Source organism: Sphingomonas kyungheensis, from assembly GCF_037120395.1.
GTDB classification, from domain to species: Bacteria; Pseudomonadota; Alphaproteobacteria; order Sphingomonadales; family Sphingomonadaceae; genus Sphingomonas; species Sphingomonas kyungheensis.
The window spans coordinates 170,560-395,026 of sequence record NZ_JBBBDM010000001.1 but is presented as its reverse complement, the minus strand read 5'-3'; the positions used below and the strand labels follow the sequence as shown (position 1 = coordinate 395,026).

General features: G+C 68.4%; 224 protein-coding genes, 3 tRNA genes and 1 riboswitch (2 of these 228 running past the window's edge). Of the genes, 80 read left to right on the top strand and 147 right to left on the bottom strand.

Features of this window, described 5'->3' with window-relative positions:
* Both V8201_RS01865 and V8201_RS01860 read left to right on the top strand, forming a co-directional pair.
* On the top strand, positions 1-20 hold the final stretch of the coding sequence (locus V8201_RS01865; RefSeq protein ID WP_153810794.1) for a hypothetical protein. Its footprint begins 139 nt before the window's first position; 20 of the gene's 159 nt are visible here — the last part of the coding sequence; its start codon lies beyond the left edge, outside the window; it ends in the stop codon at positions 18-20.
* 219 nt (positions 21-239) lie between these two features.
* Positions 240-488 carry a hypothetical protein gene (locus V8201_RS01860; protein WP_271299447.1) on the top strand — a complete coding sequence of 83 codons (249 nt, stop codon included), beginning with the start codon at positions 240-242 and terminating at the stop codon, positions 486-488.
* A gap of 51 nt (positions 489-539) precedes the next feature.
* On the opposite strand, the gene metH is transcribed toward V8201_RS01860, so the two are convergent.
* The 4 genes from metH to V8201_RS01840 all read right to left on the bottom strand — a co-directional run bounded on the left by metH (position 540) and on the right by V8201_RS01840 (position 6,544).
* On the bottom strand, positions 540-3,218 hold the full coding sequence (gene metH, locus V8201_RS01855; protein WP_336544329.1) for a methionine synthase: 2,679 nt from the start codon (positions 3,216-3,218) through the stop codon (positions 540-542).
* Between the two features lie 145 nt (positions 3,219-3,363).
* Positions 3,364-4,410 (bottom strand): homocysteine S-methyltransferase family protein, encoded by a 1,047-nt coding sequence (locus tag V8201_RS01850; RefSeq protein ID WP_037533874.1) that lies wholly within the window; start codon positions 4,408-4,410, stop codon positions 3,364-3,366.
* A gap of 215 nt (positions 4,411-4,625) precedes the next feature.
* The gene (gene metF, locus V8201_RS01845; RefSeq protein ID WP_037533872.1) at positions 4,626-5,567 is read right to left on the bottom strand and encodes a methylenetetrahydrofolate reductase [NAD(P)H]; all 942 of its coding nucleotides are present in this window, start codon (positions 5,565-5,567) and stop codon (positions 4,626-4,628) included.
* Positions 5,564-6,544, bottom strand: a complete 981-nt coding sequence (locus tag V8201_RS01840; protein ID WP_037533870.1) for an ArsR/SmtB family transcription factor — start codon at positions 6,542-6,544, stop codon at positions 5,564-5,566. The genes metF and V8201_RS01840 overlap by 4 nt, the downstream gene beginning before the upstream one ends.
* A gap of 104 nt (positions 6,545-6,648) precedes the next feature.
* On the opposite strand from V8201_RS01840, the gene V8201_RS01835 reads away from it, so the two are divergent.
* Genes V8201_RS01835 through V8201_RS01825 form a run of 3 tightly spaced genes read left to right on the top strand, consistent with a single transcriptional unit; the run spans position 6,649 to position 8,170 of the window.
* The gene (locus tag V8201_RS01835) at positions 6,649-7,020 is read left to right on the top strand and encodes a hypothetical protein (RefSeq protein WP_037533916.1); all 372 of its coding nucleotides are present in this window, start codon (positions 6,649-6,651) and stop codon (positions 7,018-7,020) included.
* 5 nt (positions 7,021-7,025) lie between these two features.
* The gene (locus tag V8201_RS01830; RefSeq protein WP_037533915.1) at positions 7,026-7,226 is read left to right on the top strand and encodes a hypothetical protein; all 201 of its coding nucleotides are present in this window, start codon (positions 7,026-7,028) and stop codon (positions 7,224-7,226) included.
* On the top strand, positions 7,223-8,170 hold the full coding sequence (locus tag V8201_RS01825; protein ID WP_336544328.1) for an aldo/keto reductase: 948 nt from the start codon (positions 7,223-7,225) through the stop codon (positions 8,168-8,170). The genes V8201_RS01830 and V8201_RS01825 overlap by 4 nt, the downstream gene beginning before the upstream one ends.
* Positions 8,171-8,176: 6 nt before the next feature.
* On the opposite strand, the gene V8201_RS19015 is transcribed toward V8201_RS01825, so the two are convergent.
* From V8201_RS19015 to V8201_RS01800, 6 genes are all read right to left on the bottom strand, one after another.
* Positions 8,177-8,332 (bottom strand): DUF805 domain-containing protein, encoded by a 156-nt coding sequence (locus tag V8201_RS19015; protein ID WP_161773123.1) that lies wholly within the window; start codon positions 8,330-8,332, stop codon positions 8,177-8,179.
* Positions 8,275-8,562: a DUF805 domain-containing protein gene (locus V8201_RS01820; protein ID WP_336544327.1), complete on the bottom strand. Its 288-nt coding sequence runs from the start codon at positions 8,560-8,562 to the stop codon at positions 8,275-8,277. The genes V8201_RS19015 and V8201_RS01820 overlap by 58 nt, the downstream gene beginning before the upstream one ends.
* A gap of 215 nt (positions 8,563-8,777) precedes the next feature.
* Positions 8,778-10,370, bottom strand: coding sequence for an isocitrate lyase (locus V8201_RS01815; RefSeq protein ID WP_336544326.1), 1,593 nt, complete (start codon positions 10,368-10,370; stop codon positions 8,778-8,780).
* 133 nt (positions 10,371-10,503) lie between these two features.
* Positions 10,504-11,892, bottom strand: a complete 1,389-nt coding sequence (locus V8201_RS01810) for a helix-turn-helix domain-containing protein (protein WP_336544325.1) — start codon at positions 11,890-11,892, stop codon at positions 10,504-10,506.
* A 214-nt stretch (positions 11,893-12,106) separates the two neighbouring features.
* Positions 12,107-12,499, bottom strand: a complete 393-nt coding sequence (locus V8201_RS01805; protein WP_336544324.1) for a type II toxin-antitoxin system death-on-curing family toxin — start codon at positions 12,497-12,499, stop codon at positions 12,107-12,109.
* Positions 12,496-12,747 (bottom strand): AbrB/MazE/SpoVT family DNA-binding domain-containing protein, encoded by a 252-nt coding sequence (locus V8201_RS01800; RefSeq protein WP_051583392.1) that lies wholly within the window; start codon positions 12,745-12,747, stop codon positions 12,496-12,498. Before V8201_RS01800 ends, V8201_RS01805 begins: the two co-directional genes overlap by 4 nt.
* A gap of 79 nt (positions 12,748-12,826) precedes the next feature.
* On the opposite strand from V8201_RS01800, the gene V8201_RS01795 reads away from it, so the two are divergent.
* The 4 genes from V8201_RS01795 to V8201_RS01780 all read left to right on the top strand — a co-directional run bounded on the left by V8201_RS01795 (position 12,827) and on the right by V8201_RS01780 (position 17,678).
* Positions 12,827-13,789 carry a cation diffusion facilitator family transporter gene (locus V8201_RS01795; RefSeq protein ID WP_336544323.1) on the top strand — a complete coding sequence of 321 codons (963 nt, stop codon included), beginning with the start codon at positions 12,827-12,829 and terminating at the stop codon, positions 13,787-13,789.
* Positions 13,790-13,864: 75 nt separating this feature from the next.
* The gene (locus tag V8201_RS01790; protein WP_373276442.1) at positions 13,865-15,517 is read left to right on the top strand and encodes an inorganic phosphate transporter; all 1,653 of its coding nucleotides are present in this window, start codon (positions 13,865-13,867) and stop codon (positions 15,515-15,517) included.
* Between the two features lie 260 nt (positions 15,518-15,777).
* A complete protein-coding gene (locus V8201_RS01785) occupies positions 15,778-16,653 on the top strand; it encodes a UDP-2,3-diacylglucosamine diphosphatase (protein WP_037533852.1) in 876 nt (291 codons plus the stop codon).
* Complete coding sequence (locus V8201_RS01780; protein WP_336544322.1) at positions 16,653-17,678, top strand: glycosyltransferase family 4 protein; 1,026 nt, start codon at positions 16,653-16,655, stop codon at positions 17,676-17,678. The genes V8201_RS01785 and V8201_RS01780 overlap by 1 nt, the downstream gene beginning before the upstream one ends.
* A gap of 647 nt (positions 17,679-18,325) precedes the next feature.
* On the opposite strand, the gene V8201_RS01775 is transcribed toward V8201_RS01780, so the two are convergent.
* Genes V8201_RS01775 through V8201_RS01765 form a run of 3 tightly spaced genes read right to left on the bottom strand, consistent with a single transcriptional unit; the run spans position 18,326 to position 24,304 of the window.
* Positions 18,326-19,879: an efflux transporter outer membrane subunit gene (locus V8201_RS01775; protein ID WP_336544321.1), complete on the bottom strand. Its 1,554-nt coding sequence runs from the start codon at positions 19,877-19,879 to the stop codon at positions 18,326-18,328.
* Positions 19,880-19,885: 6 nt separating this feature from the next.
* Entirely contained in the window at positions 19,886-23,113 is a 3,228-nt protein-coding gene (locus V8201_RS01770; protein ID WP_336544320.1) for an efflux RND transporter permease subunit, read from the bottom strand.
* Between the two features lie 6 nt (positions 23,114-23,119).
* Positions 23,120-24,304 carry an efflux RND transporter periplasmic adaptor subunit gene (locus tag V8201_RS01765; protein ID WP_037533845.1) on the bottom strand — a complete coding sequence of 395 codons (1,185 nt, stop codon included), beginning with the start codon at positions 24,302-24,304 and terminating at the stop codon, positions 23,120-23,122.
* A gap of 145 nt (positions 24,305-24,449) precedes the next feature.
* Between V8201_RS01765 and V8201_RS01760 the strand changes: the two genes are divergently transcribed.
* Positions 24,450-25,058, top strand: coding sequence for a TetR/AcrR family transcriptional regulator (locus V8201_RS01760; RefSeq protein ID WP_037533843.1), 609 nt, complete (start codon positions 24,450-24,452; stop codon positions 25,056-25,058).
* Here V8201_RS01760 and V8201_RS01755 read toward each other — a convergent pair whose 3' ends face one another.
* From V8201_RS01755 to V8201_RS01725, 7 genes are all read right to left on the bottom strand, one after another.
* On the bottom strand, positions 25,059-26,372 hold the full coding sequence (locus V8201_RS01755) for a sigma-54-dependent transcriptional regulator (protein WP_037533842.1): 1,314 nt from the start codon (positions 26,370-26,372) through the stop codon (positions 25,059-25,061).
* Positions 26,369-28,075 (bottom strand): sensor histidine kinase, encoded by a 1,707-nt coding sequence (locus tag V8201_RS01750; protein WP_271300905.1) that lies wholly within the window; start codon positions 28,073-28,075, stop codon positions 26,369-26,371. The genes V8201_RS01755 and V8201_RS01750 overlap by 4 nt, the downstream gene beginning before the upstream one ends.
* Before the next feature lie 53 nt (positions 28,076-28,128).
* Entirely contained in the window at positions 28,129-28,752 is a 624-nt protein-coding gene (locus tag V8201_RS01745; protein WP_373276441.1) for a TetR/AcrR family transcriptional regulator, read from the bottom strand.
* Between the two features lie 583 nt (positions 28,753-29,335).
* Positions 29,336-30,982: an NAD(P)/FAD-dependent oxidoreductase gene (locus tag V8201_RS01740; protein WP_336544319.1), complete on the bottom strand. Its 1,647-nt coding sequence runs from the start codon at positions 30,980-30,982 to the stop codon at positions 29,336-29,338.
* A gap of 51 nt (positions 30,983-31,033) precedes the next feature.
* Positions 31,034-31,333: a putative quinol monooxygenase gene (locus V8201_RS01735; RefSeq protein ID WP_271299462.1), complete on the bottom strand. Its 300-nt coding sequence runs from the start codon at positions 31,331-31,333 to the stop codon at positions 31,034-31,036.
* 57 nt (positions 31,334-31,390) lie between these two features.
* Positions 31,391-31,702, bottom strand: coding sequence for an NUDIX domain-containing protein (locus V8201_RS01730; RefSeq protein ID WP_271300906.1), 312 nt, complete (start codon positions 31,700-31,702; stop codon positions 31,391-31,393).
* Positions 31,702-31,884 carry a hypothetical protein gene (locus V8201_RS01725; RefSeq protein WP_336544318.1) on the bottom strand — a complete coding sequence of 61 codons (183 nt, stop codon included), beginning with the start codon at positions 31,882-31,884 and terminating at the stop codon, positions 31,702-31,704. Before V8201_RS01725 ends, V8201_RS01730 begins: the two co-directional genes overlap by 1 nt.
* Positions 31,885-31,938: 54 nt before the next feature.
* On the opposite strand from V8201_RS01725, the gene dcd reads away from it, so the two are divergent.
* Together dcd and V8201_RS01715 are read left to right on the top strand one after the other, a co-directional pair.
* On the top strand, positions 31,939-32,493 hold the full coding sequence (dcd, locus tag V8201_RS01720; protein ID WP_037533833.1) for a dCTP deaminase: 555 nt from the start codon (positions 31,939-31,941) through the stop codon (positions 32,491-32,493).
* Positions 32,494-32,698: 205 nt separating this feature from the next.
* Positions 32,699-34,795, top strand: coding sequence for a TonB-dependent siderophore receptor (locus V8201_RS01715; protein ID WP_336544317.1), 2,097 nt, complete (start codon positions 32,699-32,701; stop codon positions 34,793-34,795).
* A gap of 89 nt (positions 34,796-34,884) precedes the next feature.
* Here V8201_RS01715 and V8201_RS01710 read toward each other — a convergent pair whose 3' ends face one another.
* The 6 genes from V8201_RS01710 to V8201_RS01685 form a co-directional block, all read right to left on the bottom strand.
* Entirely contained in the window at positions 34,885-35,229 is a 345-nt protein-coding gene (locus V8201_RS01710; protein WP_037535827.1) for a tetratricopeptide repeat protein, read from the bottom strand.
* Between the two features lie 85 nt (positions 35,230-35,314).
* Entirely contained in the window at positions 35,315-37,174 is a 1,860-nt protein-coding gene (locus tag V8201_RS01705; RefSeq protein WP_336544316.1) for an ABC transporter ATP-binding protein, read from the bottom strand.
* Positions 37,175-37,382: 208 nt separating this feature from the next.
* A complete protein-coding gene (locus V8201_RS01700; RefSeq protein ID WP_037535822.1) occupies positions 37,383-37,811 on the bottom strand; it encodes an ExbD/TolR family protein in 429 nt (142 codons plus the stop codon).
* Between the two features lie 30 nt (positions 37,812-37,841).
* Positions 37,842-38,318 (bottom strand): ExbD/TolR family protein, encoded by a 477-nt coding sequence (locus tag V8201_RS01695; RefSeq protein WP_037535820.1) that lies wholly within the window; start codon positions 38,316-38,318, stop codon positions 37,842-37,844.
* Positions 38,319-38,411: 93 nt separating this feature from the next.
* A complete protein-coding gene (locus V8201_RS01690) occupies positions 38,412-39,206 on the bottom strand; it encodes a MotA/TolQ/ExbB proton channel family protein (protein WP_037535818.1) in 795 nt (264 codons plus the stop codon).
* 68 nt (positions 39,207-39,274) lie between these two features.
* Complete coding sequence (locus V8201_RS01685) at positions 39,275-39,949, bottom strand: energy transducer TonB (protein WP_271299466.1); 675 nt, start codon at positions 39,947-39,949, stop codon at positions 39,275-39,277.
* 310 nt (positions 39,950-40,259) lie between these two features.
* On the opposite strand from V8201_RS01685, the gene V8201_RS01680 reads away from it, so the two are divergent.
* On the top strand, positions 40,260-41,036 hold the full coding sequence (locus V8201_RS01680) for a hypothetical protein (RefSeq protein ID WP_336544315.1): 777 nt from the start codon (positions 40,260-40,262) through the stop codon (positions 41,034-41,036).
* A 4-nt stretch (positions 41,037-41,040) separates the two neighbouring features.
* Here the strand turns inward: V8201_RS01680 and V8201_RS01675 are convergent, their stop codons facing one another.
* The gene (locus V8201_RS01675) at positions 41,041-41,424 is read right to left on the bottom strand and encodes a dihydroneopterin aldolase (protein ID WP_271299468.1); all 384 of its coding nucleotides are present in this window, start codon (positions 41,422-41,424) and stop codon (positions 41,041-41,043) included.
* A 113-nt stretch (positions 41,425-41,537) separates the two neighbouring features.
* Between V8201_RS01675 and V8201_RS01670 the strand changes: the two genes are divergently transcribed.
* The 4 genes from V8201_RS01670 (at position 41,538) to V8201_RS01655 (ending at position 44,807) form a co-directional block, all read left to right on the top strand.
* Positions 41,538-42,071 (top strand): GNAT family N-acetyltransferase, encoded by a 534-nt coding sequence (locus tag V8201_RS01670; protein ID WP_235199725.1) that lies wholly within the window; start codon positions 41,538-41,540, stop codon positions 42,069-42,071.
* A 380-nt stretch (positions 42,072-42,451) separates the two neighbouring features.
* On the top strand, positions 42,452-43,009 hold the full coding sequence (locus V8201_RS01665) for a DUF1285 domain-containing protein (protein WP_081793037.1): 558 nt from the start codon (positions 42,452-42,454) through the stop codon (positions 43,007-43,009).
* Positions 43,006-43,599, top strand: coding sequence for a CoA pyrophosphatase (locus tag V8201_RS01660; protein ID WP_336544314.1), 594 nt, complete (start codon positions 43,006-43,008; stop codon positions 43,597-43,599). The genes V8201_RS01665 and V8201_RS01660 overlap by 4 nt, the downstream gene beginning before the upstream one ends.
* The gene (locus V8201_RS01655; protein WP_336544313.1) at positions 43,593-44,807 is read left to right on the top strand and encodes a CCA tRNA nucleotidyltransferase; all 1,215 of its coding nucleotides are present in this window, start codon (positions 43,593-43,595) and stop codon (positions 44,805-44,807) included. The genes V8201_RS01660 and V8201_RS01655 overlap by 7 nt, the downstream gene beginning before the upstream one ends.
* Here V8201_RS01655 and V8201_RS01650 read toward each other — a convergent pair.
* Together V8201_RS01650 and parC are read right to left on the bottom strand one after the other, a co-directional pair.
* Entirely contained in the window at positions 44,732-46,417 is a 1,686-nt protein-coding gene (locus tag V8201_RS01650; protein ID WP_037534107.1) for a putative bifunctional diguanylate cyclase/phosphodiesterase, read from the bottom strand. The two genes, V8201_RS01655 and V8201_RS01650, sit on opposite strands and share 76 nt — an antisense overlap.
* Before the next feature lie 92 nt (positions 46,418-46,509).
* Positions 46,510-48,777: a DNA topoisomerase IV subunit A gene (parC, locus tag V8201_RS01645; RefSeq protein WP_336544312.1), complete on the bottom strand. Its 2,268-nt coding sequence runs from the start codon at positions 48,775-48,777 to the stop codon at positions 46,510-46,512.
* A gap of 128 nt (positions 48,778-48,905) precedes the next feature.
* Between parC and V8201_RS01640 the strand changes: the two genes are divergently transcribed.
* Together V8201_RS01640 and kynU are read left to right on the top strand one after the other, a co-directional pair.
* Positions 48,906-49,730 carry an alpha/beta hydrolase family protein gene (locus V8201_RS01640; RefSeq protein WP_336544311.1) on the top strand — a complete coding sequence of 275 codons (825 nt, stop codon included), beginning with the start codon at positions 48,906-48,908 and terminating at the stop codon, positions 49,728-49,730.
* Positions 49,730-50,944, top strand: coding sequence for a kynureninase (gene kynU / locus V8201_RS01635; protein ID WP_336544310.1), 1,215 nt, complete (start codon positions 49,730-49,732; stop codon positions 50,942-50,944). Before V8201_RS01640 ends, kynU begins: the two co-directional genes overlap by 1 nt.
* A 13-nt stretch (positions 50,945-50,957) precedes the next feature.
* On the opposite strand, the gene V8201_RS01630 is transcribed toward kynU, so the two are convergent.
* The gene (locus V8201_RS01630; RefSeq protein WP_336544309.1) at positions 50,958-51,716 is read right to left on the bottom strand and encodes a DUF2490 domain-containing protein; all 759 of its coding nucleotides are present in this window, start codon (positions 51,714-51,716) and stop codon (positions 50,958-50,960) included.
* Positions 51,717-51,802: 86 nt separating this feature from the next.
* Here V8201_RS01630 and V8201_RS01625 point away from each other — a divergent pair, with 86 nt between their 5' ends.
* The 4 genes from V8201_RS01625 to purQ all read left to right on the top strand — a co-directional run bounded on the left by V8201_RS01625 (position 51,803) and on the right by purQ (position 54,442).
* Positions 51,803-52,636: a hypothetical protein gene (locus V8201_RS01625; RefSeq protein WP_336544308.1), complete on the top strand. Its 834-nt coding sequence runs from the start codon at positions 51,803-51,805 to the stop codon at positions 52,634-52,636.
* A gap of 108 nt (positions 52,637-52,744) precedes the next feature.
* A complete protein-coding gene (gene purC / locus V8201_RS01620; RefSeq protein ID WP_037534116.1) occupies positions 52,745-53,524 on the top strand; it encodes a phosphoribosylaminoimidazolesuccinocarboxamide synthase in 780 nt (259 codons plus the stop codon).
* A gap of 17 nt (positions 53,525-53,541) precedes the next feature.
* Positions 53,542-53,772 (top strand): phosphoribosylformylglycinamidine synthase subunit PurS, encoded by a 231-nt coding sequence (gene purS, locus V8201_RS01615; RefSeq protein WP_037534118.1) that lies wholly within the window; start codon positions 53,542-53,544, stop codon positions 53,770-53,772.
* A gap of 1 nt (position 53,773) precedes the next feature.
* Complete coding sequence (gene purQ / locus V8201_RS01610; protein ID WP_336544307.1) at positions 53,774-54,442, top strand: phosphoribosylformylglycinamidine synthase subunit PurQ; 669 nt, start codon at positions 53,774-53,776, stop codon at positions 54,440-54,442.
* A 471-nt stretch (positions 54,443-54,913) separates the two neighbouring features.
* Here the strand turns inward: purQ and V8201_RS01605 are convergent, their stop codons facing one another.
* On the bottom strand, positions 54,914-55,654 hold the full coding sequence (locus tag V8201_RS01605) for a queuosine precursor transporter (protein WP_336544306.1): 741 nt from the start codon (positions 55,652-55,654) through the stop codon (positions 54,914-54,916).
* A gap of 58 nt (positions 55,655-55,712) precedes the next feature.
* Between V8201_RS01605 and V8201_RS01600 the strand changes: the two genes are divergently transcribed.
* Positions 55,713-55,789, top strand: a tRNA-Arg gene (locus V8201_RS01600).
* A 99-nt stretch (positions 55,790-55,888) separates the two neighbouring features.
* Complete coding sequence (locus tag V8201_RS01595; protein ID WP_336544305.1) at positions 55,889-57,964, top strand: phosphocholine-specific phospholipase C; 2,076 nt, start codon at positions 55,889-55,891, stop codon at positions 57,962-57,964.
* 16 nt (positions 57,965-57,980) lie between these two features.
* Here the strand turns inward: V8201_RS01595 and V8201_RS01590 are convergent, their stop codons facing one another.
* Positions 57,981-59,123 (bottom strand): ROK family protein, encoded by a 1,143-nt coding sequence (locus V8201_RS01590; RefSeq protein ID WP_336544304.1) that lies wholly within the window; start codon positions 59,121-59,123, stop codon positions 57,981-57,983.
* 99 nt (positions 59,124-59,222) lie between these two features.
* On the opposite strand from V8201_RS01590, the gene V8201_RS01585 reads away from it, so the two are divergent.
* On the top strand, positions 59,223-62,048 hold the full coding sequence (locus V8201_RS01585; RefSeq protein WP_336544303.1) for a TonB-dependent receptor: 2,826 nt from the start codon (positions 59,223-59,225) through the stop codon (positions 62,046-62,048).
* 10 nt (positions 62,049-62,058) lie between these two features.
* The gene (locus V8201_RS01580) at positions 62,059-62,997 is read left to right on the top strand and encodes a glycerophosphodiester phosphodiesterase family protein (protein ID WP_336544302.1); all 939 of its coding nucleotides are present in this window, start codon (positions 62,059-62,061) and stop codon (positions 62,995-62,997) included.
* 72 nt (positions 62,998-63,069) lie between these two features.
* On the opposite strand, the gene guaA is transcribed toward V8201_RS01580, so the two are convergent.
* The 37 genes from guaA to V8201_RS01395 form a co-directional block, all read right to left on the bottom strand.
* A complete protein-coding gene (gene guaA / locus V8201_RS01575; protein ID WP_037534123.1) occupies positions 63,070-64,626 on the bottom strand; it encodes a glutamine-hydrolyzing GMP synthase in 1,557 nt (518 codons plus the stop codon).
* Between the two features lie 55 nt (positions 64,627-64,681).
* The gene (locus V8201_RS01570) at positions 64,682-65,107 is read right to left on the bottom strand and encodes a hypothetical protein (protein WP_336544301.1); all 426 of its coding nucleotides are present in this window, start codon (positions 65,105-65,107) and stop codon (positions 64,682-64,684) included.
* A 13-nt stretch (positions 65,108-65,120) separates the two neighbouring features.
* Positions 65,121-65,543 (bottom strand): 50S ribosomal protein L17, encoded by a 423-nt coding sequence (gene rplQ, locus V8201_RS01565; protein ID WP_037534125.1) that lies wholly within the window; start codon positions 65,541-65,543, stop codon positions 65,121-65,123.
* Between the two features lie 253 nt (positions 65,544-65,796).
* Positions 65,797-66,864, bottom strand: a complete 1,068-nt coding sequence (locus tag V8201_RS01560; RefSeq protein ID WP_037534126.1) for a DNA-directed RNA polymerase subunit alpha — start codon at positions 66,862-66,864, stop codon at positions 65,797-65,799.
* 83 nt (positions 66,865-66,947) lie between these two features.
* Positions 66,948-67,337 (bottom strand): 30S ribosomal protein S11, encoded by a 390-nt coding sequence (gene rpsK, locus V8201_RS01555; protein WP_037534130.1) that lies wholly within the window; start codon positions 67,335-67,337, stop codon positions 66,948-66,950.
* Positions 67,338-67,431: 94 nt separating this feature from the next.
* Positions 67,432-67,800: a 30S ribosomal protein S13 gene (rpsM, locus tag V8201_RS01550; RefSeq protein ID WP_037534131.1), complete on the bottom strand. Its 369-nt coding sequence runs from the start codon at positions 67,798-67,800 to the stop codon at positions 67,432-67,434.
* A gap of 228 nt (positions 67,801-68,028) precedes the next feature.
* A complete protein-coding gene (locus V8201_RS01545; protein ID WP_373276440.1) occupies positions 68,029-68,193 on the bottom strand; it encodes a hypothetical protein in 165 nt (54 codons plus the stop codon).
* A 258-nt stretch (positions 68,194-68,451) separates the two neighbouring features.
* Complete coding sequence (locus V8201_RS01540) at positions 68,452-69,792, bottom strand: sensor histidine kinase (RefSeq protein ID WP_037534135.1); 1,341 nt, start codon at positions 69,790-69,792, stop codon at positions 68,452-68,454.
* A 40-nt stretch (positions 69,793-69,832) separates the two neighbouring features.
* Positions 69,833-70,528 carry a winged helix-turn-helix domain-containing protein gene (locus V8201_RS01535; RefSeq protein ID WP_037534137.1) on the bottom strand — a complete coding sequence of 232 codons (696 nt, stop codon included), beginning with the start codon at positions 70,526-70,528 and terminating at the stop codon, positions 69,833-69,835.
* Between the two features lie 408 nt (positions 70,529-70,936).
* Complete coding sequence (locus tag V8201_RS01530; protein WP_037534139.1) at positions 70,937-71,587, bottom strand: adenylate kinase; 651 nt, start codon at positions 71,585-71,587, stop codon at positions 70,937-70,939.
* Positions 71,588-71,620: 33 nt separating this feature from the next.
* Positions 71,621-72,985 (bottom strand): preprotein translocase subunit SecY, encoded by a 1,365-nt coding sequence (gene secY, locus V8201_RS01525; protein ID WP_037534142.1) that lies wholly within the window; start codon positions 72,983-72,985, stop codon positions 71,621-71,623.
* Between the two features lie 175 nt (positions 72,986-73,160).
* Positions 73,161-73,703, bottom strand: coding sequence for a 50S ribosomal protein L15 (gene rplO / locus V8201_RS01520; RefSeq protein WP_037534143.1), 543 nt, complete (start codon positions 73,701-73,703; stop codon positions 73,161-73,163).
* Between the two features lie 98 nt (positions 73,704-73,801).
* Positions 73,802-73,978 carry a 50S ribosomal protein L30 gene (rpmD, locus tag V8201_RS01515; RefSeq protein ID WP_037534144.1) on the bottom strand — a complete coding sequence of 59 codons (177 nt, stop codon included), beginning with the start codon at positions 73,976-73,978 and terminating at the stop codon, positions 73,802-73,804.
* 5 nt (positions 73,979-73,983) lie between these two features.
* Positions 73,984-74,742, bottom strand: a complete 759-nt coding sequence (rpsE, locus tag V8201_RS01510; protein WP_037534146.1) for a 30S ribosomal protein S5 — start codon at positions 74,740-74,742, stop codon at positions 73,984-73,986.
* A 1-nt stretch (position 74,743) separates the two neighbouring features.
* On the bottom strand, positions 74,744-75,103 hold the full coding sequence (gene rplR / locus V8201_RS01505; RefSeq protein WP_037534148.1) for a 50S ribosomal protein L18: 360 nt from the start codon (positions 75,101-75,103) through the stop codon (positions 74,744-74,746).
* Positions 75,103-75,636, bottom strand: coding sequence for a 50S ribosomal protein L6 (rplF, locus tag V8201_RS01500; RefSeq protein WP_037534150.1), 534 nt, complete (start codon positions 75,634-75,636; stop codon positions 75,103-75,105). The genes rplR and rplF overlap by 1 nt, the downstream gene beginning before the upstream one ends.
* The gene (rpsH, locus tag V8201_RS01495) at positions 75,636-76,031 is read right to left on the bottom strand and encodes a 30S ribosomal protein S8 (protein WP_037534152.1); all 396 of its coding nucleotides are present in this window, start codon (positions 76,029-76,031) and stop codon (positions 75,636-75,638) included. Before rpsH ends, rplF begins: the two co-directional genes overlap by 1 nt.
* Positions 76,032-76,040: 9 nt before the next feature.
* Positions 76,041-76,346, bottom strand: a complete 306-nt coding sequence (gene rpsN / locus V8201_RS01490) for a 30S ribosomal protein S14 (protein WP_038663377.1) — start codon at positions 76,344-76,346, stop codon at positions 76,041-76,043.
* A 41-nt stretch (positions 76,347-76,387) separates the two neighbouring features.
* Complete coding sequence (gene rplE, locus V8201_RS01485; protein ID WP_037534156.1) at positions 76,388-76,972, bottom strand: 50S ribosomal protein L5; 585 nt, start codon at positions 76,970-76,972, stop codon at positions 76,388-76,390.
* Positions 76,965-77,282, bottom strand: coding sequence for a 50S ribosomal protein L24 (gene rplX / locus V8201_RS01480; protein WP_037534157.1), 318 nt, complete (start codon positions 77,280-77,282; stop codon positions 76,965-76,967). Before rplX ends, rplE begins: the two co-directional genes overlap by 8 nt.
* Positions 77,282-77,650 (bottom strand): 50S ribosomal protein L14, encoded by a 369-nt coding sequence (gene rplN, locus V8201_RS01475; protein ID WP_037534160.1) that lies wholly within the window; start codon positions 77,648-77,650, stop codon positions 77,282-77,284. Before rplN ends, rplX begins: the two co-directional genes overlap by 1 nt.
* 164 nt (positions 77,651-77,814) lie before the next feature.
* Positions 77,815-78,087: a 30S ribosomal protein S17 gene (gene rpsQ / locus V8201_RS01470; RefSeq protein ID WP_037534161.1), complete on the bottom strand. Its 273-nt coding sequence runs from the start codon at positions 78,085-78,087 to the stop codon at positions 77,815-77,817.
* 10 nt (positions 78,088-78,097) lie between these two features.
* A complete protein-coding gene (gene rpmC, locus V8201_RS01465) occupies positions 78,098-78,301 on the bottom strand; it encodes a 50S ribosomal protein L29 (RefSeq protein WP_037534162.1) in 204 nt (67 codons plus the stop codon).
* A 2-nt stretch (positions 78,302-78,303) separates the two neighbouring features.
* The gene (gene rplP, locus V8201_RS01460) at positions 78,304-78,738 is read right to left on the bottom strand and encodes a 50S ribosomal protein L16 (protein WP_037534163.1); all 435 of its coding nucleotides are present in this window, start codon (positions 78,736-78,738) and stop codon (positions 78,304-78,306) included.
* 13 nt (positions 78,739-78,751) lie between these two features.
* Positions 78,752-79,459, bottom strand: a complete 708-nt coding sequence (rpsC, locus tag V8201_RS01455) for a 30S ribosomal protein S3 (RefSeq protein ID WP_037534164.1) — start codon at positions 79,457-79,459, stop codon at positions 78,752-78,754.
* Positions 79,459-79,836, bottom strand: a complete 378-nt coding sequence (rplV, locus tag V8201_RS01450; RefSeq protein WP_037534166.1) for a 50S ribosomal protein L22 — start codon at positions 79,834-79,836, stop codon at positions 79,459-79,461. Before rplV ends, rpsC begins: the two co-directional genes overlap by 1 nt.
* Complete coding sequence (rpsS, locus tag V8201_RS01445) at positions 79,836-80,111, bottom strand: 30S ribosomal protein S19 (protein ID WP_037534168.1); 276 nt, start codon at positions 80,109-80,111, stop codon at positions 79,836-79,838. Before rpsS ends, rplV begins: the two co-directional genes overlap by 1 nt.
* 3 nt (positions 80,112-80,114) lie before the next feature.
* Complete coding sequence (rplB, locus tag V8201_RS01440) at positions 80,115-80,954, bottom strand: 50S ribosomal protein L2 (RefSeq protein ID WP_037534170.1); 840 nt, start codon at positions 80,952-80,954, stop codon at positions 80,115-80,117.
* Between the two features lie 5 nt (positions 80,955-80,959).
* Entirely contained in the window at positions 80,960-81,271 is a 312-nt protein-coding gene (locus V8201_RS01435; RefSeq protein ID WP_037534171.1) for a 50S ribosomal protein L23, read from the bottom strand.
* Entirely contained in the window at positions 81,264-81,890 is a 627-nt protein-coding gene (rplD, locus tag V8201_RS01430) for a 50S ribosomal protein L4 (protein ID WP_037534173.1), read from the bottom strand. The genes V8201_RS01435 and rplD overlap by 8 nt, the downstream gene beginning before the upstream one ends.
* Before the next feature lie 2 nt (positions 81,891-81,892).
* Positions 81,893-82,642: a 50S ribosomal protein L3 gene (gene rplC, locus V8201_RS01425; protein ID WP_037534176.1), complete on the bottom strand. Its 750-nt coding sequence runs from the start codon at positions 82,640-82,642 to the stop codon at positions 81,893-81,895.
* Between the two features lie 289 nt (positions 82,643-82,931).
* On the bottom strand, positions 82,932-83,240 hold the full coding sequence (gene rpsJ / locus V8201_RS01420) for a 30S ribosomal protein S10 (RefSeq protein WP_007406109.1): 309 nt from the start codon (positions 83,238-83,240) through the stop codon (positions 82,932-82,934).
* A gap of 270 nt (positions 83,241-83,510) precedes the next feature.
* Positions 83,511-84,704: an elongation factor Tu gene (tuf, locus tag V8201_RS01415; RefSeq protein WP_037534177.1), complete on the bottom strand. Its 1,194-nt coding sequence runs from the start codon at positions 84,702-84,704 to the stop codon at positions 83,511-83,513.
* A 234-nt stretch (positions 84,705-84,938) separates the two neighbouring features.
* Positions 84,939-87,035 (bottom strand): elongation factor G, encoded by a 2,097-nt coding sequence (fusA, locus tag V8201_RS01410; RefSeq protein WP_037534180.1) that lies wholly within the window; start codon positions 87,033-87,035, stop codon positions 84,939-84,941.
* A gap of 84 nt (positions 87,036-87,119) precedes the next feature.
* Positions 87,120-87,590 carry a 30S ribosomal protein S7 gene (gene rpsG, locus V8201_RS01405; protein ID WP_037534182.1) on the bottom strand — a complete coding sequence of 157 codons (471 nt, stop codon included), beginning with the start codon at positions 87,588-87,590 and terminating at the stop codon, positions 87,120-87,122.
* A 60-nt stretch (positions 87,591-87,650) separates the two neighbouring features.
* On the bottom strand, positions 87,651-88,022 hold the full coding sequence (rpsL, locus tag V8201_RS01400) for a 30S ribosomal protein S12 (RefSeq protein WP_010185487.1): 372 nt from the start codon (positions 88,020-88,022) through the stop codon (positions 87,651-87,653).
* Between the two features lie 209 nt (positions 88,023-88,231).
* Entirely contained in the window at positions 88,232-89,248 is a 1,017-nt protein-coding gene (locus tag V8201_RS01395) for an alpha/beta fold hydrolase (protein WP_271299484.1), read from the bottom strand.
* Between the two features lie 152 nt (positions 89,249-89,400).
* Here V8201_RS01395 and V8201_RS01390 point away from each other — a divergent pair.
* The 4 genes from V8201_RS01390 to nusG all read left to right on the top strand — a co-directional run bounded on the left by V8201_RS01390 (position 89,401) and on the right by nusG (position 90,654).
* Positions 89,401-89,476, top strand: a tRNA-Trp gene (locus V8201_RS01390).
* Between the two features lie 99 nt (positions 89,477-89,575).
* On the top strand, positions 89,576-89,719 hold the full coding sequence (locus tag V8201_RS01385; RefSeq protein ID WP_200870397.1) for a hypothetical protein: 144 nt from the start codon (positions 89,576-89,578) through the stop codon (positions 89,717-89,719).
* Positions 89,720-89,909: 190 nt separating this feature from the next.
* Positions 89,910-90,107 carry a preprotein translocase subunit SecE gene (gene secE / locus V8201_RS01380; protein ID WP_017979500.1) on the top strand — a complete coding sequence of 66 codons (198 nt, stop codon included), beginning with the start codon at positions 89,910-89,912 and terminating at the stop codon, positions 90,105-90,107.
* A 10-nt stretch (positions 90,108-90,117) separates the two neighbouring features.
* Positions 90,118-90,654 (top strand): transcription termination/antitermination protein NusG, encoded by a 537-nt coding sequence (gene nusG, locus V8201_RS01375; RefSeq protein WP_037534189.1) that lies wholly within the window; start codon positions 90,118-90,120, stop codon positions 90,652-90,654.
* A gap of 456 nt (positions 90,655-91,110) precedes the next feature.
* Here nusG and V8201_RS01370 read toward each other — a convergent pair whose 3' ends face one another.
* Positions 91,111-92,181 (bottom strand): threonine aldolase family protein, encoded by a 1,071-nt coding sequence (locus V8201_RS01370; protein ID WP_336544300.1) that lies wholly within the window; start codon positions 92,179-92,181, stop codon positions 91,111-91,113.
* A 53-nt stretch (positions 92,182-92,234) separates the two neighbouring features.
* Positions 92,235-92,344, bottom strand: a riboswitch (SAM-I-IV-variant riboswitch).
* 117 nt (positions 92,345-92,461) lie between these two features.
* Here V8201_RS01370 and V8201_RS01365 point away from each other — a divergent pair.
* Positions 92,462-94,402, top strand: coding sequence for a glycoside hydrolase family 84 protein (locus V8201_RS01365; protein WP_336544299.1), 1,941 nt, complete (start codon positions 92,462-92,464; stop codon positions 94,400-94,402).
* An 85-nt stretch (positions 94,403-94,487) separates the two neighbouring features.
* On the opposite strand, the gene V8201_RS01360 is transcribed toward V8201_RS01365, so the two are convergent.
* The 6 genes from V8201_RS01360 to V8201_RS01335 form a co-directional block, all read right to left on the bottom strand.
* Positions 94,488-95,165 carry an SEN1982 family lipoprotein gene (locus V8201_RS01360; RefSeq protein WP_505572635.1) on the bottom strand — a complete coding sequence of 226 codons (678 nt, stop codon included), beginning with the start codon at positions 95,163-95,165 and terminating at the stop codon, positions 94,488-94,490.
* Positions 95,166-95,259: 94 nt separating this feature from the next.
* The gene (locus tag V8201_RS01355) at positions 95,260-97,062 is read right to left on the bottom strand and encodes an ATP-binding protein (protein ID WP_336544297.1); all 1,803 of its coding nucleotides are present in this window, start codon (positions 97,060-97,062) and stop codon (positions 95,260-95,262) included.
* A gap of 356 nt (positions 97,063-97,418) precedes the next feature.
* Positions 97,419-99,293, bottom strand: a complete 1,875-nt coding sequence (locus V8201_RS01350) for a putative bifunctional diguanylate cyclase/phosphodiesterase (RefSeq protein WP_037535465.1) — start codon at positions 99,291-99,293, stop codon at positions 97,419-97,421.
* Between the two features lie 49 nt (positions 99,294-99,342).
* Entirely contained in the window at positions 99,343-100,257 is a 915-nt protein-coding gene (locus V8201_RS01345; protein ID WP_152542351.1) for an ROK family protein, read from the bottom strand.
* 598 nt (positions 100,258-100,855) lie between these two features.
* Entirely contained in the window at positions 100,856-102,637 is a 1,782-nt protein-coding gene (locus V8201_RS01340; protein WP_336544296.1) for an IlvD/Edd family dehydratase, read from the bottom strand.
* A gap of 1 nt (position 102,638) precedes the next feature.
* The gene (locus V8201_RS01335) at positions 102,639-103,772 is read right to left on the bottom strand and encodes an aldose epimerase family protein (protein WP_037535469.1); all 1,134 of its coding nucleotides are present in this window, start codon (positions 103,770-103,772) and stop codon (positions 102,639-102,641) included.
* Between the two features lie 117 nt (positions 103,773-103,889).
* On the opposite strand from V8201_RS01335, the gene V8201_RS01330 reads away from it, so the two are divergent.
* The 5 genes from V8201_RS01330 to V8201_RS01310 all read left to right on the top strand — a co-directional run bounded on the left by V8201_RS01330 (position 103,890) and on the right by V8201_RS01310 (position 109,086).
* Positions 103,890-105,200, top strand: coding sequence for a sugar MFS transporter (locus V8201_RS01330; RefSeq protein WP_336544295.1), 1,311 nt, complete (start codon positions 103,890-103,892; stop codon positions 105,198-105,200).
* A gap of 13 nt (positions 105,201-105,213) precedes the next feature.
* Complete coding sequence (locus V8201_RS01325) at positions 105,214-106,104, top strand: 2-dehydro-3-deoxygalactonokinase (RefSeq protein ID WP_336544294.1); 891 nt, start codon at positions 105,214-105,216, stop codon at positions 106,102-106,104.
* Positions 106,105-106,517: 413 nt separating this feature from the next.
* Positions 106,518-107,156, top strand: coding sequence for a 2-dehydro-3-deoxy-6-phosphogalactonate aldolase (locus tag V8201_RS01320; RefSeq protein WP_037532022.1), 639 nt, complete (start codon positions 106,518-106,520; stop codon positions 107,154-107,156).
* The gene (araD1, locus tag V8201_RS01315; protein WP_336544293.1) at positions 107,153-108,148 is read left to right on the top strand and encodes an AraD1 family protein; all 996 of its coding nucleotides are present in this window, start codon (positions 107,153-107,155) and stop codon (positions 108,146-108,148) included. Before V8201_RS01320 ends, araD1 begins: the two co-directional genes overlap by 4 nt.
* Positions 108,145-109,086 (top strand): Gfo/Idh/MocA family protein, encoded by a 942-nt coding sequence (locus tag V8201_RS01310; protein ID WP_336544292.1) that lies wholly within the window; start codon positions 108,145-108,147, stop codon positions 109,084-109,086. Before araD1 ends, V8201_RS01310 begins: the two co-directional genes overlap by 4 nt.
* Positions 109,087-109,366: 280 nt before the next feature.
* On the opposite strand, the gene V8201_RS01305 is transcribed toward V8201_RS01310, so the two are convergent.
* Genes V8201_RS01305 through V8201_RS01295 form a run of 3 tightly spaced genes read right to left on the bottom strand, consistent with a single transcriptional unit; the run spans position 109,367 to position 112,319 of the window.
* A complete protein-coding gene (locus V8201_RS01305; protein WP_336544291.1) occupies positions 109,367-110,608 on the bottom strand; it encodes an adenosylmethionine--8-amino-7-oxononanoate transaminase in 1,242 nt (413 codons plus the stop codon).
* Positions 110,605-111,228 (bottom strand): dethiobiotin synthase, encoded by a 624-nt coding sequence (gene bioD / locus V8201_RS01300; RefSeq protein WP_037532019.1) that lies wholly within the window; start codon positions 111,226-111,228, stop codon positions 110,605-110,607. Before bioD ends, V8201_RS01305 begins: the two co-directional genes overlap by 4 nt.
* Complete coding sequence (locus V8201_RS01295; protein WP_336544290.1) at positions 111,225-112,319, bottom strand: 8-amino-7-oxononanoate synthase; 1,095 nt, start codon at positions 112,317-112,319, stop codon at positions 111,225-111,227. The genes bioD and V8201_RS01295 overlap by 4 nt, the downstream gene beginning before the upstream one ends.
* A 106-nt stretch (positions 112,320-112,425) precedes the next feature.
* On the opposite strand from V8201_RS01295, the gene V8201_RS01290 reads away from it, so the two are divergent.
* The gene (locus tag V8201_RS01290) at positions 112,426-113,301 is read left to right on the top strand and encodes an SGNH/GDSL hydrolase family protein (RefSeq protein WP_373276439.1); all 876 of its coding nucleotides are present in this window, start codon (positions 112,426-112,428) and stop codon (positions 113,299-113,301) included.
* 475 nt (positions 113,302-113,776) lie between these two features.
* Here the strand turns inward: V8201_RS01290 and V8201_RS01285 are convergent, their stop codons facing one another.
* Together V8201_RS01285 and dnaN are read right to left on the bottom strand one after the other, a co-directional pair.
* Positions 113,777-114,814 (bottom strand): lactonase family protein, encoded by a 1,038-nt coding sequence (locus tag V8201_RS01285; RefSeq protein ID WP_336544289.1) that lies wholly within the window; start codon positions 114,812-114,814, stop codon positions 113,777-113,779.
* Positions 114,815-115,930 (bottom strand): DNA polymerase III subunit beta, encoded by a 1,116-nt coding sequence (gene dnaN, locus V8201_RS01280; RefSeq protein ID WP_037532014.1) that lies wholly within the window; start codon positions 115,928-115,930, stop codon positions 114,815-114,817.
* A 209-nt stretch (positions 115,931-116,139) separates the two neighbouring features.
* Here dnaN and V8201_RS01275 point away from each other — a divergent pair, with 209 nt between their 5' ends.
* From V8201_RS01275 to V8201_RS01260, 4 genes are all read left to right on the top strand, one after another.
* Positions 116,140-116,787: a histidine phosphatase family protein gene (locus V8201_RS01275; RefSeq protein ID WP_336544288.1), complete on the top strand. Its 648-nt coding sequence runs from the start codon at positions 116,140-116,142 to the stop codon at positions 116,785-116,787.
* On the top strand, positions 116,784-117,251 hold the full coding sequence (locus tag V8201_RS01270; protein ID WP_336544287.1) for an invasion associated locus B family protein: 468 nt from the start codon (positions 116,784-116,786) through the stop codon (positions 117,249-117,251). The genes V8201_RS01275 and V8201_RS01270 overlap by 4 nt, the downstream gene beginning before the upstream one ends.
* Positions 117,252-117,418: 167 nt before the next feature.
* Positions 117,419-118,603 carry a dual-specificity RNA methyltransferase RlmN gene (gene rlmN, locus V8201_RS01265; RefSeq protein ID WP_505572652.1) on the top strand — a complete coding sequence of 395 codons (1,185 nt, stop codon included), beginning with the start codon at positions 117,419-117,421 and terminating at the stop codon, positions 118,601-118,603.
* Positions 118,596-119,354: a sulfite exporter TauE/SafE family protein gene (locus V8201_RS01260; RefSeq protein WP_037532011.1), complete on the top strand. Its 759-nt coding sequence runs from the start codon at positions 118,596-118,598 to the stop codon at positions 119,352-119,354. The genes rlmN and V8201_RS01260 overlap by 8 nt, the downstream gene beginning before the upstream one ends.
* A gap of 285 nt (positions 119,355-119,639) precedes the next feature.
* Here V8201_RS01260 and V8201_RS01255 read toward each other — a convergent pair whose 3' ends face one another.
* From V8201_RS01255 to V8201_RS01235, 5 genes are all read right to left on the bottom strand, one after another.
* On the bottom strand, positions 119,640-120,080 hold the full coding sequence (locus V8201_RS01255) for a molybdenum cofactor biosynthesis protein MoaE (RefSeq protein WP_336544285.1): 441 nt from the start codon (positions 120,078-120,080) through the stop codon (positions 119,640-119,642).
* The gene (gene moaD, locus V8201_RS01250) at positions 120,077-120,334 is read right to left on the bottom strand and encodes a molybdopterin converting factor subunit 1 (protein ID WP_336544284.1); all 258 of its coding nucleotides are present in this window, start codon (positions 120,332-120,334) and stop codon (positions 120,077-120,079) included. Before moaD ends, V8201_RS01255 begins: the two co-directional genes overlap by 4 nt.
* A 3-nt stretch (positions 120,335-120,337) precedes the next feature.
* On the bottom strand, positions 120,338-120,904 hold the full coding sequence (gene pgsA / locus V8201_RS01245) for a CDP-diacylglycerol--glycerol-3-phosphate 3-phosphatidyltransferase (protein ID WP_037532006.1): 567 nt from the start codon (positions 120,902-120,904) through the stop codon (positions 120,338-120,340).
* A 635-nt stretch (positions 120,905-121,539) separates the two neighbouring features.
* Positions 121,540-122,439: an acetylglutamate kinase gene (argB, locus tag V8201_RS01240; RefSeq protein ID WP_037532004.1), complete on the bottom strand. Its 900-nt coding sequence runs from the start codon at positions 122,437-122,439 to the stop codon at positions 121,540-121,542.
* Between the two features lie 199 nt (positions 122,440-122,638).
* A complete protein-coding gene (locus V8201_RS01235; protein ID WP_336544283.1) occupies positions 122,639-124,210 on the bottom strand; it encodes an amidase in 1,572 nt (523 codons plus the stop codon).
* A gap of 108 nt (positions 124,211-124,318) precedes the next feature.
* Between V8201_RS01235 and V8201_RS01230 the strand changes: the two genes are divergently transcribed.
* Positions 124,319-125,539 carry an MBL fold metallo-hydrolase gene (locus tag V8201_RS01230; RefSeq protein ID WP_373276451.1) on the top strand — a complete coding sequence of 407 codons (1,221 nt, stop codon included), beginning with the start codon at positions 124,319-124,321 and terminating at the stop codon, positions 125,537-125,539.
* A gap of 124 nt (positions 125,540-125,663) precedes the next feature.
* On the opposite strand, the gene V8201_RS01225 is transcribed toward V8201_RS01230, so the two are convergent.
* Complete coding sequence (locus tag V8201_RS01225) at positions 125,664-126,500, bottom strand: ferredoxin--NADP reductase (protein WP_336544281.1); 837 nt, start codon at positions 126,498-126,500, stop codon at positions 125,664-125,666.
* A 136-nt stretch (positions 126,501-126,636) separates the two neighbouring features.
* On the opposite strand from V8201_RS01225, the gene uvrB reads away from it, so the two are divergent.
* The 3 genes from uvrB (at position 126,637) to V8201_RS01210 (ending at position 129,489) form a co-directional block, all read left to right on the top strand.
* Entirely contained in the window at positions 126,637-128,832 is a 2,196-nt protein-coding gene (uvrB, locus tag V8201_RS01220; RefSeq protein ID WP_336544280.1) for an excinuclease ABC subunit UvrB, read from the top strand.
* A gap of 83 nt (positions 128,833-128,915) precedes the next feature.
* A complete protein-coding gene (locus V8201_RS01215) occupies positions 128,916-129,197 on the top strand; it encodes a type II toxin-antitoxin system RelE/ParE family toxin (RefSeq protein WP_336544279.1) in 282 nt (93 codons plus the stop codon).
* Entirely contained in the window at positions 129,169-129,489 is a 321-nt protein-coding gene (locus V8201_RS01210; protein ID WP_271299505.1) for a HigA family addiction module antitoxin, read from the top strand. The genes V8201_RS01215 and V8201_RS01210 overlap by 29 nt, the downstream gene beginning before the upstream one ends.
* Here the strand turns inward: V8201_RS01210 and V8201_RS01205 are convergent.
* Entirely contained in the window at positions 129,486-129,863 is a 378-nt protein-coding gene (locus V8201_RS01205) for a PRC-barrel domain-containing protein (protein ID WP_037531998.1), read from the bottom strand. The two genes, V8201_RS01210 and V8201_RS01205, sit on opposite strands and share 4 nt — an antisense overlap.
* A 102-nt stretch (positions 129,864-129,965) precedes the next feature.
* On the opposite strand from V8201_RS01205, the gene V8201_RS01200 reads away from it, so the two are divergent.
* Complete coding sequence (locus tag V8201_RS01200) at positions 129,966-130,493, top strand: hypothetical protein (protein ID WP_271299507.1); 528 nt, start codon at positions 129,966-129,968, stop codon at positions 130,491-130,493.
* Positions 130,494-130,910: 417 nt separating this feature from the next.
* On the top strand, positions 130,911-131,513 hold the full coding sequence (locus V8201_RS01195; protein ID WP_336544278.1) for a hypothetical protein: 603 nt from the start codon (positions 130,911-130,913) through the stop codon (positions 131,511-131,513).
* A gap of 11 nt (positions 131,514-131,524) precedes the next feature.
* On the opposite strand, the gene V8201_RS01190 is transcribed toward V8201_RS01195, so the two are convergent.
* The 3 genes from V8201_RS01190 to gstA all read right to left on the bottom strand — a co-directional run bounded on the left by V8201_RS01190 (position 131,525) and on the right by gstA (position 134,380).
* The gene (locus V8201_RS01190) at positions 131,525-132,019 is read right to left on the bottom strand and encodes a DUF2501 domain-containing protein (protein WP_336544277.1); all 495 of its coding nucleotides are present in this window, start codon (positions 132,017-132,019) and stop codon (positions 131,525-131,527) included.
* Between the two features lie 41 nt (positions 132,020-132,060).
* Positions 132,061-133,581 carry a fumarate hydratase gene (locus V8201_RS01185; RefSeq protein ID WP_336544276.1) on the bottom strand — a complete coding sequence of 507 codons (1,521 nt, stop codon included), beginning with the start codon at positions 133,579-133,581 and terminating at the stop codon, positions 132,061-132,063.
* Positions 133,582-133,750: 169 nt separating this feature from the next.
* Positions 133,751-134,380: a glutathione transferase GstA gene (gstA, locus tag V8201_RS01180; protein ID WP_336544275.1), complete on the bottom strand. Its 630-nt coding sequence runs from the start codon at positions 134,378-134,380 to the stop codon at positions 133,751-133,753.
* A 183-nt stretch (positions 134,381-134,563) separates the two neighbouring features.
* Here gstA and V8201_RS01175 point away from each other — a divergent pair, with 183 nt between their 5' ends.
* The 4 genes from V8201_RS01175 to V8201_RS01160 all read left to right on the top strand — a co-directional run bounded on the left by V8201_RS01175 (position 134,564) and on the right by V8201_RS01160 (position 140,472).
* Positions 134,564-134,866 (top strand): winged helix-turn-helix transcriptional regulator, encoded by a 303-nt coding sequence (locus tag V8201_RS01175; RefSeq protein WP_336544274.1) that lies wholly within the window; start codon positions 134,564-134,566, stop codon positions 134,864-134,866.
* Between the two features lie 42 nt (positions 134,867-134,908).
* The gene (locus V8201_RS01170) at positions 134,909-137,536 is read left to right on the top strand and encodes an EAL domain-containing protein (protein WP_336544273.1); all 2,628 of its coding nucleotides are present in this window, start codon (positions 134,909-134,911) and stop codon (positions 137,534-137,536) included.
* A 415-nt stretch (positions 137,537-137,951) separates the two neighbouring features.
* On the top strand, positions 137,952-139,892 hold the full coding sequence (locus V8201_RS01165; protein ID WP_271299513.1) for a ribonucleoside-diphosphate reductase subunit alpha: 1,941 nt from the start codon (positions 137,952-137,954) through the stop codon (positions 139,890-139,892).
* 208 nt (positions 139,893-140,100) lie between these two features.
* Positions 140,101-140,472, top strand: a complete 372-nt coding sequence (locus tag V8201_RS01160) for an endonuclease domain-containing protein (RefSeq protein ID WP_336544272.1) — start codon at positions 140,101-140,103, stop codon at positions 140,470-140,472.
* Positions 140,473-140,609: 137 nt separating this feature from the next.
* Here V8201_RS01160 and V8201_RS01155 read toward each other — a convergent pair whose 3' ends face one another.
* The gene (locus tag V8201_RS01155; RefSeq protein WP_037531986.1) at positions 140,610-140,861 is read right to left on the bottom strand and encodes a DUF2171 domain-containing protein; all 252 of its coding nucleotides are present in this window, start codon (positions 140,859-140,861) and stop codon (positions 140,610-140,612) included.
* Between the two features lie 86 nt (positions 140,862-140,947).
* Here V8201_RS01155 and V8201_RS01150 point away from each other — a divergent pair, with 86 nt between their 5' ends.
* The gene (locus tag V8201_RS01150; protein WP_037531984.1) at positions 140,948-141,145 is read left to right on the top strand and encodes a hypothetical protein; all 198 of its coding nucleotides are present in this window, start codon (positions 140,948-140,950) and stop codon (positions 141,143-141,145) included.
* Between the two features lie 33 nt (positions 141,146-141,178).
* Positions 141,179-142,237, top strand: a complete 1,059-nt coding sequence (locus V8201_RS01145) for a ribonucleotide-diphosphate reductase subunit beta (RefSeq protein ID WP_037531982.1) — start codon at positions 141,179-141,181, stop codon at positions 142,235-142,237.
* Between the two features lie 63 nt (positions 142,238-142,300).
* On the opposite strand, the gene V8201_RS01140 is transcribed toward V8201_RS01145, so the two are convergent.
* The 3 genes from V8201_RS01140 to V8201_RS01130 form a co-directional block, all read right to left on the bottom strand.
* On the bottom strand, positions 142,301-142,588 hold the full coding sequence (locus V8201_RS01140) for a type II toxin-antitoxin system RelE/ParE family toxin (protein ID WP_336544271.1): 288 nt from the start codon (positions 142,586-142,588) through the stop codon (positions 142,301-142,303).
* Entirely contained in the window at positions 142,578-142,715 is a 138-nt protein-coding gene (locus V8201_RS01135; RefSeq protein WP_336544270.1) for a hypothetical protein, read from the bottom strand. Before V8201_RS01135 ends, V8201_RS01140 begins: the two co-directional genes overlap by 11 nt.
* A gap of 183 nt (positions 142,716-142,898) precedes the next feature.
* Complete coding sequence (locus V8201_RS01130) at positions 142,899-143,321, bottom strand: ExbD/TolR family protein (protein ID WP_037531978.1); 423 nt, start codon at positions 143,319-143,321, stop codon at positions 142,899-142,901.
* Between the two features lie 118 nt (positions 143,322-143,439).
* Between V8201_RS01130 and V8201_RS01125 the strand changes: the two genes are divergently transcribed.
* Positions 143,440-143,634 (top strand): hypothetical protein, encoded by a 195-nt coding sequence (locus V8201_RS01125; RefSeq protein WP_336544269.1) that lies wholly within the window; start codon positions 143,440-143,442, stop codon positions 143,632-143,634.
* Positions 143,635-143,903: 269 nt separating this feature from the next.
* On the opposite strand, the gene V8201_RS01120 is transcribed toward V8201_RS01125, so the two are convergent.
* The 5 genes from V8201_RS01120 to V8201_RS01100 all read right to left on the bottom strand — a co-directional run bounded on the left by V8201_RS01120 (position 143,904) and on the right by V8201_RS01100 (position 147,242).
* On the bottom strand, positions 143,904-144,239 hold the full coding sequence (locus V8201_RS01120) for an HNH endonuclease family protein (RefSeq protein ID WP_037531976.1): 336 nt from the start codon (positions 144,237-144,239) through the stop codon (positions 143,904-143,906).
* Positions 144,240-144,342: 103 nt separating this feature from the next.
* Entirely contained in the window at positions 144,343-144,996 is a 654-nt protein-coding gene (locus tag V8201_RS01115; RefSeq protein WP_037531974.1) for an outer membrane protein, read from the bottom strand.
* A 270-nt stretch (positions 144,997-145,266) separates the two neighbouring features.
* The gene (locus V8201_RS01110; RefSeq protein WP_336544268.1) at positions 145,267-145,482 is read right to left on the bottom strand and encodes a hypothetical protein; all 216 of its coding nucleotides are present in this window, start codon (positions 145,480-145,482) and stop codon (positions 145,267-145,269) included.
* 80 nt (positions 145,483-145,562) lie between these two features.
* Positions 145,563-145,901: a hypothetical protein gene (locus V8201_RS01105; protein ID WP_037531970.1), complete on the bottom strand. Its 339-nt coding sequence runs from the start codon at positions 145,899-145,901 to the stop codon at positions 145,563-145,565.
* A 75-nt stretch (positions 145,902-145,976) separates the two neighbouring features.
* On the bottom strand, positions 145,977-147,242 hold the full coding sequence (locus V8201_RS01100; protein ID WP_271299522.1) for a multidrug effflux MFS transporter: 1,266 nt from the start codon (positions 147,240-147,242) through the stop codon (positions 145,977-145,979).
* A gap of 96 nt (positions 147,243-147,338) precedes the next feature.
* Here V8201_RS01100 and V8201_RS01095 point away from each other — a divergent pair, with 96 nt between their 5' ends.
* A complete protein-coding gene (locus tag V8201_RS01095; protein WP_271299523.1) occupies positions 147,339-147,821 on the top strand; it encodes a hypothetical protein in 483 nt (160 codons plus the stop codon).
* A 16-nt stretch (positions 147,822-147,837) separates the two neighbouring features.
* Here V8201_RS01095 and V8201_RS01090 read toward each other — a convergent pair whose 3' ends face one another.
* Together V8201_RS01090 and V8201_RS01085 are read right to left on the bottom strand one after the other, a co-directional pair.
* On the bottom strand, positions 147,838-148,302 hold the full coding sequence (locus V8201_RS01090) for a peroxiredoxin (protein ID WP_271299524.1): 465 nt from the start codon (positions 148,300-148,302) through the stop codon (positions 147,838-147,840).
* On the bottom strand, positions 148,295-150,961 hold the full coding sequence (locus V8201_RS01085; protein ID WP_336544267.1) for a bifunctional [glutamine synthetase] adenylyltransferase/[glutamine synthetase]-adenylyl-L-tyrosine phosphorylase: 2,667 nt from the start codon (positions 150,959-150,961) through the stop codon (positions 148,295-148,297). The genes V8201_RS01090 and V8201_RS01085 overlap by 8 nt, the downstream gene beginning before the upstream one ends.
* A 64-nt stretch (positions 150,962-151,025) precedes the next feature.
* Between V8201_RS01085 and V8201_RS01080 the strand changes: the two genes are divergently transcribed.
* Complete coding sequence (locus V8201_RS01080) at positions 151,026-151,190, top strand: hypothetical protein (RefSeq protein WP_200870347.1); 165 nt, start codon at positions 151,026-151,028, stop codon at positions 151,188-151,190.
* Positions 151,191-151,211: 21 nt separating this feature from the next.
* Here V8201_RS01080 and V8201_RS01075 read toward each other — a convergent pair whose 3' ends face one another.
* The 7 genes from V8201_RS01075 to V8201_RS01045 all read right to left on the bottom strand — a co-directional run bounded on the left by V8201_RS01075 (position 151,212) and on the right by V8201_RS01045 (position 164,358).
* Entirely contained in the window at positions 151,212-152,456 is a 1,245-nt protein-coding gene (locus tag V8201_RS01075) for a chymotrypsin family serine protease (protein WP_235199518.1), read from the bottom strand.
* 42 nt (positions 152,457-152,498) lie between these two features.
* Positions 152,499-154,592, bottom strand: coding sequence for a TonB-dependent receptor (locus tag V8201_RS01070; protein ID WP_336544266.1), 2,094 nt, complete (start codon positions 154,590-154,592; stop codon positions 152,499-152,501).
* 76 nt (positions 154,593-154,668) lie between these two features.
* Positions 154,669-156,534 (bottom strand): glycoside hydrolase family 15 protein, encoded by a 1,866-nt coding sequence (locus V8201_RS01065; RefSeq protein ID WP_051583253.1) that lies wholly within the window; start codon positions 156,532-156,534, stop codon positions 154,669-154,671.
* Positions 156,527-157,327: an SDR family oxidoreductase gene (locus V8201_RS01060; protein ID WP_271299527.1), complete on the bottom strand. Its 801-nt coding sequence runs from the start codon at positions 157,325-157,327 to the stop codon at positions 156,527-156,529. The genes V8201_RS01065 and V8201_RS01060 overlap by 8 nt, the downstream gene beginning before the upstream one ends.
* Positions 157,328-157,388: 61 nt before the next feature.
* Complete coding sequence (locus tag V8201_RS01055; RefSeq protein WP_336544265.1) at positions 157,389-159,566, bottom strand: WD40/YVTN/BNR-like repeat-containing protein; 2,178 nt, start codon at positions 159,564-159,566, stop codon at positions 157,389-157,391.
* On the bottom strand, positions 159,566-161,128 hold the full coding sequence (locus tag V8201_RS01050) for a GH39 family glycosyl hydrolase (RefSeq protein ID WP_336544264.1): 1,563 nt from the start codon (positions 161,126-161,128) through the stop codon (positions 159,566-159,568). The genes V8201_RS01055 and V8201_RS01050 overlap by 1 nt, the downstream gene beginning before the upstream one ends.
* A 119-nt stretch (positions 161,129-161,247) precedes the next feature.
* On the bottom strand, positions 161,248-164,358 hold the full coding sequence (locus tag V8201_RS01045; RefSeq protein ID WP_271299530.1) for a TonB-dependent receptor: 3,111 nt from the start codon (positions 164,356-164,358) through the stop codon (positions 161,248-161,250).
* 239 nt (positions 164,359-164,597) lie between these two features.
* On the opposite strand from V8201_RS01045, the gene V8201_RS01040 reads away from it, so the two are divergent.
* Positions 164,598-166,718, top strand: a complete 2,121-nt coding sequence (locus tag V8201_RS01040; protein ID WP_336544263.1) for a TonB-dependent siderophore receptor — start codon at positions 164,598-164,600, stop codon at positions 166,716-166,718.
* Positions 166,719-166,789: 71 nt separating this feature from the next.
* Positions 166,790-166,996: a hypothetical protein gene (locus V8201_RS01035; RefSeq protein ID WP_336544262.1), complete on the top strand. Its 207-nt coding sequence runs from the start codon at positions 166,790-166,792 to the stop codon at positions 166,994-166,996.
* Between the two features lie 218 nt (positions 166,997-167,214).
* Here V8201_RS01035 and V8201_RS01030 read toward each other — a convergent pair.
* Positions 167,215-167,289, bottom strand: a tRNA-Val gene (locus V8201_RS01030).
* Between the two features lie 45 nt (positions 167,290-167,334).
* The gene (cpdR, locus tag V8201_RS01025) at positions 167,335-167,712 is read right to left on the bottom strand and encodes a cell cycle two-component system response regulator CpdR (RefSeq protein ID WP_271299532.1); all 378 of its coding nucleotides are present in this window, start codon (positions 167,710-167,712) and stop codon (positions 167,335-167,337) included.
* Between the two features lie 97 nt (positions 167,713-167,809).
* On the opposite strand from cpdR, the gene V8201_RS01020 reads away from it, so the two are divergent.
* Positions 167,810-168,664: an N-formylglutamate amidohydrolase gene (locus V8201_RS01020; protein WP_037531950.1), complete on the top strand. Its 855-nt coding sequence runs from the start codon at positions 167,810-167,812 to the stop codon at positions 168,662-168,664.
* Between the two features lie 186 nt (positions 168,665-168,850).
* On the opposite strand, the gene V8201_RS01015 is transcribed toward V8201_RS01020, so the two are convergent.
* The 3 genes from V8201_RS01015 to V8201_RS01005 all read right to left on the bottom strand — a co-directional run bounded on the left by V8201_RS01015 (position 168,851) and on the right by V8201_RS01005 (position 172,630).
* The gene (locus V8201_RS01015; RefSeq protein ID WP_037531948.1) at positions 168,851-169,405 is read right to left on the bottom strand and encodes a cytochrome b; all 555 of its coding nucleotides are present in this window, start codon (positions 169,403-169,405) and stop codon (positions 168,851-168,853) included.
* 973 nt (positions 169,406-170,378) lie between these two features.
* Entirely contained in the window at positions 170,379-171,140 is a 762-nt protein-coding gene (locus V8201_RS01010; RefSeq protein ID WP_336544261.1) for a SapC family protein, read from the bottom strand.
* 56 nt (positions 171,141-171,196) lie between these two features.
* Positions 171,197-172,630 carry an FAD-binding oxidoreductase gene (locus tag V8201_RS01005; RefSeq protein WP_336544260.1) on the bottom strand — a complete coding sequence of 478 codons (1,434 nt, stop codon included), beginning with the start codon at positions 172,628-172,630 and terminating at the stop codon, positions 171,197-171,199.
* Between the two features lie 63 nt (positions 172,631-172,693).
* Here V8201_RS01005 and V8201_RS01000 point away from each other — a divergent pair, with 63 nt between their 5' ends.
* Both V8201_RS01000 and V8201_RS00995 read left to right on the top strand, forming a co-directional pair.
* Positions 172,694-173,173 carry a hypothetical protein gene (locus V8201_RS01000; RefSeq protein ID WP_336544259.1) on the top strand — a complete coding sequence of 160 codons (480 nt, stop codon included), beginning with the start codon at positions 172,694-172,696 and terminating at the stop codon, positions 173,171-173,173.
* Positions 173,174-173,311: 138 nt separating this feature from the next.
* Positions 173,312-174,775, top strand: a complete 1,464-nt coding sequence (locus V8201_RS00995; protein ID WP_336544258.1) for a DEAD/DEAH box helicase — start codon at positions 173,312-173,314, stop codon at positions 174,773-174,775.
* An 18-nt stretch (positions 174,776-174,793) separates the two neighbouring features.
* Here V8201_RS00995 and V8201_RS00990 read toward each other — a convergent pair whose 3' ends face one another.
* The 4 genes from V8201_RS00990 to V8201_RS00975 all read right to left on the bottom strand — a co-directional run bounded on the left by V8201_RS00990 (position 174,794) and on the right by V8201_RS00975 (position 179,818).
* Positions 174,794-175,420 (bottom strand): glutathione S-transferase family protein, encoded by a 627-nt coding sequence (locus V8201_RS00990; RefSeq protein WP_336544257.1) that lies wholly within the window; start codon positions 175,418-175,420, stop codon positions 174,794-174,796.
* 17 nt (positions 175,421-175,437) lie between these two features.
* Positions 175,438-176,292: a dienelactone hydrolase family protein gene (locus V8201_RS00985; protein ID WP_037531938.1), complete on the bottom strand. Its 855-nt coding sequence runs from the start codon at positions 176,290-176,292 to the stop codon at positions 175,438-175,440.
* A gap of 388 nt (positions 176,293-176,680) precedes the next feature.
* Entirely contained in the window at positions 176,681-177,361 is a 681-nt protein-coding gene (locus V8201_RS00980) for a DUF1013 domain-containing protein (RefSeq protein ID WP_037531936.1), read from the bottom strand.
* Between the two features lie 573 nt (positions 177,362-177,934).
* Positions 177,935-179,818: a M61 family metallopeptidase gene (locus V8201_RS00975; RefSeq protein WP_336544256.1), complete on the bottom strand. Its 1,884-nt coding sequence runs from the start codon at positions 179,816-179,818 to the stop codon at positions 177,935-177,937.
* Positions 179,819-180,012: 194 nt separating this feature from the next.
* Here V8201_RS00975 and V8201_RS00970 point away from each other — a divergent pair, with 194 nt between their 5' ends.
* Positions 180,013-181,665 carry a methyl-accepting chemotaxis protein gene (locus V8201_RS00970; protein ID WP_161773113.1) on the top strand — a complete coding sequence of 551 codons (1,653 nt, stop codon included), beginning with the start codon at positions 180,013-180,015 and terminating at the stop codon, positions 181,663-181,665.
* A gap of 86 nt (positions 181,666-181,751) precedes the next feature.
* Here the strand turns inward: V8201_RS00970 and V8201_RS00965 are convergent, their stop codons facing one another.
* Positions 181,752-182,165: a hypothetical protein gene (locus tag V8201_RS00965; RefSeq protein ID WP_336544255.1), complete on the bottom strand. Its 414-nt coding sequence runs from the start codon at positions 182,163-182,165 to the stop codon at positions 181,752-181,754.
* A 136-nt stretch (positions 182,166-182,301) separates the two neighbouring features.
* Between V8201_RS00965 and uvrA the strand changes: the two genes are divergently transcribed.
* Positions 182,302-185,208: an excinuclease ABC subunit UvrA gene (uvrA, locus tag V8201_RS00960; RefSeq protein ID WP_336544254.1), complete on the top strand. Its 2,907-nt coding sequence runs from the start codon at positions 182,302-182,304 to the stop codon at positions 185,206-185,208.
* A 9-nt stretch (positions 185,209-185,217) separates the two neighbouring features.
* On the opposite strand, the gene V8201_RS00955 is transcribed toward uvrA, so the two are convergent.
* Both V8201_RS00955 and V8201_RS00950 read right to left on the bottom strand, forming a co-directional pair.
* Complete coding sequence (locus tag V8201_RS00955; RefSeq protein WP_336544253.1) at positions 185,218-185,727, bottom strand: hypothetical protein; 510 nt, start codon at positions 185,725-185,727, stop codon at positions 185,218-185,220.
* Between the two features lie 55 nt (positions 185,728-185,782).
* Positions 185,783-186,193 carry a hypothetical protein gene (locus V8201_RS00950; RefSeq protein ID WP_152542116.1) on the bottom strand — a complete coding sequence of 137 codons (411 nt, stop codon included), beginning with the start codon at positions 186,191-186,193 and terminating at the stop codon, positions 185,783-185,785.
* Positions 186,194-186,398: 205 nt separating this feature from the next.
* Here V8201_RS00950 and relB point away from each other — a divergent pair, with 205 nt between their 5' ends.
* Both relB and V8201_RS00940 read left to right on the top strand, forming a co-directional pair.
* Positions 186,399-186,575: a type II toxin-antitoxin system RelB family antitoxin gene (gene relB / locus V8201_RS00945; RefSeq protein WP_037531930.1), complete on the top strand. Its 177-nt coding sequence runs from the start codon at positions 186,399-186,401 to the stop codon at positions 186,573-186,575.
* On the top strand, positions 186,572-186,850 hold the full coding sequence (locus tag V8201_RS00940; RefSeq protein WP_037531928.1) for a type II toxin-antitoxin system RelE/ParE family toxin: 279 nt from the start codon (positions 186,572-186,574) through the stop codon (positions 186,848-186,850). Before relB ends, V8201_RS00940 begins: the two co-directional genes overlap by 4 nt.
* Here the strand turns inward: V8201_RS00940 and V8201_RS00935 are convergent.
* Together V8201_RS00935 and V8201_RS00930 are read right to left on the bottom strand one after the other, a co-directional pair.
* Entirely contained in the window at positions 186,847-187,119 is a 273-nt protein-coding gene (locus tag V8201_RS00935) for a BrnA antitoxin family protein (RefSeq protein WP_081792901.1), read from the bottom strand. The two genes, V8201_RS00940 and V8201_RS00935, sit on opposite strands and share 4 nt — an antisense overlap.
* On the bottom strand, positions 187,103-187,375 hold the full coding sequence (locus V8201_RS00930; RefSeq protein WP_081792900.1) for a BrnT family toxin: 273 nt from the start codon (positions 187,373-187,375) through the stop codon (positions 187,103-187,105). The genes V8201_RS00935 and V8201_RS00930 overlap by 17 nt, the downstream gene beginning before the upstream one ends.
* Before the next feature lie 117 nt (positions 187,376-187,492).
* Here V8201_RS00930 and V8201_RS00925 point away from each other — a divergent pair, with 117 nt between their 5' ends.
* Together V8201_RS00925 and V8201_RS00920 are read left to right on the top strand one after the other, a co-directional pair.
* Entirely contained in the window at positions 187,493-188,176 is a 684-nt protein-coding gene (locus V8201_RS00925; protein ID WP_336544252.1) for a hypothetical protein, read from the top strand.
* Between the two features lie 150 nt (positions 188,177-188,326).
* Positions 188,327-189,106 carry a class II aldolase/adducin family protein gene (locus V8201_RS00920; RefSeq protein WP_373276438.1) on the top strand — a complete coding sequence of 260 codons (780 nt, stop codon included), beginning with the start codon at positions 188,327-188,329 and terminating at the stop codon, positions 189,104-189,106.
* A gap of 185 nt (positions 189,107-189,291) precedes the next feature.
* Here the strand turns inward: V8201_RS00920 and V8201_RS00915 are convergent, their stop codons facing one another.
* From V8201_RS00915 to flgB, 15 genes are all read right to left on the bottom strand, one after another.
* On the bottom strand, positions 189,292-190,431 hold the full coding sequence (locus V8201_RS00915; protein WP_373276450.1) for a glutathionylspermidine synthase family protein: 1,140 nt from the start codon (positions 190,429-190,431) through the stop codon (positions 189,292-189,294).
* A gap of 5 nt (positions 190,432-190,436) precedes the next feature.
* Positions 190,437-190,823, bottom strand: coding sequence for a hypothetical protein (locus tag V8201_RS00910; RefSeq protein WP_336544250.1), 387 nt, complete (start codon positions 190,821-190,823; stop codon positions 190,437-190,439).
* Between the two features lie 75 nt (positions 190,824-190,898).
* Complete coding sequence (locus V8201_RS00905; RefSeq protein ID WP_037531923.1) at positions 190,899-191,804, bottom strand: flagellar motor protein MotB; 906 nt, start codon at positions 191,802-191,804, stop codon at positions 190,899-190,901.
* 15 nt (positions 191,805-191,819) lie between these two features.
* On the bottom strand, positions 191,820-192,683 hold the full coding sequence (gene motA, locus V8201_RS00900; protein WP_037532027.1) for a flagellar motor stator protein MotA: 864 nt from the start codon (positions 192,681-192,683) through the stop codon (positions 191,820-191,822).
* 120 nt (positions 192,684-192,803) lie between these two features.
* Entirely contained in the window at positions 192,804-193,706 is a 903-nt protein-coding gene (gene flgL / locus V8201_RS00895; RefSeq protein WP_336544249.1) for a flagellar hook-associated protein FlgL, read from the bottom strand.
* A 9-nt stretch (positions 193,707-193,715) separates the two neighbouring features.
* Positions 193,716-195,074, bottom strand: a complete 1,359-nt coding sequence (flgK, locus tag V8201_RS00890) for a flagellar hook-associated protein FlgK (protein ID WP_336544248.1) — start codon at positions 195,072-195,074, stop codon at positions 193,716-193,718.
* The gene (locus tag V8201_RS00885; protein ID WP_037531919.1) at positions 195,071-195,400 is read right to left on the bottom strand and encodes a rod-binding protein; all 330 of its coding nucleotides are present in this window, start codon (positions 195,398-195,400) and stop codon (positions 195,071-195,073) included. The genes flgK and V8201_RS00885 overlap by 4 nt, the downstream gene beginning before the upstream one ends.
* A complete protein-coding gene (locus tag V8201_RS00880) occupies positions 195,397-196,506 on the bottom strand; it encodes a flagellar basal body P-ring protein FlgI (protein ID WP_037531918.1) in 1,110 nt (369 codons plus the stop codon). The genes V8201_RS00885 and V8201_RS00880 overlap by 4 nt, the downstream gene beginning before the upstream one ends.
* Positions 196,507-196,637: 131 nt before the next feature.
* The gene (locus tag V8201_RS00875; protein ID WP_051583249.1) at positions 196,638-197,318 is read right to left on the bottom strand and encodes a flagellar basal body L-ring protein FlgH; all 681 of its coding nucleotides are present in this window, start codon (positions 197,316-197,318) and stop codon (positions 196,638-196,640) included.
* A complete protein-coding gene (gene flgG, locus V8201_RS00870) occupies positions 197,318-198,106 on the bottom strand; it encodes a flagellar basal-body rod protein FlgG (RefSeq protein WP_037531917.1) in 789 nt (262 codons plus the stop codon). The genes V8201_RS00875 and flgG overlap by 1 nt, the downstream gene beginning before the upstream one ends.
* 12 nt (positions 198,107-198,118) lie before the next feature.
* Entirely contained in the window at positions 198,119-198,871 is a 753-nt protein-coding gene (flgF, locus tag V8201_RS00865) for a flagellar basal-body rod protein FlgF (protein ID WP_037531916.1), read from the bottom strand.
* Between the two features lie 23 nt (positions 198,872-198,894).
* Entirely contained in the window at positions 198,895-200,190 is a 1,296-nt protein-coding gene (locus V8201_RS00860) for a flagellar hook protein FlgE (protein WP_037531913.1), read from the bottom strand.
* A gap of 39 nt (positions 200,191-200,229) precedes the next feature.
* On the bottom strand, positions 200,230-200,958 hold the full coding sequence (locus tag V8201_RS00855) for a flagellar hook assembly protein FlgD (protein WP_271299549.1): 729 nt from the start codon (positions 200,956-200,958) through the stop codon (positions 200,230-200,232).
* 2 nt (positions 200,959-200,960) lie between these two features.
* Positions 200,961-201,368, bottom strand: a complete 408-nt coding sequence (gene flgC, locus V8201_RS00850) for a flagellar basal body rod protein FlgC (protein WP_037531910.1) — start codon at positions 201,366-201,368, stop codon at positions 200,961-200,963.
* Between the two features lie 4 nt (positions 201,369-201,372).
* Positions 201,373-201,717, bottom strand: coding sequence for a flagellar basal body rod protein FlgB (gene flgB, locus V8201_RS00845; RefSeq protein WP_037531908.1), 345 nt, complete (start codon positions 201,715-201,717; stop codon positions 201,373-201,375).
* 618 nt (positions 201,718-202,335) lie between these two features.
* Between flgB and V8201_RS00840 the strand changes: the two genes are divergently transcribed.
* The 8 genes from V8201_RS00840 (at position 202,336) to V8201_RS00805 (ending at position 208,517) form a co-directional block, all read left to right on the top strand.
* Positions 202,336-202,980, top strand: a complete 645-nt coding sequence (locus V8201_RS00840; RefSeq protein WP_081792909.1) for a MotA/TolQ/ExbB proton channel family protein — start codon at positions 202,336-202,338, stop codon at positions 202,978-202,980.
* Entirely contained in the window at positions 202,977-203,486 is a 510-nt protein-coding gene (locus V8201_RS00835) for a hypothetical protein (protein WP_336544247.1), read from the top strand. The genes V8201_RS00840 and V8201_RS00835 overlap by 4 nt, the downstream gene beginning before the upstream one ends.
* Positions 203,483-204,004: a flagella basal body P-ring formation protein FlgA gene (locus V8201_RS00830; protein ID WP_271299551.1), complete on the top strand. Its 522-nt coding sequence runs from the start codon at positions 203,483-203,485 to the stop codon at positions 204,002-204,004. Before V8201_RS00835 ends, V8201_RS00830 begins: the two co-directional genes overlap by 4 nt.
* Before the next feature lie 90 nt (positions 204,005-204,094).
* The gene (flgM, locus tag V8201_RS00825; protein WP_037531903.1) at positions 204,095-204,403 is read left to right on the top strand and encodes a flagellar biosynthesis anti-sigma factor FlgM; all 309 of its coding nucleotides are present in this window, start codon (positions 204,095-204,097) and stop codon (positions 204,401-204,403) included.
* Positions 204,390-204,704, top strand: a complete 315-nt coding sequence (locus V8201_RS00820) for a flagellar protein FlgN (RefSeq protein ID WP_152542114.1) — start codon at positions 204,390-204,392, stop codon at positions 204,702-204,704. The genes flgM and V8201_RS00820 overlap by 14 nt, the downstream gene beginning before the upstream one ends.
* A 117-nt stretch (positions 204,705-204,821) precedes the next feature.
* Positions 204,822-205,667 carry a lytic transglycosylase domain-containing protein gene (locus V8201_RS00815; RefSeq protein ID WP_336544246.1) on the top strand — a complete coding sequence of 282 codons (846 nt, stop codon included), beginning with the start codon at positions 204,822-204,824 and terminating at the stop codon, positions 205,665-205,667.
* Between the two features lies 1 nt (position 205,668).
* The gene (gene flhA / locus V8201_RS00810; RefSeq protein WP_037531897.1) at positions 205,669-207,741 is read left to right on the top strand and encodes a flagellar biosynthesis protein FlhA; all 2,073 of its coding nucleotides are present in this window, start codon (positions 205,669-205,671) and stop codon (positions 207,739-207,741) included.
* Entirely contained in the window at positions 207,738-208,517 is a 780-nt protein-coding gene (locus tag V8201_RS00805; RefSeq protein WP_336544245.1) for a sigma-70 family RNA polymerase sigma factor, read from the top strand. The genes flhA and V8201_RS00805 overlap by 4 nt, the downstream gene beginning before the upstream one ends.
* Before the next feature lie 225 nt (positions 208,518-208,742).
* Here V8201_RS00805 and msrA read toward each other — a convergent pair whose 3' ends face one another.
* Positions 208,743-209,279 (bottom strand): peptide-methionine (S)-S-oxide reductase MsrA, encoded by a 537-nt coding sequence (gene msrA, locus V8201_RS00800; RefSeq protein WP_037535506.1) that lies wholly within the window; start codon positions 209,277-209,279, stop codon positions 208,743-208,745.
* 62 nt (positions 209,280-209,341) lie between these two features.
* On the opposite strand from msrA, the gene galE reads away from it, so the two are divergent.
* On the top strand, positions 209,342-210,352 hold the full coding sequence (gene galE / locus V8201_RS00795) for a UDP-glucose 4-epimerase GalE (protein WP_271299552.1): 1,011 nt from the start codon (positions 209,342-209,344) through the stop codon (positions 210,350-210,352).
* A 792-nt stretch (positions 210,353-211,144) separates the two neighbouring features.
* On the opposite strand, the gene V8201_RS00790 is transcribed toward galE, so the two are convergent.
* From V8201_RS00790 to V8201_RS00770, 5 genes are read right to left on the bottom strand one after another with little or no spacing between them, the layout of a single operon-like run.
* Complete coding sequence (locus V8201_RS00790) at positions 211,145-211,816, bottom strand: phosphatase PAP2 family protein (protein WP_051583545.1); 672 nt, start codon at positions 211,814-211,816, stop codon at positions 211,145-211,147.
* Positions 211,817-211,853: 37 nt separating this feature from the next.
* Positions 211,854-213,266 carry an amino acid permease gene (locus tag V8201_RS00785; RefSeq protein WP_336544244.1) on the bottom strand — a complete coding sequence of 471 codons (1,413 nt, stop codon included), beginning with the start codon at positions 213,264-213,266 and terminating at the stop codon, positions 211,854-211,856.
* 31 nt (positions 213,267-213,297) lie between these two features.
* A complete protein-coding gene (locus V8201_RS00780) occupies positions 213,298-213,945 on the bottom strand; it encodes a GntR family transcriptional regulator (protein ID WP_037535511.1) in 648 nt (215 codons plus the stop codon).
* Positions 213,946-213,967: 22 nt separating this feature from the next.
* Positions 213,968-214,966, bottom strand: coding sequence for a 4-hydroxyproline epimerase (locus V8201_RS00775; protein ID WP_336544243.1), 999 nt, complete (start codon positions 214,964-214,966; stop codon positions 213,968-213,970).
* Positions 214,967-214,975: 9 nt separating this feature from the next.
* Positions 214,976-215,890 carry a dihydrodipicolinate synthase family protein gene (locus V8201_RS00770; RefSeq protein ID WP_037535515.1) on the bottom strand — a complete coding sequence of 305 codons (915 nt, stop codon included), beginning with the start codon at positions 215,888-215,890 and terminating at the stop codon, positions 214,976-214,978.
* Positions 215,891-215,959: 69 nt separating this feature from the next.
* Here V8201_RS00770 and V8201_RS00765 point away from each other — a divergent pair, with 69 nt between their 5' ends.
* On the top strand, positions 215,960-217,192 hold the full coding sequence (locus V8201_RS00765; RefSeq protein ID WP_336544242.1) for an NAD(P)/FAD-dependent oxidoreductase: 1,233 nt from the start codon (positions 215,960-215,962) through the stop codon (positions 217,190-217,192).
* The gene (locus V8201_RS00760; protein ID WP_336544241.1) at positions 217,189-218,367 is read left to right on the top strand and encodes a M24 family metallopeptidase; all 1,179 of its coding nucleotides are present in this window, start codon (positions 217,189-217,191) and stop codon (positions 218,365-218,367) included. Before V8201_RS00765 ends, V8201_RS00760 begins: the two co-directional genes overlap by 4 nt.
* 56 nt (positions 218,368-218,423) lie before the next feature.
* Here V8201_RS00760 and V8201_RS00755 read toward each other — a convergent pair whose 3' ends face one another.
* From V8201_RS00755 to V8201_RS00745, 3 genes are read right to left on the bottom strand one after another with little or no spacing between them, the layout of a single operon-like run.
* Positions 218,424-220,178: a DUF885 domain-containing protein gene (locus tag V8201_RS00755; RefSeq protein WP_336544240.1), complete on the bottom strand. Its 1,755-nt coding sequence runs from the start codon at positions 220,176-220,178 to the stop codon at positions 218,424-218,426.
* A complete protein-coding gene (locus tag V8201_RS00750; protein ID WP_271300910.1) occupies positions 220,175-221,176 on the bottom strand; it encodes an Ldh family oxidoreductase in 1,002 nt (333 codons plus the stop codon). Before V8201_RS00750 ends, V8201_RS00755 begins: the two co-directional genes overlap by 4 nt.
* A 17-nt stretch (positions 221,177-221,193) precedes the next feature.
* The gene (locus V8201_RS00745; protein WP_336544239.1) at positions 221,194-223,554 is read right to left on the bottom strand and encodes a beta-L-arabinofuranosidase domain-containing protein; all 2,361 of its coding nucleotides are present in this window, start codon (positions 223,552-223,554) and stop codon (positions 221,194-221,196) included.
* A 142-nt stretch (positions 223,555-223,696) separates the two neighbouring features.
* Between V8201_RS00745 and V8201_RS00740 the strand changes: the two genes are divergently transcribed.
* On the top strand, positions 223,697-224,467 hold the start of the coding sequence (locus V8201_RS00740) for a TonB-dependent receptor domain-containing protein (protein WP_336544238.1). Its footprint extends 2,202 nt past the window's final position; the window shows 771 of its 2,973 coding nt (coding positions 1-771); the start codon lies at positions 223,697-223,699; its stop codon lies off the right edge, out of view.

The following is a 224,467-nucleotide window of genomic DNA, read 5'->3' as shown; positions in this document are numbered from 1 at the left end:
TGTGGCTGCTTCTGCGCTGAGCGTGCGCCCGCTCAGCGGGACGGACGACATGACGCGACCGGTCGATCCGTCCGAATTGGCACGATCGGCCGCTCAATGGCGGTTTTCACCGACCGGCGGCGCAAGCGACCAATTGGCTGGCCGAAATAGCGTGGCTTTTCCAATCCCCGGTGTCTGGCACGACTAATGCACCAGCCCCGATGTCGCTGCACCCGCAGCCGCATCAGCAAGGGGTCATCATGTTCGTCGCCATCCGTATCACCGCCGCGCTCGCCGCCACGACCATCGCCGCCGCCGGCCCGGCGCTCGCGGCCAGGAAGCCGCCGGTCGTCATCGTACCGGCGCGGGTCATCGCCGATCCCGCCGCCAAGATCTGCATGCCGCGCACCACCAGCCCGCTGCTCGCCAAGGACAAGACGCTGCCGGACACGCTGTGCCGCACCGTCGCCGGCTGGGCGGACTATGGCGTGACGATCCGCGCGAAATGATCCGCCGCCCCGGTCCCTCCCTTGCATGGGGAAGGATCGGGACGGATCGGCTCAATCCAGATTGGGCCGCAGCCAGCGTTCCGCCTGCGCCACCTCGACGCCGCGCCGCGCGGCATAGTCCGCCACCTGATCCTGGCCGATCCGCGCGACGCCGAAATATTCCGCCTGGGCGTGGCCGAAGTAGAAGCCGCTGACCGCCGCGGTCGGCAGCATCGCGAAACTGTCGGTCAGCTCCAGTCCGACGTTCGCCTCCGCGTCGAGCATGTCGAACAGCGTCCGCTTGAGGCTATGCTCCGGGCAGGCGGGATAGCCGGGCGCGGGGCGGATGCCGCGATATTGTTCGCGGACCAGCGCCTCGTTGGTCAGCTGCTCGTCGGGGGCATAGCCCCACAGCTCACGGCGGACGTGCGCGTGCAACGCCTCGGCGAAGGCCTCGGCAAGGCGATCCGCCAGCGCCTTCAGCAGGATGTCGTTGTAATCGTCATTGTCCGCCTTGAAGCGGGCGATATGCGCGTCGATGCCGTGGATGCCGACCGCAAAGCCGCCGATCCAGTCGCCCGCCGGATCGATGAAATCGGCAAGGCAAAGGTTGGCGCGCCCCTCGCGCTTGGCGATCTGCTGGCGCAGGAAGGGCAGCCGCACCGTCGCTTCGCCGCTGCGGTCGAGATTGGGGATGTGGAAGCCCTCGGGGATGCTCGCGCCATCGGGGCTGCGGTGCGATTCGCGATGCTCGGTATAGACCCACACATCGTCGTCATGGCGGTGGCAGGCCCACAGGCCGGCGACGCCGCGCGCGGTCAGCCATTTCTCGGCGACGATCCGGTCGAGCATCGCCTGTGCATCCGCGTACAGCGCGCTCGCGCTCGCGCCGACCACCGTATCGGTAAGGATCGCGGGGAAGTTGCCGGCGAGTTCCCAGGCGCGGAAAAACGGCGTCCAGTCGATATACTGGCGCAGGTCGGCGAGATCCCAGTCGTCGAAGACATGCACGCCCGGCCGCGCCACCGGCATCGCCTTGAGCGCCATGTCGGCGACGAAGCCGCGCGCCCGCGCCTCGGCGAGCGGCAGCAGGTCGTTCTGCCCCTTGTTGGCGCGCGCGATCCGCACCTTCTCGTAATCCTCGGCGACGCTCGCGACATAGGCGTCGCGCTGCGTGTCGGAGACGAGCGTGGTGGCGACGCCGACCGCGCGGCTGGCGTCGAGCACATGGACGATCGGCCCGTCATAGGCGGGCGAGATGCGCAGCGCCGTATGGACCTTGGAGGTCGTCGCGCCGCCGATCAGCAGCGGCATCGTCATGCCGGCGCGCTTCATCTCCTCCGCCACCGTCACCATCTCGTCGAGCGACGGGGTGATCAGGCCCGACAGGCCGATCATGTCGGCGTCATTCTCGTTCGCCGCCGCGATGATCTTCGACCAGGGCACCATCACGCCGAGATCGACGACGTCGAAGCCGTTGCACTGGAGCACGACGCCGACGATGTTCTTGCCGATATCGTGCACGTCGCCCTTGACCGTCGCCATGACGATCTTGCCCTTGCCCTTGGCGCCGGGTTCCTTGGCGGCCTCGATGAAGGGGAGCAGGTGCGCGACCGCCTTCTTCATCACGCGCGCGCTCTTCACCACCTGCGGCAGGAACATCTTGCCCGATCCGAACAGGTCGCCGACGACGTTCATCCCGTCCATCAGCGGCCCCTCGATCACCTCGATCGGGCGGGCGAATTGCTGGCGGCATTCCTCGGTATCGTCGACGACATGCGCGTCGATCCCCTTGACCAGGGCATATTCGAGCCGCTTGGTGACCGGCAGGCCGCGCCATTCGGCCGCCGCCTTTTCCGCCACCGCATCGGTGCCGCGGTATTTCTCGGCGAGCGCGACGAGCCGGTCACCCGCCTCGGCATCGCGGTTGAGGATGACGTCCTCGCAGGCGGTGCGCAATTCGGGATCGATCGTATCATAGACGTCGAGCTGGCCGGCGTTGACGATCGCCATGTCCATGCCCGCGGGGATGGCGTGGTAGAGGAACACCGAATGCATCGCGCGGCGCACCGGCTCGTTGCCGCGGAAGCTGAACGACAGGTTGGACAGGCCGCCGGAGATATGGACGTGTGGGCAGCGCGCCTTGATCTCGCGGCACGCCTCGATGAAGTCGACCGCGTAATTGTTATGCTCCTCGATCCCCGTCGCCACCGCGAAGACGTTGGGATCGAAGATGATATCCTCGGGCGGGAAGCCGATGCCCATCAGCAGGTCATAGGCGCGCGCGCAGATCTCGACCTTGCGGTCCTTGGTATCCGCCTGGCCGACCTCGTCGAACGCCATGACGACCACCGCTGCGCCATAGGCCATGCACTTGCGCGCATGGTAGAGGAACGCCTCCTCGCCCTCCTTCATGCTGATCGAATTGACGATCGGCTTGCCCGAGACGCATTTGAGCCCGGCCTCGATCACGCTCCATTTCGAGCTGTCGATCATGATCGGCACGCGCGCGATATCGGGCTCGGCGGCGATCAGCTTGAGGAAGGTGGTCATCGCGTGATGCGCGTCGAGCAGGCCTTCGTCCATGTTGACGTCGACGACCTGCGCGCCGTTCTCGACCTGCTGGCGCGCGACCTCGACCGCGCGCGTATAGTCGCCCGCCATGATCATCTTCTTGAACGCCGCCGATCCGGTGACGTTGGTGCGCTCGCCGATATTGACGAACTGGGCGGAGGACGTGGTGGTCATCATCATTCCTATTCCTCCCCGGCACGGAGAGGGGGACCGCTCGGCGTAGCCGAGGGGTGGAGGGGGCTCTCCACCAGCGTTGTCTTTCGTGGAGAGCCCCCTCCACCAGCCTCCGGCTGGTCCCCCTCCCCGTTCCGGGGAGGATGTTTTATGCTGCCATCGTGAACGGCTCCAAACCGGCGAGGCGGGTGCGGACCGGCGGCACCGGCAGCTGCCGCGGCGCGACACCGCGCGCCATGTCGGCGATCGCCTTGATATGGGCCGGCGTCGAGCCGCAGCAGCCGCCGAGCACGTTGACCTGCCCCGCCTGCGCCCATTCGCCGACCAGAGCCGCGGTGGTCGCCGGCGCCTCGTCATAGGCGCCGAGCTCGTTGGGCAGGCCGGCATTGGGATAGACCATGATCAGCGTGTCGCAGATCTCGCTCAGCGTCTTGACGTGCGGGCGCAGCTGCTCGGCGCCGAACGAGCAGTTGAGCCCGATCGTCACCGGCCGGGCATGGCGCACCGCATGCCAGAAGGCCTCGACGGTATGGCCCGACAGATTGCGCCCGCTGAGGTCGGTCAGCGTCATCGACAGCATCAGCGGCAGGTCGCGGCCGAGATCCTCGGCAGCCTCGATCGTCGCCATGATCCCGGCCTTGGCGTTGAGCGTATCGAACACCGTCTCGATCAGGATGAAGTCCGCGCCGCCCTCGACCAAGGCGTCGATCTGCTCGCGATAGACCTGCTTGAGGTAATCGAAGTCGATCTCGCGATAGCCGGGATCGTTGACGTCGGGGCTCAGCGACAAGGTCTTGTTGGTCGGGCCGATCGCCCCGGCGACGAAGCGCGGGCGGCCGTCCTTCGCCTGATATTCGTCGGCGATGCGGCGGGCGAGCCGCGCGCTTTCCAGGTTGATCTCGCGCACCAGCCCTTCCGCGCCGTAATCGGCCTGGCTGATGCGATTGGCGGAGAAGGTGTTGGTCTCGGCGATGTCGGCGCCCGCCTCGAAATAGGCGCGGTGGATCGCCTCGGGCACCTCGGGCTTGGTCAGCGCGAGGATGTCGTTATTGCCCTTCTGGTCGTGGCCGAGCTGGAGCGTGCCGGCATAATCCGCCTCGGACAGCTTCCAGTTCTGGATCTCGGTACCGAAGGCGCCGTCGGTGATCAGGATGCGCTTGGCGGCCTCGCCGAGAAATGTGTCGCGTGTGGTCATGTCAATCTCCGATCCTCCCCGGCACGGGGAGGGGGACCGCTCGGCGCAGCCGAGGGGTGGAGGGGGCTCTCCACGAACGATATCGCTGGTGGAGAGCCCCCTCCACCATGCGTTGCATGTCGCACAGGAGGAATTGCCCCCGGCAATTCCAGCCATGTCCGGGGGGACATGGCGACCCGCACGACCCTCCCCGTGCCGGGGAGGAATTACCGTCGCTACGCCGCCGCCGCGCTCGCCACCGGCTTCGACCGCACGCCGAGCAGGTGGCAGATCGCGAACGCCAGTTCCGCGCGGTTGAGCGTATAGAAATGCAGCGACTTCACCCCGCCGGCATACAGCTTTCTAGACAATTCCGCGGCGAGCGTGGCGGCGATCAGCTGCCGCGACGCGGGATGATCCTCCAGCCCCTCGAACAGCCGCGCCATCCACGCCGGCACGTCGGTGCCGCACATCTTGCTCATCTTCACGACGCTGGCGAAATTCGTGACGGGCATGATCCCCGGCACGATCTCCGCATCGATCCCCGCCGCCGCGACCTTGTCGCGATAGCGGAAGAAGGTCTCGGGCTCGTGGAAGAACTGCGTGATCGCGCGCGTCGCGCCGGCATCGAACTTCGCCTTGAGGTTGTCGATATCCGCGGCCATGTCGCGCGAATCGGGATGGCATTCGGGATAGGCCGCGACCGAGATCTCGAACGGGTGCAGCCGCTTCAACCCCGCGACCAGCGCCGCGGCATTCTCATAGCCGCCCGGATGGCTCGCGAACTTCGCGCCGGCCGCGGGCGGATCGCCGCGCAGCGCGACAATATGCCGCACGCCCGCCGCCCAATAATCCTCCGCGACCTGATCGATCTCCGCGCGCGTCGCCTCGACGCAGGTGAGGTGCGCCGCCGCGGCCAGGCTGGTCTCGCGCTGGATGCGCGCCACCGTCGCATGGGTGCGCTCGCGCGTCGATCCGCCCGCGCCATAGGTGACGGAGACGAAATCGGGCGCGAGCGGTTCGAGCGTGCGCACCGCTTCCCACAATTGCTCTTCCATCTTCTCCGTCTTGGGCGGGAAGAATTCGAACGACACGGCGATGTCGCCCGCCACGTCCGCGTAAAGGGGCGCCTTGAGCGCGATCTGCGCCTCTTCGAGCTGGGTCACCGAAATCGTCATGCCGCCCCCACCGTTTGTCCGACCCTCGTCATCGTCACCTCACGCAGGCTCGCACCGGCTTTGCGCCCGAGCCACAATGTCACCGTCAATTCGCCGCCCTTCAGCGTCTCGGTCCGCGCCAGCGCCAGCCCGGCATTGCCGAACCAGCCGGCGATCTGCTCGTCGGCGAAGCCCAGCCGGGTGTGCGCGTCGCGTGTGCGCAGATCCTCGCGGTCGTGCGGCGCGAAGTCGACGATCAGCAACCGCCCGCCCGGGCCGAGCACCCGCGCCGCCTCGGCGATCGCGGCGCCGGGCTGCTGCGCGAAATGGAGCACATGGTGCAGGATCGCGACATCGGCTGCGCCGTCCGCCATCGGCAGCGCATAGAGGTCGGCCTGCCGCAATTCGGTATTGGCGCGATCGTGCAGCTTGGCCCGCGCGAGCCGGAGCATCTCCGACGAACGGTCGATGCCGAGCGCGCTGTCCGCCTGGTCGCCGAACAGTTCGAGCATCCGCCCGGTGCCGGTGCCGATGTCGATCAACTGGCCGAGCGGACCATCGCCAAGCACCTCGGCCATCGCCGCCTCCACCTCGCTCTCGGCGACATGGAGCGAGCGGATCGCGTCCCATTCGTCGGCATGGCCTTCGAACCATTGCGCCGCGCTCGCCGCGCGATCGGCGCGGACCGCGGCGAGGCGCGCGGCATCGGCGACCGCCCAATGATCGGGCTCGGTCCGCTGCCATTCGTCGATCGCCGCCGCCACCGGCGCCGTCGCCGCGGCGCGGCCGAGCGCGACGAATACCCAGCTGCCCTCCTTGCGCCGTTCGGCGAGGCCGGCGTCGCACAGGATCTTGACGTGGCGGCTGACGCGCGGCTGGCTCTGCCCGAGGACCTGCGCAAGCTCGCCGACCGACAGCTCCATCGTGCGCAGCAACGAGAAGATGCGCAGCCGCGTCGCATCGGCTAAGGCACGGAAGATGTCGAGCGCGAGGGTCATGTCGCATCAACATATAAAGATATCTTTATATGCGGTCAACGCGGACCCGAAGCCGCCGTGCCGCGTTGCCCAGCGCTATGATCCGATTCTACCGGGAGAAGACGATGAAGCGTTTGTTGATCCTCGCCGCGCCGCTGGCGATCGGCCTCGCCGCCTGTAGCCAGAACGCCCAGGACCAGACCGAACAGGCCGCCAATGCCATCGCCGCCGATACCGAGGCAACGACGCGCAATGCGGTGAGCGATGTCGATGCCGCCACCGACCGCGCCTTCGGTTCGGCCGAACGCCACCTCGACAATGCCGGCGCGGCGATCGACCGGGCGGGCGACAATATCGACGCCAACGCGGATCGCGCCGGCGCGCGGATCGACCGCGGGGCGGATCGCGCCGGTGCGGCGATCAGCAACGGCGCCGATCGCGCCGCCGATGCGACCGGCAACACGCTGGAGCGCGCCGGCCGCGCGATCAAGGACTGAGCCGGATGGGGAGGCATCGCCCGTCGCCGCGGCTGATCGCGGCGGTGCTTCCCCTCGCCCTCCTCGCCTGCGCGCGTGGACATGACGATTCCGGCGCGGTGAGCGCCGACGAAGCCGCACAGCTCAACGACGCCGCGGCGATGCTCGACGCCAACAGCATCGACCTCGACGCAGTGACCACCAACGACACGGACGCCCAGCCATGACCAAGCGCCGCCTCGGCTCCACCGATCTGCAGATCGCCCCGCTCGTCCTCGGCGGCAACGTCTTCGGCTGGACCGCCGATCGTGCCGCCAGCTTCGCGGTGCTCGACGCCTTCGTCGCCGGCGGCGGCACGATGATCGACACCGCCGACGTCTATTCCGCCTGGGTCGACGGCCATAAGGGCGGCGAATCGGAAGCGATGATCGGCGAATGGCTCGCCGCGAGCGGCAAGCGCGACACGGTGCTGATCGCCACCAAGGTCGGCATGCTTCCCGGCGAGGGCGGCGAGAAGCTCGCGCCGTCTCGGATCATCGCCGCCGCCGAAGCCTCGCTCCAGCGGCTCGGCACCGACCGCATCGATCTCTATTACGCGCATCAGGACGACGATTCGGTGCCGCAGGAGGCGGTGCTCGAGGCCTTCGGGCGGCTGATCGACGCGGGCAAGGTGCGGGTGATCGGCGCCTCCAATTTCCACGCCGCGCGCCTCAAATCCGCGGTCGACGCCGCCAAGGCGCACGGCCTGCCGCGCTATCACGTGCTCCAGCCCGAATATAACCTGGTCAGCCGCCACAAGTTCGAGGGCGAGTTGCAGGATTATTGCGTCACCGAGAATATCGGCGTGCTGCCCTATTACGGCCTCGCCTCGGGGTTCCTCACCGGCAAATATCGCAGCCGCGACGATCTGGGTCAGAGCGTGCGCGGCGGCCGGATGGGCGATCTGCTCGACGACAAGGGCGCGGCGGTGCTCGCCGCGATGGATGCGGTCGCCGAGGAAACCGGCGCACGCCACGCCCAGATCGCGCTCGCCTGGCTGATCGCGCAACCCGGCGTCACCGCGCCGATCGCCAGCGCGACCAAGGTGGCGCAGGTCGAGGAGCTGCTCCCCGCGATGACGCTGGACCTGAGCAAGGATCAGCTCGAGCGATTGACCAACGCGGGGGCGTGACGGCGATCAGGCGGTAACGTTGGCGGCGGTGCGTGGGTCAGGCCCGAAGTCGTTCTCGCCAGCGGTACCCGGCATGACGGCAAAACACAGCTCTACGAGAAAGCCTAGGTAGGGCACGGCGGACGCGAGAACCCACCATCCCGATGCATTGAAGTCATGCACCCGCCGTCCTTCACAGCCAAAGCGGGGGTGATGAAGGCGAGCATCACGACGAGGAACAGCCCGACGGTCCAATTGTGGCTGCCCTCCCTGTCAAACGCGCCACCGATGCCAATTGCGGCAAACATGCTCGTCCACATCATTATGGTGAAGCACAGGAATTCCCGCCGCGACGATCGGCCGCGGAACGTTGCAAAGAGCCGGAAGGGCCGCGCGACGTAACCGGACAGCATCCGTCGTTTCTTCTCCCCCACGATCGACGGGGCAGAGATTCTTCTCCCCAACCGATCCATCGATGACGCACGCCGCCGCCGCGGCGCCGTACCGTCATTATAGAGGAGGCCAGACATGGTCGGGCCGAGGAGGCTCGGAAACGACGTGCAAGGCGACGCGTCTTCGCGCCGCCTCGAACAGGCGATGGAGCGGGGCACGCACCCCGCCCCGCCCCTCACGCCGCGAACTGGTTCATCGTATTCCCCGCGCCGCCCGCCTTCAGCGCCGCCTCGCCCGCGAAATACTCCTTGTGGTCGTCGCCGATGTCGGAGCCCGACATGTTCTGGTGCTTGACGCAGGCGATGCCCTCGCGGATCTCGCGACGCTGCACGCCCTCGACATAGCCGAGCATCCCCGCCTCGCCGAAATAGGCGCGCGCCAGCGTGTCGGTCGACAAGGCCGCGGTATGATAGGTCGGCAGCGTGATGAGATGGTGGAAGATGCCGGCACGCGCCGCGGCATCCTTCTGGAAGGTGCGGATCCGCTCGTCCGCCTCGACCGCGAGCGCGGTGCGGTCATAGTCCGCCGCCATCAGCCGCGCGCGGTCATAGCCCGCCACGTCTCGCCCCGCCTCTGCCCAGGCGTCATAGACCTGCTGACGGAAGTTGAGCGTCCAGTTGAAGCTCGGGCTGTTGTTGTAGACCAGCTTGGCGTTCGGCACGACGGCGCGGATGCGATCGACCATCGCCGCGATCTGCTCGATATGCGGCTTCTCGGTCTCGATCCACAACAAGTCGGCGCCGTGTTGCAGGCTGGTGATGCAGTCGAGCACGCAGCGGTCCGCCCCCGTCCCGTCGCGGAACTGGAACAGGTTCGACGGCAGCCGCCTGGGGCGCAACAGCCTGCCGTCGCGAGCGATCACCACGTCGCCGCTGCCGACCGCGGCCGGATCGATCTCCTCGCAATCGAGGAAGCTGTTATACTGATCACCGAGGTCACCGGGCGCGGCCGAATAGGCGATCTGCTTGGTCAGCCCGGCGCCGAGCGAATCGGTGCGCGCGACGATGATGCCGTCCTCGACGCCGAGTTCGAGGAAGGCGTAGCGACAGGCGCGCACCTTGGCGAGAAAATCGTCGTGCGGCACGGTGACCTTGCCGTCCTGATGACCGCACTGCTTCTCGTCGCTGACCTGGTTCTCGATCTGGAGCGCGCAGGCGCCGGCCTCGATCATCTTGCGGGCGAGCAGATAGGTGGCCTCGGCATTGCCGAAGCCGGCGTCGATGTCGGCGATGATCGGCACGACGTGCGTCTGGTGCTGGTCGATCGCCTGGCCGATCCGTTGCGCCTCGATCGCATTGCCGGCGGCGCGCGCCGCATCGAGATCGCGGAACAGCAGCCCGAGCTCGCGCGCATCCGCCTGACGCAGGAAGGTGTAGAGTTCCTCGATCAGCGCCGGGACGCTGGTCTTCTCGTGCATCGACTGGTCGGGCAACGGCCCGAACTGGCTGCGCAGCGCCGCGACCATCCAGCCGGACAGATAGAGGTAGCGGCGATCGGTGGTGCCGAAATGCTTCTTGATGCTGATCATCGTCTGCTGGCCGATGAAGCCGTGCCAGCAGCCGAGCGACTGGGTGTAGGCGGCGGGATTGGCGTCATAGGCGGCCATGTCGCGGCGCATGATCGCCGCAGTGTAGCGCGCGATGTCGAGCCCGGTGCGGAAGCGGTTCTGCACCCGCATCCGCGCGACCGATTCGGCGTCGATCCCGCTCCAATACGGCTGGGTTGCGATCCGTTGCCGTGCCGCGCCGATCTGCTGCTGATAGCTCATATCCCGTCCTCGCTTGGTGGTGTCGGGGCGAGACTGTACCGAACTTCACACGATGCAGAGCAGATATGCGCCGTTTTCCAGCGTTGCGATGTCACATCCTCGGTACATTATCGGTAATTTTGTATGGAAGTTTTCAGTCGGTCGTGAAGGTGAACCCCGACACGCCGCGGTCGCGTTCGTTGATCAGCAGCGCCCGCCCCGCCGGCGGCGCGGAGCGTTGCGGGCAGTCGGTGCGATGGCAGGCGCGGCAGCCGAGCCCGATCGGCGTCGCATCGCCCTTCAGGTCGACCCCGCGCGCCACCGCCAGCGCGCCGCCGAGCTCGGCGGCGACGCCGATGCCGACCGCGAATTCGGCGAGCACGCCGCCGTAGCGGCGGCGCTGCGGCGTCACCGTCCGCGCGATCGTCAGCCAACGTGCGCCATCCTCCAGCTCGACGAGCTGCACCGCGAGGCTGCCCGGCCGGTCGAAGGCATGGTGGAGCCGCCACAGCGGGCATCGACCCTCCGCCTCGGCGAGCGGCGACGCGCTCGCGCCCGAAAAGCGCTTCGAACATTGTCCGGCGCGGTCGACGCGGATCAGGAAGAAGGGCAATCCGCGCGCGCCGACGCGATGCAGCGTCGTCAGCCGGTGCGCGACCTGTTCGAACCCCGCGCCGAACCGCCGCTGGAGCAGTTCGAAGTCATAGCCGGTCGATTCGCAGGCGCGCAGGAAGCGCGCATAGGGCATCATCACCGCCGCCGCGAAATAGCTGGCGAGGTGGCGGCGGAACAACCGTTCGGCGGACCGGTCGGCAAAATCCGCGCCCTTGGCGAGCGCGTCGATCTCGGCCCGCGCCTCGATCTGCGCGAGCTGATAGGCGGCGGCGAAGGTGCGCGAGGCGGGATCGAGCACCTCGCTCAGCTGCAACTGCCGGGCGTGGAGGTCGAGCCGACGCAGCAGGTCGGGCATCACGTCCATCGGCAGGATGCGGATGGTGAGCTGATGCTTGACGCGCAGCCGCTCGGCGATCGCGCCGTACAGGTCGCCGGCGCCGAGGCGCAACTCGTCGGCGAGCGCCTCGGCGGCGCTGTCGAGATCGGCGAAATGCCCGCGCCAGCGCTCGATCGCGCGGCGCACCTCGGCGACCGGATCGACGCCGTCGCCGACGCCGCTGCCGCCGCCGGCGCCGAGCCGGTCATAGGCGCGCGCGAACGCCTCCGCCCCGCCGGGCGCGCCGGCGAGCCATTCGCCGACCTCGTTGCGGTCGATCTCGAGATCGGCGAACATCGGATCGGCGAGCCGCCGGCGGATCGCCGCCTCGCCGCCGCCGGGCTCGCCCGCGGTCAGCGCACGCGGATCGAAATCGTAGGATTCGGCGAGCTTGACCAGCAATGTCGCGGACAGCGGCCGCTGGTTGCGCTCGACCAGATTGAGATAGCTCGACGATATGCCGAGCACCTCCGCCATCGCCGCCTGGGTCAGCCCCGCCTGACGCCGCAGGCGGCGGACGGCATGGCCGGCGAATAACTTGCGGTCGGGCATCGGATCTCCTCGGCTCGAGGATCAGATATGCCAAAGCCGTTGTCAAATCCTTACAGCTTGACGAAACACCATGTCCGTCCGGTGGACACGATGACCGGACACGCCGCACCTGCCCCCTGCCACGCCCGGCGCAGGACGCTAGGGATGACGACGAAAGTTTCCTGGGGAGGAAAGGTGGCCGCCGGCGTCTCGTACGCTGGCGGCCATTCCCGTTCTACGGCCGGACGATGTGGCCTCGGAACCAGTCGGCGAGCGCGGCCTCTTCCAATTCCCCGGCGGCAAGGGCGAGCATCGTCCGTATCGCATCCGCCTTGTCGAAGGCGATCTCCACCCCGTTGAGCCGCAGAAACAGACGCGCCATGACCCAGGCGGTACGCTTGTTGCCCTCGGCCAACGGATGATTTCGCGCGATGCCATAGGCATATGCAGCGGCCAGCACGCTCGGGTCGGTCTCGCCATAGCCGAATTTGTTCACCGGACGCGCCAGCGCCGATTCGAGCAGGCCGATATCCTTGACCCCGGCCAGCCCGCCATATTCGGCCAATTGGCGATCGTGAACCGCCACCGCCATATCCGGACTGAGGAACCGCGGCGGTGTCGTCGTCATTTTGCGAGAACCGCGAGGATGTCACGATCCTCGCGCATGATGTCTTCGGCGGCCGCCATCGCTTCGGCGAAATCGGGATCGTGCGCGCGCAGACCGACGCCCCATGGATGTTCGGTGAGGTACAGCGAGTCGCCGAGTCCGACGCGAAGCTGCGCGAGCACCTCCTTGCTGAGGATCACGCCCTGTGAATTGCCGATCTTGATGATGCGGACTTCCTGGGCCGTCTTATTGTCGAGCACCTTGTTCATACGCCCGTTATAACATCGTCAAGGGAGCTTCACCACCCCCTCGCGCGTAACGCCTGCAACACCAATGACGGGACATGGGATGGATCAGGGGCTGACCGCGCGCATTCGCGAGAATATCGTGCTGTATGGCGCGCTTGCCGCCAATCTCGGGATCGGCGTCGCGAAGTTCGTCGCCGCCGGCATCACCGGCTCGTCGTCGATGCTGACCGAGGGCGTGCACAGCTGCGTCGACAGCGGCAACCAGATCCTGCTGCTCTACGGCCAGCATCGCGCCAAGCGCGCGCCCGATGCGATCCATCCGTTCGGCTATGGCCGCGAATTGTATTTCTGGGCGTTCGTCGTCGCCATCCTGATCTTCGCGGTCGGCGCGGGTGTCTCGGTCTACGAAGGCTATCTGCATATCCTCGAACCCGAACCGCTGCGCGACCCGCTGGTCAATTACATCGTCCTGGCGATCGCGGTCGCACTCGAAGGCTCGTCCTGGTTCATCGCGATGCGCGAATTCGCCAAGGCGAAGGGCGGCGAAGGCTGGTGGCAGGCGATCCGCCAGAGCAAGGACCCGGCCGGCTTCATCGTCCTGTTCGAGGATTCGGCGGCGCTCGCCGGCCTGGTGATCGCCGCGATCGGCGTCTGGGCAAGCCATGCCTTCGCCGATCCGCGGATCGACGGCATCGCCTCGATCCTCATCGGCCTGATCCTCGGCCTGGTCGCGATGCTGCTCGCACGCGAGGCCAAGGGGCTGCTGATCGGCGAACGCGCCGACCCGAAAGTAGTCGAGACGGTGCGCGGCATCGTCGCGGCGCATCCGGCGATCAGTGCGGTCAATCACGTCCGCACCATCCACACCGCACCCGACGCGATCTTCGTCGCGGTCAGCGCCGATTTCGTCGACAGCATCACGATGGGCGAAGGCGAGACGATCATCGAGCAGATGGAGGATCGTCTGCGCGACGCCGTACCGATCCTGTCATCCATCTATATCCGCCCGGAAAAGCGTGAGAATGCCGCGACGCTCACGCCGCCGACAGCGTCCGCGGAGTGATCCTCATGCTGCGGCCGGGCGACAAATGTCACGAACCCGTCACATCGGCAGTGCACCGCGGCTAATATGGCTACCATGGTCTCCGCTGCGTCCGCCTCCCCACCATCGACCGAGCGGCCCCACGGCCCCGGCCCGCGACTCGACGGGCAGTTGCACCCGGCGGGACGCTGGCTGTTCCTCGTCGTGCTGGTCGGCGCGCTGGGCTATGCCGGGGCGAGCGTCGTGTCGGACACGGCGGAGGTGGGCGAGACGCTGGCGACCGGCGTCTTCCTGTTCCTCGGCCTCGCGCTGCTGATCGCGCTCGGCTTCGAATTCGTCAACGGCTTCCACGACACCGCCAATGCGGTGGCGACGGTGATCTACACGCATGCGATGCCGGCACCGCTCGCGGTGGTCTGGTCGGGCTTCTTCAACTTCCTCGGCGTGCTGACCTCGTCCGGCGCGGTCGCCTATACGATCGTCACGCTGCTGCCGGTCGATCTGATCCTCCACGTCGGCTCGCTCGGCGGCTTCGCGATGATCTTCGCGTTGCTGCTCGCCGCGGTGATCTGGAACCTCGCGACCTGGGCGGCGGGGCTGCCCAATTCGTCGAGCCATGCGCTGATCGGCTCGGTGCTCGGCGTCGGCCTCGCCAACCAGCTGCTCGCACGCGGGTTGAGCGGCACCTCGGGTGTCGACTGGCATCAGGCGAAGAACGTCTTCCTGTCGCTGCTGGTCAGCCCGCTGGTCGGCTTCGCCGGGGCGCTGATCCTGATGCTGGTGATGAAGCGCTTCTTCCGCGATCCGAAACTCTATCGCGAGCCGCCGACCGATGCGCCGCCGCCGCGCGGCATCCGCGCGCTGCTCGTCTTCACCTGCACCGCGGTCAGCTTCGCACACGGCAGCAACGACGGGCAGAAGGGCATGGGGCTGATCATGCTGATCCTGATCGGCTGCGCCCCCACCGCTTATGCGCTCAACCGCACCGTGCCGTCGAGCGCCACCCCCGCCTATGTCGCGCAGGCGCGCGCGGCACAGGCGACCTTCGCCGCGCATGCCGGCACGCCACCCGCCTCGCTCGACGCCGCGCGCGCGACGATCACCCAGGGCCTGTCGGTGCGCCGCGTCAACGATCCCGACGTCTATGGCGCGCTCGCCGCGCTGTCGGCCGATGTCGGCCAGCGGATCGGTAGCTATGGCGCGCTGAGCCGCGTCCCCGCCGCCGCGACGCCGAACCTGCGCGCCGACATGTATCTGGTGCTCGACGCGAGCAAGCAGATCGTCACCGACGAGGGCGCCAAGGCGCGCTTCTCCGCGCGCGAGATCGAGCAGATCAAGGGCTATGGCGGCAGCCTCGAACAGGGCACGCGCTACATCCCCTTCTGGGTCAAGGTGACGGTGGCGATCGCGCTCGGCCTCGGCACGATGGTCGGCTGGCGGCGGATCGTCGTCACCGTTGGCGAGAAGATCGGCCAGACGCACCTGACCTATGGGATGGGCGCATCGGCGGAGCTGATGGCGGCGAGCACGATCCTCCTCGCCGACCGCTTCGGCATGCCGGTATCGACCACGCACGTCCTCACCTCGGGCGTCGCGGGCGCGGCGGTCGGCAATGGCGCCGGGCTGCAATGGCGGACGCTGCGCAACATGGCGCTCGCCTGGGTGATGACGCTGCCGGCGGCGATGCTGCTCGCCGGCGGGCTCTACTGGGCGCTCACCGCCATCCTGCGCGTGGCCACCGCCGCCTGAGCGGCGCGCGGCGTGATCGGCAGGGACGCCACCGTCGCCGGTCTGCCGGCGATGCCGCGCCACCGAATAGCAGAGATAAGACAAGTCGTTGCCTTGCTTGCCCATGTGGTCATCGGGCCGGCGTGACGACCGACAAGCATCCCGCAAGACTTGGCGACGACGCGCCAAGACTGCAACACGATCGTCATCGCTTCGTGATCGCGCCGTCACATGCCGATGGCATGGAGGCAGCGGGGCGATAGGCCCCCGGGGGCCGATCCATGACCGTCATCGATGCGAGCAGCGCCGACGTTCTCGCCTTTCTGCCGCAACGTCCGTCGGTCGTCGAGCGTGGCGATATCCCCCGCCGCCGCTTCCGGACGATCTGGATCTCCGACGTCCATCTCGGCACGCGCGGCTGCAACGCCGACATGCTGATCGACTTCCTCGACCATGTCGACAGCGAACAGCTCTATCTCGTCGGCGATATGATCGACGGCTGGCGGCTCAAGAAGAAATTCTACTGGCCCGCGGCGCATAACGACGTCGTCTGGCGGCTGATGAAGCGCGCCAAACGCGGCACCAGGGTCACCTATATCCCCGGCAATCACGACGAGGTGTTCCGCCAGTTCGCCGGGCTCGACTTTGGCGGCGTGCGCATCCGGCGCAAGGCGATCCACACCACCGCCGACGGCCGCCGCCTGCTGGTGCTGCACGGCGACGAATTCGACGCGATCACCCTCGCCCACCGCTGGCTCTCGAAGATCGGCGACAGCGCCTATACCGCGCTGATGGTGCTCAACCGCTGGGTCAATGCGGCGCGGCGGCGGCTCGGCATGCCCTATTGGTCGCTGTCGAAACACGCCAAGGCGAAGGTCAAGAATGCCGTCGCCTTCATCTCGCGCTTCGAAGAGGTGGTCGCGCATGCCGCCGGGTCGCGCGGCGTCGACGGTGTCGTCTGCGGGCATATCCACACCGCCGAGATCCGCGACATCAACGGCGTCGCTTATTATAACGACGGTGACTGGGTCGAAGGCTGCACCGCGCTGGTCGAACATTTCGACGGCCGGATGGAATTGCTGCTGTGGGGTGACGAGATCGCCGCCCGCGTCGCCGCCGATCGCGCCGCGCAGCGGGCCGGATCGATCGCCGCCTGATGCGCATCGCGCTGGTCACCGACGCCTGGCAGCCGCAGGTCAACGGCGTCGTCCGCACGCTGACCGCGATCAAACGCGAGGTCGAGGCGCAGGGGCATGATTTGCTCGTCGTCTCGCCCGACCGTTTCGTCAGCCTGCCCTGCCCGAGCTATCCCGAGATCCGGCTGGCGATCGCCGGCGGCCGCAGCATCGGCCGGTTGATCGGCGAGTTCGACGCCGAGGCGATCCATATTGCCACCGAAGGCCCGCTCGGCGTCGCGGCACGGCGCTGGTGCGTCGCCAGGGGGCTGCGCTTCACCACCGCCTATCACACGCAATTCCCCGATTATGTCGCCGCGCGCACCGGGGTGAGCGCCGAATGGATCTGGCGCTACATCCGCTGGTTCCACGCCCCTGCCGACGCGATCCTGACCTCGACGCCATCGGTCGACACCGCGCTGCGCGCGCATGGGCTCAACCGGTTGCGGCGCTGGGGGCGCGGTGTCGACCTTACCGTCTTCGCCGCCGAGGGGCCGGTCGATCCGGCGATCGCGGCGCTGCCGGGACCGATCCAGCTCTACGTCGGCCGCGTCGCGATCGAGAAGAATATCGAAGCGTTCCTCGACACTAGGGTGCCGGGCACCAAGGTGGTGATCGGCGACGGTCCGGCGCGCGCGACGCTCGCGGCCCGCTACCCCGCCGCGCATTTCCTCGGCGCGCGCTTCGGCGACGCGCTGGCCGCGGCCTATCGCAGCGCCGATCTGCTCGTCTTCCCGAGCCGCACCGATACGTTCGGGCTGGTGATGATCGAGGCGCTCGCCTGCGGCACGCCGGTCGCGGCGCTGCCCGCGCCCGGACCGGTCGATGTCCTGTCGCCCGAGGTCGGTGCGATCGACGGCGACCTCGACACCGCGATCCGCCTCGCGATGACCCGCGACCGCGCCGCCTGTGCCGCTTATGCCAAACGCTTCACCTGGCAGGCGAGCGCCCGCCAGTTCCTCGACAGCCTCGCCCCGATTCGCGCGGCGGAGGTCCGCGCCGCCTAAGCCGGCGGCTGGCGGGGCGAGGCTGAAAGACCAAGGGCGGCGCTCCGCTCCTGTCTGGCAGATGGTCTGGGACACGATGGGCCGACCCTCGGGCATCCTCGGATCGCGTCGTTTTCGAAGCACACTGGCTGAGTTGCTAAAGCATTGCGTGGAACTTGGGCGCGATACCGGCGACGGTACGACTGTCGCGCAAATCTCGCCACAGCATCTGCAAAGGTCGAATCTCTACGGAAGTCTCGCCGCCGCCGCAGTCATGCCGTCACCCTGGACGCGTTCGGGGATCCATTGTGCCGCGCAGTCACCGAGTTACGCTCATCCGGAACTGTGGATGCCGGAACAGGTCCGGCATGACGAACAGAATAGCGCAGTACTCCCGCGAAGGCGGGAGCCCAGTGTTCTTTTCCCGGGAGACGGTGTTCTGCTTGGCCACTGGGTTCCCGCCTGCGCGGGAACACTGGTGCTTGAAGCTATGCGGGCGACTCTCGCAAAGGGCGCGAGAGAAAAGGAAAGCGGGATAGACCCCAAAGGCCCCCAGCAGCCCTGCCGACTTGCTCGCGCCGCGCCGGCACGCTGCGGCCAGCGCAACCGTCCCGCGCCGGCCGAAGCCGCCCCTCGCCGCAGCGACACCAGGATGCCGCCGAACGCCCCTATCGCGCCGCGACCGGCTTGGCCGGATCGTCGACGTCGAGCCCGCCGCCCAGCGACCGGTACAGTTCGACGATATTGCTCCCCCGGTTGAGCCGCGTCGTCACCAGCTGCTGCTGCGCCGCATAAGCGGTGCGCTGCGAATCGAGCGTCGTCAGGAACGATTCGACCCCGGCGCGATAGCGCGCGTCGGAGATGCGCAGCGCGACATTCGCCGCCTCGACACGCGCGGATTGCGCCGCGAGCTGCTCGTCGATCGTGCCGCGCTGGGCGAGCGCATCGGCGACCTCGCGGAAGGCGGTCTGCACCGTCTTCTCATAGGTCGACACCGCCGCCTGCTGCTGCGCGCGGGCGAGGTCGACGTTGCCGCGCAGCCGGCCGCCGTCGAACAGCGGCAGCGAAACCGACGGCGCACCGGTGTAGGTGAAGCTGCCGCCCGCGAACAGGCCGCTCAGCGCGGTGCTGATCGTGCCCAGCGTCGCGGTCAGCGAGATGCGCGGGAACAGCGCCGCCCGCGCCGCACCGATATTGGCGTTCTGCGCGATCAGCTGATGCTCCGCCTGCAAGACGTCGGGACGACGCAGCAGCACGTCGGAGCGGATCCCGGCGGGCAGCACCTGCAAGGCGGCGTCGCCGCTGCCGAGCCCCTGCGGCAGCAGCTCGGTGGTCACCGGCGTACCGACGAGCAGGTCGAGCGCGTTCTTGTCCTGCGCCACCCGCGTCTTGAGCACCGCGATGTCGTTGCGCGCGCCCTGATAGGTCGTCTCCGCCTGCCGCGCCTCGAGCTCGGAGGCGACGCCGATGCGGAATTGCGCGCGGGTCAGTTCGAGCGACTGTTCGAACGAGGTGAGCGAGCGTTGTGAAATCGCCAGCTGGTCCTGATCCGACGCCAAGGTCAGCCAGGCGGTGGCGATCTCGGCGATCAGGCTGATCCGCGTCGAGCGCTGCGCCTCTTCGGTGGCGAAATATTGTTCGAGCGCGGCGCGGTTGAGGTTGCGCACCCGGCCGAACAGATCGAGTTCGAACGCCGAGAAGCCCGCATTGACCGAGTAGAATTCGAAGTTGGACGAACTCGTCCCGACGCTGCCGCTGGTGCCGCTGCCCGCGCTCGACCCGGCGCCGGTCCCGGTGCCGACACCGGTGCCCGTCCCCGTCCCCGTCCCGCTACTGCCGCTGGCGGCGCCGCCGAGCGTGCTCGCCGCGCCCTGGATGTTGTTGGTGTAGGTGCCGGAAGCCGACAGGCTGGTCGAGGGCACCAGATCGGCGCGCTGGATGCGATATTGCGCGCGCGCCTGCAGCACGTTGGCGGCGGCGACGCGCAGGTCGCGATTGTTGTCGAGGCCCAGCGCGATCGTCCGGCGCAACCGTTCGTCGGTGAAGAAGTCGCGCCAGCCGATCTTGGTGACGTCGGGCGCATCGGTCGCCGCGGCCGGATAGACACCGCCCTGCGGCAGCGCCGCCGGCACTTCGCCCACCGGCCGCACATAATGCGGCGCGAGGTTGCAGCCGGCGAGCGCGGTCGCGCCCAGCAGGCCGAGGAGGATCTTGCTCGTCATCACCACTCAGGCTCCCTGCGGCGCGGGCGTATCGCCGCGTGCGCCATCATCATGCGGGCGATCATCCTGCGGATGATCGTCGTGGCGGTCATGCCCGTCATCCTGCGCGCCGCGCTTGCCGTCCTCGCCATGGCCGAACAGCCGCAGCACGACGACGAAGAACATCGGCACGAAGAAGATCGCAAGCACCGTCGCCGACAGCATGCCGCCGACGACCGCGCGGCCGATCGCATTCTGCCCGCCGGCACCGGCGCCGGTCGAGACCGCGAGCGGCAGCACGCCGAAGATGAACGCCAGCGACGTCATCAGGATCGGCCGCAACCGCAGCTTCGCCGCCTCGACCGCGGCGTCGAACGGCCGCATCCCCTCGTTGATTCGTTCCTCGGCGAATTCGACGATCAGGATCGCGTTCTTCGCCGACACGCCGATCGTCGTGATCAGCCCGACCTGGAGGTAGATGTCGCTATTGAGCCCGGTCAGCGTCGCCGCGAGCAGCGCGCCGATGATGCCGAGCGGCACGACCAGCAGCACCGAGATCGGTACCGACCAGCTTTCGTACAGCGCCGCGAGGCAGAGGAAGACGATCAGCAGCGACAGGCCGTAGAGCGCCGGCGCCTGTCCGCCCGACAGGCGTTCCTCGTAGGACAGACCCGTCCAGTCGAGCCGCGTCCCCGGCGGCAGCTTCGCGTGCATCGCCTCGATCGCCTTCATCGCCGCGCCCGACGACACGCCCGGTGCCGGCTGGCCGAGGATCTCCATCGACGGCAGACCATTGTAGCGGGTGAGCTGCGCCGGCGCCTGCGACCAGCGGACCGTCGAAAAGGCCGAGAAGGGCGCCATCGTGCCGGTGTCGCTGCGCACGTAGAAATTGGCGACATCCTCGGGCTTCAGCCGATAGTCGGTATCCGCCTGGATATAGACGCGCTTGACGCGGCCGCGATCGATGAAGTCGTTGACATAGGCACTGCCCCAGGCGGTCGCGATCGTGTTGTTGATCGTGGTGAGGTCCAGCCCGAGCGCCTTCGCCTTGTCCTGATCGACGTCAATCTTGAGCTGCGGCGCATCGTCGAGCGCGTTGGGACGCACGCCGATGAGCGACTTGTCCTGCGACGCCATGCCCAGCAGCATGTTGCGCGCCGCGAGCAGCTTTTCGTGGCCGATGCCGGCCTCGTCGACCAATTGCAGGTCGAAGCCGCTGGCATTGCCCAATTCCTGCACCGCGGGCGGGATGACCGCAAAGATCATGCCGTCCTTGAACTGCGAGAATGCGCCCATCGCCCGGCCGACCAGCGCCTGCGCCTTGTTCTCGGCGCCCTTGCGATGCGACCATTCCTGCAACGGGATGAAGGCGATGCCGCTGTTCTGGCCCTGCCCCGCAAAGCTGAAGCCATTGATCGTGTACACGCCCTGGACGTTCTTCCCCTCGGTCTGGAGGAAATGGTCGCGGATCGTGTCGAGGCCCTTCTGGGTACGCGCGGTGGTCGCGCCCGGCGGGCCCTGGACCAGCGCGATCATGATGCCCTGATCCTCTTCCGGCAGGAAGCCGGTGGGCAGGCGCACGAACAGCACCGCCATGCCGATCACGATCAGCGCATAGACGACAAGCGAGCGCTTCCAGTTGCGCGCGGTCGAGCGCACGCCCCTGGCATAGCGATCCTGGCCGCGATCGAACTTGTCGTTGAACCAGCGGAAGAAGCGCGCGAGCGGGCCGTTGCCTTCCGCCTTGCCGGGATCGTGCGGCTTGAGGATCGTCGCGCACAGCGCCGGGGTGAGGATCAGCGCGACGCTGACCGACAGGACCATCGCCGAGACGATGGTGATGGAGAACTGACGATAGATGACGCCGGTCGACCCGCCGAAGAAGGCCATCGGCAGGAACACCGCCGACAGCACCAGCGCGATGCCGATCAGCGCGCCGGTGATCTCGTCCATCGACTTGCGCGCCGCTTCCTTGGGGCTCAGCCCCTCGGTCTGGATGAGTCGCTCGACGTTCTCGACGACGACGATCGCGTCGTCGACCAGCAGGCCGATCGCCAGCACCATGCCGAACAAGGTCAGCGTGTTGATCGAGAAGCCCGCCGCGGCGAGGATCGCGAAGGTGCCGAGCAGCACCACCGGCACCGCGATCGTCGGGATCAGCGTCGCACGAAAGTTCTGCAGGAACAGGAACATCACCAGGAAGACGAGGATCACCGCCTCGATCAGCGTATGGACCACCTGCTCCACCGACAGGCGCACGAACGGCGACGTGTCATAGGGGTAGATGACCTTGACGTCGGGCGGGAACTGCTTGGCGATCGCGTTGACGCGCTCCTTCACCGCCTTGACCGTGTCGAGCGCATTGGCGCCCGGCGCCAGCTTGATGCCGATGCCCGAGGCGGGCTTGCCGTTCCACTGCGCCGAGAAGGCGTAGTTTTCCGCGCCGATGCCGACGCGCGCGACGTCGCTGAGGCGGACGACCGAACCGTCGGTGTTGCTCTTCAACCGGATCGCCGCAAATTGTTCGGGCGAGGTCAGTCGCGATTCGACCGAGACGGTCGCGTTGAGCATCTGCTCCTTGGGCGCGGGCTGCGCGCCGAGCTGCCCGGCGGAGACCTGCGCATTCTGCGCGGTGATCGCCGAGGTGACGTCGGCCATCGTCAGCGCGTAATTGTTGAGCTTGATCGGATCGACCCAGATCCGCATCGCATATTGCGACCCGAAGATCTGCGTATCGCCGACGCCGTTCACGCGGGCGAGCGGGTCCTGCAACTTGGACGCGACATAGTCGGCGAGGTCGACGTCGCTATGGCTGCCGTCCGACGAATAGAGGCCGACGAACATCAGGAAGTTCTGCGTCGCCTTGGCGACGATCAGCCCCTGACGCTGCACCTCCTGCGGCAACAGCGGCGTCGCCGCCTGCAATTTGTTCTGGACCTGCACCTGCGCGATATCGGGATCGGCGCCCTGTTCGAAGGTCAGCGTCACCGTGACGGTGCCCGCCGACGACGAGGAGGACGAGAAGTAGCGAAGGTTGTCGATCCCCTTCATCTGCTGCTCGATGATCTGCGTCGTCGTGTTTTCGAGCGTCGTCGCATCCGCGCCCGGATAGGTGGCGGTGATCGACACCGCCGGCGGCGCGATCGCCGGGAACTGGGCGATCGGCAGCGAGCGGATCGCGATGACGCCGGCGAGCATCAGGATGATCGCGATCACCCAGGCGAAGATCGGCCGGTCGATGAAATAGCGGGCCATGAGGGGTTACTTTGCCTGAGCTGCGGGCGCACCGGCGCCCTGGGGGGCGGCGGGCTTGGCGTTGGGGTCCCAGGGCTTGCCCTGGACGGGCATGCCGGGGCGCAGCATCATCGCACCCGCGACGATCACCTTCTCGCCCGGCTTGATGCCGCCGGTGACGAGCCAGTCCTCACCGATCGTGCGGCTGGTCTGCAGCGTGCGGACCTGGATCTTGCCGTCCGCGCCGATCACCATCGTCGTCGCCTGGCCCTTTTCGTCGCGGCTGACCGCGCGCTGCGGCACCAGCAGCGCCTTTGCCTGCGTGCCCTCGACCAGTGAGGCGCGGACGAACATGCCGGGCAGCAGCAGGCCGTTGGGATTGGGGAAGAGCGCGCGGATCGTCTGCGATCCGGTGGTCGGATCGACGGTGACGTCGGCGAAGCGCAGGCTGCCCTGCGGGCCATAGGCGCTGCCGTCCTCCAGCGTCAGCCGGACGCGGGCATTGCCGTCGCGCGCAACCTGGCCGCTGAGGATCTGCTGGCGCAGCTTCAGAAGCCCGGCGCTCGACTGCTGGATGTCGACGTACATCGGGTCGAGCCGCTGGATCGTCGCCAGCGGCTGCGTCTGCGATGCCGACGCGAGCGCGCCGGTGGTGACCAGCGAACGGCCGATCCGCCCGGCGATCGGCGCCCGCACCGTGGTGCGCGACAGGTCGATCTGCGCGGTGCGCAGCGCCGCCTGCTGCGCGGCGACGTCGGCCTGCGCCTGCGCCGCGCTGGTCTGCGCATTCTCATATTCCTGGCGGGCGATCGCGTTGATCTTGACCAATTCGCCATAGCGGCGCGCGAGCGCGGCGGTGGAGGCGATATTGGCGCGGGCGCGCGACAGCGCCGCGCGCGCGCTCGCCACCGCCGCCTGATAGGGCGCGGGATCGATGCTGTAGAGCGGCTGGCCGGCGCGGACCATGTCGCCTTCCGTGAACAGCCGCGCGCGGATCAGGCCGTTGACCTGCGGCCGTACGTCCGATGTTTCATAGGCGGTGGTGCGACCCGGCAATTCGGTCGTCAGCGTCACCGACTGTTCACGTACGGTCAGATATTCGACCTGCGGCGGGCCCTGCGGCGCCTGCTGTTGCTGCTGCTGCTTGCTGCCGCACGCCGCCAGTGACAGCGCCAACGCTAGCACCGCCACCCCGTGTCGCCTATTCGCCATGCAAAATGTCCGCTGATAAGAATGTGAGTGATCGATCACTCACGCTCTGCTACTCGCAGTCAGGAACTGGCGTCAAGGCTCGCCGACGAGGAATGGAATGGACGGCTCGAGAATTTGTTGCGGTGCACCACGAAACAATGCGGAAATGCGCCGTTTCAAGGTCATCGAGGCGGCACGTAGATTGTTCATCGAAAACGGTTTCCATGCCACTGGCATCGCCCAGATCGCGCGCGAATCGGGCGTCGCGGTCGGTCAGCTGTATCGCGATTTCTCCGCCAAGGAGGATATCGTCGCGGCGATCGTCAACTCGGACTGCCGGTCCTTCCTGTCCGCCGAGTCGCTACGCCGGGCGATCCAGGCCAAGGACGTCGGCCACGTCCGCGACTGGCTCCACCAGCTCGTCACCCCCGGCCGGGACGACGACGAGAGCGACGGCGACCCGCGCCTGTTCGCCGAGATCCTGGCCGAGGCGGCGCGCAACAGCCGCATCGCCTCGATCTTCAACGCGACGCATCAGGACGTCCGCGCGCTGATGCTCGACGCGCTCGAGATGCTCGCCCCCGGAGACGCGCTGGCGGACCGGCGGTCGGCGCTTGCCGATGTCATCCTGATCATGTCGCTGGGCATGCTGCACCACAGCATGGTGCGCCCCGACGAGGATGATTCGGCGTTGGTCGAGGCGCTGGTCGCGACGATCGACCGCGACGTCGATGCGCTGCGTCGCGCCGCCGTGGTCGACAAGCAGGACGGCTGATCACGCCCGGCGGAAGGCATCGGGATCGATGCCGTAGCGCGCCAGCTTATAGTAGAGCGTCTTGCGCGGCACGCCGAGCAGTTCGACGGCCCTGACGACATTGCCGCCGCTCGCGCGCAACGCATCGACGATGACGCGCGTCTCGAATTCGGCGACCTGGCTCGGCAGGTCCTGCGGGGCGCTGTCCGGCCGATCCTCCGCGGCGAGCACGCAGGCATAGGCATAGTTGCGCAATTCGCGGACGTTGCCCGGCCAGCCGTGCGACAGGACATGCTGCCGCTCCGCCTCGCCGATCGCATAATCGGGTCGCGCCAGCGCCTCGCGCGCCTGATCGACGAAGGCGACGAACAGCAGCAGCCGGTCATGCTCGCGCTCGCGCAGCGGCGGCAGCGCGATCCGCGTCATCGCCAGCCGATGGTAGAGGTCGGCCCGGAACTGCCCCGCCGCGACCGCCTGCGCGAGGTCGTCGCGGCTGGTCGCGACGACGCGCAATTGCACCGCCTCCGCCCGCTCCGCGCCGATCGGCTGCACCTCGCGCTCCTCGATGACGCGGGTCAGCGCTGCCTGGATCGCCGGCGACAGCGCGTCGACCGCGTCGAGCAGCAAGGTGCCGCCGCTCGACGCCGCGATCGCACCGGTGCGCGACAGCCGGGTGTGCGCGACGCTGTCGGCGGCATGGCCGAACAGATCGGCCGCCCCTTCCTCGCCCAAGGCGCTGCAATCGACCGCGACGAACGGCCGGCCGCGCCGCGGCCCGAGCCGGTGGAGCAGCACCGCGGCCAGTTCCTTGCCGGTGCCGGTCTCGCCTTCGACCAGCACGTCGAGATCGGCGGCGGCGAGCCGCGCGATCGTCGCGCGCAGCCGGACGATCGCGGCGCTGTCGCCGATCAGCGGATGGTCGTCGCCGGCATCGAGCGCGGCGCGCAGCCGCCGGTTCTCGATCACCAGCGCGCGCCGCTCCAGCGCCCGGCCGATCGTCGCGACGAGGTGGTCGGTGGCGAACGGCTTGGTGAGGAAGTCGAACGCGCCGTCGCGCAACGCCGCCACCGCCATCGGCACATCGCCATGACCGGTGACGAGGATCACCGGCAGATCGGCGTCGATCGCGCGCAGCCGGGCAAGCAATTGCAGCCCGTCGATGCGCGGCATGCGGATATCGGAGACGATGACGCCGTCGAAATCGGCGGGCAGCGCGGCGAGCGCCGCCTCCGCCCCGGCGAAGGCGCGGACGGTCAGCCCGGCCAGCTCCAGCGCCTGCACGGTCGCGAAGCGCAGCGCCTCGTCGTCCTCGACGAACATCACCTGCCCGCTCATGCGCGCCGCAACGTCAGCAGGAAGGTCGCGCCCGGCCCGTCCGGTGCGACGGTCAGCTCGCCACCGAATTCGCGCGCGATGTCGCGCGCGATCGCCAGCCCCAGGCCGAGTCCCTCCGGCTTGGCGGAGGCGAAGGGTTCGAACACCGTGTCGGCGATGGCGGGATCGATACCGGGGCCGGTGTCGGCGATGCGCACCGTCAGCGTCTCCGCGGTCGCGCTGGCCGCGATCCGCACCTCGGGCTGGTCGCATCCGGCGACCGCATCGAGCGCATTGCCGATGACGTTGACGAGAATCTGTTCGAGCCGGATGCGATCGCCGACGACGCGCGCGTCGCGCAGCTCTGCGGCGACGGTGTCGACGACGATGCCGCGCGCGCGCTCGCCGATCAGCAACAGCGTCCCCTCGATCGCCGCGCCCAGTGTCGGCGCGCCGCGCGACGGCGTGCGGCGGCGGGCGAAGGCGCGCAGCTCGCCGGTGATCGTCGCGATCCGGTCGGTCAGCGCGACGATCCGGCCGAGCGTGTCGCGCGCCGCATCGGCCGCGCCCCGGTCGAGCAGGGTCGCGCCATTCTCCGCGAAGGTCCGGATCGCGGCGAGCGGCTGGTTGATCTCATGCGCGACGCCGGCGGTGATCTGGCCGAGCGAGCCCAACCGGTTGGCCTGCGCCAGCTCCTCGCGTGCGGCGCGGAAGCGGCGGTCCGCCTCGGCGCGCTCCTGCGATTCGACGATCAGCCGGGCATTCGCCTCGCGCAGCTCGCGCGTGCGCTGCACCACCGCGCGTTCGAGCGATTCGCGCGCCTGGGTCTGCGACCGCCGCCGGTCGGCGCCGCGCCACGCGATCCCGCCCGCGACAGCGACGACGAGCAGCAGCACCAGCCCGCCGAGCGCCGCCTGCGTCCGCGCGCCCGCAAGCGCCGGACGCAGCGGGGTGAGATGCGACACCGTCCCGCCATCGAGCGGCGCGGCGACGCTCGCGCTGCGGTAGCGGAGCGGCCGTGCGTCGCGGATCGCGCGGACGTCGCGCCCGTCGATCGCGAAGGCGGGGGTGAACGGCGGCGCCGCGCCGAACTGGCGCGAGCGGATCAGCCGGGCGCGGCGCGCCGCGTCGAGCGGTCGGATCGGATGGAAGCGCCACGCCGGCACGCTGGTGACGAGGATCAGGCCGCGCGGATCGGTCAGGATCGTCGCGCCGGGCGACTGCGCCCATTCGCGCTCGAGCCGGTCGAACTCGACCTTGACGACAATCACCCCCAGCGCCCGCCCGCCGCGATCGATCCGCCGCGCGAGATACAGGCCGGGCCGCCCGCTCACCGTACCGAGCGCGAACAGCTCCGACGTGCCGCGCGCCATCGCCTCGGTGAAATAGCGGCGGAAGGTATAATCCTGGCCGACGAAGCTCGCCTCGCTGCGCCAGTTGCTCGCCGCCACCGCACGGCCGCGCGCATCGATCGCATAGAGCGCGGCGGCATCGGTGCGGGTCGCGAGCAGTTCGAGCGTCGCGTCGAGCCGCCGCAGTGCCGCGGCATCGCCGGCGAGCGCGACCGGCACGTCGGGATATTCGGCGAGCACCAGCGGCAGCAGCCGGAATTTCTGCAACTCGCTGGTCAGCAGGCCGGCATGGGTGCGCGCCAGCGTCAGCGCCTCGCGATCCGCCGCCGTCCGCGCGGTCGTCTCCGCCCAGCGCGTGCCGGCGAGGATCATCACCGCGATCAGCCCGGCGAGCAGCGGCAGCCACGCCAGCCGCCGCAGCCGGCCTAGCGGCTGGGCCAGATCGTCAGGCTGGTATCGACCAGCCGCTCGAGATCGGTACGGCTCGCGCCCGATCCGGCCTGCACCGCCATGCCCTGCAACAGCGCGTAGAGGCAGCAGGTCAGCCCGGTGGCGTCGACATGCGGCGGCAGGTCGCCCTCCGCCTTGGCGCGATCGAACCGCTCGATCAGCGCCGCATGCGACGAGGCACGGCGCGCACTGACATGCGCCTTGATCGAATCGGCCTCCGCGCCGCACGGCATCGCACTGATCACGCCGAGACAGCCCTTAGGATCGCCACTCTGCCCGGTCTGCAGGGCGAGCGCACCGCGCAGGATCGTCTCGGCGACGCCGCGCGCGGTCGGCTGGTCGAGCGCCTGCCGGACATAGGCAAGCTTCTCCGCCTCGTAGAGATCGAGCGCCTTGTTGAACAAGGCTTCCTTATTGCCGAAGGCGGCGTAGAGGCTCGGCCGGGTGATCCCCATCGCCTCGGTCAGATCGGCGAGCGACGCGCCCTCATAGCCCTTGCTCCAGAACACGCGCAGCGCCGCGGCGAGCGCAGTGTCGGTGCAGAACTCGCGCGGGCGGCCCTTGGCGGGCACCGGCGCGTCGTCATGCGACAGGGTCATGCTTTCCATATCGCTCAGTATAGAACTCGCGGGCGTCCCATACAAGGCGTTGCGGACTGCAACCTTTCTCGGCCGGGCGGGGGACAGGCCAAGGCGAGGGTCGGCGGGAGCGAAGATGCCGCCTCCGCTCAACCGCCGGTGCGCAGATACGAACGTCGCCGCCAGACCGCGCCGACGCACCCAAGAGTAGCCAGTGCTCCCGCGAAAGCGGGAGCCCAGTTTCTTGTCTCCGGCCACTGTTCTGCTCGGCACTGGATTCCCGCCTGCGCGAGACCTCTGCGAAAGTAGCAACCCGACCTGCCCACGTACCACCCCGGCGCAGGCCGGGGTCCAGTTTGGTGAAGCTTTGCAATTAGTTACAAAGGCCTCCAAACTGGGCCGCGGCCTTCGCCGCGGCGGTTTCGAAACTTTCGCAGGGGTCTCGCCTGCGCGGGAATACTGGTGTGTGCGGCACGCGTAGCGCCTTTTGCGGAAGTCTTGAACTAGGACGGCTTGCTCAACTGCGTCAGGTGCCGGCGGCAGCTACGCGAAGCTCCGCGCCTCCGCGCGAATACACCTTCTTTCCTAGCGAGCCCCCGCCCCCTCAGGCCGCATCCGCCAGCACCGGCCGGCCGACCAGCTCGCGCGCCACCGCCTCGGCGATCTTGATGCCGTCGACCGCGGCGGAGAGGATGCCGCCGGCATAGCCTGCCCCCTCGCCCGCCGGGAACAGGCCGGCGGTGTTGACGCTCTGGAAATCGTCGCCACGGGTGATGCGCAGCGGCGACGAGGTGCGCGTCTCGACCCCGGTCATCACCGCATCGGGATGATCGTAGCCGGGGATCTGCTGGCCGAAGGCGACCAGCGCCTCGCGCATCGCGGTGACCGCGAAGTCGGGCAGCACCTCGGCGAGATCGGTCATCGTCACGCCGGGGCGATAGGAGGGGATGACGCTGCCGAGCCGCGTCGACGGCCGGCCGGCGAGGAAGTCGCCGAGCCGCTGCGCCGGCGCGCGATAGGCGCCGCCGCCCGCCTCGAACGCGCGCGTCTCGAGCTGCCGTTGCAGCGCGATGCCGGCGAGCGGATCGCCGGGATAGTCGCGCGCCGGATCGATGCCGACGACGATCCCCGAATTGGCGTTGCGCTCGTTGCGCGAATATTGGCTCATGCCGTTGGTCGCGACCCGCCCCGGCTCCGAAGTCGCGGCGACGACGGTGCCGCCCGGGCACATGCAGAAGCTGTAGACGGTGCGCCCGTTCTTGCAGTGGTGCGACAGGCTGTACGCCGCCGCGCCGAGATCGGGATGGCCGGCGCACGGCCCGAACCGCGCCTCGTCGATCCAGCTTTGCGGATGTTCGATCCGAACGCCGATCGAAAAGGGCTTGGCTTCGAGGAAGACACCGCGCGCATGCAGCATCGCGAACGTATCCCGCGCGCTATGCCCGAGCGCGAGCACCACCGGCCCATCGGTCGCCAGCCGCTCGCCGGTGCTGAGGTGGAGCGCGGCGAGGCGGCGGCTGCCGTCCGCCCCGGTCGCCACCTCGATATCGTCGACGCGGCGTTCGAAGCGATATTCGCCGCCGAGCGCCTCGACCGTCGCGCGCATGCTCTCGACCATCGTCACCAGGCGGAAGGTGCCGATATGCGGATGCGCCTCGGTGAGGATCTCCTCGGGCGCGCCGGCCTTGACGAACTCGCTCAGCACCTTGCGGCCGAGATGGCGCGGATCCTTGATCTGGCTCCACAATTTGCCGTCGGAGAAGGTGCCGGCGCCGCCCTCGCCGAACTGGACGTTCGATTCGGGATTGAGTTCGCTGCGCCGCCACAGGCCCCAGGTGTCCTTGGTCCGCTCGCGCACCACCTTGCCGCGATCGAGGATGATCGGCCGGAAGCCCATCTGCGCGAGGATCAGCCCGGCGAAGAGCCCGCACGGCCCCGCCCCGACCACCACCGGCCGCGGCCCGGCATAGCCCGCCGGGGCCTTGGCGACGAAGCGATAGCCGGTGTCCGGCGTCGGGTTGACGTGGCGGTCCCGCTTGAACCGGGCGAGCACCGCCGCCTCGTTCTTGACCGTCACGTCGATCGAATAGACGAAGTGGATGTCCATCTTGTCGCGCGCGTCGTGCGCGCGCCGCGCGACGGTATAGCGGACGAGGTCGCGCGGCGTGATGCGCAGCCGGTTGCGGATCGCCGCGGCCAGCGCCTCCTCCGGATGGTTGAGCGGCAGCTTCAATTCGGTGATGCGGAGCATGACCCGCCTTAGCCGATTTCGCGCCCGCCAGCCACCCGTGCGCGCGCCGGGTCAGCCGGCGACGTCGACCGCCTCGGTCACGATGATCTCTGGCCGTGCCGTCGCAAGATCGCGCGCGGCGAGGCCGAACGCCTTGAAATGATCCGATTGCATATGCGCGTCGACCGCCGCCTGATCGGCATAAAGTTCGTTGAAGACGAACCGCCGCGCGCCCTCGGTCTCGCGCCACAGCTCGTAATGGAGCGTGCCCGGCTCGGCCCGCGACGCTGCGACACAGACGCGCGCCGCCGCGACGAACGCCGCCTCCGCGCCGGGCTTTACCGAGACGAATGCGATCACTTTGATGGCCATGCCGCTAATCCTTATCGTGTCGCCCCCAACTGGGAGCGGCGGCACGTCGCGGCAAGCCTACCAGCGGCCATCGGCCGCCGCGGTGCCGCGATATTCGGCGATCCGTCGCGCCGTCGCCGGCGACACCGCCGCCGGCAGATCGTCGAGCGCGAACAGCCGCGCCTCGGCCAGTTCGACGCCATCGGCCGCCGGCGCGTCCCGCGTCGTTCCGCGGAACAGGAAGACGGTATCGCGCCGCCCCTCCTGCCGCGCCTCGAACCGGCCGATCGCGGTCGGCGCGTCGAGCGTGCAGCCGGTCTCCTCCGCCAGCTCGCGCACCGCCGCGTCGGCGGGGGATTCGCGACGGCCGATGCCGCCGCCCGGCAGCATCACCAATCGGACCGCCCGTAACGGTGGCGCACGAGCAGCAGCCGCCCCGCCGGATCGAACGCCATCACCTTGACCCCGCGCGTCCGCCAGCGCAGCAGCGCGAGCATGCGGCGGCGCAGGCGATAGCCGAGATCGATGAGCGGGCGCATCGCCCCGCCATAGCCGGTCGCGGCGCCTGCCACCAACGCTTGCGCGATGCCGGCGAACCGGCAAAGAGGCGGATCGAAGGGAAGCCTATGTCCGTCTTGTCCGATCGCTGGATCCGCGACGCCGCGCGCGAGCAGCGGATGATCGAACCGTTCGTCGAGAGCCAGCGCCGCGAGGGCTGCATCAGCTACGGCCTGTCCTCCTATGGCTATGACGCCCGCGTCGCCGACGAATTCAAGATCTTCACCAATGTCGACAATGCCCTGGTCGACCCGAAGGACTTTGCCGCCAACAGCTTCGTCGATCGCAAGACCGACGTGTGCATCATCCCACCCAACAGCTTCGCGCTCGCCCGCACGGTGGAATATTTCCGCGTGCCGCGCGACGTGCTGGTCATCTGCCTCGGCAAGTCGACCTATGCGCGCTGCGGCATCATCGTCAACGTGACGCCGCTCGAGCCCGGCTGGGAGGGGCACGTCACGCTCGAATTCTCCAACACGACGCCGCTGCCTGCCAAGATCTACGCCAATGAGGGCGCCTGCCAGTTCCTGTTCCTGCAAGGCAACGAGCCGTGCGAGATCAGCTACGCCGACCGGGCGGGCAAATATATGGGCCAGCGCGGCGTGACCTTGCCGAAGCTGTAGGCGCGCCGGGAGGGCACCCGCCCCCCCGTCCGTCCGGACCGGCGCCTGCGGTGACGAGGGGCCGATTCGCGCATAAAGGCCCGCACGCGCATGGCGGCGCGACCGACCCCGGCGCCAACCTCCTGATGATCCAGCCCTTTCCTGCAAGCTATTGCAAGTCATTTGCATCACTGGCATCGATGATGACCTGAACAGGGGGATCATCGTGGTTGCTGTCGTGCAGGCCCGCTCGGCGCGGGCGTTTCTGCTGTCGATGTCGCTCGTCTCGAGCGGATGCCTGCTTCCGGCGGCAGCGATCGCGCAGCGCGCCGAGGATGGCGCCAGTGACGATATCGTCGTCAGCGCCGATCGGCGCGACAGCTTCGGCGCCGATTATGTGCAGGCCGGCACATTCCGCGACGCACGGTTGATCGACACGCCGTTGACCGTGTCGGTGCTGACCCGCCCCCTGCTCGACGCCCAGCAGGCGCAGTCGCTCAACGATGCGGTCCGCAACACCGCCGGCGTCAGCCAGGCGCAGATCAACACCAGCATCTACAGCAATCTGGCGGTACGCGGCATCACGCTCAACAATTTCACCAACGTGCGGTGGAATGGCGTGCTGCCGGTTGTCAACGTCATCGAACAGCCGGTCGAGGCGATGGACCGGGTCGAGGTGCTGAAAGGGGCGGCCGGTCTCTATTACGGATTTGCCACGCCATCGGGCATCGTCAATCTCGTCACCGCGCGCGCGGGCACGACGCCCGTCACCCGCTTCACGGTCAGCGGCAACGCCTATGGCGCGATCGGCCTGACCGGCGATGTCGGCCGGCGCTCCGGCGCGGTCGGCATCCGGATCAACGGCGGCACCGGCCTCGTCGCGACGGGGGTCCGGTGGACCAGGGGCCAGCGCGGCTTCGCGACGCTCGCCTTCGACTGGACGCCGACGGACGCGGTCCAGATTCTCGTCGACGCTGCCTATATCGCCAAGACGATCACCGAGCCGACCGAATTCAGCCTGGCCGCGGTGCACGACAGGATCGTCCTGCCGCCGCTGTCGTCACCGCACCGCAACCTCGGCGCCGACTGGATGCAGGCGCGGGGTCGCGAAACCAATTTGCTGGCGCGGGTGAACTATGATGTCGCGCCGCGCTGGCGGCTCGCGGCCGCGATCGGGCGCTCCTATCTGACGCGCGATCGGGCCTATTCGTCGTTCGGCCGCTACGATCCGCTCACCGGGGATGGGATCGTCACCGTCGCGCGGACGCGCGGCAACGATTTCACCAACCTCGTCTATCGCGGCGACCTGTCCGGCGGCATCCGCACCGGTCCGCTCCACCATGATCTGCTCGTCGGCATCGCCGTACAGATCCGCGACGGCAACGTGCCGATCGCCGTCCGTCGCGCGGTGCCGCAAAACCTGAACCACCCGGTCCCCATCCCCCCGCAGCCATCCCCGCCCCGCATCGTTCCCAATCCGACGCGGACCGTCGACCGGGGTGTCTACCTCTTCGACCGCGCGTCGGTCGGCGACTGGCTGCAGGCGACGATCGGGTGGCGCAAGACGCGCTATACCGACGTCAGCTCCGCCAGTGCCTATGAGGTCGATCCGACCACGCTGTCCTATGGCCTGATGGTCAAGCCGGTCCGCTGGATCAGCGCCTATGCCAATTATATCGAGGGGCTCGAACCCGGCCCGATCGCGCAGCAGATCGCGCGCAACGCCGGCGAGATGCTCCCCGCCGCGGTCAGCCGGCAGCAGGAGGCCGGGATCAAGATCGCGCCGCTCACCCGGCTGCTGCTGACCGGGACCTGGTTCCGCATCGCCCGGCCCTCGGCCTATCTCAACAGCAGCAACCTCTTCGTGCAGGACGGCGAGGCGGTCTATCAGGGCGGCGAATTCAGCGCGGTGGGCGAGGTCGGTGCCAATCTGTCGATCACCGCGAGTGCGATGGCGCTGTCCGCGCGTCAGCGGACGGGTTCGCCGGACGTCGCCGGCAAGCGGATCGAGAATGTCGCGCCCGGTTCCGGCTCCCTATTCGCCCTCTACCGGGTCGCCTCGGCCCCCGGCCTGAGCCTATCGGCAGGGCTGTTCCGGGTCGGTCGGCGCGCGGTCAATGCGCTCAATCAGGCCGAGGTGCCGGGCTATACGACGATCGACCTCGGCGCCGGCTATCGTTTCACGCTGTCGGGCAGGTCCGCGGCCGTGCGCGCCTATGCCGACAACGTCACCGGCCGACGCTATTGGGCGTCGACCGGATCGAGCCTGCTCGCGCAAGGGCTGCCGCGGACGATACGACTCAGCCTCTCCCTCGACCTCTAGGGGGCTCGTCCGATCGTCGCCCGCCGCGCCGAAACGCCTGGTCCGGCTATGGGCAGGATCACGCGTCGGGCGGGGGCGCGCCTTTTCGGCTATCGCGTCGCGACCCGCATCGGCAGTCGCGCGAGACCGCGCGCCGCGACGTCGTGCGACGAGACCACCGCACCGCTCGGCATGTCCATCGCCACCGCCGGGCGCTCCAGCACCGTATCGTACAGCGCGCGCGCTTCGGCGCTGCGGCCGATCCGGGTGTAGGCGGCGGCGAGGTTGAGCATCAGCTCGGGCCGGTCGGGGAAGATCCGCCGCTCCGCCTCGATCCGCTTGGCCGCGGTGACGAAGTCGCCCGCGGCGATCGCCTGATAGCCGGTCCGGTCGGCCGCGAGCACCGGTGTCGCCAGCATCGTGCCGGCCGCCATCGTGAGGACAAGATTACGCATTGCATCGTCTCCCCCCTGCCCGAATGGCAGGTTTCATTTTTATGACACTGGTGTGTCACTTTGAAGACAACGACGCAAGGTCCGATCAGGTCCGTTCGGTCACCCCCTGCCAGGCGCTGCGCATCAGATGCTGCAACCGCTCGCGGCTCCGGTCGGAGAGGTGGCGCAGCCGCTCGCCCGCGGCGGAGATGCCGGTGCTGCGATCCAGCCCCTCGACCTGCATCACCCACAATTGCCGGAAGGCGCCGCCCTTCTGGCGCAGCAGCTGCTGCGGCGGGCCGTCCTCGACGATCCGCCCGTCGGCGAGCACGACGACGCGGTCGAAGCCGGCGATCGTCGACAGGCGATGCGCGACGGCGATGACGGTGCGGTTCTCGATCAGCGCGTCGAGCCCGTTCTGCACCTCCAGCTCCGATTCCGAATCGAGCGCCGAGGTCGCCTCGTCGAGCAGGACGATCCGGGCATTCTTCAGGAAGGCGCGGGCGATGCCGATACGCTGCCGCTGGCCGCCCGACAAATTGGTGCCGCGTTCGCCGACGATCGAATCATAGCCGTGCGGCAGGCGGCGGATGAACTCGTCGCATCCTGCGGTCTGCGCGGCGCGATGCACCTCCTCGTCGCTCGCATCGGGTTTGGCGAAGCGGATATTCTCCATCACCGTGCGGTGGAACAGCATCACCTCCTGCGGCACCACTGCGAGCGCATCGCGCAGGCTCTCCTGCGTCACCTCGCGGATATCCTGGCCGTCGATCGCGACATGGCCGGCCTGCGGATCGTGGAAGCGCTGGATGAGCTGGAGCAGCGACGACTTGCCCGCGCCCGACGGTCCGACGACGCCGACCTTCTGCCCCGCCGGAATGACGAGCGACAGGTCGTGCAGCACGGGATGCGCCGGGTCGTACCCGAAGGTGACCTGCGACAGCTCGACCCGCCCCTCGCCGACGCGCAGCCGGCTCGCCGCCGGCGCATCGCCCAACGTCTGCGGCACGCCGATGATGTCGAGCGTCTCGCGCAGATAGCTGAATTGCTGGCTGGTATCGATCAGCGCCATCGCCAGGTCGCGCGATCCATGCAGGATGCGGAAGGTCATCGTGCTGATCACCACCACGTCGCCGGTCGAAATGGCATGCGCCGACCAGCGGCCGATCGCCCAGATCAGCGTGCCGCCGACGAGGATGGCGAGCGCGAGGTCGTGCAGCCCGCGCATCCGCTCGACGAAGAACCAGCCGCGCCGCTGCGCGCTCGCCTCGTCGTCGAGGAAGCCCTGCAGGCGCGAGAGTTCGCGCTGATGCGCGGCGAAGGCCTTGACCACCCAGATGTTGCCGATCAGGTCGACCAGCTCGCCGCCGACGGTGCCGGCACGCTCGGCGAAGGCCTTGTGGTGGACGTGCCCGCGCAGGCCGAGCAGCACCAGCACGACGGTGACGACGACGAAGATCACGCCCAGCACCGCAGCCATCGCCGGGTCGATGCTGACGAAGATGATCATCGCCCCGACGAAGGCGATCAACGGCGGCGTCACCTCCTGAAGCAGACGGTGGACGATCGAGCCGAAGATGCCGGCGAGACCGGAGACGCGATGGCCGAGCGAGCCGGCGCGCTGGTTCTGGAAGAACGGCATCTGGTGGCCGGTCAGATAGTCGACCATGTCGAGGCGGATATCGACGCCCGATTTGACCGTGGCATGGCCGAGCGTCAGCGCCGCGGCGCGTTGCAGCGCGCTTTCCAGCACGACGAGGGCGAGGAAGGCGGCGAGGAAGGTGTAGACGGCGGCGCGGATCCGGTCCGAGCCGGTCATCGCGTCGATCAGCAGCTTCAGCGCATATTGCACCCCGATCGAACAGGTCGACGAGGCCGCGACGAGCAGGCCGAGCGACAGGAAGGTCCAGGGACGGACGCGGATGTAGTGGAGCAGGAAACGGGTCGGACTGCGTCGGTAGGACATGGCAGAGGGCTCCCGGCGGAGCGGGCATGTTGCAGCGCAGCAACATCGCTGGCAACCGCCATGCGTCGGGAAGACGCGATTTGCCGTCCGACGCCCCTGCGTGCTGATGGCGATCAGCCCGGCGCCGGTGCGCCGTCACGCCGGGACCGCGCACGAAAAAGGGCGGCTCCTTGCGGAACCGCCCCAGACACATGGCCTTCAGCGGGGATCAGAAATCGTTGCGATACTGTTCGTTGCCGATGAAGCCCAATTTGGTCACCGCCGAACGCTTGATCACCGCCAGCGTCTGGTCGACCTTGTCGTATTTCGCCGCCGGGTCGGGCTGGAAGTGCAGCTCCGGCTCGGGATTGATCGCCGCCGCCGCGTCGAGATAGGTGCGCAGCGTCACCTCGTCGACGGGAACGCCGTTCCACGACACCGTGCCGGCCGCGTCGATGATGATCTTGTTCTTCTGCGGATCGACCGGCGGTTTGACGTTGCGCGGATCGTTGACCGGCAGATCGACCTTGACCGCGTGGGTCGGGATCGGAAGCGTGATGATGAACATGATGAGGAGCACGAGCATGACGTCGATCAACGGCGTCGTGTTCATGTCCATCATCGGCTCGCCGTCTTCCGTGCCACCACTCATTGCCATTTCAGATACTCCTGGATCGGGCGGGGCGGATCAGCCGCCCGCGGGCGGCGGCTGCGAGATGAAGCCGACCTTGGCGAAGCCGGCCTGCTGCATCGTGTATACGGTGCCGCCGATGCACTTATAGGGGGTGTTGACGTCGCCGCGGATATGCACTTCCGGCAGTTCGAGGTCCGGATTGCCGGCACCGCCCTGACGGTCGATCTCGAGCTTGAGCTTGTCGACCGCGCGGGTCAGCAGGTCCTTGCTGGTGATCGGCGACGTGCCCCAATAGACCAGGCAGCTGCCGTCCGGCTTGGTCGTCACCGACAGCAGGACGTTTTCGGGCTTGGTCGTCGTCGGATCGAAACGGACCTTGGGCAGGACGATGCCCTTGACCGTCTGGATCGCCACCGGAACGGCGATCAGGAAGATGATCAGAAGCACCAGCATCACGTCCACGAGGGGCGTGGTGTTGATGTCCGACAATGGTTTCTCGGAGGAACCTCCTCCGCCTGTGCTCATCGCCATGTGCGAGCTATCCTATCCATTCCATGTGCCGGCGGCCGTTCGCCGCCGGCTGGTCGCGGGGTCGCCAAAGCGCGACCCCGCAGCCTTATCGTCTTACGGGCGGCTCTGCACGCCACCGGCCTGGCCGGCGGTGGTGGTCGCAGCCGCCGGCTTCACCGGGGCCTTGGCAGCCGGCGCATTGCCGAGCGTCGGCTTGACGGCACCGTTCGAGGCGAGGAAGCCGAGCACGTCGTTCGAGAAGGCCGACAGGTCCTCCGCGATCGACTTGTTGCGGCGCTGCAGCCAGTTGTACGCAAGCACCGCGGGAACCGCGACGACCAGACCGAGCGCGGTCATGATCAGCGCCTCACCGACCGGGCCGGCGACCTTGTCGATCGAGGGGTCGCCCGACGCGCCGATCTTGATCAGCGCGCGGTAGATGCCGACCACGGTGCCGAACAGACCGATGAACGGTGCGGTCGCGCCGACCGTCGCGAGGAAGGCGAGACCGCCGCCCAGCTTCGAGTTGATCGCCGCTTCCGAACGGGCGAGCGAACCGTGCAGCCAGTCATGCGCCTCGACCGGATCGGTCAGCTTGGCATGCTGGTCCTGCGCCTGCAGGCCGTCGTCGACGAGCTGCTTGTACGCCGAGTTCTTCTCGAGCTTGGCGGCGCCCTCGCGCAGGTTGGCCGAGTTCCAGAAGCCCTGACGGACGCGCTTCGCCTGGTTGATGATCTTCTGCTGCTCGAACAGCTTCGAGAACAGGATGTAGAACGAGACGATCGACATGATCACGAGGATCGTGAACACCGACTGCGAGATCAGGCCGCCTTCCTTCAGAGCGGCCTGCAGGCCGAACTGGTTTTCGGCGGCCGCGGTGCCGCCGGCCGCGAGAATGGTGGTGAGCATTATGGTATCCCTCTAATCTATCTGGCTGGCCGCTGGGGCCGATTGGCATGCATTAGAACGTCGGTGCATCAATCCGTCGGCACCTGCCAGCGGATGGAGATGGTATCGCTAGCAGCGATCGGCTGGCCCGATTCATCCTTCGCCGGCGTGTAGCGACCACGACGCTGCGCGACGCTGCACGTTGCGCGATCGAGATCGGAATTGCCGCTCGACGAGGTGACCGTGCAACCCGACACGCGACCATCGGTCCCGATGCTGAGCCGTGCGACGACACGTCCCGAAGCCTGTTCACGAAGCGCGCCCGACGGATAATCGTCGGTGCTGTACCAGCTCGACGGGTTACCCTTCGACTTGGCGGCCTGAGACACGCGCGGCGGAGCCGGCGGCGCAGGCGGTGCCGGCGGAGCGGGCGGCGCAGCGATCGGCGTCAGATTGACGGCCGGCGGCGGCGTCGTGACCGTCTGGATCACCACGGGCGGCGGGTTCGGATTCTGCACGATCGGCGGCGGCGACACCACCGGCGGCGGCGTCATCGGCGTATCGGGCGGCGGGGGCGGCGGCTCGTCCGGCGGCGGGGGAGGCGGCTCCTCCACGTCGAACGTGTTAAGTTTTTCTTGGGCCTTCTTCACGTATTGGTACGCGAGCCCGGTGACGAAGGCGTAGCCCAGCGCCGCATGGATGAGCACGACGATGACGATCGCGACCACCCTGCCACCGGACATCTTCTGGTCAGCATAGGCCATTCAGCAACGACACTCCCTAATCTCACGGTCCTCGCAGCGCCCGGGGGAAGAGCGCGCGTAGGCCCCTGCCCCGGCTTACGCCGCGTGTGACAGTGCGCAAACCCTATCGTCCCGTTTCTCGCCACGCAAACGCTTTGTCGGACGCAACAAACGTACAATCGTTTAGCGACACTTTTATTTCTGTATCGTTCAGGAGCATTCGGCTAGCGAATTCGGCATGGTTATGCGCTTTCGCCCCATTCTGGCCGTCGTTGCCGCCGTCGCCGCCGCGCCGATTTACGCCGCTTTTCCGCCACAAAGCGCGACTGCGATGCCGAATCAGCCCGGCTCTGATAGCGCTATCGGCTATGCCGATCTGACCGATCTGGTGATCGCCGCGCCGGTGATCGCCGATGCGACGATCCGCTCCGCGATCCGCCTGAAAGGTGACGAAGCGGCAGGCGTAGCGCCCGGATTCACACGATATTATGTCGAGGCCGACATTGGCGCGCTGGTCCGCGGCGCCGGCGGACTGCCGCCGCGAATCGGCTATCTTGTGGATATTGCACCTGATTCCTCGGGCCGATTGGCCAAGTTGAAGAAAATGCGGGTGATCCTGTTCGGCCGTCCGGTCGCCAACCGTCCCGATCAGATACAGTTGGTCGCACCCGACGCACAAATTTCCTGGACGCCCGCGGAGGACGCGCGCGTCCGCGCCGTCGCCCGCGCTCTGGTCGCCACCGATGCGCCGCCGGTGATCACCGGGATCGGCAATGCCTTCCACGTTCCGGGTGCGCTACCAGGCGAGGGCGAGACGCAGGTGTTCCTCACCACCGCCAATGGCGCGCCGGTATCGCTCACTGTGCTGCGCCGCCCCGGCGAGCAGCCGCGCTGGGCGGTCGCCTTGTCGGAGATCGTCGACGAGGCGGCGGCGCCGCCGGCGCGCGACACGCTGCTCTGGTATCGCCTCGCCTGTGCGCTGCCCGCCGATCTGCCCGAGCGCAGCACCGCCTCGCTGGCCGAGGCGGACGCCGGCATCGCGCGCGACGATTATCACTTTATCCTCAGCCAGCTCGGCCCATGCGGCCGGACGCGGACGATCCGCTGACGGATCAGCCCGCGTCGGCCGGGCGGTGCCGCACCAGCGTGATGCCGATCGACTCCCCCGCCTCGGCGATCGCCAGCTTGACGATCTTGACGCGGACCTTGCGCACGCGCCGGTCGCCGAGGAACAGCGTTTCGCAGATATGGTCGGCGACCGCCTCGATCAGCGTGAAATGCTGCCCTTCCGGCAACGCCGTCGTCGCGGCATGCTTGAGGTCGAGATAGTTCTTCGATGCCGACAGCGGCGTGTCGGGGGCGAAATGCGCCGGGCAGACCAGATCGACGGTGAGGTCGATGCGCAGCGGCTGCGGTAGGTGCGTCTCCTCCGAATAGATACCGGTGAGCACCTGAACCTCGAGGTCGTGGACCTCCAGCTGAAGACTGTCTTGCATGGCGCCCGCCTCTAGCAAGCCCTGCGCCCGACTGCCAATCGCATTGCAGCTTGCCTTCCGCGCGGCGCCGCCGCATGCGCCGCGCGCTTCCGCTCTCCGTTGCCGAGGACCCCGTGACCGAGTCCGCGTCCCTTTCGCCTGCCCTGCCCTCGCTCGCCTTCGTTCCGCTCGCCGACGTGCCCGGCGCAGCGATCGAGGCGCTGCTCGATGCCGCCTTCGGCCCGGACCGTCATCGCCGCACCGCGTACAAGGTGCGCGGCGCGGGGCAGCCGATCGCCGCGCTCAGCCTCGCCGCCGTTGCCGGAGACGGGCTGATCGGCTCGATCCAATGCTGGCCGGTGGCGCTGCACGGCGACGACGGCGTCGCCCATCCGCTGGTGATGATCGGGCCGGTCGCGGTCGCGCCGGCGCACCAGCGCGACGGCATCGGCCGGCTGCTGATGACGCACGCGCTCGATGCGGCGGCGGCGGCGGGGCTCGACGACCGGCTGATGCTGATCGGCGATCCCGAATATTACGGCCGCTTCTTCGGCTTCGACGCCAGCCGCACCGCCGACTGGCGCCTGCCCGGCCCGGTCGAACGCCACCGCCTGCTCTCGCGCGGCACGGGCGTGCCGGCGGTGGCGGGGGTGCTCGGGCCGCGATAGCGGCGCAGTAGTAGGGTTCGCGCGGAGGCGCGGAGGCGCGGAGATGACGCGCATGGGCAGGCGTGGCCCTGTCATCCGCCGACGCCGGAGAGGCGGTGCAGCGTTGCGTCAGAATGCCCCCCTCTCCGCGCCTCCGCGTGAACCCTCCTTTTCGACGGAGCTGCACCGGCGCTCGCCCGGTGGGCCGTTCACGCGAAGACGCAAAGGCGCCAAGGGGTCTTGCCTGCGGACGGGCGCCGCGCCCTGATTCGACTCGACATGAAGAGCCGCTACCGCGGCGGACGCACCCTCTTCGCGGCTTCGCGGCTTAGCGCGCCATCGTCCCGGCGACCGCCAGCCTTTACGCACGCCGCCCGAGTCCCTACCTCGCCGCGATGCCGATGGAGGAGCTTCCCGATCTCGCCGGTCTCAGCCTTGCCGAGATCGCGACCCTGGCCGAACAGCGCCGCCTGCCGCCAGTCGAGCAATGGCAGCCCGCGCATTGCGGCGACAGCGAGATGCGCATCGCGCGCGACGGAAGCTGGTATCATCAGGGTGCGCCGATCGGCCGCAGCGCGATGGTCCGCCTGTTCTCGACCATCCTGCGCCGCGAGCCCGACGGCGGCTATGTCCTCGTCACACCCGCCGAGAAGCTCAGCATCGCGGTCGAGGACGCGCCGTTCGTCGCGGTCGAGATGAAGGCGGAGGGCGACGGACGCGACGCGCGGCTCGCCTTCCGGCTCAACACCGGCGATCTCGTCACCGCCGATGCCGCGCACCCGCTGCGCTTCGTCGAGGGTGAGGACGGCCCCCGCCCCTATCTCCACGTCCGCGGCGGTCTTGAGGCGCTGGTCGCACGGCCGGTCTATTACGAGCTGGCCGAGCGCGCGCTCGCCGGTGACGACGCACAGCCCGGCGTGTGGAGCACCGGCGCCTTCTTCCCGCTGGCCGCCGCATGACGCTCGCCGAGCGGCTCGCACGCGCCTGGCAGGCCGGGCGCGGTGGCGACGCGTCGCTGCTCACCGGCGACGACCGCGAACTCGACGCCCGTCCGCCCGCCGATCTCACCCCCGCCGCGGTGCTGATCGCGGTGACCGATCGCGATCGGCCGGGCGTGCTGCTGACCCAGCGTACCGAGACGCTACGCCATCATGCCGGTCAGATCGCCTTTCCCGGCGGGCGGCTCGACCCCGGCGAGGATGCGGTCGCCGCAGCGCTGCGCGAGGCGGAGGAGGAGATCGCGCTGCCCCGCGCCGCGGTCGCCGTGATCGGTCCGGTCGCCGCCTATCGCACCATCACCGGCTATGCCGTCACGCCGGTGCTCGCCGCCGTGCCCGCCGATCTGCCGCTGGTGCCGAGCGAGGCGGAGGTCGCCAGCGTGTTCGAGGTACCGCTCGACCATCTGCTCGATCCCGCCAACCAGCTCGCGGCGAGCGCACAATGGCGTGGGCAGACGCGGCATTACTATGAGATCCACTGGCAGGACCGACGCATCTGGGGCGCGACCGCCGCGATGATCGTCAATCTGTCGCGGCAGCTCGCATGGTGACGCTGGCGCTCGACGCCATCGCCGCACGCGAGGGCTTCGCCGCTCTGATCGCCGCGCTCGGAGGGCCGGAGCGGACGCGGCTGGTCGGCGGCGTGGTGCGCGATACGTTGCTCGGGCTCGACCCGGCGGACATCGACCTGGCGACCCAGTTGCTGCCAGACGAGGTGCTGGCGCGGCTCGAGGCGGCGGCGATCCGCGCGGTGCCGACCGGCCTTGCCCACGGCACCGTCACCGCGGTGCTGCCGGGCGGACCGATCGAGGTGACGACGCTGCGCCACGACGTCGCCACCGATGGCCGCCACGCCGTCGTCGCCTTCACCGACGTCTGGCAGGACGATGCGGCGCGGCGCGATTTCACGATCAACGCGCTCTATGCCGATCCGGCGACCGGCGCGGTGGTCGATTATTTCGACGGGCTTGCCGATCTCGCCGCCGGGCGGGTCCGGTTCATCGGCGATCCCTATCGCCGCATCGCCGAGGATCACCTGCGCATCCTGCGCTTCTTCCGCTTTCACGCGCGTTTCGGCGACGCCGACCAGACGCAGATCGACGCCGCCGGGCTCGACGCCTGCACCGCCCGCGCCAACGACCTGATGGCGCTGTCGCGCGAGCGGATCGCCGCCGAATTGCTCAAGCTGCTCGTCGCCCGCCATGCGGTGGCGGTGATCGCGCTGATGATCGAGCGCGGCATCTGGCGCGCGGTGCTGCCCGAGATCACCGACGCGCGCGCACTGGCCGACCTCGCCGCGCGCGAGGCGGCGGCGGGTGTCGCGCCCGATCCGATCCGTCGGCTCGCGACGCTGATCCCGCCGGCTGCGGCGGAGGCGGTCGGCGCGCGGCTCAAGCTGTCGAATGCCGATCGCAAGCGGCTGATCGCGGCGACGCAAGGTCCGGGCGACGAGGGCGCGCGCGCGCTCGCCTATCGCGTCGGTTTCGCGAGCGCCGAGGACCGGCTGCTGATCGCCGGCGCCGACGTCGCGCCGCTGCGCGACTGGACGCCGCCGGCCCTGCCGATCGGCGGCGGCGCGCTGGTCGAGCGCGGCCTACGCAAGGGGCCGGAGGTCGCGGCGGTGCTGCGCCAGATCGAGACGCGCTGGATCGCCGAGGGCTTCCCCGACGCCGCGCGCGTCGCTCAGCTCGCCGACGAGGCGGTGCGCGCCGCGACGATCATGCGCAGCGCGTCGGACGCCTCGAGCGGTCGCGCATAAAGATAGCCCTGGCCGAAGGTGCAGCCGAGCGCGGCGAGCGTCTGCGCCAGTTCGTTGCTCTCGACGCCTTCCGCCGTGGTGCGCATGCCGAGCGCCTGCGCGAGGCTGAGCACCGCGCGCACGATCGCGATCTTGTCGCGGTCGGCGAGCATGCCGGAGACGAAGCTGCGGTCGATCTTGAGGATGTCGATCGGCAGCTTCTGGAGATAGGCGAGGTTGGAATAGCCGGTGCCGAAATCGTCCATCGCCAGCGTCGTGCCGAGCGCCTTCAGCCCGTGCATGATGCCGGCGATACGATCGGGATCGGTGACGATCGCGCTTTCGGTCAGTTCGAGCACGAAGCGGTCGCCGCTCAGCGCATGGCGGATCAGCGCCGCCTCGACCACCGGGGTGATGTCGTCGCGCTGGAGCTGGATCGCCGACAGATTGACCGCGACGCGCATCCCGCAATTGCCGCCGCATTCCTCGTCCCACCAGCGCAGCGTCCGCGCCGCCTCGTCCATCGCCCAGCGGCCGAGCGGGACGATCAGCCCCGATTCCTCCGCGACCGGGATGAAGTCGCTCGGCTGATGCTCGACACCCTGCGGATCGCGCCAGCGCGCCAGCGCCTCGAACGAGACGATCGCACCGGTGGCGAGATCGCAGATCGGCTGGAAGGCGAGCCGCAGCTGGCGGTCGTCGATCGCGCGGCGCAGCGCCGTCTCCATCGCGAACCGCTCGCGCGCCAGCGTGAAGGCCTGCGTCTGATAGCTTTCGACCTGCCGCCCGGTCTTGGCGCCCTTGACCGCGAATTGCGCGTTGCGGATCAGCTCCTCGACATCGTCGATCGCATCGTCGCCATAAGCGATGCCGATCGAACATTCGACGCCGATCTCATAGTCGCTCAGCCGGAACGGCGCCGCCAGCGCGCGGCGGATGCGCTCGGCGAGGCGGTTGGCCTCGTCCCGGTCGTTGTCGACCGCCATCAGGATGCCGAATTCGTCGCCGCCGATCCGGGCGAGCGAATCGCAGGCGCGCAGCGCGCCCTTGATCCGCCGCGCGACGGTGATCAGCAATTCGTCGCCGGCGAGCCCGCCGAGACAGGCGTTGAGCTGGCCGAAGCGATCGAGGTCGATGACCAGCACCGCATGGCCGCTGCGCTCCGCCTGCACCGCCTCGATCATGTCGCTGAAGCCTTCCCGGTTGGGCAGGCCGGTCAGGCTGTCGGTGGTCATCTCGCGGCGCAGCGAGCGTTCGGTATGGACCTGCGCGGTCAGGTCGATGAAGGCGATCTGACAGCGGTCGCGCAGCGCGGCGGTCGGACGCGCGAGCGTGACGCGATAATAACGCGAATCGATCACCTGCCCGATCGACCAGTCGAAATCGCTGCGCAGGTCGCTCGACCGCAGGAAGGCATCGATGCGGCTGCCGAGCAGCGCGAGCATCGGCGACCGGTCGGCGATCACCCCCAGCCCGGCGAGCCGATAGGCGCGATTGATCGCCAGAAAGGTGAAGCCGCCCCCCTCGCGCCCGACCTGCACCGTCGGGATCGGGATCAGCTCGAGATCGCGCTCGAACAGCTCCGCCGCATCGCGCGGTATGGCTGACAGGTCTGGCGAAGCGGTGGCCATGCCTTCTTTGTAGACGCCGTTCGTTAAAGCCGCCTGAAAGTATACGTTCATCTTGGGTGGAATCGCGGCCACACGCACCGGCGAGCGATAAATTACCCCCCGAAGCGGTTGTCCCGCGGGAAGCCGGTCGGCGGCGTGCGCCCCGCCGCGCCGCGCGCGGTGCGCCACAGCGACAGGTCGGTCTCGGTGCGGGTGCGGCCCGAGCCGCCGCCCATCGGCCAGCTCAGTCCCTCGGCGAAGACGAAGGTGGTCGCGTCCGACAGATGGCCTTCGCGGAAGCGTTGCAGCTGCACGCCGGTGCCGCGCGTCATCACCGGCAGCTCGGCGATCGGGAAGACGAGCAATTTGCGGTTGTCGCCGATCGCCGCGACATAATCGGCCTCCGGCGCGACCGGACGGACGACGAGCAGTTTGGCGCCGGGGCGCGGCGTCATCACCGTCTTGCCCTTGCGCGTCTCGGCGATCACCTCGGACACCGCGACGCGGAAGCCGCGGCCGTCGGTGGCGGCGATCAGCAATTGCTCCTGCGCACGCGCGTTGAGGAAGGCGACGATGCCGATCGCGCCGTCGAGGTCGATCATCGCGCGCACCGGCTCACCGAAGCCGCGCCCGCCCGGCAATTTGTCCGCCGCCAGCGTGAAGAAACGCCCGTTCTCCGCGGCGAGGAGCAATTTGTCGGTGGTCTGCGCGTGAAAGGCGAAGGCGGGGCCGTCGCCTTCCTTGAACTTGAGCGTCTCCGCCCCCCCTGCTTCTTTTGGGGACAGGTCACCATGCCCCTTCATCGCGCGGATCCAGCCGCGCTGCGACAGGATCACGGTGATCGGCTCGCGCTCGATCATCGCTTCCAGCGGGATGTCGCGGGTCGGCGCGGCTTCCTCAATCGTCGTGCGGCGCGCGCCGAGCGGCGTCTCCGCGCCATAACGGTCGCGCACCTTCTTCATGTCGCGCTTCATCCGCCGCTTCTGCTTGGCGGGATCGGCGAGCAGCGCCTGCAATTCGGCCTGTTCCTTGTCGAGCTTGTCGCGTTCGCCGCGGATCTCGAACTCCTCGAGCCGGCGCAACGAGCGCAGCCGCATGTTGAGGATCGCCTCCGCCTGCCGGTCGGTGAGGCGGAATTCCGCCATCATCACCGCCTTGGGCTCATCCTCGGTGCGGATGATCTCGATCACCCGGTCGAGGTTGAGATAGGCGATCAGATAGCCGTCGAGCAGCTCGATCCGGTCGGCGATCTTGCCGAGCCGGTGGCGGGTGCGCCGCTCCAGCACGACGAATTGATGCTCGACCCACGCCTTGAGCGCGCCGCCGAGCGACATCACCCGCGGCGTGCGGTCCTTGTCGAGCACGTTGAGGTTGAGGCTGATCCGCGTTTCGAGATCGGAGAAGCGGAACAGCCCGTCCATCAGCACCTGCGCATCGACGGTGCGGCTGCGCGGTTCGAGGACGATGCGGATCTCGGCATCCGATTCGTCGCGCACGTCGGCGAGGATCGGGAATTTCTTGTCGTTGATCAGGCCGGCGATCTGCTCGATCAGCTTGCCCTTCTGCACGCCATAGGGGATTTCGGTGACGACGGCATGCCAGCCGCCGCCCTTCTCGCGCTCGATCTCCCAGCGCGCGCGGACACGGAACGCGCCACGCCCCGTCGCATAGCTTTCCGCGATCACGGCGGCGGGATCGACGATCAACCCGCCGGTCGGCAGGTCGGGGCCCCTGACGAAGTCGAGCACCGCGGCGTCGGGCGCATCCGGCTTGTCGACCAGCATCATCGCCGCGTCGAGCAGCTCGGCGGCATTGTGCGGCGGGATGCTCGTCGCCATGCCGACCGCGATCCCCGCCGCGCCGTTGGCGAGCAGGTTGGGGAACAGGCCGGGGAACAGCTCGGGCTCCTGCTCCTCGCCGTTATAGGTCGGGCGATAGGCGACGGCATCCTCGTCGAGCCCGTCCATCAGGTCGATCGCGACCTGCGTCAGCCGCGCCTCGGTATAGCGATAGGCGGCGGCGTTATCGCCGTCGATATTGCCGAAATTGCCCTGACCGTCGACCAGCGGGTAGCGCAGCGAGAAGGTCTGCGCGAGCCGGACCATCGCGTCGTAGACCGACTGGTCGCCGTGCGGATGATATTTGCCGATGACGTCGCCGACGACGCGCGCGCACTTCTTATAGCCCTGATTGGGATCGAGCTTGAGCAGCCGCATCGCCCACAGCAGCCGCCGGTGCACCGGCTTCAGCCCGTCGCGCACGTCGGGCAGCGAGCGCGCGGTGATCGTCGACAGCGCATAGACGAGATAGCGATCGGACAGCGCGGTATCGAACGGCGCGTCGAGGATGCCGATCGGGGGTTCCTGAAAGTCGGTGGCCATATCGGGAACGTTCTACTGGGCGGGGGCGCAAACGGCAACGGGCGCGCCGGGGCGGCGCAATCGGCGCAATCGGCGGTGCCGACGGCGTAGCGATGGCGTCGGCCTTTCCCCTCGGCTAGCGTCGCATCATGCTGACCTGGCCCGATCTTACCAGCCGCGTGCGCGGGGCGCCCGATGCAACGGTCGCTTATGGCGACGACCCCTTGCAGGTCGCCGACCTGTGGCGGCCGGCGGGGGACGGGCCGCATCCGGTGGTGGTGATGGTGCATGGCGGCTGCTGGCAGACGAGCATCGCCGATCGCCGGTTGATGGACTGGGCGGCGGCGGACCTGCGCGCCGCCGGCATCGCGGTGTGGAACATCGACTATCGCGGCGTCGATCGTGCCGGCGGCGGCTATCCCGGCACCTTCCGCGACGTCGCCGCCGCCGCCGACCGGCTGCGCGACGCGGCCGCCGCCTTCGCGCTCGACCTCCGCGGCGGCGTCGCCATCGGCCATTCCGCGGGCGGGCATCTCGCCTTGTGGCTCGCCGCGCGCCACCGGCTGAGCCCCGACAGCCCGCTGCACCGCCCGGCCCCGCTCGCGATCGGCACGGTGATCTGCCTCGGCGGCCTGCCCGATCTCGCCGCGGTCGCCGCCAGCCCCGACAATGGCTGCGGCACCGAGGTGATCGCCCGCCTCGTCGACCCGAGCCGGCCCTCGCCTTATGCCGATACCTCGCTGCCGCCGCTGCTGCCGATCGACGCGGTGCAGCATCTGGTCAACGGCCGCGAGGACCGGATCGTCCCCCTCCGGCTCGGCGAGGCCTATGTCGCGCAGGCGCAGGCGGCCGGCGACGACGCCCGGCTCCACACTGTCGCCGACACCGGCCATGTCGAACTGATCACCCCCGGCACCGCCGCCTGGACGCACGCGCGTGCGCTGGTCGTCGCCGCCGTCGAACGAGACCGCTGATGACCCGCGACGATGCCCGTGCCCTCGACCGCAGCGATCCCCTCGCCGCCTTCCGCGACCGGTTCGCCTTGCCCGAGGGGGTGATCTACCTCGACGGCAACTCGCTCGGCGTGCTGCCGCGCGCGGTCACGCCCGCGCTTGCCGATACGCTGACGCGGCAATGGGGCGAGCGGCTGATCCGCAGCTGGAACGAGGGCTGGATCGAGGCGCCGCAGCGGCTCGGCGCCAAGATCGCGCCGCTGATCGGCGCAGCGGCGGACGAGGTGATCGTCGGCGACACCACCTCGACGCATCTGTTCAAGGCGCTCGTCGCCGCGCTCCGCCACGATCCGGCGCGGCGCACCATCGTCAGCGAAGCGGGCAATTTCCCCACCGACCTGCATATCGCCGAGGGCGCGGTCGGCTGCGTCCCGGGCGCGACGCTCAAGGTGGTGGCGCGCGACCGGCTCGCCGCGGCATTGGGCGACGACACCGCCGTGCTGCTGCTCACCCACGTCCATTACAAGACCGCCGAGCGCTTCGACCTCGCCGACTGGAGCGCGCGCGCGCATGCCGCCGGTGCGCTGATGCTGTGGGACCTCAGCCACAGCGTCGGCGCGGTGCCGATCGACCTCGCCGCGGCGGGGGCCGATCTCGCGGTCGGCTGCACCTATAAATATCTCAACGGCGGTCCCGGTGCGCCGGCCTTCCTCTACGTCGCGCGCCAGTGGCAGGCGGCGCTCGCCAATCCGGTGAGCGGCTGGATGGGCCATGCCGAGCCCTTCGCCTTCACCGACGGCTATCGCCCGGCGGAGGGCATGCGCCGCTGGCTGGTCGGCACGCCGTCGATCCTCGCGATGGCGAGCCTCGAGGCGGCGCTCGACCTGTGGAACGACATCGACATGGCGCAGATCGCCGCCAAGAGCGCCGCGCTGTTCGCGATCCTTGCCGAGGCGGGCGCCGCCGCCGGCCTCGCCTGCGTCAGCCCCGCCGATCCGGCGCAGCGCGGCAGCCATATCAGCTTCCGCCACCGTCACGCCTATGCGGTGACGCAGGCGCTGATCGCGCGCGGCGTGATCGGCGACTTCCGCGCCCCCGACGTCCTGCGGCTCGGACTGACGCCGCTCTACCTCAGCCATGAGGACGTCTGGCGCGCCGGCGCACTGCTGCAAGAGGTCATCGCCGACGAGGCGTGGCGCGATCCCGCCTATGCGACGCGCAACGCGGTGACGTGACGCCGCGCCCGCCTCAATCGTCGAGGTGGGGGAAGATCTGTCCTTGCAGATTGATCGTCAGCTGCAGCGTCAGCGCATGATCCATCTGCCCCCGCGCGCCGCCGCGCGCCGGCCGGAACTGGTTGAGATAGCCGACATCCGCCGTCATCATCTTACCGATCGGCACGACCAGCCCGAGGATGTTGCGCATCCGCTCATAGCCGGCGCGCTGCCCCCAGCGCGTGCTGTTCGGGAGGTAAAAGCTTTCGTGGCTGACGAACACCGCCCAGCGACCCGTTCCCAGCCGCTGGTTGTAGCGGACCAGCGGCCGGATCCTCACGCCGATCTGCGATCCGCGCGGATTGAACCGCTCGTCGACCCGGAAGCGGGTGGCGATGGCGCCGAACGTGCCGACGATCTGCTGGCGGATGCGATCCTCGTCGGCGCTGGTATTGCCGTTATGCGCGCCGACCTTGCGATAGCCGACGCCGAACTCGATCCCCCGCGCCGCCCTGACGCCGAGCAGCGCGCCGAACTCGGTCTGATACAGCCCGTCCTGCCGGTCGCTGAACCGTGCGATCTGCTCCAGCGTCACCCGCATGTCGTCGGTGAGCGGCACGTTGGTGTTGATCTGCGTCCACAGCTGCACGTCCTGCTGCTGCGCGGATGCGGGGCTGGCGAAACCGGAGAGGGGTGATGCGACGCATAGGCTGCCGACGAGTCGCGTCGCGACGATAAGGTAGGAAAGTCGGGCCACGAGGCCGGCGATACCGGGGCAAGTGGCTGATGTCATGCGATCGTTTCTTGTCTGCAACGACCTGGCTTGACGGCATCTCCTATCTGGATGATGGATATAAGGCCATTGGGATGGGGACCGTCATGCGTCTTGCAATCGCCGGGATCGGCATCCTCGCGCTCGCGCTGACGGGATGCAGCAAGGCGCCGGGCGGCGGCGGTGACGGCGGCCCCGATGTCGGCAACGGTGCCGCCACCGCCGGACTGGCCTTTACCTATTCCTACGGACTGACGTTGCCGGCCCGCAGCATCGCGACGGTGCAGGAGGCACATGCCGCCGCCTGCGAGGCGCTGGGGTCGGGGCGCTGCCGGATCACCGGGCTCGGCTATACGGTCGATCGCGCCGGTACGGTGTCGGCGGACCTGTCGGTCCGCGTCGCCGCCCCGATCGCGCGACGCTTTTCGCGGGAGGCGGTGACGGCAGCCGAAAAGGCCGGCGCGACGCTCACCGGCGCGCATATCGGTGGCGACGATGTCACGCCCCTGCAAACGGCAGCGACGCGCCAGTCGGACGATGCGACCGTCGAGCTCAGCCGCATCGATCGGCAGCTCGCCCGCCCTGACCTGCCGCCGGCCGAACGCGCTGAGCTACAGAGCCAGCGCGCCGCTGAGACGCAAGCCGCGCGAACCGCCGCCGCGACGCAGACACAAAGCGCCGCGAGCATCGCCACCACCCCGGTCGAATTCCACTATGAGGCGGGGCGCGGCAGCGGCTTGCTCAACAGCCTGCGCGACTCCGGCGATACCGCGATCGCATCCGCGACGGCGACCGTCACCGCTATGACGTGGCTGGTGGCGATGATCGGACCGCCTCTGCTCGCCCTCGCTCTCGTCGCGTGGCTGTGGCTTTGGCTCGGCGCGCCGCTGTGGCGCAGGATCGCCGCGACGATGCGGGCGCGCACCGACGAACCCGCATGATCCCTGCCGATTGCGCCTCCGCCCCCAGTCCCTTATAGGCGCGCCATTCCGGCCCCGGCGCGCGAACCCTCGCGCCGCCGGGGCTGCTCTATTTCAGGGGACACGCGCATGGCTCGGCGCCGCCAGATCTACGAAGGCAAGGCCAAGATCCTGTACGAGGGCCCCGAGCCCGGCACGCTGATCCAGTATTTCAAGGACGACGCCACCGCGTTCAACGCCCAGAAAAAGGGCACGATCAACGGCAAGGGCGTGCTCAACAACCGGATCAGCGAGCATATCTTCACGATGCTCGACGCGATCGGGGTACCGACGCACTTCATCCGCCGGCTCAACATGCGCGAGCAGCTGATCCGCCAGGTCGAGATCGTGCCGATCGAGGTCGTCGTGCGCAACGTCGCCGCCGGCTCGCTGTCGAAGCGGCTCGGGATCGAGGAGGGCGTCAAGCTGCCCCGCACGATCATCGAATATTATTACAAGGACGATGCGCTCGGCGATCCGATGATCACCGACGAGCATATCGCCGCCTTCGGCTGGGCGAGCCAGGAGGAGATGCACGACATCGCCGACCTCGCGATCCGCGTGAACGACTTCCTCAGCGGCCTGTTCGCCGGCGTCGGCATCCGCCTGGTCGACTTCAAGCTCGAATTCGGCCGCATCTGGGATAATGACTTCGGCCGGATCATCCTCGCCGACGAGATCAGCCCCGACGGCTGCCGGCTGTGGGACATCGACACCAACGAGAAGATGGACAAGGACCGCTTCCGCCGCGATCTCGGCGGCGAGGCGGAGGCCTATCAGGAGGTCGCGCGCCGGCTCGGCCTGCTGCCCGAGGGCGAGGACGGCGCAGTGCTCGACCTCGACAGCCATCGCAAGCGGCGTGGCAAGTAAAGGCTGGGGAAAGTAAGATGAAACTGCGTATCTTCGTGACGCTCAAGCCCGGCGTGCTCGATCCCCAGGGCCGCGCCATCCATCATGCGCTCGGCAGCCTCGGCTTCGCAGGCGTCGAGGACGTCCGCGCCGGCAAGATGTTCGAGCTCGAGGTCGCCGATGCGACCGACGATGCGGCGATCGACGGCATGTGCCGCCAGCTGCTCGCCAATACCGTGATCGAAAACTATCGCGTGGAGCGCGTCTGACATGAAAACCGCGGTCGTCGTCTTCCCCGGCTCCAATTGCGACCGCGACCTCGCGGTGGCGCTGGAGACCGTCACCGGCGTCGCGCCGACGATGGTCTGGCACGGCGACAGCGACCTGCCCGACGGCATCGGCCTCGTCGCGGTGCCCGGCGGCTTCTCCTATGGCGATTACCTGCGCTCGGGCGCGATCGCCGCGCGCTCGCCGATCATGCGCGCGATCGTCGAACAGGCGGGGCGCGGATTGCCGGTGCTCGGCGTGTGCAACGGCTTCCAGGTGCTGACCGAGACGGGGCTGCTGCCCGGCGCGCTGATGCGCAACGCCGGGCTCGACTTCGTCTGCCGCGACGTCGCGCTCACCGTCGCCAATGCGCAGACCGCCTTCACCAGCCGCTATGACGCGGGCGAGACGATCCGCGTCCCCGTCGCGCATCACGACGGCAATTACTTCGCCGACGCCGAGACGCTCGACCGGCTCGAAGGCGAAGGCCGCGTCGCCTTCCGCTATGGCGAATCGGTCAACGGCTCGGCGCGCGACATCGCCGGCGTGCTCAACGCCGCCGGCAACGTGCTCGGCATGATGCCGCACCCGGAACGCAAGATCGAGGCGGCGCACGGCGGCAGCGACGGCCGCCGCCTGTTCGAAGGCGTGCTCGAGACGATCGGGGCATAAGCGCGCCGCCGGTGGTGGCCCCCCGCCTGTCCCGTGCGCCCCGCCACCCGGGACCGGTTCCGGGGCCCACTTGGCGGCGAGCGCAAAGGCTTACGATACGGCCCGACCGGTAGACGCGATCTCATTGGTTGTGCGCAGAGGCGCGGAGGACGCAGAGAGGTCGCGTGTCGGTCGATCGTGGTCCTGTCATCCTCGGGTCCGTTGAACCGCACGCATGCGTGGCAAGCGTGACCGCCTCTGCGCCTCTGCGCGAATAAATCTCCGCAGTCCAAAGCCTTGGCGCGAGCCATGCCAAACGAAGGCGTGGCACCGGGCTATCGACCTCGCGACGCTGTCCTACACGCCCCGCACCCGCTATACCCGCCGCCGGCTCTTTCGCACCCCCGATCCATCATCCCCGAAATCGAAACGATAGGGCCCGATCGTTTCCGTCAAGGTGTCCAAACTGTCCATGTCGGGACCGCCGCGCGATCACACCCCGGTGCGGAACGGCGTGAAGTCCGTCCCCCGGTCATAGATATCGACGCCCTCGGCGCGTTTCAGCGCGCCGACGACGACATAGGTCAGCGGCGTCAGGATCACCTCCCACGCCACCTTGAGCGCCCATTGCGTCAGCATCACCGTCACCACCAGCGCCGGCGTGAACCCGGCGGCGCCAAGAAAGGCGAGCGGGTAGAAGATCAGGCTGTCGACGCCCTCGCCGAGGATCGTCGAGCCGATCGTCCGCATCCACAGATGCCGGCCGCCGCTCCACACCTTCATCCGCGCCATGACGTATGAATTGACGAATTCGCCCGCCCAGAAGGCGCAGACGCTGGCGAGGACGATGCGCGGCACCTGGCCGAAGATCGTCGCATAGGCGGCCTGATTGCCCCAGCTCGGCGCCGGCGGCAGCGCGACGACCACCCAGCTCATCAGCGCCATGAACACCACCGCGGCGGTCCCCGCCCAGATCACCCGCCGCGCCCGCGCATAGCCATAGACTTCGGTGAGCACGTCGCCGATCACGTAGCTGACCGGAAAGAACAGAATGCCCGCGCCGAACGGCCACGGCCCGATGCCCGGCAGCACGATCTGCGCGACCTTGCCCGCGCCGATGACGTTGGACAGCAGCAGGATGGCGACGAACGCCGCCATGACGACATCATAATAGCGGAACGCCTGCCCGCGCACCGCCGCCGCCTCGACCGCCGCTTCGCTCGACCTGCCCATGGCGCCGTTATATGGCGGTTCCCGTATCGCGCAAAGCGCGCTAATCGGACGCCGGCGCGCGCCCGTAGCTCAGATGGATAGAGCACGAGCCTTCTAAGCTTGTGGCCGCTGGTTCGAATCCAGCCGGGCGCGCCAAGGCTCCGGCGTAGCGCGATAACCGGCGCGCCGGTCCGGCCGGCAGCCGCCTCCCCGCCCCGTCATCCCCATGTTACATAGCGCGTGTAGCGCAGCGTCATGCCGCCGACTCAGGACCGCCGCAGCTTCATCCGCGCAATGCTGGCGAGCGCCGGTGCCGCCGCCGCATCGACGTCGGCGATCGCGCGGGCGCTCGAACTGCCCGGCCAGCATCGCTTCGGCAGCATCGGCGATGTCGAGCATGTCGTCGTCCTCACCCAGGAGAACCGCGCCTTCGACCATTATTTCGGGACGATGCGCGGCGTGCGCGGCTTCGGTGACCGCTTCGTCGTGCCCGCGCCGCCGCTGGCCGCCGCGCCGAAGCGCACCGTGCTGCTCCAGCCGAACGAACAGGATGGCGCCGCGCCGGCGCTGATCGCCCCCTTCCGCCTCGATACGACGACCGATTTCCGCCTCTACCGGCCGCTCGGCACGCCGCACGGCTTCACCGACAGCCAGGCGGCGTGGGACAATGGCCGGATGGGGGCGTGGACGCAGGCCAAGCACAACCACGCCATGGCGCATTTCACCCGCGCCGACCTGCCCTTCCAATATGCGCTCGCCGAGGCGTTCACGCTGTGCGATGCCTATCATTGCGCGATGCACCTGTGCACCAACCCCAACCGGCTGTTCGTCTGGACCGGGACGCACGATCCCGAGGGGCGCGGCCATGGGCCGGTGATCGACAACGAATATGACACGCTCGCCGCCGATCCCTACGGCCATGGCGGCTATCGCTGGACGACCTATCCCGAACGGCTGCTCGCCGCCGGGATCGGCTTCCAGATCTATCAGGACATGGCGGACAATTTCTCCGACAATCCGCTGGTCGGCTTCCGCCGCTATCGCGATGCCGCGGGCGGCACCGGCATGAGCCCGGCCGATGCGCTGCTGGCGCGGCGGACGGTGACGACGCGCTCGCTCGACGATCTGCGCGGTGACGTGCTTGCCAGGCGGCTGCCGCAGGTATCATGGGTGATCGCACCGGCGGCGCTGTCCGAACATCCCGGCGCGTCGACGCCGTTGCAGGGCGGCGACTATGTCGCGCAGGTGCTGGCGGCGCTCACCGCCGATGCCGATGTCTGGGCGCGCACCGTGCTGCTGATCAACTTCGACGAGAATGACGGCCTGTTCGATCATATTCCGCCGCCCGCGCCGCCCGCGCGGATCGACGGCCGGGCGATCGGCGGCAGCGACATCGCCGCCGACGACGAATATCACCGCCTGCCGCAGGCCCCGGCCGACGCCGCCTATCGGAATCGCCCCTATGGCCTCGGCATGCGCGTGCCGCTCTACGTCGTCTCGCCGTGGAGCAAGGGCGGCTTCGTCGCCTCCGAAGTGTTCGACCATACCAGCATCCTTCGCTTCCTCGAGGCGCGGTTCGGCGTGCGTGAGCCCAATATCAGCGCGTGGCGGCGCGCGGTGTGCGGCGATCTGACCAGCTGTTTCGACTTCACCGCGCCCGACGTGACGCGCTTCATGGCGACGCTGCCCGCCACCGCCGCCGCCGCGGCCCGCGCCGCGCAGTTGAAGGAGGTGCCGCCGCCGCTGCCCGACACGCCCGAGGTGCCGGTGCAGGAGCCCGGCGTCCGCCCGCGCCGCACCACGCCCTATCGGCTCGATGCGGAGGTGACGGCGCAGACGCTGCGGCTGATCAACCGCTCGGCGGCGCGGGCGGTGGTCTTCCACGTCTATGACGCGGCGGACGCCGCGCGGCTACCGGCCCGCTACACCGTCGCCGCGGGCAGCAGCGCCGCGCATCCGCTGCCGCCGGACGGCGCGGCGCTCGATCTGTTCGTGATCGGACCGGATGGCTTCCACCGCCGCCTCGCCGGGCGCGCCGGCATCTTCTCGGTCGCGATCACCGGCGAGACGCTGACGCTCGCCAACCACAGCGACAGCGTACAGACGATCGACATGCAGGATGCGGCCTATGGCGCGCCGCCGCGCGCGATCACCCTGCCGGCGCGGGGCGCGCAGCGGCTGACGCTCGATCTGACCGCCAGCCACGGCTGGTATGATCGCCGCTTCGCCGCAGACGGGCAGGTCTGGCGGATCGCCGGCCAGAGCGGCGCGGGCGGCTATTCCGACCCTGCGCTCGGCGGTGCCGGCGCGCTGCGGGTTGCGGCCGCCTAGCCGCCGAGCGGCAGGGCTAGAAGAACAGATCGAGCAGCGGCAGCAGCCCTGCGCCGAGCGCGACGGTGTCGCCTTCCACCCGGCTCGCCACGACCTGCGGCAGCGGGAAGTGGACGTCGTGCCGCAGCGGCGTCTGCGGCGGCACGATCCGGGCGGCGAGTTCGGCGGCGATATCATGGGGGATACGGCCACCGATCACGACCTTCTCCGGCGAGACGACATGGCCGAGGATGGTGACCAGCATGCCGAACGGCACCACCGCGGCGGCGAGCCAATCCTCCACCCCGGGCGTGTCGCGGGTGATCGCGCCGACCATCGCCTCGACGGTCGCGAACCGCCCGCCCGCGGCATTGACCGCGGCGAGCAGCGCGTCGAGATTGGGATAGCCGCGATCGAGCAGCCACCATACGCCGCCGAAATCGCCGGCATTCGCCATCCAGCTGCGCACCGGCTTGCCGTCGATCACCAGTCCGCCGCCGAAGCCGTTGGTGAGGTGACAGTAAGCGAAGGTCGGGCAGGTCCGCCCGGCACCGAGCAGGCTTTCGTGCACCGTCGCCGCGGTCGCATCATTGTCGCAGAGCACCGGCAGGCCGAGCGCCTCGCGCAGGATCGCGACCGGATCGACCGTGGCCCAGGGGGCTAGCAGCGGCGGCGGACAGATGCGCAGCGGGTCGCCGACGAAATAGCCGCACATGCCGACGCCCGCGCCGATCAGCCGGCGGGGATCGATGCCGCTTTCGGCGATCAGTCGCTGCTGGAGCCGGCGCAGTTCCGGCACGACGCGCTCGGGCGCCATGTCGGGCATCGCGACACTGGCATAAGCACGGTTCGCGCCGGTGAAATCGACGATCGCCATCGCCACCGCATCGCCGACCACCGCGACGCCGAGCGTATAGGCATAATCCGGCGCGAGCGCGACCATCGCGCTGGGATTGCCCGGCCCCGACGCCTTGCGGCTCGCCAGCGTCACCATGCCGGCGCGCGCGAACTCGCCGACCAGCCGCGCGCCGCTCGATTGCGACAGCGCGAGCAGCCGGACGATATCCGATTGCGCCACCGCCTGCCGCCGGAACAGCAGATCGAAGACCGCACGACCGCCGGTGCTGATCGGTCGGATCCAGTCGGGACGCGGCAGCTGGCCGAGGGGCGCGACGCTCATCCCGATAGCGCTAGCGGCGCTGTCATCAAACGGCAACCCGCAACGAATACTACCCGAGTCGGGCATAATCACCGCTGGCGGTGGTCTGGGGGACATCATATGCATATTCATCAGGCCGCCTGGCGCCTGTTGCTATCCACGTCGCTGCTTGCCGCGGCCTCCGCCGCACAGGCGCAGCAGGCGACGCCGTCGGACGAAACGGCGGAACCGGCCGACATCATCGTCACCGGCATCCGCCGCGCCAACGCCGCCGCGATCGAGCGCAAGCGCGATGCCGACAATATCGTCGACGTGATCAGCGCCACCGACGTGCGCGCGCTGCCCGATGCGACGATCGTCGAGGCGCTGCGCCGCATCCCCGGCCTGTCGGTGCTGCCGGCGACCGACAACGAGCATCCGCGCGACGAGGCGGCGACGCCGGTGCTGCGCGGGCTCGGACCGAGCTACAACAGCGTCACGATCGACGGGCTGACGATCGCCTCGCCCGGCACGCCCAACGGCACCTTGGGGTCGATCACCCGCGGCGTGCGGCTCGACATCCTGCCGTCGTCGATGGTCAGCGAGATCCAGGTGGTGAAGACCTTCACCGCCGATCTCGATCCCAACGCCACCGGCGGCGCGATCAACCTCATCACCCGCTCGGCATTCGAGAATGGCGGCAAGCCGTTCATCACCGCCGAAGGATCGCTCGGCCATGCCAGCGACAACGGCAAGCCCCGCGACCAGCGCGATCCCGGCTATCGCCTGATCGCGACCGCGAGCACCACCTTCGGCCCGGCGAAGCAGTTCGGCCTGACGCTGTCCGCCAATTACCAGACGCTGGCGAGCTTCACCGAAACGCACATGACCACCGACACCGTCCATTACGGCTTCTACAGTGATGCCGGCGCGCTGCTCGCCGGCAATGCGCTCGGCAATGGCTATGCGGTGCCGCAGCAGGACAAATATTGGTACGTCATGAACCAGCGCGACCGGTTCGGCATCACCGGCAAGCTGGAGGCGCATGTCGCCGCCGACGTCGATGCCTTCGTCACCGGCGGCTATTACGTCTTCCGCGACAATATGGAGCGCAACGAGATCATCATCGATCCGCGCAACCGCAATCGCGTCTTCAACCAGACCGCGACCTCGGGCAGCTATCCGGGCGGTGACGTCGAGGTCGGCTATGCCAATCAGATCACCACCGCGCGCACCCGGCTCGTGCAGGCGGGGGTCAGCTGGCGGCCGGCGGCACATCAGCTGCTCAGCTGGCGCGCGTCGCTCTCGAACGCGACCTATCGCGAGCCCATCTTCATGGTCAAATATGCCACCAATCTCTCCCGTCAGGTGGCGGTGGCGACGACCACCACGGGCAACGGCCCGACGGTCAACGCGACCAAGGACTATGCCTTCACCTACGATACGTCGGGCTTCGACCAGCGTTTCCCGATTGCCGAAGCCGCCTATACCAATCTCGCGAACTACAGCCTGCTCTACTGGCGGCCGGCGAGCGACTATGTCCGGGCGGCGGGCAACCGGATCGTGACGACGCGGCTCGATTACAAGGTCAATCAGGGCCGCGGTGATCGCGGCCTGGGGGCCGCCGTCGGGCTGGCCTATACTGACGACCGCCCGCGGTTCGACATCGGCCGCACCGAATATCAGCCCAATGCCACCGCGCCGGCGCTCAAGATGGCGGATGTGCTCGGCCCCTCGAATGCAGTGATGCCGTATCTCGGCTACACGCTGTTCGCGATCGATCCGGTGCGCGCCCGTGCGCAGGTCGAGGCGGCGCCACGCACCGCCTATAACGCCACCGACCAGCTCGCCTTCAGCAATCAGGACGATTTCACCCACCGCGAAACGCTGTTCGGCGCCTATGGCCTGGCGAGCTATCGCGGCGAACAGCTCAACCTGCAGGTCGGGCTGCGCTACGACGACACGACGCAGACCACGGTCGGCCGCCAGCGGGCCTATGACAAGGCACGCGCGGCCTATGTCTATGCCGACCGGACGACGGGCTCGTCCTATCGCTACCTGCTTCCGTCGACGGTGCTGACCTTCCATGCGACGCCGCTGCTCGATCTGCGCGCCGGCGCCAGCCGTACGCTCGGCCGCCCGCCCTATGACGCTTATGCCGCGCGCACCTCGATCAGCTTCGCCAGTCCCAATGACGTCGGCCAAGCCAATGCGGTCGACGTGAAGGTCACGATCGGCGCGCCGGACATTCGCCCGCGCGTGTCCAACAATCTCGACCTCGCCGCCGACGTGCGGCTTACGCCCTTCGGCGGGATGGCGTCGCTCGCCGCGTTCGACAAGCGGATCAGCAACGAGATCTTCACGCTGACCAGCATCGCGCCCTTCACCTTCGACGGCACGACCTATGCCAACGCCAGCATCAGCACGCCGGCCAACGCCGCCGCCGCGCATATCCGCGGCCTGGAGGGGTCGCTGATCCTCAACACGTTGCGGCCGGTCGCCGGCTTCCTCAGCGGCTTCGGCCTGTCGGCCAATGCGGCGCTCCTCAACGGGCGGATGACCGTGCCCTATTCGGTGACGACCAAGACCGGTTCGGTGACGACCACGACGGTCGTCTCGCGCTCGCTCGATCGCCTCGTCGGCCAGCCCGACCGGGCGCTCAACATCACCGGCTTCTACAATGCCGGCGGCTTCGAATTGCGCGCCGCGTGGAACCGACAGGGCAAGGCGTTGCGCACGATCATCAGCAACATCAGCTGGCAGGACCTCTATTGGGCGCCGCGCAGCCAGGTCGATCTGTCGGCGACGTACAGGATGGCCTCGGGCGTCAGCCTGATCGGACAGATCGGCAACGTCACCCACCACCGCATCACCAGCCTGACCGGCCCCGGCCGGACATTGCTCAAGGACAGCTATTCGGTGCCGACCACCTTCTGGCTCGGCCTCCGCGTCACCCCCCGCTTCTGAGAGGATCGTCATGACCAGCAGGACCGTCATCGCCGCGCTCGCGCTCGCGGCGACGCCCGCCGCCGCCGCGGCTCCGCCCGGCGGGGTCGCGGCGATCGCGGCGCGGCTGATGAACCCGGACGGCGGCATCGTCGTGGTCGCGCACCGCGGCTGCCACAATCCGGCGCCACGCCACGGCCAGCCTGAGCCGGTGCCCGAGAATTCGCACGCCGCGCTCGAACGCTGCGTCACGATCGGCGCGGACGTGATGGAGACCGACGTGCGGCGCTCCGCCGACGGCGTGCTGGTGATGATTCACGACGCCACCGTCGATCGCACCACCGACGGCAGCGGCGCGGTCGACCGGCTGACCTGGGCGCAGCTCGCGGCGCTGCGGCTGCGCGACGACGAGGGCGGGCCGCATGCGGCGCCGACCGACGAACGAATGCTGACGCTCGACCAGATGCTCGCGCTCGCCAAGGGGCGGATCATCCTCAACCTCGACGTCAAGGCGAACATCTATGTCGAGGTCGCCGCCGCGGTGCGCCGCGCCGGCATGACGCGGCAGATCATCATCAAGAGCGAGGTCGGACCGGATACGCCGGCGATGGCGGCGCTGCCGCCGTTCGACACGCTGCCCTATATGCCGATCCCGCTCAATGCGCAGGGCAAGGCGGATATCGCCGCGATCGTGACGCGACAGGTGACCGGCGCCCATCCGATCGGCGTCGAGCTGCCGCGGATGGCGGCCGAGCAATTGCCCGCCGTCGCCGCCATCGCGCGCGCGCATCGCGTGCGGCTGTGGATCAACACCTTGTGGGAGGGATTCCTCGCCGATTACGGCGGCGACATCCAGGCGCTGCGCGATCCCGACCGGGTCTGGGGCCGTCTGTACCGCGACGGCGTCACCATCCTGCAGACCGACGAGCCCGAGGCCCTGCTCCGCTATCGCGACTCCCTGTCGCGTTAGCGGCGCTGCGGGGCGCGCCATAAGGCACGAACGGCGCGGGCATCGCTGCCCGCGCCGTTCACGGGCGTCCGATCATTCCCACTCGATCGTGCCGGGCGGCTTGCTCGTGTAATCGTAGACGACGCGGTTGACGCCGCGGACCTCGTTGACGATCCGCGTCGCGACGCGCGGCAGGAAGTCGCTCGGGAAATCGAAGACCTCGGCGGTCATGCCGTCGGTCGAGGTGACCGCGCGCAACGCCAGCACATGGTCGTAGGTGCGGCCGTCGCCCATCACACCGACGGTGCGCACCGGCAGCAGCACCGCGAACGCCTGCCAGATCGCATCGTAGAGGCCGGCGTTGCGGATCTCCTCGAGATAGATCGCATCCGCCTTGCGCAGGATGTCGCAGCGCTCGCGCGTCACCTCGCCCGGGATGCGGATCGCGAGGCCCGGCCCCGGGAAGGGGTGGCGGCCGACGAAGACCTCGGGCAGCCCCAGTTCACGGCCTAGCGCGCGCACCTCGTCCTTGAACAATTCGCGCAAGGGCTCGACGAGCTTCATGTTCATCCGCTCGGGCAGGCCACCGACATTGTGGTGGCTCTTGATCGTCACCGACGGGCCACCGGTGAAGCTGACGCTCTCGATCACGTCGGGGTAGAGCGTGCCCTGCGCGAGGAAATCCGCCCCGCCGATCTTCTTCGCCTCCGCCTCGAACACGTCGATGAAGGTCTTGCCGATGAACTTGCGCTTCGCCTCGGGATCGGTGACGCCGGCGAGGCCGTCCATGAACAGGTCCTGCGCCTCCACATGGACGAGCGGGATATGGTAATGGCCGCGGAACAGGCTGACGACCTGTTCGGCCTCCCCTGCCCGCAGGATGCCGCCGTCGACGAAGACGCAGGTGAGCTGGTCGCCGATCGCCTCGTGGATCAGCAGAGCGGCGACCGACGAATCGACACCGCCCGACAGGCCGCAGATCACCTTGGCATCACCGACCTGCGCGCGGATCTCGGCGATCTTGGCGGCGCGGAACTCGGCCATCGTCCAGTCGCCGGCGAGGCCGCAGACGCGCCGCGCGAAATTGGCGATCAGCTTGCCGCCGTCCGGGGTATGCACCACCTCCGGGTGGAACTGGACGCCGTAGAAGCGGCGCGCCTCGTCGGCGACGATCGCATAAGGCGCGCCTTCCGAAGTGGCTACGGGCGTGAAGCCGGGCGGGATCGCATCGACCTTGTCGCCGTGGCTCATCCACACCTGATGGCGCTCGCCCGTCGCCCACAGGCCGTCGAACAGCGCGCAGGGCGCCTTCACCTCGACATAGGCCTTGCCGAACTCGCCGCCGTCGCCGGAGACGATGACATTGCCGCCGAGCTGCCGGCTCATCAGCTGCTGACCGTAGCAGATGCCGAGGATCGGCACGCCGGCCTCGAAGAAGCGCTGCGGCGCGCGCGGGCTATGGTCGAGCGTGACCGAGGCGGGTCCGCCCGACAGGATGATGCCGGCGGGCTTGAGCCGGTCGAACGCCTCTTCGGCGGACTGGAACGGCGCGACTTCGCTGTAGACGCCGGCTTCGCGGACGCGGCGGGCGATGAGTTGGGTCACCTGGCTGCCGAAATCGACGATCAGGATGGTGTCGGTATGCTGCATGCGCGCCCGCATAGCAAAGCGGGCGGACTCCGCCAGCCGATTTTGGCACCAGCGGTTATTGCAGGCCGGGCGGCAGCTTGAGGACGAGCGGTACGGTGCCGGCATCGGTTCCGGCGGGATCGCGGGTGCGGTCGCCTTGGCGACGCAGGTCGTTCGCTTCGTCCTCCGCCGCCGGCTTGCCGATCCCCAGCGCCCTCAGCGCGAACAGGCCGCCGATAAAGCCAACACTGCCTGCCCCGACATATGCACCGCGGCGCTCCATTTGCAGACGCTCGGAACTCGGTGTCGAGATCGGCGTGCGCTGCGGCTGATAGGCGCAGGCCGATGCCGCCAGTGCCGGTACGACGATCCTCCACCGATACAGCATGGACTGCCCCCGCATTCCCTGTGTCTGGATAGTATATAGGTCTATATCTGACGCAACGGTTACCGGCACAAAAAAAGGGCGCGCCGTGCGGGCGCGCCCTTCATGTTCGATCAAAGCGAAACGCCAATCAGGCGGCTTCGTCGAAATCCTCGTCCGACTGGACCGGACCCGAATCCTGGCCCTTCGCCGAGACGTCGCGGTCGACGAACTCGATGATCGCCATCGGCGCGGCGTCCGAGGCGCGGATGCCGGCCTTGATGATGCGGGTATAGCCGCCGTTGCGGTTCGCATAGCGCTCGGCGAGCACGTCGAACAGCTTCACCAGCTGCGCATCGTCGAGCAGGCGGGCGTGCGCCAGACGACGGTTCGACAGGCCGCCCTTCTTGGCGAGCGTGACCAGCTTCTCGACGTAGGGACGCAGTTCCTTCGCCTTGGCGACGGTGGTGGTGATCTGCTCATGCTTGATGAGCGCGGCCGACTGGTTGCGGAACAGGGCCAGACGATGGGCCGAGGTACGCTGCAGCTTCCGGCCGCCGACGCGATGACGCATAGATAATTCCTTCGTTCGTTAAGGGGCCGTTTGACGGAATCCCCAGACCAGGCGGTTCGTAACGGGCCACCGCCATTCGGGCCCTTGTACAGATCGGATCGCACGGTGGACGCGCGTTCCTGGGGCCGCCGGGTGGCGATGCGGCGAAGCCGCATCGGTCACGTCGGACGGGCAGGATTGCGACTGTGTCGCGCTCCTGCCCGTCGGCCGGGCTATCGCCGTCTTCGAGATAGCAGGGCTATCCCGCTGCGGCTCAGCCCATGATCTCCTGCTCGAGCTTCTTGGCCATCTCTTCGATGTTCTCGGGCGGCCAGCCCGGGATCTCCATGCCGAGGCGCAGGCCCATCGACGAGAGGACTTCCTTGATCTCGTTGAGCGACTTGCGGCCGAAGTTCGGGGTCCGGAGCATCTCCGCCTCGGTCTTGCCGACGAGATCACCGATATAGATGATATTGTCGTTCTTGAGGCAGTTGGCCGAACGCACCGACAGTTCGAGCTCGTCGACCTTCTTGAGCAGATAGCGGTTGATCTGCTGCGTGTCGCCGGCCGCGTCGCCGCCAGCCGCCGGAGCAGCCGCCTGGCCGATCGGAGCGGACGAACGGGTGATCGCCGAATCGTCGAAGTGCACGAACAGCGCGAGCTGGTCCTGCAGGATACGGCCGGCATAGGCCACCGCATCCTCGGGCGTGACGGTGCCGTCGGTCTCGATCGTCAGCGTCAGCTTGTCATAATCGAGGTCCTGACCGACGCGGGTCGGGTCGACCTTGTACGACACCTGGCGCACCGGCGAGTAGAGCGCGTCGACCGGGATCAGGCCGATCGGCGCATCGGCCGGACGGTTGGCGGTCGCCGGGACATAGCCCTTCCCGATATCGGCGGTCAGCTCCATGTTGAGCGTCGCGCCCTCATCGAGGTGGCAGAGCACGAGATCGGGGTTCATCACCTCGATGTCGCCCGACACGGCGATATCGCCGGCCTTGACCTCGCCCGGACCCGTCGCCGACAGCTGGAGCCGCTTGGGGCCTTCGCCCTGCATGCGGATCGCGATCTGCTTGACGTTGAGGACGATGTCGGTGACGTCCTCGCGCACGCCGGCGAGGCTCGAGAATTCGTGCAGCACGTTCTCGATCTTGATCGAGGTCACGGCCGCGCCCTGCAGCGAGGAGAGCAGCACGCGACGCAATGCGTTGCCGAGCGTCAGGCCGAAGCCACGCTCGAGCGGCTCGGCGACGAAGGTCGCCTTCCGCTTGCCGTCGCCGCCCTTTTTCTCAAGGCCGTTGGGCTTCTTCAGTTCCTGCCAGTTCTTTGCATTGACAGACACAGGTGTCCCCTAATTTGGGCCGGAACGGGGGCAGCTCCAGCCGGGAGAAAAACGCGCCGACTCGTCAGCCGGCGCGTGGAAGATCAGACGCGGCGACGCTTCGACGGCCGCACGCCATTGTGCGGGATCGAGGTGACGTCGCGGATCGAGGTGATCTGGAAACCGACCGCCTGCAGCGCGCGAAGCGCCGATTCGCGGCCCGAACCCGGCCCCTTGACCTCGACTTCAAGGGTGCGGACGCCGTGCTCGGCGGCCTTCTTGCCGGCGTCTTCCGCAGCGACCTGCGCGGCGTACGGCGTCGACTTGCGGCTGCCCTTGAAGCCCATCGCACCGGCCGACGACCACGAGATGGCATTGCCCTGCGCGTCGGTGATGGTGATCATGGTGTTGTTGAAGCTGGCGTTCACGTGCGCGACGCCGGCGGTGATGTTCTTGCGTTCGCGACGGCGAATACGCTGCGGTTCACGTGCCATTATGGGTATTCCTGACCTTTAGTCCTGAGGCGGAAGCCGGGAGGCAATCAGCCTCGTACCAGCCTCCGGCGGAGCAATTCGTCCCCCGGACGAATTACTTCTTCTTGCCCGCGATCGGCTTCGCCTTGCCCTTGCGGGTGCGCGCGTTGGTGTGCGTGCGCTGGCCGCGGACCGGCAGGCCCTTGCGGTGACGCAGGCCACGGTAGCAGGCGAGATCCATCAGGCGCTTGATGTTCATCGCGGTTTCGCGACGCAGATCGCCTTCCACGGTGTGATCGGCGTCGATCGTCTCGCGGATCTGAAGCACTTCCTGATCGGTCAGGTCCTGAACACGACGCTCGGGCGCGATGTTCAGCTTGGCAGTGATTTCCTTCGACTTGGTCAGGCCAATGCCGTGGATGTAGGTCAGCGCGATCACCACGCGCTTGTTGGTCGGGATGTTGACACCCGCGATACGTGCCATGAAATGTTTCTCCTAGCTCCACGGAGCACGGCATGGCCGCACGCGCTCCATCTCGTCGCATCCTTCGCACCACACCGGCGGTCCGCATTTCACGCAAAAGGCGACGAGCGCAGTCCGCGCGTCGCCGGATACCGGTATGTCGAAGACCGGTGCAGGTAGGCGCGCGCAAACGCGGTGTCAAGCGACTGGTTCCCGTCGCCAATCACCGCCGGTGCGCGCCCGCGCCCGTCACATCAGCGGGAACGGCGCCCTGGCGGTGAAGGCCATGATCAGCAGCATGATCGACAGCCCTGCCGACAGGCCGCAGAGCAGATAGCCGACATATTGCAGCATCGGCGGATTGGGCCGCGCCAGCCTGGCGTTGCGGCTCGCGCCCTGCAGAACGAAACTCATCAGCATGCTGTACGTAAAGACGATCGCCCCAAGCATAATGCTCCTCTTGCCGTCACCGGCGCAAAGCCCCCGCGCAGCCCCCCGGCCGCACGCTCAACCGGCTCCAGCCTTATCCCGCTGCGCCTGACAAGAGGTTAACCATCGGCCGGGCATGAAACGCGACGAGCGTCCGGATCGCGGGGGACGGCGCGGGGTTCAGGATGCGGGCTGGTGACGGAGCGTGTGAGCGCCGGACCTCGATAAACCCGGGCCGGCCGTTCACGTCACCGGCAGCACGATCCGCGCGACCAGTCCCGGCACGTTGTCGGCAAGCTCGAACCGGCCGTTGTGCAACCGCGCCACCGCCTCGATCAGCGCCATGCCAAGCCCCGCCCCCGGCGTGGTGCGCGCCGCGTCGAGGCGGCCGAAGCGCTTGAGCGCCTGCGCGCGATCGGCCACCGCGATGCCGCTGCCGCGATCCTCGACCTGGATCGCAATCTCCTGCGCATGACAGACGAGGCGCAGCGTGAGCGTCTTGCCGCTCGCCGCATGTTTCAGGGCATTGTCGATCAGATTGGTGATCGCCTGGCTGAGCAGTTCGCGGTGCAGCAGCATCGCCGGCGCCGACGGATCGATCGCGACGGTGAAGGCGAAGCCCGCCTCTTCCGCCACCGGCTCGTAAAGTTCGGCGATCTCCTCGACCAGTTCGGCCGGCTCGACGAGGATGAAGCGTTCGCGCGACACCGATTCGGAGCGGCTGATCTCGATCACCATCGTCAGCATCCGCATGACCAGGTCGGTCTCGACCAGCAGGCCGCCGAGCGCCGCCTCGCGCGCCGCGGGATCGGCGATCAGCACCGCCTGTTCGGTCTTGGTGCGCAGCCGGGTCAGCGGCGAGCGCAGATCATGCGCCATCGAATCGGTGACGACGCGCAGCTCGACCATCAGCCGTTCAAGCTTGGCGAGCATCAGGTTGAGCTGGTTGGCGAGCCGGTCGAAGGCGTCGCGACGCGCCGGCGCGACCGGCACGCGGCGCGACAGATCGCCCTCCCCCGCCGCCTCGATCACCGCGGCGATGCGGTTGAGCCGCATCCCGACATAGCGGGCGAGGACCAGCCCCGCCGCGACGCCGAGCACCAGCGACAGCAGCACCGCCACCGCCAGCGCATCCTCGATCGCATGCCGCTCCGCCTCGACGAGATCGAGCCGCCGCCCGGTCAGCAGCCAGTGGTCGCCGATCGGGCGCAGCGTATAGCCGATGTCGTTGGTGGCGGCGCCGGGATCGAAATCGGCGACGCGGAAGGTGGTCGGGGTCAGCGGCACCGGGATGCGCGCGGGCGCATAGCCGGCGATGCGTGTGCCGCTGCGGTCGAGCACCGCGAGCAGGAGCGCGGTGTCGCCGGCGACGCGGGCATGTTCGATCGCCTCGGTTACCGCGGTCAGGCCATCGGCCCGGTAGATCGCCCGCATCGCATCGGATTGCTCGATCGTCTCGCGCCGGACGGTGCCGAGCACCGCCGCATCCGTCTGTTTCCACACGAAACCGACCAGCACGAGGTTCGAAACCAGCGCCAGCGCGATCGACAGCAGGGCGATGCGGGCGGTGACGGACAGACGCATGACCCGACCTAGCCGAGCCATCGTCAAAAGCGAACCTCGATTAGACGGGATCGGCCGCAAGACGATAACCGGCGCCGCGCACGGTGTGCAGGATCGGCGACGGGAAACCGTCCTCGAGCTTGCGACGCAGGCGGCCGATATGCACGTCGACGACGTTCGAACCCGGATCGAAATGATAGTTCCAGATCTTCTCGAGCATCATCGTGCGGGTGACCACCTGGCCGGCGTGGCGGGCAAGAAATTCGAGCAGGTTGAACTCACGCGCGCCGAGCGGGATGTTGCGGCCGGCGCGGGTGACGTGGCGGGCGAGCAGGTCGATCTCCAGATCGCCGACCGCGAGCTTGGTCTTGGTCGGCTCGGTGGCAACACGATCGCTGCGGCGGACGAGCGCCTCGATCCGCGCCGACAGTTCGGCGAAGGAGAAGGGCTTGCAGAGATAGTCGTCGGCGCCGGCCTTGAGGCCGTCGACGCGATCGTCGACCGCGGCGAGCGCGGACAGCACCAGTACCGGCGTGTCGATGCCCGCGGCGCGGATCGCGCTGACCATCGACAGGCCGTCGAGGCCCGGCAACATCCGGTCGGCGATGATCAGGTCGAAGATTCCCTCGCTGGCAAGGAACAGGCCGTCTCGGCCATCCCGCGCGGATTCGACGGAATAGCCGGCCTCGGACAGGCCCTTGGCGAGATAGGCGGCGGTCGAGCTATCATCCTCGACGATCAGGATCTTGCGGCTCACGATGGTTTGCTCACGCCTCCATTCCCAACGGAAAGACCGGCGGAAAGCATCCCTTCCGCCGGCCCCTACGGCACCCCCGGGAGTGTCGGGTACCGATCTCGTCAACCTTGCCGACCGTTGCTGCGACCGTGAGGCACAACTTAGGCTCGCCAAGGTAGCGGGGCCGTGACCGGATTATGACATTAAATTCATAGCCGTGGCAATGTGAGGGGATGCGGGGGCGTGACATCTCCCCTTCCTTCGTCATCCCGGCGAAAGCCGGGATCCATGGACACGGAACAAGGATGAGGCGCGCAGTCGCTGGCGACACCGTATCCATGGATCCCGGCCTTCGCCGGGATGACCAGATTAGGGGAGAAACGAAGGGAGAACACCAGCCGCCAACGCGGCAAATACCCTCCCGCGCCGTTACGCCTCGCCGTCGAGGATCGTCGCGATCGCCTGCGTGACGTGATCGATGTCGGCCATGCCGTTAACGCGCTGCACCAGTCCGCGCGCTTCGTAAATCGGCAGGATCGGCGCGGTCTTGGCGCGATATTCGGCCATCCGCGTCTGCACCGTCGCGGCATTGTCGTCGGGACGGCGCTTGAATTCGGTGCCGCCGCAGACGTCGCAGACGCCCGCCACCGCTGGCAGCTTGAACCGGTCGTGATAGCCCTCACCGCAGGTCGCGCAGGTGTAGCGGCCCTCGACGCGCTCGATCAACGCCGCCTCGTCCACTTCCAGCTCGATGACGTGGTCGAGCGTCATGCCGCGCGCGTCGAGCAGTTCGTCGAGCGCCATCGCCTGCGCGGCGGTGCGCGGATAGCCGTCGAAGATCGCGCCGCCCCCGACCCCCTGATCGAGCCGCTCGCCGATCAGCGCCGAGACGATCGCGTCGGAGACGAGCTCGCCCGCCTCCATCACCGCCTTGGCCTGCAGCCCGACGGGCGTGCCCGCCTTGACCGCGGCGCGCAGCATGTCGCCGGTCGACAATTGCTGCATCCCGCGCGTCGCCATCAGCGCCTGCGCCTGGGTGCCCTTGCCCGCCCCTGGCGGCCCGAGAAGGATGATGTTCACGCGAGCACTCCCTGTTTGGCTCGTGGACCGAGATTAACGGAGGCGCCCGCCCTTCAGCTTCGCCTTCTTGATCAGGTCGCCATATTGATGCGCCAGCAGATGGCTCTGGATCTGCGTCACCGTATCCATCGTCACGTTGACGACGATCAGCAGGCTGGTGCCGCCGAGATAGAAGGGGATCGACAGCGCCGAGACCAGATATTCCGGCAGCAGGCAGATGATCGTCAGATAGGCCGCCCCGATCACGGTGATCCGCGTCAGCACATAGTCGAAATAATTCTCGGTGTTCTTGCCCGGGCGGATGCCGGGGATGAACCCGCCATAGCGCTTCAGATTGTCGGCGGTCTCTTCCGGATTGAAGACGATCGCGGTGTAGAAGAACGAGAAGAAGATGATGCCGGCGGCGTAGAGTGCCATGTATACCGGCTGGCCGTGCGCCAGATACTGGTTGAGGGTGATGATGAAATCGCCCCACTTCGACTGACCCGCGACGCGCTGGCCGGCGAACTGGCTGATCGTCAGCGGCATCAGCAGCAGCGACGAGGCGAAGATCGGCGGGATGACGCCCGCGGTGTTAATCTTGAGCGGCAGGTGGCTGCGATCCGCCTGCATGCCGCGCTGCGTCTGGCGCTTGGGATATTGGATCAGGATGCGGCGCTGCGCGCGCTCCATGAAGCAGATGAACAGGATCAGCGCGACGACCGCGACGATGATGCCGATCAGCCGCACCGCGTCGATCGACCCGGACCGGCCGCCTTCGAGCAGATTGACCAGGGTCGTCGGCAGATGCGCGACGATGCCGGCCATGATGATGAGCGACACGCCGTTGCCGATGCCGCGGCTGGTGATCTGCTCGCCCAGCCACATCAGGAACATCGTGCCGCCGATCAGCGAGATCACCGCGGCGATGCGGAAGGTCATGCCCGGCTCGATCACCGCGGCGACGCCGTTGCTCGCCGACAGCGCCTCGAGCCCGACGGCGATGAAATAGCCCTGGATCGCGGTCAGCGCGACGGTGCCGTAGCGGGTGTACTGGTTGAGCTTCTTGCGGCCCGATTCGCCTTCCTTCTTGATCGCGGCGAGCTGCGGCGACAGCGAGGTCGACAGCTGCACGACGATCGAGGCGGTGATGTACGGCATCACGCCGAGCGCGATCAGCGACATGCGGCTGAGCGATCCGCCCGAGAAGGTGTTGAAGAAATCGAGCACGCCGCCCGTGGTGCGCTGGCTGAGCAGGCCGAGCGCAGTCGGGTCGATGCCCGGCAACGGCACATAGCTCAGCAGCCGGAAGACGATCAGCGCGCCGATCGTGAACCACAGCCGCTTCTTGAGGTCGGTCGCCTGCGCGAATTTCGCGAGGCTGATGCTTTGCGCCATCTGGTCGGCTGCGGATGCCATGCGTGTGTCCTGGAAACAAAAACGGCGGGATGCGTTTGAACCGCCCCGCCGCTCATATAAGCGCTCGACGCGCCTTGTCTAATCGCGACGCTCGACGTTCGGCTCTTTATCGAGCCCGCGGTCGCTCCCCGCCCTGCCGAACCCGGTCCGGCAAGGCGAATGGAGACAACCGGCGTTACGCCTTGAACGACGCCTTCTTTTCCTGACGCGCCTTGTACTGCACGCCCTTCTTGGCGGCAGCCTTCTCGGCGGCGGGGACGATCGTCGGGATATCGAGCGAACCGCCGGTCTTCTCGACCTGGGCACGCGCACCCGCCGAAGCCCCGGCGACGTGGAAGGCGAGCTTGGTGGTCAGCTCACCCTTGGCGAGCAGACGCACGCCGTCCTTGCCGCCACGGACGAGGCCGGCCGCCTTGAGCGCCGCCTGGTCGATCGTGCCCTCGGCCGACAGCTTGCCCGAATCGATCGCCTTCTGGATCGCGCCGGTGTTCACCTCGGCATAATCCTTGGCGAAGATGTTGTTGAAGCCGCGCTTCGGCAGACGCATGTGGAGCGGCATCTGGCCGCCTTCGAAGCCGGCGATGCTGACGCCCTCGCGGCTCTTCTGACCCTTGACGCCGCGGCCGCCCGTCTTGCCCTTGCCCGAGCCGATACCGCGTCCGACGCGGATCTTGGACTTGCGGGCACCCTGGTTGTCGCGGAGATCGTTCAGTTTCATGATATGCACTCGCTTTCGCTTTTGTCGCGCTGATGGAAAAAGGAAGGGGGCCGCCTAGCCCCCTTCCCCGTATTTGTCACTGGGTTCGGAGCGAGGGCTTAGCCTTGCACTTCGACCATGTGCTGCACCTTGCGGATCATCCCGCGGACCTCGGGGCTGTCCTGCAGCTCCGAGACCTTGTGCATCTTGTTGAGGCCGAGGCCGATCAGCGTCGCGCGCTGATCCTTGGTGCGGCGGATCGGCGAACCGGTCTGCTTGATCTTGATCGTCGCCATTTCGATTACTCCACGACGGCCGCAGCATCCGCCTCGGCGGTCTGCGACCCACCGCGGCCGAGCAGGTCGGCGATCTTCTTGCCACGACGCTGTGCGACCGACTTCGGCGAAGTCTGATCCCCCAGCGCCTCGAAGGTGGCGCGGATCATGTTGTACGGGTTGGACGTACCGACCGACTTGGTCACCACGTCGGCCACGCCGAGCGATTCGAAGATGGCGCGCATCGGGCCACCCGCGATGATGCCGGTGCCCTGCGGCGCCGAGCGCAGCGTCACGCGACCGGCACCGAAGTGGCCGTTGCCGTCGTGATGCAGCGTGCGACCGTCCTTGAGCGGCACGCGGACCATCGCCTTCTTCGCGGCCGCAGTGGCCTTGGAGATGGCTTCCGGCACTTCGCGCGCCTTGCCGTGACCGAAGCCGACCCGGCCCTTGCCGTCGCCCACGACGACCAGCGCCGCGAAGCCGAAGCGCTTGCCGCCCTTCACCGTCTTCGAGACGCGGTTGATGTGGACCAGCTTCTCGATCAGCTCTTCGCCGCCGTCGTCCTGACCGCCGCGACGATCGTCGCGACGACCGCCACGGCCGCCGTCACGACCACCACGGTTGCCGCCGGGGCCACCGGGACCGCGACCGCTGCCGCCGCCACGGCCGCCACGCGGACCGCCACGGCCGGCGAAGCCGCCCTGCTGGCCGCCCTGCGCCGCGCCGGCGTCCGGGGTGGCGCCTTCAGCCGCTGCGGGCTGCACGTTGTTCTCGTCAGCCATATTAGAACTCCAATCCGGCGGCACGCGCCGCTTCCGCCAGCGCCTTGACGCGGCCGTGGAACAGGAAGCCGCCGCGGTCGAACACGACCTGCGTCACACCCGCGGCCTTCGCCGCTTCCGCCACGCGGGTGCCGACGGCCGTCGCCGCCGCGATGTTCGCGCCCGACTGGTCGCGCACGTCCTTTTCCAGCGTCGAGGCCGACGCGACGGTCTTGCCGGCGACGTCGTCGATGACCTGGGCATAGATGTGCTTGCCCGAACGATGCACCGACAGCCGCGGACGGGTGCCGGCACGCGCCTTCAGCGCGGTACGATTGCGCCGACGGCGCTTCGCGAAGAGAGAGAGACCCTTGGTGCTCATTACTTCTTTTTCCCTTCCTTGCGGAAGATGAACTCGCCGTCGTACTTGATGCCCTTGCCCTTGTACGGCTCGGGCTTGCGCCACTGACGGATTTCCGCGGCCAACTGGCCGACCTTCTGCTTGTCCGAGCCGCTGATCTCGACGGTCGTCGCGTCGGGCGTCTTGACCTCGATGCCTTCCGGCACGTCGATGTTGACGTCGTGGCTGTAGCCGAGCTGCAACTTGAGCGTGCGACCCTGCGCCGCGGCGCGATAGCCAACGCCGGTGATGAGCAGCTTCTTGGTGAAGCCGTCGGTCACGCCGGTGACGAGGTTCTGCACCATCGTGCGCTGCATGCCCCAGAAGGCACGGGCGCGCTTGGTGTCATTCGCCGGCTGCACCGAGATGCCGCCGTCTTCCAGCGTGTAGCTGATCTCGTCGCGCATCGGCATGGTCAGGGTGCCCTTGGGGCCCTTCATGCTGATGACGCCGTTGCTGATCGTCGGGGTGACGTTCGCCGGTACGGGGACCGACTTCTTGCCGATGCGGCTCATCAGAAGACCTCCGCGAGCACTTCGCCACCGACATTCTGCTCGCGCGCTTCCGCGTCGGACAGAACGCCACGCGGCGTCGAGACGATGGTGATGCCGAGGCCGTTGCGGACCCGCGGCAATTCCTGCGAACCGGAATAGACGCGGCGGCCGGGCTTCGAGACGCGCGCGACGTGCTTGATCGCCGGCTGGCCTTCGAAATACTTCAGCTCGATGCGGACGCCCGCGGCGGGGCCCATCTGCTCGTCGCTATAGCCACGGATATAGCCTTCGCGCTGCAGCACGTCGAGCACGCGGATGCGCAGCTTCGACGCGGGCGAGAGGACGGAGTCCTTCTTGGCGCGCTGGCCGTTGCGGATGCGGGTGAGCAGGTCACCCAGGGGATCGGTCACTGCCATGATGATTCCTTACCAGCTCGACTTGGTGAGACCGGGGATCATGCCCTTATTGGCCAGATCGCGGAGCATCACACGGGCGAGACGGAACTTGCGGTAATAGGCACGCGGGCGGCCGGTGATCTCGCAACGGTTGCGGATCCGGGTCGGGTTCGCGTTGCGCGGCAGTTCCGCCATCTTGAGGCGGGCGATCAGCCGCTCGCTCTCGTCGAGGCTCTGGTCATTGGCCATCGCCTTCAGCTTCGCCAGCTTGGGAGCATATTGCTTCACAAGCTTCTTGCGACGCTCATTCTTGTTGATCGAACTCAGTTTCGCCATGGACTTAAGCTCTCTTCCTTACTTCAGGACGGCAGCGCTGCTCACGCAGCCTGCTTCTGCTGCTCAGCCTCGGGCTGAGGGAACGGGAAGCCGAACAGACGCAGCAGCTCGCGCGCCTCGTCGTCGGTCTTCGCGGTGGTGGTGACGATCACGTCCATGCCGCGCACCTTGTCGATGCGGTCATAGTTGATCTCCGGGAACACGATCTGCTCCTTGATGCCGCAGGCGTAATTGCCACGGCCGTCGAAGCTCTTCGGGTTGAGGCCACGGAAGTCGCGGACGCGGGGCAGCGCGATCGTGATGAACCGGTCGAGGAATTCGTACATGCGCTCGCGGCGAAGGGTGACCTTCACGCCGATCGGCATGCCCTCACGCAGCTTGAACTGCGCGATCGACTTCTTCGCCTTGGTGATCACCGGCTTCTGGCCCGCGATCAGCTCCATCTCGGATGCGGCCTGATCGACGCGCTTCTTGTCCTGGGTCGCCTCACCGACGCCCATGTTGAGCACGATCTTCTCGATCCGCGGGATCTCGTTGACGTTCTTGTAGCCGAACTTCTCGACCATCGCCTTGATGATCGTGTCCTCATAGATGCCCTTCATGCGGGGCTTGTAGGCATCAGCCATCGATCTTGGCTCCCGTCTTCACGGCCACGCGGACCTTCTTGCCATCCTGCGTCTCGAAACGGACGCGGGTCGGCTTGCCGTCGGCGGTCACGTGCGCGACCTTCGAGATGTGCAGCGGCGCCTCGACCTTCTCGAGACCGCCCTGCGGGTTCGCCTGGGTCGGCTTGCGGTGACGGGTCGCGACGTTGACGCCACCCACGATCACCTTGCCGTCCTTCGGCATCGCCTGGGTGACGGTGCCGGTCTTGCCCTTGTCCTTGCCGGACAGGACGACGACCTGGTCACCCTTCTTGATCTTCGCGGCGGCCATTACAGCACCTCGGGAGCGAGAGAGATGATCTTCATGTGCTTCTTGCCACGCAGCTCGCGCACGACCGGGCCGAAGATACGGGTGCCGATCGGCTCCTCGTTCTTGTTGACCAGGACGGCGGCGTTGCCGTCGAAGCGGATGGTCGAGCCATCGGCACGGTGGATGTCCTTGGCGGTGCGGACGATGACGGCGCGATGCACGTCACCCTTCTTCACCTTGCCGCGGGGCTGTGCTTCCTTGATGCTGACGACGATGATGTCGCCGACGGTGGCGGTACGACGCTTCGAGCCGCCCAGCACCTTGATGCACTGCACCCGCTTCGCGCCGCTATTGTCAGCGACGTCGAGATTGGATTGCATCTGGATCATCGATCCATCTTCCTTCTCTACTCATGGGGTGGATACCGACCCAGCCCCGCCTAAAACAATGACCCCGGCGCAGCGGACTGCACCGGGGGAGCGGCCCTGTAACCACTCCGCTGGCAGGACGCAAGCCCTGCCCTGTTCATCCGCCGGCCGAAGCCGGCAGAGAATTATGCGTCGACGTCGACCCGCTCGGGCGTCGCATGGGTGTTGACCCGATCGACGACCTTCCAGGTCTTCAGCTTGGAGATCGGTGCGGTCTCTTCGATCCGCACGGTTTCGCCCTGCTTGTACTCGTTCGCCTCGTCATGGGCGTGGTACTTCTTCGAGCGGCGGATGATCTTGCCGTAGAGCGGGTGCTTGACCTTGCGCTCCACGTTCACGACCACCGTCTTGTCGCCCTTGTCGGACACGATCAGTCCGGTCAGCACGCGCTTCGGCATCTGATGTTCCTTACTTGGCAGGAGCAGCGCTGGTGCGCTGCGCCTGGAGGGTCTTGATCCGCGCGATGTCGCGACGGACTTCCTTGACGCGGCTCGGCTTCTCGAGCTGGTTCGTCGCCGCCTGGAAGCGGAGGTTGAACTGCTCGCGCTTCAGCTGGCCGAGGCTCTCGGTCAGCTGGTCGTCGCTCTGGCTCTGAAAATCAGACTTTGCCATGGTTACTCGCCTCCGAGGTGGCTGGTGTCACCCAGGCGGGCGACGACCTTGACTTTGATCGGGAGCTTCATCGCGGCGCGCTCGAACGCCTCCGCGGCGATCTTGCCCTCGACGCCGTCGAGCTCGAACAGGATCCGGCCCGGCTTGACGCGGGCGGCCCAGAACTCAGGGCTGCCCTTGCCCGAGCCCATGCGGACTTCGGCCGGCTTCGACGAGACCGGCACGTCCGGGAAGATGCGGATCCACAAACGCCCCTGGCGCTTGATGTGACGCGTGATCGCGCGGCGGGCCGCCTCGATCTGGCGTGCGGTGATCCGGTCCGGCTCCATCGCCTTCAGGCCGTACGACCCGAAGTTGAGGCTGGTGCCGCCCTTGGCGTCGCCGTGGATACGGCCCTTGAAGGCCTTGCGGAATTTGGTGCGCTTTGGCTGCAACATGTCGTGTCAGTCCTTAACGACGGTCGTCGCGGGCCGGGCGGACGCCGGAGGTCTGGGCCTCCATCATCAGCCGGTCCTGCGCCATCGGGTCATGGCCGAGGATCTCGCCCTTGAAGACCCAGACCTTGACGCCGCACACGCCGTAGGACGTGTGGGCCTGGGCCTCGGCATAATCGATGTTCGCGCGCAGCGTGTGCAGCGGAACGCGACCTTCGCGATAGCTTTCCGAACGCGCGATCTCGGCGCCGCCGAGACGGCCGCCGCAGGCGACGCGGATGCCGTCGGCACCCAGGCGCATCGCCGACTGCACCGCGCGCTTCATCGCCCGGCGGAACGCGATACGGCGCTCCAGCTGGTCGGCGATGCCCTGCGCGACGAGCTTGGCGTCGATCTCGGGCTTGCGGATCTCGACGATGTTCAGCGACACGTCGGACTTGGTCATCGCGCCGATCGTCTTGCGCAGCTTCTCGATGTCCGAGCCCTTCTTGCCGATGATGACACCGGGACGGGCGGCGAAGATCGAGATACGGCACAGCTTGGCCGGACGCTCGATGACGACCTTGGAGATGGCGGCTTGCGGCAGCGTCTTCATGATGAAGGCGCGGATCTTGAGATCCTCCAGCAGCAGCTGGCCATAGTCATGGCCTTCGGCGAACCAGCGGCTGTCCCAGGTGCGGTTGATCTGGAGCCGCATGCCGATCGGGTTGCTCTTGTGACCCATTATGCTTCTTCCTGCTCGCGCACGACGATGCGCAGACGGCTGAACGGCTTCAGGATGCGGGTGGACTTGCCACGGCCGCGGGTCGCGAAGCGCTTCATGGTGATCGACTTGCCGACCGACGCCTCGGCGACGACGAGCGCGTCGACGTCGAGGTTGTGGTTGTTCTCGGCATTGGCGATGGCCGAGGCCAGCACCTTGCGCGCGTCGACCGCCATCGCCTTGGTCGAGAACTGCAGGATGCTCATCGCATCGCCGACCGGCTTGTTACGGATCAGCGCCGCGACCAGGTTCAGCTTCTGCGCCGAACCGCGGATCTGCGTCGCGACCGCGAGCGCTTCCTTCTCGCCGACCTTGCGGGGGGATACAGGCTTGCTCATCAGCGCTTGCCCTTCTTGTCAGCGGCGTGACCCGGGAAGTAGCGCGTCGGCGCGAACTCACCCAGCTTCATGCCGACCATCTCTTCGTTGACCGACACCGGCACGAACTTGCGGCCGTTGTAGACGTTGAACGTGAGGCCGACGAACGACGGCAGGATGGTGGAGCGACGCGACCAGGTCTTGATCGGCGCGCGGCCACCGGCGTCCTGCGCGGTTTCCGCCTTCTTCAGAAGGCTCAGTTCGACGAACGGGCCCTTCCAGACTGAACGAGCCATGGTTTAGCCCTTCCTCTTGGTCGAATGACGCGACCGGATGATCATCTTGTCGGTCGACTTATTGTGACGGGTGCGCGCACCCTTGGTCGGCTTGCCCCACGGGGTGACCGGATGACGGCCGCCCGAGGTCCGGCCTTCACCACCGCCGTGCGGATGGTCGACCGGGTTCTTGGCGACGCCGCGGGTCAGCGGACGCTTGCCCATCCAGCGCGAACGCCCGGCCTTGCCGAGGTTCTGGTTCTGGTTGTCCGGGTTCGACACCGCACCGACCGTCGCCATGCACTCGCCACGGATGTAGCGCTGCTCGCCCGAGTTGAGGCGGACGATGACCATGCCGCGGTCACGGCCGACGACCTGCACATAGGTGCCGGCCGAACGCGCGATCTGACCGCCCTTGCCCGGCTTCATCTCCACGTTGTGGACGATGGTGCCGACCGGGACCTGGCCCAGCTCCATGGCGTTGCCCGGCTTGGTGTCGGTCTTCTTGGCGGCGAGCACCTTGTCGCCCGGCGCGAGCCGCTGCGGCGCGATGATGTAGGCCAGCTCTTCGTCGGCATACTTCACCAGCGCGATGAACGCGGTGCGATTGGGGTCATATTCCAGACGCTCGACCGTGCCTTCGACGTCCCACTTGCGACGCTTGAAGTCGACGTAGCGATACTTCTGCTTGTGACCGCCGGCGATGCCGCGCGAGGTCACGTGACCCTTGTTGTTGCGACCACCGGTCTTGCGCTTGCCTTCGGTAAGCGCCTTGACCGGCTTGCCCTTGTAGAGCGCGGATTTGTCGACGAGGATCAGGCCGCGGCGGGCCGGGCTCGTCGGGTTGTAATGCTTGAGTGCCATGACCCTTAGATCCCCGTCGTCACGTCGATGGACTGGCCGTCCTTCAGGGTGACAATGGCCTTCTTGATGTCAGAGCGCTGGTAAGGAGCGCCCTTCCACTTCTTGGTCTTGCCCTTCTGGACGATCGTATTCACGCCGGTCACGGTGACGTCGAAGAGAGCCTCGACGGCCGCCTTGATCTCGGGCTTGGTCGCGTCTCCCGCGACCTTGAACACGACGGCGTTATGCTCGGAGAGCAAAGTCGCCTTTTCGGTGATGTGCGGCGCGACGATCACGTCATAGTGACGGTTGTCGACGGCCTTCTGCTGCTTAGCCATTGAAGCGAGCCTCCAGCTTCTCGACCGCCGCGCGGGTCAGCACCAGCGTGTCAGCCTTCAGGATGTCGTAGACGTTGGCACCGGCGCTCGGCAGCACGTTGATGCCGTGCAGGTTGCCCGCGGCGAGCGCGAAGCTCGTCTCGACGGCGTCGCCGTCGATGACCAGCGCCGTCTTGCCGAAGCCGAGCTTGGCGAGATCGCCGACCAGCGTCTTGGTCTTGTTGTTCTCGACCGCGATGCTGTCCATGACGATCAGCGAGCCGGCCTTGGCATGGCTGCTGAGCGCCATCTTCAGGCCGAGCGCGCGAATCTTCTTGTTCAGCGACGGGTTGAAGTCACGGACGCGGGCGCCGTGGGCCTTACCACCGCCGATGAAGACGGGAGCGCGGCGATCGCCGTGACGGGCGGTACCGCCGCCCTTCTGGCGACCGAACTTCTTGCCCGACCGGGCGACGTCGGCGCGCTCACGCGTGCCACGGGCCGTCTCGCGGCGCTTCTCGAGCTGCCAGGTGACCACGCGGTGCAGGATGTCGGCGCGCGGATCGAGGCCGAAGACCTCGTCGTTGAGCTCGACGTCCGCCGCAGCGGTGCCGGCGAAGGATTGAACCTTGACCTTCACGTTCAGCCCTCCTGGCCGTCGGTAGCTTCCGGCGCGCTCGTCTCTGCGGGCGTGTCGGCTGCGGTGTTGCTGTTGGCAGCCTGCTTCAGGCTGGCGGGGTACGGAGCGTCGGCGTGCGCCTTGACCTTGACCGCGTCCTTGACGAACAGCCAGCCGCCCTTCGATCCGGGCACCGAGCCCTTGACGAAGATCAGGCCGCGCTCGACGTCGGTACCGACGATCTCGAGGTTCTGCTGGGTGCGGTTACGGTCGCCCATGTGGCCGGCCATCTTCTTGTTCTTGAAGACCTTGCCCGGATCCTGACGCTGGCCGGTCGAACCGAGCGAGCGGTGCGAGACCGACACGCCGTGCGTCGCGCGCAGACCGGCGAAGTTCCAGCGCTTCATGCCGCCGGCAAAGCCCTTACCCTGGGTACGACCCTGGATATCGACCAGCTGGCCGGCAACGAAATGCTCGGCCGAGATCTCTGCGCCGACGTCGAGGAGATTGTCCTCGCTGACGCGGAATTCGGCAACCACCGCCTTGGGCTCGACTTCGGCCTTGCCGAAGTGGCCGCGCTGCGGCTTGGCGACATTCTTGGCCTTGGCGACGCCAGCGCCAAGCTGGACGGCGGTGTAGCCATCACGATCCTGTTCGCGACGGGCAATGACCTGCAAGCCTTCGAGCTGCAGGACGGTGACCGGCACGTGGCGGCCATCATCCTGGAACAGGCGGGTCATACCCATTTTCTTCGCGATCACGCCAGTGCGCATGATCCGTCACTCCTCAACAGAGGCACGCCCGGGACCATTCCCGTACGTGCGTGTGGCGCCTCGCAAAAGGCGCCGCCCAGCCCGATTGTATGCACGTCGCCCCGTCCCGGGCTGGTCGTTCCCGTTGCCGGGAACATGACGGGAGACGCTGTCCCGGCAACCGAAGCGGCCGGCGGTATCTCGTGTCTGTCAGGTGCTCCGCGCGAGGCGGAGATCCCAAACCGCTGTTTCGCCAGAGGCGGAAAACAGCAAACCCGCGGGACTCACGTCGACCGCGGGATGCGGGCCATTACGCCAGCTTGATCTCGACGTCAACACCGGCGGCGAGGTCGAGCTTCATCAGCGCGTCGACCGTCTGCGGGGTCGGCTGCACGATGTCGAGCATACGCTTGTAGGTGCGCACCTCGAACTGCTCGCGCGACTTCTTGTCGATGTGCGGACCGCGGTTGACGGTGAACTTCTCGATGCGGGTCGGCAGCGGAATCGGGCCGCGGATGAGCGCGCCGGTGCGGCGCGCGGTGTCGGCGATGTCGCCGGTCGCCTGGTCGAGCACACGATGATCGAACGCCTTGAGGCGAATGCGGATATTGCTGTCCATGATCCCTACCGATGCGAAGGAGCACGACCCCGGCCGTCTCCACCGCCGGCTGGGCGGAGGACTCGTGCCGCTGGTGCTGGACCGGCGGGATGAGATCGCCCGGCCCGTTATGACGGATGCCGCGCGACGACGAGAAAGAGCCGTAACTCAGTAAAACTTGGAGGGCGCGCCTTAAAGGAGCCCTCATAAAATAGCAACGGCCCGACTCTCCTTTTTTGGAGAGCCGGGCCGCTGTTGATCGTGCCGGCGGCGGACCGCCGGTACGGCGACTTACTTGTCGATGCCGCTCACGACGCCCGCGCCGACGGTACGACCGCCCTCACGGATGGTGAAGCGCTGGCCGACGTCCATCGCGATCGGCGCGATCAGCTTGATGCCGAGGGCGATGTTGTCGCCCGGCATCACCATCTCGGTGCCTTCGGGCAGCTCGACGGTACCGGTCACGTCCGTGGTGCGGAAGTAGAACTGCGGACGATAGTTGGCGAAGAACGGCGTGTGACGGCCACCCTCTTCCTTCGACAGCACGTACACTTCCGACTGGAAGTCGGTGTGCGGCTTGATCGAGCCGGGCTTGCAGAGCACCTGGCCACGCTCGACCTCGTCACGGGCGACGCCGCGGATCAGCGCACCGACGTTGTCGCCGGCCTGGCCCTGGTCGAGCAGCTTGCGGAACATCTCGACGCCGGTGACGGTGGTCTTGCGGACGGTCGGGTGGATACCGACGATCTCGACTTCCTCGCCGACCTTGACGATGCCGGTCTCGACGCGGCCGGTGACGACCGTACCACGACCCGAGATCGAGAACACGTCTTCGATCGGCATCATGAACGGCTTGTCGAGCGGGCGCTCGGGCTGCGGGATATAGTCGTCAACCGCCTGCATCAGCTCGGTGACCGCGTCCTTGCCGAACTTGTCGTTCGAACCCGACAGCGCGCAGGTCGCCGAACCCTTGATGATGGGGATATCGTCGCCCGGGAATTCGTACGAGCTGAGCAGCTCGCGGATTTCCAGCTCGACCAGCTCGAGGATTTCCTCGTCGTCGACCAGATCGACCTTGTTCATGAACACGACCATCGCCGGCACGCCGACCTGGCGGGCGAGCAGGATGTGCTCGCGGGTCTGCGGCATCGGGCCGTCGGTCGCCGAGACGACGAGGATCGCGCCGTCCATCTGCGCCGCGCCGGTGATCATGTTCTTCACATAGTCGGCGTGGCCCGGGCAATCGACGTGCGCATAGTGGCGGTTGGTCGTCTCATACTCGACGTGCGCGGTCGAGATGGTGATGCCGCGCTCACGCTCTTCCGGAGCCTTGTCGATGTTCGCGAAGTCGACCGCGGTGCCGCCGGTCGTCTCTGCCAGGACCTTGGTGATCGCGGCGGTGAGCGACGTCTTGCCATGGTCGACGTGGCCGATGGTGCCGATGTTGAGGTGCGGCTTGTTCCGCTCGAATTTTGCCTTAGCCATTTTCCTACCTTCTGATTCGAATTCGGTGCCGCCGGGGCCACGCGAACGCGGCCCTTTAGCGGGTGTTGATTGGTTATGCCAGCCCCTGCCCGCCCGTCGCCCAGTCGAAACAATCGTTTCGCCGGAGCGACCGGCACCGGAGCAAATCCGGTGTCGGCGGACGGGATCGGCTGCGGCGACCTGCCGACCGACCGGTCAGCATTCCGGGGCCAGGTTGCCCTGGCCCCGTGCGCCTCACGCCATCTTCGCCTTGATCTCGTCGGCGACGTTGCTCGGGACTTCGTCGTAATGCGAGAACTGCATGCTGTACTGCGCGCGGCCCTGCGTGAACGAGCGGAGCTGGTTGACGTAGCCGAACATGTTGGCCAGCGGCACCATCGCCTCGACCGTCTGCGCGTTGCCGCGGCTGTCGGTGCCCTGGATCTGGCCGCGACGGCTGTTCATGTCGCCGATGACGTCGCCGAGATAATCCTCGGGCGTGACGACCTCGACCTTCATGATCGGCTCGAGCAGCTTGATGCCGGCCTTCTGCGCCGCTTCGCGCATCGCGCCGCGCGCACAGATTTCGAACGCCAGCGCCGACGAGTCGACGTCATGGTAGGCGCCGTCATACAGGTGGACCTCGAAATCGATGATCGGGAAGCCGATCAGCGATCCGGTCTCGGCCGTCTCGCGCATGCCCTTCTCGACCGAGGGGATATATTCCTTCGGAATATTGCCGCCCTTGACCTCGTCGAAGAACTGGAAGCCCGAACCACGCTCGCCGGGAACGACGGTCAGCTTGACGCGACCGAACTGACCCGAACCACCCGACTGCTTCTTGTGGGTGTAGTCGATGTCGACCTTCTTCGCGAGATATTCGCGATAGGCGACCTGCGGCGCACCGACGTTCGCCTCGACCTTGAACTCGCGCTTCATGCGATCGACGAGGATTTCGAGGTGAAGCTCACCCATGCCCTTGATGATCGTCTGGCCCGATTCGGAGTCCGACGAGACGCGGAACGAGGGGTCCTCGCGGGCGAGACGATTGAGCGCGACGCCCATCTTCTCCTGGTCGGCCTTGGTCTTCGGCTCGACCGACAGCTCGATCACCGGCTCGGGGAATTCCATCCGCTCGAGGATGATCGGCGCGTTGATCGCGCACAGCGTGTCACCCGTGGTGGTGTCCTTGAGACCCGCCAGCGCGACGATGTCGCCGGCATAGGCCACCTGGATGTCCTCGCGGTCGTTCGCATGCATCAGCAGCATGCGGCCGACCTTTTCCTTCTTGTCCTTGACCGAGTTGGTCACCTGCGACGCCGCTTCGAGCTTGCCCGAATAGATGCGCGCGAAGGTCAGCGTCCCGACGAACGGATCGTTCATGATCTTGAACGCGAGCGCCGAGAAGGGCGCCGAATCGTCCGACGGACGCTCGTCCGGCGTCTCGCCGTCGAGCTTGACGCCCTTGATCGCCGGCACGTCGAGCGGGCTCGGCAGGTAGTCGACGACCGCGTCGAGCAGCGGCTGCACGCCCTTGTTCTTGAACGCCGAGCCGCACACCACCGGCACGAACGACATGTTGAGCGTGCCCTTGCGGATCAGCTTCTTGAGGTCGGCCGTGCTCGGCTCGTTGCCCTCGAGATAGGCTTCCATCAGCGCGTCGTCCTGCTCGACGGCCATCTCGATCAGGTCGCTGCGATACTTGGCGGCCTTTTCGGCGAGATCGTCGGGGATCGCCTGATATTCGAACTTCGCGCCCAGGCTCTCTTCGAGCCAGATGATCGCGCGGTTCTCGACCAGGTCGACGAGGCCCTTGAAGCCACCCTCGATACCGATCGGCAGATACAGCACCGCCGGACGCGCGCCGAGGCGCTCGACGATCGAATCGACGCAGAAATAGAAATCGGCGCCGGTCCGGTCGAGCTTGTTGATGAAGCACATCCGCGGCACGCCGTATTTGTCGGCCTGACGCCACACCGTCTCCGACTGCGGCTCGACGCCGGCAACGCCGTCGAAACAGGCGACCGCACCGTCGAGCACGCGCAGCGAACGCTCGACCTCGATCGTGAAGTCGACGTGGCCCGGCGTATCGATGATGTTGATGCGATGCTCGAGGCCCTTGCCCTCCTCGGCCGTCCAGAAGCAAGTCGTCGCGGCGGACGTGATCGTGATGCCGCGCTCCTGTTCCTGCTCCATCCAGTCCATCGTCGCGGTGCCTTCGTGCACTTCGCCGATCTTGTAGGACTTGCCGGTGTAATAGAGGATGCGCTCGGTCGTGGTCGTCTTGCCGGCGTCGATATGCGCCATGATGCCGATGTTGCGATAGCGATCGAGCGGATGGCTGCGGGCCATGATCGTGGTTTCCTTAGAGATGTGGGGAGCGCAGCTTCCGCCGGCTCCCCACGATATAGGTCAGAAGGTCGAGGCTTCCAAGCCTTACCAGCGGTAGTGGCTGAAGGCGCGGTTGGCTTCGGCCATGCGGTGCGTGTCTTCGCGCTTCTTCACCGCGTTGCCGCGGTTGTTGGCGGCATCCATCAGCTCGCCCGACAGGCGCGCCGACATGGTATTCTCGCTGCGCGCACGGGCCGCGGCGATCAGCCAGCGGATCGCCAGCGCCTGCGCACGTTCGGGACGCACCTCGACGGGGACCTGATAGGTCGCACCGCCGACGCGGCGCGAGCGCACTTCGATGCCCGGCTTGATGTTGTTCAGCGCGTCGTGGAACACGCCGATCGGCTCGCGCTTGGCGCGGCTTTCGACGGTCTCGAGCGCACCGTAGACGATCAGTTCGGCGACGGACTTCTTGCCGTCGAGCATGACCGAATTCATGAACTTGGAGAGAACCTCATCCCCGAACTTGGGATCAGGCAGGATGACCCGCTTTTCGGGACGACGACGACGTGCCATTTCAAAAACCTTTCTAACTTCAGCCTGGTGGTCGAGCCCCGAGCGACGGGGCCAACCGGCTTACTTCGGACGCTTGGCGCCGTACTTGGAGCGGGACTGACGGCGATCCTTGACGCCCTGCGTATCGAGCACGCCGCGCAGGACGTGGTAGCGGACGCCGGGAAGATCGCGCACACGGCCGCCGCGGATAAGCACCACCGAGTGCTCCTGCAGGTTGTGGCCTTCGCCCGGAATATAGCTGATCACTTCGCGGCTGTTGGTCAGGCGGACCTTGGCCACCTTGCGCAGCGCCGAGTTCGGCTTCTTCGGGGTCGTCGTGTAGACGCGGGTGCAGACGCCGCGCTTCTGCGGGTTCTGCTCCATCGCAGGGACCTTGGACTTGGCCTTCTGCGGGTCGCGGCCCTTGCGGACCAGCTGGTTAATCGTCGGCATGAAGCCTTCACCTCGTATGTGGGTTACTTTGCTGGAGCCATCACAGCACTTCGGAATACAAAAAGGGACGGAAGGCGGCGCATGCGCCACCCCGGCCCCACAATGCATCCAGCAATGTTCAAGCATGTCCGTCGGATCGCTCCCACGGACGGGGGCGGCCTATACGCGGAGTCGGGCGACGGGTCAACGGGGCGGAGCGCGCCCCGCCGTCACCGCTTGGCGAGCGTGGTCAGCAGCAGCTTTTCGAATCGCGCCGGGTCCTCGACCTGCGGCGAATGGCCGAGGCCGTCGATCGGCACCAGCGTCGCATTCGGCATCTGCGTCACCGCCTGTCGCGCCACCACCGGAATCGCCTCGAGGAAGCGGCGCAGGTCGGGCGGCGTCTGCGCCCGGCCGAAGGCGGTGCGGTCGAGCGCGCCGATCAGCAGCGTCGTCGGCGCCTTGATCCGGTAGAGTTCGTGCGCCACCGGCTGCGTCTTGATCATCTCGCTGGTCTTGGCCTGCGCCAGCGCCACCGTGTCGCGCCCCGCCCCCTGATACATGCCGGCGAGCATCCACACCCAGCGATCGTAGGCGGGCTTCCATGTACCGTGATAATAATTGGCCTGCTGATAGGCCTTGATCGAGACGTAGCTCGTCTTGCGCTCGCCGGCCCACAAGGTGTCGACATCGGCATAGGGCAGCCCCTCCTCCGACCGGTCCTTGAGGCCGAGCGGATTGACCAGCACGAGCCGCTCGACCGCATCGGGGTAGAGGATGGCGAAGCGCATCGCGAGCATGCCGCCGAACGAATGGCCGACGATCGCCGCCCGCGGGATACCGCGCGACTCCATCAGCCGGCGAGTAAACGTTGCGAGCATTTCGAAACTATATTGCGCGGCGCGCGGCTTGGCAGATTTGCAGAAGCCGATCTGATCGGGGATCAGCACGCGATAGCCGGCCTCGGCGAGCGCCCGCGCGCTGCTCTCCCAGGTCGCGCCGCAGAAATTCTTGCCGTGCAGCAGCACGACGGTGCGGCCGTTGGGCCGCGCCGGGGCGACATCCATGAACGCCATCGTCGCCGGCTGGCCGACGATATCGACGGTCATCGTCTGCACCGGCCAGGGATAGGTGAAGCGTTCGAGATTCGGTCCCAGATCCGGCGCGGCGACCGGATCGGCGGCGGCCGCCGCCCCCGGTGCCCATGCGAGAAGGACGGCCGCCGTCATCGCCCTGATCGTCGCCACGCCGTCTCTCCTTCGCCTCGTCATGCCCGGGCGCCATAGGGGGACAGGAAGCGGGCGTCACCTTCGGATCGCCCGCCGCCGCAGTGGCCATCACACCATCGCAAGAGCATCTTGCCCTTTTCGCGACAAGGCGGTAGAGGCCGCGGCGCTGCAGGAGTGTAGCTCAGTTGGTAGAGCATCGGTCTCCAAAACCGAGGGCCCACGGTTCGAGTCCGTGCACTCCTGCCAGTCTTTCCAAGCATATGTTCCTATGTGCTTGATGTGACACAATGAAATTTTTGTCACTCGACCGGTGACGTCCGCGACCAGCCTGCTATATAGCGCCGCATGGACGAGGCTACGCGATTTACGCTTGTTTATGGCATCATCGGCATCCTGCTTCTGGTGGGAATACCGATGCTGATCGTATATCTGCGGCGCCGCAAGCGCGAGAAACTGCGCCGTCGCGGCATCAAGACCTACGGCCATTGATCGTCCCGGCGCCGCCGTCGCGCGCCGCATCTCCCCCTAAGACTTGCCTTTGCTGCCCCGCGCGGCTATCTGCGCAGGCCATCCGACAGCGAGGACGGGCCATGCCGGTTCCCCACATCAGGGGAAGCGGCGCCGGGCTTATGTCTGGAGCGATACGGATTTTCGCAATTCCAGCGGGTTTTGAGACACAGTGGCGAAGACGACCCCCATCGAATTCATCCGTCAGGTGCAGGCCGAGACCAAGAAGGTCGTCTGGCCGACCCGGCGCGAGACGATCATGACGGGCGTGATGGTGGTCATCATGACCACGATCCTCGCCTTGTTCTTCCTCGGCGTCGACACGTTCTTCAACGCGGTCGTCCAGGCGCTGCTCAAGCTCGCGAAGTAAGGGTTTTTAGATGGCGCGCTGGTACATCATTCACGCCTATTCGGGCTTTGAGGGCAAGGTCCGCGACGCGATCATGGCCGAGGCGACGCGGCTCGGCCTCGAACAGCTCGTCGAGCAGATCGAAGTGCCGACCGAGACGGTGACCGAGGCGCGCCGCGGCAAGAAGATCGCGGTCGAGCGCAAGTTCATGCCCGGCTATGTCCTCGCCAAGCTCAACATGAACGACGACGTCTACCACCTCGTCAAGAATACGCCCAAGGTGACCGGCTTCCTCGGCAGCATGGGCAAGCCGCAGGCGATCAGCGAGGCGGAAGCCGCGCGGATGCTCAACAGCAAGGAAGAGGCCGCCGCCGCGCCGAAGACCAAGGTCAAGGTCGATTACGAGATCGGCGACGCGGTCAAGGTGCTCGAAGGTCCGTTCGCCAGCTTCAACGGCATCGTCGAGGAACTCGATTTCGACAAGTCGAAGGTCAAGGTGTCGGTATCGATCTTCGGCCGCGCCACGCCGGTCGAGCTCGATTTCGAACAGGTCGAGCGCTCCAAGTAAGCGGACAGCGATCCACGCGACGACGAGGCCGGGGCGGCGACGCTCCGGCCTTTTTCATTGGGATCGCAGTCGACCGATCGACGGCCGGCCGGCTCCGGCGGGATCCCGCACACGCACGCCGTCACGCCAGCCCCGCTCCGGCATCCACCGCTCCGCAGGAGCGAATACCCCGCAATTCCGGCCCATGGCGGGACCGCAAAGGCCCCTCGAACGCGACTCCTCCGCGCCTCCGCGCCTCCGCGCGAACCAAGACCCGCTGCTTGGCTTGCGAGCGGCTAAACGATCACGCGAAGACGCAAAGGAGAATGGGTTCACGCGGAGGCGCGGAGATGTCGCGCGGTCTGCGGCTGCGAAAACTGAGACGGAGCGCGAAGAGGTGTCTCACCCTCTTCGCGTCTTCGCGCCTTCGCGCGAATCACCTGCGGCGTCAGCCGCCCGCCAGCCGCTCCCCGCCCCCTAGGCGTCCGCCAGCACCCGTGCCTCGGCTGGCTCCGCTACGCCCGCCACCGCGCGCAGATCGGCGATCAGCTCGTCCACCCGTGCCGGGTCGGCGTCCCAAGCGAACATGAAGCGCGCGCCGCCACCGATGAAGGTGTAGAACTTCCATCCCCGCGCGCGCAGCCCGTCGAGCATTGCGTCCGGCGCGGTGAGAAATACGGCATTCGCCTCGACCGGGAACATCAGCGCGACGCCCGGCAGCGCCGCCACCACCGCCGCCAGCCGCTGCGCGCAGGCATTGCCGTGGCGGGCATTGTCGAGCCACGCCCCGCTCTCCAGCAGGCCGACCCAGGGCGCCGACAGGAAGCGCATCTTGGAGGCGAGCTGCCCCGCCTGCTTGCAGCGATAGTCGAAATCCTGCGCGAGGACCGGGTCGAAGAACAACACCGCCTCGCCCACCGCCATGCCGTTCTTGGTGCCGCCGAAGCACAGCACGTCGACGCCGGCGCGCCACGTCATGTCCGCCGGCGCGCAGCCCAAGGTCGCGCAGGCATGCGCGAAGCGCGCACCATCCATGTGCAGGCGCAGGCCGAGTTCGCGGCAGACGGCGGCGATCCCCTCGATCTCGGCGATGGTATAGACCTGCCCGGTCTCGGTCGGCTGGGTGATCGTCACCACGCGCGGCTTGGGAAAATGGATGTCGGCGCGCCCGGTGGCGAGGCGGCGGATCGCCGCGGGATCGAGCTTGCCGCTCTCGGTCGGCGCGACGAGCAGCTTCGATCCGTTCGAGAAGAACTCGGGTGCGCCGCATTCGTCGGTCTCGACATGCGCCTGCGCCGAGCAGATCACGCTATGGTAGGATTGGCAGAGCGAGGCGAGCGCGAGCGAATTGGCGGCGGTGCCGTTGAACGCGAAGAACACCTCGCATTCGGTCTCGAACAGGGTGCGGAAGGCGTCGGCCGCGGCCTGCGTCCAGTCGTCGTCGCCATAGGCGCTGGCGGAGCCGCGATTCGCCTGTTCCATCGCCGCCCAGGCTTGCGGGCAGATACCGGCATAATTGTCGCTGGCGAATTGCTGGGCGTCGGTCACGTCTCGGGTCCTTCTTCGGTTGGCGGCACCGGACGGGACGACGTGATATGTGGCGTGATCCCGTGGATTGCCGGTCCGGCCACATCCCGCCACTTGCGTGGCGGCACCACCTTGCCCGGGAGCAGGTTGGTGTCGGGCGTCATCCCGACTCTTGATGCTGCGGTGCCTGTAGCCGCCCGACGGTATACGATCAAGGGGGTAAGGTCGCCGCGGGGCGGCTTGCCCGCGCGCCGACATCTGCCTAAGCCGTCATAATACCAATTGGATACCGGAGAGCAGGATGATGCGACGCTTGGACAGGATCGGCGCCCTCGCGGCACTGACCGCAGGAATCGTCTGGAGCAGCGCTGCCGCCGCCGCCGATCCGGTGACCGCGCCCGCGCTCTTCCCCGCCCCGGCCGCGCTGACGATGACCGGCGGCGCGGTGCCGCTCGGTACCGCGGCGACCCTGGTGGTCGCGCCGGGTACCGAGCCGGCGACCGTCGCGGCGATCAGCGATATCCTGTCGCAGGCCGGGGTCCGCACCCTCACCCGTGCCAAGGCGCTGCCGACGCGGCTCGATGCGACCTATGTGGTGATCGGCGGCGACGACACCGCACCGGTCCGTGCCGCGCTCGCGCGCAGCCAGGCGGCCCGCGACGATCGGGCCGAAGGCTATACGCTGACGGTGCGCGCGCTCGATCGCGGCGCGCTCGTTACGCTTGCCGGCCATGACGGCGACGGCCTGTTCCACGCCGTGCAGACGCTGCGCCAGCTCGCCACCCGCCCGCGCCTGCCGGCGCTGACCATCCGCGATCATCCGGCGATGCCGATCCGCGGCACGATCGAGGGCTTCTACGGCAAGCCGTGGACGATGGAAGACCGCAGCCGCCACCTCGCCTTCCTCGCCACGGTCAAGGCCAATACCTATGTCTACAGCCCGAAGGACGATCCGTTCGCGCGCGACAAATGGCGCGAGGCCTATCCCGCCGCGACGCTGAGCGCGCTCGGCACGCTCGCGGCGACGGCGCGGCGCAATCACGTCGACTTCGTCTACGCGATCTCGCCGGGGCCGAGCATCTGCTTCTCCGACCCTGCCGACGCCGCGGCGCTGGAGCACAAGTTCGATGCCCTGCGCGGCATCGGCGTCACCAGTTTCTACGTCGCGCTCGACGACATCGAATATACCAAGTGGAATTGTGCGGGCGATACCGCCGCCTTCGGTCCGTCGGGCGCGCAGGCGGCGGGCGTCGCACAGGCGCAATTACTCAACGGCGTGCAGCGCTATCTCACGGCGAAGGATGCACGCGCGCGGCCGCTGATCATGGTGCCGACCGAATATTACGACGCCAAGGAAACGCCGTACAAGGCCGCGCTGCGCCAGCACCTCGACCCGCGGATCGTCGTGCAATGGACCGGCACCGACGTGGTGCCGCCGGCGATCTCGATCCCCGATGCCAAGGCGGCGACCAAGGCGTTCGGCCGCAAGACGCTGCTGTGGGACAATTACCCGGTCAACGACTATGCGCAGACCACCGGCCGGCTGCTGCTCGCGCCTTATGCGCGGCGAGAGGCGGGCCTGTCGGGCGAGCTGACCGGCATCCTTTCCAACCCGATGAACCAGGAAGCGCCGAGCCGCGTCGCGGTGACCGGCGTCGCCGCCTTCGGCTGGAACGACACCGATTATGACGCCACGCTCACCTGGCATGCCGCGGCGCGCGCGCTCGCCGGCGGCGACGCGCAGGCGACCGCGGCGCTGCTGCTGTTCTTCGACACCCAGCATATCGCGCCGACCTTCGGCAGCCAGCCGTGGCAGGAGCAGGCGCCGCAGCTCAAGGCGCTGCTCGATCACGTCCGCGAGACGATCGCCGGCGGCGATGCCGCCGCGCGGCAGGCGGCGATCGGGGCATTGGCCGAGCGTGCCGATGCGCTCGCCGGCGCGGCCGACATCATCCGCGCCGGCACGGTCGATCCCGGTTTCGCCGCACAGGCCAAGCCGTGGCTCGATGCGCTGCCGCTATGGGGCCGGGCGCTCCAGCTCACCGCCGCCGGCCTCGCCGCGGCGGATCATGGCGACGCCGCCGCGCCCCGCTATTTCGCCGAGGCGCGTGCGCTCGCCACGCAGGCCGCGGCGATCCGGACGATCCCCGGCGCGACCCGCTTCGACGGCCCCGTGCGCATCGCCGACGGCGTGCTCGACCGCTTCATCTCCGACGCGCCGGGGCTGATCGCCGCGGAGTGAGCGAACGGAAGGCGCGGCCGCCGGGCTGCGCCTTCCATCACCAGGTGGCGGCCCTGACCGCCCCGCCCTGTATGGCATCGCGGCCTTACAGCTCCCCCTGATGCTTCCAGCCCTCATTGGTGAGGATCAGCGTCGCGTCGCGCTCCTGCGGGCCGGCGGTTTCGCGGCGGATGTCGGGGAAGATTTCGCGCACCTTCGCATTGGTCGCCCAATCCGGCAGGTCGGCGAGGTGGTAGCGGTAGCGGACTTGGGACACCTTCATCCCGACCGCTTCGGTCGGGCCGGAATAGCGCAATATGTCGTCGATCGTCGGCGTACCGTAGCAGAAGGTCGCGCTGTCGCCGGCGCGGCGCTTGTCCCGCGCCGCCTTGCCCGCGTCGGTCAGGTCGAAGGCGATGCCGGCGACGCGCCGTGTGCCGCCGCCCGGCTGCCGCTCGTCGAACCCCTTCGGCGTCGCCGAGAGCAGGCCGGCGCTGGCCAGCGCCTCATAGGGCGCCATGTCCTCGCGCCGCTCGCGCCGTTCGGCCTCGCTCAGGTCGGGTTCGGCCGGCGATGCCAGGATGACGGGAAAATCCTGCTCGTCGTCGCTGCCGCTCCAGCCATGTTGCGGCAAGGTGATGCATGGCGGCGTCTTTGTCAGATAGTGACCGATCACGCTCATAAAGGTGTTCTTGTCGGATTCATTGAGTTTGTCGCAGCTTGTCAGCAGCAATGCCGCCGTCAGCCAAATGGTCGCAGGTCGCACGCCCTCACTCCCTAACATAGATTATGCTTTAATATTTAGCATGTTACCTATGTCAGGCCAATATCCGGCCGATTAGTACCGATAATCACTTGCATTTTCGAGACTGCACAACTTACGCAATCAATTGCACAACTGGTAGCGCAAGGGTCGCGATCGCGCCGCGCCCCGACCCCTCGCTGTCGAGCCGCAGCGTGCCATCCATCGCGATCATCGCATTGGCGCTCCAGTGCAGGCCGTACCCGCCGGATTTGTGCGCCCGCGTCGAAAAGCCGCGCTGGAACAGCATCGCCCCCGTCGCCGCCGCAAACCCCTCGCCGTCGTCGCGGATCCGGCAGACGACCTGCCCGCCGGCGGTGTGGATCGTCACGCCGATACTGCCGCTGCCGCGCCCGGTCGCGGCGATCGCCTCGGCGGCATTGCCGAGCAGATTGCCGATCACCTGGCTGAGGATCACCCGGTTGGCACACACGGGATAGTGTCCGGCAGGAAAGCTGAACGCGATCGACGCGCTGTCGGCATAGCGGGCGATCGCCGCGTTGCGCGCAACGATCTCGCCGAGGTCGCAGGGTTCGATCGGCGGGCGTTCGTGCGCCTGCCGCTGCTGCTGACCGATGATGTCGAGGACGTGCGTCATCGCCTCGCGGCCGATGCGCAGCTCGCCGCGCATCGTCTCGCGCGCTTCGGCCTCGGCGGCGAAGGCGGCGACGGCGAAGGCGGCGAGCCGGGCGCGGCGTTCGGCGGAGCAATCCGCCTCGCCCAGTTCGGCGAGCGCCCGCGCGACGGTGGCGCGATCGATCGGCGGCGGCTGGGCGATGCCCTGGCCGAGGATCGTGCTGATCGGGGTCAGCGCGTTGCGGACGTTGTGCATCACCGCCACCGCGCTCTCGCTGCGGCCGAGCGCGAAGCCCTGCGCCTCGACCTGTTCCCGCAAGCCCTCGAGCTGCGCGAGCATCGCGTCGAGGCTGCGGCCGAGCGAGCCGAATTCGTCGCGCCGCGCGGCGTCGTCGAACCGCGTGATCACCCCCGAGGCGCGCACCTGCTCCATATGCCGTTCCACCCGCCGCAACGGCTGGAGGACGAGCCGTGCGATCACCCGCCGCAGGACGAGCAGCAGGATCAGCAGCAGCAGCGTCGACCCTGCCACTGCGAAGGACAGCATCCGCCGGCCGAGCAGCATCGCCTCGCGCGGCATGGCGAAGCGCGCCGCGGCGATCGTCCGCCCGTCCGCGCCGCGGATCGGCACCGCGATGTCGAGCCGGCCATGGTCCATCACGACCCGCTCGTCGCCGCGCGCGGTACGATCGATACGCGCCGCCAGATGGAGTTGATCGGAAAGCGCCTGCCCGGTCACCAGGCGCGCCATCACGACGAATCCGCGCGCCGCGCCACGATCCTCCCGGCCACGCAACGGCGCGACGCCGAACGCCGCGACCTGCTCGCCGAGCCGCGCGAAGACATGGCCCGAATGGCCCTGCCCGACGATCCGCGCGAGATCGGTCCGGGTGATCGCGGTGCGCAGCGCCGCCGCGCCCGCGCCGTCGGCACCGCGCCAGCGCACATTGCGGATCGTGCCATCGCGATCGACATAAGCGACGCCGTCGATACCGGGATCGCGCGGCACCGGCTTCCTGTCGGCGCCGCCCGTGCGCATCGCCGCATCGCCGTGCGCGCGATCGCCCTGGTCGCGCGTCGCCGTTTCGACCGCGGCGGCGGCATCGGCGAGCGCGGCGTGCGTCCGTTCGACATTCGCGCGCACCGCCCTCGCCTCAAGCGCGTCGAAGCTCGGGGTGATGACCGCCGCGAGCAGCACGGTGATGCCGATCGCCCCCGCCATGCCGACGATCGTCAGGATCAGCACCAGCTTGGCGCCAAGCGACCGCGGCGCCCGCAGCCGCCGGGCGAACCGACGCGGCATCAGCGACGCCACGCCGCGGGCCGGCGCGGCGGATGCGGCTTACCGCCGGTCAAACGGCGTCCTTGGCGGGGACGGGAGGCTGGCCGGGCCGCGCGGTCACGGGAGCGCGCAACACTGCCTCTCCCGCCATCCCGCCATCCCGACACCGGCGGATTCTCTGCCTGGTCGCCGCCGTGGCCAGATGTTGCCGGACGCCTTCGAGGCTCGTGCCGAGCACAGGGCGCGCCCCGATGGCACCGATACTCCCGCGCCGGCGAGACCTCTGCAAAACACCTTCCGTCACGCCGCTCGCACCCCGGCATCCACCGCCCCGCAGCCGCCCCCCGCCCACGCCCCGGCACGACCAGCCGCGCCACCTACACCGCCGCACCGCCGGCGAGCACGCGGCGTTCGGCGAGCATCACCGCGACATCGCCGTCGACCGGCTGCGAGAAGAAGAAGCCTTGCAGATGGCTGGTACCCGCAAGCCGCAGCGCCTGGACCTGTGCGACGGTCTCGACCCCCTCGGCGACCACCTCGAGTCCCAGTGCGCGGCCGAGATGGATGATCGAATGGACGATCGCCGCCGATTCGCGCTCGCGTCCCATGCCGTCGATGAAGCTGCGGTCGATCTTGAGGCTGTCGAGCGCGAATTTGCGGATATTATAGAGCGACGAATAGCCGGTGCCGAAATCGTCGAGCGCGATGCGGAAGCCCATCTGGCGCAGCCGGAACAAGGTTTCGGCGGCGCGCTCGGCATCGTCGAAAATGGCGGTTTCGGTGATCTCGATCTGCACCCGCCCCGGTGCGACGCCGGCCCGCTGCGCACTCTCCATGACATGGGCGACGAAATTGTGCCGGCGGAACTGGCGCGGCGAGAAGTTGATCGAGACATATTGCTGCGGCAGCCGCGCCACCATCGCCAGCGCCTCGGCGAGGATCCAGTCGCCGATGGTGTGGATGACGTTGCTTTCCTCGGCGATCGGGATGAACACCGCCGGGCTGATCCGGCCGTAGACCGCGCTGTCCCAGCGGACCAGCGCCTCGAAGCCGACCACCTCCAGCTCGCCGCGCGCGACGATCGGCTGATAGACGAGGCGCAGTTCGTCACGCTCGACCGCGCGCGCGAGTCCCTGTTCGACGCGGCGGCGGAAGCGGATGCCCTCGTCCATCGTCTCGTCGAACAGGCGGGTGACGCCGCGGCCGACGCGCTTGGCATCGTTGAGCGCGAGATCGGCGCGGCGCAGCGAATCGAGCGGATCGACCCCCGCGCCGTCGACGACGACCAGCCCCGCCGAGGCGCCGCTCTGCACCGCATGGCCGAACAATCGGTGCGTACCGGCGCAGGCGGCGATGATCCGGTCGCATGCCATCGTCGCGGCGGCGTCGCCGGCGGTGTCGAACAATACGCCGAACTCGTCGCCGCCGAGCCGCGCGACGATCGCCTCCTCCGGCGCGGTCGCGGTCAGGATCGCATAGACGTCGCGGATCAGCGCATCGCCGGCAAGATGGCCGAGCGTGTCGTTGATCAGCTTGAACCGGTCGAGATCGAGCATCGCGATGGCGAAGCGGCCGGGCCGGCGCGCCCGGTCGCCGAGCGCGCGCAGGAAGGCGAGCCGGTTGGGCGCATCGGTCAGCGAATCATGCGTGGCGAGATGCAGCGCCCGACTTTCGTTGGCGGCGAGTTCGGCGGCCTGCTGTTCGAGCTGGACGATCTGCTCGGCGAGCTGCGCCCGCGTCGCGGCGAGCGCGCGGTCGACCTGCCAGCGATCCGCCAGCGCGGTCGCGGTCTGGACGATCTCGGCGACCTCGAACGGCTTGGCGATGTAGAAGATCTTGTCCGCCGGCCCGGCGACCTTGCTGATCTCGACCGGCGAGAAATCGGAATAGCCGGTGACGATGCACAGATTGATCTCGGCATCGATGCGGCGGATGCGCCGCGCCGTCTCGCGCCCGTCGATCCCCGGCGGCATGCGCACGTCGATGAACGCGGCGGCGAAGGGCGCGCCGTCGGCCAGCGCGCGCTCGACCGCGGCGACCGCCTCCTCGCCCTGGCGGCAATGGGTCAGCGCGAAGCCCGGCGATTCGGCGGCGGGGTCGGCGCCGAACAGCGCCGCCGCCATTGCGCCCAGCGCCGGGGCATCGGGTCCGCGCGGCGGCGCGAAGCTGCGCCGGTAGCTGTCGTGCATCGCCTCTTCGTCGTCGATGATCAGCAGCCGCCTGGGCAGCGCGCGCGCGGGATCGGCAGTCATCGACACGGCTTGTCCCTCTCAACGTTGCGAAAGGGCTAAGGAAATACGGTTAAGAGGCTGTGAACGAAGCCAGATGCTGGGTGAGCGCCTGCCCGCCGAGGACGATCGCGCCGAGCGGCCCGGCATTGCCGCCGAGCGCCGGCGGCACGACGAAGGCGGGTTCGGCGATCTCGGGCAGCGCGATATAGCCGGCGAGGCTCTTGACCATCGCGGCGCGGATGCGCGGGAACAGGTGATCGTTGCCGACCATCACGCCGCCGCCCATCACGATCCGCCGCGGCACGCCGGTCAGCACCAACGTATGGCAGAGCTGCGCGAGGACGTGCGCGACCGGTTCCCAGACGGGGTCGTCGGCGGCGATGTCCTCGCCCTTGCGGCCGGCGCGGGCGCCGATCGCCGGGCCGGCGGCGAGCCCTTCCAGGCAGCCGCCGTGGAACGGGCAGATGCCGATCCAGTCGTCGCCGGCGAGCCGGTCGGGGCGGAGATGGCCGAGCTCGCTATGCGTCAGCCCGTCGACCGGCACGCCATTGGCGATCAGCCCGACGCCGATCCCCGTGCCCACCGTCACATAGGCGACGTCGCGCAGCCCCGCGGCGGCGCCCCAGCGCGCCTCGGCGAGCGCCGCGCCGACGACATCGGTGTGGAAGCCAGTCGGCACCTCATAGCGGGCGGCGAGCCGGCGGGCGACGTCGGTCCCCGCCCAATGCGGCTTGGGGGTGGAAGTGATCTGGCCGTAATCGGCGGCGTCGCGGTCGATCGCGATCGGCCCGAAGCTGGCGATGCCGAGCGCGTCGAACCGGCCCCAGCCGTCGAGCACCCGCTCGATCGCCGCCAGCGTCTCGTCGGGGCGCGTCGTCGGCAGCTGGACGCGATCCTCGATCGCATCCGGTCCACGGGCCAGCAGGCAGACGATCTTCGTCCCGCCCAATTCGACGCCGGCTACCAGAGGGGGGACGCTGATCACGATCGTTTCTCCTTCGACGACGTCGAGTTAGCGGGCCAGACGCGAAAGTCGACCCCGGCGGATGTGTAACGGGGCGAGGCTGACATCTGCGCCACCCGTGTTACCGTGGAGGCGCGGCCTCGACGAAACCGCGCCCGTGCTCCTGCGCACGCAGGAGCCCAAGGTCACGAAGCGGGTCAGTCGTTGCTCTGCCTGGCCGCGGGTCCTGCTTGGGCAGGAACACGGTGACGGTGGGCAACGAGGCCCGCTTTCGCAGCGGTCCTGCGGAAGCGGGGCGCACGGTGCTCCTGATGCCGAAGGTCACACCTTAGCGTGGCCACTAGCCCTCGCCTACAGGCGACCTTTGGAGAACGGGCGATATCACCTTTCAGCACCACCCCGGCGGAGGCCGGGGTCCAGTTCGGCGAGATCAGTGACACCCACTGACCGGCCCCCAACTGGACCCGGGCCTCCGCCGGAGTGGTGCCGAGGCTGTGGCTTAGACCTCGCCTGCGCGGGTATCGATACGAACCGAGCGCTCAGGCAATCATCCGCGAAACCCCGGTCTCACCCCACCGACAAGGACGGGACGCCGCCAGGCACCCCGCCCTCGCCCGCATCAATGGTTGTCGCGCGGCAACCCCATCGTCTGCGCGATCCGCTGGTATTTTTCCGATCCTTCCAGGATCGCGCCGGTGTTCATCTGGCCGACCACCGCGCGCTGGATCTCCTGCCACGGCGTCTGCGAGGCGGGATAGGCAAAGCCCCCCGCCGCCGCCAGCGCGGCCCGGCGATCCATCAATTCGGCGTCGGAGATCAGCACATTGGCGGTGCCGGTGTTGAGATCGACGCGCACCCGGTCGCCGGTCCTGAGCAGCGCGAGCCCGCCCATCGCCGCCGCCTCGGGACTGGCGTTGAGGATCGACGGCGATCCGCTCGTCCCCGACTGGCGGCCGTCGCCGATGCACGGCAGCGCATGGACGCCCTCGGTGATCAGATAGGCCGGCGGCCGCATGTTGACGACCTCCGCCGCGCCCGGATAGCCGATCGGCCCGGCGCCGCGCATGAACAGCAGCGTCTCCGGGGTGATGCCGGTCGCCGGATCGTCGATCCGGTGGTGGTAATCCTCCGGCCCGTCGAACACCACCGCCGGCCCCTCGAACGCATTGGGATCGTCGGGGTTGGAGAGATAGCGGTCGCGGAATTCGGGCGAGATCACGCTGGTCTTCATCACCGCCGCGTCGAACAGATTGCCCGACAGGACGATGAAGCCCGCATCCTCGACCAGCGGCTGGTCGAAGGGGCGGATCACCTTCTCGTCCTCGATCGCGACGCCGCGGCAATTCTCGCCCATCGTCTTGCCGTTGACGGTCAGCGCGCCCTCGTCGATCAGCCCCTGGCCGATCAGCTGGTTGACCACCGCGGGCACGCCGCCGGCGCGATAATAATCCTCGCCGAGATATTCGCCGGCGGGCTGCAAATTGACGAGCAGCGGCACCTTGTGCCCCTCCGTCTCCCAGTCCTTGAGCGGCAGGTCGACGCCGATGTGGCGCGCGATCGCGGCGAGGTGGATCGGCGCGTTGGTCGATCCGCCGATCGCCGAATTGACCTTGATCGCATTATGGAACGCCGCCTTGGTCAGGATGTCGGACGGCTTGAGATCGTCCTGCACCATCTCGACGATGCGCTTGCCGGTGCGGTAGGACACTTCCTGCCGGTCGCGATAGGGCGCCGGGATCGCCGCCGAGCCGGGCAGCGACATGCCGAGCGCCTCGCACAGCGAATTCATCGTCGTCGCGGTGCCCATCGTGTTGCAATAGCCGGTCGACGGCGCCGAGCTGGCGACGAGCCGGATGAATTCGGCATCGTCGATCTCGCCCGCGGCGAGCAGCTGCCGCGCCTTCCAGACGATCGTCCCCGATCCGGTGCGCTCGCCCTTGTGCCAGCCGTTGAGCATCGGCCCGACCGACAAAGCGATCGCCGGGATGTTGACCGTCGCGGCGGCCATCAGCGCGGCAGGCGTCGTCTTGTCGCAGCCGATCGTCAGCACCACGCCGTCGAGCGGATAGCCGTACAGCACCTCGACCAGCCCGAGATAGGCGAGGTTGCGGTCGAGCCCGGCGGTCGGCCGCTTGCCCGTCTCCTGGATCGGATGGACCGGGAATTCGAGCACGATCCCGCCCGCTTCGCGAATCCCCTCGCGCACCCGCTCCGCCAGCACCAGATGGTGGCGGTTGCACGGGCTGAGGTCACTGCCGGTCTGGGCGATGCCGATGATCGGCTTGCCCGACTGCAGCTCCTCCAGCGACAGGCCGAAGTTGAGATAGCGCTCCAGATAGAGCGCCGTCATGTCGATGTTCGCCGGATTGTCGAACCAGGCACGGCTGCGCAATTGCGTCATATTATTTGGCCACCGAAAGTTTGTAGATCATCACGTGACGATACGGCTTGCCGGGATCGACCCGGGCCGAGGCGAAATTGGGCTTGTTGGGCGCATCGGGGAATTTCTGCGGTTCCAGCGCGACGCCGTCGCCCATCCGATAGACGTGACGATTCTTGCCGATGTAGCTGCCGTCGAGGAAGTTGCCGGTGTACATCTGCACGCCCGGCTCGGTGCTCGACACTTCCAGCACGCGGCCCGAGACGGGATCCTCGAGCCGCGCGGCGAGCTGCGGCGTCGCGGTCAGGCCCTTGTCGAGCGCAAAATTGTGATCGTAGCCGTGGCCCATCACGATCTGCGGGTCATGCCCGTCGCGCACGCCCTCGCCCAGCATCCGGCCGCTGCGGAAATCGAACACCGTGCCCGCCACCGGGCGCAGCTCGCCGGTCGGCACGAGATTGGCGTCGACCGGGGTGATCGCCTTGGCCGGGATGGTCAGCCGCTGGTTGAGGATGCCGAGCGGCGACCCCTCGCCGGCGAGGTTGAAGATTCCGTGGTTGGTCATGTTGACCACCGTCGGCTTGTCGGTCTTCGCGCCGAAGGCGATGGTCAGCGCGCCGTCGTCGGCCATCGTATAGGTGACGGTGACGTCGAGCTTGCCGGGATAGCCCTGGTCGCCGTCGGCGCTGGTCAGCGCCAGCGTCGCCGATCCGTCCTTGGCGGAGACGATCCGCCATAGGCGCTTGTCGAAGCCGACCTGGCCGCCGTGCAGCGAATTGACCTTGTCGTTGAGCGGCAGCTGATACGTCTTGCCGTCGAGCGTGAACTTGCCGCCGCCGATGCGGTTGGCGAAGCGGCCGACGGTGACGCCGAAATAATTGGGATGCGCGGCATAGTCCGCGGCATCGTCATAGCCGAGCAGCACGTCGGCGATCTTGCCGTCGCGGTCCGGCCCCGACAGTTTCTGCAAGGTCGCGCCATAGGTCAGCACGCGCGCCGAGACGCCGTTGGCCGCGGTCAGCGTCACCGCCTCGATCGCGGTGCCGTCGGCGAGTCGTCCCGCCGCCTCGCGCTGTGTGGTCGCGGCATCGGCCTGTGCGGCGGCGAGCGCGGTCAATCCCGCGCCTGCGATGAAGATAGCCTTCCGAAGCTTCATTGCCCCCTCCTGAGCGTGTATCGCCGGCATTGACCGGGCGCGTCGGGACTATATAGTCTGACAAATACCCGGCGCGCAAGGCAGCCGAACGCGCGACAGGCGGAGAGGGACGAGATTATGGCAGGACCGATTGGCGTAACGACGAACGGTGCGGCACCCGCCGCGGTGGGCGCGGGGGGATCGTATCGCAAGGCGTTGAGCCTGCTCGCGAGTCTGTTCTTCATGTGGGGCTTCATCACCGTCATCAACGGGGTGCTGCTGCCGCATCTGCGCAGCGTGTTCGAGCTCGATTATACCCAGACGACGCTGATCGAATCGGTCTGGTTCATCGCCTATTTCTTCGCCTCGATTCCCTCCGCCAAGCTGATCGAGCGGGTCGGCTATCAGCGTGCGATCGTCATCGGCCTGCTGATCATGGCGGCGGGTGCGCTCGGCATGACGCTCGCCGCGAGCATCCCGTCCTATGGCGTGACGCTGGTGATGCTGTTCGTCATCGCCAGCGGCATCACGCTGCTCCAGGTCGCCGCCAACCCCTATGTCACCGTGATCGGGCCGCCCGAGACGGGATCGTCGCGGCTCAATCTGGTGCAGGCGTTCAACTCGCTCGGCACGACGCTCGCGCCGCTGTTCGCCGGCTATCTGATCCTCGGCCGCAGCCGCAGCGGCACCGCCGAGGCAGGCGCGACGATCAGCCAGGCGCAGCGTTATGCCGACGCCCAGTCGGTGATCCTGCCCTATGTGCTCGTCGCGATCGTGCTGGTCGTGCTGGCGGTGGTGATCGCGCGCTTCCCGCTGCCCGCGCTCGGTGCGGCGACGCAGCGCGCCGCCAAGGCGGACAGGCATCAGCATTCGCTGTGGAAGCACCGCAACCTGACGCTCGGCATCCCGACGATGATCGCCTATCTGCTCGCCGAGATCGGCGTCGCCAACCTGTTCGTCAACTTCGTGTCGCAGCCACAGATCGCCGCGGTGACCCACGAACAGGCGTCGCGCTACCTGTCGCTGCTGTGGGGCGGGATGATGGTCGGCCGCTTCGTCGGCAGCGTCGTCATGCAGAAGATCGCGCCCGAGCGCGTGCTGTCGGTCTTCGCCTTCGGCGCGCTGGTCGTCGTCGCCATCGCCACCTTCACCACCGGTCCGGAAGCGATGTGGGCGCTGATCGCGGTCGGCCTGTTCCATTCGATCATGTTCCCGACGATCTTCACCCTCGCGATCCGCGGCCTCGGCCCGCTCACCGAGGAAGGATCGGGTCTGATGATCATGGCGATCGCCGGCGGCGCGCTCGTCGTCGTGCAGGGCTGGCTCGCCGATCATTACGGCCTGCAGAATTCGTTCTTCCTGACCATGGCGTGCGAGGTGATCGTGCTCGCCTACGCGCTGTGGGGATCGAAGCCGACGGCGAGCCTTGGCGACCAGACCGTCGCCTGAGGATTCTCCAGCGGTGACTGCGACATCCGGCCCCGGCGGCGTCATCGCCGTCGATTGGGGCACCACCAACCGCCGCGCCTATCGGCTCGACGCGGACGGCCGCGTCGGCGACGCGCTGCGCGACGATCGCGGCGTGCTGACGATGGCGGCGGACGACTATCCGCCCGCGCTCGCCGCGCTGCGCGAGCGGCTCGGCGACCTGCCGGTGATCGCGGCGGGGATGATCGGATCGACCCGCGGCTGGCGGGAGGCGCCCTACGTCCCCGCCCCCTGCGGCCTTGCCGATCTCGCGGCGGCCGCGCTGCGCCTGCCGGAGGCGCGGATGACGATCGTCCCCGGCGTGTCGGTGCTCACCGAGCGGCGGGCCGACGTGATGCGCGGCGAGGAGATCCAGGTGCTCGGCGCGATCGCCGCGGGTCTCGCCCCCGCCGATGCGCTCTTCTGCCAGCCCGGCACGCACAACAAATGGATCACCACCGCCGACGCCCGCATCGTCGATGTCGCGACGGTGATGACCGGTGAATTGTTCTCGCTGCTCAAGGGACACGGCATTCTCGCCGGCATGCTCGACGGCGCGGTGGTCGACGGCACCGCCTTCCGCGACGGCCTCGCCCGCGGCGCCGGCGCCTGCGACCTCGGCACCGCCTTGTTCGAGGTGCGCGCGAGCGTATTGCTCGGCCGCCGCGCGAGCGAGGAGGCCGCGGCCTATGCGAGCGGCGTCCTGATCGGATCGGACGTCGGCGCACGCGCCGTCGCCGGCCGCACCGTCCACCTGCTCGCGGAGGGCGCGCTCGCCGATCTCTACAAGGTGGCGATCGAGACGCTCGACGGCACCGTCGTCGCGATCGACGCCACCGCGGGCTTCCTCGGCGGCGTTCACCGGCTGCGCGGGATGCTGGCGTGAACGGCGTGCGCTCTTCGCCTATCGTCGCGACAGAGCCGGTATCCCCGCGCGGGCAGGACCTGTGCAACAGTCTTGACCGCGCCCGAAATGGGCCGTTACCCCGCGTGTGCTCCGAGGTTCACCGTTTCGCAAATTCAACGACTTCTGCTCGTGTTGAACCGTGGATGCCGGCACACGCCCGGCCTGACGGAACGTGTTTCGCAACGGTCCCGCGCGAGCGGGCAGCTCGGAGAAGTCCCTCCGGTCGCCACGACCCAGTATTCCCGCGCAGGCGGGAATCCAGTGGCCAAGCAGAGCAACGGTTTGCGGTAGAAAGAACACTGGGCTCCCGCCTCCGCGGGAGCCCTGAAACCGTCGGTTGTCCCGGCTCCCTGCCTCAGCCCGCCCCCCCTTCCCCATCAGGAGCATCGTCGATGACCGATCCCGCCGCGCGGTTTGCCGCGGCCTTTGCCGCCTGTCCGCTGGTCGCGATCCTGCGCGGCCTCACCCCGGCCGAATGCGAAGGCGTCGGTGACGCCCTGGTCGATGCCGGCTTCACCCTGCTCGAAGTGCCGCTCAACTCGCCCGATCCGCTGGTCAGCATCGCCGCCATGGCGAAACGCTATGCCGGCCGGGCGATGGTCGGCGCGGGCACGGTGCTGACCCCGCAGGCGGTCGCCGATGTCGCGCAGGCGGGCGGCGAGCTGATCATCTCGCCCAATACCGATACCGAGGTGATCCGCGCCTCGGTCGCGCGCGGGCTCGTCTCGCTGCCCGGCTATTACACGCCGAGCGAGGGGTTCGCCGCGCTCGCCGCCGGGGCGCATGCGCTCAAGCTCTTCCCCGCCGACGGTGCCGGTCCCGGCTTCCTCAAGGCGCAGCGCGCGGTGCTGCCCAAGACGACGCGCGTGCTCGCGGTCGGCGGTATTGCGCCCGACACCATGGCGCCGTGGCGCGCCGCCGGTGCCGACGGCTTCGGTCTCGGCTCCAACCTCTATCGCGCCGGCAAGTCCGTCGCCGACGTCGCGCGCGATGCCGCGGCGTTCGTCACCGCCGCCAAGGAACTCGCATGACCTTTGCCCGCCTGCTCCAGCAACGCCTGCCCGACGGCAGCCGCCGTGTCCTCTTCGCCGAGGCGGCCGCGCATGTCGTCTCCGGCGTCGCCACCACCCGCGAGCTCGCCGCGCTCGCCATCGCCGAGGGCGTGACGCTCGCCGAGGCGGCGCGCGCGCGCCGTTCGGACGAGACGGTCGATCTCGCCGCCGCGCTCGCCGACGGCACCTTGCTGCCCGCGATCGATCACGACGACAACGCGCGGCTGATGCTCGCCGGCACCGGCCTCACCCATCTCGGCTCCGCCGCCGGACGCGACGCGATGCACAAGGCCGCCGCCACCGGCACGCAGACCGATTCGATGCGGCTGTTCCTCGAAGGCATGGACGGCGGTCGCCCCGCCGCCGGCGCGGTCGGCGCGCAGCCGGAGTGGTTCTACAAGGGCGACGGCCAGTCGCTGATCGCCCCCGGTGCGCCGCTCACCTCGCCCGCCTTCGCGCAGGACGGCGGCGAGGAGCCCGAGCTTGCCGGCATCTATCTGATCGGCGACGACGGCACGCCCTTCCGCCTCGGCATCGCGCTCGCCAACGAATTCAGCGATCACGTCACCGAGCGGCACAATTATTTGTGGCTCGCGCACAGCAAGCTGCGCGTCGCCGCGCTCGGGGCCGAGTTGCTGCTCGGCGAACCGCCCGCCGACATCCGCGGCACCAGCCGCATCGAGCGCGACGGCGAGACCCTGTGGGAGAAGCCCTTCCTCACCGGCGAGGCGAACATGTCGCACACGCTCGCCAACCTCGAACATCATCATTTCAAATACGCCGCCTTCCGCCGCCCCGGCGACATCCACGTCCATTTCTTCGGCACCGCGACCTTGTCCTGCGCCGACGGCGTGCAGACGCAGGCGGGCGACGTCTTCGCGATCGAGGCGGCGCCGTTCACGCTGCCGCTGCGCAACCCGCTCGCCATCGCCGACGCCGGCGCCACCCCGGTCACGGTGCGCGCGCTGTGAGCGGGCCGATCCGCCTCGCGCTCATCGGCATGGGCAAGATCGCGCACGATCAGCACGTTCCCGCGATCGCCGCTGATGCCGACATCGTCCTCACCGCGACGGTCAGCCGCAACGGGGAAGGCGTCGCCGGCGTCGCGCATTTCCGCGACATCGACGATCTGATCGCCAGCGGTCTGGAGATCGACGCGGTCGCGCTGTGCACGCCGCCGCAGGTCCGCCGTGCGATCGCCGCGCGCGCGATCGCACAGGGCTGGCACGTCTTCCTCGAAAAGCCGCCCGGCGCGACGCTCGCCGAGGTGGCGCAGCTCAGCGCTGCGGCCGACGCCGCCGGGATCAGCCTGTTCGCCAGCTGGCATTCGCGCTACGCCCCCGGCGTCGAGCCGGCGCGCGCCTTTCTCGCCGATGCCGAGATCCGCAGCGTCACGGTGACCTGGCGCGAGGACATCCGCGTCTGGCATCCGGGACAGGGCTGGATTCTCGAAGCGGGCGGCTTCGGCGTGTTCGATCCCGGCATCAACGCGCTGTCGATCGTCACCCGCATCCTGCCGCGGCCGTTCTTCATCACCGACGCCGAACTCGATTTCCCGTCGAACTGCGCCGCACCGATCGCCGCGCGGCTGCGCTTCGCCGACGATCTGGGGCTGGCGATCAGCGCCGATTTCGACTTCCGGCAGGAAGGCCCGCAAAGCTGGGACATCGTCGTCGAGACCGACCGCGGCACGCTGACGCTGCACGACGGCGGCGCGCGGCTGGTCCTGCCCGACGGCAGCGAACCGTCGCACAGCGCCGCACTGCACGGCGAATATTCCGGCCTCTACCGGCGCTTCGCCGAGATCGTCCACGCCCGCACCAGCGACGTCGACATCGCCCCGCTGCGCCATGTCGCCGACGCCTTCCTGCGCGGCGAACGCCTGACGGTGGAGCCGTTCATCGAATAACGAGCATCAGGGTTCACGCGAAGACGCGCAGGTGCTGCGTTCCTGTCAGAGCGCAGGGGGTAAGCCACAAGCGCGGCCCGATCCCTTCTCTACTCCGCGCCTCCGCGCCTCCGCGCCTCCGCGTGAACCAAAATCCTTCGCGTCGTCGCGTCTTCGCGTAAACCCTCTTTTCTTCCCAGAAAACGAAGCAGACGTGGGTTCACGCGGAGGCGCGGAGGTGTCGCGCTCCGGAGCGAGCACTCGATCCCCATCGCAATGATGAGGCGGCCATCGCGGCCGGTCAGGCGAAGCGTTCGGCAGCCTCGCCGATCGCAGCATAGATCGCGTCGAGCTCGGCATCGTCGATGCAATAGGGCGGCATGACGTAGATCGTATTGCCGAGCGGCCGCAGCAGCAGGTCGCGGTCGCGGAAGAAGGCGAGCAGCTTCGGCCCCAGCGCCGACAGATAGTCCGCCCCGTCGCGACCCAGGTCGACCGCGGCGATCGTCCCCAGCGCCCGCGGATGACGCACGCCCGGCAAGGCCGCCAGCCGCGCCGCCTGCCGCGTCGCCAGATCGGCGACCCGCGCCAGCACCGGCTCCTCCTCCCAGATCGCGATGTTCGCCGCCGCCGCCGCGCAGGCGATCGGATTGGCGGTGTAGCTCGACGAGTGGAAGAACATCCGCGCGCGATCGTCGCTGTAATGCGCCTGATAGATCGGCTCGCGCGCCATCGTCACCGCCAGCGGCACCGCGCCGCCGGTCAGCCCCTTCGACAGGCAGAGGATGTCGGGCACCACGCCCGCCTGCTCGCACGCCAGCAGCGTCCCCGTCCGCCCCCAGCCGGTCATCACCTCGTCGGCGATGAACAGCACGGCATGACGCGCGCAGATCGCCGCCATCTCGGCGAGGACATGCGACGGATAGGTCAGCATCCCCCCGGCGCCGACGATCAGCGGCTCGACGATCAGCGCCGCCGGCGCTGCGCGGCACGCCGCCTCCAGCGCATCGAGCGTCGCCTGCTCCGCCCCCGCTGCGGGAAAGGGAATGGTCGCGACGTCGAACAGCAACGGTTCGTACGCCCGGTTGAACGCGCCGCGCGCGCCGACCGACATCGTCCCGATCGTATCGCCGTGATAACCGTGTTCGAGCACCAGGATGCGGTGCCGCGGCTCGCCCCGGTTGAGCCAATAGCCGAGCGCCATCTTGAGCGCGACCTCGACCGCGGTCGATCCCGAATCGGAGAAGAACACCCGCGTCAGCGCCGGCGGCATCAGCCGCAGCAGCCCCGCCGCCACCGCCTCGGCCGGCTCGTGGCTCCAGCCGGCGAAGATGATCTGGTCGAGCCGCTCCGCCTGCGCGGCGATCGCCGCCATGATCCGCGGCTCGCGATGGCCGTGCGTCGTCACCCACCAGCTCGAGATCGCATCGACGATCCGCCGCCCGTCGCGGGTGTACAGCGCCGCGCCCTCGCTGCGCACCACGGTCGGGATCGGCTCGCCGAGCCCATGCTGGGTGAAGGGATGCCAGATCGGCGAAGTCATGCGAAATCCTCGGGTCTGAACCCGGCCGCGAAGGCCTGCGCCAGCGTGGCGGCGTCGAGCGGCGCGACCCGACCGAGCCGGCCGAGCCGCCTGACCCGGCCGATCGCCGCGATCGTCGCCTCGCTATCCTCCTCCGGCTCGCCGACGAAGGCGATGCCGAGGATCGGCACGCCGCGGTGGCGCAACGCCTCGATGCTGAGCAGGCTGTGGTTGATCGTGCCGAGCGCGGTCCGCGCGACCAGCACCACCGGCGCCTGCCACGCCGCGAATTGGTCGGCGTAGAGCCGGTCGCCGGCGAGCGGCACCAGCACGCCGCCCGCGCCCTCGACCACCAGCGTACCGTCGACCGAGGGCAGCGCGAGCCGCGCCGGATCGATCGTCACCCCGTCGATCGCCGCGGCGCGATGGGGCGAACAGGGCGTCGCCAGCCGATAGGCCTCGGGCAGCACCCGCGTCACGCCGAGCCGCCGCACCACGTCGCCATCGCCGTCGCCGGCGGGATCGAACCCCGCCTGCACCGGCTTCCAATAGGTCGCCCCGAGCGCCGCGGCGAGGCCGGCGGCGAACACCGTCTTGCCGATGTCGGTATCGGTGCCCGTCACTACGATCGTCCGCGTCATCGCAACAGCTCCGCCAGTCCGTGAATCGCCGCGTCATCGACGTGGCAGGTGATCGAGATGCGCAGCCGCGCCGTCCCCGCCGGCACCGTCGGCGGCCGGATCGCGCGCACGTCATAGCCCGCCGCCTGACAGCGCGCGGCGAGCGCCACCGCCGCGCCGTCCGCCCCGACGAGGACGGGGAGGATCTGCGATCCCGTCGCCCGGCCCAGCGCCGCCTCCGCCACGCCGATCCGCGCCCAGAGCCGCGCCTGCCGCTCGGGCTCGTCGGCGAGGATGCGCAGCGCCTCGCGCACCGCCACCGCGATCAGCGGCGACGGCGCGGTCGAGAAGATGAAGCCGCGCGCGCGGTTGACCAGATGGTCGCGCAGCAGCCGCGGCACGCACAACAGCCCGCCCTCCGCGCCGAGCGCCTTGCCGCAGGTGTGCAGCGTGACGACGTTCTCGCGCCCGTGCAGCGCCGCCGCCAGCCCGCGCCCGCCGTCGCCGAACACGCCCGTCGCATGCGCCTCGTCGATCATCAGCATAGCCTGATGTCGGTCGGCGAGCGCGACGAGATCGGCGAGCGGCGCGCGGTCGCCATCCATGCCGTAGAGGCTCTCGACGACGATCCACGGCGTGCCCGTCCCGCCGCCGCGCCGCCAGTCGCGGATCGCCGCCTCGAACGCCGCGACATCGTTATGCGCCGCCGCCACCCGCGGCGCGCGGCCGAGGCGCATGCCGTCGTGCGCGCTCGCGTGGATCAGCGTGTCGTGGATCACCAGATCGCCCGGCTGCGGCAGCGTCGCCAGCGCCGCGACATTGGCGGCATAGCCATTGGCGAGGAACAGCGCCGCCTCGCTGCCGAAATAGGCCGCCGCCTCCGCCTCCAGCGCCTCATGTTCGGGATCGTTGCCGCGCAGCAGGCGCGACCCGCCCGAACCGATCCCGACGCCGCGATCCAGCGCCGCCGCCACCGCCGCACGCAGCCGCGCCGAGTCGCCGAGGCCGAGATAATCGTTCGAGGTGAAATCGGCGCCGGCGCGCGGCACCAGCCGCCGCAGCCGGTCGGCGCCCGCCAGCCTAGCCAGATCGTCGCGGTAGAATTGCAGCATCCCCGCCCTTTAGCCGATGAACCGCGACACGCCATCATCCCGCGCTGGTCATCGCCCCGCCGCCTCCGGTAGAGACGACGCGCTACGCGGCGAAGGCGGGGGGATGATGACGATACGGGCGATGATCGTGGCAGGGGCGATGGCGCTGTTCGTGCCGACCGTGGCGGCGGCCCAGCCGGTCACGCTGCCGCGCACCATCCTGTTCATCGGCAACAGCTTCACCCAGGGCGAACATTCCCCGGTGCGCAACTGGCATGCCGGCACCGTCACCGATCTCAACGGCGCGGGCTATGGCGGCGTGCCGGCGCTGTTCAAGGAATTCACCGAGGAGGCCGGGTTGCGCTACGCAGTCAGCCTCGAGACGCAGGGCGGGCAGAGCCTCGCCTTCCATTACGACCAGCGCCGGCATCTGTTCGACCGCGCCTGGGACGTCGTCGTCTTGCAGGAATATAGCACGCTCGATCGCGAGCGGCCGGGCGATCCGGCGCGCTACATCCGCAGCGTCGGCGCGCTCACCGATCTGTTCCGCGCGCGCAATCCGGCGGTGCGGGTCAATCTGATGGCGACGTGGAGCCGCGCCGATCAGACCTATCTGCCCGGCGGCCACTGGTACGGCCGCGGCATCGCCGCCATGGCCGACGATCTGCGCGCCGCCGCCGACCGCGCCCGCCGCACGCATCCCGCGGTGAGCGGCATCATCCCGGTTGGCCAGGCGTGGCTGCGCGCCTTCGCCGCCGGCATCGCCGATCCCAATCCTTATGACGGGGTCAGCTACGGCCAGGCCAATTTCTGGACCTACGATCAATATCACGCCAGCGCCGCGGGCTATTATCTCGAAGCCCTGCTCGTCTTCGGGCGCGTCACCGGCGTCGATCCGCGCACCCTCGGCCGTACCGAGCGCGCCGCCGACGAACTCGGCCTCTCCCCCGACCTCGCCGCCTCGCTGCAACTCGTCGCCCGCGAGCAACTCGAACGCGGCTGAGGTCATCTCGGGTATTCGCGCAGAGGCGCGGAGGACGCAGAGAGGCGGCTATGCCGCTGCTCCGTGCTTATCTCCCGGCGGAGCCTAGGTGAGTTCACGCGAAGACGCGAAGATGTCCCGCCCCGCCGCCGGCGCGGCCCACGCTTTCTACCGGCAAGATAAGAGGAACACGCCAGCCCCAGCCGCACCCTCTTCGCGTCTTCGCGTCTTTGCGTGAAATCTCCATCGAGGCGTGCCGGCGCGGAGGCGCGGAGCAGCGACGTATGCGGCCGTCGGTCCGATGATCCGGAAGCCTGAACGGGTTCACGCGACGACGCGAGGACGTCCTGCCTCGCCGCCGGTGCGGTCCGTGCTCTCCACCGCGCGCCCTTGGCGTCTTCGCGTCCTCGCAGGAAATCGATCGAGGCATACCGGCGAGGATCGGGAGCACCTGCGCGCCCTCCGCGCCTCTGCGCGCACAAACCGCCTCGCCCAGCTACCAGGCCGCGAACCGCGCTTTCGGCACCGCCGGTCCCGCCCGCGCCGCGCCGAGCCGCCCGTCGCGCAGCAGCGGCAGCACCGCCATCGCCGGGCTGCGCTCGTTGGCGACGAGCATCTCACCCGCCTCGGGCCGCAGCAGGAAGAAGCGCGGCCAGTCGCCGCCGCACGGCGCCTGTTCGATCAGCCGCGGTCGCAGCGGATCGTCGAGCGCGAACACCGCGATCGTATTCGGCCCGCGGTTGGAGGCATAGAGCCGCTTGCCCGCCGCATCGACCGCGACATGGCCGACATAGCCCTCCCGCCCCGCCGGCAGCGTCGGCTGCGCGCCGATCGTGGTGAACCGGCCGTCCGCCTCGATCCGCAGCGTCGTCAGCCGGCTGTCGAGTTCGCTGACCAGATAGGCGAGCCGCCCGTCGGGGTGCCAGGCGATATGCCGCGGCCCCGATCCCGGCGGCGCCTGCCATGCGACCATCGTATCGACCACCCGCCCGCCGACGATGCGATGCGCGAACACCGCATCCGCGCCGAGGTCGACCGCATAGAGCCAGCGCCCGCCGCCGCCGAAGCCGACCCAATGCGGATGCGGCTCCGCCTGTCGCGCGGCATTGGGTCCGCGGCCGTGATGCCGGACGATCTGCGCCGCTCCCGGCACGCCGTCGCGCAGCCGATGCACCGACACCGTCCCGCCGCTGTAATCCGCCACCGCGGCAACCGAGCGATCGGGCGCGATCGCGAGATGGACGGGCTCGTGGCCGCCGGTCGCCGCCGCGCCGCGCGACCGCCAGCCGGCGTCGAAGCCGATCAGCCGCCCGCCCGCCTTGCCGGAAAAGACCGCGAGCCGCCCCGTGCCGTCCGGCACCGTCCATTCGAGCCCGTCCGGCAGCGCCAGCCGCCGCACCCCGCCCGCCGCGCCGAGCGCGAAGGCGCCGCCGTCCGACGACGCCGCGACGCCCTCACGCGGCGGCGCGGCGGCGGCGGGCAAGGCGACGCTCGCACCGATGCCGGCGAGCAGGGCGCGCCGGTCGAGCGTCATTCAGACGCGCATCGGCATCAGCACGTACAGCGCCGGTGCCTTGTCATTCTCGCGGATCAGCGTCGGCGCCGCCGCGTCGTTGAGGTGCACCTCGACCACGTCGCCGTCGATCTGGCCCAGGATGTCGAGCAGATAACGGCTGTTGAAGCCGATCTCGAACGGCAGCGAGACATATTCGCCGGGCACTTCCTCCGCCGCGGTGCCGTTTTCCGGGCTGGTCACCGACAGCGTGATCTTGTCGCGGTCGAGCGCCATCTTGACCGCGCGGGTCTTTTCGGTGGCGATCGTCGAGACGCGATCGACGCCTTCTTCGAAGCTGCGCGGATCGAGCTTGAGGATCTTGTCGTTCGCGGTCGGGATGACGCGCGAATAATCGGGGAAGGTGCCGTCGATCAGCTTGGAGGTGAGGATCGCCTGCCCCAAGTCGAAGCGGATCTTGGTCCCCGATAGCGACACGCCGACCGAGCCGTCGACCTCGTCGAGCAGCTTGCGCAGCTCGGCAACGCATTTGCGCGGCACGATCACGTCGGGCATCCCCGCCGCGCCCTCGGGCCGCGGCAGCGTCACGCGGGCGAGGCGATGGCCGTCGGTCGCCGCCGCCTTGAGCGTCGGCTCGGCCGCATCGTCCTGGACGTGCAGGAAGATGCCGTTGAGATAATAGCGCGTCTCTTCGGTCGAGATGGCGAAGCGCGTCTTGTCGATGATCTGCTTGAGCGTCTCCGCCGGAATCTCGAACTGCGTCGGCAGCTCGCCCTCGGCGATCACCGGAAAGTCGTCGCGCGGCAGCGTGCCGAGGCTGAAGCGCGCGCGCCCCGCGACGATCGACATCCGCCCTTCCGACGCGGCGAGCTGCACCTGGCTGCCGTCGGGCAGCTTGCGCGCGATGTCGAACAGCGTGTGCGCCGACACCGTCGTCGATCCCGGCTGGTCGACCGCGGCCATCACCGATTCGTTGATCTGGAGGTCGAGGTCGGTCGCCATCATCCGCAGCTGGCCCTCGGCGGTCGCCTCGAGCAGCACGTTCGACAGGATCGGAATGGTATTGCGCCGCTCCACCACCGACTGGACATGGCTCAGCCCCTTGAGCAGCGTTGCGCGTTCGATCGTCGCCTTCATGAATCCTAACCCCTGCCCCCGCTAACGGGTATTCCCCGAGTCCGGGGCGTGTTCCACTCCGTCCTACCCATGAAAAAGGGGTAGGAGCAAGCGTGCCGACCCCTCGGGCGATTCCAGTTAACGTGGCGTTAGCGCGGGTGGAGCGCGGCGATGCGCGGGAAAATGCGAAAGCCGTTGCTTTTGCCCTGTCGCCCTCCGACACCCGCGGCATGACCCTCCCCGCCCCGATTGCGCGCCGCGGCCGTGATTTCATCGCCCGCCACGGCGAAACCGTGTTCAACGCCGCCGCGCGGTTGCAGGGCGACGCGGCGCACACGCCGCTCACCCGCGCCGGCTTCGCGCAGGCCGAGGCGATCGGGTGCGCCTTGCGCGAGCGGCTCGGCGTGCGGCCGGCGCTGACCCTGTGGGCCTCGCCGACCGGCCGCGCCTTGCAGACGCTGGCGGTGATCGCCGAGCTGCTCGACCTCGACTGGCATGGCGCCCGCCTCGATGCGCGGCTCGGCGAGATCGGCATGGGCAGCTGGGGCGGGCGCGGCTATGCGGAGCTGGCCGGCGCGGTCGGCCCGATCGTCACCGCCGACGGCCTGCTCCGCCCCGCCCCCGACGGCGAGGATTACCGGCAGATCGCCGCGCGCGTCACCGGCTGGCTCGTCGACACCGCGGGCGATCCGGGCGACCGGCTGGTGATCTCGCACGGCATCAGCAGCCGCGTGCTGCGCGGGGTGATGACCGGGCTGCCGCCGCATCCCGACTGGGGCGCGCCGATCGCCGCCGGCCTGCCGCAGGGATCGCTCGCCTGCATCGCCGCCGGGGTCGAGACGATCGCGCATCGCGGCACCGGCCACGCCCCCGCATGAGCCTGCTGCTCGCCGTCTTGGTTGCCGCCACCCCCGCCGGGCGCGAGACGATCGGCGTCTATCAGGGCTGGGGCGCGTTCCGCGACGCCACGCCGGCGCGCTGCTATGCGATCGCGCGCCCGGTCGCGGCGGGAGGCCGCACCGGCGGCTGGGCGAGCATCGCCACTTGGCCGGGCCGCGGCCTGCGCAACTCGCTGCACATCCGCCTGTCGCGCCCGCGCGACCGCGCCGCGCGGGTGACGCTGAGCGTCGGCGAGCGCCGCTTCGACCTCGCCGCCACCGACCGCGACGCCTGGGCGACCGACGGCCCCAGCGACCGCGCCATCCTCGCCGCGCTGCGTTCCGGCCGCAGCATGAGCATCGAAGCCGTCGCCACCGGCGGCCGCCCCTTCGCCGACGTCTACCGCCTCGCCGGCGCCGCCACCGCGATCGACGCGGCGGCGCTGGCCTGCGCGGGGCGGTGAGGCGTTCCTGCGCCGGCAGGAGCGCAGGGTTCCACACGCCGTCCGACGGTGCTCCGCCGGGCCCTCCGCTTCGGCTGGCGCAGGATCACGCGCGCTTATCCGACACCATGGCAAATCGCACCGTTTTCGCCTATATGCCGGCGATGCTCGACAGCGTTGCTCCTCCGATGCCCATTCCGGGCCATATCGATCCCGTGCCCGTGCCGCGCGCGCCGACCTTCCGCGAGGACGGGCGGATCGACCTGATCGGCCTCGGCAAGGACGCATTGCGCCAGACGCTGCTCGATGCCGGCATGGAGCCGCGACAGGCGAAGCTGCGCGGCAAGCAGATCTGGCACTGGCTCTACAATCGCGGCGTCACCGAATTTTCGGCGATGACCGACATTTCCAAGACGATGCATCCGTGGCTGGAGCAGCGCTTCGTCATCGGCCGGCCGGAGGTGGTCGAGGCGCAGGTGTCGACCGACGGGACGCGCAAATGGCTGCTGCGCTCGCCCGACGGGCAGGATTACGAGGCGGTGTTCATCCCCGACGCCGATCGCGGCACGCTCTGCGTGTCGAGCCAGGTCGGCTGCACGCTCAACTGCCGCTTCTGCCACACCGGCACGATGCGCCTCGTCCGCAACCTCACCGCGGGCGAGATCGTCGGCCAGGTGATGCTCGCGCGCGACGCGCTCGGCGAATGGCCGAGCCAGCCCGAAGGGCGGATGCTCACCAATATCGTGATGATGGGCATGGGCGAGCCGCTCTACAATTTCGACGCGGTGCGCGACGCGCTCAAGCTGGTGATGGATGGCGACGGCCTCGCCCTCTCCAAGCGCCGCATCACGCTCAGCACCAGCGGCGTCGTGCCGATGATGGCGCGCGCCGGCGCGGAGATCGGCGTCAACCTCGCCGTGTCGCTGCACGCGGTGACCAAGGAGGTGCGCGACGAGATCGTGCCGCTCAACAAGAAATACGGCATCGAGGAGCTGTTGCAGGCCTGCGCCGATTATCCCGGCACCAACAACGCCCGCCGCATCACGTTCGAATATGTCATGCTTAAGGACAAGAATGATTCGGATGCCGAGGCGCACGAGCTCGTCCGGCTGCTGCGCAAATACGACCTGCCCGCCAAGGTTAATCTGATCCCGTTCAACCCCTGGCCCGGCGCGCCCTATGACACGTCGACGCCGGAGCGGGTGCGGCGGTTCAGCGACATCGTCTTCCAGGGCGGCATCTCCGCACCGGTGCGCACCCCGCGCGGCCGCGATATCGACGCCGCCTGCGGCCAGCTCAAGACCGCGGCCGAGAAGAAGAGCCGCGCGCAGCTCGACCGCGAGGCCGACGAGAAGATGGCCGCGCTTGGCTGATCCGGCGACGCTCGCCTTCGCGGCGGGCGCAGGAATGGTCGGCGGCGCGATGAACGCGCTCGCCGGGGGCGGCTCGTTCGCGACGATGCCGACGCTGATCGCGCTCGGCCTGCCCTCGACGATTGCCAATGCGACCAGCAACGTCGCCGTCCAGCCCGGCGCGATGGCGAGCGCCTGGGCCTATCGCGGCGGGCTCGCGCCGCTCGGCGGGGTCGGCATCCGCACGCTGTCCGCGATCACCTTCGCCGGCGGCCTCGCCGGCAGCCTGCTGCTCGCCTGGACGCCGGCGCGCGCCTTCGACGTCATCGTGCCGTGGCTGCTGCTCGCCGCGACGATCGCGATCGCGCTCGGCCGCCATGCCTCCGACTGGCTGAGCACCCGCTTCGCCGCGGGGCCGCGCAGCCTCGTCGCCGGGCAGGCGCTGCTCGGCATCTATGGCGGCTATTTCGGCGGCGGCGTCGGCATGATGCTCACCGCCATGTGGGGATTGCTCACCGGCGACAGCCCCGCCGCGCTCGCCGCGCCGCGCACGCTGATGCTCGCGGTTGCCAACAGCGCGGCGACGATCGTCTTCATCGCCAGCGGCATGGTCGCATGGACCCTCTGCCTGCCCATGATGATCGGCTCGATCGCCGGCGGCTATCTCGGCGCCCTCGTCGGCCGCCGCCTGCCGCCGGGCGTGATCCGCGGCTGGACGCTGCTGGTGACGGTCGCGACGACCGCGGTCTTCTTCTGGCGCGCCTACGGCTGATGTGCCGTACGTGCCTCGACACGCTCGGGGCTGACGGAGGAGGGGCTAGGGGCCGATCAGCCGGCGCCATCGTCCCAGGCGCTGAGAGAATGATGCGAGTCGACTTGTCGCGCCGGCGGCTTTCGTTCGCGCGGAGGCGCGGAGGGTGCCGGGTCAGCGAGGCGGTATGGTGGCTATCTTGAGAGGTATGAGGCTGACCCGCGCGTCACCTTGCCGCGCCACTGCGCCACTGCGCGAAATTCTCTCCGCAGAGCCACCACCGCCGCGCGCGAAGGCGACCGCCACTCACTCCCAGCGCGAGGCTGCCGCGTCATCCGTCTCCCGCGCCTCGACCCAGCGTGCCTCGCCGTCGCGGGTTTCGCGTTTCCAGAAGGGGGCGTCGGTCTTGAGCCGGTCGATGAGATAGGCGCAGGCGTCGAGCGCGGCGGCGCGATGCGGGGCGGCGGCGGCGACGAAGACGATGCGCGCGCCCGGCGCCATCGTCCCGACGCGGTGGACGATCGTCGCCGCGCCGAGCGACCAGCGCGCCACCGCCTGCGCCGCGACGCGTTCGAGCGCCGCCTCGGTCGCCCTCGGATAATGTTCGAGTTCGAGCGTGCCGACACCGTCGTCGGCACGGACCAGTCCGGTGAAGGTCGCCACCGCGCCGGCGCCCGCCGTCGCTTCGGCGAGTGCCATTTCGGCCGCGATGTCGATCGCTTCGGGAGTGACGCGGATGCGGATCATCCCCCGGTCACCGGCGGGAACAGCGCGACCTCGCGTGCGCCGACGATCGAGGCGTCGGTGGCGACGAACGCCTGATCGACCGCGGCACGCAGCCGGCCGCGATCCGCCAGCGCCGCCGCGCCGGCCTCGTCGCGCGCCGCCAGCCAGTCGATCAGGCCGGCGACGTCGGTGACCCCGGCGGGCAGCTCGACCGTCTCGTGCGCGCGGCCCATCCGCTCGCGCACCCAGGCGAAATAGAGGAGATCGAGGCGCATCGCTCAGTCCATATGCTTGAGGCCGACGCGCAGGTAATCCCAGCCCGTCACCAGCGTCAGCGCCGCCGCCGCCCACAGGCAGCCGAGTCCGGTCGCCTTGATCCAGCCCTGCGCCGGCAGCGCGCCGGCGAGGATCAGCGCGCCGAAGGCGACGAGTTGCAGCGTCGTCTTCCATTTGGCGAGCTTCGAAACCGGCAGCGACACCTGCAAGCCGGCAAGGAATTCGCGCAAGCCCGACACCGCGATCTCGCGCAGCAGGATGATCAGCGCGGCGATCAGATGCACGCCGGTGATCAGCGCGCGGTCGTCGTGCCGCGTGCCGACCAGCATCAGGATCACCGCGGCGACCATGATCTTGTCGGCGATCGGATCGAGGAAGACGCCGAGCTTCGACACCGCGCCCTGCGCGCGCGCCAGATAGCCGTCGAAATAATCGGTGATGCCCATCAGGCAGTAGAGCGCGAAGGCGATGCCGAACCCCGCCTCCCAGCGCGGCCACCAGAGCAACGCGACGAGCAGCGGCACCGCGACGATCCGCGACAACGTCAGGAGGTTGGGCAAGGTCAGCATCGTCGCCCTCCTACTCCGCCGCGGCAGCGGGCGGAACCCCTGCGGAAAGCACTGTGCCGGATCGACGCGCTCGCCACGGGTAAACGGCTGCTTTTGTCCGCGGCCGGGCGCGCTTCGGGGAAGGCGCGGATCCGGGTCACGCGGAGGCGCGGAGGACGCAGAGGAGTTGCGGGTGCGGCGGCCGCATTCGTCACTTGCTGGCCCTGCGATGTCTCGTCGTGCACGGAGAGCCACCTCTCCGCCTCTCCGCTCCTCCGCGCCTCCGCGCGAACCGAAGCCTTCGGGCTTGACGGTTCCGCACGCGCGGTTTGTCGCAGCGCCGACGGACGGGATTTCGCCCGCAGCTTGGCTTCCCGCCTTTCCCCTGTCCGTTAGTCCTGAGCTCGTCGAAGGGCGGGCTTCCTCGCCCACCGCGCTCTTGAGGAAGCGTGTGCTTCGACAGGCTCAGCACGAACGGGATGTGGGTCGCATTCGGTTCCGGCGTGGCTCGCAGGGGACCGTGGACGAGAGTTCATGCGGAGACGCGGAGACGCGGAGAGGTAGCGGGCAGCCTCAGCTTGCGCCGACTGGCCGTACGATCAGGCACCGACGCTGCGCGCCCCCGCGTCCTCCGCGCCCCTGCGCGGATCGATGGCTCAGGCGTGCACCATCGTCCCCGCGCCCTCGGAGGTGAAGATCTCCAGCAGCATCGCATGCGGTACGCGACCGTCGAGGATCACCGCCGCGTCGACCCCGGCCCCGACCGCGGCGACGCAGGTCTCGACCTTGGGGATCATCCCGCCGGAGATCGTCCCGTCCGCCTGCAACGCCGCGATCTTCGCCGGATCGAGGTCGGTGAGCAATGTTTTGTCCTTGTCGAGCACCCCGGCGACATCGGTCAGCAGGAAGAATCGCGCCGCGCCGAGCGCTCCGGCGATCGCGCCGGCCATCGTGTCGGCGTTGATGTTATAGGTCTGGCCGTCGCGGCCGCTGGCGATCGGCGCGATCACCGGGATGATGCCGCTCGCCGACAGCGTGTCGATGATCGTCCGGTCGACCGCGACCGGCTCGCCGACGAAGCCGAGATCGACGTGCCGCTCGATCCCCTGCAACGTGTCGGGCGTATCGCGCCCGACCTTGCGCGCGGTGACGAGATTGGCGTCCTTGCCCGAGATGCCGACCGCGCGGCCGCCCGCCTGGCCGATCCAGTTGACGATTTCCTTGTTGATCGAACCGGCGAGGACCATCTCCGCGATCCGTGCGGTTTCCGCGTCGGTGACGCGCAGCCCGTCGACGAAGCGCGATTCGACGCCAAGCCGCTTGAGCATCGCACCGATCTGCGGCCCGCCGCCATGCACCACCACCGGGTTGATGCCGACCGCCTTGAGCAGCACGACATCCTCGGCGAAGTCGCGCGCCAGCTCCGGATCGCCCATCGCATGGCCGCCATATTTCACCACGAAGGTCTTGCCCGCATAGCGCTGCAGATAGGGCAGCGCGTCGGTGAGCGTTTCGGCCTTGGCGAGCAGCGCGGCGGTGGCGATCGAGTCGGTCATCCGCGCGCCTTTAGCCGCGGATGGTCACGCGGTGAAGGTGCTGTGGGGATAGACGCGCATTCATGACCGGGCGGCTAAAACGACTCCCCCGCCCCGCCCTCACCCATCGGTCGCTACGCGACCCCTCCCTCTCCCGACGGGAGAGGGAGGGGTCGCCGAAGGCGGTGGGAGGGTGAGGGCAGGAGCGAAACGTTGAGGATTACCGCGCGCCCTCCAGCCCCGCCCCGACATCCGCCTGCGCGAGATAGCGCGGCGCCACCCGCGCCCGCGCCCGCTGCTCATAGGCATAGCCCGCGCCCAGCACCGTCGCATCGTCGCCCTTGGTGGCGATGAACGACAGTCCGACCGGCAGCCCCTTGGCGAGGCCCATCGGCACGGTGAGATTGGGATAGCCCGCCACCGCCGGCAGCTCCGACGAGGACGGCCCGTTATATTGGTCGCCGTGCACCGGATCGCTCAGCCATGCCTCGGCATAGGTCGGCTCGACCAGCACGCGCGCGCCGGCGCGGCGCAGCATGCCGTCGATCGCCTCGCTCGCCAGTCGCAGCGAGGTCGCGCGCGCCGCCTTGTACGCCGGATCGCCCAGCCCCTTGGTCTGCGCCGCCGCCTCGAACGTCTCCTGCGCGAAGAACGGCATCTCCTGCGCCGCCTGCGCGCGGTTGAAGGCGATCAGCTGGTCGAGCGTGCGCGCGGTCACCGCCGGCGGGGTGGTCGCCAGATAGGCGTCAAGATCCGCCTTGAGCTCGGTCTTGAGCACGGTGAACTCGGCCTCGCCGAGCGCCTCGGTCTTGGGCGCCTCGACCGGCACCAGCACCGCGCCCGCCGCCTTGAGCACGGCGAGCGCGCGGTCGAACGACGCCGCCACCTCGGTCGACAGCCCCTCCGGGCGCAGCACCGCGACGCGTATCCCCGACAGCGCGCTCACCGACAGGCCGGCGGCATAATCGTGCGCCACCGCGCCCGCCGTTGCCGGATCGGCCGGATCGGCGCCGACCATCGCCGAGAGCAGGATCGCCGCGTCGCGGACGCTGCGCGCCATCGGCCCGGGCGTATCCTGCGAATGGCTGATCGGCACGACGTGCGTGCGGCTGACCAGGCCGATCGACGGCTTCAGCCCGACCAGCCCGTTGATCGACGAGGGACAGACCACCGATCCGTCGGTCTCCGTGCCGACCGCCGCCGCGGCGAAGCTCGCCGCCACCGCCGCGCCCGATCCCGACGACGATCCGCAGGCCGTGCGATCGAGCGCATAGGGATTGCGCACCAGCCCGCCGACCGCGCTCCAGCCGCTCATCGCATGGCTCGAACGGATGTTCGCCCATTCGCTGAGGTTGGTCTTGCCGAGGATCACCGCCCCCGCCGCGCGCAGCCGCGCCACCACCGGCGCGTCGCGGTGGGTGACATTGTCCTTGAGCGCGAGGCTGCCCGCGGTGGTCGGGATCGGATCGGCGGTCTCGATATTGTCCTTGATGAGCACCGGCACGCCGTGCAGCGGGCCACGGATGTGGCCGGCGCGGCGTTCCTCGTCGAGACGCTTGGCCTGCGCCAGGGCGTCGGGATTGAGCGCGATCACCGCATTGAGCCGCGGCCCCTTGCGATCGAGCGCGGCGATCCGGTCGAGATAGGCGCGCGTCATCGCGACGCTGGTCGTCTTGCCGGCGGTCATCATCGCCTGCACCTGGTCGAGCGGCACTTCCTCCACCCGCGGCCCCTTGGCGAGCGCCGGTGCCGCCGTCGCGGACAGTAAAACCGCTAGAAACATCAATCGCATGGAACCCCCCTGCCGTTTTGCGCGATGCTAGGGCGAAGACGGTGCGGCGCAAGCGCCCGCGTGCGGCCGCTATAAGAGGATGACGATGACCGATTTGCCGTGGCACGACTGATCCGCCCCCTCGCCGGGCTGCTGGTGCTGATCGTCGTGGTCGTCGGGCTCGGCGCGACGATCGTGCCGCGCTTCCTCGATCGCCTCTATTATCGCGGGCCGCCGACCGACCATTTCGACGGCGCGCGCTTCGTCAACCCGGATCGCGACAGCCCCGCGCCGACGCTGCCCGGCGGCCGTGCCGGCTTCTTCTGGCGGCAGCTGACCGGCAGCGACGGCCGCCCCCGCTGGCCGGCGCAGGTCGCGGTGACGCCGGCGCGCCCCGCCGCGCGCGTCGACGGCGACCGGATGGTGGTGACCTGGATCGGCCATGCCACCGTACTGATCCAAACGCAGGGGCTCAACATCCTCACCGACCCGATCTATGCCGAGCGCGCCGGGCCGCTCGGCTTCGGCCCACGCCGCGTCGCCGCGCCGGGGGTGCGGCTCGTCGACCTGCCGCGGATCGACCTGATCCTCGTCAGCCACGACCATTACGACCATCTCGACCTCGCCGCGCTCGGCGCGCTGTGGCGGCGCGACCATCCGGCGATCGTCACCAGCCTCGGCAACGACAGCGTCATCGGTCAGGCGGGGGCGCGTGCGCTCGGGCTCGACTGGGGCGGCAGCGCGACGATCGACGCCACCGGCCTGCACGACACCAGCCGCGATCCGCGCTGCGACCCCGACGGCTGGTGCCCGGGCGACCGCGCCCGCGTCTTCGTCACGCGCAACCATCATTGGGGCAGCCGCTGGTTCAGCGACCGCAACCGCGCGCTCTGGTCGAGCTTCGTCGTCCGCCTGCCGCGCGGCGGCAATCTGTTCTTCGCGGGCGACACCGGCTTCGGCGACGGCCTGTGGCCGGGCGAGGCGGCGGCCTATGGCCCGATCCGCTTCGCGATGATCCCGATCGGCGCCTTCCGCTTCCAGCCCGGCCAGATGGCCTCGGGCAGCCACATCGGCCCCGCCGAGGCGGCGCTGATCCACCAGCGGCTCGGCGCGGCGCGCTCGCTGCCGATCCACTGGGGGACGTTCCGCCTGTCCTACGAAGGCTATGACACGCCGCCGCGGATGCTGGCGGCGGCGATGCGCTGCTCGGGCGGCGACGGCTTCGCCGCCCAGCCGATCGGCGTGCCGTTCGAGGTGCCGGTCTATGCGCCGCCGGCGCGCGGCACGCCGATGACGGCGCCCGAGATGATGCGCTGCCTCGACACGCCCGCGGTGAGGGCGTTACGGTAAGAAGGGTCTTGGGGGAGCGCGCGCCCCCCTTCGTCATCCCGGCGAAAGCCGGGATGACGAGAAAGAGAGGCGTCAGTGCCCTGGCACCCTCACCCGCGCCCTCCCCTGGAAGGGGCGAATCACCTCAATCGACGAACGCCCGCTCGATCACATAGGTCCCGGCCTTGGCGTTCGAGCCCTCCTCGAACCCCAGCCCGTCAAGCATCGCCGCCGTCTCGCGGATCATCGCCATCGAGCCGCACAGCATGATCCGGTCGGTCTCCGGATCGAGGCGTTTGGCCCCCTGTACCGGATCACCGAACAGCGCCGCGCTTTCGATCAGGTCGCCGATCCGCCCGGTGGTGCGGAACGGTTCGCGCGTCACCGTCGGCACATAGTGGAATTGCGTCGCCGCCTCATCCGACACCAGCGGATCGTCGGCCAGCCGCGCCTGCAGTTCGTCGTGATAGGCAAGGTCGCTGACCTGCCGCACCGAATGGACCAGGATCACCTGATCGAACATGCTGTAGACGTCGGGATCGCGCGCCAGGCTGAGGAACGGCGCAAGACCGGTGCCGGTCGAGAAGAAGAACAGGCGCTTGCCGCCGATCAGCGCGTCGGTGACGAGCGTGCCCGTCGGCTTCTTGCCCATATAGACCTCGTCGCCCGGCTGGATCAGCTGGAGCTTGGAGGTGAGCGGCCCGTCCTCGACCTTGATCGACAGGAATTCCAGCTCCTCGGCATAATGCGGGCTGGCGATCGAATAGGCGCGCATGATCGGCTTCGCGCCCTCGCCCCCCTCCTCCGGCCAAGCGCCGGGCAGGCCAATCATCACGAACTCGCCCGAGCGGAAGCGGAAGCTCGCCGGCCGCTCGACCGCGAAGCTGAACAGCCGGTCGTTCCAATGGCGCACCCACAGCACCTTGACGTTGGCGAACGCCTTGGTCTCGGGCAGGGTAACGGGCGAGCGGACATCGGTCATGCGGATCGGGCTTCGGGCAGTTTGCGAAGGGATCGCATTATGAACCCGCGCCGCCCGGGTCAACCAAAGCAAAGCTTGGGCTTGCCCCGGCTGGTCATTGCCGCCGCGCGACCGCTTCCCCATATATGTTCCCGATATGGCCATCCAGATCCGCACCAGCCTCGCCGAGCCGGAGACCGGCGAAAGCTTCGTCCCGCATCGTCCGTCGCGCCCCGAAAAGGCCGAAGGCAGCCGCCCGTTCAAGCTGGTCAGCGACTATTCGCCGTCGGGCGACCAGCCGACGGCGATCGCCGAGCTCACCGCCACCGCGCGCGCCGGCGAGAAGGATCAGGTGCTGCTCGGCGTCACCGGCTCGGGCAAGACCTTCACCATGGCCAAGGTCATCGAGGAATTGCAGCGCCCCGCGCTGATCCTCGCCCCCAACAAGATCCTCGCCGCGCAGCTCTATGGCGAGTTCAAGAGCTTCTTCCCGGAGAATGCGGTCGAGTATTTCGTCAGTTACTACGATTACTATCAGCCCGAGGCCTATGTGCCGCGCTCGGACACCTATATCGAGAAGGAATCGTCGACCAACGAGTCGATCGACCGGATGCGCCATTCGGCGACGCGGTCGCTGCTCGAACGCGACGACGTCATCATCGTCGCCTCGGTATCGTGCCTCTACGGCATCGGCTCGGTCGAAACCTATTCGGCGATGATCTTCGATCTCAAGAAGGGCACGACGGTCGACCAGCGCGAGATCGTCCGCAAGCTCGTCGCGCTCCAGTACAAGCGCAACGACGCCGCCTTCGCGCGCGGCAATTTCCGCGTGAAGGGCGACACGCTGGAAATCTTCCCCTCGCATTACGAGGACAGTGCCTGGCGGATCAGCTTCTTCGGCGACGATATCGAGGACATCATCGAATTCGACCCGCTCACCGGCAAGAAGGTGGCGAGCCTCAACAGCGTCCGCGTCTATGCCAACAGCCATTACGTCACGCCGGGACCGACGCTCAAACAGGCGGGCGACGCGATCAAGCACGAGCTGGCCGAACGGCTCAAGGAGCTGGTCGCGGAAGGCAAGCTGCTCGAGGCGCAGCGGCTCGAGCAGCGCACCAATTTCGACCTCGAGATGATCGCCGCCACCGGCAGCTGCGCGGGGATCGAGAATTACAGCCGCTTCCTCACCGGCCGCCTGCCGGGTGAGCCGCCCCCCACCTTGTTCGAATATCTGCCCGAGAATGCCGTCCTCTTCGTCGACGAGAGCCACCAGACCGTGCCGCAGATCGGCGCGATGGCGCGCGGCGACCATCGTCGCAAGATCACGCTCGCCGAATATGGCTTTCGCCTGCCCTCGTGCATCGACAACCGGCCGCTGCGCTTCAACGAATGGGATGCGATGCGCCCGCAGACGGTCAGCGTCTCGGCGACGCCGGGCAATTGGGAGATGGAGCAGACCGGCGGCGTCTTCGCCGAACAGGTCATCCGCCCGACCGGGCTGATCGATCCGCCGGTCGAGATCAAGCCGGTCGAGGAACAGGTGCAGGACCTGATCCAGGAATGCCACAAGACGACCGCCGCCGGCTATCGCACCCTGGTGACGACGCTGACCAAGCGCATGTCCGAGGATCTGACCGAATATATGCACGAGGCGGGGATCAAGGTCCGCTACATGCATTCCGACGTCGAGACGCTGGAGCGTATCGAGCTGATCCGCGACCTCCGGCTCGGCGTCTATGACGTGCTGATCGGCATCAACCTGCTGCGCGAGGGGCTGGACATTCCCGAATGCGGGCTGGTCGCGATCCTCGACGCCGACAAGGAAGGCTTCCTGCGCTCCGAGACGTCGCTGATCCAGACGATCGGCCGCGCCGCGCGCAACGTCGACGGCCGCGTCATCCTCTACGCCGACCGGGTCACCGGCAGCATGGAGCGCGCGATGAACGAGACCGCGCGCCGCCGCGAGAAGCAGGAGGCGTACAACCTCGAACATGGCATCACGCCGACGACGATCCGCCGCAACATCGGCGACATCATCGCGCACGTCAGCCAGGGCGATCAGGTCACCGTGCCGATCGACGAGGACCGTCCGCACATGGTCGGCCACAATCTGCGCGCCTATATCGAGGATCTCGAGAAGCGGATGCGCAAGGCGGCGAGCGACCTCGAATTCGAGGAGGCCGGACGCCTTCGCGACGAGATCCGCCAGCTCGAGAACGAGGAGCTCGGCCTCCCCGCCGCCGAGCAGAAGGCGCCGATCATGGGCCGCTCGAACGAGGGCAAGCCCGGCACGCGCAAGACGCGCTACGGCAAGGAGCAGAAGATGCGGATGGGGGGACGGCGCGGGCGGTAGGGCCTCTATTATGGTGGCATGCGGGATGACGGCGACCTGACCGTGACAACTGCGGACATCGGCGAGCGGGATCGATCCGGCCGATGATCCGCAGCTTTGCCGATGCGAAAACGGAACGCATATGGAATCGCGACAGAAGTCGCTTGCTTCCGCCGGACATCCAGCAGCGGGCGATGCGGCGGTTGACGCTGCTCGACTCTGCACAAAGCCTGGAAGAACTGGCTCAGATCAAGGGCAACCGGCTGCACGCTTTACAGGGCGATCGTGCCGGCCAGCATGCGATTGCCATCAACATGCAGTGGCGGGTATGCTTTCTATGGAAGGACGGAGACGCATATGACGTCGAAATCGCCGATTACCACTGAAGCCGACTGGCTGGACAATGAGCACGCCGGCGACCTGCTGCTCAGCGAGTTCCTCGAGCCTGAGAATCTGAGCGTCGCCCAGCTTGCGGAAGCGATCGATATCGATCCCGACCGTATCCACGCGGTCATCGATGGACGCCGGTCGGTCGATGCCGAAACCGATCTCCGCCTCGCACGATATTTCGGCCTGTCCGAGGGGTTCTTCCTGCGCCTGCAAGATCGCTATGCGATCGTCGCGGCCAAGCGCGCCTTGGCGGGTGCGCTCGACCGGATCGTCCCTCGCCCCGCTTAACCGGCGCTGAGATTGGCGCTGTTCACCCCGTAATAGCTCGCCACGCGATCAGCATAGGCCTGGTCGAACACCGGCGCGTTGTTCGCCCAGCTCGGCCCGCCCTCCAGCATACGGCGGTCGATCGTCACCACATAGAGGTCGCGGACCGGATCGAACTGGAGCAGTTCGAACGGCAGCGGGTAGAAGCTCTTGCCCATGCCGAGGAAGCCGCCGAGGCTGAGCACCGCGTGCGTGGAACGCCCCGACCCCTTATGCACCATCAGCGCATAGACCGACCCGACCTGATCGCCGTCGCGGCTTTCCACCTTCAGCGAATGGGCGACGTTCGCCTGGACGAGCAACTGGGTGGCGGTGGTGGTGGCGTCGGTCGACATCGGATGCTCCTTGCTTGCCGCAGGTGAACCGACGTTCGGGCGCGGCGGTTCCACGCACGCGCGGGTTGAGGCCGCGGCGCCCTTCCCGCATAAGCCTTGGCGATGCGTATTGTCCTTGCCGCCGCCCTGGCGCTCGCCGCCGCCGCCTGCGTCCCGCAGCCGGTGCCGCCGCCCGCCCCCGCGCCGTCGCCGGTCGCCGCGCTTCCCGCGCCGCCGGTCAGCGCGCCGCCGCCGCGTGGCAACGACTGGCGCGACTGGCCGCTCACCCCCGGCGACTGGACCTGGGCGCGCGACGCGCGCGGCAGCATCGCGCGATTCGGCGTGCCGGGCGGTGCGATCCGCCTCGCCCTGCGCTGCGACGCCGCGCAGCGCCGCATCCTGCTGTCGGTCGAGGGCGCGACGGCGACGACGCTCACCGTCCGCACCACCAGCGTCACCCGCGCCGTGCCGGTGCAACCCGCCGGCGGCAATCCGCCCGCGCTACAGGCGGCGCTCGCCGCCGACGACGGCCTGCTCGATGCGATGGGCTTCAGCCGCGGCCGTTTCGTCATCGAGCATCGCGGCGGCGCGACGTTGGTCGTGCCGGCCTGGGCGGAGATCGAGCGGGTGACGGAGGATTGCCGCGGCTGAGCCGGCGGCAGAGCGGCGAAGCCTCGCGGAATTCGTCCTGCATTACAAGACTTGTTTGCGCCCCCGGTTGTGCGCACATAGGCGTCGTGGCCGGTACCGGTCACATGGCTATCAACAAGCGAAAGGAGGTGATCCGATGTCTCATGGTTCAGCAGTGAGTTCGGTTCGGTTCGTTCGGGGGACTGGCTTCTGACATCCGTTTGAATCGTGTCCGGGGGGTATCCTCCCCCAATCAACGGCACGACGAGGATGACGGGAGTTTCATGGTTTCCCGGGCTGGAGCTCTCCGGCCGCTGACCATGTTTGGGGGGTGTCGTGTTGCCGGGAGGCGCACGGCACCCTCTTCTCATTTTGACGCCGCCCTCTTCCGGTCGCCGCCGCGGCGGCCTAGTCTCCGCCGCACGCGGAGGGATGATGATGGCGAAGCGGATCTGGGCTGTTCTGTTCGGGGTCGTCGCGGTGGCGATGATCGTCTGGTGGGTCGGCCGGCGTCAGGCGATCCCCGTCACGCCGCCGCCGGCGGACACCGGCGTTCGGGTCGTCCGCGTCGGGCCGCCGCCCCAGCCGTCGCAGCCGCAGCCGTTGCCCACCCGCATGCCGCATGCCGCGCCGGCGCCGCTCGCCGTCCCACCCAATCCCGGCGCGGGCGACGATCCGGTCGCGCAGCTGATCCCGCCCGCCGGGTCCGATCCCGCGCAGCTCCACGCCCGCTTCCGCGCCGAGCCGCGCGATCCCGCCTGGGCCGCGCGCAACGAGGCCGGGCTGCGTAACGCGCTCGCCGACGTGCCGCAGATCGGCGGCGGCAATGCGCTGGCGGTCCGCTGCGCGACCCGCCTGTGCGAGGTGAGCGGCACCATGACCCCCGGCCTGCCCGAGGCCGACGGCAATCGCACGATGCAGGCGTTGCAGGGCGATGCCCTGTCACGCCGCGCCGCGACGCTCGGCCTCGACGGGCGCATGACGAGTTTCGGGTCGTCGAACGGCCGCCCGACCTTTCTGCTCATCTACACGCGCAAATAGAGCGCAGCCTCCTAGAGGAACGCCTTGGCGCGCTTGAGGACGAGGTTGCAGAGCTGGGTCTTGACCTGCCCGCGCAGCCCTTCGAGGGAAAGCGCATCACCGTCGGGGCTCTCGAGCCGCCCCGCCTGACCCGCGGCATAGCCCGGCGTACGCTGCACGTCGCGCTGCCCGGTGAGCCGGCCGAGCACGCTCGCCGCACCGCCCGCGCCGGTCGCCCCGCTGCCGAGCAGCCGGTTCTTGAGGCAATAGCCGAGCAGACCCGCCGCATTGCCCGCGCCGATCGACCCGATCTGCGGCAGGCCGCCGCCGCCGAGCAGCCCGCCCGCCTGCCCGAGCAATCCGGCGAGCGGCGACTGCTGCATATCCCCCTGGCCGAGCAGCCCGGCGAGCGGCGACGCCTGCCCGACCGGATCACGCTCCTGCGCGGCGGTACGCGCCCGATCGGCGCTCTGCGCCTCCGCCAGCGTCGGCGTGAGGATCAGCGCGGCGGCAAGGATCGTCTTCATCACTCGGTCTCCCGGTACCATCATCGCAACACCCGTGTCCGTCACACCGGCGAGAGCAACCGCTCGCGCGCGATCTTCTCGCGCCACACGAGCGGCGCGAGCTGGTGGACGTTCTGCCCCTCGCTGTCGACGGCGACGGTGACCGGGAAATCCTGCACCTCGAATTCGTAGATCGCTTCCATGCCGAGGTCCGCGAAGCCGACCACCTTCGATCCCTTGATCGCGCGCGCGACCAGATAGGCCGCGCCGCCGACCGCCATCAGATAGGCGCTCCGGGCGTCGGCGATCGCCTGCGTCGCCGCTGGCCCGCGCTCGGCCTTGCCGACCATCGCCAGCAGCCCCTGGTCGAGCATCATCCGCGTGAACTTGTCCATCCGCGTCGCCGTCGTCGGCCCCGCCGGCCCGACCACTTCCTCGCCGACCGGATCGACCGGCCCGACGTAATAGATCACCCGCCCGCGGAAATCGACCGGCAGCGGCTCGCCCTTCGCCAGCATGTCGGCGATCCGCTTGTGTGCGGCGTCGCGCCCGGTCAGCATCTTGCCGTTCAGCAGCAGCCGGTCGCCATGCTTCCACTGCGCCACCACCTCGGGCGTCAGCGTGTCGAGGTCGACGCGGATCGCCGCGCTGTCCGGCTGCCAGTCGACCTGCGGCCAGTCGCTGAGCTTGGGCGCCTCGAGATACGACGGACCGCTGCCGTCGAGCGTGAAATGCGCGTGGCGCGTCGCGGCGCAATTGGGGATCATCGCCACCGGCTTGGAGGCGGCATGCGTCGGCCAGTCGAGGATCTTGACGTCGAGGATCGTCGACAGCCCGCCCAGCCCCTGCGCGCCGATGCCGAGCGCATTGACCTTGTCCATCAGCTCGATGCGCAGCGCCTCGATGTCGTTCTTGGGCCCGCGCGCGCGCAGCTGCCCCATGTCGATCGCGCCCATCAGCGACTGTTTGGCGAGCAGCATCGCCTTTTCCGCGGTGCCGCCGATGCCGATGCCGAGCATCCCCGGCGGGCACCAGCCCGCGCCCATCTGCGGAATCATCTCCAGCACCCAGTCGACGATACTGTCGCTCGGGTTCATCATCTTGAACTTGGACTTGTTCTCCGACCCGCCGCCCTTGGCGGCGACATCGACCGAGACTTTCGACCCCGGCACCATTTCGACATGCAGCACCGACGGCGTATTGTCGCGCGTGTTGCGCCGGGTGAATGCCGGATCGGCGAGGATCGAGGCCCGCAGCTTGTTCTCGGGGTGGAGATAGGCGCGCCGCACCCCTTCATCGACCACCTCCTGCAGACTGAGGTCGCCGTCGAGCCGGCAGTCCTGCCCCCATTTGACGAACACCGTGACGATGCCGGTATCCTGGCAGATCGGGCGGTGCCCCTCGGCGCACATCCGGCTGTTGGTCAGGATCTGCGCGATCGCATCCTTCGCCGCCGGGCTCTGCTCCGCCTGATAGGCCTCGCCGAGCGCGCGGATGTAATCCATCGGGTGATAGTAACTGATGAATTGCAGCGCATCGGCGACGCTGTCGATCAGGTCGGTGGCGCGGATGATGGTGGTCACGGGCGGGCTCCTTCGCGCCCGCCTTTAAAGCCGCGCGACCGATGCGCCAAGCGCGGGGTGGTGGGTCCGCCGCGATCATAGATCATCGCCTTCGCATCAGTAAAGAGACCGCGAGGGAGGTTCAAGTCAGGTGACGGCCGTGCGCCGCAAGTTCACGTCCAAATGGCTTCTACCGTAGTCCTTCCGCGCTCAACGCCTCTCGAACGGCAGGCCTCGCCCTCATCTTTAAATACCAATCCCTAAGGTGGTGCAGCCCGTCGTAATTTATATTTACCCGATACGTCGGCACCAGCCACTCTGCTCGCCCCCATTGCACCAGCGCGTAGAGATAGGCGTCGGCAACCGTGCAAGTGCCCATGAGATAGTCGCGCCCCGCCAGCTCTGCATCGACCCACGCGAGCCGCTCCTCCAGTTTCGGCCTGGCAGTATCAATGGCATAGCGCCCGGCCAGCTGCGCATAGAGCAACGGGATGAAACCCTTGTGGATTTCTGAAGAGAGAAAGTTCAGCCACTCCTGCAATCGGTAGCGCGCCATCGAGCCGGCGGCGGGAGCAAACGCCGACTCGGGTCGAAGATCGGCTAGATATTGCAAGATTGCCGGTCCTTCGCGGAGAAGAGTCCCGTCGCCGAGATCGAGCAAAGGCACATAACCGAACGGATTGAAGACGGTAAAGTCGCTCCCGTCTTCGGTTCTGTGCGTCTTATTGTCCACCCGTACCAGCACGGCGTCGATGCGTAGCTCGCGCAAGACGATATGCGGGGCGAGCGAACAGGCGGCAGGCATATAATAGAGCTTCACGACACAGTCCCTTGCGAACGGAAGAGGCCGGACCGGCCTTCGAGGCGACATGGGTGCCGACACGGCCGAGCTTTGGGAAGAAGGCACTATTGTGTGCGAAAGTCACAAAATTAATACCGTCCGCCGGAACAGGGACGGCCGCAAATGAAACGCAGCGCAACCGGATGTTCGGTAGAAGAGGCGATGCGGCTGCTCGGCGGTCGATGGCGATTGCTGATCGTCTCCTATCTGATCAACGGACCCAAGCGGTTCAGCGCGCTGCGACGTTGCATACCGGCGATCTCGCAGCGGATGTTGACGCTAGACCTGCGAGCGCTGGAAGAGGCGGGGCTTGTGACGCGGACGATCTTTCCCACCGTCCCCGCGACAGTCGAATATGCGCTCGCCGCGGACGGCGACCGCCTCGTTCCCGTAGTGGACGCGATGCGCGCTTTCGGCCTTTGGCTGAAGGAGCGCGAGGCCGGGCAAGACCCCGAAGACCCTTAGAAGGCAAAGCTTTCTCAACCATCAGCCACTAGCATCGCGGGCATGGACCCTTCCGATAGCGTTCCCGTGCCGATGCTGCGCCTGTTCGGGCTCGGCGGCATGCCGTCCGATGACGAGGCGCTGATGCATGCCGCGCATCTCGGCCATGTCCGCGCGATCTGGCCGCTGGCGCTCGCCGCGCAGGCGGTCGCCGCGGCGATGCTGGTCGGCGCGACGCTCGCCGGCAGCGGCGGCGGCGCGGCGCCGGTCGGGATCATCGTCGCGGCGGCGGTGCTGTTGCTCGCCGGCGGCGTCGTGCAGGCGACGCTCGCCGCGCGGGTGCCGCGGGGCTGGCCGCCGCACGTCCGCACCGGCACGATCGTCGCCGCCGCGGTGCCGGTCGGCGGCGCATCGCTGTGGCTGCTGTGGGGCGCGGCGCAGCTGCCGGCGGGCGCCGTCGCGATCGGCTGCGCGGTCGCGATCAGCGGCGCGATCGGGCTGACGGTGACCGCGCTCTATCCGGTGCGCATCGCCGCGCCGGCCCTCGCCGCCGGCATGGTCACACTGCTGCCGATCGCCACCGCCACGGTACTGCCGGCGCTGGTCGCGCTCGCCGCGCTCGCCGCGCTGCTCGTCGCGGCGCAGCGTCTCGCCCGGCTCGACGGCGCCGCGGTCGAGCGCCATGTCTCCGCCGCCCGCGAAGGCAGCCATGCGGTCAAGATGATCGCCGAATTCGAGGGCCATGGCACCGGCTGGTTCTGGGAAGCCGATCGCCAGGGCCGCATCACCTATCTGTCCGCCAAGGTCGCGGCACTGCTCGCGCCGCGCTATCGCGATCCGGTCGGCTGCCTGCTCAGCGACGTCTTCCGCATGGACAGCGCCGCGCCGGGCACCGAGCGCACGCTCGCCTTCCATCTCTCCTCGCGCACCTCCTTCGCTGATTACACCGTCTGCGCCGCGGGCGACGATGCGCAGGAGCCGGACCGCTGGTGGTCGATCTCCGGCCGCCCGGTGATCGACGATCTCGGCCGCTTCCAGGGCTTCATCGGCTCGGGCAGCGACCTGACCGAGAAGCGCAAGTCGGATGCGGAGATCCAGCGCCTCGCGCTGTTCGACGGCCTCACCGGCCTCGCCAACCGCCAGCGCATGCGCCAGAGCCTCGACAAGACGCTGCAACCGCAGGGCGGCGTGCTGCGCCCCGCCGCGCTGTTCCTGATGGACCTCGACCGGTTCAAGGCGGTCAACGACACGCTCGGCCATCAGGCGGGCGACGCGCTGCTCAAGCAGGTCGCGCAGCGGCTGCAACGCGGCGTCGGCGCGGTCGGGCTGGTCGGACGATTGGGCGGCGACGAATTCCAGGTGATTCTGCCCGGCGTCGACCGCCGCGATGCGCTGGCGACGCTCGCCAAGGAGCTGATCGCCTCGCTGTCGCAGCCCTATTTCATCGCCGGCGCGACGGTGACGATCGGCTGTTCGATCGGCATCGCGATCGCGCCGCAGCATGGCGACGATGCCGAGGCGCTCGTCCGCAACGCCGATCTCGCGCTCTATGCCGCCAAGGCGGACGGGCGCGGCGTCCACCGTTTCTATTCGGAAGAGATGCTGTCGGGCGCGCGCAGCCGCAAGGCGCTCGAGGACGATATGCGCGCCGCGCTCGCCGACGGCGGCTTCCAACTTCATTATCAGCCGGTGGTGTCGACCGCCGCCGAGCAGATCACCGGATATGAGGCGCTGCTGCGCTGGCAGCATCCGGTGCGCGGCAATATCTCGCCCGCCGATTTCATCCCGGTGGCGGAGGAATGCGGGCTGATCGAGGCGCTCGGCGAATGGGTGTTGCGCACCGCCTGCAACGCGGCGGCGCAGTGGCCGCGCGACGTGCGCGTCGCGGTCAACGTCTCGCCGATCCAGTTCGCCAATCCCGCCTTCCCGGTGATCGTCACCTCGGCGCTGGCGCGCAGCGGCCTGCCCGCGCACCGGCTCGAGCTGGAGATTACCGAAGGCGTGTTCCTCGACGAATCGGGGTCGACCGATGCAATGTTCAAGGCGCTCAAGGGCATCGGCGTGCGCCTCGCGCTCGACGATTTCGGCACCGGCTATTCCAGCCTCGGCTATCTGCGCACCGCGCCGTTCGACAAGATCAAGATCGACCAGAGCTTCGTCCGCGGCGCGGCGCAGCCCGGCAATCGCAATGCCGCGATCATCCGCGCGATCGTCACGCTCGCCGACACGCTCGGCATGGAGACGACCGCGGAAGGCGTCGAGATCCAGGACGAGATCGAGCTGATCCGCTCGCTCGGCTGCAGCCATATCCAGGGCTATGTCTACGGCCGCGGCATCGCCGATGCCGATGTCGTCGTCCAGCTCGGCGGCAGCGCGCAGGCCGCGCCGGTCGGCCACAAGGTCAGCCGCGCACCGCGCACCAAGATGCTGCGCTCGGCCCGGCTCGCGCTCGGCGGGCGCGAGGGCGACGTGCGGATCCGCAACATCTCGGCGAGCGGCGCGATGATCGACGGCGTCGCGATGGAGAATGCGGTCGGGCTCGACGTGCTGATCGAGCTCGCCGAGGAACTGATCGTCGCCGGTCGCATCGCCTGGGCGCAGGACGGCAAGGCCGGGCTGCAATTCGCCGAGGGGATCAACCTCGACCGCCTGCAAGCCACCCCGCCCCGCCACCACCGCCGCGCGGTGTGAGCGCCGCGGCTCGGCGCGCCGCGTCGCCGCCAAAACCGACATGACTCCAACCAGATTCGCCCGGTTAAAAATTTTCACGAGGCGATCTTTCCCTTGCGATTTCCGTAACCCGCAAAAGTCCGCGCGTCGCGGCGCGTTCGCTGCTAGGGCGATCCGGCGCGGCGGCGGAACCGCCGGCCTCCCACCGCATTACCCTCTTGCTTGCCGTTGCGGTTTGCCACAACGTGTAGCGGTCAAGTTCGGGGGACGACCCAACTACTGGTAGAGAACACTGGCGACACCCATATCGGGTAGCGCCAAGGGACTGGTCGCGTCAGCGCGATGTGCTCTTTTTGTTCTCCTCTTGGGGCGTCTTGGTGGTAGCATCCAATTGCGCCGCCGATTCGAACACTTAGAGAACGAAGGACCGGGTGCGATGGATTTCAGGGATACGCAGGGTGAGGCCATGACCAGCGACACGATCGAAGCGCCCGTCCGCGATGCGGACGCCAGTGACACGACCACCACCGCCGCCCCCGCGGCCGAGACCGGCACCGGCAGCCGGACGGTGCGCGCGCGCCCCTATCCGGTCGAGGTCGACCATAGCCGCGACGCGCTGCTGACCGATTTCGGCAAGGAGACGCTCAACGACCGCTATCTGCTGCCGGGTGAGGGCTATCAGGACCTGTTCGTCCGCGTCGCCTCGGCCTATGCCGACGACGCCGGCCATGCGCAGCGGCTGTACGACTACATCTCGAAACTGTGGTTCATGCCGGCGACGCCGGTGCTGTCGAACGGCGGCACCGGGCGCGGCCTGCCGATCAGCTGCTATCTCAATTCGGTGCCCGACAGCCTCAACGGCATCGTCGACACCTGGAACGAGAATGTCTGGCTCGCCAGCCGTGGCGGCGGCATCGGCACCTATTGGGGCAACGTCCGCGGCATCGGCGAACCGGTCGGCCTCAACGGCAAGACCAGCGGCATCATCCCCTTCGTCCGCGTGATGGATTCGCTGACCCTCGCGATCAGCCAGGGCTCGCTGCGCCGCGGCTCGGCCGCCTGCTATCTCGACATCAGCCACCCGGAGATCGAGGAGTTCCTCGAGATCCGCAAGCCGAGCGGCGACTTCAACCGCAAGGCGCTCAACCTCCACCACGGCGTGCTGCTCACCGATGCCTTCATGGAGGCGGTGCGCGACGGCGCCGAATGGAACCTGCTCAGCCCCAAGGACCAGACCGTCCGCGCCACCGTCGACGCGCGCTCGCTGTTCCAGAAGCTGGTCGAGACCCGCCTGCAGACCGGCGAGCCGTACATCGTCTTCGCCGATCACGTGAACCGCACGATGCCCAAGCATCACCGCGAGCTCGGCCTCAAGGTGTCGACCTCCAACCTCTGCTCCGAGATCACGCTGCCGACCGGCAAGGACCATCTCGGCAACGACCGGACCGCGGTCTGCTGCCTGTCGTCGCTCAACCTCGAGACGTGGGACCAGTGGAAGGACGACAAGGTCTTCATCGAGGACGTGATGCGCTTCCTCGACAACGTGCTGCAGGATTACATCGACCGCCACGAGCCGGGCATGGAGCGCGCCGCCTATTCGGCCGGCCGCGAACGGTCGGTCGGGCTCGGCGTGATGGGCTTCCACTCCTTCCTCCAGGCGCGCGGCCTGCCGTTCGAAGGGGCGATGGCGAAGAGCTGGAACCTGCGCATCTTCAAGCACATCAACGCGCAGGTGAACGAAGCGTCGATGCAGCTCGCGATCGAGCGCGGCCCCTGCCCCGACGCCGCCGACGTCGGCGTGATGGAGCGGTTCAGCTGCAAGATGGCGATCGCGCCGACCGCGTCGATCAGCATCATCTGCGGCGGCACCTCGGCCTGCATCGAGCCGATCCCCGCCAATATCTACACGCACAAGACGCTGTCGGGCAGCTTCTCGGTCAAGAACCCCTATCTCGAAAAGCTGCTCATCGAGAAGTCGAAGAACAGCGAGGCGGTGTGGAACTCGATCCTCGAACACGGCGGCTCGGTCCAGCACCTCGACTTCCTCAGCCAGGACGAGAAGGACTGTTACAAGACCAGCTTCGAGATCGACCAGCGCTGGCTGCTCGAACTTGCCGGCGATCGCACGCCGTACATCGACCAGGCGCAGTCGCTCAACCTGTTCATCCCGGCGGACGTCGAGAAGTGGGATCTGCTGATGCTCCACTTCCGCGCCTGGGAGCTGGGCATCAAGTCGCTCTACTATCTGCGCTCCAAGTCGGTGCAGCGGGCCGGCTTCGCCGGCAGCGGCGGCGTCGAGGCGGACAATACCATCGCCGCACCGACCTTCGAGATCGGCGAGACGACCGATTATGATGAATGTCTGGCGTGCCAGTGAGGTGACGAGGTTGGCGCTCTTCGACTAGCGCGACCACAGGCGGGTATATCGCATGACGCTTCCCCCTCACCCTTCCGCGCCTTCGGCGCTCCCTCCCTCTCCCACAAGGGGAGAGGGAACGAAGGCTCAAGCTCCCTCTCCCCTTGTGGGAGAGGGAAGGGGCCCGCGGCCGCAGGCCGTGGGAAGGGTGAGGGGGAATGCACAAGGCTTGACCAAACGCCAGCAACTCCCTGCCCTCACCGTCACCCGATCACGCAAGCTCCGCAAGGAGATGGGCGAACCGGAGTTGCGGCTATGGCAGGCCCTGCGCGAAACCTTCCCGAACCTGCGCTTCCGCCGCCAAGTCCCTTTCGGCCCCTATCACGCCGACTTCACGACCCACGCCGCGCGCCTGATCATCGAAGTCGACGGTGACGAGCACGCCCTCAAGATCAAGCAAGACGCCGCCCGTACCCGCTTCCTCCAGCCCGAAGGCTACCACGTGATCCGCTTCACCAATGCCGATGTGATGGAAGCCATCGACGGCGTCGTGCAGACGATCGCGGCGATCGTCGCGGACATGAAAAAGGGCCGCCCGTAATGGACGGCCCCCTCGCCCTCCCACGGCCTGCGGCCGCGGGTCCCTCCGGCATCGGGTCGGCCACGCTCCCAGCGTGGCCTAGACAGCGCGGCGCGCGGTCTACCCGATGCTCCCACAAGGGGAGAGGGACGGACGGATCACTCCGCCTCTTCGAACATGTCGACGGCGTTGGCGGCGGTCGCCGACAGGCGCACCGTATCGCCTTCGATCTCGGCGACGAGGCCGGCCGGCAGGTAGTGGTGCTTGCCGCCCTGCCCGTCCTCGGTGCTCGGCGAATCGTTCTTGGTGAGCTTGATCCGCTCGCCCTCGACGTGATCGACGGTGCCGACATGGACGCCGTCGGCGCCGATGACCGTCATATGCTCCTTGATGTTGCTGTGATCGTGCATGACATTGCTCCTGCAAGGGGTTCGGCGGTCCAACGAGCCGATGCCGATTTGGATGCATCGCACCGCACGGGCCGGAGCCTGCCCTGATGCCGCTCGAAAGCCTCATCATGTTCGCGGTCGCCGCGGTGTTCGGCCTTGCCGGCGCGTGGATGCTGTTCGAACTGCGCCGCCCGCAGGGGCCGGCGCGGGTCTATGTCTACCGGATGGCGGGGATCATGGCGGTCAGCCTCGCCGTCGTCCTCGCCTTTTCGGCGCATGCGATGTGGCAATGGGCCACGCCATGAGCCCCCCTTTCCCCGATTTTCCGGAGTAACCCCATGTCCCTTCTCGAAGCCCGCAAGCAGTACAAGCCGTTCGAATACCCCTGGGCGTTCGAATTCTGGAAGCGTCAGCAGCAGCTCCACTGGCTGCCCGAAGAGGTGCCGCTCGGCGAGGATTGCCGCGACTGGGCGCAGAAGCTGACCGATCACGAGCGCAACCTGCTCACCCAGATCTTCCGCTTCTTCACCCAGGCGGACGTCGAGGTGCAGGATTGCTATCACGAGAAATACGGCCGCGTGTTCAAGCCGACCGAGGTCAAGATGATGCTGACCGCGTTCAGCAACATGGAGACGGTGCATATCGCCGCCTACAGCCATCTGCTCGACACGATCGGCATGCCCGAAAGCGAATATGGCGCCTTCCTCGAATATGCCGAGATGAAGGAAAAGCATGATTACATGCAGAACTTCGGCGTCGACAGCGACGAGGACATCGCCCGCACGCTCGCCATGTTCGGCGGCTTCACCGAGGGCGTGCAGCTGTTCGCCAGCTTCGCGATGCTGATGAACTTCCCGCGCTTCAACAAGATGAAGGGCATGGGGCAGATCGTCACCTGGTCGATCCGCGATGAATCGCTGCATTGCGAGGGCATCATCAAGATGTTCCACACCTTCTGCGCCGAGCGTCAGTGCCTGACCAAGGCGGTGAAGGACGACATCGCCGACGTCTGCCAGACGACCATCCGGCTGGAGGACAATTTCATCGACCTCGCGTTCGAAATGGGCCCGGTCAACGGCATGACGCCCAAGGAGATCAAGAAGTACATCCGCTACATCGCCGACTGGCGGATGGGGCAATTGGGCCTCAAGCCGATCTACATGATCGACGAACACCCGCTGCCGTGGCTCGCGCCGATGCTCAACGGCGTCGAGCACGCCAATTTCTTCGAACAGCGCGCGACCGAATATTCCAAGGCCGCAACCAAGGGCCAGTGGAACGACGTCTGGGATTCGTTCGACAAGCGCCAGAAGGCGAAGATCGGCCGCCCGGCGAACGAGGATGCGGGAGAGGCAAGCGGCGATATGTTCGCGCAGGCTGGCGTCGCGGCGGAGTAAGGCCGTCACGATGTGGTGGATCGGACACTGGTCCACCACATCAACCATGCCGGCGCGGCCGTGCTACGGTGCCAAAGGATAGCGCCGCCACGTGTGCAGGATCGTCAGCACGTCGACCTCGCTCTCAGATGCCAGCGCATAGACGATCAGATACGGCAATCCGACGACCGAGAACTCCCGCGTCCCGGCCACTTGGCCGACCCGCCCGAGCAACGGAAACGACCCGAACATCATCGCTGTCTGGATAACGCGGCTGACCGTGCGGTCGGCCGCGGACTCGTTATGCTCGCTGATCCAGTCGCGGATGGCGATCAGATCGTCCCGCGCCTGCGGCGTGAACCTAACGTTCAAGCGTCAGATCACGCCATATCTGGTCGACCGGGATCATCGCCGCGCGGTCACGCGACTGCGCGAGACCGCGTTCGATCTTCGCCCGCTTCCATGCCGCATAGCCCGGCTCGGCCGGTGTCTCGCTCACGGCGTCGTCATGGTTCGGGTGAGTCGCCATGGGTGGGAAGATACGCCGGCGCGTCGATCAGGCAAGAGCAGCACCCTTCCGGCAAAGGGAAACCGGCAATCCGTACTGGCGAGCGGCGGATGTCGACCGGCCGTGCCTACCCATCCTCCACGACAAGAGAATGGGCACGCGACAGACCGCGCCTTACTCCACCAGCGCCTCATTCCCCGCAAACCCCAGCCGCGTGATCCCCGCCCGCTTCACCTCGGCCAGCACCTGATCGAAGCGGTCGTAGCGCGCGTCCGGATCGGTCCTCATCACCAGCAGCGCCGCCCGATCCGCGTCGAGCGCCTTGAACCGCGCGGGCATCGCGGCATCGCTCAGCGCGGCGCCGTCCAGCGTCACCGTACCGTCGCGCGCCAGCACCAGCGGATGCGTCACCGTCTCGCTCGGCGGCGCATAGCCCTGCGGCAGGTCGATCGGCACCTTGTGGAGCACGGTGGGCAGCGTCAGGATCATCATCACCAGCAGCACCAGCATGACGTCGATCAGCGGCGTGATGTTGAGGTCGGACAACGGCTGGTCGAAAGCCGGTGCGGCGGGAGCAAAGGCACGCTTGCGTGGCATCGATGGTCTCCTCGTGATGTGACATCATGTCATCACGATTGCCGAGCGTCGTCAAGCCCGCCGCGCTTAACCCTGTTGCGCAACCCGGCGGCAAGGCCGCGCCGCTATTGCGATGCTCATGCTCCCCTCCCCCCGCATCTTCCGCAGCCGCTGGGCAGCGCTGCTCTGGGCGGGCGGGATCGTCTGGGCGGCGGTTGACTATGCCGGCTCGGCGCCGGACCATCAGGGCAACGACAGCGCCGTCACCGACGCGGCGGGCGATCCCGCCAATGCCGCCGACCTCCAGGCGGTCGCCAATCTGATCGGCGAGTGAGTCGCGCCCGCCCGGTCGCGCCGGCCTCGCCGACCCTGCCGCCAAGTCACGGAGCGGGCACCCTCTTCCGACCACTAGCAACAACCTCTGTCCTACACGCCCGAACCTACGCTAGCCTGCGCACACCGGCTCCCATGCCGGCGGCGGCTCTTTCTCAATCGGTCAGGATTCGAAACGATGGCAGGTGATCGTTTCCGTTAAGGTGTCCATCTTGTCCATGTTCGGCGTCCAACCGCCTGACATGCCACGACAGGCCTATTTCGGCCCGCTCAGCGCCCGCGCCGCGTCGGGGCGTGGAAGTCGGCGGGCTTGTCGGCGATCCAGCGGGCGAAGCGCGCGATCCCCGGATGCGCGGCGAGCGCGGCGGGATCGGCATAGGTCCGCGCCAGCTCGGCATTGGGGATCAGCGCATGCACGGTGCGGTGGCAGATCGGATGGACCGCGGCGGTGACGCGGCCGCCTTCGGACTTGGGGACGAGATGGTGCCATTCCACCTTGGCCCCGAGCGGCCGGCCGCAGATCGGGCACGGCGCCGGCGGCGTCTCGCGCGCGGCGCGTGCCGCGGCCTCCGCCAGCCCCGCCTTGCGCTTCACCCGTCCGACCATGGCCTTGATATAGGGTTCGAACCGTCGACGACGAGGCGGCGGATACGAAAAGGGCGGGCCTGCCGTAGCAGACCCGCCCCCGTCTCACTCGTGTGCGTTGCGCTTAGAAGTGCGCGACGACACCCGCCATCGGGCGGAAGCTGTGCGCGTCGTCGAAGGTCGAAACCTCCATACGCAGGCGCAGGCCCGAATTGCCGGTCAGGCCACCGAGACCGATGTCCTTCGGGCCGACCTCGGCGCCGATGCCATAGACGGTCGCGTGATAGTCGCGGTTCAGGTCGCCGACGACGCCCGGCGCGAAATTGTGGAAGTTGTTCCAGCGATAGCCGACCTTGCCGTAGAACAGGCCGCTGTCACCGGCGCGGAAGCCCGCGCGGCCATAGGCGCCATACTGCCAGTCGATGTCACCCGACACGCCCTTGGCGACCGCACCTTCGGCGCCGACGAACACCGGGCCGAGCGGCACGTTGAAGCCGACGATGCCTTCGATCAGCGCGCCGTCGAGGTTATAGCCCTTGGGCTGCGCGGGGATGCCGGCGACGGTCTGGCGGTCGAACTGCTCCCAGCCGCCCATCACGGCGACATACGGCTCGATGCCGAAGGCGCGCGTGCCGTCCGGAGCCTTGGGCGCGGTGTCGACCTGCGCGTCGGTGGCGACGGTGGTGTCGGTCGTGCCGGTGGTCGACATGTCCTGCGCGAAGGCGGGGACGGCGAAGGACGCTGCCGCAACGGCGGCCGCGAGGGCGAGCTTACGCATATGTGATTACCTTTATTGCCTCAACTCGGGCGACGACACCGCAGCGTCGATCAGCCCAGGTCCGTTCAAACCGCGCTTTCGGACCTTTGTTGCAATGCGAAGTCGCTTTTACCGGGAACGTTCCGCGATGTGGCTTTCCGATCACACTTCCTTGCCAAGCGATGAACGAAATCCGCCCAAATCGTGGCGCGACCGTGGCAAAACACTGCGGCCGAGCGGCCACAGCAGCGTGCCTCAGGGACGCACCGGGGAAAGGGCAAGGATGCTGCACTAGCGTTGCGCGGCACGAACCTCGGGTTGGGAGGGCGCTCCGGCGGCGGTGGGCAGGCGCGGTCTATGGCCTGACGCGGCGGCATAATTGTCGATGTCCGACTGGCCGCGGGAGGCGGCGGCCGCGACATCGACCGTACGCGTCGATCGCTGGGCGGCACGGTCCGAACAGGCGGCGAGCAGCGCGCACGCCGGAAGGAAGAGCAGGATACGCATCACTCGTCCGATGGTCTGCCGCCCGGCCCGGCACCGCCGCCTACCCGCGGCGGCGCAAGGCCGGGTGGATCATCTCAGGCTCAGGGCCGCAGCGCGACGTCGTCGGCGTCGCTGACGTCCTCGGACGTCGTATCGCTATCGAAATCGTCCTGGGCGTCATCCTCGTCGATGTCCGCCTCGTCCATCGTCACAGTCGGGTCGCTCTCGCCGACCTCCTGCGAATCCATGTCGAGCTCGTCGATCGATTCCTCTTCCTCGTCGTCGTCGCCGATGTCGGGGTTGAGGTCGGTCAGCACCAGCCCGTCGCTGGGGCCGTTGCGCGTCGCCTCGAGGATCTCGGCGCGCTGGCTCTCGTCATAGCCTTCCTCGTCATAGCCGTCGTCGCCCGACCCGTGGCTCGTGACCTGATGTCCGCCCATCACAACCTCCTCGTGTTACCGGGTGCGAACGGCGGGGCGCGCGCCCGGTTCCGTCCACACCGCCGAACGCAAGGATCAGACGGGGCGGAACAATCGCCCGCGCTCGGTCGCCGCGACGATGCCGAGCGAGACGAGACCGCAGATCAGGAAGCCCCCGGCGAGCGGCGCGGTGGTGCCGTCGAACGCCTGGCCGATCACCACGCCGATCACCGCGCCGAGGGTGATGCTGGCAAAGCCCTGCACGCTGGACGCGGTGCCGGCGATCGCACCCATATTCTCCATCGCCATCGACGAGAAATTGGAGGTGGCGAGGCCGAAACAGCCCATCGTCAGCGCCTGGAGGATGACGAAGCCGACCAGCGTCTCATAGCCCAGCACGGCGAGGGCGAGGTGGATCGCGCTCAGCACCACCAGCAGCGCCAGCGCGCTGTGGCTGATCAGCCGCGTGCCGAGCCGCATCACCAGCCGCGCGTTGGTCAGGTTCGCCGCCGCCATCAGCGTCGCCGTCACCGCGAACATCACCGCGAGCAGCCGCGGCTGCCGGAAGGTGTCGAACATGATCTGCTGGACGGAATTGAGATAGCCGTAGAGCGCGCCGAGCAGCGCGGTCGAGGCGAGCGCATAGCCGAGCGACATCCGGTCGCCGAGCGTCTGCCGCCATCCCGCGGCGACGCGGCCCAGCGACAGCGGCAGTTGTGCCTCGACCCGCAGCGTCTCGGGCATGCGCAGGAAGAACCAGGTCCAGATCAGGGCGCTGAGCCCCGCCACCGTCCAGAAGATGCCGCGCCAATTGGCGAACAGCAGCACCGTCTGGCCGAAGGCGGGGGCGAGCACGGGAACGATCATGAACACCATGAACGCGATCGACATCACCCGCGCCATCGGCCGGCCGTGATAGCAGTCGCGCACCATCGCCACCGTCGCGACGCGCGTCGCCGCGACCATCGCGCCGCCGAACACGCGCGCGGCGAGCAGCAGCGGGAAGCTCGCCGCCATCGCGCAGGCGATATTGGCGAGGACATAACCGCCGATCGCGGCGAGCAGCACCGTCCGCCGCCCGTAACGGTCGGCGAGCGGCCCATGTGCGATCTGCGCGATGCCGAAACCGAAGACGAAGGCGGTGACGATGAACTGGCGCTGGTTCTCGGTCCCGATGCCGAGCGTGACGCCGATCGCCGGCAGCGCGGGCAGCATCGAATCGATGCCGAGCGCGGCGAGCGACATCAGCGCCGCGACCAGCGCGACGAATTCGGCGAAACCGATCGGCGCGCCGGCGGGCTCCACCGCCGCGGCGGGGGCACCGGCGGTCGCCGGCGCGGGAGTGTGCGAGGAGCGGGTCACGGGGCGCCCTCCTACCGGGAAGCGATCGGCTCCGGAACCCTTGATCGCATGCGCCTACCGGCCTAGCGTATTGCCGACGCAATACACGAGGTTGCCATGATCCGCCTGTCGCTCTGTGCCCTGTCCGCCTTGTCGCTCGCCGCCTGCGATCGCGGTCCGGGCACGTCGGTGACGATCAACGCCGATGGCGGCAATGTGCTCGGCGCGGTCGATGGCGCGACCGGGCAGGTCAAGATCGCGGTGCCGGGCTTCTCGGGCCAGCTCAAGCTGCCCAAGGTGCAACTCAAGGCCGACAATTTCGATCTCAACGGCGTCCACCTCTATCCGGGTTCGACGATCGACGCGGTCGACGTCGCCGGCGGCAGGAACGACGACGGCGGCCTGCGCGTCCGCTTCACCAGCCCTGCCAGCCCCGATCAGGTGCGCGGCTGGTTCACCGAGCGGCTCGCCAAGGCGGGCTTCACCGTCCATCCGGACGGCCAGGGCCTGACCGGCACCACCGAAGAGAAGCAGCCCTTCCACCTCGACCTCGCCGGTGACGGCAGCAACGCCAGGGGCACGATCACCGTCGGCGGATAAGGCTCCGCGCGCCCGCCTATCCCGCCGCGACCTCGCGCGCGGCGGCGAGCACCGCCGCCGCATGGCCGGGCACGCGCACCTTGCGCCACGCCCGCACCAGCCGACCGTCATGCCCGAACAGGAAGGTGGCGCGCTCGATCCCCATATAGGTGCGGCCATAAAGCTGCTTCTCGCCCCACACGCCGAAGGCGTCGCAGGCGCTGCCGTCCTCGTCGCTCGCCAGCGTCACGGTGAGGCCGTGCTTGGCGGTAAAGGCGGCATGTTTGGCGGGCGGGTCCTTGCTGATCCCGATCACCGTCACCCCCGCCGCGGCGAAATCCGCCGCAAGCGCGGAGAAATCCTGCGCCTCGCGGGTACAGCCGCTGGTATCGTCCTTGGGGTAGAAATAGAATACCGCCGGGCTGGGTACCGCGGCGAGCGGCATCGCGCTGCCGTCGGCGGCGGTCACCGTCACCGCAGGTATCGTTGCGCCTTCATCCATCCGAGCCTCCCGTCGCCTGCGTCCAGGCCGCCGCCACGTCCTGCCGCGTCATCGCCAGCGCTTCAAGCACCGCCGGCCAATCGGCGAGTCGCAAGGCGCGCGCAATCAGCGCCTGCGTCGCCGGCGACGGCTCGGCGGCATCGGGCGCGACCAGCCGCAGCACCACGAGCAGCCGCGTCAGCTGATCGTTCGCCACCGCCAGCGTCGCGGGCAGCAGGCCCGATGCGACCAGCGCGCCGATCGCCCGCCCGAGGTGCGGATCGAAGCCGGTACGATGGCGCAACTGCGTCAGGTGAACGGTGAATTCGAGATCGACCAGTCCGCCGGGCAGCAATTTGGCGTCGAGCGGCCCGGTCGGCGGCTTGTGCCGGGCCATCTCGGCGCGCATCGCCACCGCCTCGCCGGTCAGGTCCCGCGCCGGCCGCTCGCCCGCCAGCACCGCGTCGATCACCGCGGCGGCGGCCGCCCGCGCCTCGGCCGAGCCGAACACCGGCCGCGCCCGCGTCAGCGCCATATGCTCCCAGGTCCAGGCATCCTCGCGCTGATAGCGGGCGAAGGACTCGAGCGAGACGACCAGCGGCCCCTGCGTCCCCGACGGGCGCAGCCGCGTGTCGACCGGGTAGAGCGGCCCCGCCGCGGTCGCCACCGACAGTGCCGCGGTGATCCGCTGCGCGAGGCGATTATAATAGAGCGTCGCGCCGAGCGGCTTGGCGCCGTCCGATTCCGCGCGAAAGTCCCCGGTGAACAGATAGACGAGGTCGAGGTCGCTGGCATGGGTCAGCGCCGCGCCGCCGAGCCGTCCGAAGGCGAGGATCAGCAGCTCGCTGCCCGGCACCCGGCCATGGCTGCGCGCGAATTCGGCGATCGTCGCCTCGGCGAGCACCGCGATCGCCGCCTCGGCGAGCCGCGCATAGCCCGCCGCCGCGTCGAGCGGATCGGCCGCGCCCGCCACCACCTGCGCGCCGAGCGCGAACCGTTTCTCCCCGACGCTGCGGCGGACGTGGTCGAGCAGCGCCTGATAGTCGCCGCCTTCGCCGCGCCGCATCTCCGCCGCCAGCGCCTCGACCGGGCCGAGCGGCTCGAACGCGCCGGGATCGATCAGCCAGTCGATCAGCTCCGGGCGCACGCCGAGCGCATCGGCGAGCGGCGCGGCATGGCTGAGGATCGTCGCGAGCAGCACCGCCAGCCCGGGCCGCGCCTCGAGCAGCCGCAGGATATTGATCGCGCTGGTCAGGCGTTCGAGCAGCCCGTCGAGCCGCCGCAACGCCGCACTCGGATCGGGCGCGTCGGCGAAGGCGGGCATCAGCGCCGGCAGCACCGCCTCCAGCGCGTCGCGCGCCGCCGGGCTGCGCAGCGCCGGATAGCGGCCGGCACGCCAGCGCGCGATCAGCGTCGCCGCACCGGCGCCATCGGGAAAGCCCGCCTGCTCCAGCCGCGCGGCGAGCGCCTGCGGCTCGTGCGGGAAGTCGCCGCCGCGACCGTCATCGAGCGCGTCGTAGATCTGGCCGGCGCGCGCGACCGGCTCCCGCAACAGCGCGATCAGCGCCGCCCCGTCCGCAAGGCCGTGCAAGCGCGCCACCCCGTCGAGCGCCGCGCCGCCCGGCAGCACATGCGTCTGGCGATCGTCGATCATCTGGACACGATGCTCGATCGTCCGCAGCAGCGTATAGGATCGGCTCAGCGCCGCCGCCTCGTCCGTACCGATCCACCCCGCCTCCGCCAGCCGCGCCAGCGCGTCGCGCGTCGCGGGTGCGCGCAGGGCCGGATCGCGCCCGCCGTGGATCAGCTGATGGATCTGCGCGAAGAATTCCGCCTCGCGGATGCCGCCGCGGCCGCGCTTGAGGTCATAGCCCGCGCCGAACGCCTGGCCGCTCGCATAATGATCGCGGATGCGGCGGGAGAGGTCGCGGATCTCGCCGATCGCGCCGAAATCGAGCCCGCGCCGCCACACGAACGGCCGGATCGCATCGAGGAAATAGCCGCCGAGGGCGCGATCGCCGGCCGCGGCGCGGGCGCGGATGAACGCCGCCCGCTCCCAGGTCAGCGCCTGCGATTCGTAATAGCCGATCGCGCCGTCGACCGGCAGCGCGATCGGCGTCGCCTCGGGCGAGGGGCGCAGCCGCAGGTCGACGCGCAGCACATAGCCGTCGCCGTCGCGTGCCTGGAGCAGTTCGACGACGCGCTTGGCGATCCGCACCGCCGCTTCCTCCGGCTCCTCGCGCGCGCGGCGCGGCAACGTGCGCGGGTCGAAGATCAGGATGGGATCGATGTCCGACGAATAATTGAGCTCGCGGCTGCCCTGCTTGCCGAGCGCGATCGCCGCAAAGCCGCGCGGTGCCTCCCCCGGCGTGCGCTCGGCGATCGCCGCGGTGATCGCCCGGTCGAGCGCGCGATCGGCGAAGTCGCTGAGGCCCTGCGTCACCGCGGTCAGATCATAGACGCCGGCGAGATCGCCGATCGCGATCGCCAGCGCCAGCGCGCGCCGGTCGAGCCGCAACTGGCGGGCGATCGGCATATCCGGAGTCGCGGCGGTGTAGGCGAGGTCGAACATGCCGGCGGCGAGCCGCTCGGCGAGCACCGGCTCGCGATCCAGCAGCAATGCGAGGAACGGCGCATGCGCGCGGGCGCGATCGATCGCGGCGGAGACGGGCGTCGGCATCGCGGATATCCTTTATTGCAGTCGGCAACGTTTCCGCCACAGGATCGTTCTCCGGTCTATGCACATGGCTACGCAAACAACAGGACGCGCGCGCAACGGCGATTATGTCGTCCGTTTGCCACGCCCGGCCGATCCGCTCGGCCATGCTCTGCGCGGCGTCTTCGGTGAAACGCCAATGCCCGACGATCTCAAGACGTTGCTGGAGCGCCTCGACCGCGTCACGCACTGAGCGCGTTCCGGACAGGCGCGATCAGGGGCTGGCGATCGGAGCGGTGAGCAGCCGCCATCCGGTCGGCAGAAAGTCGGTCGACATATAGAAATAGAAGGCGCAGCTGCCGTCGGCGCGATAGCTGCCGCCCTTCAGAATTCCATAAGCGGTATCGCCGAGGAACACCGGGCTGCCGCTGTCGCCGCTCCTGCACACCGGCCCCGCCACCGTCGTCCAGGTCGGCAGGCAGGCGCCGCCGCACAGATCGCCCGCCGGCGCGAAGTCGGTCAGTTCGACCTCCGAACAGCTATAGCCGGTGCGCTCGCCGCGGTGGCAGACGATGTCGCCGGCGCGCGTACCGGCACGGCTGCGCGCATCGCCAACCGGCCGGCTGACGGTGCGTGCGCTGTCGGCATAGAATAAAGGCGCGAGCGGCACCGCGCTCGCGTTGATCTGCACGTCCTGATGGCCCCAGCCCCATTGCCCGACGAAGGGCAGGTCCTGTTCGATCCCGGCGGCATCGCGGGCGCGCAGCGCGTCGGGGCAATGCGCCGCGGTGGCGATGCCGGTACGCGTGCCGTCGGTGACGACGAAGCCGGCGGTGCACAGATAGCGATGACTGTCCCCCGGCACCTGCCCGACGACACGCGTCCCGCCCTGGATGCCGCCCATGTCGAGCGCCGGCTGGTCGACGACGCGCAGCCGCACCGGCACCTGCGTCAAGGCCGCGAGCCGCGCGGCAAGCGGCTCGGCGCCCTCCCGCGCGACGTCGCGCGTCGAAACCACCGCGACCAGCTCGCCGCTGCGCTGGTCGATGCCGAGGCCGGGCGGCGACAGCAGGCTGGCGCGGATCGCTGCCTGATAGGCACCGATTGCCTGGACCAGCCCGGTGTGCGTCGCCGCCGCGCCGGTGCTGAAGCTGATCCGCACCGGCGTGCCGTTCAGGTCGATGATCCGTTCGGGCTCCGCCGCCGTACCGGTCAGCGTCACGACGATGGAGAATTCAGGCCGATGGACGAGCGCGATCCCGGTCAGCCGCGCGGCGAATTCGTCGGCGATCGCGTCGGTCACCGGCGCGCTCGCCACCTGCAACCGCAACTGCCGCTCCGCCTCGTCGACCGGCAGCCCGAGCCGGTCGGCGACCGCCGCGGCATCCTGCGCGATCGCGGCGTCGAGCGACTCGACCGGCGCGACCACGGGCGGCGGCGCGACCAACGTCTGCGCCGCGAGCGGCGAACCCGCCGCCAGTCCCGCCGCTCCGATGATCATGCCCAGCCAGCGCCCCACGCCGCCCTTGTAGCGCAGACGGCTGGCCGGTCGATGAACGAACTACAAGGCGATCCGCAGCGTGCCGAGCACCGAGCGCGGCGCGCCCGGCATGTTGAGCAGCGCCGACGTACCATGTCCGGCGACGGTATAATGGACGTTGCCGAGATTATAGGCGTTGAGCTGCCAGCGCAGCGGCCCCGTCGCCACCCACAGCAGCCCGTCGACGGTGACATAATGCGGCAGCACCGTCGTGTTGAGCGGATCAGCCCAGCGGTCGCCGACATAATTGATTCCGCCGCCCAGCCCGAAGCGCCCGGCGAAGCTCTTGCTGAGGAAGCCGTTGGCGGCATGGCGCGGCGCGATCGTCGCACCCTTGCCGACGAAATCGGGGCGCGACGAGGCGGTGATCCGGGCATCGAGATAGGCATAGCCGGCGACCGCCTGGAACCCCGCGGGCAGCGTCATCTGCGCCGACAGTTCGACGCCACGCGTCCGCTGCGTGCCCGCCGCGACCAGCCGCGTCGGGTCGAGCGGATCGGTGCCCTTGATCCCGGTGCGGCGCAGCAGGAACCCCGCCGCCTGCACGTTGAGCGCGCCGCCGAGCAGCGTATATTTGGCGCCGACCTCCTTGTTGCTGGTCTGCTCGGGCGCGATGTCGGCATTGCTCGCGGTCAGTGCGAAGGTCTCGGCGGACGGCTGGAAGCTGCGGCTCCACGACAGATAATAGGATTGCGTCGCGTCGGGTTGCAGCACGATCCCGGCCCGCGGGCTCCACGCGATATCGGTGCGGACCAGCCGCGCCGCGACCGGCAGCCGCTGGTCGGTCGCCTGCCGGAAGCGATCGCGGCGGACGCCGACCAGCGCCTTGATGCCATGGCCGAAGTCGGCGAAATCCTGCACGTAGACGCCGCCGGTGTCGAACACGCTCGCGGTCGCCGTCGCGATCCGCGTGAAGCGGGCGGGATCGAGTACCGGCAGCACCGGCTTGAACAGCGACGTCACCGCCACCTTGACCTGCGCGAACGTATCCGCCCGCTTCGTCTGCCGGGACAGCTCGACGCCGTAGAGCAGCACGTGATCGACCCCGGCGATCCGGCCGCGCCACGTCAGCTCCGCCTGATCGGACCAGCCTTCCTCGTCGCGGTTGAGCCGGCCGTGCTGCAAGGTCACCGTCCGCGCGACCGGATCGATCGCCGCGGGGAGCGTGCTGTTGCGCCACAGCCGGTAATCATAGTGGCGGAAGCCGTTGCGGAAGCGCAGTGCTTCGGACAGGCGGTGCGTCAGCTCGACGGTCTGCGAATAGACCTTGCTCGTCGTCGTATCCACGTCGCGCGCATTGGCGGCCCCGTAATAGGTCGACCGCGGCACGTCGATCGGCCGCCCGCCGAGCGCCGGAATGCCGAGGTCCATCAGCCGGTGATCGTGCAGCGCGTCGGCTTCGAGCATCAGCGTCGTTGCGCGCCCCTCGCCGATCAGCAGCGACGGCGCGATCGCGGAACGGCGCAGCAATTGCTGGTCGCGGAAGCTGTCGTCATCCTCATGCGCGCCGGTGATGCGGAAGCCGACGCCGCTGCGCGCGTCGAAACGGCCGACGTCCCATTCGGCACGCCGCGCGGCGAACGATCCGGCGCTCAGCGCCGCGGCGGTGACATTGCTGTCGGGCCGCTTGAGCACGCGGTTGATCAGCCCGCCCGACGATCCGCGCCCGAACAGCACCGCCGCCGGCCCCTTGACCACCTCGACCCGTTCGACGTTGGACAGGTCGCGGTAATAAAGCGCATCGTCCCGGAAGCCGTTCACATATTGGTCTGCGATCGCCGAGAAGCCGCGGATCGTGACCTGGTCGCGCTGGCCGTCGCCCGCCGCGAAGCTGACCCCCGGCACGTTCTTCAGCGCATCCTGCACCGACAAAGCGCGCTGGTCGCGCAGCACCGCCGCGGTGACGGTCGCGATCGATTGCGGGAGGTCGCGCAGCGGCACCGGGATCTTGGCGAGCCCGGTCTCGCTCGCCGTATAGCCCTGCGGCGAGGCGGTGACGAGGATCGTCTCGCCGGGTTCGTCCTCCGGCGCGGTCTGTGCCGCGGCGGCGGATACCGCGCCATAGCCGACTGCGATGACGATGCCGATCCGCATCGCCAGACTGGTGTCGATCAAAAGAGCCCCCTTTATTGATACTGTTTCGCATTAGTACCAATAAGGGAGCCCGTAAAGCCTGTCGTTTATGGACGCATCACGGCTGCCAATTGGGCCGGTAGCTGGGGTCGAGCCGCCGGTCGATGAAATAGGCCGCACTGATCAGCGCCAGGTGCGTCAGCGCCTGCGGGAAATTGCCGATCGGCTCACCGCGCAGGTCGAGCTCCTCGGAGAACAGCCCGAGCGGATTGGCATAAGCGATCCCCTTGGCGAGGATCAGCTGCGCCTCGTCGAGCCGCCCGGCGCGGGCGAGACATTCGGCATACCAGAAGGTGCAGGTGGTGAACGCCCCCTCCTGCCCGTCCAGCCCGTCGTCGCCGCGATAGCGGTAGACGAGCCCGTCGTCGCGCAACTGTGCGCCGATCGCGTCGAGCGTCGTCAGCCACACCGGGTCGGTCGACGAGACGAAGCGCATCAACGGCATCATCAGCAACGCCGCATCCAGCTCGGTGCCGCCGCGGCTCTGCACGAAATAGCCGTGCTCGGGATGGCGGAAGTTGCTCCAGATATCCTCGACGATCGCATCGCGCGCCTCGCTCCACGCGACCAGCGGCGCCGACAGCGACCGTTTCTTCGCCAGCCGGATCGCCCGGTCGAGCGCCACCCAGCACATCAGCCGCGAATGGAGGAAATGCCGCGGCTCCGACCGCATCTCCCAGATGCCGGCATCGGGCTCCTGCCAATGCGCGATGACATAGTCGACGATGCCGCGGACGTGCTGCCAGCCGGCATGATCGATCGCCGCGCCATATTTGTTGGAGAGATAGACGCTGTCCATCAGCTCGCCGAAGATATCGAGCTGGCTCTGCGCGTGCGCGCCATTGCCGATGCGGACCGGCCGGCTGCCGGCATAACCGGCGAGGTGCGGCAATTCGGTCTCGTCCTTCGCATGCGATCCGTCGATCGCATACATGATGCGGATCGGGTGATCCTGATCCGACGCCATCACCCGCTTGCCGGCCCATTGGCGGAAATGCTCGGCCTCGTCGATGAAGCCCAGCCGCATGAAGGCATAGACGGTGAACGACGCATCGCGGATCCAGGTCGCGCGATAATCCCAGTTGCGCCCGGCACCGACCGCCTCGGGCAGGCCGAAGGTCGCCGCCGCGGCGATCGAGCCGTGCCGGTCCGAGGTGAGCAGCTTGAGCGCCAATGCCGAGCGCAGCACCGCCTCGCGCCAGCGCCCGCGATAGTCCGTGCGGCTCAGCCAGTGCTGCCACGCCTTGGTCGTTTCGGTGATGTCGCCCGAAACGCCGGCATCATCGGGGCGGCGCAATGCGTCGTCGCCGAGCACGAACCAGGCGGTCTCGCCCTCGCCGAGCGTGAATTCCGCCACCGCTTCGCCCGGCGCCGCCTGCACCGGCACCGATCCGTACAGACGCATCGTCAGCGCCCTTCCGGCGAAGCGGACGCCGCCGTCCACCGCCGCCGCCTCCGGCACTTCGCGCGCGTAATCGAAGCGCGGACGACAGCGCGCGGTGAAGCGCACCGTCCCGCGGGTCACGGTGATCTGGCGGATCAGGCAGCGTCGGTCGAGGCCCGCATCGCCGCAGATGTCGGGATGCGGCATCAGGTCGAGGATCTCGACGCTCGCCGCGCTCGCCATCCACCGCGTCGTCAGCACGTTGGTGTCGGGGACGTAGATCTGCAGCACCCGCGCGTCGTCGAGCGCCGGCACGATCTCGAACGCGCCGCCCTGCTCGGCGTCGAGCAGTTCGGCGAACACGCTCGGGCTGTCGAGCGACGGCCAGCACAGATAGTCGATCGTGCCGTCCGCCGCGACCAGCGCCGCGGTCTCCATGTCGCCGATGATGCCGTGATCGCCGATCCGCCGTCGCGGCGTCACCGCCGCCTGCGCCCGCACCTGCGCTTCCGCCTCCGCGGCGGCGTCGCGCTCAGCCATTGTCGCGGAATTCGGGATAGAGCGACATGCCGCCGTCGACGAACAGGGTCGTGCCGGTGACGTAATCCGCCTCGTCCGATGCGAGCCAGACCGCCGCGCGTGCGACATCCTCCGGCTCGCCGATCCGGCCATAGGGGATCAGCCGCAGCAGCTTTTCGAGCGCTTCGGGCGTCTCCCACGCCTCCTGATTGATAGGTGTGCGGATCGCGCCGGGGGCGATGGCATTGACGCGGATCCGGTCCGGCGCGACCTCCTGCGCCAGCGTCCGCGTCAGCATCCGCACGCCGCCCTTCGCCGCGGCATAATTGACGTGCCCCGCCCAGGGGATCAGCTCGTGCACCGAGCTCATCGCGATGATCGTGCCGGCGCTGCGCGACGGCCGCGCGGATTCGGGCTGGCTGCGGAAGCGGCGCACCGCCTCGCGCGCGCAGAGGAACTGTCCGGTCAGGTTGATGTCGATCACCGTATTCCAGTCGTCGAGCGACAGATCGGCGACCGGCGCATCCTTCTGCACGCCCGAATTGGAGACGAGCACGTCGATCCGGCCGAAGGCGTCGGCGGCGGCGTCGAACAAGCGCCCGACCTCCTGCTCCTGCGACACGTCCGCCTGCACCGCGATCGCGCGTCCGCCCCGCTCGCCGATCCGTTCGGCGAGGCTGTTGGCGCTGTCCTCGTCCGACCGATAGTTGATGACGACCGCCGCGCCTGCCCCGGCGAGCCCCTCGGCGACGGCGAGGCCGATTCCCGAACTGGCGCCGGTAATGATGGCGGTATGACCTGCGAGCGCAGACAAAAGCTTTTCTCCCAACGGCTTCGAGCATCCCTGAACGGTCGAGCGCGTCAGGGGATGCGTGTCAGCCGGCCGGATCGCCGTAGAAGAGCCCGCGCCCGTCGGTGCCGACATAGACGCGGCCGGCGCGGCGCGGGTCACCGGCGATGACGCGATAGCGCCCGCCCCAGCGATGCGCATCGTCGTCGATCCGGCTCCATGCTCCCCCGGCATCGTTCGCGCGCCAGATGCCGCGCACCCCGCCGCGGCTGCCGATCGCATAGACCGCGCCCTTGCCGATGCCGAACAGCTCGACCGCAAGATCGCCGTTCGCGGCGACGAAATGCCGGCCCGCGTCGCGGCTGTGGAACAGCGCCGTCCCGACCTGCAGCCACAATTCGCCCGCCGCGCCCGGCACGGCGACGAGCGCGCTTTGCGATTCGCGATTGCGCGGCGCCGCGGCGGACAGGTCGCGCGGCAGGCCCTGCGTTGCGACCGGCGCGAAGCTGGCGCCACCATCATGCGAGACGAGCAGCCGCCCCGCCGCGGCATCGACCGCGTAGAAGGTCGCCGCATCGACCTTGTCCGCCACCGCGCGCGTCCGCGGCGGCAGGCCGCGCACCGCTTGCCAGCTCCGCCCGCCGTCGCGCGTCCGCTGCGGCACGCGCGCGGCGACGATCATCGTCGCGCCGTCCGCGGAGACGGTGATCGCCGCCTCGCCATTGAGGTCGTCGCGCGCCGGCGGCTCTCCCTGCGGCGGCAGGCGCAGCGGCGTCCAGTGCCGCCCGCCATCCTCCGACCGGGCGAGGCTCGCGTCGCGCGGCCGGTCGAGATACAGGCTGCCGCTGCGCACGATGACGTTGGGCGCCCGACCGGCATAATCGAGCATGTTGGTGTTGGAGAGATAGGGATCGATGAAGCTCGGCTGCGGCGAACAGTCGAGATCGTCGTGGACGAAGCCGGCGAGGTCGCCGAAGCCCGAGACGACCGGCGCGCCGCCCGTCGGTGCGATCAGCGTGATCACCGCGGTCTGTTCGATGCCGCGCACCCACGGCGCCCAGTCGACCGGTCCGCGCGCCGGCACCCGCTGCGTCGCATAGACGGTCGCGCCGGTGGTATAGGCGATATGCCCGGCGTCGAAGGGATCGATGGCGAGGCCGGAGATCCAATGGCCGAAATCGGCGCCCTTGCCCTCGTGCAGCAGGAAGGGCGTCGCCGAGACATCGCGGCGGCTGCGCTTGCCGACATCGTCCCACTGCGCGCCGTCGTCACGGCTCAGCCACAGCGAATCGCCCGCGCGATAGCGGTCGATCGTCGATACCGCGACGGTGCCCGGCGCGCTGCGCGCCACCGCGACGCCGAAGAACGCGCCCTCCGCCCCGGCGTCCCGCCAGTCGGGCGGCGTCACGTCGCGCCCCGTGCCGTCGGGATCGTAGCGCCACAGCGCGCCGGTCTTGACCTCGCTCGGACCGATGCCGCTGCCATAGCCGACCCACAGCACGCCGCGTGCGTCGATCACCCCCTTGGCGGCGAGCAGGCCCGGCGCCGCGACCGCGCGCCAATGCGCGCCGCCGTCGTCGGAGCGGTAGAGCGGCGCGACGCCCGGATCGGCGATCCCCGCCCAGATCCGCCGCGCGCCCAGCCGCGGATCGATCGCGACGAACGACACGCCGCCATGCGCCGTCCGGCGCGCCGGCCTGCCGAGCCCGGCATAGGGAAAGCCCGCCACCTTCGCCCAATGCCGCCCGGCATCGCGGCTCTGCCACAGACCGTCGTGCCGCGATCCGAACCACAAATGGTCATGATCGCGCGGATCGATCGCCAGCCGCTCGCCGAGCCCGCGGCCCGGCTCGTTGCCGCCCATCGCGAACGGCACCGGCGTCACCGTCCAGTGGCGGCCGCGATCGGCCGAACGCAGGATCGCCGCGGGCGCGCCGGCGTTCATCCCCGCCGCCATATAGACGACATCGGCATCGACCGGATCGGGCGCGATGCTCTCGATCCCCATATAGCTCGATTCGGCATTGTCGTCCTGCAACGGCAGCCAGCGTGCCGCCTGCGCATCCCAGCGATAGGCGCCGCCCATGTCGGTGCGCAGATAGGCGAGGCCGCGTTCGACCGGGCTGAACACGATGTTCGGCGCATAGCCGCCCGCCCCGACGGTGACGTTGGTCCAGCGATAGGCCGGGGTCGGCGCGGCGGCCGGCAAGGCGAGCGCGACCAGCAGCGCGCCGCCCGCCCTGACCCGCCGCGACCGGCACATCAGCGCGACCGCTCGAGCGTCGCCAGCACCACGTCGTTGCTCTGCATCGCCAGCCGCAGCGTGTACGTCCCGTCGCGCCCGACCTGCACCGTCCGCGCCACCTCCGGCGTATCGGTGGTCAGCGCCTGCAACTCGGCGATCTGCGCCGGCGTCAGCGTCTTGGGCGATCCCATCGCGAGGTAGCGCGAATGCGCGTCGTTATGCTGATAGCCGGTGCGCCGTACCGCCAGCCGGTAGCGGCCGGGCGTCAGGTGCGTCAGCCGCAGCGTCGCCGGCGCGGCGGCGGTCGCCGGCAGCTGGCGGGTGAAGAACGGCCGGTTGCTCAGCACCTGCTTGGGCTGCTGCCAGTCCCACAGCAGCACCGCGGTCCGGCCCGCATCGGTCGTCGCCAGCGCTTGGCCGTCGGCAAGCGGGATCTCCGGCCCGGCGAGCGCGTGGAGGTATTTATACGCGAACCACGCCGGCTTGCGGATGCCCTCGCGGTTCATCAGCCCGAAGCCGCCGTGGAACGGCGTCGGCGGCGGCCCCGCCTCTTCGAACAGATCGCTGTAGGTCCAATAGCTCATCCCCTGCGCGATGCCGCGCGTCGCGCGCAGCTTGGTGAGGATGAAGGGCGCGCTGACATAGGAATCATGCACCGGATCGCGCGGATTGTAGCTCGCGCTCCATTCGGTGAAGAACAGCGGCAGGTCGGGGAAGGACGAGGCGGCGATCTGCGCCCGCACGCGGCGCACGTCGCCGACCACCGAATCGGGATTGGTCGACAACCGGTTGTCGTCCTCGCCCTTCTCATCGAGGAAACCGCCGTCGACGCCATAGGTATGCGTCGAGACGAAATCGACCGGCACGTTCCGCGCCTTGGCATAAGCGAGCAGCTCGGGCACCCAGGCCGCGCCCGCGGTCGCCGGACCGCCGACGCGCAGGGCGGGATCGATCGCCTTGATCGTCCGCGCGCTCGATTCATACAGGCGGAAATAGGCCGCCTGATCCGCCTTTTCCCAGAAGCCGGCGAGATTGGGCTCGTTCCACACCTCGAAATACCAGCTGCGCACCTCCGCCGCGCCGTAGCGCTCGCGCAGATGGCGGACATAGGCGTCGATCAGCTTCGCCCAGCCCTCCGGCTGCGGGTGCGAGGTATTGCCCTTCCAATAGAAGATCGTCTGGTTCGACGTCTTGAGCGCGTCGGGGGTGAAGCCCAGTTCGACGAACGGCTTGATCTTGCGGGCGAGCAAGGCGTCGTAGAGCTGGTCGATCTTCGTCCAGTCATAGGTGATGCCGCCGTCCGGCGTCCGCTTCACCGTCCCCAGGGCGTCGGTGAAGATGTCGTGGAAGCGGACGTAGCGGAAGCCGAGTTCGCGCACCGCGGTGTCGAGCTGGGCGAGGCTGTCGGGGCGGATCAGCGTACCGGCATAATCCGACCCCACCGACAGGTCGAAGGCCCGATCGATCGGCGGGCCCGCGCGCGCGACATCGACGTCGATCGTGCGCGCCTGCTGCGCCGAGGCGGCGGCGGACAGGCCGAGCAGCGCTCCGGCGCCGATACGGACCAAGAGCGCTGTCATTCCATTCCTCCGCTGCGCCGGTCGAGCCACCGATCTAGCCGGAGCCCACCGTCAGATCGATTTATTTGTCGTATTACAATGACTTGCCAGCCGTTTCCGGCGGGCAGGCCGCGATGTCGTCAGAAGGCCAGGTTGATCCCGGTCGAGATACGGCGATCGCTCTGGAACCAGCTGCGGCCATAGAGCGCCCCGTTGGGATAGCCGCCCATCAACGTCCGCTGGGTCGCGCCGAGGATGTTGGTGAACTGCACGCCGAACGAGAAATTGTCGGTCACCTTGAAGCGCGCACCGCCGTCCAGCGTACCATAGGCGCCGCCATAGACCGGCAGCGCGATCTGGATCGGCACCGCGGTCGCACCCGCCGACGGGTAATAGTTATACGTCGGGTTGGTGCCGTTGCTGTTCGTCGTCTGCAGGTACCGCGACCGCCATGAATAAGCGACGCGGAACGACACCGCCTTGCGCTCGTACAGCAGGGTGACGTTGGCATTGTGCTTCGACAGGCCGATCAGCGGCGCGTCATTGTGCGTGACGCCGTTGATGTCGCGATACAGATCGCCCGGGTTCTGGCTGTCGATGAACGTATAATTCGCCTCGAAGCCGAGACCCGCGAGCACGCCGGGCAGCATGTCGAGGAAGGCACGACCGCCGACCTCGACGCCCTTGACCGTCGCCGCCTTGGTCGCGTTGATATAGTCGGTCGCCGCGGCATTGACGTTCTCGCTGGTGCCGTCGGTGAACACCACCGTCACCTGCCGCTGCGTCAGCGAGTAGATCGGCAGGTTGGTCAGGCGCTTGTAGAACGGCGCGATGTGGAAGGCGGTACCGGCGCGGGCGTAATATTCGAATGACAGGTCGAAGTTGTTCGACATCGTCGGCTTGAGCAGCGGATTGCCCGTATCGGCGGTGAAGTTGGTGAAGATATTGGGCAGGCTGCTGGTGCCGCCGGTGTTGCCTGGATTGCTCGTCGTCGCCACACCGATGCTGCCCGACGCGCGCAGCGCGTTGAAGCTCGGCAGATCCATCGTGATGTTATAGCCGGCGCGGATTTTCGTCTTGCTGTTCGGCGCATAGTCGACGTTGATCGACGGCAGCCAGCGGGTGAATTCCGCCTTGCCGCCACGGGCGATGAAGGTCTGCGCCAGCGTCTGCGTCACGCCGTTGCGGACGAAGGTCGACGAATTCTGCTGGATGTAGCCGCTGCCCTCGTTCTGGATGTTGACGACGCGGACGCCGACGTTGCCCGAGATGCCGCCCTCCGGACGACCGAAGCGTGCCAAGGCGTAAGCGGCCTTGGTGATCGTCTTGTTGTCGACCTGATCGCCGGGCAGCACGAAACCGGCCGGACGGGTGATCTGCGAACCCCCACCATAGGTGCTGGAAGGCAGCGGACCCGATGCGGAGCAATCGAACTGTGCCGTGGCGGGGCAGAAGCCCGCCGGCGGCGACGCGGTCAGTCCGGTCCGGTTGGCGACGAAGCGACGGGCCAGATCCTCGCTCGCGAACATCAGATTGCCCGGCAGGACCGTCTCGCCGCGGAAGAAGTCCTTGAACGCGTGATAGGTCGTGTCGCCCGGCGCGGCATTGGCATAGGTCAGCTGCGGATCGCCGTTCCAGCCGCGGCCCAGCGCGCTCCAGTTATAGCCGTTCTGGAGATCGCGTTCGGTCCGCTCGGCAGCGCGGGCACCGACCTTGATCGCCTTGAGGAAGCTGTCGTCGAAGGAATATTCGACATCGAGGTTCGCGGCATCGAGCCGGCCCTTGTTGCGCTCGTTATGCGGCATCGACGCCGACCAGAAATAGTTCGCCGGATTGGCGAAGCCGGCCTGCGCCGCGGCGGTGGTGGTGATCTGCGGCAGGTCGCCGGTCAGGTCCATGCCGAAGCCGGTGCCGAAGCTCAGATCGCGGAAGATGTCGAGACGATCGTAGATCTGCCGCGAATCGACACGCTGCAACGCGCCCTTGAACGACAGGTGGCTGTCGGTCGGCGCATAGTTGAACGCCAGCGAATAGTCGCGGGTGCGCGTGTTGCTGTCGACGAAACCCTTGTTGCCCGAGCTCGTCACCGGGCTGGTGCTGGGCAGGAAGGTATTGGTGTCGCGGTTGAACAGCGAGCTGGTCTTGGTCAGCGCGCCGTTGCTGTCGAAGCTGCTGCTCGCCGGGTCGACCGCGAGCGTCTGCGAGCTGACCTGCGCGCCGTAATCGCTCGACTGGCTCTTGTAGCGCGACTGGAAGAAGGTGCCGCTGAACGTCAGGTCGTCGGTCGGCGCCCACTGCACCGCGCCATAGATACCGTAGCGGCGATACTGGAACGCCTCGTCACCATAGGTGAAGCCGCCCGGGATATAGTAATCCTTACCGCTGATGTTGGTCTTGAAATAGGGCTCGGTGCGGATGAACTGCGACAGCGAGCTGAACTGGCTGTAGGCGATGTCGCCGAGAATGCCGATCTTGCCGATCGGCGTGTCGAACGACTTGGTGAGCAGCATCGACGCGGCCGGATCGGCCTTCTGCGCCATGTCGCCCATGCTCAACTCACCCGTCGCGGCCATATGCCAGTCGCCGTTGAAGTCGAACGGCATCTTGGTGCGCAGATCGATCTGCCCGCCGGTGCCGCCCTCGATCAGGTCGGCGGTGGACGCCTTGTAGACGTCGACCGCGGCCATCAGCTCGGGGGTGACGTCGCTCCACAGAATCGCGCGGCCGTTGTTGGCGCTGAAGATCTCGCGGCCGTTGAGGCGCGAGGCGACGCCGGTCAGACCGCGCACCTGCACGCCCGAGCCCTGCACCGAGAAGTGATCGGGATCGCCGAGCGCGGCGAAGCGCACGATCGACACGCCGGAGACGCGCTGCAACACTTCGGTGATGCTATTGTCTGGCAATTTGCCGGCCTCGTCGGCGACGACCGAGTCGATGATCGTCTCGCTGCGGCGCTTGCGCTCGTCGGCGGCCTGGAGCGCGGCACGACGACCGGTGACGACGATCTCTTCACCCGACGGCTGGTCTGCGGGCACCTGATCGGCGGTGGTCGCATTGCTGGTGAGGTCGCCCGCGGTGGTCGCCGCCTGGCCCGTCGCCTGTGGGATCGCACTCGTATCCGCCTGACCCAGCCCTTCGGCGAAAGCCGGCGTTGCAAGCGCGATCATGCCGAGCGCAAGGCTCGACACACCGGCACGCAGCGCAGCGTTGAAAGCCGGACGCTTGCCGTCCGCGGTCACGATCTTCGTCATCCCCATCCTCTCCGGCGCCCCAACCCGGCGCAAACTGAACCTCGCGCTTTATGGTAGCGCTAGCATTTTCATTAGTGGATTCCGGTCTTAGCGGCAATGTCAGACTTAGGACGATCGAGAAATGGGCCCGATATGTGACTATGATGTAACACTATCCTTCCCCATGGATCGGCTATTGCTATTCACTTGCAACAGCAGCGGCAGCCGCTAAGAGGCTGGCAGCGATCAGGGAGTAGAGAATGACGGCGTTCATCGCGTTGATGGCGGCAAGCATGGTAGCGGCACCGGCGAACGACACCGCCGCCGATCCGCAACGCAGCAGCGACGATATCATCGTCACCGGCCAGCGCAGCGAGGGCACCGATTCCTACGGCGTCAAGACGCAGCGCACCGCGACCCGCCTGCCGCTCAGCCAGCGCGAGACGCCGCAATCGGTCAGCGTCGTCACCCGCGCGCAGATCGAGGATTTCCAGCTCAACGACGTCAATGCGCTGCTCGCCACCGTCCCCGGCGTCAACGTGCTCGCCGGCGAGACCGACCGTGTCTATTATTCGGCGCGCGGCTTCGACATCCAGACCTTCCAGATCGACGGCATCGGCCTGCCCTTCTCGTTCGGCATCCAGACCGGCTCGATCGACACCGCGATCTACGACCGGGTCGAGGTGGTGCGCGGCGCGCCCGGCCTGCTCTCGCCGACCGGCAATCCCTCGGCGGTGATCAACTTCATCCGCAAGCGCCCCTATCGCGAGCTGCACGCCACGGCGAGCGCGCAATATGGCTCGTTCGACAACAAGCGGATCGACGCCGACGTCAGCGTGCCGCTCACCGCCGACGGCAGCATCCGCGCCCGCGCGGTCGGCGCGCTGCTCGACACCGACAGCTATCTCGATCGCTACAGCCTGCGCCGCTGGACCGGCTATGGCATCGTCGAGGCGGATCTCGGCCCCAATACCGTCGTGTCGGCGGGCTATGGCCATCAGGACCATCAGAGCCGCGGCGCGATGTGGGGCGCGATCCCGCTTTATTATACCGACGGCAGCCGCATCGATTTCGCCCGCTCCGCCAATTACGCGCCGCGCTGGTCGGGCTGGAACGTCATCGACCGGCAGATCTTCGGCGACCTGACGCATGATTTCGGCAACGGCTGGACCGGCAAGATCTCGGCGCTGCGCAAGGCGACGAGCGAGAACGACCAGCTCTTCTACGTCTACGGCAACCCCGACCGCGCAACCGGCCTCGGCATCCAGACCTATCCGGGCGCCTTCTCCGGCGAGACGCGCAACTTGACGCTCGACGCCTATATCGGCGGCCCGGTGACGATCGGCGGGCGCAAGCATGACGTGATGGTCGGCGTGATGCGCGGCGCCGAGCGCTACCGGCAATATTCCAGCTACGACAACAGCGCGATCGGCGTGTCGCTGCCGCTCGATTCGCTGTTCGACGGCACCTTCCCGGCGCCGACCTTCCCCACCCCCTATACGCTCAGCCTCGACGTGCACACGCAGCGCGAGACGGTCTACGGCCTCGTCCGCCTCAACCCCGCCGATCCGCTCAAGGTGATGCTCGGCGCGAGCTACACGCATGCCAGCAACAGTGGCTATTCCTATGACGTGCCGACCAGCTTCGACGCCAAGCGCTTCCTGCCGTTCGTCGGCGCGACGCTCGACCTGTCGCCGACGATCAGCGCCTATGCGAGCTACGCGACGATCTTCAATCCGCAGAGCGAGTTCGACGCCAACAACCGCCAGCTCGCGCCGATCACCGGCGACAATATCGAAGCGGGGCTGAAAGGCGCATGGTTCAACGGCCTGCTCAATGCCAGCGCCGCGCTGTTCCAGGCGCGGCAGAACAACACCGCCGAATCGGCGGGCTTCGACACGACGCTCGGCCGCACCATCTATCGCGGCATCGATGCCCGCTCGCAGGGCGTCGAGCTCGAAGTCTCGGGCCAGCCGACGACGGGCGTGCAGGTCACCAGCGGCGTCACGCTGATGCGTATCCGCGGCGACGACACCACCGCGGTGCGCACCTTCGTGCCGCGCAGCACCGGGCGGCTCAACCTGACCTATACGCCGCAGGGCCTCGCCGCACTCAAGCTCGGCGCGTCGCTCCAATATCAGGGGCGTTTCTATTTCGAGCCCGGCACGCTCTCGACCACCACCGGGCAGCCGATCCGCATCACCCAGGGCAGCGTCGCGACGCTCGGCCTGCTCGCCCGCTACGCGCTCACCGACCGGATCGCAGTCAGCGCCAATCTGCAGAATGTCACCAACGCTAAATATCTGACTGCGCTGACCTTCGACCAGAGCCGCTACGCCGCGCCGCGCTCGATCCTCGGCACGATCAGCGTCCGCTACTGACCGCGGCCGGCGCGGGACCGATGGCACCGCTCCCGCGCCCGATCGTTTCCTCATCCCCCAAGGAGACGATCATGGCCGACGACAAGAGCGAACCGCCCGTCCTGTACATGCCCGACAGCCCCAATGTCGGCGCCGCAGACCCGGACGGCGATCCCAACGACCCCAAGCGCGCCGCAAAGGATCAGGCGCGGGCCGACGACCTCGCCGCCAAGGTGGCGATCGGCGACGAACTGTCGGGCTATGAGAAGGTCGCCGGGCGCGGCATCGCGCACGACTGACCGGATCGGCGTCGCGCGCCGGGCGGCACCGCCCGGCACGTGACGCCTGATTCGCCGCACCGGACGCCGCACGGGCGAGGCGTAGCGCGGAGGCACAAGGCCTCGCGCAGATGCACGGACGCATATCCGACGCACGACGATCACGATGGGGGGAGCGATGTGGCTCTATCCGATCCCTCTGGGGTGGAGGAATGCTGCCGGATAGAGCCAAATCAGGATGGTGGGCGTGGCAAGGATTGAACTTGCGACCCCTGCGATGTCAACACAGTGCTCTACCACTGAGCTACACGCCCGCCGGAGGTGGGCCATTAGCCGGGCTTGGCCGGCCTGGCAAGCGCTCAATTCAATCCGCTTGCACTTCCCGTCTCGAACACGCGATCGACCTCGGCGACGAGGTCGCGCAGGTGGAAGGGTTTGGACAGCACGCGCGCATTGGGCATCTCGCGCCCAGCCTTTAGCGTCACCGCGGCGAAGCCGGTGATGAACATCACGCGCAGCCCCGGCACCAGCTCGGCGGCGCGGCGGGCGAGCTCGATGCCGTCCATCTCCGGCATGACGATGTCGGTGAGCAGCAGATCGAACGATTCGCGCTCCAGCAGCGGGATCGCCGCGGTGCCGCGATCCACCGCCGCCACCGCATAGCCGGCGCGCTCCAGCGCCCGGGTGAGATATTCGCGCATGACTTGATCGTCTTCGGCCAGCAGGATGCGGATCATCGCTCGGTCGGTCTCCCTGTGCACGCCCGCTCTATGATGCGCAGATGTAAAGATTTCCAGCGCGCCATGGCAGCGAAGGCGATAGGACGTGCCATAGATGGACGCAGCGTTCGACTCGATCGGCGGCACCGACCGCGACGGCGCACCGCTCAGCCCGGTGGTGCTGTCGGTGCCGCATGCCGGGCGCGACTATCCGGCGGCATTGCTCGGCGCGCTGCGCCTGCCCGCCACCGCGCTCGTCGCGCTCGAGGATCGCTTCGTCGACGCAGTGGCGGACGGCGCGCAGACGCGCGAGACGATGCTGGTCCAGCGCCGCGCGCGCGCCTGGATCGACCTCAATCGCGGCGAGAGCGAGCGCGACCCGCGTGTCGACGAAGGCGCGCGGCCGCAGGCGCTGCCCACCGCCTCCGCCAAGGTGCGCAGCGGACTGGGGCTGGTGCCGCGCCGCGGCGGCGCGGCGGGCGATCTGTGGCGGCGGCGGTTCAGCGCGGTCGAGGTCGCGGCGCGGATCGCGCAGGATCACCGCCCCTATCACGACGCGCTCGCCGCGGCGCTGGCGGCGGTGCAGCGCCGGTTCGGCGTCGCGGTGCTGCTCGACATCCATTCGATGCCGCCGCTCGGCGACCATGCCCGCGTCGTGCTCGGCGATCGTTTCGGCCAGGCGGCGGCGCCGCGCTTCATCGCCCGGCTCGAGGCGGAGGCGGCGCGCAGCGGACTGCGCAGCGCGCTCAACACGCCATATGCCGGCGGCCATATCCTCGAACGCCATGCCGCCCCCGCGCGCGGCATTCACGCGATCCAGATCGAATTCGACCGGACGCTCTATCTCGATGCCGCGCTCGACCAGCCCGGCGCCGGCCTGCCGATGGTCGTCGCGCTGCTGCGCCGGATGATCGCCGCGGTGGCGGACGAGGCGCTCGGCGACGACGGCCGCGCGCTCGCGGCGGAATGACATAAAAAAACCACCCCGTGCAGAAGCACGGAGTGGCCAAGGTTCAGGGAGGAGACACACTGAAAGTGTGTCATACGGGCTCGCGAAAGGGGGGACACGAGCGCCGTACTTCTGTAAAATAGGCGAGCCGCCGATTGGTTCAACCCCCGCCCCGCAAGGCGGTGTTTTTTCCTGATGAAATGGCTTTTACCGGTCGAGCGCGGGCGCCATCCGCGCCAGCACCGAGTCGCGCAGCAGCAGATGGTGGCGCAGCGCCGCCGCGACGTGCAGTACTACCAGCGCCAGCATCAGCCAGCCGAGCAGGCCATGCGCATTGTGGCCGAGATCGGCCGCGCCCTCGCCGACCGGCAGCTTGGGCACGTCGAACAGCCCGAACCAGCTCAGCGGCCGCGCCGGCCCCGGTCCCGGCGGGCCGGAGACCATCATCCACCCGGTCAGCGGCATCGCCACCATCAGCAGATACAGGCTCCAGTGCGTCGCATGCGCGAGGCCCTTCTCCCAGCCGGGCGTGCCCGCGGGCAGCGGCGGCGGGCGATGCGTCAGCCGCCACGCGACGCGCGCGGCGGTGAGCGCCAGCACGGTGATGCCGATCGCCTTGTGCGCCCCCATCAGCGCCCGCAGCGCCGGGATGCCGTCATGGCCGATGCCGATGATCAGATTGGCGATGACCAGCGCCGCGATCGTCCAGTGGAAGGCGATCGCCACGCTGGAATAGCGCTCGCCGCGCAGCCGTTCCGCCATATCCCGCTCCTCGCCGTCAGGGCCGTACCATCGCTGCGCCGCCGCAAGCGGTCAAGCCCGGCGGAGGCGGGCCCTGCGCGAACCGCCCCCGCATCGTCGGGTGCGTCGGAGGCGCGCGCCCTCGAGCGATTGTCGGCCTTAGGCCAGGCGTCTCGCCCATCCGGACTTGGAGCCAAGTCCGCCGTACTGCGAAATCAGCGGCTTACGGTGTGCCGGAACCGCGGAGGCCGGAGCAGGTGCGGCATGACGGAGCCGAGAAGCGACTTCGCGGAGGCTGTGAAGAGGCCGAAACAAAAAGTTCGCGCCGGTCGCTTCCCCACCCCTCTCCGCGCCTCCGCGCCTCCGCGTGAACCAATCTCCGGCCCACTGCTGTCATGGCATGAAAGATCACGCGACGACGCGAAGACGCGAAGAGAAAAGGAGGTTCACGCGGAGGCGCGGAGGAGGGTCAGGAACGCCGTCCCGCATCGCGATGAGCGAAGAAGCTTTCGAAACAGGAGCGTCCGAACGTGTCGTCACGCGCAGCACCTTTGCGCCTTTGCATGATCCAGATCCGAAGACAGTCGCTGAGCGGTCGGCAAAAGGGCGGGGCGGGTATCAGATCAAGGGCGTCCACCGTCACGCTGCCACGCTGCCACGCGATCTGTACACGTATGAGCTACGAGACCTCGCAGGGGCCGAAGCCCCAGCAGTGCTCCCGCGAAGGTGTACAGTTTCGGGAGCCCAGTGTTCTTTCCACCGCAAGCCGTTGCTCTGCTTGACCACTGGATTCCCGCCTGCGCGGGAATACTGGCGCGACCGGCGATCCCGCGCCGACTCGCGCTCAGATCGCGGCCTCGCGTGCGGACCAAACACTCATCTGAGCCGCGAAGGCGGCGCAGCTCCACGCGCGCGCCGCACTTCGCCGGAAACACCGCCCCGCCCCGGCAACAGCGGGCGACGCCGCATCCCGCGACGCCGCCCGCCCGCAGGATCAGACCAGCTGCGGCTGCGGCACCTTGCCCTGCTGCGACTGGCGGCCGAAGATCTCGCGCATCAGCGACAGCGAGAAGAGGTGCGCGTAGAGCAGCGGCAGCATGCCCGACTGGCTCATCTTGCGCAGCTGGTCGCCGCGCAGACCGGCGAGCTTCTCCTCGTTGATCATCTGGAAGCCGCGATAGACGAACGGCTGCTGGGTCTCGTCGACCTGGATGGTGACCTCGCCCTCCATCAGCAGCTCCTGCTCGCGCAGCTCGTTCATGAACGCCTGCGTGCGGGCGCCGGCCTGTTCGAACTGTTCGGCGAAATCGAGGATCGACTTGGTCACCTGGCTCGGCTGGCCGTTTTCGAACAGCGCCTCGCCGTCGTCATACGGCCCGAGCGCCTCCGACGTCGGATCGAAGCACAGCGACAGCTCCTCGGCGTCGGGGCGCAGCCGCGCCAGCATGTACGGATAGCGGCGGACATAGGCGGGGACGTAGAAATTGGTCTCGGTCAGCTTGCCGTCGTCGCCCATGAAGACGTTGACGCCCTCGTTGAGGCCCATCAGCGCCAGCGGGATGGCATCGTCGCCGACCGAGAAGACGATCGGCATATGCCGCTGCACCAGCGGGAATTCGTCGGTGGTGATCGGAATCGCATGCTGCCCGACCAGGAAGGGCGCGCTGTCCTGCTGGCGGATGCGCCAATTGGCATGCGTCTCGCTCGAGAGCGGCTCGAGGCCGTTGTAGAACAAAGGAAGCGGCGCACTGGCCATGGGAACTCTCTCCGTCGTGGATAGTTTGCGGCGCAGCCGCAGGCTGGCCGGCTGCTCTATTGGCCGGCGCGCCGGGGCGCAAGCGTGACGAGCTTGCCGGGATTGAGGATGCCGAGCGGGTCCATCGCCGCCTTCACCGCGCGCAGCGCCGCGAGCCGCGCCGGCGACGAGGTGCGTTCGAGCTCGTCGCGCTTCATCTGGCCGATGCCATGTTCGGCGGCGATCGATCCCCCCGCCGCGATCACCAGATCGTCGACGAAGCGCGTCACCACCGGTACCTCCTCCGCATACCAGCGCGCCGGATCGGTGCCGGGTGCAGCGCGGACGTGGAAATGGACGTTGCCGTCGCCGAGGTGGCCGAAGCCGCTCGCGCGGCAGCCGGGGAAGCGCGCCTCGCACGCCGCCGCCGCCTCGATCATAAAGCGCGGCATCGTGTCGACCGGCACCGACAGATCGTGCTGCGACGCCGGGCCGAGCGCCCGTTCCGCGTCGGAAATCGATTCGCGCAACCGCCAGAAGTCCGCCGCCTGCGCCGCGCTGGTCGCGATCGTCGCATCGGCGATCAGCCCGTCGGCGAGCGCCTCGCCGAGCCATCGCTCGGTCAGCGCCGCGCCCGCCGGATCGCTATGCTCGATCAGCAGGTGCCAGGCCGCCGTCGTCGCGACCGGCGCGCGCGCGCCGGGAACGTAGGCGAGCACCGCGGCGAGCGTCTCCTGCGGCAGGATCTCGAAACTCTCCAGCGCATCGCTGCCCGCCTGGCAGCGGCGCAGCAGCGCCAGCGCCGCCGCCGGATCGCGCACCGCCGCCCAGGCGGTGGTCCGCGTCGCCGGCTCGGGCGCGAGCCGCAGCGTCGCCGCGGTGACGATGCCGAGCGTCCCTTCCGCGCCGATCAGCAATTGCGTCAGGTCGTAACCGCGATTGTCCTTCTTGAGCGGCGCCAGCCCGTCATGCACGCTGCCGTCCGCCAGCACCACCTCGAGCCCCGCGACCAGCCCGCGCATCGATCCGAAGCGCAGCACCTGCGTGCCCCCGGCATTGGTCGAGACGAGCCCGCCGACCGTCGCATGCCCCTTCGCGCCCAGCGTCAAAGGGAAACGCCGGCCCGCCGCCAGCGCCGCCTCGTGCAGGTCGGACAGGATCACCCCCGCCTCCGCCACCGCAAGGTTCGCCGCCGCATCGAGGCGGCGGATCGCGGTCATCCGCCGCAGCGACAGGATCAGCGCCGATCCATCCGCGGGCGGCGTCGCGCCGCCGACCATCGAACTGTTGCCGCCCTGCGGTACCAGCGGCACGCCGTGCGCCGCGGCGGCGGCGACCACCGCGCTCACCTCCGCGGTCGAGGCGGGGGCGAGCAGCGCCGGGGCGGCGCCGTGGAAGCGCCGCCGCCAGTCGACCAGCCATGGTGCGATCCGCTCGGCATCGGTGACGATCCCCTTGGGCCCGAGCGTCGCGGCGAGCGAGTCGAGCAGGGCGGTCTGCGCAGGCGTCATGACAGGATCGCTACCGGAAGTTCATCGCGCGTTCAACGATCCGGGCTAAGGGGCGGGCAAGACATGCTGCATCCCGCGCTTCCCATCCTGCTGCTCGCCGTCACCGCGCCCGCCGTCGCGGCGCTCGACGCCGCACCTCCCGACGCCGCGCCGGCGCAGCAGTCGCTCGACGGCACGATGGTCGCGCAGATGACGATCCGCGAACGCGTCGTCATCCGCGTGCCGCGGATGAGCGCGGCGTCGCGGCTGCCCCTCCCTGTGCCGGTCCGCTACAAGGAGAAGAAGGGCCCCAAATGCGTCGCCGCGGCGGAGCTGGCCGGCGCGCTGATCCAGGAGCCCGGCGCGGTCGATCTGGTGATCACCGGCGGCAAGCGGCTGCGCGCGCGGCTCGACAAGGATTGCGGGCCGCTCGATTATTATGCCGGCTTCTACCTGCGCCCCGCCGCCGACGGCAAGGTCTGCGCCGGTCGCGACGTGCTGCGCATGCGATCGGGCGCGAGCTGCGGCATCGCCACCTTCCGCACGCTCGTCGCCGCCAAATAATCCGCGCCGGTCGCCGCAATAGAGCGCCACGGCCAGCCAATTCTTGACTTTTCCGGCCAAATCCGCAAGCGCCGGCGGCAAGGACCGCGCAGGCGCGCGTGGCCGTTCTTATCCGGATCCTTGCATGAGCCTTATGGCATGAGCTTCGCCGACCTCGGCCTCTCCGACGGACTGCTCAAGGCGGTCACCGACGCCGGCTATACCGAGCCGACGCCGATCCAGGCCTCCGCCATCCCCAGCGTGCTGATGATGCGCGACCTGATCGGCATCGCCCAGACCGGCACCGGCAAGACCGCCGCCTTCGTGCTGCCGATGATCGACATCCTCGCCCATGGCCGCAGCCGGGCGCGCATGCCGCGCAGCCTGATCCTCGAACCGACGCGCGAGCTCGCCGCGCAGGTCGCCGAGAATTTCGAGAAATACGGCGCCGGCACCAAGCTGTCGATGGCGCTGCTGATCGGCGGCGTGTCGATGGGCGATCAGATCAAGGCGCTGGAAAAGGGCGTCGACGTGCTGATCGCGACGCCGGGGCGGCTGATGGACCTGTTCGGTCGCGGCAATATCCTGCTCACCGGCTGTTCGATGCTGGTCATCGACGAGGCGGACCGGATGCTCGACATGGGGTTCATACCCGACATCGAGGAAATCTGCACCAAGCTGCCCAAGCAGCGCCAGACCCTGCTCTTCTCGGCGACGATGCCGCCGCCGATCAAGAAACTCGCCGACAAGTTCCTCGACAATCCCAAGATGATCGAGGTGTCGCGCCCCGCCTCGACCAACCTCAACATCCAGCAGTTCCTCGTTCCCGTCACCGGCAATGCGATCAAGAAGCGCGACACGCTGCGCCGCCTGCTCGGCCAGGACGAGGTGCGCAACGCGATCATCTTCTGCAACCGCAAGACGACGGTGCGCGAGCTGAACAAGAGCCTGAAGAAGCACGGCTTCAAGTCGGGCGAAATCCATGGCGACATGGAGCAGGCGCAGCGCATCGCCGAGCTCGACCTGTTCAAGGACGGCAAGATCAACATCCTCGTCGCGTCCGACGTCGCGGCGCGCGGGCTCGACATCAAGGGTGTCAGCCACGTCTTCAACTTCGATGCGCCGTGGCATCCCGACGATTACGTCCACCGCATCGGCCGCACCGGCCGCGGCGGCGCGACCGGCATCGCCTATACGCTGATCACCGGCGAGGATGCCGAGAACATCCAGAATATCGAGAAGCTGACCGGCCAGAAGATCGAACGCCTGACGCTCGACACGCCGGCGACCGAACCCGCCGCCCCCGCCGCTGAGGCGGAGGAACAGGCCGCTCCTGCGCCGCGCGCGCGCCGCGAGCGCGAGCCGCGCCGCGACCGTCGCACTGCGGGCCAGGGCGAGCCGCGGTCGCAGGACTCGTTGCCGGACGCCGCTCAGCCCCAGTCGCAGCAGGCGCCGCGCGCGGAACGTCCGGCACCGGCCGCGCCGGCGCGCCAGGCCGACCGCCGCCCCCGGCGCGATCAGCAGGACGACGGACCCGACGACGGCTGGAACGGCCCGATCCCGGACTTCCTGTCCTATTCGTTTGGCCTGCCCGCTCCGTCTGACCACGCCGCCGACGCCTGAGCGCAAGCGGCGACGGACCTAGCCCTTCGCCGCCGCCTCCGCCAGCAGCGCATCGTCGATCGCCGCGGCGCGCCGGAACGCCTCGCGCGCGGTCAGCCGGTCGATGTACGCCGCGAGCCCCTCGGTCTTCGGCAGCAGGCCGAATTGCGTGTACCACATCGCCGCCGAGCCGACGTAGACGTCCGCCGCGGTGAAGCGGTCGCCGGCGATATACGGCCGGCGCGACACCGCCGCGTCGAACACGCCGGTGACGAGGTCGAACGTGCCGTAGCCCGCCATCCGCTGCATCTGCGGCTCGGTCTCGACCTTCATCGCGCGATTGACCACCGCCGCCTCGAGCGGGCCCGCGGCGAAGAACAGCCAGCGATAATAGTCGCCCCGCTCCGCTGCGGTCGGCGCGAGGCCGGCGTTGGGGAAGGTCTCGGCGAGATAGGCGCAGATCGCCGCACCCTCGGTCACCACCGTCTCGCCGTGGACGATCGCCGGCACCTTCATCATCGGGTTGATCGCACGATAGGCGTCGGCCTTGAGGCTCGTCGCATAGTCGAGCACCACCGTGTCATAGGCCGCGCCGCTCTCCTCGAGCATCCAGCGGGCGATCCGGCCGCGCGACTGCGGATTGGTATAGAAGGTCAGCGCCGTCATCGTCCCGCCCCCCGCGCTCACAGCTGCCGCTTGAACAGATCGAGCATCCGACCCCAGGCGCGCTCGGCCTGCGGCTTGTTGTAGACCTTGCTGTCGGGGACGCACCAGCCGTGCATCGCACCGGCATAGACCTCGATCTCGGCGGGGCGCTTGGCGGCGGCGAACGCTTCGCGCAGCACGGTCTTGTCGTTCGGGCTGCGCGCATCGTCGTTGCTGGCGATCGCGATCAGATAGCCGCCGGCCAGCTTCGGCACCAGGAGATGCGGACTGTCCGGTCCGTCGCTGACCAGCCCCGCGCCGTGGAACGACCCGCCGGCATGGACGCGTGCCGGCTTGGCGGCGGCGGTGCGCAGCACCATCGGTCCGCCCATGCAATAGCCGGCGCTGCCGATGCCGCGCCGGGTGTCGACCTCCGTCTGCAGGTCGAGGAAGGCGAGGAACACCTCCGCATCGCTGGTCGTCGCCGCCGCGGTCAGCGCCGCGCGCCACGGCATGATCCGGTCGCGCACCGCCGGCTGGTCGAAGCTCTCGCCCGGCGCGATGATCGGCGCCTTGGCCGAGCGGTAGAATTGGTTGACGACCAGCACGGCATAGCCCGATTGCGCGAGCCGGTCAGCCATCGCCCGGAAGGCGGGGCGCAGGCCCATGATATCGGGCCACATCAGCACGCCGGGCGAACGGGTGCCGGTCGGCGCGGTGAAATAGGCGTCACACTGGCCATCGGGCGTGGTGATCGTCACGTCGCGCCCCTTGATCGGCTTGGCATCCGCCGGCGCCGGCAGCACCAGCGCCGCCCCCACCGCCCCGGCCGCCGCACCGAGCTGCCGCCGCGTCAGCCGGCCATTGTCCTCGGCGGTGAGTTCGTCGCACATGCCTGCTCTCCCTTGCGTTCGCGGGAGGCTAGCCGAGCGCGCGGGGACGCGCCAGTGGGGTGTGACGGTGGCCGGGTGGCGGCGCTGCGGACTTGAGGCCGAGCGATCATCCCGCCCGTATGCCTGCGAACGCAGGACTCCAGGGCGGCGCAAGACAAGGGCTCGTAGCTCTCGGAACCCTCGGCTCCTGCTTCCGCAGGAGCACTGGAGCAGCGGTATGTCCGCTCACGCGAATCCTCTGTCCGGGGTGACGGTGCGTTCAGGGCGGCGCGACGTTTTGCAGAGGTCCCGCGCCGGCGAGCTACCAGCCGCCAAGCAGAACAGCGGTTTAAGGCCGCCACACCCCGCAACGGCGGTCGCCCAACCGGCGCGCCCGCCCCTTACCACATCAGCGCTTGAACGGATCCTGGAACAGCGCCGCCGCCGCCGACGCCGGGTCCTGATCCGCCACATCGACGCCGCGCGCCGCCGCGTCGCGCTCGGCGCGCAGGCTGGCGATCAGCGCCTCGCGATCGCCCTCCAGCCGCGTGTCGGCCGGCGCCGCCTCGGCGCCCGACGCCTTCGACGCCTTGGCCACCGCCGCGTCGAGCTCGCGCTGCGTCGTCAGGCCGAGCGTCACCGGGTCCTTCGGCGTGATGTTGCCGATGTTCCAGTGGCTGCGGTCGCGGATCGCGGCGATCGTCGTGCGCGTCGTGCCGATCAGGTTGCTGATCGCACCGTCGGTGATCTCGGGATGGTTGCGGATGATCCAGGCGATGCCGTCCGGCTTGTCCTGCCGCTTGCTGACCGGCGTGTAGCGCGGCCCCTTGGTGCGGCGGACCTGCTCGGGGCCCTTGATCATCTTGAGGCGATAGGCGGGATCGGCCTGCCCCTTGTCGATCTCCTCCTGCGTCAGCTCGTGCGCGCGGACGGGATCGCGCCCGGTCAGCTTGGAGGCGGCGGTATCGTCGGCGATCGCCTGGATCTCGAGGATATGCAGGCCGCAGAAATCGGCGATCTGGTCGAACGACAGCGACGTATTGTCGACCATCCAGGACGCGGTCGCATGGGGCATAAGAGGCTGGGCCACGGGGGAACTCCGTCGGATCATCTGGGTCGGAAACAAATAGGGCCGCCCCTTGCCGGAGCGGCCGCTGCCTAACCCCCCGTGTACCCCGCGGCGCTGCGAAGGGCAACCCGAGTGTTATCTGGCAGGATTGGTCGCTCTCCCGCCGACGATCGCCACGACACCCGCCTCAGCCGAGCGGCGCGCGAAGACATGCGCAAGGACGACCTGCCCTTCGAAAATCTCCCTCCGCGCCTCCGCGCGAACCAAGACCCGACCGAGCCAAGGAAAGGGGATCGTAACGGCAAACGCCCCCCTGCCCCGCCCCCAACCTCCAAAAATAAGAAGCACTCACGCGAAGGCGCGAAGACGCGAAGAGAAAAGCTACCGGACGGGCTCGAGCTCGGGAGCGCTCACACGCCAGGACGCACGCCCAATCTTCTCCCCTTCGCGTCTTCGCGTCTTCGCGTGACTCACATTCTCACGCGGAGGCGCGGAGGCGCGGAGAACTCTCCGGATGCGACGACCCGGATCGCCCCACCCGAGCCCCCGGCGCCGAAGACCGACCCCCTCTGCGCCCTCCGCGCCGCCGCGCGCCTATTTCCCCAGCCACGCAGCGCGGAACGCCATCTGCGCCGGCGATACCGCCACCCCCGCCGTCTCGCCGCGCACCACCTCGAACGACGGATCGGTGCCGAGCGTCATCACCGCATCGCGCACGACGCCGCGCTGGCGGAAGCGGATCGCGACACGATCGCCCGGCCGATGCGTCGCCAGCGCCGCCAGCGCCGAGGCCGCATCGCCGACCGAAGCGCCGTCGAGCGCCAGCACCATGTCCCCGCGCTCGACTCCCGCCGCATAGGCCGGCGCATCGGGCCGCGGCGGCGCGGCGACGATCACGTCGCCCGCCTCCCCCGCCGCGAGCGTCAGCCCCGACCAGCCATGCGCCGGATCGACCGGCCGCATCACCAATCCCGCCTGACGCAGCAGCGGCGCATAATCGGGCAGCGCGCTCGCATGGATGGAGCGATCGAAGAAGGCCTTGGCGAACCCCGCGTCGGTCAGCTCGGCGAGCCCGCGTTCGAGGTCGGCGGGTGTATAGGGGCGCTCACTGGCGCCGCGCGTCGTCCACAGGTGGCGCATATAGGCGTCGAGCGACAGCCGCGGATCGCGCTGCCGCAGCTCGAGGTCGAGCGCCAGCGCGATCACCGCGCCATAGGGATAATAGGAGACGAAGATATTGGGATTGACCGGATCGATCGACTTGGCGGCATCGACGAAGGGCGCGCGCAGGCTCATCTCCTCCGGTCCGCCGTAGCGCCGCGCCGGGCTGGTGACGACGCCGCTCAGCGTGCCGCCGAGCGTGCGCAGGAAGTCGTCGACGCTCATCTCGCCGGCGCGGCGGATCATCAGCGGCCCGTAATATTGCGTGAAGCCTTCGGCGAACCACAGGCTCGGCGTCGGATTGGCGCGGGTGAAGTCGAACGGCTCCAGCTCGGCGGGGCGCAGCCGCTCGACGTTCCAGCTGTGGACGAACTCGTGGCTCAGCGTGTTGAGCTGTGCGAACTTCGCCTCGGCGAGCCCGCGCTTGTCGGTGATGATCGTCGAGTTGCGATGCTCCATGCCGTCGCCGGTGATCTGCGGCAGATAGTCGGCGATGAACGTATAGGTGCCGTAATCATAGCGCGGCGCCTGGCCGAACAGCGCATAATGCTGCGCGATCACCCGCTTGACCTTGGCGGTATAGACGTCGAGGTCGGCGTCGCTGCCGGCGTGATGCACCGCCAGCCGCACGACATACCGTTTGCCGAGCGCATCGGTGATCGGCCATTCGCGCAGCGAAAAGGCGCTGATCTCGGTCGGGCTGTCCATGAAATATTGCAGATCGGGCGCCCAGAAGCTGTTCGTCCCCTGCCCCGCCGGCAATTGCGTCGCGATCCGCCAGCGGGGATCGAAGGGGTGGAAGCGCACGCGGATCGGCTGGTCGTCATAGCCCTGCGCCCACAGGAAGGTCGCAGGCATGTTGAGATGCGCGTGGCTGGTGTCGATCTGCGCATAGGTGCCGTCGCCCCAGTCGCCGTACAGCGTATAGGTGACGACGACGGTGCCGTCATGCCCCGCCACCGTCCAGCCATAGGGATCGCTGCGGATCACGGTAAGCGGCCGCCCGGCGCCATCCTTCGCCGAGACGGCATAGACGTTCTTGGCGGATTCGTGGATCGCATAGCGTCCGGGCGACGAGCGCGCCATCTGCACGCGCAGCGGCCCGGCCGGCACGCGCGCATAGGTGGCGGTGATCTGCGCCTCGTGATGCGCCGCATTGGCGAAGGACACGTCATAGGACGTTCCCGCCCGCGCGCCCGGATCCTGCGCGCGCTGCGCCGCCTCCGCCTGCGCGCCGGTCTGCGCCTGCGCCGGTGCCTGCGAGACGGCCGTGACCGCCATCACCGCTGCCGCCATCACCCCGAATTTGATCGTCATCGCGTCCCCGCCGTCGTTTCGCTCACTATTGGCAGCCGCCGCCGCGCCGGTCCACCGGTGTGCGACGACGGCTCTCTCGTCGCCGGTCATCTGCAATGCCCCTGATATTTCGCGGCTCGCCACCGTGACCGCGCACGATCCGTCTATAATGGAGCGGGCGGGGGATGGGCCTTGCCGGCGCAAAGGGTCGTAGCTTGCTGCGTAGCTTCAATATTCGCGTGATGGCGTCGCTCGCCGGCGCCATTCTGCTGCTGTGGCTGCTCGCCGCGATCACCTATAACGAGAATCGCCAGGTCGGTGCGACCTACCGCAGCGCCATCGACGCGCAGGAATATATGCACAGCGTCGCGGAGGTGCGCTCGGTCAGCCGCTCGCTGCAGCGCGATGCACTCAACCTGATCAGCGAGGAGGATCCGCTCGACCGATCGATCATCGTCAAGAAGTTCGAGGATCGCTCGCAATGGATGCGCAAGATGCTGCGCGATCTCGAAAGCGGCCCGGCGCATCATCTGTTGCCCGAGGATTATTTCCAATTGTCGTACACGGTGCTCGCCGCCTTGTCCGACGTTGCCGACACTGCGACCTCCGGCGATCGCGGCGACGCGATGCGCCTGTTCCGCCAGAAGGTTCGCCCCGCGGAACGGGCCGCATCGAAAGTCGTCGATACGCAGATCGAACTGATGGGCGCCCGTGTCGCCGCGCTGCGCGACACCGCCGAAAGCGCGCAACATTCGGCCAACCGCATGCTGATGATCGCGGTCCTCTTCCTCAGCGTGCTCGGCTTCGCCACGGGCGCGCTGGTGGAAATGGTGCGCCGTTCGCAGACTCGGCTGATCGTGCGCAACCTCGGCAGCGGCCTGCACAAGCTCGCCGGGGGCGATCTCACCGTCCGGATCGATGGCGTGCTCGCCGGCGAATTCGGCAAGCTCAAAAGCGACTTCAACCATGCCGCCGATGCGCTCGGTTCGGCGCTCGCGACGATCCGGCGCAGCGCCATGGACATCAGCGCCGGCGCGGACGAGTTGATGGAATCGTCGACCGATCATTCGGCCCGCACCGAACGTCAGGCGGCCAGCCTCGAAGAAACCGCCGGCACGCTGCAACAGCTCAGCGAGGCCGTCACCAATTCCGCGCAGCACGCCGCGCAGGTGCGCAGCACCGTCGCCGCGGCGAATGTCGATGTCGAGAAATCGGGCGCCCTGCTGCGTGACGCGGTGGCGGCGATCACCCGGCTCGAGCAATTTTCCGAAGAGATCGCCGACATCCTGGTGGTGATCGACCGGATCGCCTTCCAGACCAATCTGCTCGCGCTCAACGCGGGGGTCGAGGCCGCGCGCGCCGGTGATGCGGGCAAGGGCTTCGCCGTGGTCGCGCTCGAGGTCCGCGCGCTCGCCGGTCGCTCCGCCAAGGCGGCAGAGGACGTCAAGAAGCGGATCGGCCGGTCGACCGAACAGATCCATGTCGGCGTCCGCTCGGTCCACGACGCCGAAGCGATGCTGGATCAGGTGATCGAACGCGCCGGCAGCGTCGCGTCGATCACCGCCAATATCGCCGACAATATCGAACAGCAGTCGCTCGCGCTGCGACAGATCACCGCCGCGGTCGCCGAGCTCGACAGCGTCACCCAGCAGAATGCGGCGATGGCGGAGGAGCAGAGCGCCGCCGCGCGCAAGCTGGTCCATGAGACCAAGGTGATGACCGGTCAGATCGAGCAGTTCCGCTTCAGCGAATGGGAGGTCGCCAACGATCGCCTGCCCGATTTCGAACCGCGACCGGTCTGGCCGCTCCGCCCGACCGAAATCTCGCCGCGGGTGATCGCGCCGCTCCCCAAGCAGCGCCTGCCCTGATCGGCGTCGGGCGGCGCTGCGCCTGAGCGAGACCGGGCGACGGCGGCTCCGACCGGCGACGCCGGCCTTAGCCCCGCCGGGCGGCCCTAGCCCGCCTTGCCGCCGAACAGTCGGCCGAGCATCGCCTCCGCCGCCTTGCCGACCGCGGCGGCGATCGCCTGCGGATCGGGCTGGGTCTGGGTGCCCTGCGGCGGCGCCTCGGGGCGGGGCGGTTCGGGCGGCCCGTCCCCGCTCGGCGGCACGGGAGTTGCCGGCGGTGTCGGCGGCACCGGCCGTTCCGCCGCCGGCCGCGTCGCCTCGCTGCGCCGCGCCTGGCCCTTCGCCACCGCCGCGGTCGCGGCGGTCGCCGCCATCGTCAGCCCCGCCGCGAGCCACTCGCGCCCCTGCGGGCTGTTCGCCTTCTCGAGCAGCACCCCGCCGACCTCGCGCACCTCCTTGGGCAGGCGGATGCCGAGCACCTCCTTGGGGAGCTTCGCCTTCGCCTTCTTCTTCTTGCCCATCTGCCGGCCCTTCTGCCTGTGTGTCGCCGAGATAAGACACCATCGGCGATGTTTCAACGTGGTGCTGGCAAGCGCCTCTCTGCGTTCCTACTTCCCGCACTAGCCTCAGCCACAGAACAGAAGTAGAACCCGCCTTATGCTGACCAAGATCACCGTCCGCGGCGCGCGCGAGCACAATCTCAAGGACGTCGATGTCGACATCCCCCGCGATACGCTGACCGTGATCACCGGCCTGTCGGGATCGGGCAAGTCGAGCCTCGCCTTCGACACCATCTATGCCGAGGGCCAGCGCCGCTACGTCGAATCGCTGTCCGCTTATGCCCGCCAGTTCCTCGAACTGATGCAGAAGCCCGACGTCGATCATATCGAAGGCCTGTCGCCGGCGATCTCGATCGAGCAGAAGACGACCAGCCGCAACCCGCGCTCGACCGTCGCCACCGTCACCGAAATCTACGATTACATGCGCCTGCTGTGGGCGCGCGTCGGCATCCCCTACAGCCCCGCGACCGGCGAGCCGATCGCCGCGCAGACCGTCAGCCAGATGGTCGACCGCGTCCTCGCTCTGCCCGAGGGCACGCGCCTCTATCTGCTCGCCCCCGTGGTGCGCGGCCGCAAGGGCGAATATCGCAAGGAGCTCGCCGAATGGCAGAAGGCGGGCTTCACCCGCGTCCGCGTCGACGGCCAGATCCACGAGATTGACGAGGTGCCGGCGCTCGACAAGAAGTTCAAGCATGACATCGAGGTCGTCGTCGACCGCCTCGTCATCCGCGAGGATATCGCGACGCGGCTCGCCGAATCGTTCGAGACCGCGCTCAAGCTCGCCGACGGTCTCGCTTATGTCGACCCCGCCGATCCGGTCGAGCCGCACACGCCCAAATCGGAAGTGCTCGGCGACAACGCGCCCGCCGGCCGGATCGTCTTCTCCGAGAAATTCGCCTGCCCGATCAGCGGCTTCACCATCGCCGAGATCGAGCCGCGGCTGTTCTCGTTCAACGCGCCGCAGGGCGCCTGCCCGGCCTGCGACGGGCTCGGCGAGAAATTGCTGTTCGACGAGGATCTCGTCGTCCCCAACCACGGGCTCAGCATCAAGAAGGGCGCGGTGGTGCCCTGGGCCAAGTCCAACCCGCCCTCGCCTTATTACATGCAGGTGCTCGGCAGCCTCGCGCGCGAATTCGACTTCAGCCTCGACACGCCCTGGTCCGACCTGCCCGAGGCGATCCACGCGCTGATCCTGCACGGCAGCCGCGGCAAGGCGGTGACGCTGACCTTCGTCGACGGCAAGAAGGCCTATGACGTCAAGAAGCCGTTCGAAGGCGTGATCGGCAATCTCAACCGCCGCCTGCTCCAGACCGAGAGCGCGTGGATGCGCGAGGAACTCTCCAAATATCAGAGCTCGCGCCCCTGTGAGGTCTGCCACGGCGCGCGCCTCAAGCCCGAGGCGCTGGCGGTCAAGGTGGCGATGCAGGACATTGCTTATGCGACGCACCTGTCGGTGGTCGACGCGCTCGCCTTCTTCACCGATCTGCCCAACCATCTCGGCGACCAGCAGCGCGCGATCGCCGAACGCATCCTCAAGGAGATCGTCGAGCGGCTGGGCTTCCTCAACAACGTCGGCCTCGATTATCTCAACCTCGATCGCACCAGCGGCACTTTGTCGGGCGGCGAGAGCCAGCGCATCCGCCTCGCCAGCCAGATCGGCAGCGGCCTGTCGGGCGTGCTCTACGTGCTCGACGAACCCTCGATCGGCTTGCACCAGCGCGACAATGACATGCTGCTCGCGACGCTGCGGCGCCTGCGCGATCTCGGCAATACCGTGCTGGTCGTGGAGCATGACGAGGATGCGATCCGTACCGCCGATTATGTCATCGACATGGGGCCGGGCGCCGGCGTCCACGGCGGAGAGATCGTCGCGCAGGGCACGCTCAAGCAATTGCTCAAGAGCAAGACCAGCATCACCGCCGATTATCTCAACGGCACGCGCCAGGTGCCGGTGCCGGCCAAGCGCCGCAAGGGCAACGGCAAGCAGCTCACCGTCCACAATGCGCGCGCCAACAACCTGACCGGCGTCACCGCGAGCATCCCGCTCGGCACCTTCACCTGCATCACCGGCGTATCGGGGTCGGGCAAGTCGAGCTTCACCATCGACACGCTGTTCGCCGCCGCGGCGCGGGCGCTCAACGGCGCGCGCATCCTCGCCGGCAAGCACGACAAGGTGACGGGGCTCCAGCATCTCGACAAGGTGATCGACATCGATCAGTCGCCGATCGGCCGCACCCCGCGCTCCAACCCGGCGACCTATACCGGCAGCTTCACGCAGATCCGCGACTGGTTCGCCGGCCTGCCGGAAAGCCAGGCGCGCGGCTACAAGCCCGGCCGGTTCAGCTTCAACGTCAAGGGCGGCCGCTGCGAGGCGTGCCAGGGCGACGGCGTGCTCAAGATCGAGATGCACTTCCTCCCCGACGTCTACGTCACCTGCGACGTCTGCCACGGCGCGCGCTACAATCGCGAGACGCTGGAGGTGAAGTTCAAGGGCAAGAGCATCGCCGACGTGCTCGACATGACGGTCGAGGATGCCGCGGAGTTCTTCAAGGCGGTGCCGCCGATCCGCGACAAGATGGAGATGCTGGTCGAGGTCGGCCTCGGCTACGTCAAGGTCGGCCAGCAGGCGACGACACTGTCGGGCGGCGAGGCGCAGCGCGTCAAGCTCGCCAAGGAACTGGCGCGCAGAGCGACCGGCAACACCCTGTACATCCTCGACGAGCCGACGACCGGCCTGCATTTCGAGGACGTGCGCAAATTGCTCGAAGTGCTCCACGCGCTGGTGGAGCAGGGCAATACGGTGGTGGTGATCGAGCATAATCTCGACGTCATCAAGACCGCCGACTGGGTCGTCGACCTGGGGCCGGAAGGCGGCGTCAAGGGCGGCGAGATCGTTGCCGTCGGCACGCCGGAAGCGGTGGCGAAGGAGCCGCGAAGCTTCACGGGGAAGTATCTGGCGCCGTTGCTGAAGCCGCGCGGCGGGGAGGCGGTGGCGGCGGAGTGATACCGCCGCCTACCCTGACGCGGTTTCGGAAGTTGGATCAGCCTCTCCGCAACAATCCTCCAATTGCTGACCGAGGGAGAAGGGGTGGCGGACATAGGCATCCCGCCAATCGGGCTTAACCCGATCAAGCATTTCTGCCTCCACCGCGCCAAGCACATAGAAGGCATTGCGCTTCCAGATCGCGAGTCCCTGATCGTTGATGGCGCGCAGGCTCGTCGTCAGCCCCGCGCAGCGGTCCGCTGCAACGCCGGCGACCGCCGCGTCGGTACGACTAGCCCGCCGCCCCAGCGTCAATTCGGTCCACCGTGCGACACCCTCCTGCCCGATCTGAAACTCGGCATAGACCCAGGCAACGTCTCCTGAGGCTGCGCGCGCCGCACGACGCGCCTTCAGATAATCCGCAATCAGCTGCCGGTCCTTATCAGCTAGACGATTCGATAGGAATGCCAGCGCACGATCGGTCATGATCTTGAATGCCGCGACGACGTTTGGCTGCTTATAGGGGAAGGAATAGCCCAATATCCAGTCCGTTCCGGATGTTCCGAGATGCCGCCCAACATCTGCAACCGTCCGATTATAACTCGGGATATTCGCCTGATATTGATGGGAATGTCTCATGAACTAGGGTGACGATCCATTCAGGCCGAGAGAGGCCCACTGCCGAGGGTAGACCGATTTCGATGACGGACTGTTGGTCCAGATCGGTGGCCGCGGCCAAATCGACCGGAAGCTGTCGCGGACGGCGCTGCACTGGGCATCCCGTCACACGATCGATCCCCGCCGGACGAAACCCTGCCGCTGGCTGGCCACAAAACAGACGCTCCTGCTTCTCGTCGATCAAGAGCACAGGCAGCGGAATTTTCGGATAGCCGGCCCACAATTGGCCGCCCGACTGGAGAATGATCTCCCGCGCCTCTCGGATCATGCCGCGGACGGACACGTCAGACGTTGGCGTGGCCGCCGCAACGAGGGTTACGAGGATCATCGTCGCTTCCATCTTACAACGTCGGTGCCGTAGTATTGTAGCCGCGGTTAAGACGAGTCAGGCGCCATCGACGTTGGGGACGCATCGTTCATCCGCCCCTGCCCGCCCGGCCCATCCGCGCGCGGAACCGCCCGATCACATCGGGATCGACCCGCACCGTCGCACCTCTCTTCCGCTGAGTACTTCGACCCGTTATATCTTCCCCATGACCGACCTCACCCCCATCGAGTCGGAATTCGCGACGACCGAAGAGGCGGAGGCCTATGACGCATGGTTCCGCGCCAAGGTCGAGCGGGCTATGGCGTCCAAGGCGCCGAAAATACCGCACGATCAAGTGATGGCCGAGGCGCGCAGGATCATTGATCGGCATCGTGCAAAATGACGCTCGCCGTCGTCTGGAGCGACGATGCGACTACCGACTTTCTCGACATTCTCGATTACATCGCCGAACGCAATGTCGCCGCGGCCGACCGGCTGGAGGCGCTGATCCAGCACGCCGCCGACCGCCTGCCCGACCACCCCTACATTCATCGTCCCGGCCGGATCGCCGGCACGCGGGAGGCGATCGTTCATCCGAACTACATTCTCGTATATCGGGTCGCGATTCATGCAATTGAGGTGCTCGCCGTGCTCCACGCTCGACAGCGCTACCCCTAAAGCCCCGCCGCCTTGCGCAGCGCAGCGTTCATCCGCCCCTGCCAGCCCGGCCCATCGGCGCGGAACCGCTCGATCACATCGGGATCGAGCCGCAGCGTCACCTGCCGCTTCGCCTGCTCGCGCAGCGGCGGGCGGCCACGCACCACGCCGTTCGGCCCGAGATACCCCGTTGCCGGGCGGATCACCTTGCCGCCCACCCGTATCTCGGCGATCTCCGCCATTTCCTCGGTCAATTCGGGCGCGTCATCGGGATCAATCCAGTCCGACATGTCTGATCTCCCATTGGTGCATATGCCGCATCGAGATCACCCGACACCCGCCATCCCGCTCGGTCCACACCACTGCCACGGCATCCTGCTCAAGCCATCCGTACGTCACGTAACGCACCTCACCATAGTCGAACCGGTCGTCGATCACCGTCTTGCTTCGGCTATCGAACACCTGCCCGGCCTCGGCGAAATCCAGCCCACGGTCCGCCAGCGTCATCGCCCGCTTGACCGGATCGAAGCTGATCTCGCCGTCCATTATGTAACTCCATAATGCGAGCGTCAACGCCGCCTCAGCGCATCATAGAATCCCTCTGTCCTACACGGTCGCACTTGGCATAGGTCGTCGGTCCCCTGGCAGCGAATCGGAGGGACGATGAGCAAGCACAACGAACCCTGGAGCGCGGCGCGCGCCCGGCAGTGGGAGGCGCAGCAGGCGGAGCGGCGGGCGATGACCGATCGCGCGATCCTCGCGGGGATCGAGGCGGTCAAGGCCGGCGGCGATCCCGCCGTCGCCATCGCCGCGGTCACCAAGCCGCGCGGTAAGCCCGGCGGCGACGATCCGGATATGGCGCCGATCGCCGCCCGCCTCCGCCAGCGCCGGCGGATCGACGGCTGGAGCATCGCCACGCAACGCCAGTTCATCCAGGCGCTCGCCGACAGCGGCTGCGTCAGCCACGCCTGCGCCGCGGTCGGCGTCGCGCGCAACACCGCTTATGCGATGCGCCAGCGCGAATCCTACAGCCTCTTCGCGCCCGCCTGGGACGTGGCGATCCAGATGGGGCGCAAGCGGCTGCTCGACATCGCGATGGAGCGCGCGATCGCCGGGCAGGAGGTGGCGGTCTGGCATCGCGGCGAACAGGTCGGCACGCGCACCGTCTACAACGACCGGCTGCTCACCTTCCTGCTCGCGCATCAGCCGGCGCCCGCCCATCCGGTGCTGACCCCGCCCGAACTCGCCGCGCTGTTCCCGGCGCTGCTCGACGTCATCGACCAGCGGCAACCGCATCCCGCCGCGGCGCGGCTCGAGGCGGAGGACGAGGAGGCCGGGGCGTGGTGAACGGTCGCCATCCGGAAACGATGGACCGCGATCGTTTCGATCAAGGTGTTCATCTTGTCCATGTTGCCGCAATCTCGCCACGATCCGCACCGGCTTGCCGGGCGGACATTTCCTGTCATCCTGCCGGCCAACGATAAGAGAGGATCCACCATGGCCACGATGCCCGCAGCCACCCCCGCCTGCCCCGATTCGATCAGCCCGGAGGAATGGGCGGCGCGCGTCGATCTCGCCGCCGCCTATCGGCTGGTCGCGCTCTACGGCTGGGACGATCTGATCTTCACCCATCTGTCGGCGCGCGTGCCGGGGCCGGAGCATCACTTCCTGATCAACCCGTACAATATGATGTTCGAGGAGATCACCGCCTCGTCGCTGGTCAAGATCGACGTCGACGGGCAGCCGGTCGGTCGCTCGGACCATCCGGTCAATCCGGCGGGCTTCACCATCCACTCCGCGATCCACATGGCGCGCGACGACGCGCACGCGGTGATGCATCTGCACACGCCGCACGGTCAGGCGGTGTCGGCGATGGCGTGCGGGCTGCTGCCGCACACCCAGACCGCGATGATCGCGAGCCACGACGTCGCCTATCACGATTATGAGGGCATCGCGACCGACCTCGCCGAGCGCGAGCGGCTGGTCGCGGACCTCGGCATCAAGAATGCGATGATCCTGCGCAACCACGGCACGCTGGCGGTGGGCAATTCGGTCGCGGCCTGTTTCCTTCGGCTCTACTTCCTCGAACGTGCGTGCCAGGCGCAGGTGCATATGCTCGCAGCGGGACGCGATGGCCTCAACCCGCCGCCCGACGGGGTCGAGGAGAAGGTCGCACATCAGGCCAGCCCCGCTGGGATGGGGATGGTGGCGCAGGCGCTCGCCTGGCCGGCGCTGCTGCGCAAGCTCGACCGCATCGATCCAAGCTACCGCCAGTAAGGGTCACGCGGAGGCGCGGAGGGGGCGCACCCGGCGCAGTCGGTTGCCTCCCCTCCGGCGAAGAGGGAACGCATGGGCCAAACCGGCCACCTCCCCTCCGCGCCTCCGCGCCTCCGCGCGAACCAAATCGCCGATCCCCCCCGAATACTGCCGACCGAGGCGACGACCAGCCCCGCTCCGATCACTCAGTCGAGGACGACATGCGGCACGAAGCGCGCGCCATTGCCGGTGATCAGCCCGCCCTCGCGGATTCCCATCCCCGCGGGCACGCCGTCGACCACCCAGCTGCCGATCACCGGGTAACAGCCCGGCGCCGTCTCGGGCAGCGGATAGATCGCCTGATAGACATAGCCCTCGTCGCCATAATCGCCCGGCGCCTCGGCGACGATGCGGCCGCCGCGCCGGATCGAGACGTTGGCACCCTCGCGCGACAGCAGCGGCTTGGCGACCGCGTCGCCCTCGGGGATGGCGAAGCCGGCGGCGAGAAGATTGGGGTGATCGGGGAACAGCTCCCACAGCATCGCCAGCACGCCCTTGTTGCTCCACAGCATCTTCCACACCGGCTCGATCCACGAGGTGCCGCCCGCGGCGAGATCCTCGGCGAGCACGTCGGCGAACGCCTCGTTGGCGAGCCACTCCCAAGGATAGAGCTTGAACAGCGCATCGATCGGCGCGCCGCCCTCGTCGACGAAGCGGCGGCGCTGCTCGTCCCAGCCGATCGCGTCGATCGGCAGGGCTGCGGTATCGATCCCCGCCGCCGCCGCGGTGTCGCGCAGATAGGCGGTGGTGACGCCGTCCTCCCCCGCGTCGTCGGCAGCATGCGCGAAGTGGACGCGGGCGGGCAGATGGGCGCCGAGGTCGCGCCATCTCTCGACCAGCCGTTCGTGGAGGCTGGTGAACTGGTCGGCGTCCGGAAAGCATGCCGCCTTCCAGCTCCACTGGATCACCGCCGCCTCGAGCAGCGAGGTCGGCGTGTCGCAGTTGAACTCGAACAATTTGGGCGGCGACGCACCGTCATAGCCGAGGTCGAAGCGGCCGAAGTTGAGCGCCGGCGGCTCCGCCTCCCAGGCCTCGCGGATCGGCTGGTGGAAAGCGCGCGGAATGCCGAGCCGGTCCATCCGCCGCGGCTCGGCGACGATCGCCTCCCCCACCGCGAGGAACAGGCGATAGAGTTCGGCGGTCGCCGTCTCGATCTCGGCGACCTGCGCCGCGTTGAACCGGTAGCAGGCGGATTCGTCCCAATAGGGCTGCCCGTCGCTGCTGTGCCAGACCAGCCCCTCCGCCTCGACCTGCGCCTGCCAGTCGCGGCGCGGGGTCAGCGGCATGCGGATCACGAGCGGCCGCCGCCGAAGCTCCGCGCCGAGGCGCCGAACCCGCCGCGGCTGATCGCCCCGGCGCGCGTCACCTGCGTCGTCGCGGGGGCAAAGCCATAGGCCCGCCCCGGTGCCCGCGCGAACGAGCCGCCGCCGACCCGCTCGCCATAGGGCGGGATCACCGCATTGCGCGCGAGGAAATACCACAGGAACGGGCTCGCCCCGCCGCCGGCATGCGCCTGGCGCGCGCAATTGGCGTCAGCGACGCGCTTGCCGTCGCGATCGGTGCACAGCGCCGTATCGCCCTGCGCGACCCAGCCGTCGGCATCGTCCTGGCGCTGGCCGCAGCCGCTGGCGAGAAAGGCGGCCGCGAGCGCGGTGGTGAATGTCAGGTCGTGCCGCAACCGCGCCTCCGCTGCTCATGGAACGGTCACTGTCCCATATCGCCGCGCAAAAGCGAAGCGTCGTGGCGCGCCGGATTACTGGCCGAACTTGCCCTGCCGGTACAGCAAGGTGATCGCGACGCGGCGGTTGCGCGGATCGCCGGGATCGTCGGTGATGATCGGCTCGCGATCGGCGACGCCCTCGATCCGCTCGAACCGCGATTCGGGAATGCCGCCGAGCGCCAGCCGCCGCCGCGTCGCCTCGGCACGGCCCGAGGAGAGCATCCAGTTGTTCATCGCCCGCGGGTCGCCATAGGGCACGCTGTCGGTATGGCCGCGGATCATGATCGTGTTGGGCGTGCCCGCGATCGTGCCGGCGATCATCCCGATCAGCTCGGACGCCTTGGGATCGAGCGCGGTGGTGCCGAGCGCGAACATCGAATAATCGGCATTGTCGACCAGATCGATGCGCAGCCCGTCCTGCGTCGGCACGAAGCGGATATGGTCGGCCATCTTGGCGAGCCGCGGCGACGCCTTGATCTGCTTTTCGAGCTGCTGCTTGATCGCCTGGAACGCCTGCTTGTCCGCCTGCATCGCCACCGGGTTGCGCAGCGATCCCTTGTCGCCGGTGCCGCTGCGGTCGCCGCCCGCCGTGCTCATCGGGATGCCGATCGACGCGATCGGGGCCGATGCCGCCTTGGGGCCGAGCTTGTTGTTGCTGAGGATCGATTCGCCGCCGAGCACGCCATTGCCGCCGAGGCCGGTCATCTTCTTGTCGAGCAGGGTCGGCGCGAAATAGTCGGCGATCCCCTTTCTCTGCTTCTCGGTCGTCGCGCCGAGCAGCCACAGCAACAGGAAGAACGCCATCATCGCGGTGACGAAATCGGCATAGGCGACCTTCCACGCGCCGCCGTGATGGCCGCCGTGCCCGCCGTCGATGATCTTCTTGACGATGATGATCTTGGGCGGCTGGTTGTTGCCGTGGGGGGCGGCGCGGGCCATGGCTCTGCTCCCGCCTTACTTGCCGCGCAGCCCGTCGAACACTTCGGCGAACCCCGGCTGGTTCTTGTGCGCGATGCCCGAACGTGCCGCCTCGATGACCAGCGGCTGCGGATGGCCGTGCAACGAGGCGATGATGATCTGCTTGACGACGTTGTAGATCGCCGCGTCGGCATCGATCACCTGCTTGAGCCGTCCGGCGAGCGGCGAGACGATGCCATAGGCGAGCAGCACGCCCATGAACGTGCCGACCAGCGCCGAACCAATCATCCCGCCGAGCACCGACGGCGGCTTGTCGATCGATCCCATCGTCTTGACGATGCCGAGCACCGCCGCGACGATGCCGAGCGCGGGCAGCGAATCCGCCAGGCTGGTCAGCGTGGTATGCGGCCCCTCCACCTCATGGTGGTGGGTCTTGATCGCATGATCCATCACCTCCTCGACCGCGTGGACGTCGAGCGTCCCCGACGAGACGACGACGAGGCGCAGCGTGTCGGCGATCAGATTGACCAGCGTGTGGTCGGCGAGCAGCCGCGGATATTCGCTGAACACCGCCGACGATTTGGGGTCCTCGACATGCGGTTCGAGCGCGATCGGCCCGTCCATGCGCAGCATCTTCATCAGCTTGCTGACCAGGAAGATGACGTCGAGATAATCCTGCTTCTTGTATTTGGGGCCCTTGAACACCTTGGCGAGGCCGCCGCCCATCGCCTTCAGCTCGGTCCCCGAATTGCCGATGATCAGCGCGCCGGCGGCGGCGCCGCCGATGATCAGCATCTCGTGCGGGATCGCCTCCATCACCGGGCCAAGCGCACCGCCGGTGATGGCGAAGCCGCCGAACACCATGGCGAGCAGGACGACAAGACCGATGGCTGGAAACACGTTGGGCAACCCCCGTTGCGCCGGCGCGGCCGGCAATCCGATACGACCGGATTAACCGCACTTCCTCGACAAGTGGTTACCGGCGCGGTGAGTTTGTCGCGCCGCCGGCCGCGGCGGCGCTTATTTGAGGTAGTCGAACAGCGACAGGCTGGAGAGCTTGCTGAAGCTCGCCTGCGACGCGGACAGCGCGGTCATCATCTGCTGGAGCTGGACGACGGCGTCGGTGACGTCGACCTGTTCGATCTTGCCGCGCAGCTCGCTGCGATCGGTGTTGGCGCTGGTCAGCAACTGCTGCTGGAGATCGACCCGCGCGCCGCGCGCGCCGACCGACGCGGAAACGTCGGCGACCTGATCGACCGCCTGATTGATCTGGTCGAGCGAGGACGCGACCGACGCCGAGACGTCGCCGCCGGCGTTGAGCGTCGCGGCGAGCTTGCTCAGCATCGCCAGCGTGTTGTCGGTGCCGCCGGGCAGGGCGAAGATGCGCTTGGCGCTCTCGGTCGCCTGCACGGTCTGTCCGTCGGCGATCGGCACTTCGGACACTTCGACGTCGGGCGGGAAGGTGAAGGTGCCGTCCTTGTTGTCGACCACCGCCGCGCCGCCGGAGGCGGAGCCGAACAGCGGCTGGCCGCGCACGTTCTTGGTATTGGCGAGGCCGACCAGCGAACCGACGATCGACGTCAATTCGGTCGCGATCAGCTTGCGCGTCGCGTCGGTCTGCGTGCCGTTCGCCGCCGTCGTCGCGAGTTCCGAGGCGCGGGTCAGCTGTGTGCTGATCTGGCTGAGCACGCCGTCCGCCTGATCGAGCAGCGAGCTCGCCAGCGTGATGTTGGTGCCATAGACCGCGGCGTCGGCATCCTTGCGGTCGAGCTCGGCGAGCTGCTGCGCCGCGGCGGGATCGTCGGAGGGCTTGAGGATCTTCTTGCCGGTCGAGATCTGCGTCTGCAAGTCCGAGGCGCGGCTGCTCATCTGCGAAAAGCGGGTCGCCGCATTGCTGTAGAAGAGGCTGGTGGAGATCTGCATGGCGCGGCCCTAGCGGATATCGAGGATGGTCTGCATCGTCTCGCGCGCCACCTGGATGACGCGGCCCGAGGCGGCATAGGCCTGCTGGAAGCGCATCAGGTCGACGGCTTCCGAATCGAGGTTGACGCCGGTCGCGGTCGACAGCGCGGTCGCCGCGCCGTCGCGGATCGCGGTCTGCGCGTCGGCGATGGTGTTCTTCTGCTTGTACGCCGTCGCATTGTCGGTGACGAGCGCGGTCAGCTTGGTCTCGAACCCCTGCGACTGCCGCGTCGCTTCGAGCGCGGTGAGGTTGGACGAATCGCGCACCCCGCCGCCGGCGCTCGCCGCGATCTTGCCCGCGGCGATCAGGCTGCCGGAGGTGAATTGATCGGACACGCTGATGTCGGTCGGATTGGTGCCGGTCGCGAACATCGCGATGCCGGTGTTGCCGTTCTGATCGAGCCCGGCGGTCTGGTTGACGTTGACCGCGCCGGTGAAGCCGGTGGCGACCGCGTTCAGCTCCTGGCGGATCGCCGCAACGCGCTCGGCGCCGTCGGTGATGCCGGCGATCGTGCCGCCGCTCGCGGTGATCTGGCTGTTGACCGCGCCGACCGTCACCGTGAAGGACACCTTGCCGTCGCTGCCGCGATCATAGGCGACCTGCCCGCTGGTCACGCCCTGGACGAAGGCCGGGCCGGTCGATCCGGCGAAGCTCACCGTCGCGCGGCCGATCGCATCGGTCTTGGTGGTGACGTCGGCGAGCTCGCTCATCTGCGAGAGGATATTGTCGCGCTGGTCCATCAGCTGCGCCGCGGCGGTGCTGCCGACCTGCGCGCGGCCGAGACTGTCGTTGATCTTGCCGAGCGAGTCGCCGAGCGAGGTCAGGCTCTGCGCCGCCTGGTTGCCGGCGGTGTCGATATCCGAATCGATCTGGTCGAACGCCTTGCCGGTCGCGGTGAAGGCGATCCCCGCCGAGGCCGCGGCGCTCAGCATGCCGGTGCGCAGCGCGGTCGAATTGGGTTCGGCGGCAAGGCTCTGCGCCGAGGCGAAGAAGGAGGTGACGCGGGTGGTCAGCGCATTGCCGGTCAGCGCGTCCTGGATGCGATCGAGCCATTCCGCGCCCTTGGTGGTGCGCGACAGGTCGCTGGTCGAGGCGCGCAGCGCGGCGCTCGCATAGACGTTGGCCGACCGGCCGACCCCGGTCAGCACGACACCGTTGCCGGCGCCATAGGGATTGAGCGAGCCGCTGCCGCCCGCCACTTCGCTGATGTTGACCGTGCGCCGGGTATAACCGGTCGAGTTCACGTTGGCGATATTCTCGCCCACCGTGGACAGCGCGCTCTGATACGCGCGGACGCCCGAAGCGCCGATCGACAGCAAGTCGCTCATTTGGGCGGATCTGCAACAGAGGTGTTAAGATCGGATTGCGACTTGGCGAGGAAGGCGGTCATCGCCTTGCCGATGCCGAGCGGCGTCGTCTCCGCCATCGTCTGCGCGACGCGAGCGTCCTGCATCTCGCTGAACGTGTCGATCGCCTTCGAATCGAACAGCGGGTCGGCGAGCTTGGCCTTGCGCATGCTCTTCAGCATCATGCCGGTGAACACCGCTTCGAACTTCTCACCCGCCTTCTTGAGGTTTTCGGCGGACTTGAGCCGCGACGTATCGGTCGAGATGCCGCCGGTCGCACCGACGGGCGTGGTGCCGAGCGTCGTCATAGCACGATCAGCTCCGCCTTGAGGCTACCCGCTTCCTTGAGCGCCTCGAGGATCGCGACGAGGTCCGCGGGCGACGCGCCGATCGCATTCACCGCCTTGACGATGTCGGCGAGCCTGGGGCCGGGGTTGATGAGGAACATCGGTTTCTTCTCCTCCTCGATCGACACGTTGGACTTCTTCTCCAACGCGGTCTGACCCTGGCTGAACGGCGCCGGCTGGCTGATCCGCTGGTTCTCGTCGATGCGCACGGTCAGCTTGCCGTGCGTCACCGCGGCAGGACCCACCCTGACCGCAGAATTGATAACGACCGTTCCGGTGCGCGCATTTACAATTACTTTTGCAGGCGGCTCGGCCGAAGTGACATCGAGGTTCTCGATCGTCGACATCAGCGTCGCGCGCACGTCGGCGCCCGGCGGCGCGCGCACCGCGACCGACACGCCGTCGACCGCCTGCGCGGTGCCGAAGCCGAGCTTGGCGTTGATCGCCTGCGCGACGTTCTGCGCGGTGGTGAAATCCGACCGAGCGAGGTTGAAGGTCAGCATCGGCGCCGAATCGAAGCCGGTGGCGACCGCACGCTCGACGGTGGCGCCTTCGGGGATGCGGCCGGTCGAGGGCACGTTGACGACGATTCGCGATCCGTCCGCGCCCTCCGCGCCGAGGCCGCCGACCGCGAGATTGCCCTGCGCCATCGCATAGATCTGATTGTCCGCGCCGAGCAGCGGGGTCAGCACGAGGCTGCCGCCGCGCAGCGACTTGGCCTTGCCCATTGAGGCGACGGTGATGTCGAGCCGCTGGCCGGGCTTGGCGAAGGGCGGCAGCTCGGCGGTGATCATCACCACCGCGGCATTCTTCATCCCCGGATTGGCGCCGGGCGGCAGTTGCAGGCCGAAGCGTGACGCCACCGCCTTCAGCGACTGGACGGTATATTCGAGATTGTCGTCCCCGGTGCCGGGCAGGCCGACGACGACGCCATAGCCGGTGAGCTGGTTGGCCCGGATACCCTGGAAGCCGCCGAGGTCCTTGATCCGGTCCGCCGAAGCGGGCGCGGCAAGGCCGACGGTGGCGATCAGCGCGGTGATCAGCGAACGGGCAAGATGACGGATCATAGCGGCAATGCCTGCACTCATATTGGTTACCGTAGCGCTAACCCTGCCCGCACCCGTTCCGCCTTCCCTCTCCCCATTGGGAAAGGGAGGGACGCCGAAGGCGGCGGAGGGTGAGGACGGGGCCCGGCGCATCAGAACGGGCTGACGACGGAGAAGAAGCGGCTGAGCCAGCCCTGCCGCCCGGCGCGTGCGACATCGCCCTTGCCGGTATAGGCGATCTGCGCGTCCGCGACCCGCGTCGACAGGATGCGATTGTCCGCGCCGATATCGGCGGTACGGACGATGCCCTTGATCTGGAGGAACTCGTCGCCGCGGTTGAGCGTGACGCGCTTCTGCCCCTGCACCAGCATCGTGCCGTTGGGATAGACCTCGGCGACCGTCACCGAGACCTCGCCCGACAGCGAATTGGCCTGGTCGGCCTGCCCCGAACCGTCGAACCCGCGCGTGCCGCTCGCGCCGATATCGGTCGAGTTGAACAGCTTGAGCGGCCCGGTGGTCGGCGGCGTAACGCCGAACGAGCCCTTGGAATCGAGCTTCGACCCGGAGGATTTGGACGCCGCGGTGCGCTCGACCAGCACGATCGTCAGCGGATCGCCGACCCGGCGCGCGCGCCAGCCCTCGTAAAGCGCGGCATAGCCATCGCCCGCCTGGAAGATCGATCCGTTGGCGACCGGCGCGGGCGGCGCCAGCGGCGCGCGCACCGCGGTGAAATCCTCCGCCGGCTTCTTCTTGAATAGGCGGGCGTCGGCCGGGGCGGCGACACCGAGGACGAGCAGGCCGGCGATCCCGGCGCGGAACAGCGGAGCGGGCATCACAGGTTCTGGTTCAGCGTCTTGAGCATCTCGTCGGACGACGAGATCATCTTGGAATTGACCTCATAGGCGCGCTGCGTCTCGATCATGTCGACGAGTTCCTCGACGACGTTGACGTTCGACGCCTCGAGGCTGCCCTGGCGGACGTTGCCGCGGCCGTCCTGGCCGGGGATGCCCATGTTGGCGGCGCCCGACGAGGCGGTCTCCTTGAGGTAATTGTCGCCGGTCGATTGCAGCCCGGTCGGATTGGGGAAGCTCGCGACCTGGATCTGGCCGAGGTTGGTCCCCTCGTTCTGTCCGGGGATCTGCGCCGTCACCGTGCCGTCGGTGCCGATCGACACCGAGGTGGCGTTGGCGGGCACGGTGATGCCCGGCATCACCTGATAGCCTTCGGAGGTGATCAGCAGGCCTTCCGGGCTGCGGCTGAAATTGCCGGCGCGCGTATAGCCGAGGTTGCCGCCGGGCAGCTGCACCTGGAAATAGCCGTCGCCGTCGAGCGCCAGATCATAGGCGTTGCCGGTCTGCGTCAACGAGCCCTGCGTATCGATCCGCGCCGTCCCCTGCACGCGCACGCCGGTGCCGAGGTTGAGCCCGGTGGCATATTTGGTGTCGGCGGTCGACGCCGCGCCGGGCGCGGTGATCGTCTGATAGGCGAGCGTCTCGAACGCGGCGCGATCCTTCTTGAACCCCGTCGTGTTGACGTTGGCGAGGTTGTTCGAGATCACCCGCATGCGCGTATCCTGGGCATCGAGCCCGGTGCGCGCGATGTGCATGGCGGAGGAGGACATATCTTTCTTCCCTTAGCTCGGCAGACGCATCACCGAGGTGCTGCTCTCGTCCATGTCCTTGGCGGACTTCATCAGATTGGCCTGGACTTCGTAACTGCGCTGGTTCTCGATCATGTCGACCAGCGCCTGCGTCATGTTGACGTTGGAGGCCTCCAGCGCGCCGCCCTGCACCTTGGCGTCGAGATTGGCGGGGAGCACCCCGCCGCCCTTGACGCGCAGCAGATTGTCGAGGCCCTTGAGCGTCGTCGTCCCCTTGGTGTCGACCAGCTTGAGCCGGTCGAGCACCTGCGGGTTCTTGGCGTCGCCGCCCTGCGGCACGATGCTGATCGTGCCGTCGGCGGCGATCGTCAGGCTGTCGTGCGGCGGCACGGTGATCGGCCCCGCCTGACCCTGGACGATGAAGCCGTCGCCGGTCTGGAGCACGCCCGACGCCGCGATCTCAAGATCGCCGCGACGGGTATAGGCCTCGCTGCCGTCGGCGGCCTGCACCGCCAGCCAGTCGGTGTTGCCGCTGATCGCGACGTCGAGCGGCCGGCCGGTCGCCTGGATCGCGCCGGGGGCGCGATCGGCGTCGGTGACCTCTTCGCTGGTCGGCATGCGCGCCTCGAGCTGCGTGCCGCCGCCCTTCAGCTCGATCCGGTCGAAGACGACGCGGTCGGCGCGGAAGCCGGTGGTGGACGCATTCGCCATATTGTTGGCGATCGCCGCCTGCGCCTGCATGTGCGCACGCAGCCCCGTCGCCGCCGTATAGACCAGTTTGTCCATCTAAAGCCTCCGCGCCGCGTCGCTCAGTTGCGGATCTGGATGATCGTCTGCGACACCTGATTGGCGGTATCGAGCGCCTTCGAGTTCGCCTGGAAGTTGCGCTGCGCCGCGATCAGGTTGACCAGCTCCTCGGTGATGTCGACGTTCGATCCTTCGATCGTGCCGCTCATCAGCGTGCCGAAGCCGTCGGCGCTCGCCATGCCGAGCGTCGCCGCGCCCGACACGCCGGTCGCCGCCCAATAGCTGCTGCCGATCTGGCGCAGGCCGGTCGGCGTCGAGAATTTGGCGAGCGCGACCTTGCCGAGCGGCTTGATGTCGCCGTTCGAGAAGCTCGCCTGGATCAGGCCCGCGTCGGTGACGGTGACGCCGGCGAGCTGGCCGACCGGAATACCGTCCTGCGTCTTGGCGTTGACCGCGAAGGCCGACGACAGCTGCGTCGAATTGGTGATGTCGAGCGAGATCGTCTGCGTCGCCGCGCCCGAGGTCGGGGTGAAGGCGTTGAAGTCGATCTTGGTCGGCGAGGTCGAGGTCAGCGCGCCCTTGTCGTCGAAGGTCAGCGTCACCTTGTTGCTCGTGTTCGGCGCGGTGCCGGTGGTCATCGCCTGGTCGCCGACGAAGGTATAGACGTCCCAGCTGCCGGTGGTGACCGGCGGGCCGTCGGTGCCCGTCGCGGTGCGCACGTAATAGCTGGTCATCGTCATCGGATTGCCGTTCGCGTCATAGATGCGCGAGGCGACCGAGTTGTTGTAGGTCGTCGTGTCGGTGCGATCGAACTTATAGTCGGCCGCGGCGCCCTTGACGGTCGAAGTGGACGACATCTGCACCGCGGTGGCGACCTTGCTGGTGCCCTTGGGCGTGCCGCTGGTCTGCTGGATCTGCAGCGTGGTCAGGCCCTTCTCGCCGGTGGCGGTGACGTTGCCGTCGCTGTCGACCGGATAGACCATCAGGTAGCTGCCCTGCGCGTCGACGACGTTGTTGTTCGAATCGACCGAGAAGCTGCCGTTGCGCGTGTAGGTGGTCGAATCGCTGGTGCCGGTCGAGCGCATCGTGAAGAAGCCTTCGCCGACCATCGCCAGGTCGAGCGCGTTCGACGTGGTGGTGAGGTTGCCCTCCTTGAACTGCTGCGTGTTGCCCTTCACCACGACGCCCGAACCGACCATCTTGCGCGGATCGGTCGAGGTGCTGGACGCGATGATGTCGGCGAATTCGGTACGGCTCTTCTTGAAGCCGGTGGTCGAGACGTTGGCGAGATTGTGGCTGATCGTCGCCATGTCGGTCTGCGACGCCTGGAGGCCGGAGAGCGAGGTGTAGAAGGACATCGGGTTACTCCTTGGAAGCGGATATCGGGAAAAGCGGGATCAGGTGGCGGACCGGACGTCGGCGGGATTGACGTCGCCGACGCCGAGCACCTTGAGCGTCGGCGAGCCGCTCGACGGCAAGGAGACGGATTCGACCGGCGCCCACACGAGGGTGCGGCTGGTCACGGTCTTGTCGCCGGCGGTGGCGAGCGCGGTGACCGTGAACGGCCCGTCGCCGGCGCTGTTGCCGGCGCCGTCCTTGCCGTCCCAGTCGAAGGTCGCGGTGCCCTTCTTCTGCGCGCCGAGCGTCAGGTTGCGCAGCGTGCCGCCGTTGGCGTCGGAGATCGACACGGTGACCTGCGTCGCGTCGTCGTCGAGCTCGACCGCCCCGTCGAGGCTGCCGCTGGCGCGCGGATAGGCGGTCGATCCCTCGGTCAGCACCGTCTTGCCGACATAGCTCATCGCGTCGGACGCGGTGGTCGATCCCAATTTGGTGGCGACGCTCGACAGCGTCTTGTTCATCTCGCTGATCCCGGCGACCGACGAGAATTGCGCCATCTGGGCGACCATCTGGGTGTTGTCCATCGGGCTCAGCGGGTCCTGGTTCTTGAGCTGCGTGGTCAGCAGCGTCAGGAAATCGGACTGGTCGAGCGTCGTCTTGGTCGCGGTCGGCGTCGTCGAGGCGCCGGTCGCCGTCGTCGTCGCGCTGGTGGAGCCCGACCGCTTGATGCCGAGCTTGTCGAGCGTCGCGTCGAACGTCGACTGCGTCGAGGTAATCGAGTCCACCATCATTAACGTCCCAGCTTGAGGGTATCGATGGTGAGCTGCTTGGCAGTATTCATCACCTCGACGTTGTTTTGATACGAACGTGCCGTCTCCATCATGTCGACGAGTTCACGGCTTTCATCGACCGCGGCCTGGTAGATATTGCCATCCTTGTCGGCGAGCGGGTTGTTCGGATCGTAGATCTTGGTCGGCGATTCACCGGCGGTGACGATCTTCTCGACGTCGACGGTGGCAAGGCCGCTCGCCGCGTCGAAGCTGGTGCGGAACACCGGCTTCATCGTCTTGTAGGCGGTGTCCGCCGAGCCTGTCGTGCCGCCGACATTGGCAAGGTTCGACGCGGTGGTGTTCATGCGGATGAGCTGCGCACTCATCGCTCGCCCGGCGACCTGGAAGACGTTGATCGGATCGGCCATCGGCTTACTCCCCCTTCAGCGCGCGGGTGATCTGGCCGATCCGCCCGTTGAGGAACGACAGCGTCGTCTGATACTGGACGGCGTTCTCGGCGAAGGCGGTCTGCTCTTCGTTGAGCTCGACGGTATTGCCGTCCATCGAGGTCTGCAGCGGCACGCGGAACTTGGTCGCGGCGTCGAGGGTGCCGTTATTGTCCTGCTCCAGCGTGGCGAGCGCCGACTTGAAGTCGATGTCCTTCGCCTTGAAGCCGGGAGTCGAGGCGTTGGCGATGTTGGAGGCCAGCACGCCCATGCGCTGCCCGCGCACTTCGAGGGCGGCACCATGGACTCCAAACAAACTCTCTGCGGCCATCGGCCCAAATCTCCGGCGCACCATTGCGCTGCCCGGAGCTAAGCAACCGCCGTGCCAGTTTTCGATTCCGCGTGGCACCTGCCGCTTTTTCGCCGGCCGCGGACCCGGCGGCAAGGCCGGCGGCAAAGCCTTGCCGCCCGTTGCCGGGGAGCGGCAAAAGCTGCCGCCGGTCGGCCGGCATGGTGTTCGAAAGCTTTACCAAAACGCTCCTGCGCGCGGGCCGCAGCGGCGCCGGCAACCAGCGTCGGGGAGCCTTTACGAAACCCTTCCGCAGCACGCCCCCCCCCGAAAGCGCGACGCCTGCGAACCCGCGCCAGTCCTCCTGCGCACGCAGGAGCCCAGGGTTGTGGAGAACTGAGGGCGTTGCTCTGCTTGACCCTGGGTTCCCGCGTGCGCAGGAACATGATGCCGTCGCGCACCGGGCACCCGTCGCAATGCTCCCGCCACAGTGCTCCCGCGACGGCGGGAGTCCAGTGGTTCTCTGCCGCAAGCAGTTGATTTGCTTGGCCACTGGCTTCCCGCCCGCGCGAGAATACTGCCGGACTCCGCAACCCCGCCCCATTGGCGAACGCCCCATCCCGGGCAATTTGGCCCGCCCCTTGCAACGTCACGCGCATGATGATCGCCCAATTCTTCGATCCGATCGCGCTCGCCATCGTCGGCGGCGGCACCGCGCTGGCCGCGATCCTGCGCGCGCCGCTGCGCGACGCGTCGGGCGCGGTGTCCGCGCTGCGGGTGCTCGGCCGCCGGCGGTTCAGCGCCGATGCGCTGCTCGACCAGATCGCCGCACAGGCGCGCATCGCCAAGCGCCACGGCATCGTCGCGCTCGATCGCTCGGTGATCGCCGACCCCGATGTCGCCGCCGCGGTCGCCGCGATCGTCGACGGCGCCGGCGTCCGCGAGGTCGAGGCGCTGCTCCACCATCGCCGCGGCGCCCGCGTCGCGCGGCACGTCGCGCATGCCGACGTCTGGTCGGCGGCAGCGGAGGCGGCGCCGGCGATGGGCATGGTCGGGACGCTGATCGGCCTCGCCGGCATGTTCGCCAACATGACCGATCCCAAGGCGATCGGCGGCGCGATGGCGATCGCCCTGCTCGCCACGCTTTACGGGGCGCTGCTCGCCAATCTGGTGCTGATCCCGATCTGCCAGCGGCTGCGCGCCGCCGGCCGGATCGAGGCGTTCGAGCGCGCGCGCATCGACGCGCCGCTGCTCGCGCTCGCGCTGCGCGAAACCCCGCGCTCGCCGTTGCAGAGCGTCGCATGACCCACGCGCTCTATCCCGATACGCCGCCCGCCAGGCCGCTGTGGCTGGTGACGCTCGCCGACCTCGCCCTGCTGCTGGTCGGCTTCTTCGTCCTGTTGCAGGCGAGCGAGAAGCCGCGCGCGATCACCGATGCGCTGCGCGAAAGCTTCGGCGGCACGCCCGCGCCCGCGCCATTGGCGATGATGGCGACCGGCGTCGCCTTCGCGCCCGGCAGCGCGGAACTGACCGACCCCGCCGCCGCCATCGCCTGGGCGCGCGACGCGGTGCGCGATCCGCGCGTCGCGCTCACCGTCACCGGGTCGACCGACGGCAGCGCCGCGGATGTCGACCCCGCCACCGGCAGCGCCGCGCTGCTCGCCGCCGACCGCGCGCGCAGCCTTGCCGCGGCGCTCGCCCCGGTCAGCCGCCGCATCGCCATCGCCACCAATCCCCGCCCCGGCCGCCGCGCCGCGATCCTCACGCTCGCCTTCGTCGGCGAGCCGCAATCCATGGACCAGCACCGATGATCCTCGCTCTTCTCCTTGCCGCAGCGCCGATGGGCGGCGCACTCGCCTTTCAGGATACCGGCGGACTCGACCGTGCGGTCGCCGCCTTCACCAGCCGGCCGATCGGCGCGGAGGGCGGCGCGCGCACCGCGATCGACAGCCGGCTGCGCCTCGCGCTCTGCCCCACCGTCGCGCTCGCCTGGCGGACCGAGGCGCATGACGCGGTGGTCGTGTCCTGTTCGGGGCCCGACTGGCGCATCTTCGTCCCCGTCATCCGTCCCGCCGGCCCGGCCGCCGCTCCCGCCACCGCCACCGCGCGCGCGCCGGTCGCCGCCAAGGCCGAACCGGTGATCCGCCGCGGCGACCCGGTGGTGATCGAGGCGGGATCGTCCGGCTTCTCGATCAGCCGCGAAGGCATTGCGATGGGCGACGCCCCGCCGGGCGGCCGCTTCCTCGTCAAGGTCGACGACGCCAAGGCGCCGGTACAGGCGATCGCGCTCGAAGGCGGCCGCGCCACGTTGCCTGGCTGGGGCGAATAGGCACGCCCGCCGCGCCGGGATTCTTTTTTCTAAAGGCGGGGCCCTACCGGTCGTTTACACCCATGTCAGGCAACACAGATAGGTGCGGACATGGTGGACTCGATCGGCACGACGCCGCTGAACGGAAGTGGAAGCGTCTCGCGCGTCGCCGCGCCGGCCGCGACGCCGGTGGTGCAGCCGGCGGTGCAGCAGGCGGCGCAACAGGCGCCCGCGGCCAGCAACGCGACGCAGCTCAGCAACCTCGCCCGCACGCTCGCGGCGGAACCGCCGGTCGACAGCGATCGCATCGACGAGATCAAGAAGGCGATCCAGAACGGCTCCTTCCCCATCCTGCCGGCGACGATCGCCGACCGGCTTCTCGCACTCCGGCTGAACTGGAATGGCCATGACGCGGCGTGATGCCCTCATCCAGGTGATCGACTCGCTCCATGCCGAGATCGACGCGCTCAAGTCCAACGACGTCCATGCGCTCGAACGCGCGACCCAGTCCAAGCTCGCCGGCATCGAACAGGTCGCCGCGCTCGGCACCGGCCCGGCCGGCGACGACGTGCGCGCGCTTGCCGACGAGGCCAACCGCCTCAACGAGACGTGTCGGATCTACGTCAACCTGATGGCGGCAAATGTTCGCCGCCGCCTGCAAATTCTGACCGGCGATGCCGGCCACGGCTACCGCCCGACGTTCGTCTCGGCCTGCGCCTGACATTGGCTCTTGCGCCAATGTCCAAACCGACTCTGAGCGAGCGCCGGACGCTTTATGTCATAGTTGGCACGGTTGTTGCTGAAGACCCTCTGACAACAGGGGTGTGCTTTCTTCGTAATGACCGTCAATCCGATTAGCTCCGGCCGGATCCAGTCCGCGATCGCGCTTGCGAGCAGCAAGACGGGCGTCGACTTCGATTATCTGCTCGGCCAGGCCAAGATCGAATCCGGGCTGAACGCCAACGCCCGCGCCGGCACCTCGTCGGCGTCGGGCCTGTACCAGTTCGTCGAACAAAGCTGGCTCGCGGTCGTCAAGAAGCACGGCGCCGAACATGGCATGGCCTGGGCCGCCGACAGCATCGGCCAGTCGCACGGCCATTTCACCGTCAGCGATCCCGCCACCCGCTCGGCGATCCTCGCGCTGCGCAACGATCCCACCGCCGCCTCGCTGATGGCGGCCGAACACGCCTCCGACAACAAGGGCGAGCTCGAAGGCACGCTCGGCCGCAGCGCCAACGGCACCGACCTCTATATGGCGCATTTCCTCGGGCTCGGCGGCGCCAAGAAATTCCTGTCGGCGATGCAGAACAACCCCGATGCGTCGGCGGCATCCTTGTTCCCGCAGGCGGCGGGCGCCAACCGCTCGATCTTCTACGCCGGCAACGGCCAGCCGCGCTCGCTCGAGGCGATCTACCAGCGGTTCGCCGACAAGCTCGGCGCGGGCAGCGACAGCGTCACCGAGACGCGCGCCGCCAACCTCGCCTTCGCCGCCCAGTCGCTCGACCTCAACGGCTCGACCGTCGTCACCGGCGGCAACGAGAGCGCGGAGGATGCGCTCGCCTGGGCGACGCAGGCGATGGGGCGGCTCAATACCGCGCCGACCAGCGCCAATGCGCTGCTGCGCCCGTCCCCGGCCAATGCCCGGCTCGCCTATATGATGCTCGCGCAGATGGGGGGCCGCTGAGGTGAACAAGCTGCTCGCCTCCGGCCGCGGCGCGGCGCTGCCGCTCGCCATCCTGCTGCTCGTCGTCGTGATGGTCGTGCCGATCCCGGCCTTCCTGCTCGACATCTTCTTCGTCGCCAATATCGCGATCAGCCTCGCGGTGCTGATGGTGTCGCTCAACGCGCAGAAGCCGCTCGACTTCTCGTCCTTCCCGACGGTGCTGCTGTTCGCGACGCTGTTCCGCCTCGGCCTCAACGTCGCCTCGACCCGCATCGTGCTGGTCCACGGCCACGAGGGCGAGAGCGCGGCGGGTCACGTCATCGAGGCGTTCGGCACCTTCCTGATCGGCGGCGACTATGTCGTCGGCATCTTCGTCTTCGCGATCCTGATGATCATCAACCTGATCGTCGTTACCAAGGGCGCCGGCCGCGTCTCCGAAGTCTCGGCGCGCTTCACGCTCGACGCCTTGCCCGGCAAGCAGATGGCGATCGACGCCGACCTCAACGCCGGCCTCATCACCCCCGACGACGCCAAGAAGCGCCGTGTCGAGGTCGCGACCGAGGCCGATTTCTACGGATCGATGGACGGTTCGTCCAAGTTCGTGAAGGGCGACGCGGTCGCGGCGATGCTGATCCTCGCCGCCAACGTCATCGGCGGCCTGATCCTCGGACCCGTAAGCCACGGCATGACGATCGCCGCCGCGGCGAAAAGCTACATACTGCTCGCGATCGGCGACGCGCTCGTCGCGCAGCTGCCGTCGCTGATGCTGTCGATCGCCGCCGCCGCGATCGTCACCCGCGTCTCGTCGGACAAGGACCTCGCCGGCCAGATCGGCGGCCAGTTCGGGTCCCCGCGCACCTGGACGCCGGTCGCGGTGATCCTCGGCCTGCTCGGGCTGCTGCCCGGCATGCCGCATCTCGTCATCCTCACCGCCGCGGGGATCGCCGGTTTCGCCGCCTGGAAGCTGCGCCAGATCGAGCGCCGCCCGGTGGTCGAGGCTGCGCCCGCGGTCGCCGAGGAGCCCGCCGACCCGTCCAAGATCGGCTGGGACGAGGTGACCGACGGCATGCAGGTCAATTTCGACATCGGCTATGGCCTGGTGCCGCTGGTCGATCCGCGCCGCGGCGCGCCGCTGATGGGCCGCATCACCGGCGTGCGCCGCCAGCTGTCGCGCGAACTGGGCTTCGTCGTGCCGCAATGCCGCGTGCGCGACGACATCAACCTCGCGCCCTATACCTATCGCATCCTCATCAACGGCGTCGTGCTCGGCGAGGATCAGGTGTCGCCCGACGAGATGCTCGCGCTCGACACCGGCCAGGCCTATGGTTCGCTCAGCGGCAAGAAGGCGAAGGACCCGACCTTCGGGCTCGACGCCACCTGGATCCCGTCGGGCGATGCCGATGCGGCGACCGGCGCGGGCTTCCTCGTCGTCGATGCCGGCACGGTGATGGCGACGCACCTCAACCATCTGCTCGGCGCCAACGCCACCGATCTGCTCGGCCCCGACGAGGTCCAGTCGCTGCTCGACGGGCTCAAGGAGCGCGCGGCGCAGCTCGTCGCCGCGCTCACCCCCAATCCGCTGCCGCTCACCACCCTCACCCAGGTCCTCAAGGGCCTGCTTGCGGAGAATATTCCGTTGAAGGAATTCCGTCGCATCGCCCAGGCGATCGCCGTTGCCGCCACGCGCAGCGCCGACGCCGAAGAGATCATCGAACTGATCCGCCCCGAACTCGGCCCGCTGATCATCCAGAAACTGTGCGGCATGCGCGAACCGCTGCGCGTGATGACGCTCGACGGCCAGCTCGAAGCGCTGCTCGGTCAGGCGGCACGCGCCGACAGCTCGCGCCGCCACGTCATCGAGCCCGATCTCGGCCGCCGCATCGTCGATGCGCTGCAGGAGGCGGCCCAGCCGCTGATCGCCGAGGCCAAGCCGTTCGCGCTGGTCGTCCAGCCGGCGATCCGCCTCGCCATCCGCAAATTGGTCAAGACGGTGCTGCCCGACACGCCGGTCCTCTCCTTCTTCGAGGTGCCCGAGGAGAAGGCCGTCGAGGTCGTCGCGGTGATCGGCCAGCAGCATCAGGCGCTCGCGGCATGAGCGCCGAGCCGATGCCGCAGGCGTTCACCGCCGCCACCCCGGCGCCCGCCGACATGGTGCCGCAGGCGCCGCTCACCTATTCGCGCGCCACCCGGCCGGGCGGCGATCCCGAGGCGATGATCCGCCAGTATCTGCCGCTGGTCCGGCGGATCGCCTGGCACGTCCACGGTTCGATGAGCACGATCGTCGAGGTCGAGGATCTGGTGCAGATCGGCCTCGTCGCGCTGGTCGAGGCGGTCGGCCAGGCCGCGGAGCAAGGCGCGCAGTTCCGCGCCTATCTCCAGACCCGCCTGCGCGGCGCGATGATCGACGAACTGCGCCGGCAGGCGACCTCGACGCGCGGGGCGATGCGGCGGCGGCGGCAATATCATGCCGCGATCGCGACGCTGACCGCGCAGACCGGCCGCCCGCCCGAAGAGGCGGCGGTCGCGCGCGAACTCGGCGTCTCGGTCGAGAAGCTGCGCGCCGATTACGTCACCGCCGAGGCGGTGCGGTTCGAGGCGATCGACGACATCTATTCGGACGATCTGCCCTGGTTCGCCGACGACACGCCCGACGCCTTTGAACAGCTCGCCGAGAGCGACCTGCGCGACACGCTGATCGCCGCGATCGGCGCGCTGCCCGAGCGCGAGGCTCTGGTGGTGCAATTGTTCTACGTCGAGGAACTCAACCTCGAAGAGATCGGCCGCGTCCTCGGCGTCGGTGCGGCAAGGGTCTGCCAGATCAAGGCTGCCGCGCACGGCCGATTGAAGAAAGCTTTGGCTAAGAAAATCTAATCCTCCCCGGCACGGGGAGGGGGACCGCCACGCGCAGCGTGGTGGTGGAGGGGGCTCGCCGCAAGCGCTTCGCACGCGGAAGCCCCCCTCCGTCACCGCTGCGCGGTGCCACCTCCCCGTGCCGGGGAGGATTTATGCCGTGGCTCGCCGCAAGCGCTGCGCACGCGGTAGCCCCCCTCCGTCACCGCTGCGCGGCGCCACCTCCCCGTCCCGGGGAGGATCATCTCATGCCGCCGCCTTCGCCCGCGCCGCGAAGCTCTTGCGCAGCTTCTGCAACTTGGGCGGGATCACCGCCATGCAATAGGGGTTCGACCGGCCCGAGGTCTCCCAATAATCCTGGTGGTAATCCTCCGCCGGATACCAGGTCGACATCGGCTCGATCGTGGTGACGATCGGCTTGGCCGAGTCCGCCTGCGCGCGCTCGATCGCGGCACGCATCTCGCTCTCCTGCGTCTCGTCCGCCGGGAACATGGCCGAACGATATTGCGTGCCGACGTCATTGCCCTGACGGTTGAGCTGCGTCGGATCGTGCGTCGCGAAGAAGATGTCGAGCAGGTCGCCGAGCTGCAATTGCGCCGGATCATAGCCGATGCGGATCGCCTCGGCATGGCCGGTGTCGCCGCCACACACCTGGCGATAGGTCGGATCGGGCACCGACCCGCCGATATAGCCGCTCTCGACGCTCTCGACGCCGATCACGTCCTTGAACACCGCCTCGGTACACCAGAAGCAGCCGCCGGCCAGCGTCACATAGTCTGTCATCACAGTCTCCTTTGCGCCGATGTAGGAACGCGGTAGGGCGCGCGGAAGACGGGAGACAGACGATGGCGTTGCAGAACGGGTTGAACGGCAAGGTGATGGTGACCGGCGGCGCCGGCTATATCGGCAGCCACGCGGTGCTGGCGCTGCTCGACGCGGGCTATGAGGTCGTCGTCGTCGACAATCTCGTCACCGGCTTCGACTGGGCGGTCGATCCGCGCGCCACCCTGGTCACCGCGGCGATCGAGGACGAGGCGGTCGTCCGCGCCACGATCCGCGATCATAAGGTGCGCGCGATCATGCACTTCGCCGGATCGGTGGTGGTGCCCGAATCGGTCAGCGACCCGCTCAAATATTATCGCAACAACACCGCCGCGACGCGCAGCCTGCTCGAAAGCGCGGTGGTCGAGGGTGTGCCGCACTTCATCTTCTCCTCGACCGCGGCGACCTATGGCACGCCGGTCAAGGTGCCGGTGCAGGAGAACGACCCGACCGTGCCGATCAACCCCTATGGCATGTCGAAGCTGATGACCGAGGCGATGCTGCGCGACGTCGCCGCGGCGCATCCGATCAACTATTGCGCCTTGCGCTATTTCAACGTCGCCGGGGCCGATCCGCAGGGGCGTAGCGGCCAGTCGACGGTCGGCGCGACGCACCTCATCAAGATCGCGGTCGAGGCGGCGACCGGCAAGCGCGCCGCGGTGTCGGTGTTCGGCACCGATTTCGACACGCCCGACGGCACCGGCGTGCGCGACTATATCCATGTCAGCGATCTGGCCGCGGCGCATGTCTCGGCGCTCGAACTGCTCGTCGCCGAGCCGAGCAAGAGCCACACGCTCAACGCCGGCTATAACCGCGGCTTCTCGGTCAACGAGGTGCTCGATGCGGTCGACCGCGTCACCAACATGACGATCGAGCGCCGCTACGAAGGCCGCCGCGCCGGCGACCCCGCCGCGCTCGTCGCCGACAACGCCGCGATCCTCGCCGCGCTGCCGTGGCGGCCCGAGCGCGACGATCTGGAGACGATCGTCAAGGACGCATTGGCCTGGGAACGCAAGCTGGCCGAACGGGGGTAAGGCGCGCGGGGCGGTTGCGGGCGGCGAGTGGCTCGCGCGCAAATCGGCTCGGTCGGAGTTTGGTTCGCGCGGAGTTTGGTTCGCGCGGAGGCGCGGAGGACGCAGAGGCGCGGAGATGTCGCGCCTGCGTCCGCCGCGGCCCGTCCCGACAGGCAGCCCTTTACACAAGCCTCCTCACCGCCCCGGCGAAGGCCGGGGCCCAGTTGGGCAAGCCGGCAAGTTATCACGAAGCTTTACCCAACTAGACCCCGGCCCCCGCCGGGGTGGTTCGTGAGCAGGCAAGATGCTGGCCACCCCGGACGTTTGAAGACAGATCCTTCGGAATAGTCACTCCGACCATCCAAAGCACCAGTATTCCCGCGAAGGCGGAAATCCAGTGGCCAAGCAGAACAACCGCTTGCGGCTCAGAAAATTGACTGCCTCCCGGCGTCGCTGGAGCCGTGATCATCTGCGACAAAGACCTAACAACCGCGTCGAGACAACTCACCCAAACCCCCTCCCGCGCACCATCTCTGCGTCCTCCGCGCCTCCGCGCGAACCCAAACACCCGTTCCACCTGCCGCATCGGCAAAGACAGCACGATCCCGACCCCGAATAGGACCACCCCCACCACAAGCCCCGCATAACAAACCGGAACCACACCCCCCTGTCCTACCCCGCCGGCATCCGGTAGCGACACGGCCGCAACACCCGCTCTGTCTCATCGTCGAAGCCAAAGAAACGGAAACGATCACCCCGGATTGTTTCCATCGAGGTGTTCACCTTGTCCATGTTGCCCCAATCCGGCCACAGTCACCGCTCGCCGCCGATCGCCACCCGTGCCTTCGCCGTCGCGGTCCACCAGCCGAGCGCCCACAAGGTGCCAAAGCTCCACCCCGCGATCACGTCGCTCGGCCAGTGGACGCCGAGATAGACGCGGCTGCACCCGATCGCGCCGACCAGCAGCACCGCGACGGCGAGTAGATAGCGGCGCGCGGCGCGGTCCGGCGTCACCTGCCCGGCGAGCGACGCCAGCGTCAGATAGACCACCGCGCTCGACGTCGCATGGCCGCTCGGGAAGCTGTAGCCGCTCGCATCGACCAGATGCGGCACCAGATCGGGGCGCGCGCGCAGCACCACGCCCTTGACCGCGTCGACCACCCAGCCGCCGGTCAGGCTGGCGAGCGCGGTGGCGAGCGCGGTCAGCCACAGCCGCTGGATCAGCAGGAAGCCCGCGACGATCACGACGATCACCGTCAGCACCACGCCGCCGCCGAGCGCGGTGATGTCGCCCGCCACCTTGGGCAACCACGCCGGGCCATGCCAGGCGCGCGCGCCGACGATGATCGCGCGATCGAAGGCGAAGGGATAGCGGCTGGTGGCGAAGGCGCCGATCAGCAGGATCAGCAGCCCGACCGCGATCAGCGCAAGACCGGCGAGCAGCGGCGGCAGGCGGCGGCCGCCCGAAGGATGAGGATCGGTCATAGACCGACCCGAACGTGCGATCGCGCGCGCGGTGCCGTCAAGCGGTGGCGGCGGCGGCGGCGAGCCCGTGGCGGCGGCCGTAGCCGAGATAGACGAGCAGGCCGATCGCATTCCAGCCGAGGAAGCGGACCAGCGTCGCCTGCGGCAGGCTGACGAGCAGATAGACGCAGCCGAGCACCGCCAGACTGCCGACGACGAACGGCGCCGGGCAGCGGAACAGCCGCGGCTGCGCCGGCGCGGTCCGCCGCAGCACCATCATGCACGCCGCCACCGCGATGAAGGCGAGCAGGGTGCCGGCATTGGCGAGCTCGGCGATCTCGTCGAGGCGGAAGAACCCCGCGACCAGCGCGATCGACACGCCGGTCAGCAGCGTGATCCGCGCCGGCGCGCCGGTCCGCGGGCTGAGCGTCGCGAGACTGCGGGGCAGCAGCCCGTCGCGCGCCATGACGAAGAAGATGCGGCTCTGCCCGTACATCATCACCAGGATCACCGACGGCAGCGCGATCACCGCAGCGAGCGCGATCAGATGGGCGGCGAAGGGCCGGTCGAGCGAGCGCAGCACCAGCGCCAGCGGCTCGCTCGAATGGGCGAGCGCGGTGAACGGCAGCGCCCCGACCGCGGCGACCGCGACCGCCATATAGATCAGCGTGCACGCGAGCATCGACCCGACGATGCCGATCGTCAGGTCCCGCCCCGGGTTCTTCGCCTCCTCGGCGGAGGTGGCGACCGCGTCGAACCCGTAGAAGGCGAAGAAGACGATCGCGGCGGCCGCCATCACCCCGCGCTTGGTGCCGCCGCTCTCCACCGAGGCGAAGCCATAGGGCATGAACGGGTGGAGGTGATCGGCGTTGAACGCGGGCAGCGCGAAGCCGACGAACACCGCCAGCGCGACCAGCTTGATCACCACCAGCAGGATGTTGAGCGTCGCGCTCTCGCGCGTGCCGAGCAGCAGCAGCCCCATCACGCCGAGCGCGACCAGCACCGCGGGCAGGTTGATCAGCCCGCCGCCATGCGGCCCGGCGAGGAGGAGCGCGGGAAGGTGCACTCCCGCCGATTCGATCCAGCCGACCAGATAGCCCGCCCAGCCGACCGCGACGGTCGAACAGGCGAGCGAATATTCGAGGATCAGGCTCCACCCGACCACCCAGGCCACCGTCTCGCCGAGCGCGGCATAGCTGAACGTATAGGCGCTGCCCGCCGCGGGGATCATCGTCGCCAGCTCGGCATAAGCGAGCGCGGCGCAGGCGCAGACCGCACCGGCGATCGCAAAGGCGAGGATCACCGCGGGTCCCGCGCGCTCCGCCCCGACGCCGGTCAGCGTATAGATGCCGGTGCCGACGATCGCCCCCACCCCCAGTGCGATGAGATGCGGCCACGACAGCGTCTTGGCGAGCGCCTGCCCCGCCTGCTGGCGGACGACGGCGTCGAGGGATTTGCGCGGGCCGAGCATGAGCGATCCTCTCCTGTTATGATGATGGCACCTAGCTGGCGCCGAATTGCTCCCGCAGGTCGGCGAGCGTCGCGCCGATATGCGCGGCGAGCAGGGCTTCGAGCCGCGCGCCGTCGCGGGCCAGGAACGCATCGAGCAGCGCGCGATGCTCCTGATGCGCGCGCGCGTCGCGCCCGGCGGGGGCGAGATGCGCGACGACATAGCGTTCGGCGAGGATCGACAGCCGTTCGACCAGTTGCGTGGTGAGCAGCCGGTCGCCCGGTCGCACCAGCGCGACGTGGAACTCGCGGTTGCGGATCGCCACCGCGGCGAGGTTGCTGCCCGCGGCGCAATCGAGCCGCTCGAACGCCTGCACCGCCGCGTCGCGCCCCGGCGGTCCGGCGACCTGCGCGGCATAGGCCGCGGCGGCGGGTTCGATCGCGAGGCGCAGCGCGTAGATCTCCTCCGCCTGCCCGGCGCAGAGGGCGCGCACCATATAGCCGCGATTGGCCTGGCTGGTCAGCAGCCCTTCCTGCTGCAACCGGCCGAGCGCCTCGCGCAGCGGGATCTTGCTGACGCCCAGCTCGGCGGCGAGCGCGTCCTGACGCAGCGGCGTCTCGGTTGGCAGCTCGCCGGTGATGATCCGTTCGCGGATGATCTCGAACACGCGTTCGGACAGGGTGCGGATGACGATGCTCATCGCGGCGCCGGCGGCAGCGCGATCATGTCACCTGGAAACCTGCCCAGAAGGTGTCGGCGCGGTCGATCCAGATCGTGTTGAAGCCGGTGGCGATCGCCGACCCCTCGATCGACGGAATGATCGCCGGCGTGTCGCCGAGCCGCGTCTCTGCCTCGACCCGCCCGGTAAAGCGGCTGCCGATATAGCTTTCGTGGACGAACCGGTCCCCGACGGCGAGCCGGCCGCCGGCATGGAGATGCGCGAGCCGCGCCGAGGTGCCGGTGCCGCACGGCGACCGGTCGATCGCCTTGTCGCCGTAGAAGACCGCGTTGCGCCCGTCGGCGCCCGCGCCGCGCGGTGCGTCCGCCCACAGCACGTGGCTGACGCCGCGGATCGTCGGATCGAGCGGATGGACCGGCTCGAACGCCTCCCGCACCGCCGCGCGCACCCGCCGGCTGAGCGCGATGATCCGGTCGGCGCCGAGGTCATCGAGCCCGGCATAGCCCCCCTGCGACTCGACGATCGCATAATAATTGCCGCCATAGGCGACGTCGATCGACAGCGGCCCGATCCCCTCGACACCGATCTTGATGCCCTGCGCCGCGACATAGGAGGGCACGTTGGTGATGCGCACCGCGGTCACCTTCTCGCCCGCCGTCTCATAGGCGATGTCGATCACCCCGGCGGGCACCTCGACGCGCAGTCGCCCCGGCGTCGCCGGCTGGATCAGCCCGTGTTCGAGCCCGAAGGTGACGATGCCGATCGTGCCGTGACCACACATCGGCAGGCAGCCGCTCGTCTCGATGAACAGGATGCCGATATCGGCGTCGGGCAGCGTCGGCGGATAGAGGAAGCCGCCCGACATCATGTCGTGCCCGCGCGGTTCGAAGCACAGGCCGGTGCGGATCCAGTCGAAGCGCGCCAGGAAATCCTGGCGCCGCTCCGACATCGACTGCCCGCGCAGCAGCGGTGCACCGCCGGCGACGAGGCGGACGGGATTGCCCGCGGTGTGGCCGTCGATGCAAAAGAAGGTGTGGCGCACCGCTCCGGCTCAGGCCGCCGCGGCGACGTCGAGCGACGGCCGCGTCGCCGCCGCCTGTTCGACCATCGCGATCACCTCGGCCCGGCGCGCGCCTTCCAGCACGTAACGCGGCGGCAGCACGCGCTCCGACCCGCGGCCCATCACCTGCTCGGCGAGCTTGATCGACTGGACCAGATCATGTTCGGCATCGAGGTGGAGCAGCGGCATGAACCAGCGATAGATTTCCATCGCCTTGGCATGATCGCCGCGCTCGAACGCGCGCACCAGCTCGACCGATTCGCGCGGAAAGGCGTTGGTCAGGCCGGACACCCAGCCCTGCGCACCGAGATACAAGCCTTCGAGCGCGACGTCGTCGAGCCCGGCGAACAGCACGTAGCGGTCGCCGAATGCGTTGCGGAAGTCGGTGAAACGCCGCGTATCGGGAGCGCTTTCCTTGACCGCGACGATGTTCTTCACCGGCACGAGGGCGCTCAGCACCGCCTGGTCGATCACCGTCCGATAGGCGGGCGGATTGTTGTAGAGCATGATCGGCAGGCCGGTCTGGTCGGCGACGCCCTTGAAATGGTTCACCAGCTCATGCGGCTTGGGAACATAGACCATCGGCGGCAGCAGCATCAGCCCGTCCGCCCCCGCCTTCTCGGCGGCCTGCGCGTAGCGGACGGCGCGGCGGGTGTCATATTCCGACACGCCGGTGACCACCGGAACGCGCCCCGCCACCGCTTCGACGATCGCGCTCAGCGTCGTCACCTTCTCGTCGAAATCGAGCGAGTTATTCTCTCCGACGGTACCCAGCGCGATCACCCCGGTCACGCCGTCCTTGACGAGATCGTCGACGACGCGCTGCGTATCGGCCAGATCGATCGAAAGGTCCTCGCGCACCTGAGTCGTCACCGCGGGGAAGACCCCTTTCCACCCGATCGTCATCTAACAGCGTCCTTTATCATTCGTGGAATATCGTATACCAAAGTTGCGGAGCGCGGCAAGGACAAGATGATGCAACGACAAGTCGCGGTGATTGGCGGGGGCGTGGTGGGGCTGGCGAGCGCGGTGCGGCTCGCCCGCGACGGTCATCGCGTCACCGTGTTCGATCATGATGATTCGCGACAAGCGCCGTCGTGGAACAACGCCGGCCATATCGCGATCGAACAGGTCGAGCCGCTCGCCTCGCCCGCCTCGGTGCGCAGCGCGTGGCGGCGGCGTTTCGCGGCGGGCGGCGCGCTCGACCTGCCGCCGGCGATGGCGCGCGACTGGCTCGTCTTCCTGCCGCGCTATCTCGCCGCGAGCCGCCCGTCGCGCTTCCGCCACGGTAGCGCGGCGCTCGGCAGCCTGCTCGCCACCGCGATGCCGGCATGGCGGCGGCTCGCCGCCTCGCTAGACACGCCCGGCCTGCTGCGCGAGGACGGGCATCTCGTCGCCTGGTGCGATGCGCGTGCGGCGCAGGCCGGCGCCGCGGCGTGGCGACGGGCGCAGACCGGGGCGGTGACGGTCGCCGACGCCGGTGCCGAGGACCGCGCCCGGATCGCCGCGGTCTGTGCGGTGCCGATCGCAGGCGCGGTCCGCTTCACCGGCAGCGGCCAGATCGCCGATCTCGCCACGCTCGTCGATGCGCTCGAAGCCGCGCTCGAAAGCGCCGGCGGACGGATCGTCCGCGCCACCGCGAACGTCGCCGTCCGTGACGGCCGCGCGACGATCGTCGGCCATGACGCCGATCTGGTGCTGGTCGCGGCGGGGATCGGCAGCGCGCCGCTGCTCGCCGCCGCCGGCGAGCCGGCACCGCTGATCGCCGAGCGCGGCTACCATATCCGCGCCGCCGCCGATCACTGGCCCGCCGATTGTCCGCCGATCGTCTTCGAGGAACGCTCGATGATCGTCACCCGCTACGCCGATCGCGTCCAGGCGTCGGGCTTCGTCGAATTCGGCAATGCCGCCGCGCCGCCCGATCCGCGCAAATGGCAGCGGCTCGAAGCGCAGGTCCGGGCGCTCGGGCTGGCGATGGCACCGCCGTTCAGCCGCTGGATGGGCGCCCGCCCGACCCTGCCCGATTACCTGCCGGCGATCGGCCGGTCGGAGCGCGTCGCCAATCTGGTCTACGCCTTCGGCCACCAGCATCTCGGCTTGACGCTCGCCGCGACGACGGGCGAGATCGTCGCCGCGCTGATCGCGGATCGCCCCGCGCCGGTCGATTGCGCGCCCTTTTCCCTCGAACGTTTCGGAGCAAGACGATGACCATCGGCGGATCGACCGCAGCGGCGGAGCTCGCCACCCTCTCTGTCTGGTCCGATCCCGCGCCGGTGATCGGGGCGGGCGAGCGCAGCGATCGACTCGCCCGCGCCCGAGCGCTGACCGCCGAACAGGGCGCCGATGCGCTGCTCGTCACCGCCGGCGCCTCGCTGCGCTATTTCGCCGGTGTCGGCTGGTCGCCGACCGAGCGGCTGGTCGCGCTGCTGCTGCCGGTCGACGGCGAGCCGGTCGTGATCTGCCCGGCGTTCGAACGCGGCTCGCTGCTCGCCGAGCTCGAGATCGCCGCCGATCTGCGGCTGTGGGAAGAGGATGAGGATCCGCACGCGCTGGTCATCCAGGCCTTGCCGGCGGGAGCGACGCTCGCGCTCGATCCGCTGTTGCCGTATGCGGCGGCGCGGCGGCTCGGCACCCGGCTCACGCTTCAGGACGGGGCGACGATCATCGATGCGTTGCGGATGATCAAATCGCCCGCCGAGCTCGCGCTGATGGCCCAGGCCAAGGCGATGACGCTCGAAGTCCAGCGCCGCGCCGCGCGCATCCTCGCCCCCGGCATCCGGGCCAGCGAAGTGAAGCGCTTCATCGACGACGCGCATCGCGCGCTCGGCGCGGCGGGATCGACCTTCTGTGCGGTGCAATTCGGCACCGCCACCGCCTTTCCGCATGGCCTGCCCGGCGATCAGCTGCTCGCCGAAGACCAATTGGTGCTGATCGACACCGGCTGCGCGATCCACGGCTATCAGTCGGACATCACCCGCACCTATGCCTTCGGCCGCGTCGACGACGATATCCGCGCGACCTGGGCGCTGGAGAAGGAGGCGCAGGCCGCGGCCTTCGCCGCCGTGCGGCCCGGCGTGCCGTGCGAGGCGGTCGACGCGGCGGCGCGGCGCGTGCTGGAGGGAGCGGGGCTCGGACCCGACTATCGCCTGCCGGGGCTGCCGCATCGCACCGGCCACGGCATCGGCCTGTCGATCCACGAACCTGCCTATCTGGTCCGCGGCGACACCACGCCATTGGCGCCCGGCATGTGCTTCTCCAACGAGCCGATGATCGTCGTGCCCGACCGCTACGGCATCCGCCTGGAGGATCATTTCCACGTCACCGCCGACGGTGCGGCGTGGTTCACCGAACCGCAGCCGTCGATCGATCGCCCGTTCGATTGAGATGACGGCGTGATCCTGCAACGCCGGGCAGGATCACGCCAGCCGTTCGACGGCTCTTATTTCTCCTCGTCGGGATACGGCCCCTTGCCGCCGGCCGCGATGAACGCGTCGATCCGCCGGTCGAGTTCGGGCATCGGCACCGACCCGAGCGCCAGCACCGTGTCGTGGAAGGCCCGGATGTTGAAGCGCGGACCGAGCGCCGTCTCTGCCCGCCGCCGCGCCGCCTGGATCGCCAGTTCGCCGGTATAATAGCTCAGCGCCTGCCCCGGCCAGGCGATGTAGCGATCGACCTCGGTCTCGATCTCATGGTCGGCGAGCGCGGTATTGTCGCGCAGATAGGCCTGCGCCCGCTCGCGGCTCCAGCCCATCGCGTGGATACCGGTATCAACGACTAGCCGCGCGGCGCGCCACGACTGGTAGCTCAGCATGCCGAACAGGTCATAGGGGGTCTCATACATCCCCATCTCCTCGCCCAGCGCCTCGCAATAGAGCGCCCAGCCCTCGCCATAGACGGACAGATAGGTGTCGCGGCGGAAGGCGGGCAGGTCATGGTTCTCCGCCGCCAGCGGCATCTGGAAGGCATGGCCGGGCGCGCTTTCGTGCAGCGTCAGCGCCGGCAACGCGTAGAGCGCGCGCGACGGCAGGTCGTAGGTATTGACCAGATAGACACCCGGCCCGCCGCGCCCGCTGGTATAGAAAGGCGCCAGATCGGCCGGCACCGGCTTGATCGCGAAGCGGGCGCGCGGCAGCCGCCCGAAATAGCGCGCCGCCTTGCCGTCGAACGTCTTGGCGATCCACGCGGCGCGATCGAGCAACGCTTGCGGCGTCTTGGCATAGAAGCGCGGATCATGGCGCAGCATCGCGAGGAAGGCCGGCAGATCACCGGTGAAGCCGACCGTCGTCATCACCTGCTGCATCCGCGCCCGGATGCGCGCCACCTCGGCAAGGCCGATCGCGTGGACCTGCTCGGGCGTCTGGCCGAGCGTCGTATATTCGGCAACCTTCGACTGATAATAGGCCTTGCCGTCGGGCAGGTCGTAGGCGGCGAGCCCGATGCGCGCATGGGGAATGTAATCGTCGCGCAGGAACGCGAGCAGGCGCTGGTGCGCCGGCACCACCGCATCGCGGATCACCTTCAACGCCTCGGCCCGCAATGCCGCCTGCTGCGCCGCGGGCATGGTCGCCGGCATCGTCCGGAACGGCGTGAAGAAGGGCGATCCCTCGCCGGCGCCCGCCGTCACGACCTGCGCGACGCCGATGTCGCGGCCGGTCAGCGTCACCCGCGGCGGCGTGAAGCCGCGCGCCAGTCCGGCGCGCATATTGGCGATATTCTGGTCAAAGTAGCGCGGCACGTCGCGCAGCATCGCCAGATAGCGCGTGTAATCCGCCGGCCGCGAAAAAGGCTCACGCGCCTGATCGGCAAGATCGCTCCAGAAGCTCGAGTCGGAGGTGAGCGGCTTCTCATAGTCACGGAAGCGCTGCTCGGCGAGCAAGGCGCGGATCTGCGCGGCATAGACACCATAGTCGAGCCGCGCCGCCGGCGACAGATCGTCACGCCGGATCGCCGCGAGCGCCGCCGCCGTCTGCGTCCAGCGGGCGAGTTTGGCCGCCTGCGCCGCCGGGCCGACGTCGGGGAGGCCGCGAACGCTGTCCTTGTCATCGTCCTCGCTCGGCGGCTGTTGCAGTTTCCGCCAATTATATTCCCCGGTGTAGAGCGCGCGTAGCCGGGCATCGGCGTTCCCGGCGGGCGCTGCTGGGGCCGGGGCAGGCGCGATGAGCAGCGCCGCTGCGAGCATCAGCGCCACCGTCATGCCGCCCCCCCGATCGCCATGATCTCGGCATGAAGCGCCGCGGGCACCACCACCCCCTCGGCCAGGCTGCGCGCCCGGGCGGCATAGCGGCGCGCCGAGGGCAGACGCGCGCCCTGCGCCTCGATCGCGGCGAACATCGCCTCGGCCCGGGCGAGATGCGCCGCGGTCTCCTCGCCGAGGAAGCCGGCGGGATCGATCGCGACGATCAGCTCGCCGCCGATCGGCGAACCGCCGCGGCCGCCGTCGCGCGCCAGCGATTCGCGGCTGGTCATATCGCCGATCAGAGGTCCGGCGAGCAGCTCGACCATCGCCGCCAGCGCCGACCCCTTGTGGCCGCCGAAGGTGCGCATCGCGCCGTCCAGCACCGCCTTGGCATCGGTGGTCGGCGCGCCCTCGGCGTCATAGCCCCAATCCTCCGGTACCGGCAGCCCGGCGCGGCGGTGCAATTCGATTTCGCCGCGCGCGACGACGCTGGTCGCGAAGTCGAAGACGAACGGCGCCTGCCCCGGTCGCGGCCAGCCGAAGGCGATCGGGTTGGTGCCGAACACCGGCTTGGTGCCACCCGCCGGCGCCACCCAGGCGTGCGACGGCGTGACTGCAAGCGCGACGAGCCCCTGTTCCGCCAGCGCCTCGACCTCCGGCCACAGCGCCGCGAAATGCACGACATGGTTGAGCGCCAGCGCGGCGATGCCATGCGTGCGCGCCGCCTCGACCAGCACCGGCAGCCCGCGTGCGAAGGCGAGCTGCGCGAAGCCGCCGCCACCGTCGACGCGGACCAGCGCCTTGCCCGGACGGCTGACCACCGGCCGCGCGTCGGGCACGACGACGCCGGCGCGCACGCTCGCCGCGGCGACGAGCAGGCGGTAGATGCCGTGGCTGGCACAGCCGTCGCGTTCGCCCGCGACCATCGTCTCCGCCACCGCGTCGGCATGATCCGCGGCGAGACCGACCGCCTTGAGCTTCGCCTGCGCCAGCGCGCGCAGCGCGGCGAGCGTCATCGTGATTCCGGAGTCGGTCACAGCGTCTCTCCCGGCTTGGCGGTGTAGATGCGCAGGCCGAATACCGGCCCCGCACTGCTGCCGTTATGCGGCACGACGCGGATGCGGACCTTGCTCTTGCCGCGGGTCAGCGGTTCGGGAAGCGGATAGACTACGTCGAAGAAGCGCCCCGGATGATCGTTGGCGAGATGCTGTGTCGCCACCCTGACATTGTCGACGAGCAGGTCGAAGTCGCGCGGCCGTTCGTCGCCCCAATAAGTCGCCTGGAGCAGCAGCGGCCCCGGCCGCACCGCCATCGTGCATTCGAACCAGCCGCCCGAGCGGGCATCGCGCCCCGCCCGGCCGCGGTAGGTGAGCGGATAGGAGAGTTCGCTGGTCAGGCCGTGGTCGCGCTCGGGCTGCATCTCGCCAAGGTGCATGACGTCGACCGACCGTGCGGCGATATCGCGCAGCCGCGCCTGTTCGGCGGTGAACGCCGCCTCCTCGCGCCGCCACTCGGCATCGTCAAAGCGCCGGAAATAGACGGCGCTGCGGCGACGATATTGGCGGTAGAAGGGGACGATGTCGCGGTCCCCCGGTCGCAAAATGCCGCGCGTCGCGTAGTGCGCCGCCGTAGCATCGGTGGCGACGATGCCGGCGAGCAGATCGCTGCCGACCAACGCCGGGTCCGCCTGCGCCCACGGCGTCGTCGCCGGGCCGAGGTCGGCGGCAAGCACAAGCGGCCCTCGCACCAGCGCGACGGTGCGCGGATCGCCCGGCGCCGGCTCGAGTCGCACGGCGAGCGGCAGCGTGATCGCGATCCGGTCGCCCGCGCGCCAGTGCCGCGTCACGATCGCATAGCCGCGGGCGCGGACGGGCGTCACCGCGGCGCCGTTGACGGTGACGCGCGCGCCCTCCCCCGCCCAGGCCGGGATGCGCAGCGCCACCGGGAAGCGCCCGGCGCGCAGCTTGGCGAAGGTCAGCGTCGCTTCGCCCTCGAACGGATAGCGCGTCGCCAGCGACACGGTCGCGCCGCGCGCCGCCCAGTCGGCATCAGCAGCGGTGTAGAGGTTGACGTAGAAGGTGCCGTCCGTCCCCTCCCAGAAGACGGAATCGCCATGTTTCGCGTGGCTCTCCATCCCCGATCCGACGCAGCACCAGAAGGCATCGTCGGCGGTGGTCGAATAGTCACGCGCCACGCCGCTCATCAGCGGCGTCATATAAGTGAAGCCGCCCGTCGCCGGGTCCTGCTGCGCAAGCACATGATTGAGGTGCGCACGCTCGTAATAATCGAACAGGGCGCCGTCCGGCTGCCACGACCATAGCTGCCGCGTCAGCTTGAGCATGTTGTACGTGTTGCAATGTTCGCACGTCTGTTCGGTGATGTGATCGGCGATGGTGTCCGGCGCGGTGAAATATTCGCGATCGGCGTTGCCGCCGATGACGTAGGAATGATGCGCGGTCACCGCGGTCCAGAAGGTGCGCGCCGCCGCCGCCGCGGCGGGATCGCCCGCCACCTCGTACAGCCGGGCGAGGCCGATCAGCTTGGGCACTTGCGTATTGGCATGGAGGTTGGCGAGCCGATCCTCTCCGCGCGCGAGCGGATCGAGCACCGTGTCGTCATGGATCAGCCGCGCCATGCGCAGCCAGCGGGCATCGCCGGTGCGCGCATGGAGCTCGGCATAGCTTTCGTTGAGGCCGCCATATTCGCAGCCGAGCACCGTCTGCACCTGCGCCGGGGTCAGTGCCGCGAAGACGCCGGCGATATAGCCGGCGAGCCCCTCCGCCACGCCGAGTGCGCGCGGATCCCCCCAGGTCTGATGGACGTCGAGCAGCCCGGCGAGCCACTTATGGACGGTGTACAGCGGTGACCAGGAGCCGTTGAGATCGAACCCGCCCGAGGTGATCTCGCCACGCCGGATCTCGGCGAAGATCACTTCGCCATCGACGATCGTGCCGTCCTTGGTCTTGCGGCCGAGTGCGCCGACATAGCCGGTGCCGCGCGTCGCCTGTGCCAGCGCCAGCTCGCCGACGATATAGTCGGCGCGGCGGTGCAGCTCGGCATCGTGCGTCTGCTGCCAGGTGAGCGCCAGCGCGCTGAGATAATGGCCGAGCGTATGGCCGGCGATCGTATCGCTCTCCCAGCCGCCGTAGATCGCCGCCTTCGGTGGCAGTCCCGCATAGAGCCGCACGTTGTGCAACAGCCGGTCGGGGTCGAGCCGCAGCAGATAGCGGTGATTGACCGCCACAGCCGTCGCCTGATCCGACGGATGCAGGCGGATCGCGGCCAGCGGCAAAGGGCGGGCCTGCGCCATGGGCGTCGGCATCGCCGCGGCGAACGCCCTGCCGGCGAACGACAGTGCCGCGGTCCCCATCATCACCTCACGCCGCGACACCATCGCCCGCTCCTTCCGACTTATCGTATACGATGAGATATAGGAAATTTGCCGGCGACGCCAGACGGATATTGTATACCTTATTATTGACATGTATCGCTTGCTCGAATCAGCGACAGAAAGTTGCGATAAAAGGGGCGTCAGAATGACTAAATTGCCTACCGCATCACGTGTGTCCGCGGGTCTTGCCGCGCTCGCCTGCGCGCTCGTCAGCCACGCGGCGTCTGCGCAGATCGCGCCGGTGCCGCAGGCCGATACCGGCGCCGCGACGCTGACCGACAAGCCCGATGCGGAGGCGAGCGAAGAGGTGGTGGTGACCGGCACCCGCATCCGCCGCCCCGATCTGATCAGCAACAGCCCGCTGACCACCGTCAACGCCCAGGAGCTCGCGCTGCAGGGCGCGACCAATGTCGAAAACGTCCTCAACCGGTTGCCGCAGTTCACCGCCGACGCCAACGAGAACGTCTCGAACGGGTCCGACGGCACCGCGAACGTCAACCTCCGCAATCTCGGCGCGAGCCGCGTGCTGACGCTGATCAACGGCCAGCGCATGCTGCCGACCCAGGCGATCGACATCAATTTCGTCCCCTCGGCGGTCGTCGAGCGGATCGACGTCGCGACCGGCGGCGCCTCCGCGGTCTACGGCTCCGACGCGCTGTCGGGCGTGGTCAATTTCATCCTGCGCGACAAACTCGACGGCGTCCGCCTCGACGTCCAGTCGAGCGTCGCCGATCACACCAACGACAACAGCTTCCTGCGCTCGATCATCGGCGCGCGCGGCTATAGCAACGCGCCCGAACATGTCCGCGACGGCGGCAAGCAGGACGTCAACGCCGCGGTCGGCAAGACCTTCCTCGACGGGCGGCTCAACATCACCGCTTATGCGGGTTATCGCCACACCGATCCGGTGCTGCAA

Excerpts from the sequence above, each read along its gene's own strand:
- V8201_RS01010 (WP_336544261.1), bottom strand. The coding sequence starts at position 171,140 with ATGGCCAGTGCGCCGCTTCCTTTGTTCTACAACGGCCTCGAGCCGCTC.
- rplX (WP_037534157.1), bottom strand. The coding sequence starts at position 77,282 with ATGGCCGCCGCGAAGATCAAGAAGGGTGACCAGGTCGTCGTCCTGTCC.
- flgM (WP_037531903.1), top strand. The coding sequence starts at position 204,095 with ATGGTGGACTCGATCGGCACGACGCCGCTGAACGGAAGTGGAAGCGTC.
- V8201_RS01685 (WP_271299466.1), bottom strand. The coding sequence starts at position 39,949 with ATGGCCTATGCTGACCAGAAGATGTCCGGTGGCAGGGTGGTCGCGATC.
- V8201_RS01045 (WP_271299530.1), bottom strand. The coding sequence starts at position 164,358 with ATGACGAAGATCGTGACCGCGGACGGCAAGCGTCCGGCTTTCAACGCT.
- V8201_RS01790 (WP_373276442.1), top strand. The coding sequence starts at position 13,865 with ATGGTCTCCGCTGCGTCCGCCTCCCCACCATCGACCGAGCGGCCCCAC.
- V8201_RS01290 (WP_373276439.1), top strand. The coding sequence starts at position 112,426 with ATGACGATACGGGCGATGATCGTGGCAGGGGCGATGGCGCTGTTCGTG.
- V8201_RS01115 (WP_037531974.1), bottom strand. The coding sequence starts at position 144,996 with ATGCGTAAGCTCGCCCTCGCGGCCGCCGTTGCGGCAGCGTCCTTCGCC.
- V8201_RS01035 (WP_336544262.1), top strand. The coding sequence starts at position 166,790 with ATGGCCGACGACAAGAGCGAACCGCCCGTCCTGTACATGCCCGACAGC.
- V8201_RS00985 (WP_037531938.1), bottom strand. The coding sequence starts at position 176,292 with ATGTGCGACGAACTCACCGCCGAGGACAATGGCCGGCTGACGCGGCGG.
- parC (WP_336544312.1), bottom strand. The coding sequence starts at position 48,777 with ATGGCCACCGACTTTCAGGAACCCCCGATCGGCATCCTCGACGCGCCG.
- V8201_RS01820 (WP_336544327.1), bottom strand. The coding sequence starts at position 8,562 with ATGCTGTCCGGTTACGTCGCGCGGCCCTTCCGGCTCTTTGCAACGTTC.
- V8201_RS01625 (WP_336544308.1), top strand. The coding sequence starts at position 51,803 with ATGCGTCTTGCAATCGCCGGGATCGGCATCCTCGCGCTCGCGCTGACG.
- V8201_RS01765 (WP_037533845.1), bottom strand. The coding sequence starts at position 24,304 with ATGGCGAATAGGCGACACGGGGTGGCGGTGCTAGCGTTGGCGCTGTCA.
- V8201_RS01205 (WP_037531998.1), bottom strand. The coding sequence starts at position 129,863 with ATGTCGACCGACGCCACCACCACCGCCACCCAGTTGCTCGTCCAGGCG.
- V8201_RS00965 (WP_336544255.1), bottom strand. The coding sequence starts at position 182,165 with ATGGGCAAGAAGAAGAAGGCGAAGGCGAAGCTCCCCAAGGAGGTGCTC.
- V8201_RS00765 (WP_336544242.1), top strand. The coding sequence starts at position 215,960 with ATGCAACGACAAGTCGCGGTGATTGGCGGGGGCGTGGTGGGGCTGGCG.
- guaA (WP_037534123.1), bottom strand. The coding sequence starts at position 64,626 with ATGCAGCATACCGACACCATCCTGATCGTCGATTTCGGCAGCCAGGTG.
- V8201_RS01655 (WP_336544313.1), top strand. The coding sequence starts at position 43,593 with ATGGTGACGCTGGCGCTCGACGCCATCGCCGCACGCGAGGGCTTCGCC.
- V8201_RS00905 (WP_037531923.1), bottom strand. The coding sequence starts at position 191,804 with ATGGCCCGCGCCGCCCCCCACGGCAACAACCAGCCGCCCAAGATCATC.
- V8201_RS01840 (WP_037533870.1), bottom strand. The coding sequence starts at position 6,544 with ATGACCCTCGCGCTCGACATCTTCCGTGCCTTAGCCGATGCGACGCGG.
- V8201_RS01085 (WP_336544267.1), bottom strand. The coding sequence starts at position 150,961 with ATGCCGACGCCCGTCTCCGCCGCGATCGATCGCGCCCGCGCGCATGCG.
- flgB (WP_037531908.1), bottom strand. The coding sequence starts at position 201,717 with ATGGCCGCAGAGAGTTTGTTTGGAGTCCATGGTGCCGCCCTCGAAGTG.
- V8201_RS00930 (WP_081792900.1), bottom strand. The coding sequence starts at position 187,375 with ATGGACGGCGAGATCAGCTTCGATCCGGTCAAGCGGGCGATGACGCTG.
- rpsK (WP_037534130.1), bottom strand. The coding sequence starts at position 67,337 with ATGGCACGTGAACCGCAGCGTATTCGCCGTCGCGAACGCAAGAACATC.
- rplN (WP_037534160.1), bottom strand. The coding sequence starts at position 77,650 with ATGATCCAGATGCAATCCAATCTCGACGTCGCTGACAATAGCGGCGCG.
- V8201_RS01775 (WP_336544321.1), bottom strand. The coding sequence starts at position 19,879 with ATGACGAGCAAGATCCTCCTCGGCCTGCTGGGCGCGACCGCGCTCGCC.
- V8201_RS00860 (WP_037531913.1), bottom strand. The coding sequence starts at position 200,190 with ATGTCCTTCTACACCTCGCTCTCCGGCCTCCAGGCGTCGCAGACCGAC.
- cpdR (WP_271299532.1), bottom strand. The coding sequence starts at position 167,712 with ATGATCCGCATCCTGCTGGCCGAAGACGATCAAGTCATGCGCGAATAT.
- V8201_RS01710 (WP_037535827.1), bottom strand. The coding sequence starts at position 35,229 with ATGCGTAATCTTGTCCTCACGATGGCGGCCGGCACGATGCTGGCGACA.
- flgK (WP_336544248.1), bottom strand. The coding sequence starts at position 195,074 with ATGAGCGACTTGCTGTCGATCGGCGCTTCGGGCGTCCGCGCGTATCAG.
- rpsM (WP_037534131.1), bottom strand. The coding sequence starts at position 67,800 with ATGGCACGTATCGCGGGTGTCAACATCCCGACCAACAAGCGCGTGGTG.
- V8201_RS01825 (WP_336544328.1), top strand. The coding sequence starts at position 7,223 with ATGACCAAGCGCCGCCTCGGCTCCACCGATCTGCAGATCGCCCCGCTC.
- V8201_RS01810 (WP_336544325.1), bottom strand. The coding sequence starts at position 11,892 with ATGCCCGACCGCAAGTTATTCGCCGGCCATGCCGTCCGCCGCCTGCGG.
- rpsH (WP_037534152.1), bottom strand. The coding sequence starts at position 76,031 with ATGGCAGTGACCGATCCCCTGGGTGACCTGCTCACCCGCATCCGCAAC.
- rplE (WP_037534156.1), bottom strand. The coding sequence starts at position 76,972 with ATGGCTGATGCCTACAAGCCCCGCATGAAGGGCATCTATGAGGACACG.
- V8201_RS00855 (WP_271299549.1), bottom strand. The coding sequence starts at position 200,958 with ATGGTGGACTCGATTACCTCGACGCAGTCGACGTTCGACGCGACGCTC.
- rpsN (WP_038663377.1), bottom strand. The coding sequence starts at position 76,346 with ATGGCGAAACTGAGTTCGATCAACAAGAATGAGCGTCGCAAGAAGCTT.
- V8201_RS01215 (WP_336544279.1), top strand. The coding sequence starts at position 128,916 with ATGATCCGCAGCTTTGCCGATGCGAAAACGGAACGCATATGGAATCGC.
- V8201_RS01730 (WP_271300906.1), bottom strand. The coding sequence starts at position 31,702 with ATGCTGCCGGGCGGCGGCATCGGCCGTCGCGAATCCCCCGCCGACGCG.
- flgC (WP_037531910.1), bottom strand. The coding sequence starts at position 201,368 with ATGGCCGATCCGATCAACGTCTTCCAGGTCGCCGGGCGAGCGATGAGT.
- V8201_RS01255 (WP_336544285.1), bottom strand. The coding sequence starts at position 120,080 with ATGATCCGCATCCGCGTCACTCCCGAAGCGATCGACATCGCGGCCGAA.
- V8201_RS01795 (WP_336544323.1), top strand. The coding sequence starts at position 12,827 with ATGGATCAGGGGCTGACCGCGCGCATTCGCGAGAATATCGTGCTGTAT.
- V8201_RS01755 (WP_037533842.1), bottom strand. The coding sequence starts at position 26,372 with ATGAGCGGGCAGGTGATGTTCGTCGAGGACGACGAGGCGCTGCGCTTC.
- V8201_RS00840 (WP_081792909.1), top strand. The coding sequence starts at position 202,336 with ATGATCGCCCAATTCTTCGATCCGATCGCGCTCGCCATCGTCGGCGGC.
- V8201_RS00830 (WP_271299551.1), top strand. The coding sequence starts at position 203,483 with ATGATCCTCGCTCTTCTCCTTGCCGCAGCGCCGATGGGCGGCGCACTC.
- V8201_RS01830 (WP_037533915.1), top strand. The coding sequence starts at position 7,026 with ATGGGGAGGCATCGCCCGTCGCCGCGGCTGATCGCGGCGGTGCTTCCC.
- rplQ (WP_037534125.1), bottom strand. The coding sequence starts at position 65,543 with ATGCGTCATCGCGTCGGCGGCCGGAAGCTGCAGCGTACCTCGGCCCAT.
- rplB (WP_037534170.1), bottom strand. The coding sequence starts at position 80,954 with ATGGCACTCAAGCATTACAACCCGACGAGCCCGGCCCGCCGCGGCCTG.
- V8201_RS01005 (WP_336544260.1), bottom strand. The coding sequence starts at position 172,630 with ATGACGCCTGCGCAGACCGCCCTGCTCGACTCGCTCGCCGCGACGCTC.
- V8201_RS01705 (WP_336544316.1), bottom strand. The coding sequence starts at position 37,174 with ATGTCCTACCGACGCAGTCCGACCCGTTTCCTGCTCCACTACATCCGC.
- V8201_RS00950 (WP_152542116.1), bottom strand. The coding sequence starts at position 186,193 with ATGATCCTCGTAACCCTCGTTGCGGCGGCCACGCCAACGTCTGACGTG.
- V8201_RS01700 (WP_037535822.1), bottom strand. The coding sequence starts at position 37,811 with ATGGCAATGAGTGGTGGCACGGAAGACGGCGAGCCGATGATGGACATG.
- flgF (WP_037531916.1), bottom strand. The coding sequence starts at position 198,871 with ATGGACAAACTGGTCTATACGGCGGCGACGGGGCTGCGTGCGCACATG.
- V8201_RS01605 (WP_336544306.1), bottom strand. The coding sequence starts at position 55,654 with ATGGGCAGGTCGAGCGAAGCGGCGGTCGAGGCGGCGGCGGTGCGCGGG.
- tuf (WP_037534177.1), bottom strand. The coding sequence starts at position 84,704 with ATGGCTAAGGCAAAATTCGAGCGGAACAAGCCGCACCTCAACATCGGC.
- V8201_RS01090 (WP_271299524.1), bottom strand. The coding sequence starts at position 148,302 with ATGGATGAAGGCGCAACGATACCTGCGGTGACGGTGACCGCCGCCGAC.
- V8201_RS01690 (WP_037535818.1), bottom strand. The coding sequence starts at position 39,206 with ATGCTCACCACCATTCTCGCGGCCGGCGGCACCGCGGCCGCCGAAAAC.
- argB (WP_037532004.1), bottom strand. The coding sequence starts at position 122,439 with ATGACCGACTCGATCGCCACCGCCGCGCTGCTCGCCAAGGCCGAAACG.
- rplC (WP_037534176.1), bottom strand. The coding sequence starts at position 82,642 with ATGCGCACTGGCGTGATCGCGAAGAAAATGGGTATGACCCGCCTGTTC.
- V8201_RS01195 (WP_336544278.1), top strand. The coding sequence starts at position 130,911 with ATGGCGAAGCGGATCTGGGCTGTTCTGTTCGGGGTCGTCGCGGTGGCG.
- V8201_RS01860 (WP_271299447.1), top strand. The coding sequence starts at position 240 with ATGTTCGTCGCCATCCGTATCACCGCCGCGCTCGCCGCCACGACCATC.
- msrA (WP_037535506.1), bottom strand. The coding sequence starts at position 209,279 with ATGACAGACTATGTGACGCTGGCCGGCGGCTGCTTCTGGTGTACCGAG.
- V8201_RS01105 (WP_037531970.1), bottom strand. The coding sequence starts at position 145,901 with ATGGGCGGACATCAGGTCACGAGCCACGGGTCGGGCGACGACGGCTAT.
- V8201_RS00815 (WP_336544246.1), top strand. The coding sequence starts at position 204,822 with ATGACCGTCAATCCGATTAGCTCCGGCCGGATCCAGTCCGCGATCGCG.
- V8201_RS00805 (WP_336544245.1), top strand. The coding sequence starts at position 207,738 with ATGAGCGCCGAGCCGATGCCGCAGGCGTTCACCGCCGCCACCCCGGCG.
- V8201_RS01305 (WP_336544291.1), bottom strand. The coding sequence starts at position 110,608 with ATGACTTCGCCGATCTGGCATCCCTTCACCCAGCATGGGCTCGGCGAG.
- V8201_RS00820 (WP_152542114.1), top strand. The coding sequence starts at position 204,390 with ATGACGCGGCGTGATGCCCTCATCCAGGTGATCGACTCGCTCCATGCC.
- rpsJ (WP_007406109.1), bottom strand. The coding sequence starts at position 83,240 with ATGGACAGCAATATCCGCATTCGCCTCAAGGCGTTCGATCATCGTGTG.
- V8201_RS01050 (WP_336544264.1), bottom strand. The coding sequence starts at position 161,128 with ATGACAGCGCTCTTGGTCCGTATCGGCGCCGGAGCGCTGCTCGGCCTG.
- V8201_RS01385 (WP_200870397.1), top strand. The coding sequence starts at position 89,576 with ATGGACGAGGCTACGCGATTTACGCTTGTTTATGGCATCATCGGCATC.
- V8201_RS01760 (WP_037533843.1), top strand. The coding sequence starts at position 24,450 with ATGCGCCGTTTCAAGGTCATCGAGGCGGCACGTAGATTGTTCATCGAA.
- V8201_RS01660 (WP_336544314.1), top strand. The coding sequence starts at position 43,006 with ATGACGCTCGCCGAGCGGCTCGCACGCGCCTGGCAGGCCGGGCGCGGT.
- V8201_RS00835 (WP_336544247.1), top strand. The coding sequence starts at position 202,977 with ATGACCCACGCGCTCTATCCCGATACGCCGCCCGCCAGGCCGCTGTGG.
- V8201_RS01360 (WP_505572635.1), bottom strand. The coding sequence starts at position 95,165 with ATGTTAGGGAGTGAGGGCGTGCGACCTGCGACCATTTGGCTGACGGCG.
- V8201_RS01165 (WP_271299513.1), top strand. The coding sequence starts at position 137,952 with ATGGATTTCAGGGATACGCAGGGTGAGGCCATGACCAGCGACACGATC.
- V8201_RS01145 (WP_037531982.1), top strand. The coding sequence starts at position 141,179 with ATGTCCCTTCTCGAAGCCCGCAAGCAGTACAAGCCGTTCGAATACCCC.
- purS (WP_037534118.1), top strand. The coding sequence starts at position 53,542 with ATGAAACTGCGTATCTTCGTGACGCTCAAGCCCGGCGTGCTCGATCCC.
- V8201_RS00920 (WP_373276438.1), top strand. The coding sequence starts at position 188,327 with ATGGCCACGATGCCCGCAGCCACCCCCGCCTGCCCCGATTCGATCAGC.
- rpsG (WP_037534182.1), bottom strand. The coding sequence starts at position 87,590 with ATGGCACGTCGTCGTCGTCCCGAAAAGCGGGTCATCCTGCCTGATCCC.
- rplR (WP_037534148.1), bottom strand. The coding sequence starts at position 75,103 with ATGAGCACCAAGGGTCTCTCTCTCTTCGCGAAGCGCCGTCGGCGCAAT.
- V8201_RS01805 (WP_336544324.1), bottom strand. The coding sequence starts at position 12,499 with ATGACGACGACACCGCCGCGGTTCCTCAGTCCGGATATGGCGGTGGCG.
- V8201_RS01150 (WP_037531984.1), top strand. The coding sequence starts at position 140,948 with ATGCCGCTCGAAAGCCTCATCATGTTCGCGGTCGCCGCGGTGTTCGGC.
- V8201_RS01680 (WP_336544315.1), top strand. The coding sequence starts at position 40,260 with ATGCCGAATCAGCCCGGCTCTGATAGCGCTATCGGCTATGCCGATCTG.
- V8201_RS01065 (WP_051583253.1), bottom strand. The coding sequence starts at position 156,534 with ATGGCTGAGCGCGACGCCGCCGCGGAGGCGGAAGCGCAGGTGCGGGCG.
- V8201_RS01650 (WP_037534107.1), bottom strand. The coding sequence starts at position 46,417 with ATGGCCACCGCTTCGCCAGACCTGTCAGCCATACCGCGCGATGCGGCG.
- dcd (WP_037533833.1), top strand. The coding sequence starts at position 31,939 with ATGTCCGTCTTGTCCGATCGCTGGATCCGCGACGCCGCGCGCGAGCAG.
- V8201_RS00750 (WP_271300910.1), bottom strand. The coding sequence starts at position 221,176 with ATGACGCTCGCCGCGCTGCGCGCGCTGGCGCAGGCGAAGCTCAAGGCG.
- V8201_RS01155 (WP_037531986.1), bottom strand. The coding sequence starts at position 140,861 with ATGCACGATCACAGCAACATCAAGGAGCATATGACGGTCATCGGCGCC.
- purQ (WP_336544307.1), top strand. The coding sequence starts at position 53,774 with ATGAAAACCGCGGTCGTCGTCTTCCCCGGCTCCAATTGCGACCGCGAC.
- V8201_RS01590 (WP_336544304.1), bottom strand. The coding sequence starts at position 59,123 with ATGAGCGTCGCGCCCCTCGGCCAGCTGCCGCGTCCCGACTGGATCCGA.
- metF (WP_037533872.1), bottom strand. The coding sequence starts at position 5,567 with ATGACGATTTCGGTGACCCAGCTCGAAGAGGCGCAGATCGCGCTCAAG.
- rpmD (WP_037534144.1), bottom strand. The coding sequence starts at position 73,978 with ATGGCGACGATCAAGATCAAGCAGACCGGTTCGCCGATCCGCCGCACC.
- V8201_RS01665 (WP_081793037.1), top strand. The coding sequence starts at position 42,452 with ATGGAGGAGCTTCCCGATCTCGCCGGTCTCAGCCTTGCCGAGATCGCG.
- V8201_RS01770 (WP_336544320.1), bottom strand. The coding sequence starts at position 23,113 with ATGGCCCGCTATTTCATCGACCGGCCGATCTTCGCCTGGGTGATCGCG.
- V8201_RS01055 (WP_336544265.1), bottom strand. The coding sequence starts at position 159,566 with ATGTGCCGGTCGCGGCGGGTCAGGGCGGGCGGCGCGCTGCTGGTCGCG.
- V8201_RS01110 (WP_336544268.1), bottom strand. The coding sequence starts at position 145,482 with ATGCGTATCCTGCTCTTCCTTCCGGCGTGCGCGCTGCTCGCCGCCTGT.
- V8201_RS01350 (WP_037535465.1), bottom strand. The coding sequence starts at position 99,293 with ATGACTGCCGATCCCGCGCGCGCGCTGCCCAGGCGGCTGCTGATCATC.
- nusG (WP_037534189.1), top strand. The coding sequence starts at position 90,118 with ATGGCGCGCTGGTACATCATTCACGCCTATTCGGGCTTTGAGGGCAAG.
- V8201_RS01815 (WP_336544326.1), bottom strand. The coding sequence starts at position 10,370 with ATGAGCTATCAGCAGCAGATCGGCGCGGCACGGCAACGGATCGCAACC.
- V8201_RS00745 (WP_336544239.1), bottom strand. The coding sequence starts at position 223,554 with ATGGTGTCGCGGCGTGAGGTGATGATGGGGACCGCGGCACTGTCGTTC.
- araD1 (WP_336544293.1), top strand. The coding sequence starts at position 107,153 with ATGACCTTTGCCCGCCTGCTCCAGCAACGCCTGCCCGACGGCAGCCGC.
- V8201_RS01780 (WP_336544322.1), top strand. The coding sequence starts at position 16,653 with ATGCGCATCGCGCTGGTCACCGACGCCTGGCAGCCGCAGGTCAACGGC.
- uvrB (WP_336544280.1), top strand. The coding sequence starts at position 126,637 with ATGGCCATCCAGATCCGCACCAGCCTCGCCGAGCCGGAGACCGGCGAA.
- V8201_RS01640 (WP_336544311.1), top strand. The coding sequence starts at position 48,906 with ATGCTGACCTGGCCCGATCTTACCAGCCGCGTGCGCGGGGCGCCCGAT.
- V8201_RS01015 (WP_037531948.1), bottom strand. The coding sequence starts at position 169,405 with ATGGCGGAACGGCTGCGCGGCGAGCGCTATTCCAGCGTGGCGATCGCC.
- metH (WP_336544329.1), bottom strand. The coding sequence starts at position 3,218 with ATGATGACCACCACGTCCTCCGCCCAGTTCGTCAATATCGGCGAGCGC.
- V8201_RS01270 (WP_336544287.1), top strand. The coding sequence starts at position 116,784 with ATGAGCCTGCTGCTCGCCGTCTTGGTTGCCGCCACCCCCGCCGGGCGC.
- V8201_RS01040 (WP_336544263.1), top strand. The coding sequence starts at position 164,598 with ATGACGGCGTTCATCGCGTTGATGGCGGCAAGCATGGTAGCGGCACCG.
- V8201_RS01750 (WP_271300905.1), bottom strand. The coding sequence starts at position 28,075 with ATGATCCTCGCCGGCACGCGCTGGGCGGAGACGACCGCGCGGACGGCG.
- rpsL (WP_010185487.1), bottom strand. The coding sequence starts at position 88,022 with ATGCCGACGATTAACCAGCTGGTCCGCAAGGGCCGCGACCCGCAGAAG.
- fusA (WP_037534180.1), bottom strand. The coding sequence starts at position 87,035 with ATGGCCCGCAGCCATCCGCTCGATCGCTATCGCAACATCGGCATCATG.
- rpsC (WP_037534164.1), bottom strand. The coding sequence starts at position 79,459 with ATGGGTCACAAGAGCAACCCGATCGGCATGCGGCTCCAGATCAACCGC.
- V8201_RS01235 (WP_336544283.1), bottom strand. The coding sequence starts at position 124,210 with ATGCGATTGATGTTTCTAGCGGTTTTACTGTCCGCGACGGCGGCACCG.
- V8201_RS01365 (WP_336544299.1), top strand. The coding sequence starts at position 92,462 with ATGATGCGACGCTTGGACAGGATCGGCGCCCTCGCGGCACTGACCGCA.
- V8201_RS00875 (WP_051583249.1), bottom strand. The coding sequence starts at position 197,318 with ATGCCCGCTCCGCTGTTCCGCGCCGGGATCGCCGGCCTGCTCGTCCTC.
- V8201_RS01745 (WP_373276441.1), bottom strand. The coding sequence starts at position 28,752 with ATGACCCTGTCGCATGACGACGCGCCGGTGCCCGCCAAGGGCCGCCCG.
- rplF (WP_037534150.1), bottom strand. The coding sequence starts at position 75,636 with ATGAGCCGCATCGGCAAGAAGTCGGTCCCCGTACCGGCGAACGTCACC.
- V8201_RS01285 (WP_336544289.1), bottom strand. The coding sequence starts at position 114,814 with ATGACGCTCGACCGGCGCGCCCTGCTCGCCGGCATCGGTGCGAGCGTC.
- V8201_RS01675 (WP_271299468.1), bottom strand. The coding sequence starts at position 41,424 with ATGCAAGACAGTCTTCAGCTGGAGGTCCACGACCTCGAGGTTCAGGTG.
- V8201_RS01740 (WP_336544319.1), bottom strand. The coding sequence starts at position 30,982 with ATGCTCCGCATCACCGAATTGAAGCTGCCGCTCAACCATCCGGAGGAG.
- V8201_RS01320 (WP_037532022.1), top strand. The coding sequence starts at position 106,518 with ATGACCGATCCCGCCGCGCGGTTTGCCGCGGCCTTTGCCGCCTGTCCG.
- relB (WP_037531930.1), top strand. The coding sequence starts at position 186,399 with ATGACCGACCTCACCCCCATCGAGTCGGAATTCGCGACGACCGAAGAG.
- V8201_RS01175 (WP_336544274.1), top strand. The coding sequence starts at position 134,564 with ATGCGGCTGCTCGGCGGTCGATGGCGATTGCTGATCGTCTCCTATCTG.
- purC (WP_037534116.1), top strand. The coding sequence starts at position 52,745 with ATGGCTCGGCGCCGCCAGATCTACGAAGGCAAGGCCAAGATCCTGTAC.
- V8201_RS01295 (WP_336544290.1), bottom strand. The coding sequence starts at position 112,319 with ATGCTGCAATTCTACCGCGACGATCTGGCTAGGCTGGCGGGCGCCGAC.
- V8201_RS01130 (WP_037531978.1), bottom strand. The coding sequence starts at position 143,321 with ATGCCACGCAAGCGTGCCTTTGCTCCCGCCGCACCGGCTTTCGACCAG.
- V8201_RS01120 (WP_037531976.1), bottom strand. The coding sequence starts at position 144,239 with ATGGTCGGACGGGTGAAGCGCAAGGCGGGGCTGGCGGAGGCCGCGGCA.
- rplV (WP_037534166.1), bottom strand. The coding sequence starts at position 79,836 with ATGAGCAAGCCTGTATCCCCCCGCAAGGTCGGCGAGAAGGAAGCGCTC.
- V8201_RS01125 (WP_336544269.1), top strand. The coding sequence starts at position 143,440 with ATGCTCCCCTCCCCCCGCATCTTCCGCAGCCGCTGGGCAGCGCTGCTC.
- V8201_RS00770 (WP_037535515.1), bottom strand. The coding sequence starts at position 215,890 with ATGACGATCGGGTGGAAAGGGGTCTTCCCCGCGGTGACGACTCAGGTG.
- V8201_RS01020 (WP_037531950.1), top strand. The coding sequence starts at position 167,810 with ATGGACGCAGCGTTCGACTCGATCGGCGGCACCGACCGCGACGGCGCA.
- V8201_RS01190 (WP_336544277.1), bottom strand. The coding sequence starts at position 132,019 with ATGAAGACGATCCTTGCCGCCGCGCTGATCCTCACGCCGACGCTGGCG.
- rlmN (WP_505572652.1), top strand. The coding sequence starts at position 117,419 with ATGCCCATTCCGGGCCATATCGATCCCGTGCCCGTGCCGCGCGCGCCG.
- V8201_RS00880 (WP_037531918.1), bottom strand. The coding sequence starts at position 196,506 with ATGATCCGTCATCTTGCCCGTTCGCTGATCACCGCGCTGATCGCCACC.
- V8201_RS01585 (WP_336544303.1), top strand. The coding sequence starts at position 59,223 with ATGCATATTCATCAGGCCGCCTGGCGCCTGTTGCTATCCACGTCGCTG.
- V8201_RS01785 (WP_037533852.1), top strand. The coding sequence starts at position 15,778 with ATGACCGTCATCGATGCGAGCAGCGCCGACGTTCTCGCCTTTCTGCCG.
- rplP (WP_037534163.1), bottom strand. The coding sequence starts at position 78,738 with ATGTTGCAGCCAAAGCGCACCAAATTCCGCAAGGCCTTCAAGGGCCGT.
- V8201_RS01595 (WP_336544305.1), top strand. The coding sequence starts at position 55,889 with ATGCCGCCGACTCAGGACCGCCGCAGCTTCATCCGCGCAATGCTGGCG.
- V8201_RS00940 (WP_037531928.1), top strand. The coding sequence starts at position 186,572 with ATGACGCTCGCCGTCGTCTGGAGCGACGATGCGACTACCGACTTTCTC.
- V8201_RS01630 (WP_336544309.1), bottom strand. The coding sequence starts at position 51,716 with ATGACATCAGCCACTTGCCCCGGTATCGCCGGCCTCGTGGCCCGACTT.
- V8201_RS01850 (WP_037533874.1), bottom strand. The coding sequence starts at position 4,410 with ATGACCACACGCGACACATTTCTCGGCGAGGCCGCCAAGCGCATCCTG.
- V8201_RS01170 (WP_336544273.1), top strand. The coding sequence starts at position 134,909 with ATGGACCCTTCCGATAGCGTTCCCGTGCCGATGCTGCGCCTGTTCGGG.
- V8201_RS01835 (WP_037533916.1), top strand. The coding sequence starts at position 6,649 with ATGAAGCGTTTGTTGATCCTCGCCGCGCCGCTGGCGATCGGCCTCGCC.
- pgsA (WP_037532006.1), bottom strand. The coding sequence starts at position 120,904 with ATGCTGACCTTGCCCAACCTCCTGACGTTGTCGCGGATCGTCGCGGTG.
- V8201_RS00755 (WP_336544240.1), bottom strand. The coding sequence starts at position 220,178 with ATGACGGTGGCGCTGATGCTCGCAGCGGCGCTGCTCATCGCGCCTGCC.
- rpmC (WP_037534162.1), bottom strand. The coding sequence starts at position 78,301 with ATGGCAAAGTCTGATTTTCAGAGCCAGAGCGACGACCAGCTGACCGAG.
- V8201_RS01540 (WP_037534135.1), bottom strand. The coding sequence starts at position 69,792 with ATGCGTCTGTCCGTCACCGCCCGCATCGCCCTGCTGTCGATCGCGCTG.
- V8201_RS01080 (WP_200870347.1), top strand. The coding sequence starts at position 151,026 with ATGGCTACGCAAACAACAGGACGCGCGCGCAACGGCGATTATGTCGTC.
- secY (WP_037534142.1), bottom strand. The coding sequence starts at position 72,985 with ATGGCATCCGCAGCCGACCAGATGGCGCAAAGCATCAGCCTCGCGAAA.
- V8201_RS00935 (WP_081792901.1), bottom strand. The coding sequence starts at position 187,119 with ATGTCGGACTGGATTGATCCCGATGACGCGCCCGAATTGACCGAGGAA.
- V8201_RS01800 (WP_051583392.1), bottom strand. The coding sequence starts at position 12,747 with ATGAACAAGGTGCTCGACAATAAGACGGCCCAGGAAGTCCGCATCATC.
- V8201_RS00990 (WP_336544257.1), bottom strand. The coding sequence starts at position 175,420 with ATGACGGCGCTGACCTTCTATACCAATCCGCAGTCGCGCGGCCGGATC.
- V8201_RS01435 (WP_037534171.1), bottom strand. The coding sequence starts at position 81,271 with ATGGCTAAGCAGCAGAAGGCCGTCGACAACCGTCACTATGACGTGATC.
- V8201_RS01210 (WP_271299505.1), top strand. The coding sequence starts at position 129,169 with ATGACGTCGAAATCGCCGATTACCACTGAAGCCGACTGGCTGGACAAT.
- rplO (WP_037534143.1), bottom strand. The coding sequence starts at position 73,703 with ATGAAACTGAACGATCTCCGCGACAACCAGGGTGCCCGCAAGTCCAAG.
- V8201_RS00995 (WP_336544258.1), top strand. The coding sequence starts at position 173,312 with ATGAGCTTCGCCGACCTCGGCCTCTCCGACGGACTGCTCAAGGCGGTC.
- galE (WP_271299552.1), top strand. The coding sequence starts at position 209,342 with ATGGCGTTGCAGAACGGGTTGAACGGCAAGGTGATGGTGACCGGCGGC.
- V8201_RS00785 (WP_336544244.1), bottom strand. The coding sequence starts at position 213,266 with ATGCTCGGCCCGCGCAAATCCCTCGACGCCGTCGTCCGCCAGCAGGCG.
- V8201_RS00885 (WP_037531919.1), bottom strand. The coding sequence starts at position 195,400 with ATGACGACGCTCGGCACCACGCCCGTCGGTGCGACCGGCGGCATCTCG.
- dnaN (WP_037532014.1), bottom strand. The coding sequence starts at position 115,930 with ATGAAGGCGACGATCGAACGCGCAACGCTGCTCAAGGGGCTGAGCCAT.
- V8201_RS01000 (WP_336544259.1), top strand. The coding sequence starts at position 172,694 with ATGCTGCATCCCGCGCTTCCCATCCTGCTGCTCGCCGTCACCGCGCCC.
- uvrA (WP_336544254.1), top strand. The coding sequence starts at position 182,302 with ATGCTGACCAAGATCACCGTCCGCGGCGCGCGCGAGCACAATCTCAAG.
- V8201_RS00915 (WP_373276450.1), bottom strand. The coding sequence starts at position 190,431 with ATGCCGCTGACCCCGCGCCGCGACTGGCAGGCGCAGGTCGAGGCGGAG.
- flgL (WP_336544249.1), bottom strand. The coding sequence starts at position 193,706 with ATGCAGATCTCCACCAGCCTCTTCTACAGCAATGCGGCGACCCGCTTT.
- V8201_RS01200 (WP_271299507.1), top strand. The coding sequence starts at position 129,966 with ATGCGTATTGTCCTTGCCGCCGCCCTGGCGCTCGCCGCCGCCGCCTGC.
- V8201_RS01095 (WP_271299523.1), top strand. The coding sequence starts at position 147,339 with ATGATCCGCCTGTCGCTCTGTGCCCTGTCCGCCTTGTCGCTCGCCGCC.
- V8201_RS01340 (WP_336544296.1), bottom strand. The coding sequence starts at position 102,637 with ATGACGCAATTGCGCAGCCGTGCCTGGTTCGACAATCCGGCGAACATC.
- V8201_RS01735 (WP_271299462.1), bottom strand. The coding sequence starts at position 31,333 with ATGGCCATCAAAGTGATCGCATTCGTCTCGGTAAAGCCCGGCGCGGAG.
- V8201_RS01545 (WP_373276440.1), bottom strand. The coding sequence starts at position 68,193 with ATGAGTTTCGTTCTGCAGGGCGCGAGCCGCAACGCCAGGCTGGCGCGG.
- V8201_RS00925 (WP_336544252.1), top strand. The coding sequence starts at position 187,493 with ATGAGCAAGCACAACGAACCCTGGAGCGCGGCGCGCGCCCGGCAGTGG.
- V8201_RS01225 (WP_336544281.1), bottom strand. The coding sequence starts at position 126,500 with ATGACCGATGTCCGCTCGCCCGTTACCCTGCCCGAGACCAAGGCGTTC.
- flgG (WP_037531917.1), bottom strand. The coding sequence starts at position 198,106 with ATGTCCTCCTCCGCCATGCACATCGCGCGCACCGGGCTCGATGCCCAG.
- rpsQ (WP_037534161.1), bottom strand. The coding sequence starts at position 78,087 with ATGCCGAAGCGCGTGCTGACCGGACTGATCGTGTCCGACAAGGGCGAC.
- kynU (WP_336544310.1), top strand. The coding sequence starts at position 49,730 with ATGACCCGCGACGATGCCCGTGCCCTCGACCGCAGCGATCCCCTCGCC.
- rpsS (WP_037534168.1), bottom strand. The coding sequence starts at position 80,111 with ATGGCTCGTTCAGTCTGGAAGGGCCCGTTCGTCGAACTGAGCCTTCTG.
- rpsE (WP_037534146.1), bottom strand. The coding sequence starts at position 74,742 with ATGGCTGACGAGAACAACGTGCAGCCCGCAGCGGCTGAAGGCGCCACC.
- moaD (WP_336544284.1), bottom strand. The coding sequence starts at position 120,334 with ATGCGCCTCGATCTCCTCTATTTCGCCTGGGTGCGCGAGCGGATGGGC.
- V8201_RS01330 (WP_336544295.1), top strand. The coding sequence starts at position 103,890 with ATGGCAGGACCGATTGGCGTAACGACGAACGGTGCGGCACCCGCCGCG.
- V8201_RS01580 (WP_336544302.1), top strand. The coding sequence starts at position 62,059 with ATGACCAGCAGGACCGTCATCGCCGCGCTCGCGCTCGCGGCGACGCCC.
- V8201_RS00790 (WP_051583545.1), bottom strand. The coding sequence starts at position 211,816 with ATGACCGATCCTCATCCTTCGGGCGGCCGCCGCCTGCCGCCGCTGCTC.
- V8201_RS01355 (WP_336544297.1), bottom strand. The coding sequence starts at position 97,062 with ATGCCGCGTCGGTTCGCCCGGCGGCTGCGGGCGCCGCGGTCGCTTGGC.
- V8201_RS00975 (WP_336544256.1), bottom strand. The coding sequence starts at position 179,818 with ATGACGATCAAATTCGGGGTGATGGCGGCAGCGGTGATGGCGGTCACG.
- bioD (WP_037532019.1), bottom strand. The coding sequence starts at position 111,228 with ATGACGCGGACGATCGTAGTGACGGGCACCGATACCGACATCGGCAAG.
- V8201_RS01275 (WP_336544288.1), top strand. The coding sequence starts at position 116,140 with ATGACCCTCCCCGCCCCGATTGCGCGCCGCGGCCGTGATTTCATCGCC.
- V8201_RS01335 (WP_037535469.1), bottom strand. The coding sequence starts at position 103,772 with ATGAAGCTTCGGAAGGCTATCTTCATCGCAGGCGCGGGATTGACCGCG.
- V8201_RS00780 (WP_037535511.1), bottom strand. The coding sequence starts at position 213,945 with ATGAGCATCGTCATCCGCACCCTGTCCGAACGCGTGTTCGAGATCATC.
- V8201_RS01695 (WP_037535820.1), bottom strand. The coding sequence starts at position 38,318 with ATGGCGATGAGCACAGGCGGAGGAGGTTCCTCCGAGAAACCATTGTCG.
- V8201_RS00760 (WP_336544241.1), top strand. The coding sequence starts at position 217,189 with ATGACCATCGGCGGATCGACCGCAGCGGCGGAGCTCGCCACCCTCTCT.